Genomic DNA, 230,686 nt, shown 5'->3' with positions numbered 1-230,686 from the left:
TCCTACCTTTAGCTAAGACTATCGGTAAACTGATTTATCCTATAAACGAGAGTATAGGGCATAAGTCTCCTTTTTCGTTTGAACAGTTGATGCAAGGAGATTTCCGCAGTGTAGTCAGTTTACTTCACGGTGGGGTTCATGTGTTAATTGGAATGGCGATTTTTGGAATCATTCTTGGTATTATTTCTTACTTCTTTGTTCATTATATTTATGAAAAAGAAAAAACGAAAAGACTTGCAAGGATTCGTGATAAACAAGCCCTTCGAAAAAATAACCTAGTTATGATTGATGCGACCAATAATTAAGGTTTAAGTCGCTTGAGAATAATTGCTTCTAATAGTTTCCACGGCAGCAAATTTTTTAGCTTCAACATCGTCTTCACACCAGCCCCGATGGGATACCTAAGGCTTGGTGATTGGGGCTGAGAAGCAATTTTTGCTGCCAACTTGGCAACCTCGATGGGATTACCATGCTTGGCCTTACCGCCCTCAATTTCATGAAGTAAACTTTCCATATAGGATAGGTATGGGGACTCAGGATTGACTTCCATTCCGTCCACACTTGCCCAAATATTGGTTTGATAGGATCCAGGTTCAATGAGGGAAACGTCGATCCCAAATGGTTTCAACTCAAGTCGCAGGCTTTCGCTATAACCTTCAAGAGCGTGCTTAGAAGCGACATAAGCAGATAATCCTGGGAATCCTAGTCTCCCACTAATGCTGCTGATATTGATAATTCTGCCCTGTTTTCTTGCCCGCATTAAGGGCAAAACTGCTTGGGTGACAGCAATTACTCCGAACAGATTTGTTTCGAATTGACTCCTATACTCGTCAATTGAAAGCTCCTCACTAAAACCCCCAAGGGCAAATCCGGCATTGTTTACTAATACGTTTATAGGAGGGTACTCGTTGAGAATCCCTTGGAAATGTTGAATGGAATCACTGGAAGTGACATCAAGCGGTTGAACATGAATGAAATCCTCGACATTGTTTTCTTTAGCAAGAGTGAATAACGACTCTGATTTATTGATATCCCTCATGGTTGCGATTACTGTAAAGCCTTTTAATGCCAATTCAATCACGGTTAACATCCCGAAGCCGCTTGAAGTCCCTGTAACAATCGCTGTTCGTTGTATCATGATTTCCTCCTAGACTTCCTTTTCTACTATATTAAACGTAAAATAGCGATGGTTGTATATCTAAAATCGAAAAAGACTGTCCCAAAATCCGTGGGACAGCCTTTGATTGAAATCATCCGTTATTGATTTTGATGATTTCTGAGGGTTTGTTCAGCATAAGCAACAAGACGTTTCGTCATTTCGCCGCCGACTGAACCGTTTGCTCGTGCGGTCGTATCAGCACCAAGTTGAACTCCAAACTCGTTGGCAATCTCTTGTTTCATTTGATCTAAAGCATTGTCAGCTCCAGGAACCAATAGTTTGTTTCTAGCCATGATACATCACTCCCGACGAAGTTTTTTGAGCAATATGTCATTGCTCGTATATAATTTAACCGATTATTATTATTTTCATTAAAAGTACACTAGGAATTCGAGAGGGTGACCACAGGGAATAGTGTCCCAAGGGTAGGGAATATTACCCTTATAGTTGGGTATACATTTAATTGAGAAAGTGAGTGATGAATGATATGATTGAATTTCCGAAAAATCTTTATTGTGAAAAGTGTGGCAAAGAAACCGAGCATATGGTACGTGAGGATGCATTAGAGATAGAATATACTTGTACCGAATGTAAGAATGAACAAGAAATTATTAAGTCCTTTTTTTAAAAAATGTGAAACAGGTGTGTTATGCAGAAAATAATCGTAATAGGAGCAGGAATACTTGGTGCATCGACCGCCTATCATCTTGCAAAATTAGGTGCAAATGTAACATTGGTTGATCGAGCTGACTCGGGACAGGCGACTGATGCCGCTGCCGGGATAGTTTGTCCTTGGCTTTCACAGCGGCGTAACAAAGCTTGGTACCAGTTAGCCAAAGGAGGAGCTCGTTATTATCCAGAATTAATTGCTCAACTAGAGGCAGATGGAGAGAGAGAAACTGGATACCAACAGGTTGGTGCTATCAGTTTACATACGGATCTGAATAAACTCGAACAAATGGCGGAACGAGCGAAAAAACGTCGCGAAGATGCTCCTGAAATCGGAGAAATTACGATACTATCGCCATCTGAAACAAAGCGTCTATTCCCACCATTATCGGAGGAATATGGGGCTGTTCATGTGAGTGGGGGAGCACGGGTTAATGGTAGGGCATTGCGTGATTCATTAATACGCGGTGCCACAAAACAAGGAGTTATACTTCTCCACGGGAATGCGTCCCTCGAGATGCAGGGGAATCAAGTCATTGGGATTAAGATTGTAGATAAAATATATCCTGCAGATCAGGTAATTCTGACCGCCGGTGCATGGTCTAACGAGCTTTTGCAGCCATTAGGTGTGGAGTTTTTAGTCCAACCTCAAAAAGCGCAAATCATTCATCTGGAAATACCCAAGACGGATACAGGTCAATGGCCCGTGGTTATGCCGCCTCAAAACCATTACATCCTTACGTTTGAAAATGGCCGAGTTGTTGTTGGGTCGACCTATGAAAACGAAGTTGGATTTGACACGCGTATAACTGCTGGTGGAATTCATGAGATATTAAGCAAAGCGCTAGAAACAGCGCCTGGTCTTGCAGAATGCTCATATCTTGAAACAAGAGTTGGTTTTCGTCCCTTCACCCCAGGCTTTTTGCCTGTATTTGGGGCGTTGCCACGATTTGAAGGAATCTATTTAGCCAATGGTCTTGGGGCTTCGGGGTTAACGAGCGGGCCGTATCTTGGTGCAGAACTAGCTAAACTAGTCGTAGGTCAACAAACAGAAATTGACCCGAAAAACTATGCCGTGGATGGAGCACTTGCCCCTGGTTAATAAAAAAAGCACCCTATTTGGGTGCCTAAGACTATTGTTAATAAAGTGCTTTCAAAAAACTACGTGATAATTCCCCTGCGGAATAGTTCGCCAATCGCATGGGAACGATTTTGAACGCCAAGTTTTTTAATCGCTGTTTTTACATATTGTTTGACTGTTAATTCGCTAATTTTCATTAAATCTGCCATTTCCTTTGTGCTTTCACCCCAGGCAATCCTGCGCATTACTTCAAGTTCCCTCTTACTTAAAAACTGTGGATCTTCCACACTGTCGGTCTTCTCCAGAAATCTACCAACTTCTTTTCCATAATGTGTTAAAGAGGAAAGTAGAACTTCATCAATCCTTGTTTCTTTAATAAACTCATTCGTGCAAATATAACCAATAATCACAGAACGAAAACAGATAGGGACAACCACAGCCGAATTTACATTCGATGATGTTATGTATTTACTGCTTATTTGCTTCAAATACTCTATTCCTGAACAATACTTCGCTTTCTTTTCATGAATTGCCGAGTAAATAATTGGCAGGGAACGGACATCATCCCGAATGTCCCCAATATGTACCATCCCATCAGTGGTCAATAAGATTATACCTTCACCAAGAAATCCTAACGGGGAAAATCTAAATAAATAGGCATTCCTGACAGGAAAAAGCTCCATGTAGACATCAAGAATTTTAAATAATCGTTCTTCATGGCATGTTGCTTCCTCCAATTTTTGAATTTTTTGCTGAAAGGTATACTGAGATGTCAAATTATCATCTCCTTTTAGGGGATATAACACATCTAAAATTAGGAATATTCAAATTATACAAAAAATTATATTCTTTAGATAGACTTTTAAGAAAATCTTTTCTTTGAAAGTTAAAAAAATCCTCATTAGGAAAGGAAGATGTTCTTTGGCCAATTTAGATCCGCAAGCAAAAGCTTATTTAGAAATTTTTAGTCAGATGCCATTGATCCAGACATTAGATGCACAAACCGTTAGAGAAATGTTTGCTTTAGCCCCTCCTGTTGAGGTAGAGTTGGCGCCGCTTGCGAAGGTAGAGGACCGAATGATTCCTGTAGCAGATAATGCGGAAATAAAGGTTAGGATTTACACACCGGAAGGCCAAGGACCATTTCCACTGTTTGTCTACTATCATGGCGGCGGCTGGGTAATTGGTGACCTTGAGACGGCAGATCCTAGCTGCCGAATGATCGCCAATCAAACAGGAAGAGTAGTCGTTTCTGTGGATTATAGGCTTGCACCTGAATATAAATTCCCTATCCCTGTAGAGGACTCTTATGCTGCATTAAAGTGGGTTAGTGAAAATGCTGCGGCATTAAATGGAAACGCTTCCAACCTAGTGGTTGGCGGTGATAGTGCTGGTGGGAATCTATCTGCCGTTGTTTCGTTAATTGCCAAGGAACAAAATGGTCCAAAAGTAACGGCCCAAGTTCTTATTTATCCAGTAACAGCATTAGGATATGACACCAACTCTTATGAAGAGTTTCAACAAGGGTTTGGACTGGATCGGGATTTAATGAAATGGTTTGGCAATTATTATATTAACAATGAAGAGGATACAAAAAATAAATACATCGCGCCATTATTGGCTGAGGATTTAAGCAATCTTCCGCCGGCATATGTTATTACTGCAGAAAATGATGTCCTTAGAGATGAAGGATTAGCCTATGCTAATCGCCTAAAACAGGCAGGGGTCAAAGTTGAATCAATCATTGAAGAGGGACTAGTGCATGGTTATTTTACGAATATGGCGGTATTTCCGGAGCGGATTAAAGGGTCTATTTCTAAATTCGCCAAGTTCCTAAGTGAAATTGACCAAAAGGTTGGAAGAGTTTAAGAATTAAAATAGATGCTAGAGGGGGAGAATGATGAAATCTATGAAACAATCGAAACATGTTGCTAATTACGACGCTGTTGTTGTTGGGGCTGGTTTTTCGGGGTTATATACGCTTCATCGTTTACGTGAGGCGGGTTTCTCTACCCGTGTTTATGAGGCAGGTGATGGAGTTGGCGGTACATGGTATTGGAACCGTTATCCCGGAGCACGTTGTGACTCGGAAAGCATCTATTATAATTATACATTTTCAGAAGAACTCTATAAAGAATGGACATGGACCTCTAGATATCCTGAGCAGCCAGAGATCCTGCGTTACTTAAACTTTGTCGCAGATAAGTTTGATCTCCGTCGTGACATTAAATTTAAAACAAGGATAAACGCAGCGCATTATAACGAAGAGACGAATAGATGGGAGATCTATTTAAATGATGGGACAAGCGTGTCAGCCCAGTTCTTTATCACGGGTGTAGGTTGTCTATCTGCCGCCAATATTCCAAATTTTAAAGGGGTTCAAAATTTTAAGGGCGACTGGTACCACACCGGGCATTGGCCGCATGAAAAAGTGGATTTCAAAGGGAAGCGGGTAGGTATTATTGGAACGGGGTCAACTGGTGTTCAGGCCATCCCAGTTATTGCAGCAGAGGCAGAGCACCTTACTGTGTTCCAGCGGACACCACAGTACTGCGCTCCTGCGCGAAATCATCCTTATGATCCAGAGTACATCCGGAAGACGAAGGAAAATTTCAGAGAGATCAAACGTCAAATGCGTGAATCACAAGGGGGACAGCCAGTGCCTATCCCTACTAAGTCAGCACTGGAAGTGACACCTGAGGAGCGGGAGCGGGTATATGAAGAGGCATGGGAGAAAGGTGGATTAGGGCTGTTTAGCGCGTATTATGATATTACAATTAATGAAGCGGCCAATGAAACTGTGGCCGAATTTATCCGAACTAAAATCTGTCAAATCGTCGAAGACCCTAATGTAGCCAAAAAACTCCTGCCAAGTTATTTTTATGGGACAAAGCGCCCAATCATTGACACGAATTATTATGAAACGTATAACCGTGACAACGTCACATTAGTAGACGTAAAGAAAGCACCTATTGAGGAAATTACTCCTAATGGGCTCCGAACATCAAACGGGGAGTATGAATTGGACACACTTGTTTTTGCGACAGGATACGATGGAATGACAGGGCCATTGTTGAAAATGGATATTCGAGGTAAAGACGGTGTCACACTGAAGGAGAAATGGGCAGGGGGAGCACAGACAAAGACCTATCTTGGAATCGCCAACGCTGGGTTTCCAAATATGTTCATGATTACGGGACCGGAAAGTCCTTCAGTTCTAAGTAACATGCCTGTCTCGATTGAGCAGCATGTCGAATGGATTGCTGATTGTATTGAGTATATGCAAAAACGTGGTGTGGAAACAATTGAAGCGAATGTCGACGCGGAGGAAGCATGGAGTAAGCATTGCCGGGAAGTGGCTGAATCCACGCTCTTTACAAAAACTGACTCATGGTACACTGGTGCAAATATTCCTGGGAAGCCGCGTGGATTCTTGATTTATTTAGGCGGAGTCGGCGTATACCGACAAAAATGTGATGAGATTGCAGCGAATGGATATGAGGGTTTTTCATTAATGTTCTCATCCCAGACTGTTGATCTAGCTTAGCAGGTTATTAATTATCTTTGAAAAAAGAGTCCTCGGACTCTTTTTTTTATGCAAAAAAGTCGTTTAGTCGATTAAATGAACGAGATTACCACTTTTTTTAGAAAATTCAAAGACATCTGAAATAATTTATTGATTATTGTGGGGGAGAGCGGTATAATATTCAACATATTAAATTATTCCTACCTGAATAGTGTGAATTGGAACTGGAACGAGAATGTAGTTTACCAGTTTTATAGATTGTGGACATAAGGGGAGATTCTACATGGTTTGGACGTCTATTGCTTTTATAATTGCTTTTTTCTTTGCGATGAATATTGGAGCAAGCGGGACGGCAGCATCGATGGGGTCAGCTTATGGCGCAGACGCCATAAAGAGTAAGCGCCTGGCCATGGTGCTAGTGGCGATGGCTGCTTTCCTAGGGGCAGTACTTGGCGGCGGTGAGGTTGTGAAAACAATTGGAGAGGGAATTATTCCTTCTAATCTTCTAACGATTAAATTAGTCGTTCTAATCCTCGCCGGAGCTACATTGACTTTATTTATTGCAAATATTATTGGAATTCCCCTTTCGACAAGTGAGGTTACTGTTGGATCAATCGTAGGAGCCGGGGTCGCTTATAAAAGTTTGTACATAAATAATTTGTTAGTCATTGTTTTATTTTGGGTGGTTGTTCCAATTGTTTCTTTTCTCATTACGTTTATCCTTGGAAAAGTCATTTCTGCGGCTGAAAAACGCTGGGTTGGTCTAACGAAAAATGGCAAATGGAAAAAATGGCTGGCTGTTTTACTTGTCGTGGGGGGCTGTTTAGAGGCTTTTTCGGCTGGGATGAATAATGTCGCGAACGCTGTTGGTCCTCTTGTAGGGGCCGGGATGATTTCTACTACTAAAGGAATCTGGTTTGGCGGGCTCTTCGTTTCATTAGGAGCTATTTTACTAGGGAATAGGGTTTTGGAAACGAATGGGAAGAAGATTACTAGATTGTCTTTACTGGAAGGAAGTGCAGTTTCCTTTACAGGAGGAACCCTGGTGATTGTGTCATCCTTATTTGGACTCCCGATTCCGCTGACACAAGTAACGACTTGTGGTATTTTGGGTGTTGGTGCTGCACAAAAAGGGTTTGGTATTTGGCAGAAATCCATTATTCAGAGAATTCTTAAAGTCTGGCTTATTTCACCACTAGCTTCGCTTGTTATATCATATATACTTGTGAATTTGTTAGTGGAGATTAATATTTATAATATCATTATCATTTTAAGCACATTGATCGCAACCGTGGGAGCGTTCAGTCTTTCAGCTAACATCCGCAAGGAGAATAGTACCATTCATGATGATGGTGGTGGAATATAAATAATAATTTTAGAATCCTCTGTTGGTATCCATGCAACAGAGGTTTTATTTTTTTAAATAAGATGAAATAAATTACTTGTAGTAAAATAGTTTGTATAAATGTTTTGATCCTTTTAGAAAATTTTTTTACGTATATTGGACAATTATGGGGAAGGAATGAAATTCGTTATGGAGATAAAGAAGGTTTCAATCATTGGTTTAGGGGCATTAGGAATCCTATATGCACATCATTTATCGAAGAAAATGCCAAAGGCAGATATACGTATCATCGCAGATCGGGAAAGGATTCATCGATATGAAAATGAACATGTCTTCTGTAACGGAGAACGCTGCGATTTCAATTACCTGACACCCGAAGAATCATGCGAGCCGGCAGATTTGTTGATCTTTACGGTAAAATTTGACGGTTTAAAAGATGCGATTCAATCGGTCAGGAATCATGTAGATGAGGAGACGATAATATTATCTGCGTTAAATGGAATTTCTAGTGAGGCTTTGATTGGAGAGACCTACGGGGATGAACATATTTTATATTGTGTTGCCCAAGGAATGGATGCTGTGAAAGTGGGAAATCAGCTCACCTATGACCATATGGGTATCCTTTGTTTTGGAGAACGTGAACCTGGTGTAATATCTGATAAGGTCAAACGTGTTGCCGCCTTTTTTGATAAAGTAGAACTTCCCTATGAGATCGAAACGAATATGGTAAAACGGCAATGGGGTAAATTTATGTTAAATGTGGGGGTCAATCAAACCGTAGCCGTCTATCAGAGTAATTATGGAGAGATTCAGCGTGATGGGGAAGCACGAAAGATAATGATTGGAGCGATGAGAGAGGTCATCGCGCTTTCTGAAAACGCTGGAATTCATTTAACAGAAGCTGATTTAGATTATTGGCTAAGTGTATTGGCCACTTTAAGTCCAGACGGAAAACCGTCAATGGCTCAAGATATCGAAGCCAAACGCCACAGCGAAGTAGAATTGTTTGCCGGTACAGTCCTGAACCTAGCCCATCAATACGGGCTATCAACACCCATAAATCAGCAACTGTATGACCGGATTCGTACCATAGAAAGCCAATACGATTAAAACATGGTGCCTGACACCTATTTCTCAAAAATTATGGTGTCAGGCACCATTTTGTTACAGAAATGTGAACTTGTCTGATTTTTTTTGTAATTTTTATATGAGTGGGTATGGAAGGTTTTAGTCTTACTATCATAAAATATGTGTAGATGTGTAAAAATTCTCGAGAGAAGTGTAGGTATCATGACGGTAGGCAAATGGACAGATTTAGGGAACTACAACTTGAGAAGAGGGTTGATGCTAATGTGGCCTTTTGACGGCAAGAAAAAGTCGGTAGAAAAGGCGGGGAAATCATGCTATTTTTCCGTAAAAGAGACCACAGAAGGTTACAAGTTTAATGAATTTGTTAATAAACTGAAAGAAGTTCTTAGCAATACCTCAAGGGAAGTCATTTTCTTATGTGTGGGTTCCGATCGTTCAACAGGAGACTCACTGGGGCCGATAGTAGGAACGATGCTGAAAGAAATGGATCTTCCATTCCCTGTATATGGCACTTTAGAAAAACCAGTTCATGCCTTAAATATTAACAAGATACTGAAAGAAATTAATCAAACGCACAACAATCCTTTTATTTTGGGGATTGATGCTTGTTTGGCAAATGAGAGGCAAATTGGGTTTATTTTTTTAAAAGAAGGCTCATTAATCCCTGGGATGGCTGTCAATAAAAAGCTGCCACATGTGGGTGAATACCATATGAAGGCAGTGGTTAATTACCTAGACCCGCTGTCGCCAGCACAATCTTTAAATAATACCAGATTATTTACGGTCATGACCATCGCCGAAGTGATGTCAAAGATTATTACGCAAGCTGTTTTAGGAGAGGCTTCATTGTGTAAAAAATCAATTGAAAATCTCCCTAGACCATAAAGTTACTTACCTAACTATTTTTTCTATTGGAAATACCGACCAAAGAATTTGATGTTTATAAATAGTGTGCGTTATAATTGGTTCAATGTATACCTAGAAAGAGGGAGAAATTGTGGGGAATAATTGGGCCGAGGAAGATTTAATATCTTTACGCGAGAGGGTCTTTATTCATATTAAAGACCTTATTTTAGAGGGTGAATTTAAAACAGGAGATCGTTTAGTGGAACGGGAATTAGCCGAACGATTAAATATTAGCAGGACACCTATTCGTGAAGCGTTATTTAGATTAGAATCTCAAGGGTTTGTCAAAACTGTTCCAAGAAAAGGTGTTATTGTCGCGGATATTTCTGAAAAGGAAATTATTGAAGTATTTACGATTCTATCATCACTCGAAGTTTTGGCAGCGAAATTAGCTGTTCAGAAGTTGGATGATGAAACCAAAAGCAAGTTCATCGAATATAGTAAAAGGGTGGAAGATTGTTTACAGCATAAAAATGATCATGATTTCTCTAATTTACATGGTGAATTGAATCATCTCTTATACAGCTCGGCAAAAAATGCGAAACTCTATGAAATATTAAGTGGCTTATCGGATTATATTCGTGCCTTTGCTAAGACAGGATATAAAAATCCGGGCCGGCCTGTACAGTCGATGGAAGAACACTTACGAATTATGGAGGCTATTATTAATCAAGAAGTGGAAATGGCCGAGTATTTGACGAAAATTCATATTGAAAATTCCCGAAAAGCATATATTGAGGCAGTCACTCAAGAAAAAGATACGAAATAAAAACAGAAACTCCATCCCTCGCCGGGTGGAGTTTCTTCCTATTAACATGGAATTAAACACCAATTACCACTGATGTCGTTAGGTTTTGCAATACTTTTGCCACACTCATAGCAACAATTGGGCTCGATTTAGGGTTTTCCATATATGGATTGTTTTGAATAGTGGTTTCCATTTGTCCGAAATAGCCTTTGGCCACTATCGTATGTGTGTTCATTTGAATGGTCGGGTCAACATACACTTGAACCTTTGTTTCATCAAAGCCGACACCTGCAAGGCTTAACGCAGCGGAAACATTTACATTTTGAGGGAATAATTTTGCTGCATTTCTGGCGGTACCTTCAAAGATACAAGATGGTTCTGCAATCGTTTCTAAATCAACTTTTTCCTCCGCAATTGTCCCATACCAACTTTTTGGAGGCTTCCTCGTAATCAGTGTAATTTCATCAATTTCACCTAACACCCCAGCGGCAATACGATCCAAACCTGCGATAGCCCCTGACGGGATAATCAATTGTTTTTTGTATTTTCTAGCTGCCTCTTGTAAGGAGTCGTAGAAATCTTTATCTGCTAAAGCGCCAACGGAGAGGATAACTAAATGACTCCCCGAGGAAATGGCCTTTTCCCCATATAGTTGAAGGGCATGGTGTCCAGCCGCTTCAATGATAATATCTAAATCTTGGTTAAAAAAGACATCTTCATCCGTGGTGACTGTACACTCATCGGGTGATTGGTCAGAAGAACCTAGCGGGTTTCTTATTAAAATGGATTGAAGGACGACATCTCCCGCTTGTCCTAACTCAATTAATTCCCTAATACCTTTTCCAAGTGTTCCATATCCAATGATTCCAACTTTTAGCATATTTATTCACCTCGTGATTATTTATAAGCAGCTATTCAAATAGAAAGCTATCAAACTATGTATCAGTTAATTTTGTATACCGTATACCGATAATTAATAAATTTTAGCTGATTCAACCAATAAAAGCAATAGTAACTTGATGAATATAAATAAACTTCTAAATTTTCAAAATAGTTTGCAATAAAAAGAGAATAATGGTATATTATTTTCAACCTTATAATAAACAAGGTGTACATAGTGCAAAGGGGTTGATATTTATATTCCTAAAATAACATTCTACTACATATCAAAAAAAAAACTGTAAGCGCATTCAACATATTGATGTGGATTGATTGTTTTAGGAAGTAGAAAAAGGATGTTAATGGAGGTTTTAAGTTAGTATTGATCAGTCATTGTATTAATTTTTTTAAAACATGGTATACAATCTACAGTATGCAAGGTTTAATCTCTCGAAAAAGTAACTCAATAAATCATGCCATTTTATATCTTTTTAGGGATTAAGAAAGGAACACCCGAAGTAGAGGATATACACCATGATAAAAATCCTATTATAACGTTTACGCCTCTCCTACGATCTTTTCCCATTTGTATAGGAAATCTTTCGCATTACGGTTTTAAACTATTTTAAAACAATGGAGGGGAAATATGGAATTAACAGCAGCCCATTGGGTCTATCTAGTTGTCACTGTAGCCGTTATTATTATCATGCTTTTTAGAAAAGGTGTTGTTTTACCACTCATAGTTGGAACCTTTATAGTAGCAGCCGTGTATAAAGGAAGCTTGATTGGCGGTTTCCAAGCCGTTTTTAATGCCAATCTCGTAGCCGCTAAAGAACTATTTAGTATTTTCCTAATCATTTCCATTATGATCGGTCTTCTTAATTCCCTGAAGGATTTAGGTGCAGATAAAAGGATGGTCGTGCCGATTCAAAAAATAATGGTAAATGGACACGTATCTTATTTAGTGTTAATGGTTACAACGTTTGTGATTTCACTCTTTTTCTGGCCTACTCCAGCTGTTCCATTAATTTGTGCTTTATTAGTACCTGCTGCAGTAAGTGCTGGATTGCCAGTCATGACCTCAGCAATGGTTATTGTTATCGCTGGTCAAGGTATGGCCCTTTCATCAGATTATATTATGCAGGTAGCCCCAATGTTAAGTGCTAAAGCAGCCGGAATTGATAAAGCGCTAGTTTCCGATAAAGCCTTCATTCTTTCTCTTATTACTGGTATTAGTGCTCTTGTGATTGTGTATGCGACACATCGAAAAGCGATTACTCAAAAATCTGTTAACGAAAATAATAATGAAAAAGTATTCTTCCAAGTTACCGAAGAGCTTGCTGCTACAGTAGAGGAAACTGCAGAAGTAATCAAGGTAAAAGCAAAATGGGGAAAAATCTTTGCGATTGTTGTACCATTAGCGATGCTAGGTGTTATGGTTTTTATGGTCCAATCCAAATTTGGCGGTGGAGCTGGATTCGAGGGAGGCGATGGTGCTGCCTTTATCGGTGGAGTTGCTACGATTCTCTTAGTCTTAGCAACAATTGCTTTTAACCGCATTCATGCGCTTGATAAAATTAGCGAACATATTACGGAAGGTTTTGTATTCGCTTTTAGAGCCATGGCTCCTGTTATTCCGATTGCCGGTTACTTCTTCATGGGAAGTGGAGACTTTTCTGCGCAAATCCTTTCCTTAGGGGAAGATGCAGCTAAACCAGGCTTTCTGTTTGATTTGATCCAAGCAGGTCAAAATTATATACCTCACAGCCCGATTATTGCAGCATTTAGTATCTTAATCATTGGTATTATTACCGGATTAGATGGTTCTGGGTTTGCCGGACTTCCATTAACTGGTGCATTGTCTGGTGCCATTGGACCTGGAAGTAACATCGATCCATCCGTACTTGCAGCGATTGGACAAATGGGTGCAGTATGGAGCGGGGGAGGTACACTGATTGCCTGGTCGTCACTTGTTGCCGTTGCAGGCTTCTTACAGATCTCACCTTTAGAGCTGGCAAGGAAAAATTTCATCCCAGTTATTACGGGTCTTTTCCTCGCAACGATCTTGGCAGTTATTATCTGGTAAATAAACTGTTACTTTCAACATAGCTTCACGTTAACTAGATAGAAATTAGGGATTGCTAATATATAAAGGGCTATCTTAAAAGTCAGCAGCAAACTGATTTTTTAAGATAGCCTTATTATTTTTCGTTTAATTAATTGTTATCTTAATATGCTTGCCTGCATAGATGGAGAGGGGATAGAAAATGCAACAACAAAGGATTGGTTTAGTAGGGCTTGGTAAATTAGGGACAGCCATGATGACGCATTGGGATAAAAAACGGATAGCAATTGGAGTTTACCATCCGGTGCAAACGAAAGCAGAAAATTTTCAGAAAGCATATCATAATAGCTACATTTTAACAGATAGTCAATTGAAGGGTGTCGATATCTTAGTCCTAGCATTACCTGCGACCGAGGTTATTCCATTTGTCACCTCGTTAAAACTTGAAAGCCAGGCCGCTCATAAACCTATTATCATAAATATGGCAACGAACCTTCTTACAAAACAAATAATAAACCATTTTCCCGACTTACATGTACATGGGGTCAAGTATATGGGACATTCTAAGGATTTATTGGAACATGGTAATGGTTTATTTATTACTGAATCAGTGTTACCACAAACTGTTGGAGAACTTTTTCAGAATCTTGGTAAGGTAATGGTCGATAGTGAAAATTGTTTAACGGAAGTAAACAAATTAGCGACGTATTTTGCCCTAAAGTCAGCAATTGCAATCGAGACGGAGTTTCTGAGCAGAGGATTACCACCAGAATACCTAAAGAGAGCATTAACATCGTTAGCACCTGAAGTGATCCGATCGTATAGTGAGGGAAGTCTTGGCCACTTTGCGAAGGAAATTGCCAAAGAAGTTAAAGCAGAAAAATCTAGTGAAATTGCTGAACGTAAAGCCACTTAAATAGATAAAGGTGTCAATCCATCGATTGACACCTTTTTTATTGCACAACCATTAAGATAAAAACAATTGTAAAACAAATAGATACAACATTACACAGCCAATATAAATACTTGCGAAGGAAAGATTCCAGTTCGAGACCTTATAAGAGCTTTCCTTCACGATACTTGACATAAGCCCTAACGTGGCATTATATGGACCAACTAGAAAAGCAGAAACAGCACCTGCTAACATCGCCACCGTTAAGATATGTGGTGAAATACCAACGACTGCTGGGTTTAACCCTTCGGTCATTAATGCCAGTGAAACGGCAGGATGCAAGCCTAAAAAGGCTAGAGCCAGCGGGATTAACGGCAGTAAAATCAAAAAGATCTCCACACCTGCAAAATTAATAAACTTATTGACCCAGGCATCCAGCCAGACATTTGCATGTGAAATGTTAATGGTTGAGATGAAAAAACCGGCTGATAAGTAGATGAAGAATTGGTCCTTCATGCTTACAGAGAACGTTTTTAAATGATTAAGCAAATGGGCACCGAACTCTTTACCTTTTTTTAAGAAGAGGGCCCAAGTGAAAGAAAATGGGATAACCATTAATGATACTAATATTAAAAATGGATAAGGGAAATTTGATTCTACTAAAGAAATAACAACATTAAATATTACAATCCCCAGTAGTATTTGGAAGACTCTCCTTGAACGATTAGCTGGATTGCTTGTTTCTAAGGTAGCAGCGGTTTCGTGGACGGACAGGTCCTGTTTATTATGGATCATTATACTTGCTCTACGTGAACCAATATACCAATCCACACCTACTCCCACGATGCTTAACGGAATTACATATGGAAGAATTGATACCCAGCTGACGCCAGTCATTGTGATCACAATCCCGACAATCGGGGTAACAGGTGCCCAAAGTAATGGCATCGCAAATCCGCGTGTAATCGCTCTGCTCATAAACCTCTCTTTATTCTCAACGGGAATCACATCTAATGCAGGCCTTATCGAGTAATAAGTCATTGGCAAGGTAGCCAAATTCATAAAAATACTAAAAAAATAAGAAATGCCAGACGTGATCATATACAGTTGGCCAGAGGTCTTTACCCTTTTTGTAATTATACTTTGGATGCCGCCGCTATATCCGCCTATTTTAATTGGAATCCCTAATATCGGGATCAGCGTAAACATGGTTAGTAAGTCCAGCATCGGGCCGAAAGAGAGTATGTATTGCTGCCAAGAGGCTCCGCTCGTCGATAGTAAGACTACTCCAGATAGTAAAAATGTACCGCCTAATACTTGAACAAATCGCTTCGCCTGAAATATGGTAATAAGGACAATCAAAAGACTTAGCGAGGAAATAAGGACACCAAGATGGAGCCCTGGTAAAAGTACAGAGAATAAATACATTAAAATAACAATAAAAAACATATATCTCAGCATAACAACACCCTATCCTTTCAAGAATTGTATACCAAATGTATGTTTAAAACTTGAAAAAGTCACAATTTGGTCAAGAATTAATAATTAATTTGGTATTTGGTATACAAAATACTTGTTTTCTGTTTCTCCCCGTTATAAAATTACAGTATCAAATAACTTATTAATAGGGGGCTTATACATGTTTAAGTTTCTATTTAGTTCTAAAAGTGCTGTAGAAAAAGCTGAGAGAAAATTAGCTTCACTAAGAAAAACGCTTAAATTTTAACCTCACACATTCAACCGCTACTACCATGTGGCGGTTATTTTTTATTTGTAAAAGTATAAAATCCGGAAAGAAAGCAGCGCCTCTCCGGATTTTTTCTATTTTGAAACGATCATTTAAGAAGGATGAAAAATCTTAAACCGCAACCTCAGTTGATTTAACTAGTTTGGAGTTTACAGAATCTTGACTGTTTCCAGAAGCTTTTACGATCTCATTTAATTCCTCACGTGCAGCTTCAAGTGTATCAAACTTCTCAAAAAACTTGACAGCAATCTGATTAACATATTCCTTTCCTTCATATTTCTCGAATAATTGGATTTTAATCGTTTCGTCAAGTACTTCAGCAATTGTGTATTTCGCTTTTAAACTATCAAAGAAATAGAAATGGTAGGTTTCAACCGGTTTTAATCCATCGTTTTCAAGAACCGTTTGGAAGGTATCCTTATTTGTTAGTACTATATATTTCCCCATCTAAAACACTCCTTAAAGTAATTTATTTGTCCTATTAAAAAAATAAATCAGGTAAGTATGGTTTTTTGTTTCTATAAGTATCGACACCTATTGATGAAGAATATTTCGTTACTCACCTCCAAGGAATATTGTATACCAAACTCTTATGTGTATTTTAACGTATGCAGTTAAATTGTTCAAGAACATATTCTAAATATTTAAATAATTCCTAATTTAGTGCTAGAATAAGAGCTTAACATTAAAAAAATTAATCTTTTTTTTAATTCTAGTTTGCTTCTCTATCCAAAAGATTGTATACTTCAGAAAAGTATCATAATTTTTAGAAAAAACAGAAAGGGGTAACAATATGCCAAAAGTAATCCTTCATGTGGATGGTACGACAATCGAACAAGAGGTTAAAGATAATGCCAATTTAGTTGTTTTGGCTGGTACCCGCCAACTTCCTAAACTAAAGTATGGCTGCGGAATGGGACGCTGTACAAAATGTGCATGTATCGTAGTGAATGGATCTGAAGGGCTGACACCAGCGAATTGGAAAGAAGAAAAAATGCTTGGTGATAAGGTAAATGAGGGGTATCGGTTAACGTGCCAATTAACAATTAAAGAGGATATTGAAATTTCGCAAGAAAATATTTCAGTACAACCTCCGAAGAAGCAATCAGTGATCCAATCTTAATAGGGAATGTATTTTATTATTAAAATTGGTATACAAAATACAATAATTACAAGTAGGTGATTACACATGGATTGTTATGATCTAACCAGTATGACATGGAAAGAAGTAGAAGCAGCTTTAAAGACGGTTCAATTTGCTATCATTCCAATTGGTGCCCATGAACAGCACGGCCCACATATGGTTGAAAGTTGTGATGCTGTTTTAGCAGAGAGGATGGCCAAGAAATTAGGACAAAAAATGTTTCCTTATGCATTGGTGACACCAACTGTTAATATGGGGGTTTCTCAGCATCATTTGAATTTTCCGGGAACAATCTCCTTGCAGCCGACCACATTAATTGCAGTATTAAAGGATGTGGTTTCGTCCTTGAAGCATCACGGGATTGAAAAGTTTTTATTTTTAAATTCTCACGGGGGCAACCAGTCGACGCTTAATGTGGCATCAATGATGTTATCAAAAGAACTAGATGTAGAAATCTATTATGCCAAAACAACTGCCTCTGCTAAAAAGGCAATTAAGGAAAATGTCACATCCGCCTTATTTGGTCATAGTTGTGAGCGTGAAGTATCGGAAGCGCTTTATCTAGCACCTGAACTTGTCCGCCTTGAAAAACTTGAGAAAGGTGATATTCAAGAAGAAGGAAGATGGAAGCAGCTCAGACCTGGTAAAGCGATTCAAGGATTTTATTATTATGAAGAAATGACGAATAATGGCTGCATTGGTGATGGCACAAAAGCCAGTTGGGAGATTGGCCAGCAGATCGTAGAAGAAGCATTAGATAATCTATCAAAAGAACTTTATAAATTGTTAGATTTGCAAGTGAATGTCCACCAATAATCATAGTTTTAAAAAAAGAAAAATAATCTTTAAAAAATTCTAAAAATTATATTTACAAATAAACAATATCTTGGTAGTATAAACGTAAGGTATACCAAATCAATAGTTTTACAAAAAAAGAGAGTGTTGGAAAGGGAAAATATCCACAATCTTTTAATTTTTAAACTAACTTGGTATACAAAATATCAAATACCAATCTAAGGTTGGTACCTACATAAAATTAGAGGAGGAGTTTCAGTTGACAGAATTATTATCTAAAGATGAATTTCGCAGACAATTAGAGGAAGCAATTAAAGGTAACCATAGCCAGAAGGCTGCATTTACAGTAGCTTGGGCAGAGGGCAAACTTGAAAGAAAACACTTTGCTAGTTGGGCTGAAAATCACTACCATTATGTAGGACCATTCGCTGATTACTTAGCGTATATTTACCACAATACTCCACAAGATCCAAAGTTTGCAGCTGCAAAAGATTTCACTCTACAAAATATGTATGAAGAAGAAATCGCAGCAGATCGTCACACAGACTTATTGATTCGTTTCGCGGAAGCTTGCGGTACGACTGCAGAAAGAATTATTGATCCTAACAATATGGCTCCAACTACTTTAGGTCTTCAAAGCTGGTGTTTTGCGGTAGCAGCACGTGAGAATTTTGTGGTAGCAACGGCAGCTCTTGTTGTTGGATTAGAATCACAAGTTCCTGATATTTACAGGAAGCAAACTCCTGCTTTACGTGAAAAATACGGATTTACTGATGAAGAAATCGAATTCTTCGACTTACACATCGTTTCAGATGAGATCCATGGTGAACGCGGTTACAAAATTGTTCTTGACCATGCTGACACACCAGAATTACAACAACGTTGCTTAGAAGTTGTTCGTACAGGAGCTAAAATGCGCCGTATGTACATGGATGGACTTTGGAAAGAGTATATTGAAAAAGATCTAGGCTCTCTTGTTGAAGCAAAGTAAATAGATAATTGGAAGAGTTGTTATCGGCCGTCATATTAATCTTGTAATTTAAGGTTTAAGTGACGGCCATTTCTATAGAGTTATGTTTTCTATTAATTGCAGGGAACTTAATAAATGAAAAAAGGTGATAGTAGTGATTACTACAAAAGTAGAGACATTCAATAATTATATCAATGGAGAATGGCAGGAATCAGTTAGCAAGAAAACATTTTTTAGTGTGAATCCGGCAAATACCGAAGATATTGTCGGTGAATTCCAAGCATCAAACGAACAGGATGTACAGCTAGCGATTGAAGCGGCCAAGAATGCTTTTCCTAGCTGGTCCCAAACAGCACCTTCCAAACGTGCAGCGATCTTAAATAAAGCTGCCAGTATTCTCGAGCAAAATGTTGCCTCTTTGGCAGAAGAGTTAACAAGGGAAGAAGGCAAGCATGTTGATGATGCTAAGAATGAGATTTTACGTTCTGCGCAAACCCTCCGATATTATGCAGTAGAAGGGCAAAGTTTTACAGGGGAAACCTTTCCAAATGATGATGCAAACATGAAAGTTTCAACGGAAAGAGAACCACTCGGAGTTGTCAGTGTCATTACTCCATGGAACTTTCCGCTTTCTATTCCAGCCCGAAAAATCGCTCCTGCTTTAATCACGGGGAATACGGTTGTTTTTAAACCTTCCTCTGATACTCCATTGATCGCTTTTCGTCTAGTTGAGGCATTAGATAAGGCGGGCATTCCAAAAGGCGTGATTAACTTTGTTACGGGAAAAGCATCAGATGTTGGCGATCTATTGGTCACTCATCCAGCAGTTAGAGCTGTCACATTTACAGGTTCAACTGCGGCAGGGGAAGACATTCATCAAAAAGCAGGCTTTACAACCCGGACGCAAATGGAATTGGGCGGGAAGAATCCGCTTATTGTTATGGAGGATGCAGATCTTGATCTTGCCGCTACTTTGACGGTAAACGGGGGCTTCTCACTAACAGGGCAAGCTTGTACAGGAACAAGTCGTGTTATCGTTTTGAAAAACGTAAAAGAGGCATTTGTTCAAAAACTCGTTGAAAAAACAAGCGCACTTAAAGTCGGGAATGGTTTTGAGGCTGGTGTGAAAATTGGACCGCTTGCCAACGAAAAGCAATTGAAAAATGTCTTAAAGTATATTGAATTCGGAAAAGAAGATGGCGCTGAATTGGTCTATGGCGGTGAGCAATTATTATCTGGAGAATTTGAAAAAGGATATTATGTTCAGCCGGCAATTTTTACGAATGTAAAAGCGAATTCGCGGATTGCAAAAGAAGAAATCTTTGGTCCAGTGGTGGCTGTAATTGAAGTAGATACATATGAAGAAGCCATCGCTGTTGCAAATGATGTTGAATATGGTTTATCTGCTTCGATTGTGACCAATAATCTAAAAATTGCTAACCAATTTACCAAAGATATCCAAGCGGGGACAGTTAAGGTTAACCGAACCACAACTGGCAATTTAATGAATGCTCCGTTTGGAGGCTTGAAAAAATCAAGTACCTCTACCTTCCGTGAATCAGGAAGAGTGGGCTTAGAGTTCTTTACGCAATTAAAAACGGTCTATATGGGCTATTAATAACAATATGATATATAAAGGAGAACCGGTATGAAGTCTGTATTAAAAATTGAACTTGAAGAAGCAAAGTTGATGATTGAGGCAGCAAAGAAAAAATCAGAAGAGATTAATGTCTTTGAAACGATCGCTATTGTTGATGATGGTGGTAATCTAATTGCACTAGAGCGTATGAACGGTGCCCGCATTACAGGACCAGAAATCTCGATTGCGAAAGCTTACACAGCTGCTGGTCACAAACGCTCCACCCATTTGTTTAACAAAGAACCTAACGGACCTGCACTTCCTGGAAACGAAGCCTTCGGAATTCAACAGATGCTTCCAGGGAAGTTCGCCATTTTTGTTGGCGGGTTCCCAATTGTTGTCAATGGTGAAGTGGTAGGCGGGATTGGTGTAAGTGGTGGAAACGGCGAGCAAGATACTGCCGTGGGAACCGCAGCACTTCAAGCATTGCAAACATATCTAGAAAGCGATGGCCTAGAAGTAATTACTTCAGCAGATATAAAAAAATAAGAAAAATGGGGCCTCATTCATGTATGTTTTTCGCAGAATGAGGTCTATCTTAATCTACGCTTCTATTAAAAAAGGGCTATAAATGTTATATTGGTATAAAAAGGGGGAGAATCAACTGAAAACATATCTTGAGTTAGCTATTGGATTTGCTCGCACCGGTGTGACTGGGTATGGGGGCGGACCCTCTACTATACCGTTGATTGAATTTGAAGCTGTGAAAAAATACAAGTGGATGGACGAACAAGAATTTGTAGAAATCCTCGCATTAGCTAATACCTTGCCAGGGCCGATTGCCACAAAAATGGCTGCATATATTGGTTACAAGGTAAAGGGGTATTTAGGGGCAACCGTGGCCATTCTTACCCACATTCTGCCTTCCATTGTTGCGATGATTGCCTTATTGGGTGTACTTTATTCCTTTAAAGAATCACCGATTGTCAGCGGGATGGTTCAAGGGGTTACTCCGGTAATTGGATTTATGTTGTTGGAAATGGCTTACCGATTTTTTCAAAATGGCCGTAAAGGCTTAGGTTTTCCGATCATGCTCACGCTTTCGATTGTTACATTGATTATCGTTCAGTTCCTGGGAGTACATCCAGGTATTCTAATTGCGGTATTTCTCATTACTGCCTATATCATTGCTGATCGAAAGGAAAAAGCGGCAAAAGCTTCAGCTGAGATGCTTCTTCAGAGAAAGGAAAAAAGTTCATGATCTATTTGCATATTTTTTGGTCGTTTTTTATTGCTAATTTATTGGGATACGGCGGCGGACCTGCAACAATACCTTTAATTCAAAATGAAGTGGTCAACCATTACCATTGGATGAGTCTTTCCGAGTTTGGGGATGTCTTAGCAATTGCAAATGCCCTGCCAGGACCGATTGCCACTAAAATGGGGGGCTATATAGGTTATCAACTAGGGGGAATTCTCGGTGCAACGATTGCTCTAATCGCAACGATACTGCCTTCTGCATTAGCCGTTATTTTACTTTTTAAATTTATCAATCTATTTAAAGGTTCTCCAAAAGTTGCGCTTATGACAAAGTCTGTTCAGCCGATTATTTTCATTTTACTTGCTGTAATGGCTTATCAGTTCTTTTTATCAGCCTATGAAAACAGTGGTCTTTTTCACTTAGTTTTATTAGCTGTGGTTAGTTATTTTGCTTTAATAAAAATAAAAATGCACCCATCTCTGTTAATTGTTTGCTGTTTAGTTTATGGTGGAGTTTTTCTTTCGTAAGATGGAAAGTTAAAAAATAATAAAAATGAGCGGGTGGAAGTTATGGATTTAAGATGGGAGGAAAACAATCTTTTATCGATTCGTGAGCATGCATATAACTATTTAAAGGAAATGATTCTTGAGGGCGAATTAAAAGCCGGCGACCGGTTAATTGAACGAGAACTGGCTGGGAAATTAGGCATCAGCCGGACACCGATTCGAGAGGCCATGTTTCGCTTGGAGTCCCAAGGGTTTGTAAAAACAGTTCCAAGAAAAGGTGTCGTGGTCTCAAATATATCAGAGAATGAAGTCATCGAGGTATTTACAATTCTTTCCTCATTAGAAGTCCTTGCTGTTAAATTGGCCGCGGGGCGGATGGATAAAGAAACACAACTAGAATTGGATCAAAAGATAAAAGAACTAATAGAGTTAAGAGATCAAGCAGAAGAAAATTTTAATTTTGAACATATAGAAATGAATCGTCTTATTAACAAAGCATCAAAAAGCCCTAAATTATTTGAGATTCTCTCTGGTTTGATTGACTATATACATATGGCTGCAAATATGGGATATGAGACACCAGGGAGAAGAAAAGAATCATTAAAAGAACACATCGATATCATGAAAGCCTTGCGTGATAAGGAAGCGGAAATGGCTGAATATTTAATGAGGATTCATATTGAAAACTCGAAAAAAGCTTACATCAATTATATTGAAAGTATAAAACAAAAGCTTAACAAAAAGGAAAAGTTGATGTCCACCTGATCCATTCTGGAAAGATCTCGGGATGAGTTTTCATCAATGTTCATGACCACACCGTCTCCTCGATGTGGTCTAAAATTTACCTTTTTCAAAAAATGAAAAAATTTAAAATATTTATATTGTCTGATAATTTTAAATATGGTATATTGTATACCAAGAAGATAAATTAAAGGGAGGATACGAGGCATGCCAAAAATAAATTTCATTAACAGCAATAAACAATTAGAGGTACCAGAGGATTCAAATATTTTAAGGATGTCCCTTCGTTATGATGGAGAACTCCCAAATCGATGCGGTGGAGGAATTTGCGGCAACTGTGTCTTTAAAGCAGAAGAAGGTGCCGAATTCTTAGATAAGGTTAAAGTGCAGGAAAGAAGAAAGTTAGGAGAAGAGTGGTTAAATGAAGGGTATCGTCTCGGGTGTCAAACCTTCGTAACAAACGGTGACATTTCGATTTCTTGGGATGATGCGTTTACAGAAATCGTCAAAAAAAGAAAGCCAGATAAAATTCAGAAAGAAGTCACGACTATTTAGTAGGATAACCAAAAAATTCAAATTCGGGGTGAGATCATGTGGGCCTGTGAAAAACATATGAAAGAAATTCTAACCTTCTTAGAAACTCCCCATATTAGCAAAGCTTCCTATAAAATAAAATGTTCACTTTGTGATAATCATGCACTTGCAAAAATCTATTACACACATAAACCTTTACATTTGAAAAAAAATAAAAAATTACGAGCATTTGCGTAACATCTATAATGCCTGCCCCCCAGTACTTTAAAATTTTGTAAGGCAGTGGGGAGCAGGCACGAAAATAAAAAGCGATGAGTTTTTTCTCATCGTTTTTTTATGTAGTAAAATAATATAAATTAGATTTATTAACATATTTGAGAATCGGATAAAAAAAGGAGAGTTGACCTGATGGAAAATAATCAGTTCGATCTATGTGTGACCCTAATCAAAAATGCGAAGAACATTGTTGTGCTTACTGGTGCCGGAGTAAGTACTGAATCAGGCATAAAGGATTTTCGTTCAAGGACTGGGGTTTATCAATTGGCACCTGAATATATTCTTTCGCTTGATTATTTTTATCAAAATCCAAAAGAGTTCTATCAATTTGCACTCGACAATCTTTATCATCCGGACGCCATGCCAAACGCAGGGCATGATATCTTGTCAAAGTGGGAAAGAGAAGGGAAAGTTTCTCATATTATTACTCAAAATATTGATGGACTTCATCAAAAAGCAGGAAGTAAAAGCGTGATTGAATTTCATGGAACAATGAAAACAGCCTCCTGCTTACATTGCAATAAAAGTTACTCGACCGAAGAAATGATCAATCGTTTTCAGACCATGAATGAATTTTATATTTGTGACCATTGCGAAACCCGGAAAAAGAGAGAGCGTTTCATAAAACCGGATGTTGTTTTATTTGGTGATACAGGTAAATGGTTTACGGTTGAAGGGTTTAATAAAATTTTACATACGATCGAAGAGACAGATTGTCTATTGGTGTTAGGGACGAGTCTTAAGGTCACACCATTTTCAACATTCCCTCAATATAGAAGGAAAAGCACTCCATTGATTATAATTAATATCGGTGATACTCCATATGACACGGATCGGAATACATTCGTCATTCCTGAGTCGATTGGGAAGTCCTTGACCCTATTGGATGAACAACTAAGAAGCTGAATTAAGAAATTCACAAGAAAGTTGGTGGGAATGGTGAGTGAAAGTAAGCAGTATGTATGGTATGCAAGTTATGGTTCAAATCTTAATAAGAATCGGTTCTTATGCTACATCAAGGGAGGAAGTCCAGCGGGTTCCACGAGAGTGGAGACAGGCTGTAAAGATCAATCACTGCCGATAGCAGAGTCTTCTTTAAAATTCAATTATCCGCTTTACTTTGCTAAAGAGGCAGCAGGTTGGCAATCGCAAGGTGTGGCCTTTATAGGATTAAATCAAGTAGAAGATTCGCTCACTTATAGTAAAAAATATTTAATCACTAGTGAACAGTTTTTAGATGTGGTGAAACAGGAGAATAGTGGGAAAATCTTCGAAATAGATTTAAACGAGGTAAAAGAAAAAGGGGCAAAAATATTTCGCCGCCATGCTTGGTATGGAAATATTATTTATCTTGGTGAGGATAGGGGGTATCCCATATTCACCTTTACTGCGCCTTGGGAACAAGCTGAAGTAGAAATGAAGAAGCCATCCCATAATTATTTAGCCACTATTATTAACGGGTTAAAAACAGACTATACGAACGAAGAAATTTTTTATTATCTTCAAAATAAACCAGGTATACTTGGTTTCTATTCGGATGAAGAGTTAACTAGAGTGATTAATGGACCGGAGACTTTTATAAACACAAAACCTTCCTAAAGTAATAGAAAGGTTTTGTGTTTATTATCTATTTTGCAAAGAAATTTTCCGTGTAGTATGGTTGTGACTCATTATTAAATGCCACGCCCACCCCTAAATACTCATAACCCTTACGTAAGATATTTTCCCGGTGCCCAAGTGAGTTCATTAAACCTTCATGGGCGAAAATACTGCTAAATTGGCCGTAGGCCAGGTTTTCGCCTGCCAAATGAAAGGTGATATCATCCTCTTTCATCCGGTCAAACGGAGATTGTCCTTTAAGGTTGGTGTGATCAAAATACTGATGGACCGCCATGTCGGTACTATGTTTACGGGCTGTTTCGCGAACATGCTCATCCCATGTCAATACAGGCAGTTGATGGTTGACTCGTGCGGCATTTGTCAAATCAAATAACTGATATTCAAAGCCTTCTTTTAAAGCTGAATTCCCTTTTGTGTAGAAATCCGCTTTCCCCTCTTCAAAGTCTTTGTTGATCAATTGTATGGCGGTAACTGTATTATTTTCATGCTTATCATAAAAGACGGTAACATAGGTTCCCTTAACTAAAAACAAATCATTATCACTATTTTCCTGCAGTTGGTATACCGTGAACCCTTTTTGAATTTTCGTTAAAGGCTCCCCAAGCTTTTCACGGACGGTTTTTTTCGAGCTTCCGAGTTTAATGCCGTTCTTTGAAGCAATTAAATCTTGGTTGGTATATAAACCGGCAGCTTTGTTGTTTTCGTCATACATGACCATAAAGAAATCCTGATAATTCTGGTGATAGGTATACCAATCCGTCCCGTATTCATTAAAGGATATTCGGTTTGCGTTTCCTAAATTATGTTCAATATCTTCCTTGAGGTTTCCAATTTCAACATTATGAATTGAAAAAACTTGTTCAGTAGGAATGGTCAACGCTACTTTTTCTTTCTGTTGTTGAGGTTGTTGTTTAGTAAGTGGACTATCTTTCATTTGAAAGCCTAGTTGTTTCCCTAGTTGTTCAACTTTTTCGGAAAAACTATTAAGTGTTTCTGCTAATGTTGTGTTGTCTTTGACATTTATTACAGACTGAATGGAATTAACAGTCTTCTCGATATCGCCTTTTTCCAATTGTTTGTCGATAACAGGGAGTGAAAATTTAAATAAAAGAATGAATGAGATGATTGCCAGAAATCGTACCATGTTCGTTTCCTCCATTTCTATTAGAATTGTAGCCAATTTAGAGAAAATGTATAAGTAATATGCTTGAGGGGAATGATATTTGGTTTTATTTGGAGGTTTCCTGTCGTTACTGACAAAAGCACTGTTTCCTTCATAATAAATCCATTGTTTTATAGCCTTCGCCCAGCACTGTTTCCATTTCTAGCAATCGTTTTTCCTGGGTTTCTTTTCGTTTTGCACTGAAAACATAACGGGCCCAATCCTTTTGGTAGCCAAACGAAATGAAAGATTTAATCCCAAACCTCTGGATTAACAAGATTCTTCGGTCGTTTCCCCGTTAGTCCTGCTTCTAAATTCTCGACGGCAAGTTTGGCCATTTTTAGTTCCGTTTCGTGAGTGGAGGACCCGATATGCGGGGTCGTTACCACATTGGAAAACTGCAGCAGCGGGTGATCTGCTTTGAGAGGCTCATTTTGGAATACGTCTAATGCGGCACCATGGATTTCGTTTATCCGTAATGCTTCAATTAGAGCTTTTTCATCCACTGTTTTTCCGCGCGAACCATTTACGAAAATAGCCGAATTTTTCATCAATTTAAATTCGCGTTCTCCCATTATATTTTCAGTTTCAGGAGTGAGCGGAGTCATTAAACAAACAAAATCGGATTGCATAAGTAAGGTATCTAATGAAGAGTAAACAGCGTTGTATTTTTCTTCAGCTTCAAGGTTCCGGGTACGGTTGTAGTATAGAATGTTCATGTCAAAGCCAAGATGCCCGCGTTTTGCAATTAATGAACCGATTTTCCCCATCCCAATAATACCTAATGTTTTGTGATGAACATCAAGTGCATATTCTTTCCTAGTAAGATGTTGCTTCCACTTTCCTGTTTTTACGAATTGGTCTAATTCGGGGATGCGTCTTGCTGCTGCAAGAAGAATACCGAAAATCGCATCGGCCGTAGTGTCCTCTAAGACACCTGGTGTGTTGGTGCCCATAATACCACGCTTTGTCATCTCTCCAAGGGAAAGGTTATTAAAACCTGTCGAGTTATTGGAAACGATTTTTAAATTTGGGGCTCGGTCCAATAATTCATTATCAACTGGGAGCGCGAGGCCGACAATCCCTTCAGCCTTCTCAAGAGCATGCAAAAACGCTGGGTTTGTCTTGGGATTGATTCGTTCAAAAATTTCCACATCGAAATGATCTCTTAATCGATCTAGCGTTTCAGAAAATTCAAAGTTATAAGCAAGTATTTTTCTTTTCATAAGGGAATATGTCCTTCTCCTTCTGTTTATATGAATATATTTCTAAGGTGACATAGAATTTTTAAAGAGTCAACAATATTAATTGTTGTATTGATACTTAATTTTGACAGTATTTTCATCAGTAAAAGTGAAATTTTTGAGTAAGAGGAATTTATTGTTTAAGTTTATTACATCATGTGTTAGAATATGTAACATCAGAATTGTTAAACAATTCACATTTTTAAAAATAAAGAAAATGGGCAGGTGGTATCTTGGAAAATGAAAACCAATCCTATCGTGAACAAAAGGTTATCACGATAGGAATTGTGACAGAATTGACGGGTCTAACAAGCAGGCAAATCCATTATTATGAAACACGAAAGCTTATTTTTCCAGACAGGACCCCAAATGGGACACGGAAATATTCATTTGCGGATATTGAAAGACTAATAGAAATTGCTGAAAAAATTGAAGAAGGGGTCCAAACGATGGAAATTCGCAGAGATTTCTCCAAAAAGGAAAAACGTAAGATGATCATTGGTCAAATCAATTCACAATTTAATCGGAACGGGCCAATAAAATAACAAGTGTAACTTGCAGTAATGAGCAGTGCTAACTGAGGCCTGCTCTTTTTTGTGTCATCATATAAAAAATTTATCCTCTCAAATTTTTAATCACTTCTTTTTATCGCTATAATTAGAGTAATCAATGTGAATTTTTATAAATGTATCATTCAAAGAAATAAAAAATAGAAGGGTGGATGTAAATGAAGTATAACTTTGATGAAGTTGTTAATAGAAGAGGAACTTATTCAATTAAATGGGATGGAGGGGAGCTTCTGAAACAGATTGGGCTGACAGAACGATATGATGAAGAAACCATTCCATTATTTACAGCGGACATGGATCTACCAGTACCCCTGCCCTTAGTTGATGCTTTACATAAGACGGTCGATCACCGAATTTTCGGCTATACTATTTTTCCTAAAGAGTATTATGAAGCCATTCAGCATTGGTTTAAAAAGAGACATGATTGGGAGATTCCACAGGAGGAAATCAGTTTTAGTCCTGGAACAGTCCATGCCTTAAATGTGGCTGTCAAGGCTTTAACAAATCCAGGAGATGGCATCATAATCCAACGCCCCGTGTATCCACCGTTTACTTCTGCAATAGAAGCCAACGGTCGAAAAGTCGTGAATAATGCTCTTAAAGCTGATAGTGAAGGGTACTTTCAAATTGATTTTGCTGATTTTGAAGAGAAAGCAAAAGAAGAAACAACCAAAATGTTCATCTTATGTAACCCGCATAATCCCACCGGAAGAGTGTTTACTCAGGATGAATTAAGGAAATTAGCCGATATTTGTGCGGAGCATGATGTTCTCATAGTTGCCGATGAAATACATGGTGATTTAGTTCGTCGAAATCAGACGTTTACTCCAATCGCCAAGGTTTCTGAACATCGTGACCGGATTATTACTTTTACAGCAATCAATAAAACATTCAATGTTGCTGGGCTTCATTGTACGAATGTGATTATCTCGAATCCAGAACTTAGAAACACTTATAATAAGGTTATGGGCATGCACTTACCATCTCCATTTACTGTTTCAGCTTTGATTGCTGTTTACAATGAAGGAGAAGACTGGTTAGAGCAGTTGAAAGACTATATTGATGGGACTATGGAGTGGGCTGCTACGTTCTTAGCGGAGAAAATGCCGAAAGTTAAGGTGAGAATTCCAGAAGGAACCTATATTATGTGGATGAATTTTAGCGATTATGGCCTCTCACCGGAAGAAATTCATGATCGTATTTACAACAAAGCGAATGTCCTGCTTGAAGATGGAAAGATGTTTGGTGAGGAAGGGTTACAGTGGCAAAGAATCTGTATTCCATCACCTAGACCACTCATACAGGAAGCGTTTGAAAGAATTGCAAGAGAGTTTGATGACCTAAGTTGATGGAGTAAGAGTGAAATTAGTAAGATTCTATTGAATGGTCCCCAAGTAGAAGTAGAAGGTAACACGCTCCATAGCAGGAAGTCTGGAATATTCTAGGCTTCTTTTTTTCTTTCTGCTAATTTAAAAATCTGTAGTTTTTTTTACATTTTAAAGAGCAACTTTTTGTCCTAATTTTTTTGGTGAGGAAATATATATTAGGGCGGGACAAAATTCTTGACATGGAGGACAGCTTATATGGAAATCCATTGTTTATCGAAATGGAAAAATTTTTTCCTTTTTTGTAAGCGTTTACAATAATAAGAAGGGAGGATTGTTATGAACATCCTATTATGCTGTGCTGCTGGCATGTCAACTAGCTTATTAGTAACGAAAATGGAAGCAGCAGCAAAAGCAGAAGGAATTTCGGCAAAGATATGGGCAGTAAGTGCGAATGAAGTGAATAACCATCTAGACCAAGCGGATGTGTTATTAGTAGGTCCGCAGGTTCGATATCTACTTCCCAAATTGAAAAAAGCAGGATTAGAAAAAGGGATACCCGTTGATTTAATCAATTCAGTGCATTATGGGATGTGTAATGGGGCGGAAGTACTAAAATTTGCCAAAAATCTACTAGATTCATAACTTCACATAGGGGTGAAAAGATATGAGCAAATTTAATCAGATGTTAGAAGAGAAGGTCATGCCGGTCGCGGGCAGGATTGCTGGCCAACGGCACTTACAAGCATTGCGTGATGGGATCATTTTAACCATGCCGCTCCTCATCATTGGATCCATTTTTTTAATTTTGGGATTTTTACCTATTGATGGATATCCAGAATTTATGGCCCGCACATTCGGAGACGCCTGGTTGACTAAACTATTATATCCTGTCAGCGCAACATTTGACATTATGGCACTGATTGCAGCGTTCGGTATAGCCTACCGTCTGGCTGAACAATACAAAGTCGATCCATTGAGTGCAGGTGCCATATCTGTCGCTGCCTTTATTCTTGCCACTCCTTATTTCACGATGTTTACCCCAGAAGGAGCAACGGAGGCTGTACAAGTTGGCGGTGTATTGCCAATGGCACTTTTGGGTAGTAAAGGTTTGTTTGTTGCGATGATCCTAGCAATGTTTTCAACTGAAATTTATCGATATATTATTCAAAAAAATATTGTTATAAAAATGCCGGATGGTGTACCGCCAAGTGTAAGTAAATCATTTGTCGCTTTATTCCCAGGATTTTTAGTTATTCTTTGCGTATGGATTATTCGTTTGCTCATTGAAAACACTTCGTTTGAAAGTTTGCACAATGTTGTTGGGCAGTTGTTACAAGAACCACTTGGTGCGCTTGGTGGAACACTGATTGGTGCACTTATTGCCGTCTTTTTTGTTCAACTCTTGTGGTCCACTGGATTACATGGCGCGAGTATTGTCGGCGGTGTTATGGCACCAATTTGGTTAGCCCAAACAGACGCGAACCGCTTGGCTCTTCAAGCTGGAGATGAAATTCCAAATATCATTTCCCAGCAATTCTTTGATATTTTCATTTATATGGGCGGTTCAGGTGCAACATTTGTTTTTGCTCTTATGATGTTATTTATGGCGAAGAGCCAGCAATCCAAGCAATTAGGCCGTCTGGCGATCGGACCAGGAATATTCAATATTAATGAACCGATTACTTTCGGAGCCCCAATTGTTTTAAATCCTCTGCTCATTATTCCATTTATTTTAACACCGTTGGCTCTCACCATTACAACTTATATTGGAATGAGTACTGGTTTTGCTCCGAAGACAGCTGGTGTTGCCGTACCGTGGACGACTCCTCCAATTATCGGAGGTTATCTAGCAACAGGTGGAAATATCCGAGGGGCGTTAATGCAAGTGATCAATTTAGTCGTTGCTTTTGCGATTTACTATCCATTTTTTAGAATGTGGGATAAACAAAACTTCAATGTTGAAAATGGGTCTAGTAAATAACAATAAAATAAAAAAGGGCTTGCCAAATGGCAAGCTCTTAGCACGTATTTTGGGTGAGGAGGACAAAGATGACAAAAGAAGAATTATACCAACTCTCATTTCAATTAATTCTGCATAGTGGAAATGCCAGAAGTCTCGCCATGGAAGCGATTTTTACAGCCAAAGAAAAAAACTTCACTTCTGCACTGGAAAAACTTTCAGAAGCTGATGGTGAAATCATTCATACCCATCGCTTTCAAACACAATTGATCCAAGCTGAAGCGGAAGGCAAGGATTTCGACATCCCCATTATTCTAATCCATGCGCAGGATCATTTAATGACGGCTATTACATTAATCGATTTAGCAAGAGAGATTGTTGAGATTCGCCAAGAAATGAATACTCAATAAAGTGGGAGGTTCATAGAAATTGACTAAATCAATTAAAATTACCACCATTGGCGGCGGTTCAAGTTATACCCCCGAGCTGGTTGAAGGATTGATCAAACGATATGATGAACTACCATTACGCGAACTTTGGCTAGTGGATGTCGAGGAAGGAAAAGAGAAATTAGAAATAGTTGGAAACTTAGCGAAACGGATGTTTCAAAAGGCTGGACTTCCTGTCGAAGTGCATCTAACACTTGATCGAAGAGAAGCATTAAAGGATGCTGATTTTGTGACCACGCAATTTCGGGTGGGTCTCCTCGACGCAAGGGCTAAGGATGAGAGGATCCCGTTAAAGTATGGGGTACTTGGCCAAGAAACGAACGGACCAGGTGGGCTTTTTAAAGGACTTCGCACGATCCCAGTTATTTTGGATATTGTTAAAGATATGAAGGAACTTTGTCCTGATGCGTGGCTCGTTAACTTTACCAATCCGGCAGGGATGGTGACGGAAGCGGTTCTTCGCTATAGTGACCATCGCAAGGTAGTCGGACTCTGTAATGTACCGATAGGGATGGAAATGGGAATCGCAAAACTACTAAAAGTTGAACATTCCCGTGTCCGTATTGACTTTGCCGGGTTAAATCATATGGTGTACGGCTTAGATGTTTACATGGATGGCATTAGTGTAAAAGATCAGGTCATCGAATTTTTAACCAATCCAGAAAATTCAAGTTTCGTAAAGAATATTCAAGGGCAGGGCTGGGAGCCTGAATTTATCCGAGCTTTAGGGGTCCTCCCATGTCCGTATCACAATTATTATTACAAAAGTCGTGAAATGGTCGAAAAAGACATCAAAAATGCAGAAACGGTTGGGACACGTGCGGAAGTGGTGAAAAAGTTAGAAGAGGATCTTTTTGAACTTTATAAGGATCCTAATCTATCAATAAAACCTCCACAACTTGAAAAACGGGGTGGCGCATATTACAGTGATGCAGCAGTCCGTTTAATTTCATCTATTTATAATGACAAAGGGGATATTCAACCAGTTAATACGTTAAATAATGGTTCTATCGCGAGCATTCCTAATGATTCTGCTGTTGAGGTTAGCTGTATCATTACAAAAGAGGGTCCAAAACCACTTGTGATGGGCGATCTCCCCGTGCCGGTCCGAGGGCTTGTTCAACAAATTAAATCATTTGAACGGGTCGCAGCCGAAGCTGCGGTAACGGGAGACTATAATCTAGCAATTCTTGCGCTAACAATTAATCCATTAGTTGCTTCTGATACCATTGCGAAACAAATCGTCGACGAAATGTTAGAAGCACATAAAAAATACTTACCTAATTTCTTTAAAAATTAGACTGTGTTAAAAGTTAATTCTGATTTCGACACTCTGTTGATTGGAGGGGAAGGCACAAAGACTCCTGCGGGAGTACGGGGCAGGGGAGACCCCGCAGGCGATGGAAACGCCGAGGAGGCTCCCCGCAACGCCCGCGGAAAGCGAAGTGCCTGGAACGGAAATCAACAGACAGGTTAACACAGCCAAAAATTATCGAAAAGGCACCGGATTGCTGCCTTTTCGCCGGTTACCAAGGAGGTTATACCGCTTGATTAAGTTAATTGTAAACGCAGATGATTTTGGGTATTCAAGAGGCATTAATTATGGAATTATTGATGCTCATAAAAATGGTATTGTTAATTCCACCACAATAATGATGAACATGCCTGGTGTGGCGCATGCCGTGGAGCTCGCGAAAGCTAATCCAAATCTTCAAGTCGGGATTCATCTGGTCCTCACCTGTGGGAAGCCGCTTTTAACTGAAGTTCCGTCACTAGTGAATGAGAATGGCAGTTTTAAACGAATTTCTGAATTCAAAGAGCAACGGGAGATATCGCTTGATGAACTGACTAGAGAGTGGAGTGCGCAAATTGATAAGTTTCTTGAAACAGGTCTTACACCGACTCATTTTGACAGCCATCATCATGTCCATACCATTACGGAATTTTTACCGGTGGTGCAAATGCTGGCAAAAAAATACAATTTAAGTGCTAGACGTTTTTCATTGGATGCAGTAGAGGGAGTTGCTGCATTTTCGGATGTGTTTTTACATGATTTTTATGGAGCGGGAGCGACCTATGATTACTTTGAGAAACTAGTCACACGTGTTCAAGACGGGCAAACGGTCGAAGTAATGTGTCATCCGGGTTATCTGGATCACGAGATTTTGAGTGGTTCCTCTTATGCAGAGGACCGTGTGAGGGAGACGGACATTCTGACTTCTATTAAACTGCCAAGAGAAATTAAATTGATTTAACGATATATAATTGCCCGAAATTTAGTTTCATGTGGGGTTCCGGTATTAAGATAGCTGTTAAATGACCGGAACCCTTAATTTGCCACTATCATCTTTCATTAGGAATTAAGCATATTTAATTCAATTTAATATTATATTAAAATAGTTTATTGGTTGTAATCGTTTCAGATAAATACCCTATTCATCTAATATATTCCGATATTATCAGTTGAAAACATCGTCAAATATGGAAATAGACTATTTTTAGTAAAATTAACCACAATTCACATATTGTTCATTACTTCACAAATTATTATTAAAAATATATGTTATGATGAATCCATAAACAAACAAGGAGTGATAAGACATGATGGTTTGTGAATGGAAGACCTTCTCTACAGATTCTGAAATTTATAGCCTGGATTTATTTGAAGAAACAGTAGAGGACGAATTTGAGGCGATGTATTTTAAAGAAAATGAAGAAATTCCCTCCTATATTTGGACAGTTAATTACGTGATCATTGTAAAAAAATATTCAAAGGTTCTGTCGGACATATTATTTGAAAAGATTCCCCGTAATCCAGTTTGTGAATAACCATTTGTGAAAGAAGATTAAGTAGGAAACATTTTTTTAATCAATTATGTGAAATGAATCACAAAAGAACAAATAAATAGACACCTGAGAAAATACCCGCTTAATAGATTATTTTTTTTAATATAATTTGTGAAAAGTTTCACAAATAATTAATCAAACGGAGGTATTACAATGGTAGTTGTAGAAAAGGCAGTTAAAGAAAAGCAAGATGTAACAGAGATGGTGGACCTACTGGTCGAGAATGGTCTAAAAGCTTTGGCTGAGTTCCGCAGTTTTGACCAAGAAATGATTAATGAAATTGTCAAAGAAATGGCCTTGGCAGGTATTGACCAGCATATGCCGCTGGCGAAATTAGCGGTTGAAGAAACTGGGAGAGGCGTATACGAAGATAAAATCATCAAAAATATGTTTGCTACAGAATATGTCTATCATAATATTAAATACGATAAAACCGTTGGAATTATTAACGAAAATGAACATGAAGGCATGATTGAAATTGCGGAACCGGTAGGGGTTATTGCCGGAGTTACACCAGTAACCAATCCAACATCGACTACAATGTTTAAAGCACTTATATCGATAAAAACGAGAAATCCAATTATTTTTGCTTTCCATCCATCGGCACAAAAATGCAGCAGTGAAGCGGCCAGAGTCCTAAAAGATGCAGCCATTAAGGCAGGAGCACCAGAAAATTGTATTCAATGGATTGAAACACCGTCGCTCGAAGCTACTCAAGCCCTGATGAATCATACGAGAATTTCATTAATTCTTGCCACAGGCGGAGCGGCAATGGTGAAATCTGCATACAGTTCAGGTAAGCCTGCACTAGGTGTTGGACCAGGAAATGTCCCTTGCTACATTGAAAAAACAGCGAATCTTCAACAAGCAGTGAATGACTTAATTTTATCAAAGACTTTTGACAATGGGATGATTTGTGCCTCTGAACAAGCGGTTATTGTTGATAAAGAAATTTACGATCATGTTAAACAAGAAATGATTTCAAATAATTGTTACTTTTTAACTGAGGAAGAAAAAGCGAAGGTCGAAAAATTGGTTATTAATGTACATTCTTGTGCCGTTAACCCTGATATTGTTGGAATGGCTGCCGCTAAAATAGCTGAGATGGCTGGAGTGAAGGTTCCTGACGAAACAAAGATTCTTGTCGCAGAATTAACTGGAGTTGGTCCTGAATTTCCACTTTCAAGGGAAAAATTAAGCCCTGTCCTTGCATGTTATATGGTAAGTAATCTTGAAGAAGGATTCAAACGGGCTGAGGAAATGCTGGAGTTTGGTGGTTTAGGGCACTCCGCTGTTATTCACACCACTGACCAATCTGTGATCAAGAATTTCGGCTTGCGAATGAGAGCGGGACGTATAATTGTCAACGCCCCATCCTCACAAGGTGCAATCGGTGATATTTATAATGCTTATATGCCGTCATTGACCCTTGGCTGCGGTACGTATGGCGGAAATTCTGTCTCAACAAACGTTGGTACCATTCATTTAATGAATATAAAAAAAGTAGCGAAAAGGAATATTAATATGCAGTGGTTTAAAGTACCATCTAAAATTTATTTCGAAAAAAACTCGACACAGTACTTAGCAAAAATGCCAAAAATTTCAAAAGCCTTTATAGTTACAGACCCTGGAATGGTGAAATTAGGATATGTTGATAAAGTTCTATATTATTTAAGAAAACGTCCTGATTATGTGCATTGTGAAATCTTTTCAGAAGTAGAACCAGATCCGTCCATTGAAACGGTGATGAAGGGTGCAGAAATGATGGCTAATTTCCAGCCTGACGTAATCATTGCACTTGGCGGTGGTTCCGCAATGGATGCGGCCAAAGGAATGTGGTTGTTCTATGAACATCCAGAAACCGAATTCTTTGGCTTAAAACAAAAATTCTTAGATATTCGCAAAAGGATTGTAAAATATCCTAATCTTGGCCAAAGAGCACAATTTGTGGCCATTCCTACCACTTCTGGAACAGGCTCGGAGGTAACGTCATTCTCGGTCATTACTGATAAAGAAGCAAATATTAAATATCCGCTGGCTGATTATGAATTAACTCCTGACGTTGCCATTATCGATCCGCAATTTGTGATGACGGTGCCAAAACACATTACAGCCGATACCGGATTGGACGTCTTGACACACGCCATTGAAGCATATGTGTCATGTATGGCAAATGATTATACTGATGGCCTCGCAATTAAAGCCATCCAACTCGTATTTGAGTACCTGCCTAGAGCCTACAAAAACGGCCAGGATGAAGAAGCTCGAGAAAAGGTTCATAATGCTTCAACAATTGCTGGTATGGCGTTTGCTAACGCATTTTTAGGAATAAACCATAGTCTTGCCCATAAACTTGGTGCCGAGTTCCATATTGCACACGGACGGGCAAATGCTGTACTTATGCCACATGTAATACGTTATAATGCCGCCAAGCCAAAGAAATTTACAGCTTTTCCGAAGTACAATCATTTCAAAGCTGACAAACGTTATGCTGAAATCGCTAGAATTCTAGGATTACCTGCAAGTAACACCGAGGAAGGTGTAGAAAGCCTCGTTCAAGCCATTATTAAATTGGCACAGGAATTGGAAGTGCCAATGAGCCTTGAAGCAAACCATATAAATAAAGCTGAATTTGAAAGCAAAGTTGACTACCTAGCAGATCGGGCTTTCGAAGACCAATGCACCACAGCAAATCCCAAACTTCCGCTAGTAACTGAATTAGCAGAAATTTACCGCCTTGCTTATAAAGGGGTATAACAATCGATGCCAATGCGAAAAATCAAACTAGATGATTTTTCGTATTGGCATTTTTATTTTTTAGAATGAGGTGGAAATCTTGGGTTATAGAATTAAAGATGTGATGATTTCTGAAACAGAAATTAAAGAACGAGTTAAGCTGTTAGCGGAACAAATTGAAAAAGACTTCAATAATGAGGACATTATTTTAATCGTCGTCTTAAAAGGATCGTTTATCTTCGCTGCTGATTTGATTCGTGAGATGAAGGGGAATATTAATATTGATTTCATTTCCGTTTCAAGCTATGGGGACGAGACAGAGTCATCAGGGAAAGTAAGATTACTGAAGGACCTTGATGCAAATATTACCAATCAGAATGTCCTAGTTGTTGAGGATATTATCGACAGTGGTCTGACATTGCATTTCTTGCGCGGTCATTTAATAGCGCATAAGCCGAAACAAATAAAAATTTGCACGCTCTTAGACAAGCCTGAAAGAAGGCGAGTAGACTTGCCAGTTGATTATGTAGGCTTTGTCATCCCAGATGAATTCATTGTCGGCTATGGGATTGACTACGCACAAATGTACCGAAACTTACCATATATTTCAACCGTAGAGGAGTTTTAGATAGATTTGATGTGGTAAATTTTGCTGTTAATGGTAAGAATGATATACTTTTATTGTTAAACGTATCAAAGTAGGAGGAAAAAAATCATGTATACATCAATATCTGAATTTATCCAAGAATGGAATCAAGAGGCATCCTCTACACAAAAGGTGTTAGATGTTTTAACGGACCAATCACTTCAACAAGAAGTTTCCCCAGAAGACCGAACGCTAGGCAGAATTGCGTGGCATGTGGTTGCGAGCACTCCTGGAATGCTTAACGAATTCGGCATTACTGCTGAAAATGTGGAGAATGGAGATGTAGTACCGACCTCGGCGAAAATCATTGCTGACACTTTTCGAAAGGTTACTGCTGATACAATCGAGGCAGTACAGCAGCAATGGACGGATGCATCCTTAACCGAAATGAAAAACGTGTTTGGTATGGAAATGCCAAAAGGAGTGACACTTTCTCTTTTAATTAAACACATCATTCATCATCGCGGCCAAATGACAGTACTAATGCGCCAAGCTGGATTAAATGTACCTGGAGTTTATGGACCAGCCCGGGAAGAGTGGAGTCATATGGGGTTGGAAGCGCCTGCGTTATAAAAGTACATACCGTTTATAGCTAAATCAAAAGTTAAAAAGCTGATCATCAAAAATACCGTTAATGCGGCAGCATTAACGGTATTTTTTCTTATAGAAGCAGGCTAGTGACACTCTATCTTCATGCTAGCAGAATGATAGAGAATTGATGGCAGTATCCTAGCATGCTAATAAAATCTATCGATGGGAGTATTTCAAAAGAACTACTTAAAAAAATTGTTTAATAAATTTAACAAATTTTCTAGTATTTTCCTCAAAATTCAACAAATTTATCTGAATTGAGTGTTAGCTTACTATATTAAATCTGCTATTATTTTGGTAAAATAGGAATAGGAAAAAAATATACATACGATATATGATTATTTGTAACTAATCGATTGCAAGATTATAAAAATCTATGATTTTTTTTAATAGCGAGGCAAATAATTTAACGGATGATAAGTAGGAGGAATAATATGTGGGATTTTGACATGGATATAGATCAAGTAGCTAGAATAAAAGTAATTGGCGTTGGCGGTGGCGGAAATAATGCTGTCAATCGGATGATTGAAGGCGGAGTTCAAGGTGTCGAGTTCATTGCTGTCAATACAGATGCCCAAGCTCTAAATCTATCAAAAGCAGAAATTAAAATGCAAATTGGAGCACAGTTGACAAGAGGATTAGGTGCTGGCGCTAACCCCGAAGTTGGCAGAAAAGCGGTTGAGGAAAGCAGAAGACAGCTGGAGGACGTATTAAAAGGAGCCGACATGGTTTTCGTCACTGCTGGGATGGGTGGAGGTACAGGAACAGGTGCTGCCCCTGCGATTGCTGAAATCTCCCGTGCCCTTGGTGCCCTGACAATTGGCGTTGTAACCCGCCCTTTTGGATTTGAGGGACGTAAACGTGCTTCAAATGCAGCAAGTGGAATTGAGCTAATGAGTCAAGCAGTTGATACATTAATCATAGTTCCAAATGATCGCCTATTGCAAATTGTTGATAAAAGAACGCCGATGATTGAAGCGTTCCGAGAAGCGGATAATGTTCTGCGTCAAGGTGTTCAAGGGATTTCTGACTTAATAGCTGTTCCTGGATTAATAAATTTGGATTTTGCTGATGTTAAGACCATTATGAGTAATCAAGGTACGGCTTTAATGGGTATTGGTGTTGCAAAAGGTGATGGACGCGCAGTAGAGGCAGCAAAAAAGGCCATTTCTAGTCCTTTATTAGAAACGTCGATTGACGGAGCACAAGGGATTCTTATGAATATAACTGGAGGGAAAGATCTAAGTTTATATGAAGTGCAAGAGGCAGCGGACCTTGTCGCTTCAGCAGCTGATAAAGATCTAAATATGATTTTTGGTTCGATTATTAACGAAAATTTTAAAAATGAAATCATGATTACAGTGATTGCTACAGGTTTTGTTGATAAACTGGCACGAACCACTAGGCCGTCTACTCCAATTCAAAAAGAAGGAACATCAAGAATTCAGCAGGTCCATTCCCAGCCAAAACAAGAACAAGTGATTCATGAAGAGCCTTCGCATGATTATGGAAGCTATGGACAGGATACAGAGGAATCAATTGACATTCCGACGTTTTTGCGTAACCGAAACAGAAGAAATAGATAACATTTCCTAAAATTCTGGCGCAATGAGGACAGTGTGACGTGACAAAAGCCAAAGCATTGGAAAAGTGTCGCGGTATGCTATTACATTGCGCTATATATTTATTTAATTGTTGTAGTAACATGCATCCACTTAAAAAAACCAAAATTTTAACAGATTTTAATGGATTAAATCATTAAAACCGACTTGACTTATAGGAATAGTAAAACTATTATTATATTAATCATTTTTTGACTGAAAATTGTGTACTGTAAGAATCTTTATTACAAGGCATGATAAATAAATGATCACAATCAGTTAATAATCCTTTGTGAGGTGGATTTTAGTGCAACTTCAAGTATTGAACAGTCCTTTTAATCAGGAGCAAGCAGAACTCCTAAACCGGATACTGCCTACGTTGACAGAATCTCAAAAAGTCTGGTTGAGCGGATTCTTGGCAGCAGCCCAATTTTCTTCGATTTCAGGGTCTGGAAATGCCCAGGTATCTGAACAACCGGGAGGAATCACAGCACCAGTAATTTCTAAAGATGTGACCATCCTTTTTGGTTCACAGTCGGGTAACGCTCAGGGTCTTGCTAAGAAAGCGGGCAAGAAACTTGAGGCAGCTGGGTTCCAAGTAACTGTCTTATCAATGAGCGATTTTAAACCTAACAATTTAAAAAAGGTTGAAAATCTGCTGATCGTCGCTAGTACCCATGGCGAGGGCACTCCGCCAGATAATGCCATATCCTTTCATGAGTTTCTGCATGGAAAACGTGCTCCGAAACTAGACCATCTTCGTTTCTCAGTTTTGGCACTGGGTGACAGTTCGTATGAATTTTTCTGTCAAACAGGAAAAGACTTTGATGCACGGTTGGAAGAACTTGGCGGTACGAGGCTTTACCCACGCTTTGACTGCGATCTTGATTACGATGAGCCAGCATCTGAATGGCTTGCAGGTGTGCTTAGTAATTTAAAAGAAGCAGACGCCGGCAGCCAAGTTCCAGTACAGGAACTGGTATCTCAAGCAGTAGAATCAACGTATTCAAGATCAAATCCATTTAAAGCAGAAGTATTAGAAAATATCAATCTGAATGGCCGCGGCTCAAATAAAGAAACGCACCACCTTGAGTTGTCGCTTGAAGGATCTGGACTTACATTTGAACCGGGAGATAGTCTTGGGATATATCCAGAAAATGACCCCGCGCTCGTTACCTCGCTATTAGAGGAAATGAACTGGGATCCAGAACAACAGGTGACTGTGAATAAAAAAGGAGAAATTCTCCCGCTTAAAGAAGCACTTACCACACATTTTGAAATTACGACGTTAACGAAACCGTTGATTGAGAAGGCAGCCCGTCTTACTGCAAATGAAAATTTACAGGAACTGCTCTCACCAGGTAATGAAGAGAAATTAAAGACATATTTGGATGGACGCGACTTACTTGATTTAGTCCGTGATTTTACTCCTTGGGTTGGTTCAGCACAAGAGTTTGTGTCCATTCTTCGAAAAATGCCGTCCCGACTGTATTCGATATCAAGCAGCTTAGCGGCAAACCCGGATGAGGTTCATTTGACAATCGGAGCGGTTCGTTATGAGGCACACGGCCGGAAACGAAATGGGGTTTGTTCCATTCAGACAGCGGAGCGTCTGCAGCCAGGCGATACCGTGCCAGTGTATATCCAACATAATGAAAACTTCAAGCTTCCAAATAACCCAGAGGCTCCAATCATCATGGTGGGACCAGGTACTGGAGCAGCACCATTTCGTTCCTTTATGCAAGAGCGTGAAGAAATTGGGGCAGAAGGAAAATCATGGCTATTCTTCGGAGATCAGCATTTTGTGACGGATTTCCTTTATCAAACAGAATGGCAAAAATGGCTGAAAGACGGTGTATTGTCGAAATTGGATGTAGCCTTTTCACGTGATACAGCTGAAAAAGTATATGTACAACACCGTATGCTTGAAAATAGTAAAGAATTATTTGAATGGCTTGAAGAAGGTGCTCATCTGTACATTTGTGGGGATGAAAAACATATGGCCCATGATGTTCATAATACATTAATTGACATTATTGAAAAAGAAGGCGGCTTAAGCCGTGAAAAAGCAGAAGAATATGTAGCCGATATGCAGCAGCAAAAACGTTATCAGCGTGACGTATACTGATTTGGGATGGAAAGGAGTTTCACCATGGTTAATCAAATTTTAAAAGCGCCTGAAGGCCCTCCAAGTGATGTGGAAGGTATCAAAGAAAGAAGTAATTATTTACGCGGGACACTTAAAGAAGTAATGTTAGACCGGATAAGTGCTGGAATTCCTGATGATGACAACCGTTTAATGAAGCATCATGGCAGTTATTTGCAGGATGATCGCGACCTCCGCAATGAACGTGCCAAACAAAAGCTTGAACCAGCGTACCAGTTTATGCTTCGTGTTCGCTTACCTGGCGGAGTTGCTACACCTGAACAATGGCTTGTCATGGATGAGCTCGCTCAAAGGAATGGGAATGGCACTTTAAAACTAACAACACGCCAGACATTTCAAATGCATGGGATTTTAAAGTGGAACATGAAAAATACGATTCAACAAATTCATTCCACTCTTTTAGATACGATTGCTGCATGTGGAGATGTAAACCGTAATGTTTTGTGTACTTCTAATCCGTATCAATCTGATATCCATTCTGAAGTATATGGTTTATCCAAAATGCTAAGTGATGATTTATTACCACGAACAAGAGCCTATCATCAAGTATGGCTTGATGAAGAAGTAGTGGCTGGTACTCCGGAAATTGAAGAAGTTGAACCAATGTACGGACCGCTTTATTTGCCGCGGAAGTTTAAAATCGGAATTGCTGTCCCTCCAGAAAATGATATTGATGTCTTTTCACAAGACCTAGGATTTATTGCCATTGTCGAAGACGGGAAGCTTATTGGTTTTAACGTCGCGATTGGCGGTGGAATGGGCAGTTCTCACGGTGACAAAGCAACTTATCCACAACTTGCTAAGGTCATTGGCTTCTGTAAGCCAGAGCAAATTTATGATGTTGCCGAGAAGACGATCACCATTCAGCGTGATTACGGAAATCGCTCGGTCAGAAAAAATGCTCGGTTTAAGTACACGGTAGACCGTCTGGGCCTTGAAACCGTGAAGGAAGAATTGGAACACCGTCTTGGCTGGAAACTGGAAGAGGCAAGACGATATCATTTCGACCATAACGGTGATCGTTATGGATGGGAAAAGGGCGTAAATGGTAAATGGCATTTGACACTGTTTATTCAAAACGGCCGCGTTGCTGATTTTGATGACTATAAGCTGATGACTGCTTTACGTGAAATTGCCAAAGTTCATACGGGTGAATTCCGTTTAACGACCAATCAAAACTTGATCATTGCCAATGTATCAGCACAGAAAAAGAAAGTAATAAACGAATTGGTTGAACAATATGGTTTGACCGATGGCAAGCATACTTCAGCTCTTCGCCGCAGCTCAATGGCCTGTGTGGCATTGCCAACCTGTGGATTAGCAATGGCTGAAGCTGAGCGGTATTTACCAGAACTAATTGATAAAATTGAAACGATCATTGATGAAAATGGCCTACGTGATAAAGAAATCACCATCCGGATGACAGGCTGTCCAAACGGCTGTGCCCGTCCAGGTCTAGGTGAAATTGCTTTCATGGGGAAAGCTGTAGGAAAATATAACATGTACCTTGGTGCTGCTTTTGATGGCAGCCGACTAAATAAAATGTACCGAGAGAACATCGGTGAAGAAGAAATATTAAGTGAATTGCGAGTTTTACTTTCTCGCTATGCGACTGAACGAGAAGATGGCGAGCACTTCGGTGATTTTGTGATTCGCGCCGGCATCATTAAAGCTACGACAGATGGTACCAATTTTCACGATTAATAATTAAATGAAAAAAAAGACAGGCGAGCCCTGTCTTTTTTTTGTTGCAATTAAGGAATGAAGCAATTAAAAAAGGCAAACATGTCTAAACACGTTTGCCTTTCACTATATATTGATTTATTAATAAACGATAAAGTTATCCGCGTCTTCCGCCTCTACCGCCACGTTTTGTTTCTGTGCTTCGTTTTAAGGTAGATAAATTCTCTTCACTAGACTTTAAAAACTTCGCAATTTTATCTTCGAAATTTTCCTTAGGTTTAAAATTACTCTTTGCACGGAAATCTTTAGAACGGTTATCTACTCTTCCCTGGCGTGGTGGACGTTGGGAATAAGATGAGGTTTGTCCTTCGGGCTTATCTATAGCTTTTTTGATGGACAAGGCAGTCTTTCCGTCCTTCTCACTAATTACTTTGACTTCAATTTGGTCGCCAACTTTTAAATGGTCATTTACGTCTTTTACATAGCTGTCAGCTACCTCACTGATATGAACTAACCCTGTTGTACCACCAGGCAATTCTACGAATGCCCCAAAACTAGTGATGCCTGTTACTTTACCTTGTACCTTTGTACCTACCTCGATTGACATAAAAAAATGTTCCTCCTCAATAATGTTACAACCACCTCATTATAACAAAAAGATAGGGATAATATCAATTCTTTCATTGGGTGCCTGACACCTTTTTTTACAACACCTCTCTTTTTTAAAGTTTATAGATAGGCTATATGGAAAAGATTATAATGATTTCCATTTTTAGTTATTTGCTATTTTGGAATAGGAAAGGAGTGACGTGACATTGTCAGGTCCTAGTTTAAGAAAAAAAGATGCGCATTCGTCCATTCATGAAGCCGCACTAAACGAAGCAATCGAGTTACGAACATTATTTCAAAAATGCCTGGAAGATGGTGACAATGAAAAGGCATTACAGGTAATAGAAGTTACGATTGAACATTGGGAATCTCGCACATTGAAACATGCCGAGGCGGAAGAGGAAGGGCTTTATAAAGATATTGTTGAAGCAAATCCAGATATGTTGACCACTGTAATCCAATTAACTCGAGATCATGACCTCATGCGGAGGATTGTAGACAATCTGAAAAATCTATTACAGTCAGATGAACCAAATCAACGGATGATTACATTATTAGATAGTCTGGTCATTATAGATCAAATCCATAATGACGATGAAATGAATAAACTTCTGGTTGAGGGAGAAAAATAAGCTTGGAAATTTTGGGTAATACAGGAAATGAGGGTGAAAATGAGAAAAAGACCAGAATTAGAGGAAAAGTTATTACGTTTTGCCGCACCAGCGTTGTACCAGCAAATGGCCGACACATTTTCGGATTATCATATCCATCCTTATGAGATCCATGGAACGGTCAAAAGAAATGAATCTGGGTTCGAAGTCACTTTACGGTTTTCACAATCATTTTCACATACAATGACAACACAAGTTACCTTGGAACAAGCGAGGGTCCCTGATGCTGACGTAGTTCAATTTTTTGCAGAGGCTGCCGAGAAATGTAAATCATTGTTAATCTCAAATTATTACAAAATGATTAAACTGTAGAGGGAGCTGACTAAATCATTGTTTTCCTTTGAAAATGATCCAATGCTAATCGACGATCGAGAGGATTTAATTGCTGTACTAAGGATGCGCTTTGGGGTTTTAAATGGTGAATTGATTCAGGAAATCTATGAAATTGAAGATATGAATACATTGCAACGCCTTATACTTGCTGCAGCAAATGCACCCAGTTGGGATACTTTTCTAGAGGAGTTTGAAAGCGGGAGTGACTCGTTTCGATTGTTGGGTGAAGAATTTAACCCATTGGCTGATATCCTGACAAGAAGGGGTGACACCGATGCAATCTAAAAAAAATAATCTATTCCATTCTCTTAAACACTTAGTCCGTGGAGAACGGATCAATGATGGCTGGACCGAAGAAAATCCCCGTCCACGAGATTGGGAAGAGGTTTACCGACGGCGCTGGCAGCATGATAAAACTGTTCGTTCAACCCATGGCGTAAACTGTACAGGTTCTTGCAGTTGGAAAATTCATGTGAAGGACGGCATTATCGCTTGGGAAACCCAGCAAACTGATTACCCGTCAACAGGCGATGATTTTCCTGAATATGAACCAAGAGGCTGTCCGCGTGGTGCCAGTTTTTCCTGGTATACATATAGTCCCACTCGTGTGAAATACCCGTATGTGCGCGGGGATTTATTTGCTTTGTGGAAGGATGAACTGACGAGGGCAAGTAACCCTGTTGAAGCCTGGGAAAATATTGTCACAGACCCGAAGAAACGGGAACAGTACGTAAAGACCCGTGGTAAAGGCGGTTTTGTTAGAGGTACATGGAAAGAAGTATGTCAACTCATTGCTGCATCGACCATCTATACTATTAAAAAATATGGACCAGACCGTATTGTTGGTTTTAGTCCCATCCCTGCGATGTCCATGGTTAGTTATTCTGGTGGAACAAGATTTCTATCATTAATTGGCGGAACAATTTTAAGTTTTTATGATTGGTATGCCGATCTTCCTCCAGCTTCACCACAAGTATGGGGGGACCAGACAGATGTTCCCGAGAGCGGTGATTGGTATAACACGAAATATTTCATCATTTGGGGTACAAATATACCGCAAACGAGAACTCCTGATGCCCATTTTATGGTGGAATCCCGCTATAACGGGACAAAAGTAGTAGGCGTTAGTCCAGATTATGCAGAATATGAAAAATTTGCAGATATGTGGCTGCCTGCCAAGGCGGGGACGGATGGAGCCCTTGCCATGGCCATGACCCATGTTATTTTAAAGGAATTTTATGTGGATAAACAAACACCGTATTTTATTGATTATGCAAAAAAATATACGGATTTGCCCTATCTTGTCCTTTTAACAAAAAAGGATGGCGGATATCGCTCCGATCGTTTTCTTCGGGCCTCTGATATTTCACAGGGGGATAAATTAGCAGAATGGAAAACTGTTGTTTGGGATGAAAATCTCAAAAACTATGCAATCCCTAATGGCAGTCAAGGTTTTCGCTGGGATGAGGGTAACAAGTGGAATTTAGATATGACAGCAGAAGATGGTTCAGAAATAGATCCGATGCTTAGTTTTTTTGATGAAAAAGATGATGTTGTGCTGGTCGAATTCCCTTATTTTGCAAAAGTAGAGGGTGGAACGAACAAACGTGGAGTTCCTGTGAAGAGGATAAAAGACCAGGATGGAAATGAATTGCTTGTTACGACCGTCTATGATCTCATGCTGGCTCATGTAGGGGTCAACAGAGGGTTGGAAGGAAATTATCCAGCAGATTATAACGATGAAAACAATCCTTATACACCTGCTTGGCAGGAAAGTATTACCGGTGTTAACAAATCCCATGTCATCCAGGTTGCTAGAGAATTTGCTGATAATGCAGCTCGTACCAATGGGAAATCCATGATTGCCATGGGTGGTGGAACGAATCACTGGTTCCATAGTGATCAAATTTACCGGTCAATTTTGAATCTCGTTTTGTTAACAGGTTCACAAGGGGTAAATGGCGGCGGCTGGGCCCATTATGTGGGACAAGAGAAGGTCCGTCCTTTAGAAGGTTTTGGGCAGATTGCGTTTGCGAATGATTGGGTGAAATCTCCACGCTTTATGAACGGGACATCCTTCTTTTATTTTGCAACGGAGCAATTTCGCTATGAATACGATGCGAACGATTCCCAAACTGATTGGGGAAGCGAATATGCAAAAATGCATCCCGCCGATTTTAATGCGATGTCAGCACGCCTAGGCTGGCTGCCAAGCTTTCCACAGCTTTCGCAAAATTCATTGGAAGTAGTGAAGGAAGCGAGGTCACGCACCGTTAACGATTTGGCTTTGATTGACGATGTAGCGAAACAGTTAAAAGAAGGAAGACTTGATTTTGCGATTGAAAATCCAAATGACCCGCGTAATTTTCCGCGTGTTTTTTTTAACTGGCGTTCGAATTTACTGGGTGACAGCGGAAAGGGTCACGAATACTTTGTTAAACATTTAATTGGCTCGAAGGATTCCGTCCTTTCTGAGGTTGAAAACTCGTGGCAGCCAAAGGATGTCAATATTACTGAGGATCCGCCCGAAGGTAAGACCGACCTGTTTATAAGTATGGATTTTCGCATGACCAGTTCAGGCCTGTTCTCGGATATCATTTTGCCTGCCGCAACATGGTATGAAAAACATGATATCAGCAGTACGGACCTGCATCCATTTGTTCACCCATTTAATGCGGCGATTAACCCGCCATGGGATACACGTAGTGATTGGGATGCATTCAGAGAAATTGCCAAGGAATTTTCTGAACTTGCGAAGGAACATCTTCCCGCACAAGAGGACCTTATTATGTCACCGCTTGCGCATGATACGATTAATGAAATTGCCCAGCCATTCGGAAAGGTGAAGGACTGGCGCAAAGGTGAAGTTGATTCAATTCCAGGCAAAACCATGCCTAACTTTACGATTTTAAAACGAGATTATCCTCATGTCTATGATATGTGGATTACAGTTGGACCCAATATTAAAAACGGCTATGGAACAAAAGGTGTGCGGATACCAGGTGATAAAGTATATAAAGAATTAATGGACCGACTTGGACCATCTAAGCATGAAGGGATAGGAAAAGGCTATCCGGATTTATACACGGACAAGAAGGCAATCAATGCGATTCTCTTAATGTCAGGTGCCACAAATGGGAAACGTGCAGTTGAAGGCTGGAAATCCATGGAAGCAAAAACAGGTAAAAAGCTGGCTCATATTTCAGAAGGCCGTGAGGAAGAGGACTATACGTTAGATGCATTAACCATCCAGCCTCGTCAGGCCATATCGACCCCTGTTTGGAGCGGTCTTGAGAATGATAACCGCCGTTATTCGCCGTTCACAGTCAATAAGGAATACCATATTCCGTGGCATACACTAACAGGACGACAAAGTTTTTACCTTGATCATGAAGTCATGCTTGATTATGGCGAGGGACTTCCATTGTATATCCCGCCTATTTCTAAAGGACCATTTATTAAAGGTGAAAAGGAAGTCGAGAATCAAGGGAAATCTATTACTCTTCGTTATATGACTCCACACCAAAAATGGGGCATTCATACCATGTTCAATGATACGACCCATATGATTCAACTGTTCCGCGGTTGGCAGGTGGTTTGGATGAATGAAGAAGATGGCGCAGAAATTGGCATAAAGGATAACGATTGGATTGAACTATATAATCGAAATGGCGTCGTTGTTGCGAGAGCCGTATTAACATACCGGATGCCGCGCGGTGCAGTCTATATGCACCATGCACAGGATCGAACGATGGGCGTTCCGGGAAATACGATTAATAAAACACGCGGCGGGACACATAACAGTGTGACGAGAATTTACCCGAAAGCCACCCATATGATTGGCGGATATTCTCAACTGAGTTACGGGTTTAATTATTATGGACCAACAGGCAGTCAGCGAGATACATTGACGATTGTCCGACCATTAAAGGAGGTCGATTGGCTTGAAAATTAAAGCACAAGTGGCAATGGTCATGCACCTTGATAAATGTATTGGCTGTCATACTTGTTCTGTTACGTGTAAGAATGTCTGGACCAACCGTCCTGGAATGGAGTACGTCTGGTATAACAATGTGGAAACGCGTCCAGGACCAGGGTATCCAAAGGAATGGGAAAACATCGATCGTTACAAAGGCGGCTGGGTCCTGCGAAATGGCAAATTACATTTAAGAGCAGGCGGGCCGATCTCGAAACTGGCGAATATTTTTTACAATCCCAATATGGCAGAAATAGATGACTTTTACGAGCCATGGACGTATGATTTTCAACATTTACATAAAAGTCCAAAGAAAGAAAATTTACCTGTGGCCCGGCCGAAGTCAATGATCACAGGACAGTATATGGATAAACCTGAATGGGGACCAAACTGGGATGATGACCTCGCAGGCGGTAAGGAAGTAGTACCAATGGACCCCAATGTCCAAAAGCTTCAGGAACACATTGCGATGGAATATGAGAAAACGTTCATGATGTATTTGCCGCGAATTTGTGAGCATTGTCTCAATCCTTCCTGTGTGGCATCTTGTCCTTCCGGCGCATTGTACAAGAGAGATGAAGACGGAATTGTCCTGGTCGATCAGGATGCCTGCCGGGGCTGGCGTTTTTGTATGAATGGCTGCCCCTACCATAAGGTTTATTACAATTGGAATACCCATAAAGCCGAGAAATGTAATTTTTGCTATCCAAGGACTGAAGCAGGACTTCCAACGATTTGCTCGGAAACCTGTGTGGGCCGGATCCGCTATATCGGAGTGGTTTTATATGATGCTGACAGAGTCAAGGAAGCGGCTTCTGTCAAAGATCCAAAGGAATTATATGAAGCTCAGCTTTCCGTCTTCTTAGATCCATTTGATCCAGAGGTAATTGCCGAAGCGGAAAAACAGGGAATCAATCATAGCTGGATCCAAAGTGCACAGGCATCTCCGGTTTATAAGATGGCAATGAAGTGGAAGATCGCGCTGCCGCTTCACCCTGAATATCGGACATTACCAATGGTTTGGTATGTTCCGCCGCTCAGCCCGATCATGAATCATATTACCAATGAAAATGAGTTAAGCGCGGATGGTTATATCCCTGCAGTGGATCAAATGCGAATTCCGATGGAGTATTTAGCGTCGATATTAACAGCCGATGATACCGATGTGATTCGCAGAGTATTGTTGAAGATGGCAGCAATGCGGGTATATATGCGTGCAAAAACAGTTGGCGGTGTAGATAAATTGAAAGTCAGCAAGCTTTTAGAAGAAGCAAAAACAACGGGTGAGGAACTTGAAGAAATGGCTCGTTTACTTGCAGTTGCCAAATATAACGAACGATTTGTCATTCCAACGGGCCGACGTGAAATGGATGGGGATTTACATTATAAGCAGGGTTCATGCAGCATCGAAGACCTGGCTCCAGCCGAAGGAATGGTCACCTATCCATTTGAAAGAAGTGAGAGTCAATGACAAATGATGCTTCGGCTATTTTAGTCATCATGTCGAGAATATTAGATTACCCTAATGATGAATTTTTTAAAGAACGGTCAATTATTGAGGAATTTGTAAAAGCACATATTTCTTCGGAGGAAATTCGAAACGAAATTGAAGCGAGGATTTTTCCTCTTTTCAAGATGGAACAAAAGGTGCTGCAAGAACTATATGTAGAAACATTTGATTATAAGGAAAAAACCAGCCTCTATTTAACCGCTCATGAACTGGGAGACAGCCGGAAGCGGGGCGCTGCCTTAATTAAATTGCAAAAACTCATTTGTGAAGGCGGCTTTGAATATGAAGGTAAGGAATTGGCTGATTATATTCCCATGCTGTTAGAGTTAGTGGCCGCAGCACCGGAGCATGAGAACTTCAACAGACTTTCGCAGCGCTTATCCTTTGCTATCCAGCGGCTATTAAACAACCTTTCGGACAGCAATCCCTATTACAAAGCCATTGATCTTTTGATGATGTTTGTATTTGAGGTGCCTGGAAAAGAGGAACTCATATTGTTGGAAAATGAACGAGAGGAAGCCGATTTGGATGAACTTCCTTATCCCGTTATGTATCGTTAGTAATTGAATGGATAGGCAGGTTTTAAAAAGGGGGATTTCTTTTGAAACCCAGGATTAGGCGGGTAATTCAGTTGCTTCTAAGTTAGTCTACGAAGGAGGTTGGAAATGGAATTCAGTTTTTGGTGGACGATTTTTCCATATATATGCGGTGCCATTCTCATTGTTGGGACATTCTATCGCTTTATTTTTCGAGGGAAAAGCTGGTATGCCCCTTCAACAGAGATTTTTGAAAAAAAATGGCTGCGAATCGGTTCAGTCCTTTTCCATTATGGGATTATTTTTGCCTTTATTGGGCATATAATGGGTGTCTTAATTCCAATTGGGTTCTATGAAGCCATAGGAGTTAATGAACATCTCTATCATTTTGGTGCCATTGCAGGCGGTGGGGTTGCAGGACTTATGGTTGTAATCGGCTTAGTGGTCATGATTATTCGAAAGTTTTCTTTTCCAAAGGTACGTGTTCATACGACATTTGGAGATTATTTCACGATAGTGCTATTACTCATCATCGCGGCCATTGGTACCTATATGACACTCATTTATAGTTACACCGTGGTAGCCTACGAGTATCGATTAACCATTGGCCCATGGTTTCGGAGTTTATTCACCTTTCAGCCGCTCTCAGAGCTTATGCTGGGGATACCTACCATATTCAAGGTCCATGTAATATTATCATTCATACTGTTCGCATCCATACCGTTTACACAACTCGTCCATATGTTTAGTTTTCCAGCACGCTATCCAACTCGTGCTCCGCAGCAATACCGATCACGCGATGGGTACGATAAAAGCTAATATGGTGCCTGACACCAAAAGAATCGTATGAAAAAACAGCCTTTGGGCTGTTTTTTGTGCGACCGGCAGGACGCTGCATTATCTTTCTACTAAAGCATTTAAGTTCGAAAATTCGCAAAATAAATATTAATGAAAGCGTATGCTATAATGAGGGAAAAACAACAGCAAGGGGTAATCGCTATGTTGAAAGACATTTTTATGGGCTTATCACAAAATCAATTTTTAAATAGTACAGCTAAAAAATATGGCTTAAAACTAGGGGCACAAAGTGTCGTAGCCGGTACCAATATACCTGAAGTAATCCAAAGTATTAAAGAATTGAATGCACATGGCATTTCATGTACAGTTGATAACTTAGGAGAATTTGTTTTTAAAGAAGAAGAGGCGACTCAAGCAAAAGAACATATTCTTAACGTCATCAATGCGATTCATGAGCATAAAGTGGATGCACATATCTCCTTAAAACCAACGCAAGTAGGATTAGATATTGATTATCAATTTTGTTTAAATAATGTAAGAGAAATCGTTGATAAAGCACATCAATTTGATATTTTTGTCAATATTGATATGGAGGACTTCAAACACCTTGAACCAACCTTTAATTTATTGGACGATCTATCGTTAGAGTATAATAATGTCGGGACTGTAATTCAATCCTATTTTCACAATGCACAAGAATACCTTGAAAGATTTCAAAATTTCCGTATTCGTCTTGTAAAAGGTGCTTATAAAGAATCAGCAGAAATCGCCTATCAAGATAAAAAAGATATTGATGCCAACTTTATTAAGATTGCCGAATGGCATTTGTTACATGGGAAATTCACTTCGATTGCAACACATGATCATCGAATCATCCAGCATGTGAAGGAATTTGTAAAGAAGCACGATATTCCGAATGACAAATTTGAGTTCCAAATGCTTTATGGGTTTAGAAAAGACATGCAGTTGCAACTGGCAAAGGAAGGCTATAACTTCTGTACGTACGTTCCTTTTGGAAATGATTGGTACGGTTATTTCATGAGACGTCTTGCCGAACGGCCTCAAAACTTAAACCTTGTCGCAAAGCAAATCTTTAACAAAAAAACAAATACTGTGATCGGTGTTGCCGCAGGAGCGTTTTTATTAGGAAGATTGACTAAGGCAGATAAGAAAAAACGTCGCTAATATATTAAAGCGCCTACAAAACTTTATATAAAACCCTAAACCTTCCTTCTAATCGAATGGAAGGTTTTTTTATAGTAGGCCACTCTAAAATAATGCCTATTAATGACTGCTTTTTTATATTCTATTTCTATTTTATTTATTTTTGGATACTTAATATGGTAAATTATGTAGGAAGTAGTATGCTTTATCTATACAAAAAATCAAAACAGTGAGGTGTAATATGCCGATACAATCAGAATGGCAATATTTAAATGGATCAAACGGAAAGGTACGAGCCTATATTTCTTCAATTGAGCCTGTAAATGAACCACGGCCAACCGTGCTCGTAATCCAAGAAATCTGGGGAGTAGATGCTCACATTCAAAATGTTGTCGAACGGTTTGCAGCTGCTGGATACGTTGCCATTGCACCAGATTTGTTTGCTGATCAAGGTATTCGATCAGAAGAACTAAGTGAGGAAAGGATTGTTGAAGCGAAAAGCTTTTTACATTCCATTCCACATACATCTTGGTTTAATCCTTCTGAACGTGAGAATGCTATCCTGCAGCAGCCACAAGAAAAACAAGCGACACTGCGCACCACGTTAAATACTCTGTTTGGGAAGTTAGATCCAAATAAATCTGAGAATTTCATCCGCATTTTAAAAGATTCGGCTGACTATGCACGAAATACACTGCCAAAGACAAAAGGAATGCCTGTTACATCTGTTGGCTTCTGTTTAGGTGGCGCTCTTTCCGCAGTTCTAGCAGCACAGGATCCTAACCATGCGGGATCGATAGTATTTTACGGACGTCCACCCCGTCAAAATATTGCTAATATCGAATGTCCAGTTCTCGGATTCTATGGTGGGGAAGATCAGAATATTACAAACTTAATTCCTGATTTCGCTGAAGAAATGAAGAAGCATGAGAAATCATTTGAGGCAATTGTATATCCTTATGCCCAACACGCTTTTTACAATGATACAAATCCTACTTATCATCCAAAGTATGCAAGGGATGCATTTGCAAGGACGTTGACCTTTTTGAATAGAGTAACAAATAGTTAGTCAGACCGATTAATTAAACGCAATTTTTGACAATTTGTCAAAACGTAAAATGCACTGTCCATACCTGGATGGTGCTTTTAATTTCGATTGGACCACTTGATCCAAAGAAAAAAGGCACCTAGCCTTTGTAGTTTATTTACCACAAAGGTGTCAGGCACCTGGCTTAACTGCGTTATATGAAAAATTGCTGTCATCCCATTGGAAAATTCCTTCTTGGAGTTTAATTGTTGCATCAAAGGGGCGTTCAATCGGCAAATCATCTTCTTGGTGTGTTTCATCAATTATTTTATCATATTGTTGATTAAGGAGTTGCTTCTTTAAACGAAGCATATCTAGTTTTGAAGCAACACGAAGGATTTTATCAAGCGTTAACTTCTTTTCACTAATCCCATGGCTGTTACAAATGCTCGTCTGAAAGCTCTTATTGTACTGAAGCATCATATGCAAATCATTAATACAAGCTACGCCAAATACCTCTTTTATTACGTCCTCATAGCGCAGCTGGGTGCCAGTTGCGAATTTAGTAATATTCTTCTCAGGATTTTCTAAGAAATAAACTGTTTCGATAAAATCTTCCATGAAAACACCCTTTCTGTTTTTCCAAAACGGTCAAGTGAAATATCAGTATCTTTTTTAATTGTAACATATTTTTAGGGGGGTTGCTGAGTTAACTCGAAATATGTAGATATTTGTCGGAAGAAATAAGAAAAAAGATAGGTATGGGTATTTTTTCCTTGTAAAATTATAGATTATTATGTGAATTTTGATATAATAATATAGTCATATTTAATCAGGAAAATAATTTAATAGGAGGAAAAATAAAATTTTTAATTAAAATTTTTATTTATATCATGATATTAGCACTAGTTTTTCCGTTAATTAATCCTAGTGATAAAGTGCTAGCTTCAACGTGTAAAGGGTTGACGCCTTTAACAGATCCTGTTGCAATTAGAATGGATCAGGGGGAAATGGTGATTTGGGAGAATGTTCATCCCAATCTGCTTTCGGCCAAGATAATTTATGAAAAATTGTTGAAAGCCAAAGGCTGGAAGATCCAATATAAATCCGTCTATCGTCCCTATCAATATCAAAAGCACTTTTATGAAATTGTAAATGGGGTTTCGTCAAAGTGTATACGGTCGGTACGCAGCAAGCATGAACTGGGGACAATGGTTGCTAAGCCTAGCACAAAAGCACCACATCTAAGAGGAATTGCTTTTGATGCCATAATTTTTGATAAAAAAGGAAAGCAGTTAAATGGCTTACACTTCGTAAGTGCATCTCTCAAAAAAATAGCAAAGCAAGCGGGTCTAAAGTTTATTAGTGAAAGCAGGGATGGTGTCCATCATGAACTAATTACTACCACCGTGCCGAAGGTTACTGCGAAGGTTCCGTCACCTGTACAAACTACATATCTAGTAAAAGGAAAGATTACATACAAACCTGGACTTGATGTAAAAAACTTCCCATATAATGCGGCACCTAAAATAGGAAATGTACAATTAAAAGAAAATGTTGAAATCGCCGCAAAATCTGGTGATTGGTATAAAATAAAATATGGGAAAGGGTATGGATGGATAAAGAGCGGAACTAAAAACCTCTCCATAATTCCTCTAATGCCGATCATATCAAATTTAAAGATTAAATATGATGTGAATTTATATGACAAGCCTACCATTTCGATGAAAAAAACGAGAACGATCGTTCCGCAAACAGTAAAGGTTATGAAAAAAAGCAAAAATGGATGGTACTTAATTAATACGACTTTAGGAGCGAAATAGATTTATATAAATCCGAAACCAGTGAAATACCTCCAAATTAACAAGGCGGTAAAACTTTATAGCAAGCCGTCTGTATCCGCGAAGTCAAGCGGAAAAATCACTCCTCGAAAAGTTAAGGTTTTTGTTGATAGAGGAGACGGCTGGTATCAAATTTCTACCAGTTCCGGACCTAAATGGATTCAAATTACTGCTCGGTAATAATACTCACCAGTTTTGGTGAGTTTTTTTATTTTTTACAAAAATATAGGACTTATGACTTACCAATATTATCATGTTGTTTATTAATAGATTCATAAAGTATGCTATTATATGAACTTCATACTTTTATGAATGGAGAATGATATTGAAAAAATTGTTTGCAGGCTTTTTGGCCTTTTTAATAGTATGTAACATGATAAAATTAGGTGGTGTCTCAGCCGAAAACATAGAACCCAAGATTAAAGTGAAATTGGTTAATAATCTCGGAAATAAAGCAGAGTTAACCATCAAACCATCAGGTGTTTATTATGTCGAGAATTCAACTGTACGATTAACTTCTGGAAAGTCTTATCTATTACAATATAAGAATAATAAAATAACGATACTAGATGGAACCACACCGTTATTTACCTCAGATAACCTTAAAATCAAACCTGCCAAAGAAACCGATTATTTATCGATTAATAATCGGAATTATTTAGGTTCATTTCAATTTGTCCCTGAAAATTCTAAGTATGTTCGTCCGATTAACGAGATTTACATGGAAGATTACCTAAAAGGTGTTGTCCCTTCTGAAATGTATGCCAGTTGGAACCGTGAAGCATTAAAAACGCAAGCGATAGCGGCAAGAACCTATGCACTTACTTATAAATCAGTAACTATTGATGATACGATTAATTATCAAGTTTATGGTGGTTATACTTGGAATCCCAATAGTACAGCTGCAGTGGATGAAACAAAAGGGGAAGTCCTAAAGGCAAATGGCCGGCTAGTTAGTGCCGTTTTCTCTGCAAGTAATGGCGGGAAAACAGAATCAAATGCCAATGTCTGGGGTTCCTCGCCACTCTCATATTTAACGATTAAAGAAGATCCGTATGATGCAAAAACTGCTTGGAAATTCTCCATAAATAAACAGCAATTTAATCCCGCTAATTTGACATGGACCCAAATGAAAGAAAAAGATACTACCATTATTAATATGATAAAAGCTTGGATGGCCACGCATGGCTATGCTGGAAAAGAAATTAAAATTACAGCTATACCTGTACTAAACTTGCACACCCCAACATCTGGCGATCGTGTTTCCAAGGGAAATATAACGGTTGAATTTTTAACAAAAGATAAAATTGACGAAAATGGCGCTTATATTCCGCAAAAATTAGAATATAAAAATGTAGCAGCCTCACAGATTCGTGCGATGGTCGGCAATCGGATGATGTTGAGTTATCTTGTTTCAAACATCGCAGATACGGACGGAACCATTACAGTTTCCGGATTTGGTGACGGCCATGGTGTTGGGTTAAGTCAATGGGGTGCACAGAATCGTGCCGAAGCAGGCCAAAAATACAATCAGATTCTTGCCTTTTATTACGATGGTGCATCCATTGTAAAAGAGTATGGTGACAGACCTGTGCCTGTTGTAGAAACTCCAGCTGAACCAACCGAACAGAAAGCAGCAGATGCGACAGAACAACCAGAACCATCAAAACAGACAACTGGTACAACTGAAGAACTAGCGGCAGTTAAACCGGTTCAGGAAACGCCAATGACTCCAGTTTTAGACCAAACTGCTCCAACGATTAGTGAAGTCAAAGTAAATGACGATCATTTGAAAAATAAAACATTTGTTAGCTTTAAGACGAACGAAAAGGCAAAAGTAACAGTTTATCTTAAGGACAGCAAAGGCAAGATTTTCACCTATTTATTAAAAGATGCACTAACAGGAGCAGGGACAATTACCAAAGAATATAACAGTTATTCTTTAGCTAACGGAAAATATTATGCAGGAATTATTGCCGTTGATTTGAGTAATAACCGATCTTCGACATTGCCATCTTTTGAAGTAAAAAAAGACAAGACAGCACCTAAATTCAGTGGCGTTAAAGCAAGCATAGATAACAAAAATAATAAAGCCCACATTACTTTTAAAACTAACGAAAACGCAAAGGTAACGGTGTATATTAAAAACAGTTCCGGTAAAATCCTAAGCTACTTGAAAAAAGATATCCAAACAAAAGCAGGGACCATTAATCAGGAATACAATACCAAATCATTAGGTAATGGGAAATATTCGGTTGTAATATCTGCGACGGACACAAGTAAAAATCGTTCGAGCGTGACAACTAGTTTCGAAGTTAAAAAAGTTGTCAAAATGAAAACGGGAAAAGTGACTGTAACCCGACTGAATGTCCGCAGCTCAGCCTCCACTAAAGGCAAAGTGATTGGTACGTTAAAGAAAAATCAAACCGTAACGGTTGTTTCGACAACTGGTTCATGGTATAAAATCAAATATGGCAAAACGACAGGTTATGTTTCAAAATCATATATAAAATAAAAAGGCAGAGACTTCTGCCTCAGGTTGTCGAGAAACGTTATTTTTCTCGGCAATTTTTTATTGATATATGGTTTCTGCGATTGGGCCTGTTGATTTCCGCTCCAGGTGCTTCGCTTTCCGCGGGCGTGCCGGCGAGCCTCCTCGGCGCCATGGCGCCTGCGGGGTCTCTCCAGACCCGTACTCCCGAAGGAGTCTTCGCACCTTCTGCTCCAATCAACAGGGGGATTCTCAACCTAATTAATTGCAACACACTTTTTCAAGCCTGGCTAAGTGTGTTGCAATCTCTTTATATTTGGAATGCTCCAGTGAAAAAATAATGACTATCGAGACTTTCTCGACAGCCCCCATTAGAGACTTCTGCCTTTTTACATATAATGGATCTCCAACCAGCGGTTCGCTGCTTTTGCCAGTTCTGGGTAGAAACCCGTACGGAGTTGTTGTAGTAAAGGTGGGAGAGGCGCTTGATAGTATTTGTATTCTCCTTCCCCAAATCTGTATCGTTTCATATTTATCGTGCTGCGGAAATTGGATGGATCATCGTATGTTTTAATCATTTCCTGGCATTGAAGCGGATCCAATAATGGAGGCAGCTTTGCAAATCCTTGTATTTCTAGCAGGTGATGCAACTTATCCCAATCTAGTGATTCAATCCTGTCAGAAATATTATTTGGCATGGGCTTACAATCCCTTCATGTTGGAAGCAAATTTTTCTAAATCCAACAGTTTTTCCTTCATCTCCAAACCGCCACGAAATCCAGTGAGTTTTCCGTTCTTTCCAATCACCCGATGGCAGGGAACCGTAATTAAGATTGGGTTTGCCCCGATGGCAGAGGCCACTGCACGAACTGACTTAGGTTTTTGAAGGATTTCTGCGATTTCCGAGTATGTATGTGTAGATCCGTAAGGAATTTCATTTAATGCGTTCCAAACAGATTGTTGAAAAGGAGTTCCATAAAAATCGGTTGGAAAAGTAAACTTCGTCCTTTTTCCTTGAAAATATTCAGCGAATTGGTCAGCATATAGGTGCATTCGTTGATCGTCTGGTTCCAATTGGTGCTGAGGGAACTTTTTCTGCACCCAGTCCCTTAATTCCTCAAAGCCCTTATGGTCTGATCCAACATAACAGAGTCCTTGGGTTGTTGCTGCAAGATACATTTCCCATGGGCCATGAACAAATAAACTCCAATAAATGATTTTTCTATCCATAATAAAGCCTCTTTTCTTTATTCAATTCTGTTCATTTGACGATATTCTGATGGTGTAAAGGTTGTTATTTTTTTAAAGTGTGGCGAAATGAGTTGGATTTGTTATTCCTATCTCCATATCAGTATACCTCTATTAAAAGAGGGAAGTAAGTAATTTTGAGTATAAAAGCAAGAATACAAAGATAAATGTAAGCGCTAAAAAATAGTTAAAGAAATTTTCACAGGATTTTAGAAGAATTTGTTATAAAATAAATATGTTAAATATTTCACAATCTAAAAGAATCTAGTTTATTTAAAAGGAGTCCTTCTGATGGGGTACAGTAAACCCGAAAAAATTATGGAAATTACCATTGAGAATGGAGTGAAAAAGGCAAATTACCCGCTGCTACGAACATTGATCCTGGGTTTTGAGGCAGGAGCCTTTATTGCTTTAGGTTATTTACTCTTCATCCGTGTAACAGCAACTCTTACAGGAAATATAGAAGGATTAAGCAGCTTGATTGGTGCCTCTGTCTTTCCAATTGGTCTTGTCCTTACCTTGTTAGCTGGTGGAGAACTGTTAACTGGGAATATGATGGCAGTTCCAATAGCAAGTATGGCAAATAAGATTAGCACCAGGAAGGTTATTTATAATTGGTTCCTTGTAACGTTTAGTAACTTTGTCGGGGCCCTATTTGTGGCTTACTTTTTTGGACATTTGGTTGGACTAACGGAAACAGGACCATTTTTGGAAAGAACGATTAGTATTGCTGACCATAAATTAGAAGCCACTTTTCTCCAAGCTTTCATTTCAGGGATCGGCTGTAATTGGCTAGTGGCTGCGGCTGTATGGCTTTCATATGGAGCAAATGATATGGTCGGAAAAATTACCGGTATTTGGTTTCCGACGATGGCTTTTGTCGCGATTGGTTTTCAACACGTGGTTGCTAATATGTTTGTGATTCCTGCGGCGATTTTTGCAGGCCATTTTACTTGGTTAGCCTATTTAGAGAATTTTATCCCTGTTTTTCTTGGAAATGCGGTGGGCGGATCAGTATTTATCGCAATGGCCTATTGGCATGCCTATAAGAAAAATGAACTTACTATAACTGAACCAAAAGTGATTCAGCCTATAATGAAAAGTAATATTAGATAAACCAGTATACAGAAAATTAAATAATTTCTTATGATATATAGCTCCTAATTAATAGGGGCTTTTTTCATGTTTGAAACACTTATCAATCATATTGACAGGTTATCTCGAATAAAATCGGAGAATGAATGGACTTCATTTGGAAGTCAAAATCAAGCATGAAAATATTGGATAAGAGGTTGGGGAAATGAAAAAAAGCTCGTGGTTAATTGCAGTTTTAGTCAGTTGTAGTTTTTTAGGATTGGCCGGTTGTACAGAAAAATCAGTGAAAGAAAAAGCGGTTGAAGAAAAAGTTACAGAACCAAAGCAAAATTCGGTTCAAACACCTCAAGGAGAACCCCAAAAGGAAGAAGAACCAAAACCTATTACTGTTAATGTAATCGACCCCAATACGAAATCGATTATCAAAACCTTTCTTCCAGCCGACATGGGGTTTGGAACTAATAACGAAGCGTATAAAAAGGAACTAGAAAAGTGGGCAAAGGAATTGGCAAGAGGAACGGAAACTACCCCTGGCTATGATCAACGAATGGTTCTCGATAAGATCGACTCAAACGGTCAAATCATTAAAGGGAAACCGAGAATTATTTTAGAAGAATCCGAGTTGGTTGAAAGGGTGTTAACTGCATCGGCAGCGGGAGGAGATGTGGAACTGCCTCTTTATGTGACTGAGAGCGGGTATAAGCCGGAAGATGTGAAGCAATTAGGGGAAGTGGTCGTTGCAACCTATACCACCAGATTTAACAGTGGGGTAGTGGGAAGGTCGAAAAATATCAAATTGTCAGCAGAGGCAATCCATAATGTTATTGTGGGAAGCGGCGATATTTTCTCTTTTAACACGACAGTTGGGCCAAGTGATGCCGAACATGGATATCAAAAAGCAAAGGAAATCGTGAATAAACAATTAGTCGATGGTATTGGCGGGGGGATTTGCCAGACTTCTTCCACTCTGTATAATTCAGTGGACCAATTAGGTGTTAGTTATATTGAAAAACATCACCATTCCTTGTCAGTAGGTTATGTCCCTGCGGGCAGAGATGCCACCGTCTCCTATGGCGGCCCAGACTTCAAATTTCAAAATACGACAGGTGCACCTTTTATCATCCAATCCATCTACAAAAAAGGAGCCTTAACCATTGAAGTAAGAACATCAGCAGCCTTCCAAGCTCTGATCGCGAAACAATAACATGGTGCCTGACACCATGCGCATTTACTACATAAAAAGAGGGGGGAGTGAATTATGGGGTTGTTTTCGAAGCGAGAGTTTACGATTGCTGATGAGGGAATTGACTTGGTTGACAAGATAAACTTGGGTGGAGTAGAGCATTCTGTTCTGATTCAGGGAAATGATGGAACGAAGCCTTTGTTGTTGTTTCTCCATGGCGGCCCCTGTATGCCGGTTCCGGGCGTTGTTTCAAGAGGCCAGGATTATGCTGTTTCTATTTCTACAAAGGAGCTTGTTAAACATTTCGTGGTGGTGTTTTGGGACCAACGGGGGGCTGGAAAAACCTATCATAAAAATACACCTAAAGAGTCCTTTCGAATTGAGCAATATATACAGGATTGTCATGACTTAATCGATATCTTAAGAAGTCGGTTTAAAAAAGAGAAGGTTTATTTAGCAGGCCATTCTTGGGGGACGATTATCGGTTTATCGATCGCATCCAGGTACCCAGAAAAACTTCACGCATATTTTGGCATATCGCAAATTATCAATTGGCAGGATAATGATCAGATTTGTTTTGATTGGTTAAAGGCTCGGGCCGAAAAAGCGAAAGATTGGAAAACACTGAAGAAATTAGAGGAATTAGGCCGCCCGCCATATTTGTTATTGAAACAATGGACAGATTTCCGCAGGCCACTGATAAAATATAATTCGATGGTTTATGAAAGTAAAACCGTGAAGCACCCAGGCATCCTTGGCAGCTTAAAGCTTTTCTTAAATAGTTCAGAATACTCCATGAAAGATATCTTCCATACACTTTATAGTTCCTACAAACTAACCTACACCCAAGCATTAGTGGAGGATTTTGCACATGTTGATTTTAAAAGAACAAAAAGAATAGAAGTCCCTCTGGCCTTTTTACATGGGGCAAAAGATATTCATGTATACGGTAGACCAGTTGAGCAATTTTTTCAGGAACTTGATGCTCCGCTTGGCAAAGAATTGGTTTGGTATGAGAATTCTGGGCATATGTTTCACCCAGACGATACAAAGAAAATTGAAAAGTTTGTCATAAAATACGCAAATAAACTATCAGAATTGATGGTCGTTTAACGACATTAATACGATTTAAAAAGCCCATAATTTTGTCTTCAACAATGAAGTTGAAGCATAATAGTGGGCTTTTTCTAATTATGATATGTAGATGTGCATATTCCTTCCATTGAAAACAAAAAATACCATGGTTCATTCATTAAATAGTGGGAGGATTTGCACGCATGGATTGGTTGAAAAAAGCATTTATTTCGTTAACTCTCGTAATTTTAATCGGGGGCTTTGGAAATCTAAGTGTGGCAGCTAGTAACCTTAAAGAATCGGAACACCAAGATCAAACGGTACGTCAATCCCAGTCTGTTGGGTCTAGCAGACAAAAGCCAACAGAAGCAAAGAATCAAGGCTTATCAGAAGACTACCATGGGCATAAATCTAATCGTCCAGAAACGAAAAATCCTAAGAAAAAAGCGCCTGCAGCGAATAATCGTTACATTCCGATTCAATTGTTAGGAATTAATGATTTGCACGGACAATTAAATGTAACTCGGAATGTTAACGGAAAACCAGCTGGACGGGTAGATTATTTAGCCGCCTATTTAAAACAGCGTGAAGCAGAAAACAAAAATACACTGTTGATTCAAAACGGTGACATGGTTGGAGCTAGTCCGCCAGTTTCTGCCCTTTTACAGGATGAACCGACGATTGAAATCTTGAATAAACTTGGTTTTGATATCGGAACTGTTGGTAATCATGAATTTGATGAAGGGGTAACGGAACTGCTCCGCCTGATTAAGGGTGGATCACATCCGAAAACCGGAAAATTTGCCGGCTCAAATTTTCCTTGGATAGTTGCGAATGTAATCGATGAAAAAACAGGAAAAACAATCCTGCCGCCATACCAAGTGATCAAAGTAAATGGAATGCCGATTGGCTTTATCGGTGTTGTTACTACCGAGACGCCAACAGTAGTTATCCCAAGTGGAGTGGCCGGATTAAAGTTCACTGATGAAGTAGAAGCAATCAATCGGAATGTAGCCGAATTGAAAAAACAAGGTGTAATATCAATCATTGTTTTAGCCCATAACCCAGGTACTTCCGGTCCCAATGGAGAGAATCCAACTGGGCAGCTGGTGGATATTGCCAATCGGGTTGACGATGAAGTGGATATTATTTTTGGCGGACATAATCACGCCCATATGAACGCAACCATCGATAATAAGTTAGTAGTGCAATCGTATTCCTATGGCACTGCATTTTCGGATGTGGATATTGAGATTGATCCAAAAACAAAAGAGATAGTCTCAAAATCAGCAGAGATTGTCACCACGTTCCAGGAGGGGATGAAGCCCGATCCAGAGATTAAACAAATGATTGAGGGCTATGAAGCAAAAGTGGGACCCATCGTTAATCGGGTGATCGGCTCTACAGCTGAAAGTTTAACAGCTAAACAAAATGAGAATGGAGAGTCTGTCCTTGGGAGTTTCATTGCCGATGCACAAAGAAATGCGCTAAAAACGGAATTCGCGTTTATGAATCCTGGCGGAATTCGGGCTGACATTGATCCTGGAGAAATAACTTGGGGAGAAGTTTACACCGTTCAGCCCTTTAATAATGATCTTGTAAAAATGACGATGACAGGGCAGCAGATTCGTGACTTGCTTAATCAGCAATGGAGTGCAACCAAGACAAACATGCTGCAAATTTCTGGTTTAACGTATTCTTGGGATGCGAATAAACCAATCGGACAAAGAATAGTTAGTATTAAATTGCCAGATGGCACAGAAATCGATCCAAATAAATCTTATACTGTGACAGCGAATATTTTCCTCTCTGGCGGCGGGGACGGATTTACTGTATTTACCCAAGCTCAAAACAAAGAAGTGGGTCCTAATGACCTGGATGCGTTAGTCAACTTTATCTCAGCCCAGCCTAAACCGTTCACTTATCGCATTCAAAATCGTATTCAAAAGGTTCAGTAAAGAGAAATAGGGTGTCAGGCACCAATTGGTGCCTGACACCCTATTTTTGTTTCCCTATTGTAAGGCTTCGATTGCTAACTCTTTGGCAGGAAGGAAGTCTTCGCCTGTGTCGAGGTAGCGAATGTTAACTTTATCCCCTTCTTTAAGGTAGATAGCGAGTGGAGCCTTTTCGGAAGAAATGATAAAGTTTTGGCGGTTGTTTAATAAGAAGGAGACAATGGTGAAATCCCCGTTTTTCTCCTTATAGACTCTCATCACTGTACCGGTGATTTGTTTTTCTTGTGCTTTCGAGCTTCCGTCTACCGTACCTTTGCCCCTTTGTAAGGCGGTTTTATATTGCTTAAGGGCCTCATTAGGAGTGCTGGCGTATACGGAGATTTCTGGATTCGCTGCAGAAACAATGAAGTAATTTTGCAGAAAACCATTTGAGTCTAATACAGGTGTTAACCAACTGGCTTCACCATAAAAATTGTAGAGAATCGGCATTTGCCCAAGCCATTTCTTTTCAATAAATTTCTTCTCAATGATCTGCAATGCCCCTTGTGAATCCATATAAGATTGCTCTGGGTTTCCGGTATAAAATGTTGCTTTTCCTGTTCGTGAGTTGGTCAGCGAGTACCCGAGCATGGAATCGACGCCTTCTTTCGGGCTAGTGAAATCTGTAAAATAGTACATCTGTCCATTCTCATCAAAGATGGGGCTTACATTTGACTCCGTGCCTTCATCTGATGGAAGTTTCACGTCAGATTTACCGAAGACACTATTCCAAAATCCATGAACAAGATTCCCGTAGTAGCTGTTTTGCAAACTAACGGCTTCTGGCGAAACTGCGCCATCGATAAATTCCGGGACATCTGCTAATGGATAATCTTTCATTGCACCATTCTTAGAATCGACGACAACCAGACCTTTAGCTGTAAATCCATTTCGGGCGGAAATAAACTTCCCATAAGTACGGATGTAAAAGGGTTTTCCATTCTCGTCAATTTCTAATTGAACACCGCCAAAGAAAATTTTCTTCGGATATTTCATACGAATATGCCGCTCAATATTTTTATTAAAATAAGAGGAAGGGGTAAATATCATTTCTGATTTGATGAATTTAGGATTCGCACTAGAATCCGTTGCACTTAAGGTAAAGTAACCAGGTGTACTGTTTCCTTTCCACCATTTAAAAAATCCGGAAAACTCCACAGGTGCAATATATACATAGTCATCGTTCAGCTTTTGAATTTGCAGGTTCCCAAGCTCATAATAGCTTGTGTTCGGAACTTGTCCAAACGCTTTTTTCATTTTATTGCGTGCAAACTGCGGTGGAACACTGGCAGGTGTTTCTTTCTCATCAAAAGTTTGAATTTCAACCTTTTCATCCATCTTGGCAACTTCATACTTTTGATCAGCATTAAAGATAAATGCGATTAAGAAATAAATTCCAAGGCCTAGACTTGCAAGGAAGAGAATTCCTTTAAGTACTCTTTCTGTGCCTTTGGCAAGAACGGCCCCAACAGCGGTTAGGAGAATAGCTAACGGCCATACCGAGGTGAAATTTCTATCATAATTAGTAAAATAATAGAATACAAACACTGCTATCATGAGTATCAAAACAAGTGCAATGAACACGCCGATTTTGAGTGTTTTTCCCTCTTTTTTACTTTCCTTTTCAGGTTTAAAAATTGGTATTAGAACAAGCGCAGCAGCTATCCCAATAATCAATGTAAATAGAATAATGTTCCCCATAAAAATGCCTCTTTTCAATTTGGTCTTTCTTCATATACGGATATTCAATCAAATTAGTTTCATTTTAAAAAAATAATAGACTTGAAATATCATAAAGACTATACTATTATTAATAACATTGATTCACTACATATTGTTTTTATTTTTAAAAAAACAACTATATATTGTGTTAGCCTTAAGAGAAGATGCCCATTGTGGCTTAATAGGGAATCTGGTGTAAATCCAGAGCTGCCCCCGCAACTGTAAATGCTGACGAAATGAACAAACCACTGTATAAGATTGTCTAATCTATTAGGTACTTATATGGGAAGGGTTCAAAGTAGATAGAAGCATGAGTCAGGAGACCTGTCTTTCTTAAGATGTTTCAACTTCTTCGGGGATTGAGAAGATGAACGGTGGCGACAGGAGGCATGGATAGTTAATTATTTCCTTTTGTAATGTTATCGTTTCATCCGCTCAATTCCCGTTGAGCGGATTTTTTTATTATAGGGGGAAATGAAATGAAAATTGAGGAACTGCAATCTGAACATAATTACGTTTTAGAATCTATAGAACAAGTTTCAGAGAAATATCAGATTAATACAATGGAACTTAGAAACAAACTAAGTCAACTTGATGTAACAGAACTAGAAGCAAATCAACAAGCTCTAGTATATGCAGTGAATCAAATCGCAATGGACCAGCCGGATTGGACATTTGTCGCTGCCCGTTTATATCTGAATGAACTATATGGAAAGGCTGCAAAAAGTCGCGGATATGAACGTTCTCTAAAATATGGAGATTTTTATAACTTAATAAAAGAATTAACAGATATAGGGATCTATTCTAATGATCTTTTAAACTTATATAGTAAGGATGAAATCGACCAGCTGGCGAAAGAGATAAATCCAGAACATGATTTATTATTTAATTACATAGGGTTATTTTTACTAGCGGATCGTTATCTTGCTCAAGATTATAATCGAAATGTTTATGAACTTCCCCAGGAACGGTTCATGATTATTGCAATGACCCTCATGAAGGATGAAAAAATGACTGAACGCCTGCATCTTGTGAAGGAGGCATATTGGGCATTAAGTCATTTATATATGACGGTTGCCACACCGACTCTTGCAAATGCGGGGAAAAGCTTTGGGCAGCTTTCTTCCTGCTTTATTGATACAGTAGATGACTCACTTGATGGCATTTATTTAAATAATTGGGATATTGCCCGGTTAAGTAAAGATGGCGGAGGAATTGGAATCTATTATGGTAAAGTTCGCGCCCTAGGTTCCGATATTAAGAGATTTAAAGGAAACTCATCTGGTGTGGTTCCGTGGATAAAATTGGTAAATGATACAGCTGTCAGTGTTGATCAGTTAGGTCAGCGTCAAGGGGCCATTGCTGTGTACCTTGATTTGTTCCATAAAGATATCATGAACGGGTTTCTTGACTTGAAAACAAATAATGGGGATGAACGCCGTAAAGCCCATGATATTTTCACAGGTGTTTCCATACCAGACCTCTTTATGAAAAAGTTGGAAGTGAAAGATGAGCACGGTAGAAGTATAGGACAGTGGCATACATTTTGTCCTCATCAAGTAAAACAAATGATGGGCTGGAAGGATGAACAGGGGAATCCGCTTGGACTAGAGGACTTTTATGATGAAACAGATGTTAAATATTTTACCGAAAAATATGAAGAGGCCGCAGCTAACCCGCTTCTACCTCGCAAAACTTACCGTGCCATGGATATCATGACACGGATCATGGTTGCTCAATTAGAGACAGGCACCCCGTACATGTTTTATCGTGATGAAGTAAACAGACAAAATCCAAATAAGCATGTATTGGGTAAAGGTCGAACTTCCATTTTTTGCAGTAATCTTTGTACAGAAATTGCTCAAAATATGTCCGCAACGACGATTGTGAACGAATATCAGAATGATGAAGGGCATATCGTGATTGTTCGGAAACCAGGAGATTTCGTTGTTTGCAATTTATCTTCTATTAATCTAGCAAAAGCAGTACCGGCGAATGTCTTAGAACGTCTCATTCGTATTCAGGTAAGAATGCTCGATAACGTGATTGATTTAAATACCATAACGGTTGGACAGGCTCAGGTTACGAATAAAAAGTACAGAGCCGTTGGGCTTGGTACATTTGGCTGGCACCACTTATTAGCATTAAAAGGGATGTACTGGGAATCTGGTGAGGCGGTTAATTATGCAGATCGTTTGTATGAGGAAATTGCGTTCCATACTATCAGTTCGTCAATGGAGCTGGCAAAGGAGAAGGGGGCTTATAGCCAGTTTAGTGGTTCTGAATGGCATACCGGAGAGTATTTTGAACGGAAAGGTTACAAATCAAATAGGTGGAATCAGCTGAAGAGGGATCTTTCAATTCACGGGATCCGGAATGGTTGGTTGATGGCGATTGCACCCAACTCCTCAACGGCGAAAATAGGAGGTTCCACAGATGGAATCGATCCCATCTATTCAGTTGAATTTGCAGAGGAAAAGAAGAACTTTAAATTTACAGTGACTGCACCTGATTTAAATCATAGAACATACGAATATTATCGTCGTTCGAGACATGAATTAGATCAAATATGGAGCATTAAACAGAATGCCGCACGAGGTCGCCATATTGACCAAGGTATTAGCTTTAACCTCTATGTAAGGCACGATATAAAGGCAAAAGACTTGCTAAACCTTCATATGGAAGCTTGGAAGCAAGGTTTAAAGACCACTTATTATGTCAGAAGCACTTCCCAAACTGAAATTGAAGAATGTGAGGCATGCCACAGTTAACAACTATTAACATCGATCGGAGGAACTATTTATATGGATATTCACAACCCACTGCCTAGAATTAAATTGCTAAACCCTGATTTTCCTAATAAATCCACTGGAATTATTAACGGACAATCATCTGGATTGCTCAACTGGAATGATATTGCTTACCCGCAGATCTACGATTTATATCAAACATTGTTATCAAATTTTTGGAAAGCACAAGAAATTAATATGCAAGATGATATTAAACAATGGGATCTTCTTAGTGCAACAGAAAAAGATGTTTTCTTACGAATTAATACACAACTTGCTTCCTTAGATAGCCTGCAAACACCTACCATGTTTCAAGTGATGGACTATGTGACAGATTCTAGTTTTAAAGCAATATTCGCGGTGATTGCTCAGCAGGAAGCGGTGCATAATGAGTCCTATTCGTACATATTAAGTTCTCTTGTACCCATCCATGAACAAAAAGAAAGGTTCAATCAAGCAAAAAATGATCCCCTTGTTCGAAAAAGAAACGATCTGATCTTAGATGCATATGAGAGTTTCAGAAAGAATCCAACACCTCAAAATTTATTTCAACTTGGAGTGAATTCTATAAATCTTGAGGGTATATATTTTTATGCTGGTTTTGCTTTTTTCTATCACCTTGCCCGTCAGCAAAAAATGCTTAAGACCAGTACGATGATTAGTTATATACAACGAGATGAAATGCAGCATGCATATTTTATGGCCCAGTTTCTCCGGATACTCTTATCAGAAAACCCGGAGTTATATACTGAAGCGAATATGGATTATGTGTATAAATCGGTAGAACAAGCAGTCCAGCTGGAAAAGGAATGGGCCCATGTCATTTTGAAGGATATAGAAGGTATTAACTTGGACGAATATGAAAAATATACCGAATATCTTGCTAATAAGCGGCTCCGGCAGCTTGGATTACAGAACTTATTTAAAGAAAGAGATAACCCGATGCCGTGGATCCATGTTTTCAGTGATGAAATGATGAATGAAACAAAATCCGATTTCTTTGAGCAGAAGTCGAGGACCTATGCAAAGGTTACACAATCCAACGGTTTCGATGAATTATGAAAGTTGCTATCATATATTCTTCTAAAACAGGAAATACAGAAGAAGTTGTTCATTTAATTTGGAAGTTATTTTTAGTAGAACAGTTTGATGTCACTCTTTATCGGATAGAAGAAATTCAAATTAGAGACCTAATCAACTACGAGGCTGTTGTGATTGGAACCTATACCTGGGGAAATGGGGAAATTCCTCAAGAAATGATGGAATTATATCGTGCCTTCGAAACAATGGATGTGAAGAGGACCATGACGGGTATCGTAGGCACAGGAGATAGTGGCTATCCGAAGTTTTGTGGCGCTGTTGATGAATTTAGAGATATGTTGTACGTTCACACCAAATTAATTGTCACCCTTAAGATTGAGGTGAATTTACAAATGAATGACATTGAGCGGTGTCGAAAGTTTGTTGGTATTTTCATGGATCAGTTAAACCAGAAGCAAACCATTGTGTAGTCATTTAAGTTGTTTGAATAGTTTTAAATGAGTTTGAAGACCTCTTGTAACACAAGGGGTCTTTCAATAAACCTTATTGATATGACTGCTCTATTCCTTCTATTAAAAATCCAACATACTTTACTGCTTTCCGGTTAATTTTAGGACTGTTGGTGTCAGGCACCATGTGAAAATAGTTCATATTTCAAATATTTAGTTAATTGGTTGACCTAATAATTTTTTCAGTGCTATTATGTGAATGAAAGCGTTTTCTTTTAAGGGGGAGAAGTTTAATGGAAGATAGGGTTGTAAATGCAATTCAAGATGAGTATCCGGATGATTTTGCCTGGTGTTATGGCTGTGGTCGATTGAACGAAGAGGGACATCATTTTCGGACTGGATGGCAGGGTGATCAGACTATAACTATTTTTACACCAGAAAAAGAGCATTTAGCGCTTCCTGGTTTTGTTTATGGCGGCATTGTTGCCTCATTAATAGATTGTCATGGAACAGGGTCTGCTTCATTGGCACTCCATTGTAAAAATGGACATGAAGCGGGTGATGGTACAGAGCCCCCAAGGTTCGTGACGGCTTCACTAAATGTGAACTTTCTCAAGCCTACTCCACATGGGATCCCTTTAAAAGCAATCGGCAGTGTCCATGAAATACATCCTAAAAAGTTTAAGGTTGAGACAGAAGTGTATGCGAATGATATTCTCTGTGCTCGTGGCGAGGTAGTCGCTGTAGTCATGCCTAAATCCTTTCTTAAATAGATAGTCAAATATTTAGTTTTTAGCCGATTCCTACTACGTGGAATCGGTTTTTTATTAATCATCGGGAACACGGAATTAAAAGGAAGTTTATCTAACAACAATTTAATCGCTTTAATAAAATTCATGTTAGAAATTATTCCATGTATACAGAAAAACTCAAATAGTTGTGTAATACTGACGTTAGAGAAATTAATTGTGAACCCATAAAAAAAATGGGTGGTTAAATTTAAAACAGGGGGTGAGCCGAATGGTTCGTACTATTGCTCAGTTTCTCACAATATTGGTTATATATTTAACTGGAACAAGGATCGTTACTTGGCTTGAACTTCCTGTCCCTGGAAGTATTGTTGGAATGGCACTTTTATTTATTGCATTGGTGTCGGGTTTATGTAAGCTCCAATGGGTCGAAACAGCAGCCCAGCTGCATATTAAACATATAACACTTTTATTTATTCCTTTCATAATAGGTGTATGGCATTTTGCAGGGATTTTTAGAGTAGAAGGAATCAAATTAGCCATCATCCTAGCAGCAAGCAGCTTGGTTGTTCTTCTTGTGACAGCTTTTATTGCTGAGTATTTAGAAACGAAAAGGAAATGGAGGAAACAAAATGGGAACAATAATCTCTAATATATTGTTGTGTACCGGCATAACTGTTATAAGTTATGCAGCAGGGAATAAGGTATTTAAAGCTTATAAAAAGCCATGGTTAAATCCGTTATATACGGTAACAGTGTTCATCATGTGTTTATTGACACTTTCTCATGTACAAGTGGCCCAATATTCATCTGGAACAGGATTATTCTCCCTTTTATTAGGAACTGCCACCGTGTCCCTGGCAGTTCCCTTATATAAACATGTGAGAATTATTAAGAAAAATTTCCTGATTATTTTCTGGGCGGTCATGCCTGGTACATTGACGGGTGTAATTTCAATTATCTTGTTGACGAAGTTTTTACACATGAATAAGGAAATAATGTTGTCACTTATTCCAAAATCGGTCACTGCTCCAATTGCTTTATCAGTATCCCAGACATTAGGAGGGATTCCGTCACTGACGATTTTATTTGTCTGTATATCTGCGATATTTTCATTAATGATTGGTCCCTTTCTTTTAAATGTAACTAGGATTAGAAGTAGAATTGCTAAGGGGTTAGCGTTAGGAACATCTGCTCAAGCAATTGGTGCCAACCGTGCCTTTGAATGGGGAGAAATAGAGGGGGTCATGGGTAGTATTGCTATGATTACTTCTGCGTTGATCATGTCTGTTATGATCCCCCTATTCTTACAACTATACCTTTAAAAAATATCCTATTTTATCGGAAATTTGATTATTAGCCGTACATCCTAAAAACTATTTTAACGAAAATGTAATATTTCTATCCGAAACCAAAATTATCCATCCCTCGTCAAATTATATAACGAGATATATAGGGAGGCGAACGGGTGGAGTGGATTAGAAAAATTGCCATTACCTTAGTGATCGTTTCGGTCACAGGATCTGTTCTAGTTGTCAGTAGTTTTGGTTCTGCACTTTTTCAGGAGGGGAATCCAATCCCATTAATGATTTCTGCTATAAAGCTTCACTTATCTGATTCTGAATTTGAACTTTTCTCAAAAACTGAGAAACGAAGCAAATACTTATCAGAAAGTAACGGTAATAGCCATTATAATGTTGTAAAAAAATATATGAAATCAAAAGGGTGGAAGTTTCAAGAACAGATGGGATCAGGGCTTATATTTACAAAAAATGGTGAAGATGCAATCGTAGTTGTAAAACAATATTCTAGGAATTATTTTATTTGGGAAATTCAACAACGCTTTTCAAATAATAAAAGCCTTACATATACAAACCCCTAATCCTTAGATTAGGGGTTTGTATCTTCCGACTCACTAGAACTATAAAAAGCCTCAATCAGTTCATCAAGCTGCTCAAGTTCTTTTTTCCAAAGTGAAGCTGGGTTTTGCTTTAAAGATAGAAAGGCACTTTGAATAAGAAACTTTCTTGGGGATCTTGTATGGATGATTTCTTCTTGTATAAAATCTAAAAGTTCATGGTATTTGTTTTGCTCACTTAAATCCTTAATACTCTTGGTTATTGACGTCCTTATTGTTAAGGCTAATTTCGTCAACTGGGTTAATATTTCATGATTGTTTTTTGGACAATCAGGGACCCATTTTTCTAAAGTTTTAGGTTCGATTAATTGATCCCCTGATTCAGCCACTTCATCAACCATTTTAACCATTCGCGCGACGCAGTAGCGGACCACACTACTTACTTTTTCACCCGATTCATGGGCCAATCGATTGTATTGAATATTATATTGGATTATCCCTTGAAACATAATCGCACAGTCCAAGAGAAATGGTTTTTTGTCTTCACCGAAGATGTCGATAAACCGATTGTAATACCAACGAAGCGAATTTAAACGCGCCCGTTTGATGTATTGTTTGAGATCTGCGTCATTTGATGCTAGTACTTCCTCATAAAGGGCAAGTAATTTGTTTTTCCTATTAGAAATCATTTGTAATTCCACTTGCTTAATGAAAATCTCAATACTGGCCGGGTTTTGACCGATTAATAAATCGTTTCGGTCCTTTTCTAGTTTCTTGTAAATTGTTTTATAAATAGCGATTAATAATTCGCTTTTAGACGAAAAATAATTATAAAATGTTCCTTTGGAAATCCCGCTATAGTCTAAAATATCTTGAATAGACGTTGCTTGAAATCCTTTTTCGATAAATAATTGATGAGCCATATTTACCACATGCAGTTTTCGGTCATTCATAAAATCACCACTTATTTCAAATTGTACTAATAGTATAAAAATATAGTACATTATTTAATACATGATTACAAACCCATAATTTTTCAGGTTTTTTTAATTGCAAAAGTTGAACTGAGCGTATATTATTATGTAAGTGTGAAACAGGGGTATAAAAATTTGAACATTTATTATAGGGGGAAATTTAATGGATCAAACCATAAAAAAGACTAGCAAACCACCGTACGGAATCCTTGCCGTGTTAATGGTTGGAGCTTTTATTGCTTTCTTAAATAACACATTACTTAATATAGCATTGCCTTCAATCATGAAGGATTTAGAGATTGAAGCAGCTACAGTTCAATGGCTGACAACTGGATTTATGTTAGTGAACGGAATTCTCATTCCTTTATCAGCCTACTTAATTCAAAAATTTTCTGTTCGCCAGTTATTCTTAGCTGCAATGATTTTGTTTACAGCAGGAACCATTTTAGCAGGTTTTGCACATGCGTTTCCATTATTATTAACGGGTCGGATGGTTCAGGCTTCAGGGTCAGCGATCATGATGCCATTGTTAATGAACGTTATGTTAACCAGTTTCCCAGTTGAAAAACGTGGAATGGCGATGGGGGTTTTTGGTTTAGTGTTAATGTTTGCTCCAGCCATTGGACCAACATTATCGGGCTGGATTATTGAACACTATGACTGGAGAATGCTCTTCCATTTTGTCACACCAATCGCGATTGTTGTTGTTTTACTTGGAGTTTTCTTACTTAAAGATAAGAAGGAGAAAGTCGATATCCGCTTGGATTTCCTATCTGTGGTGTTATCAAGTGTTGGATTCGGTGGAATTCTTTATGGATTTAGTAAAGCAGGTACAAAAGGATGGGATAGTCTTGAGGTCTACGGTACCCTCGCAATCGGTGTTATTTGTTTAGTAATATTTATCCTTCGTCAATTAAGTCAAGAACGACCACTTCTTAACTTCCGGATTTATAAATACCCAATGTTTGCTTTATCATCTGCTATTTCTATGATTGTTACGATGGCGTTGTTTTCAGGGATGATCCTCTTACCAATTTATGTCCAAACAATTCGAGGAATTTCTCCTTTAGATGCTGGTTTATTGTTACTGCCAGGTGCGATTTCAATGGCAATTATGATGCCAATAACAGGGAAATTATTCGATAAATTCGGCGGACGTACGTTAGCCATTATTGGTTTAGGGATTACTGTGGTAACAAGTTATATGTTTAGTAAATTAACACTTGAAACAACATATACTCATTTAATTATTTTATATACAATCCGCATGTTTGGGATGTCAATGGTTAACATGCCAGTGACAACGAACGGTTTGAATCAGTTACCAGCTCGCTTTTATCCACACGGTACAGCGATGAACAATACGATGTCTCAAGTATCTGGTGCGATTGGTACGGCATTGTTGGTCACAGTGATGACAAACCGTGCGAAATCTCATGCAACAGAATTAATTGCAGCAGCTAAAAAGGCAATGCCAGCAGATCCGTCAGTAAAAATTACAGAAGCGATGCAATTAAAAATGCAGCATGATATTCAAATGAAGGCCATGTTAGAGGGTATAAATGATGCATTCTTTGTTACAGTCTTCATCGCCGGTCTTGCATTGGTGCTAGCGTTATTTATAAAACGCGCGAAGCAAGCGGAAGATCCAGGGGATGTAAAACCTTCTACACAGAATGTAAAGGCTAAATTAGCGGAAAATTAATCATAAATAATGGGGGTGACTATAAAGTCACCTCTATTTTTTTGTTTCCTTTCATTTTATAGTAGAATAAGGAGAACAAGGAACTGTGAAAATAAGGAGGAGCAATTTAGATGATAAAAGACCATATCCTACAATACATAGATGAAAGGCAATCCAATCAAAAGACAGGGGCAATCACACTTTTTAAAGAAGAAAAGGAGTATGCTGAAAAAAACCAACTAGCTGGAAACCTTCAACTTTCAGAGAAAGATGCGAGTATCCGATTCGCTGACGCATACATTGAACGGTGTGATAAAGAAACAGAAAACATGTTGAAGAATGAATCATCAGCATTTTTAAATGAGCGTCTTGATTACTTAAAAAAGCATAAAAATGAGTTTATTTACGTTGAATCAAATTGGTTTGATTTAATAAGTGTCGAAGCTGTTTCTTTAGAGGCAGATGATGTCTTTGGGACCTATGATGTTATGTTAGGTTTAAAGCTGCAAAAGAAATTTGAAAAATCATTAAGGGGAAATTTAAATAGCCTCCTAAACGGGGATGAAGCGAAATTTGATTTAATGTTCAGTCAAGATGACGGCTTATGGAATTTGAATTTCGCCTTAAATTTTGTCGAGGGTTACAAGGAAGAGTTAACCATAGGTGAGGCATTTCAACTCATTTACCGCTTTTTATTTCAGTTGGTGGAAGCGGTCGAAGGTGAACGGAAATAAACTTGGTCAAAGACGCCTGGATAGTAATTGATATCCATGCGTTTTATGATTAATCGCTAATTAGGGAGGAGAGATATTAAAAGATGCGAGTCATTTCCTTATGCCCGAGTAATACAGAAATTATTGAATATCTCGGTTTAACACACATGTTGGTAGGAGTCGACGATTTTTCCGATTGGCCGGCTTCAATTGAAAGTCTGCCTAAATTAGGTCCTGATTTGTCAATTAATATGGATTTGGTTGAAGAATTAAAACCAGATTTGGTCCTTGCATCTTTAAGTGTTCCAGGGATGGAGAAAAATGTGGAAGGTTTACAGATACGTGGAATTCCACACCTTGTGTTAAATCCGCAATCACTAACAGACATTGAAAATGACTTAATGATAACGGCTGAAGCACTCGGAGAGCATAAACGTGGAGTAGAAGCAGTAAGGCAATTTCGTTTTAGCCTTGATAAAGTTAAACAGAGAAGTGCAAATCAATATTTCAAGCCAAAATTGTACTGGGAATGGTGGCCAAAGCCAATTTTTACTCCAGGTAAAAGAAACTGGCTCACGGAGATTTCTGAGGCTGCTGGAGCAGCGAATATTTTTCAGGATGTGGATTTAGCAAGCGTTCAAACGGAATGGGAGGATGTATTATGCCGTGAACCTGATTTCATTTGTCTTGCTTGGGTAGGAGTGAGAAAAGAAAAAATCCACAAAAGCATTGTTAAGAAGCGTGAAGGATTTGAAAAACTAGGATATGAAAGTGATGATCGAATTCTAATTCTTGAGGAAGAGCTCTACTGCAGACCCTCCCCAAGACTCATTATTGGTTTAGAAAGATTAGTAGAGTTAATCCATAGAATTCACTGAGTACTTGTAATGTTTAGGGCAAATGAACAGGTCGTTCATTGCCCAAGTGGAGATAAAAATTCACTAAACGGTAAATAAAACCGTCTTTCATTACCCATAGGAGTGTAATTATCCTCATTACGGTAAAAGAAAAGATTACAAAAGATGATTTTACCGTCTAAATGAAAAGGGAGAGCTTAGTAGCCCTCCCAAAAAGTTCAACTAAAATCCTCATCTGAAATCGAGATTGCCGAACCTGTTGAAGTATGTTCGTTTATCCATCCCAGCGAGGTTTCAGATACACTCGTCCAATCAGGTATGATATCCTTATGCTGCTCGACCCAGCTCATACAGTATTGTGGATCAATATTATAATCAAGGCACTGAGCTAAGAAAGATTGGATGGTATCTTCATTGCAATTTTGCCATGACCCACAGGTATTACTCCACACATTTTCCATTTTTGTTTGCAGTGAAACCTCATTAATAAAATTACTAAATTGAAAATCGTTTGACATATATGTTCCTCCTTTATTAAAAATTCACATTCATAAGTATGTCCAATCTGAAAATAATTGAACAAAAATCCACCTATTAATTCAAAGTTTGTGTAATAATCTTAATAAAGCAGTTGGTTGGAATAAAAGGAGTTTAGATATGGAAAACAAAAGAAAAACAGCTCTAATACTAGGTGCTACTGGACTAGTAGGAAAAGAATTGGTAAATATCCTCATCCAACAAAAAACCTATGAAAAAATCCATTTGTTAGTACGAAGACCAATTGTAAGTCATCATCCTACATGTGAAGTGCATGTTGTTAATTTTGAGGAACTTCATACATACCGAGAATTATTTCAGGTAAGGGACGTTTTTTGCTGTTTAGGAACGACCATTAAAAAAGCAAAAACTAAAGAAGCATTTCGAAAAGTAGATTATGAATATCCGGTCGAGGCAGCTAAAATAGCGAAAAGTTGTGAGGTAGAGAAATTTCTTATTATCACTGCAATGGGAGCAAATGCTAAATCAAGTATTTTTTATAATCGAGTAAAGGGTGAAGTGGAAGAATCTTTAGATAATATAAGTTTACCATCTCTACATATTTTTAGGCCATCACTTTTATTAGGGGACAGAAAAGAATTTCGTTTCGGAGAAAATATTGCCGCAAAAACAAATGCCATTATCAATGTACTCATGGTTGGTCCATTACGACCTTATAAAGCCATTGAAGCTAAAAACGTTGCAACGGCAATGGCAGTAGTAGCGAAAGTTGGAAAAAGTGGGATGAATGTTTATCCTTCGCATAAGATCGAACAAATCGCAAAAGAAAAATTAGTCTGAGAGGTATGTACAATGGAAAAGGGTTTGACCGGAAAGAAAGTCGTTATCTGTGGTTCGCGAAAAATAGAAGAAATAAGTACACTAATTGAAAAACAAGGAGGTGTTCCTCTCGTTCGACCCCTTCAAGGGACAGTATTTTTAGCAGAGAAAGAAGTAGAACCAGATATACGTGATTTCGTGGAAAATGGGGCGGATTGGGTTATTTTCACCACTGGAATTGGCTTTGAAACACTTGTGGATTTAGCTGCAAAACTTGGATTAAGTGATTTATTTTTAAAGAATATCCGTGAGGCCAAGATCGCCTCGAGAGGATACAAAACACTGTCTGCACTGAAAAAATATGATCTAAAACCACTTGTGGTCGATGTGGATGGAACAACAAAAGGATTAGCACTAGCACTCGAAACCGTTGATTTCTCGGGAACAAGAGTTATGGTTCAACTCCATGGTGAAACAGCACCTGCGTTAACAAAATTTTTAGAAGAGCGTGGGGCAACTGTAGAAAAAATTCTTCCATATCAGCATATTGCACCTGATAAAGAGGTAGTAGTTCGGTTAATACATGAACTGCAGTTCGATAAGTGTGACGCGGTTTGCTTTACCACAGCTACCCAGGTACACTCGCTTTTTGAATATGCGAGAGAACATAATATCTATGCAGATATCGTGACCGCTTTCAATAAAAAGGTCGTTGCTGGTGCGGTTGGGAAAGTAACCGAAGCAGCTTTAAAAGATGAGGGAATCCAAAGAATTGTGGTCCCTGAAAAGGAAAGAATGGGAGCTATGGTGGTCGAGTTAGCTAAATATTTTTTGAATTAATCTGATTTAAGTGTACCTCCTTTACGGTGGGTACTTTTTTTTTCAAAAAAACCGGAATTCCTAAATAGTAGAAAATGTCGAGAAGTTTTTACTCATACTGTATCAAAGATTTTGTTTTTATAAGAGAGAGGAAGTCCTATTAAACATGTAAAATTCAGGTAATCAAACTCTACAAGGCCACCAAATAAAGTATGTAAGAAAAATTGACAATTCGATATAATATTACAATTTTTTTGATATCATTATGTTAAATTGAAAAAGTATCAGAAAAGAATATAAAAAAATCTTGCCCTCTATGAAAACTTTATCCAATATTCCTTTTTATGCTTACATACATCAATGTACCCTCTCTGATTCTACATTCTTAGGAGACATCTTACTTTTTTACATAATGGTTAATATATTGCATGCATTCTTTTACAGATTGTCAGGTGAAATGCCTATTTACAGTCTGTAAAATTAAAATAGGATGCAGAATTTTCTGCAAAATACATATATGAACAAAAGGAGTTGGTCCCTTTTTGGTAGTATCATATTTATAAAGCGCTTACATTCTAATCTCAGTAAAAAAACAGGAAAACTTTCTGCCTTCAAAAAGTTTTAAAAATCGGTATATAAATGAAGGAGGTTTCTTTATGGCGAATGATAAAATGCAGCGTATTTCCTTATCTAATCTTGAAAAAAACTTTCTAGAAGTGGAAAGTGGGCTTACAAACCGTGAGGCTGTGGAAGAATCCAATCGCTGCCTCTATTGTTATGATGCTCCGTGTATTAAAGCCTGTCCGACAGGTATTGATATTCCTACTTTTATTAAAAAAATTGCTTCAGGAAACTTATTAGGATCTGCCAAAACAATCATGTCATCCAATCCTGTTGGTGCAAGTTGTTCGCGGGTATGTCCTACTGAAGAATTATGTGAAGGTGCTTGCGTGCTAAATCACTCTACTAAACCAATTATGATTGGTAATTTACAAAGATATGCTACTGATTGGGCAATGGTAAATAATCAAACACTTTTTCAACCAGGTCAAGCCAATGGAAGAACCGTGGCTGTCATCGGCGGGGGGCCAGCGGGACTATCCGCAGCTAGAGAACTGGCAAGGCTAGGATACGAGGTTACAATTTTCGAAGGTTCTGAGAAAGCGGGCGGTTTAAATACGTACGGAATTGTATCTTTCCGATTACCGCAAAGAATTTCCTTCTGGGAAGTTGAACAGGTTGAGAAATTGAATGTCGATATTAGAACTAACACGTTTGTCGGTAAGGATATTTCTGTAGAAGAGATCACGGAAAATTTTGATTATATTATCCTGGCAGTAGGTATGGCTCATGTACCAAACCTTGGCGTGGAAGGTGAAAACCTAGAGGGTGTATATGATGCGATTGAATTTGTCAAAGCAACCAAAAGCGGTCAGTTATCTGAAGATTTTGTTGGAAAACGCGTTGTTGTCATTGGGGCCGGAAATACCGCGATAGATGGGGCAACTTGTTCTGTCCGATTAGGAGCAGAAAACGTCAAAATCTTATATCGAAGAACGGAAGAAGAAATGACCGCTTACGACTTTGAATATGAATTTGCCAAACAGGACGGTGTGGAATTCCGCTGGTTGACGGCTCCAAAACGGATTATTGGTGATGAAACTGGTAGGGTGACTGGCATTGAGTGTATCAAAATGGAACTTGGCGAACCTGAAAAAGATGGTCGACGACGTCCAACTGCCATTGAGGGGTCAGAGCATGTCCTGCCGGTCGATGCTGTGGTGAAAGCAATTGGTCAGACCAGACACCTCAAACTGATTGAAGAGTTCGGCATCGAGCATAATGGTGGGGTAGTCAAGGTCGACTCTGAAACCTTACAAACTTCCAACCCTAAAGTATTTGCCTGCGGAGATGTTGTGTTTGGAAAAGGCAATGGTGACGCCATGGTTGTTACGGCTGCACGACAAGGTAAAGATGTGGCTTATGCGATTCATAAGCAATTTTCCTTCGTAGGGATGTCAAACTAATATCTCAAATGAAAATAGAGAGGAGAAAAATAAATGGCTGATTTACGTACTAATCTTGCAGGGATTAAATCTCCGAACCCGTTCTGGCTTGCGTCAGCACCGCCGACCAACTCTGGCTATCAAGTACAGAGAGCCTTTGAAGCAGGGTGGGGTGGGGCAGTTTGGAAAACGCTGGGTGATCCGATTCTGAATGTATCTTCAAGGTTTGCTGCTGTAAGTTTTAACGGACAAAGAGTGGCAGGCTTTAATAATATTGAACTAATAACTGACAGACCATTAGATGTTAATTTAAAAGAAATCTATGAAACGAAAAAGAGATTTCCAAACCATGCCATTATTGCCTCGCTCATGGTGGAACCGAAGCAAGAAAAGTGGCATGAGATTGTTAAACGTGTTGAGGATGTCGGGGTGGATGGGCTTGAGTTAAATTTCGGATGTCCACACGGGATGGCTGAGCGTGGCATGGGTTCTGCTTCCGGTCAGGTACCAGCCTTAGTTGAAAGGCAAACCTATTGGGCGAAAGAAGTAGCTAAGACACCTGTTATTGTAAAATTAACGCCAAATATTACCGATATAACAGCGACGGCCGAAGCGGCTTGTAATGGTGGTGCTGATGCGATTTCTATGATTAATACGATTAATAGCTTGATGGGGGTCGACCTTGATTCATGGAATACCATTCCCCATGTTGCCGGAAAAGGAGCACACGGCGGTTATTGTGGACCTGCAGTAAAGCCAATTGCTTTGAATATGGTTGCAGAATGTGCAAGACATCCACGAATTAACGTTCCAATTTCAGGGATTGGGGGGATTTCTAACTGGAAGGATACCGTTGAGTTTATGTTGATGGGTGCAACTGGTGTACAAGTTTGTACAGCCGCTATGCACCATGGTTTCCGCATTGTCGAGGACATGATTGAAGGTCTTAGCCATTACCTCGATAGCAAAGGGATTGCTTCGGTTTCTGATATCATTGGGAAATCCGTTCCTAGATTCTCTGATTGGGGCAATTTGGATTTAAACTACAATATCGTTGCTCAAATCAATAAGGATGTTTGTATTAATTGCAATAAATGCCACATTGCCTGTGAAGATACTTCGCACCAATGTATCGATATGCTGACAGACGAAAATGGAAAGAGTTACCTCAAGGTGCGTGAAGAAGATTGCGTCGGCTGTAATTTATGCTCGATTGTTTGTCCAGTTGATGGAGCCATTGACATGGTGGAGGCCACGAGGGAATTAGCACCAATGACTTGGAATGAACGTCAAGCTGCCTTAAGCGGCGTAGCCCAATTTAAAGCAGATATTATCAAATAAATGATACGGAGGGAATTATCGATGAAAAAAATAATCAAAAATGGCACGATTGTTACCGCTGCTGACACATATCAAGGAGAAATATTAATCGAGGACGGCAAGATCACCCAAATCGGCTCGAATTTATCAGCTATCGGTGCGGAAGTTATTGACGCAAAAGGCTGTTTTGTTTTTCCTGGCGGGATTGATCCACACACTCACCTCGACATGCCTTTTGGCGGAACGGTAACAAAGGATGATTTTGAGTCAGGCACGATTGCAGCTGCCTTCGGGGGTACGACAACGGTTATTGATTTTTGCTTAACCAACAAGGGTGAGCCGCTGAAAAACTCTATTCAAACCTGGCATGATAAATCGAAAGAGAAAGCTGTCATTGATTATGGGTTCCATTTAATGATTTCAGAAATCAATGAAGATGTCCTGGGTGAACTTCCACAGGTAATTAATGAAGAAGGTATTACTTCCTTTAAGGTATTTATGGCATACAAAAATGTATTTCAAGCAGATGATGAAACCTTGTTTAAAACACTTATTTCCGCAAAAGAACACGGTGCCTTGGTGATGGTCCATGCAGAAAACGGAGATGTCATTGATTACTTAACCAAGAAAGCCCTTGATGAAGGGAATACTGCGCCAATTTACCATGCTTTAACAAGACCTCCAGAATTAGAGGGGGAAGCGACTGGACGTGCCGCAAATTTCACAGGGCTTGCTAATTCACAGTTATATGTGGTCCATGTCTCCTGTGCGGATGCAGTAGAACAAATTGCTAAAGCACGCAGCAAAGGCTTTGATGTTTGGGGGGAAACGTGCCCGCAATATTTAGTCCTTGATCAAAGCTACTTAGAGAAACCGAATTTCGAAGGTGCAAAATATGTTTGGTCTCCGCCGCTTCGAGAAAAGTGGAATCAAGATGTTTTATGGAATGCTTTGAAGAGTGGTCAACTGCAAACTCTCGGCTCCGATCAGTGCTCCTTTGATTTTAAAGGCCAGAAAGATTTAGGAAGAGATGATTTTACTAAAATTCCAAATGGAGGCCCGATTATTGAGGATCGTTTGTCGGTTTTATTCTCTGAGGGAGTGAAAAAAGGACGGATTAGTCTAAATCAATTTGTCGATATTACTTCCACTAGAAGTGCGAAGCTATTTGGTTTATTCCCTAAAAAAGGGACAATCGCCGTTGGGGCAGATGCAGACCTTGTGATTTTTGATCCGAATATCGAACGAGTAATTTCGGCTGAAACCCACCATATGGCTGTGGATTATAACGCATTCGAAGGAATGAAGATCACTGGTGAACCAGTTTCCGTATTGTCCCGTGGGGAATTTGTTGTCCGTGACAAGCAGTTTGTAGGTAAACCAGGTTCGGGCCAATATTTGAAGCGAGCCAAATATAATAAGAATGCACTTGTCAACCAAAGCGAAACACTATCAATCTAATAATGATAGGAAAAATGATTAATAGATAGGCTGTGTTTAAGGTTATTGTTGATTTTGGCACAATGTTGATTGGGGCGGAAGGCCGAAGACTCCTGCGGGAGTACGGGGCAGGGGAGACCCCGCAGGCGCTAAAAACGCCGAGGAGAAAGAAAAGCGGAAGCGCCTTGTCCAGCCCCGTCAAGCGCTGGAGGTCCTGCCGTTGAAGTCGTTTTTTGACTTCAGCGGCAGGACCGAAGCGACCTCGAGGGGCTAGGCGCTGCAGCTGGAAAGGCTCCCCGCAACGCCCGCGGAAAGCAAAGTGCCTGGAGAGGAAATCAATAGACCAATTTAACACAGCCAAAAATTATAAAAGAATTATATGAATTTAAAGGGGGAGCTTGGATGTCAGATTATCAGCAATTTTTAGATGAAAGAGACAAAATTGATTTTCTTATCCAAAAGGGATATCAGATCAGTGGTGTAAATGAACATCTAAACGGGGCAACCGTTGAATTTGTCCACCCAAACGGAAATATAACCGAAATACTTAAGATTGGAACAGCAAATGCCCGTAAGTATTTTACTAGTCTATTATTAAAGCAAAACCACACCAGCTAGTCCATGCCTAGAGAAATAAAGGTATACTTCCCTATCATTCATTAGAAATAAATGAAAGGATTGGTTGCAAGGCCAATCCTTTTTAATCCAATATTTTTGATGATATTTTCTAAGGAGAGCCAAATGATTAAAGACCATTTCCATTTAACAGTGGCAGATATCTTAAAGCGAAAGAACTTTGAACAATCCCACGTTATTGCGGGAGAAAAAGGTACTAAACGATTTGTCAAATGGGTTCATGTTGTCGAGGCCACGAGTATTCGTAATCTTCTTAATGGAAATGAACTTATTCTTTCAACAGGGATTGCTTGGAGGGAGAATACAAACTTATTTGTTTCGATGGTAAAAGAGTTTCTTGATAACCAAGCTGCAGGATTATGTATTGAAATGGGAACTTACATCACAGAGATTCCCGCGGAGGTCATACAAGTTGCTAATGAGCATAATTTCCCCATCATCGTTTTTTCAAAGGAAGTTCCGTTTGTACAAATCACTCAAGATATTCACTCGCTGATTATTAATCAGCAATACCAAAAGATATCTGATTTGGAAAATTACTCCCAAAGCCTAAATAAACGACTGTTAACGATTGAAAGTTATGAAGATATACTAAAATGTTTGTATTCTTCTCTGGATTTACAAGTTATTTTTCGTTTGAAAAATGAGGACTATGAATTTATTCCAGACATCAATCTACTCGAACAAAAAACAGTCATTCACCAGCTCAAGACATATAAAACAGACCCATGTGAAAACATTGCCTCCCAACCTATTTTCTTATTTGGGCAAGAATGTGCGGAGTTATTCATTTATTCTAAAAATCTACCAATCACTGAATACGATGTATTGATTCTAGATCGGACTGCTACAGCGCTGGCCCAGCATTTATTACGAGATATGTATGTTGAAGAAAAAAAGCGTGTCGAGGAGTTTGAGTGGTTGTATGGCTGGCTTGAAGGTGAACATTCCCCCGAAAGCATTAGTGAATATTTTGCGCAAAATCGGGTCAAAACAAAAACCAATGAAGCTGTAGTCTTAATTACTAGGCTTATTCCCCTCAAAGAGAAAATTACTCAAGATGTAACGTATTTAAAACTATTATTTCGTTCGGTCCTTGAACAAAATGGTTTCACGGTGTTTTCTGTTGAAAAAAGAAATGAAATAACGTTCATACTGGTAAACAACCGGACCAAGAAGAATGTAAAGGAACGAATGAAAACAGCAATCGAATCCATACTTGAATCAGAGTTTATTAGAAAACAATGTTCAGCGAAAATAATGATTGCTGCTGGAAGTTTTATCGGAAATTTAAATGAAATACATAAAAGTTATCAAACTGCAAAAGAAACTCAGCGAATTCAGCAAAAGATGTCTAATAAAGCTGACTATTATTTTTATGAAGATTTGCATTTATATCGGTTGATCTCGCAAATGAGTAAACATATCAATCTACAAGAGTTTGCTGCAGAGTATTTACAGCCAGTGATTCAATATGATCAGAAATATAATGGCAAGTTGTTAGAGACATTAAAGGTTTATTTAGAGTGCAATGGCTCAAAACAGGAGGCGGCGAGCAAGCTTTTTATAGTCAGGCAGACACTTTATCATCGCTTGCAAAAGCTTGAAAGCATTCTCGGTGAAGACTTTATGGAACATGAAAAACGAGTTGCCATTGAATTTATGCTGCTGGTCCAAGACTATTTAGCATCTTCCCCATCCAGTATAAATTATCCTAAATATCAAATATTGGAATAATGGCTGATAGTTGCTCATACCGCCAAAGAAATGCCCTGCCTCATTTCACATTGTATCTAATGAATGAATACTTTGGATACGAGAAAATGAGTTTATAGGGTTTATATATAACTAGAAAATTTCATAAAAAGAGATAAAAATTAGGAGGTTTATCTATATATATGAATGCAACAAAAAGGATACGTCCGTTTTAAAGAATTAAAAAGTACAAGTAATGGAGGGAAAAAGATGGTTCAAACGAGTCGATCACAGGAAACTTTGTTGGAACAAGATGAAAAGTATGTCTGGCACTCCATGAAACCTTATAATCCAAAAGCCACATTGGTTGCAGCAAAGGCAGAGGGCTCATGGGTAACTGATGCTGATGGAAAACGGTATTTAGATGCGATGGCCGGCCTTTGGTGTGTGAATATTGGTTATGGAAGGACCGAATTAGCTGAAGCAGCCTATGAACAGCTGAAGGAAATGGCCTATTTTCCACTTTCACAAAGCCATGTTCCAGCCATAAAACTCGCTGAAAAGTTGAACCAAATGTTAGGCGATGAGTATGTTATCTTTTTCTCTAACAGCGGTTCTGAGGCAAATGAAGCGGCCTTTAAAATCGTAAGGCAGTACCACCAGCAAAAGGGTGAACAAAGCCGTTACAAAATCGTTTCCCGCTATCGTGCTTATCATGGAAATTCGATGGGGGCACTCGCAGCGACCGGCCAGGCACAGCGAAAGTACAAGTACGAACCGCTTGCACCAGGATTTATCCATGTCTCACCACCTGATTCCTACCGGGATGATATAAATGTCAACGATCCAAATGAACTATCCTCGGTAAAAGAAATCGATCGGACGATGACATGGGAGTTAAGTGAAACGATAGCCGCAATGATTATGGAACCGATTATTACGGGCGGAGGTGTCCTCATTCCGCCGGATGGCTATATGAAAGCCGCAAAAGAAGTATGTGAAAAACACGGGGCGCTGCTCATAGTTGATGAGGTTATTTGCGGGTTTGGCCGTACAGGTAAGCCTTTCGGGTATATGAACTATGGCGTGAAACCCGATATCATCACAATGGCAAAAGGGATCACAAGTGCCTATTTGCCTCTTTCTGCAACAGCTGTCCGCAAAGACATATACGAAGCATTTAAAGGTACAGAAGAATATGATTACTTCCGTCACGTCAATACATTTGGGGGGAATCCAGCGGCATGCGCGCTCGCTTTAAAAAATCTCGAGATTATGGAAACTGAAAAATTATTTGATCGTTCTCGAGATTTAGGGGCTCAGCTATTAAACGATTTAAGGAATCTTATACAAGATCATCCATATGTAGGGGACATTCGTGGAAAAGGGCTGTTAATTGGAATTGAACTAGTGAAGGAAAAGCTGACCAAGGAACCACTCTCTAATGACCTTGTCAATAAAGTCATAGCCAACTGTAAGCAGGAAGGGATTATCATTGGAAAGAACGGGGCAACCGTAGCTGGATACAATAATGTGCTAACACTTGCCCCGCCATTAACAATCAAACAGGTGGATCTAACTTTCCTTGTGAAAACACTTACCGAATCCCTCCAGAAAATACTTTAACTAAAAAAATGAGAATCCATGTATATACAATTGTGTACATACATGGGTTCTTTTTTTCATGAGGAGAAATGTAATAGGTTAAAAAGTATCTAAGGATATAAAGAATCTAGTAATTAAATGTCGAAATCTTTTGATAGAATGATTGACAGATGATTTACGTCGGTTATAATTAAATTAACAAATGTTCAATTCGATTTTACATAATTTCATAACTTCGATATTCAGATTGAACAAATGTTAATTTCTTTTTTACAAAACGTTGTAACCGTTTACTTTTTGTGAAAAATGAGTTTAATAACATTGAAAATTAGGTGAATAAAAGATGGCGGATGAAAGGATTTCACGCCTGGTGGAAGTGGCTAGGATGTATTATCAATTAGACTACAGCCAACAGGAAATTGCGAAAAAGTTAGGTATTTCCCGCCCCACCGTATCTAGGCTTCTGGTTCAAGCTGTTGAAGAAGGAGTAGTCCATATAAAAATATGCGATCCCGCCGAAGACGTTCAGGAATTGGCTATGCAGATCAAGGAAAAGTTTCAATTAAAGGATTGCATTGTCGCATCGATTCCCGAATTTAAGGATGAACTGATCAAAGTGAAGTTGGGAGAGGTTTCCGCAGATTATTTATATAAGATTGTCCAAAGCGGCGATACAATTGGGATTACCTGGGGGACAACTTTATATCAACTAGTGAAACAAATTCAACCTAAGAATGTAAAGGATGTAACAATTGTACAGCTAAATGGTGGGGTGAGTTACTCAGAATCCAATACCTATGCATCAGAAATCATTAATGGTCTTGCTCATGCATTTCAGACAATCCCACATTTTCTGCAGGTACCTGCCGTCGTAGACCACATTGTGGTCAAACAGGCAATCATAGCAGACCGACATGTTAAAAGAATATTGGAATTAGGCAAACAGGCCAATATTGCCATTTTTACTGTTGGGGATCCTGGTGAACAATCAACACTTATGCATGCGGGATATTTTTTAGACAGTGACATTGAAATACTAAGGGAAAATTATACTGTCGGTGACATCTGTTCTCGATTTATTGATATCAATGGCCATATTAGTCATCAAACATTGAACGATCGAACCATTGGTATCGAACTCTCACATTTAGCGGAAAAAGAATATGGTATCCTCATTGCAGGTGGTAACAAAAAAGTCGAAGGCATCTATGGGGCGTTAAAAGGTCGTCATGCCAATGTCCTCATTACCGATGAGTATACTGCCAGGGCATTACTCGATTTTGGGGGTGAGCACCTAAATGAATAAAGAAAAAATTAGGGAGATCGTCAAAGAGGTTGTCAAAAACTCCCTTATGAAATCTAAGACAGTTCCCATTGCAGCATCTAACCGGCATATCCATTTATCCCCTGAACATGTTGAGCGATTGTTTGGACACGGCTACCAATTAACGAAGTTAAAAGATTTGTCACAGCCCAACCAATTTGCAGCAAAGGAAACGGTCACCCTTATCGGTCCGAAAGGGAGAATACATAATGTTCGTGTCCTTGGACCTGCTAGGGGGATTACACAGGTGGAAGTATCATTATTTGATGGATTTACCTTGGGAGTCAAGCCGCCGATTCGTAATTCTGGGGATATTAACGGATCAGAATCAATTACCATACAAGGACCACGGGGGCAAATTACCATTCGTGAAGGCTTGATCTCTGCCGCTCGCCACATTCATATGCACACGAGTGATGCTGAAACATTTGGCGTTCAGGATGGGGACCTTGTTCAAGTAAAAGTGGATGGAGTCCGCGGGATCATTTTTTCAAATGTTTTAATTCGCACTTCTCCTAAATTCAAGCTTGAAATGCATATTGACCAGGATGAAGCCAATGCAGCTGGAATCAAAAATGGACAACTGGTTGAGATTATTTCCATCCAAACTCCGAAACAAGTGGGTGGGGAGTAATGCTGGTGGATGTTAAAACGCAGGTTAAACTGCTTGTCCAGCAGGTAGTGGAAGCCTACTTAAAAGAGAAAATGGACCCTAAAAAGGATACTCCAATTACAATCCTATTAGGTTATCATTCTTCCGATCCAATAACTGTTTTGGAAGCGGTTACTCAGCTGGTAGATACATATAACGTAACGTGGCTAATTACAAAGGAATGGCTTCCTTTACAAGAAAAAATGAAAGGGCTTTCCTGTGTGCTGTTAGAGGAGATGTCAGATGAGGATTTGGGAACACTGATTAATCAATCTTCCGTTCTCGTAATTCCTCAAGCATCGTACAGATTGCTTTCAAAACTAGCCTTAACGGTGGATGACGAGACAGCAGTGTGGGTGGCTATCCAATATCAATTAAAAGGTAAACCGATTGTCATCGCCAATAATGGTGTGGAACCAAATGTGTACCAACAAATCCATGCCCCGCAAACTGTCCAGGAACGGATACAGTCCTACATAAGGAGAATCCAAATGGATCAGGTCAAGTGGGTACCGCTCAGTAAATTGGTTAATACAGTTGACGAGCAATATGCAGCCTACCTTGATAAGCAATCTCTCGTTCTAGCAAAACATGTAGAAAGAGCTTTTCAGGAGGGACTCAAGGAAATTGAGATTCCGCAAAAATGCCGGGTCACACCTTCAGCAATAGATCTGGCTAAAGAATTAAAGATTCAAATTAAGCCAATCGATTCCTCGAAAGGAGGGACACTATGATCATTTGTAAAGTGGTTGGTTCCATTGTATCAACTACAAAAGCGGAGAAATTAAAAGGAAAAAAACTAATGATCGTTCAGCCGCTTGATTTGACGAGCATTGAAGAAGATGGAAAACCGCTTGTTGCCATTGATACCGTTGGCTCTGGTGTGGGAGAAGTCGTCTTACTTGTCAGCGGAAGTTCGGCAAGACAAACAGAGATAACAAACGGTGTCCCTGTTGATGCAGCAATCGTCGGTATTGTTGATCAAATTGAAATTCAAGGGGCCTTAACCTTTAATAAAGGAGGTAACTAACCTTGCAAATAAATGAAACCGATATCAAAAAAATGGTCGAACAGGTCCTCAGTCAACTAGGGCAGAATTCATCAACATTCCCCGCTGAAACTGTCACATCACAAAATGATGTCAAGGTAGGCAATGGCGTGTTTTCAACGGTTGATGAAGCAGCGGCTGCAGCTAGACTGGCCTGGGAAAAGCTTCGCAAACTGCCCATTTCCATCAGAGAAAAAATGATTGAGAATATGCGAGCCGTGAGCCGGGAGCATGCCGAAGAGTTAGCAAAGCTTGCTGTTGAGGAAACAGGTTTTGGCAGAGTGGAAGATAAAGTTGCGAAAATTCTTTTGGCGACGAATAAAACACCTGGAATTGAAGATTTAGTCAGCACAGCTTTTTCGGGTGATGATGGGTTGACACTTGTTGAGTATGCACCAATTGGCGTATTTGGATCCATCACACCTTCAACCAATCCAGCAGCGACAGTTATCAATAATTCCATTTCGTTAATAGCTGCTGGAAATACAGTGGTTTATAACCCGCATCCTAGTGCGAAACGTGTTTCCATTCAAACACTTCAGCTATTAAACCAAGCAATTATCGCAGCAGGTGGACCTGAAAATACGCTCACATCTGTGGCAGCTCCTAATCTTGAAACTTCAGCTCAAGTCATGAATCATCCGCAGGTGAACGCGCTCGTGGTAACTGGAGGAGGACCCGTTGTAAATGCAGCGATGGCAGTTGGTAAAAAAGTCATTGCCGCTGGACCAGGAAATCCACCTGTAGTTGTTGATGAGACTGCTATTATCTCCAAGGCCGCTGTTGATATTGTGAAAGGTGCCAGCTTTGATAACAATGTATTATGCACCGCTGAAAAAGAGGTGTTCGTTGTTGATAAGGCATGCAATGCCCTAAAAGCAGAAATGGTCAAAAACGGAGCAATCGAACTTAAAGGGTTTCAATTTGAAAAACTGCTTGAGAAAGTACTTGTAAAGAAGAATGATGAGTTTTATCCAAACAGAGACTTCATTGGTAAAGACGCATCGGTGCTTTTACATGCAGCGGGCATTCAGGCAAGCCCGAATGTTAAGTTAATTATCGCTGAAACCACTAAGGATCACCCATTGGTAATGACAGAAATGTTAATGCCGATCTTACCGATTGTCAGAGTGCCCGATGTGGATCGAGCGATCAAACTGGCTGTTATTGCAGAGAAAGGCAACCGGCACACAGCGATAATGCATTCGCAAAATATTACGAATCTAACTAAGATGGCACAAGAAATTCAAGCAACGATTTTTGTTAAAAATGGGCCATCAGTTTCGGGCTTGGGCTTTGAAAGTGAAGGCTTTACCACACTTACCATTGCCGGACCAACAGGTGAAGGATTAACCAGTGCAAAAACATTTACTCGCCAGCGCCGCTGCGTTTTAGTTGATGGATTAAGAATCATATAGTGAGGTGTTAGGATATGGCTAAAGCAAAAGAAGATAAAACAGTCACTTCACAAGAAGAGCAACTGAAAAATCAAGAAAAATCAAAATTAGAGATTACTAGAGGAGGAATTAAAATGGGTCAAGAAGCTTTAGGTATGATTGAAACAAAAGGTTTAGTAGGTGCGATTGAAGCAGCAGATGCGATGGTTAAAGCTGCAAACGTTACCTTGGTTGGCAGAGAATTAGTGGGCGCAGGAATCGTGACTGTTATGGTCCGTGGAGATGTAGGTGCAGTAAAAGCCGCCACTGAAGCTGGTGTAGAAGCTGCCCAACGCGTAGGGAATCTTCTATCAGTACACGTAATACCACGTCCTAACGGTGATGTAGAAGGTATTTTACCTAAAGCAGAATAAGGTGAATGGAAATGGAACAATCCATTGAAAGCTATATTAAAAATCTTGTCAGAGATGTCATTGGTCAAAATCTAGGCCGCTTAGAGCTCCAATGTGATCGGCAAACTTATGTGATTGCTAATTGGAAAATGAACAAAGACCTTAATGAGACCGCTGAATTTTTTCAAAAAATAAACAGCAGTCATGATGTGTCAGTGGTTATCTGTCCACCAACCCAACTTCTATATCCGACTCAATTATTTATCAAACAATCTGGAAAACCGATAGGATTGGGCGGTCAAAATGTTCACTGGGCAGACAAAGGGGCTTATACTGGGGAAACATCAGGCAGTATGCTGACGGATGTGGGCTGTGAATATGTCATTATTGGCCACTCAGAAAGAAGAAAATATTCTTTTGAAGATGACGAGTTAGTGAACAAAAAGGTTCAGCAAGCGCTCAAGTCTGGTCTTACTCCAATCATCTGTATCGGAGAAACATTAGGTCAAAAGAGTGCTATGCAAACAGAACAGGTTTTATCCAAGCAAATTATCGGTGCGTTGAAGGATATTGATACAGCCCATTTTATTCTTGCTTATGAACCTGTCTGGGCGATTGGAACAGGGCAATCAGCAACAGCTGAACTGGCTCAAGAAACACACGCGTACATTCGTTCTGTTTTAAGACAATTAATGGGTCAAAAAGCGGAGAGTATTTCGATTTTATATGGCGGGTCTGCGAATGAGAGGAACGCTGCAGATTACAGTGCGATGCCAGATATTGATGGTGTGCTTGTAGGCGGTGCGAGTTTAAACGCTCATGTCTTTGATGCAATTATCAATGTATTTGCCAAAGGAGAACAAAATTCATGAAAAAAGTTGCGATCGGTTGCGACCATGGTGGATTCGAACTAAAAGAAAAGTTAAAGGCCTATTTAACTGAATTAGGTTACGAATATTTAGATTATGGCTGTAAAGCAAATGAATCTGTTGATTATCCAGATATCGCTTTTCTTGTAGGCGAGACGGTAGCAACGAATGATAACTATGTAGGTATTATGATTGATGGCGTAGGCATTGGAAGCGGAATGGTATTGAATAAAATACCTGGTGTCCGCGGTGCGGTATGCTGGGACTTATCCTCTGTGATTAACAGTAAGGAGCATAATAATGCGAACGTTTTATCAATCGGCGGTCAGTTTATTGGTGAAGGCCTTGCCAAACAATTAGTAAAGACATGGTTGGAAACGGAGTTTGCCGGCGGCCGTCATGATCGTCGTGTGACGAAGATTATGGAAATCGAAAGTCGTTTTCTGGGGCGGAATTAGTACTAGATCAGAGATTCGCTGATAAAACCTTCAGTTTCGCTGATAAAAATGATTTATCGCCGATAAAAGTACATTTCCGCTGATAAATGGTTGAGATTCGCTGATATACATAATAGAGAGAAAAATAGGAGTGTTTAACTCAGAGTTATATAGAAAAAAGGCAGGTTTGAAAAATGTTTGTAGCCAAAGTGATAGGAAATATGGTCTGTACACATAAAAATGAGAATTTAATAGGTTTAAAGCTCCTGATTGTCCAACCAGTAGATCAGCAATTGAAGGATAAAGGTAAACCACTTGTGGCTATAGATACGATTGGACAATCAGGAGAAGGAGATCTTGTTTACTTAGCAAAAAGCAGGGAATCATCCTTACCGCTTAATAAAGAGTTGGTTCCATCAGATGCTGGAATCTTAGGAATTATCGACTACTATAATGTGACTAATCGAATGGAGGAAATATAAATGAGCAACGCATTAGGAATGATCGAAACTAAAGGTTTAGTAGGAGCAATTGAAGCAGCAGACGCCATGACAAAAGCAGCAAATGTGACTTTACTAGGTAAAGTAAATGTAGGCGGAGGATTAGTGTGTGTTATGGTTCGCGGCGACGTTGGTGCGGTTAAGGCAGCAACTGAAGCAGGTGCGGATGCAGCACAGCGTGTTGGCGAATTCTTATCTGTTCACGTGATTCCAAGACCACATTCAGACATCGAGAAAATTCTTCCTGTTGCAAAATAATGAAACTAGCAAAAGTGGTTGGAAATGTCGTATCAACGATTAAAACACCAAGTCATCAAAATAAAAAGCTCATGGTAGTTATCCCTGTGGACGCATCAGGTAAGGAATTTGGGGATGCCATGATTGCCTTCGATCGTTTTTCAGCAGGGGTTGGCGATTATGTCCTGATTCTAGAAGAAGGTGGATCGGCAAGAGACATTTTAGAAGACCCTAATGGTTCTTTTGATGCTGTCATTGCCGGAATTGTTGATCGATTATAATAATGTGGGGTGAGCACGATGCAAATTGAAGCTTTAGTAGAACAAATTACGAATCAAATTATGCAGCAATTAACGAATAAAGAAGCTTTGAAGGAAGTGAAGCCTTCAACTTCTGGAAATGTGACATATAAAGAAGGAACAGCATCATCGATTATTACCGGGCCATCTGTGGCTCGGATGATTGACCATACACTTTTAAAGCCGGAAGCATCCAAAGACCAAATTGTGAAGCTTTGTGAAGAAGCTAAAGAACATAAATTTGCCACTGTTTGTGTGAATCCTTACTGGGTGGCAACCGCAGCCCACGAATTAAAAGGTTCTGGTGTAGGAATAACCACCGTTGTTGGTTTTCCACTTGGAGCAACGAGCACTTTTGTCAAGAGTGCAGAAACGCGTGACGCGATTGCAAATGGCGCTACTGAAATTGACATGGTTATAAATATTGGTGCCCTAAAATCTGGCGACTTTGAGACAGTGAAAAAAGACATTGAAGGTGTTGTATTAGCGGCGAATGGTCATGCACCAGTAAAAGTCATTATTGAAACAGGCCTTCTTGAAATCGAAGAAAAGAAAAAAGCTTGTATTCTCGCAAAAATGGCTGGAGCTGCTTTCGTGAAAACGTCGACTGGATTTGGCCCTGGTTGTGCTACTGCTGAGGACATTAAACTTATGCGTGAAGCGGTCGGTCCAGAAATGGGTGTTAAAGCTTCGGCCTGTGTGAGAGATTTAGATACTGCAAGAAAGCTAATCCAAGCCGGCGCAACAAGAATTGGTGCAAGTTCCAGTATTGCGATTATTACAGGCGGTCAAGGTACTGGTTATTAATAGGCTATTATTCCAGTGGCTATGTTGAAATTTGAGTATTTCAAGTTGCTATTATTGATACTTGGAGTACTTAGATTTCTTTTTTCTTCTACTATTAAAAGTGTTGAAAATATATAAGTAGTTTAATATAATAAAATCAGCAAAATGAAATCGCTTACATAATGAGGAGGCTTACTATGAACCATATTGGACATCAACTTAAGAAAATGAGATTAAATCGTGAAATTGAGATAGAAAAATTAGCTTTGCTTTCAGGATTATCTGCCGGAACGATTGCTGCGATAGAAGAAGGCGAAGTCGATGTTCAGGTTTCCACATTAGCGAAGATTTCTGATGTTTTGAATTGCTCCTTCTCCATTGGTGACGTTTCAATCTAATACTTTTCAAAATCGCCTTTTGGCGATTTTTTTTAATAAAAAAAGACCAATATGGTCTTTTTTGGGGTGTTATCTATTTCTTCTCCTCCGAGGTCTAAATCGGAAATTGTCACTACTTTCATTTTCCTGATAATAATTCACAACTGGAGCAGCATCAATATATTTATATTTCACTTTTTTAGGGGTCTCAGTGGCTGCCTCTGCCTCAATTACCGCTTCTGCACCTATCACTTCATTAATTGATTCTGGTTGATCTTCTTCATCATTTACAATTTCAAATAAGACAACTTCAACTTCATTATTTAGAGTTTCAACATCAGTACTAAAAGTTCTATCTGCATCAGTAATAGTTTCATCTTGAAATTCATTTTTTAGAGCCCCGAAATCAGTACTAAAAGTTCTCAAAGTATTATTTATTGGTCTAACTTCAGCTACTGTCTCTTCTGTTTCATTAATTACTTCAATTTCTTCTATCTCTTCAATTTCTTCAACTTCTTCTATTTCTTCAATCGTATCGTCAACTATGTCTTCAACGGCATCATGATTTTCAACTTCACTACTTAATTCCAATTCATGCTCATCCGTTATTTCATCTAATTCTATATCATCGGGTACTTCTTCAATTTCAACGTTTTCAAATAAAGCTTGTTGTTTTACTTTCTCTATTTTTCCAAGAGCAATGGTTCTCTTTACAGCAATCCCAATAACTTCATCCATTAGAGCAGCGAATTGCTCGAATTCTACATTATTTTCTCCGCTGTTTTGAATGACATTTAGAAAATCCTGATGAAATAGATTAAATTCTTGTTTGAATTGCTCGCGGTCCATTTCTCGGAAAGAAACTCCTTTAATCCGAATAAATCCATAAATTAATTTACTCAATACCTTTGTAACTGCGTGTAATTCTTCTTGGCTTAAATCAGGATCATTTCTTAAATAATAATGGGCATCCCGTAAGGCTTGATAATAACTCTTAAAATTCCGGCTTATTTCTAAGAAATCTAAATTACTCATTAGAAATATCCCTCCATATCTATTTAATGTATAATATTTGGAATCAGCACAAATTTTCCTTTTTTATTGGCTGTGTTAATCTTGTCTGTTGATTTCCGCTACAGGCACGAGCGGTTCGCGGGCGTGCCGGGGGCCTCCTCGTCGCTGTGCTCCTGCGGGGTCTCCCCAGACCCGTACTCCCGCAGGAGTCTTCGTGCCTAGAACGATGGTCAACAGAGTGCTAAAATCAACATTAACCTATAACACAGCCTTTTTATTAAGGATATGCATCTAGAAGGGATTATTCTAATGAAGGTTATAAATTTTATTAAAGAATGGCAAAAAGCGTTACAGAATGAAATCCTCCATTTAAAAAAATATGGCAGCAATAAGTTTCTTGTTACAAATGGAAGGCTGTTATCCACGGAGGGTTCTTATACATACTACTTCGATACCGCTTTTTCGATTCGAATACCTATCGGTTCTCAGGTTCGACTTGAGTGGGGGAGTATGAAACAGAGAGGTCGAGTACTTTCTTCTGAAGGGAAGGGAGTTATGCTTGCCATGGAACAATCATTTGGAGATTTAATTCACGAAGCACAGCTTTTTCATGATCCATGGGAATTACTTGAACAGCTCATTGAACGTCTGGATGAAATGAAAAAAAATAAGCAAAAACGAATCCGAGTAAAAAGATTGATGGACCCCTCTATGTCTGCTAAGCATCCAATTGAAAAAAGTAAAAACAATATTCATGAACTCGTTTTACGTTCCAAATACAACCCCGTTACATTCGTTTGGGGTCCCCCTGGAACAGGGAAAACCTATACATTGGCCCGAGTAGCCGCAAATAAGTATTTCCAGGAAAAGAAAGTGTTAATTTTATCACATAGTAATCAAGCGGTTGATGTCCTCATTCATGAGATATCAGCCTTTATTCAAAAGAAAGGCCGTTTTCGTGAGGGGGATGTGCTCCGCTATGGGTTCAATACAGGCGAACAATTTGCCGATTATGAAGCAGTGACCACTAGTCAACTCCTTCAGAAAGAAGATCCTCAGCTAGCAGTGGAGAAGGAACTGTTACTAGCGGAAAGACGGAATTTAAAGCAAGATATCGCTCATTCTTTTAGTAAAAGAGACACGAATCATTTGCTTGAACTAGAAACTAAAATTGCCAGAGTTCTTGAAAAAATCCGCCAAAAAGAGCTTGAATTTATTAAGGATGCGTACATCGTGGGGTCAACACTTGCCAAAGCGGCGGGTGATGCAGCAATTTATGAAAAAGAATTCGACCTTGTCATCCTGGATGAAGCCAGCATGGCTTATGTCCCTCAAGCAGCTTTTGCTGCGACTCTTGGAAAGCGAGTGATCATTTGTGGTGATTTTAAACAGTTACCACCAATTGCCTCCTCTCGGGATCCATTAGTCACCTTGTGGTTAAAAGAAGATATCTTCCATCGCGCTGGTGTGGTTGACTGGGTTCGCGATGGAATGCTGCATCCCCACCTTTTTTTATTAAAAGAGCAACGGAGGATGCATCCGGATATCTCATCCTTCACGAATCAGTATATTTACCACTCGCTTGTCGGCGATCATGAAAGTGTTCTAAAAAATAGAAAACCAATCGTAGATCTTTCACCCTTTCAAGGAATGGCATCTGTTCTTCTTGATACAAGTCACTCAGGGGTGTATGGCATGACAGAAAAAGCATCGAATTCACGCATGAATATATGGCATGTATTATTGTCCTTTCAGTTAATACATGAGTCCTATGTGGCTGGGGCTCGTTCAATTGGTTATGTGACCCCATACCGCGCGCAAGCTAATTTAATGGAGTTACTGCTTGCTGACTTATATGAAAAGGAATGTTCAACCGCTGACATTATTTCTGCGACCGTGCACAGATTTCAAGGCAGTGAACGTGATGTCATGATTTTTGACACGGTGGACAGTGAACCGCAAACACGAGCAGGGATGCTTCTCACTGGTAAGGATAGTGAACGTTTGATTAATGTGGCCATCACCAGAACAAAGGGAAAGTTCATACATGTCAGCGATCAATCATTTATTCGAAAACATGTGTATAATGGTAAAACACTAAGGCAGCTTGTGGAACATCAAGGTCGTATGCAGCAAACAATCGGGACGAAGGATATTGGAAAATGGATCAAGAATCAGCATCCTAGGCTGCAATGGATGCATGCACGTAAGTTAGAGAAAGTATTCCTGGACCTTGGGTCAGCAAAACGATCAATTATTCTTTGTTTGCCGCCGCAAACGGATCTTTCTGAACAGTGGAAGGAACAACTCCAAAAAAGAAGCCAGTCCGTGAAATTGACCGTTTTGGCGGAAGAATCATGGGAAGAACTACAGCCCAATCAGATATGGAGCAACAGCTTTCCGTTTCCATTTATCTTGATTGATGAGCAGGTTTTATGGCTTGGTTTGCCATTAGAAGCGGCAAAAGGAGTCCGTCCACCTTATATAGCAGTAAGACTCCATTCGGAGAGAATGTGTGAGTATTTAATAGGACAGTTTCAGAAGCGGGAGTAATAGTTTACTTATAGTTCACAAGAAGTAGTTACACTAATTGAGCTAATTTGATTTTGCTTTGACAATATAATCTAACTTAATTAAAATTAGATTATATAATCTAACTAGTAGCTGAAGGGGATAATAAATGAATGTTCCGATATCGATTTTTATTTTGGATGTAAGTAATTCTTCCACCCTAAATAGGGGGGAGGAACTTACTGTTTATTTGGATGAAGTGGTGGACTGGATTACGTGCTGGACAAAGGATCTTGGTCCGATCCAAATCAAGCATCGTGCCGGAGATGAAATTATTTTTGTTGGTCCTGGATATTCAACTGCGTATACGATTGCCTTTTTTGTAAGCAGGGTGTGGAAATACAAGGAACATATGCCTTATTTCGGCTTGGCCTTTGGAGATATTGACAAGGAAGTAAAAGAACTGGATATTGAAAAATGGATCCATCCATTGGTTAAACAAGCAAGATATGCAAATGATTTAATTAAACAAGAAAAAAACAGAATGCTTTTTAAGTTCGAATTAGATCAATTCTATCCTAATAAATCAAAGGAGTCGTTCCCTTACCATAAATTCAGGAATGAATTTGAAATACTTATTAATGCTTTATTATATTTACAGTTGAAGTTGATACAAAGTCAAACGGATATCCAGAAAATGGTATGCACGCTCTTCCTTGTTTTAAAACAGCAAAAGGAGATTGCAAAGATTCTTTGCAAAACCGCTCCCACGATATCAAGTCATTTTAAAAAGGGAAATAGTGAAGAGATCCTAGATACTTTTTCAAAGATTATTAGTATACTACATTCATTACAAGAAAAAGCGTATCCTGACAGTGCGATTCATCCACAAAAAACAAATGAAAACCTTACCACAAGCATCCGGACTCACTTGCAGGATCCTATACACATTCATTCATTCTTAAGTCCCAGCCCTTAGAGAGAGGAGAAACCATGTTGTTTTTAAGTCTAGTTCTTGCCCACTTTCTTACTGATTTTTATTTACAAACAGATGACATGGTGATTGATAAACGAAGAAATTTATGGAAACATGTCAGCCATCATCTTTTAACTACGGGCATTGTATTAGTTGGATTCTGGATTTTCTACTTTAATTTTGAGAATATCCTTAAATCCTTGTTCATCCCTTTGATTGGTATTGTAGCATCACATCTCTTTGTGGATTGGTTCAAGATTATGTTGATGGATAAATTGAAAATGACGAACGAAGATAACATGAAGCGGCTCGGTTACTTTGTTTTAGATCAGGTTCTGCATTTAGGGGCGATTCTTTTCGTATGTGTGTTCTGCTTTCGGTTTAACATTGAAGGGTTTGTTCAACAGAATGGCGGATTAAGCTTCATAGAGTCTGTTCTGTTTTTTATTATTATTGTTATTCTAACAACAACTGTAAGCGGACATATGATCAAGATCCTCCTCGGTTCCCTGCCCAATCAATTATTGACCTTTGAGGGGAAATATTCATTTAAAAATGAACGAAATGAAGCTGAGTTTAGCCGGAGGGGTAAAAAAGGATTAACAGAAGAATACAATTATACAGTTTTCAGTAAGCATGATCTTTCACGAGGGAAATTAATCGGCTATATTGAGAGATTACTAGTCTTATTGTTAACATTTTATAGCGCTTACCCAGCGATTGGATTTATTGTGGCTGCCAAATCGATTGCTCGCTTTAAACAAATGGATGATCGGGACTGGGCAGAATATTTTTTATTGGGAACACTAACTTCTATGTTTCTTGGAATTACTTTTGGGATTTTGTTGAAAAGCGTCCTAACATAGGTGTTATCAAAAGAAAAGCATCCAGTGGGTGCTTTTTTTTTACAATTAATCAAAAAAGTTGACGAGGTATTCATTTAGTATTAACATTATCTCATATTCGAGATAATTGAAATAAAGAGATTAAAGAAACTTTTACGATTAGGGAATGACCAAGTTTCTAACAATAATGTAAGGAACTTTTACCTGAGAAAGGGGACCGACACGATGAAACATATTTTTCAAAAAGGGAAAGACGCAACGAAGCCAACATTTTTATTACTGCATGGAACCGGAGGAACGGAGTTAGATTTGATTCCACTTGCAGGGAAAATTGATGAAGATGCTTCTTTTTTAAGCGTTCGCGGAAATGTCCTTGAAAATGGGATGCCGCGTTTTTTCCGCAGATTAGCTGAAGGGATTTTTGATGAAGAAGATCTTATTCTTCGTACAAAAGAATTGTATGAATTCCTAGACGAAGCCTCACAAACTTATGAATTTGATCGTAAGAATATCATCGCAATTGGATATTCCAATGGTGCGAATATCGCTGCGAGTTTGTTGTTCCATTACAAAGATGCCTTAAAAGGAGCCATTCTCCATCATCCAATGGTGCCATTAAGAGGGATTGAATTGCCTGATTTATCAGAGGTAAATGTCTTTATTGGCGCAGGAACTAATGATCCGATTTGTTCGCCTCTGGAATCAGGTGACCTAGAAAAGATGTTGGAAAATGCAAATGCCAAAGTCCATCTTCACTGGGAGCATAATGGACACCAATTAAGCTACAGCGAAGTCGAGGCCGCAGCTATGTGGTATAAACAAATCAATAAATAAGACTGACATTTAAGCTATCCGGAAAACTTTCGGTTAGCTTTTTATTTTAAAAATTTAAACTATTCTATTGACTTTTTATCATTTTCTAAGGATAATCAAAGAAATTATAAATCGAAAAATAGTTTGGGATTAGTAAATCTTGGGAACGTGCTAGAGAGTGAAACCCGCCGGCTGAAAGGTTTCTCACGGAAAAAGGTTGAACCTGCCCACACACACACTGCTTATGCAAACATAAGCCGTCACCCTCGTTACGGGTCCAAAGTGGGTGCATGGCATCAATAAAGGTGGTACCGCGGAAACGACTTTCCGTCCTTTTTATAAGGACAGAAGAGTCGTTTTTTTTATTTTAAAAGAAGGGTTAGAGGGAAATGAAAAAACAGTTGGTGGTTGTAAAAATTGGGAGCAGTTCACTCACGAATGCCTCAGGGACAATTTCTGAAGAAAAAATACGTGACCATGTGGAGGCACTTGCTTTCTTGAAAGAACAAGGGCATGATGTTTTACTTATTTCATCCGGAGCTGTTGCCGCAGGTTTTGGCTCACTTGGTTATCCGACACGTCCCAAAACGGTATCGGGGAAACAGGCAGCGGCTGCTGTTGGTCAAGGGCTACTGATGCAACAGTATATTCAGTTGTTTAATGAGTTTAATATTGTACCTGCCCAAATCTTATTAACGCGAGAAGACTTCTATAGCCAGGTCCGGTTTCATAACCTCTTTAATACGATTCAGAAGTTACTTCAAAAGGGTGTATTACCGATAATAAATGAAAATGATTCGGTGGCAATTGATGAATTGACTTTCGGTGATAATGATATGTTGTCTGCTCTCGTGAGTGGCTTCTTACATGCCAATGCACTGATGATCTTAACGGATGTGAATGGTTTATATGATGGCAATCCCAAAACGTCAAAAGAAGCTAAAAAATATCATTTTATTCCCGAGATATCTGAAAACCTCCTAGGAGTTGCAGGCGAGGCTGGTTCTTCGGTAGGAACGGGCGGAATGAAGTCAAAATTACTAGCTTCAAAAAAAGCTCTTTCCCTCGGTGTCAGTGTTTTTGTCGGTACAGGTAAGGGAAAGGAAAAATTGGTGGATATATTAGCAGGTAAAGGGGATGGGACTTATATAGGAGGGCCCTTCCAAACACAAATGCAAATGAGGAAGCAATGGATCGCCTACCACTCACAGGTTGGTGGTGTAATCGAAATTGATGATGGGGCAGTGAATGCAGTATTGTTTCAAGGTAAAAGTCTACTGCCAGTGGGAGTGACCAATGTAATTGGAGAGTTTAATGCCTTAGATGTTGTCGTGGTCCGCAATCAAAAAGGGAGAATTGTTGGGAAAGGACAAAGCTACTATTCTTCTAAGAATCTACTAAAAGTAAAAGGCTTGCCGAGTGAACAATCAAAAGATTATTCGATTAATAAAAAAGCAGAAGTGATTCATCGGGATAATTGGGTCACAATGCCAAAGGAGTGAAAATAAATGAGTGAATTATTAGAAAAGGCCAGCAAATTGAAAAGGGCATCTAAACAATTGGGAATGCTGTCAACTGAAGACAAAAATACAGCGTTGTTAACCATGGCGGACCATTTATTGACGGAGAAAGAATGGTTAATCGCCGAAAACGCAAAAGATATAGAAGCAGGAAAAGAAAATGGATTTTCCGATTCGCTTTTGGATCGCCTTCTTTTAACAAATGAAAGAATTGAACAGATTGTCGATGGAGTAAGACAGTTGGTAGATTTAAAGGATCCAATTGGCGAATCAATTGAAGCATGGAACCGTCCGAATGGGTTACAAATCGAAACGATTCGAGTTCCGCTTGGGGTCATTGGAATGGTCTATGAAGCGCGTCCTAATGTTACGGTTGATGCAGGGAGTCTGTGCTTAAAAGCTGGTAACGCTGTTCTTTTAAGAGGGAGCACCTCGGCGATCCATTCCAATAAAGCGCTTGTTCATGTCATGCAGAAGGCACTCACTGAAACGGCTATTCCAGCAGATGCCGTTCAACTTTTAGAGGACACGAGCCGTGAAACAGCCGCTGAAATGTTTAAATTGAATGAATACCTCGATGTGCTTATTCCTCGCGGTGGAGCAGGGTTAATTCAATCAGTTGTTCAAAATGCAACAGTTCCAGTTTTAGAGACAGGCGTAGGCAATTGTCATGTTTTCATTGATGAAACTGCTAAAGAAAACATGGCTATCGATATTGCGATCAATGCAAAATTACATCGGCCATCCGTTTGTAATGCAGCGGAAACCGTCCTAATTCACGAAAAATGGCCATATGCAGAAAAATTATTATATTCGCTTCATGACCGGGGAGTGGAACTGCGTGGAGATGAAGTTTTAACAGCTGCCTATCCCTTTGTAAAGCAGGCCACGGAAGAGGATTGGAAAAATGAATTTTTAGCACCAGTTTTGGCGGTAAAATTGGTTACTGATGTGAAGGCAGCGGTTGATCATATTGATCAGTATGGAACGAAACATTCCGAGGCCATCATCAGTGAAAATCTTGACCATGTTCGTTTGTTCTTCCAGGCAGTGGATGCAGCGGTCCTCTATCATAATGCTTCCACCCGATTTACCGATGGCGAGCAGTTTGGTTATGGCGCAGAAATTGGAATTAGTACACAAAAGCTTCATGCCCGCGGACCAATGGGCCTCCGAGCGTTAACAACAACGAAAGCGATTGTCCGTGGTACTGGACAAATTCGGTCATAGTGATTCACCAAAAAAACAGGTAAGGATGTTGGTTGTTCCTTACCTGTTTTTTTATTGATGGGTTGGAAACTATCCAAAGAAGAGGAAAAACTGATATAATAAAAGCAAACATATATTCTCATAATTATTTATAGTAAGATGGTGGTTCTAGTGTCAGATACTATTTCTATATCAGTAAGAACTCTCGTTGAACATGTTTTTAGGAGCGGAAGTATCGATTCGCGTTTTCGATCACCATCAACAATGTTAGATGGAACAAGAATTCATCAAATGATCCAGAAAACGTATGGTGAATCCGATCAGAAAGAAGTATACCTCCGTACAGAGGTCAAGGCAGGAGAACTTTCTTTCACTATAGATGGCAGGTGTGATGGGTTATTGTTTCGTGATGAAGAGGTGATTATCGATGAAATCAAATCTTTTTCGCATGCTTCGGAGCAGATCCAGCAAGGAGGCTATCCCGTGCACTGGGCACAAGCGAAACTGTATGCCTTAATGTATGCGAAGGACAATGATTTACAGAAAATCACGGTTCAGCTTACATATGTCCACGTAGATACACTTGAGAAGATATTTTTCCAAAAAAGATACAACATCACAGAACTTGAAGTCTTTCTAGAAAATGCAATGGAGGACTATTCCCCTTATGCAAACCTGCTCTCTAGTCATCGAAAAAAGCGAAATGAGAGCTGTAAAGAGCTTACCTTCCCATTTGAAACTTACCGCGAGGGGCAACGGAAATTAGCTGGGGTGGTCTATAAGTCGATTTTCGATAAGAAAAATCTGTTTGCCAAAGCGCCAACCGGCATAGGAAAAACAATCTCGACACTTTTTCCATCTGTAAAAGCCATAGGAGAAGGGCATTTGGACAAAGTTTTCTATCTTACGGCTAAAACGATTACCCGTACAGCAGCAGAAGATGCTTTTAAGAAAATGCGCTCTTGTGGTCTTTGTTTGAGCACCGTTACGATAACAGCGAAAGATAAAGTTTGCTTTAAGGAAGAAACCAATTGTCAAAAGGATTATTGTGAATTTGCTAATGGTTATTATGACCGGATCAATGATGCGATACTTGATATCTTATCTCATGAAACGGGCATGACTCGAGAAATAATTGAAACTTATGCAAATAAACATACAGTTTGTCCCTTTGAGTTTTCGCTAGACCTTGCCTATGCCGTCGATAGCATCATCTGCGATTACAATTATGTATTTGACCCGCGTGTCTCCTTAAAACGGTTGTTGGAAGAGCAAAAGAAGTCTACTGCCCTATTGGTTGACGAGGCCCACAATCTTGCCGACCGCGGCCGGGAGATGTTTTCATCCTCCATAAACAAAGATGTATTTCTACAATTGAAAAAGGAATTTAAAGGTGTTAATAAATCCCTGTTTGACGCAGCCAGTAAGCTTAATGCCTGGTTTCTATCCTTAAAAAAAGAAAATCCAGATAAGCAAGAGTTCACGCTTGAACATCTGGATGGCGAATTGATTGATTCCCTGGTTCAATTTGTAGAAATTAGCGAACAAGCACTTCCTATAGAAGCTTCACCAACTCTTTTGGAGGCGTACTTTATCGTCAATAATTTTTTAAAAATCAATGAATTTTTGGATGAACATTATGTCATTTACGTAGAAAAAGTGAAAAATGATCTCATTGTAAAGCTTTTTTGCATGGATCCTTCTAAGCTTCTTCATCAAATGGGAAAGGGATATCGATCGAAGATATTCTTTTCAGCAACACTTTCGCCTATTAACTTTTATCAAGATCTGCTCGGCGGGCAGAAGGATGATTATGTACTATCGATTTCTTCGCCATTTTCAAGTGAACAGGTCGATGTCTTTATTCATCCATTGTCCACACGCTACCGTGATCGAGAACAGACGAAAGAATCAATCGCAGCAGGAATTCAATCATTGATAAAAAAGCGGCCGGGGAATTATTTTATTTTTTTCCCATCCTATCAGTATTTATTAGCTGTTTATGAGCAATTCAAGCAACAGGATGAAGAAACGAAAACGATTATTCAAGCAGCTGGGATGACTGAAACGGAAAGAGAAGCCTTTTTGGATGCCTTTAAACCGAATCAAACGGAAACATTACTGGGATTCGCGGTCCTTGGAGGGATATTTTCGGAGGGTGTTGATTTGATTGGTGATCGCTTAAATGGGGTAGTTGTGATTGGAGTAGGTTTGCCGCAACTATGTTTTGAGCGGAATCTCATTAAAGATCATTTTAATCAACAAAACAAAAATGGTTATGACTATGCCTATGTGTATCCTGGCATGAACAAGGTACTGCAGGCTGGAGGAAGGTTAATTCGTTCAGAAGAGGACCATGGAACTATCGTGTTGATTGATGATCGATTCCTACAACGTAGATATCAACAACTCCTGCCGCCAGAATGGCAGAGGTTTACGGTTGGTTCCTTATAAGCACTCTCAAAAATAAGCCCCTAATGGAGTCTTTACCATAAGGGGTTTTGTTTGTAGTTCTTAAATAAAAAACGTTCCCGAAAACAAAAAATTTAATCACCCCATCTACATTTTTAAAAAACTGAATATTTAAAAAATAACTTCAGATTACCATAACCTGTTAAAAATTCAGTGATATAGAGTACTCCTATGAATAAAAATGGCTTTTTTTCCTTTTTTTAGATAAGGGTCCACACACAAATAATAATTATTTTTACAAAATAGGAGACATTTTTAGAATTTTTACATATAATTAAAGAAAAGTTGCACAAGGTAAAAACTTTGAAGGTGGGGAAAGAGAGATGGATAACCCTAAAATTATCAAACTTGTGAATGGTCAAAAAGGAAATTTAATAAAAATAACTGATATAAATCTAGAGGGTGTCATGAGAAGAAGATTATTAGATTTAGGATTTGTGAATGGAGCGCTTGTAGAGGTGATCCGAAAAAGTCCGTTGGGAGATCCAATTGCTTTTCGTGTCAGCCAAACAACCATCGCATTACGAAGAGAGGAAAGTTCAAGAATAGAGGGGGAGCTGGTATCTAATGGGTAATGAATATCGAATTGCCTTAGCTGGAAATCCGAATACGGGGAAAAGTACCTTGTTTAATGCCTTAACCGGCCTTAGACAGCATACAGGAAATTGGGCAGGAAAAACCGTTTCACTTGCGCAAGGGACTGTTCAGCATAAAGATAAAACGTTCAATCTTATTGACCTTCCTGGCACCTATTCACTTTTTTCGAATTCAACGGATGAAGAGGTAGCGCGAAATTATATCGTTTTTGAAAAACCAGATGTGACGATTGTGGTACTAGATGCGACTTCATTAGAGCGGAACTTGAATCTAGCGTTGCAGGTATTAGAGATGACAACAAATGTTGTCATTTGCATCAATTTAATTGATGTTGCGGAAGAACAAGGAATTCAGATAAATGAGCGATTGTTGACCAATCGGTTGGGGGTTCCCGTCATCAAGATTTCTGCAAGGAACAAAAAGGGATTTCCTATGCTTTTAGATACCATTGATCGGATTGTGACTGGGGTGATTGAATGCAACCCGGTTCAGGTGTCCTATCCTGCGGAGATCGAAGCTAAGATTAAAATAATTGAACCTAAGGTACGTGAATTTGTTGGAGATCAATTATCCTCTCGTTGGGTTTCTTTGAGATTGCTAGATGGAGATGAATCTTTACTGAATGAAATTAGTAACCGATTGGTTGCAGGAGGTGGTTTAGAGAATGAGTATTCAAAAGCTTTATGCTGAAGCTCAGGAGCTGTCGACACCAAAGCTGAGAGATGACATTGTTCAAAACCTTTACGATCGCAGTCATAAATTGTGTGGCGAAGGAATCACCTATACCAAATCAAAAAGGGATACTCGAACCGAAAAACTGGATGCGGTTTTAACTTCACCAATTTTTGGTTTTCCCATCATGATTGCTATGTTAGGAGTTCTATTTTATTTAACAATTGCTGGAGCAAATATCCCATCCTCCATGTTAGCTGAGTTTTTTGGATTCTTAGAGGGGTATATAACATCATTTTTTACCTTCTTGCATGCACCAGATTGGCTGCACGGAGTCCTTGTTCTCGGTTTATACCGAGGAACGACATGGGTGATTAGTGTTATGCTCCCGCCGATGGCGATCTTTTTTCCAACATTTGCATTATTAGAAAATTATGGTTATCTTCCAAGGGTAGCCTTTAACATGGATCGTCTCTTTAAAAGGGTAGGTGCCCATGGGAAGCAATCATTAACAATGGCGATGGGATTTGGCTGTAATGCGGCAGCGGTTATTTCAACAAGAATTATTGAATCACCAAGAGAGCGGATGCTGGCCATCCTGACAAACAACTTTGTTCCATGTAATGGCCGATGGGGAACTTTAATTGTTTTAGCATCGTTATTCATGGCTGCCAATTTTACAGGTGGGGCAGCATCACTAGTTACTACAGGTGTCGTTGTAGGTATTGTTTTATTTGGTATAGTGGTAACCTTTTTTGTTTCATGGGTTCTGTCGAAAACGGCCCTAAAAGGAGTACCAACTCATTACACATTAGAATTACCGCCTTACCGTAAACCGAAGATATTTGATACCGTGATTCGGTCATCTTTAACCAAGTCTTGGTCTGTATTAGTTCGCGCCGTTAAAGTTGCTGCACCTGCAGCTATCTTAACTTGGGTAATTGCAAATATTTATATTGGTGATACAAGTATTTTGATGTATATGGTTGAATTCTTGGACCCATTTGGTAAAATGCTAGGTCTTGACGGTTACATCATGTTGGCATTTATTTTAGGGTTACCAGCAAACGAAATTGTTCTTCCAATTCTTTTGATGGGTTATTTATCAACGGGTTCATTGACAGAAGTCGATAACTTAGTAGATTTGAAGAAAATCTTTTTAGACCATGGCTGGACATGGCTTACTGCACTTAATATGATGTTATTTTCACTCCTTCATTACCCGTGCGGCACTACCTTGCTGAATATATTCAAAGAAACAAAGAGTAAGAAATGGACCTTCTTGGCCTTCTTAATTCCGACGGTTATTGCGATTCTTGTTCCACTGATTATTACACAAACGGTTAGATTTTTTGGCTTATTATAATCTTAAAAAAGGGACTGACTTTTGTCAGTCCCTTTGCTATGCTGAAATTTATTAAGTGAAAGGGCTTGGTGGGATTTGAACCCACAAAACACACTGTAGTCAGCGTGAAGGACTACAGGTTGCTCTATCACTTGAGCTACAAGCCCTAATTTTATTTTGACCATTTTCAAAAAAAATATCCGGTTCATTTTTAAGAATTAATTTACAGTCCCAGTTTGTTTGATATTCACATTTACATGTACATGAACTTTTGCTGTTGGATAGAATCTCTTCCATTTTTTTTTATTAAAACTGCGATCATGCTCTCTATATTTTGCACCTAGACCTAAAGGGTCCACGCCATGTTTTTGAAACTTTTTGATGAGTTTTAAGGAGTTTTTTTCTAATTGCCCGGCAATTTCCTTTTGGATATGTTTTTTATCCAATGCTACCCTTTTTTTCTTTGGAGATGTGAATTCTTGAAGCCTTGTCTTCATCTTAAGATTAATTGTAAATTCCGGTCTGCCTTTTTTAATTTTTACTTCATAATGTGCTTTTGAACGAAGATTATCTAGAACGACCATTTCACCATTTTCTAATGTGAAACGCTGTAAGCCCTGCTTATATTTATCAACTAAACATTTAAAAGTGAATGCTTCCTCCATAAAAATAGGGAAGACATATCGATCATCTTTTAATATCGCAATGCCAATAATTTTAATATTATCTTCTATCTGTTTGATTAACGGCAAGTAGGGATCCTGTCCATTTTGGGTGAATTGAAATAAATATGTTTGTAAATTTGATTCAGGAAGATTATCTGATTTCATGGATTGATCCAGCATTTCTTGTACAAACAACGAAACATTTTCTGTTTTGAATTTCTCTATTTTAAGTAGCTCACTGGCATCTCCATCGACAACAGCCATTTGAATAATACTGCCTATGGAAGGGTCACGGTTTAGGGTATCAACAACATCAGTTATCCCTTTTTTTGCTAGTGATTCCCCAAAAAGTACAACCCGTAATTGACCGCTGACTATTGGATACCGTGACTCATTATTTATGTTGCTCCGAATTTCTTTACTCGTTTCACCTAAAGATATTTTGACTTCAGTGGTAGAGGGCTTATCCTTTTTATAAATTGGATAGGTAATGGTTCCTTTTATCATATTCTTTCCGGCCCAATCATATCCTGCACCCTGGTTCATATTTATTTGATTGACGATATTGGTCGGTATCAGAGAACAACCGGATAATAAGAAAATAGTAACCCATATTCCTATTAAGGTTCGATTAGCCATTTGGTTTTCTCCTTCTTAGTATTGTGAAAATTATTAGGAGGATTGGGATGTAGCCGTAAAAGATCCATAAATTCATTTGAGTTACATATTTATCCAGTGTTACTTTAAATTGTTCGGTTATTAATTGAGATATTACCACACTAAGTAGGCTTAAAATGATAAAAAAGTTCTTTTGTTTCTTTTTTAAAATTCTCTTTAGACCTCTGGTAGAACACCATAATAGAAGGGAAAGTAAGGCCGAAACAATGATGAGATACATTGATATATATAGGTACTCAAAGCGCTCCAAATAAGAAAGACGAATAATTTTTATTAAAGATAATTCTGGCCAAATTGTTTCTTTTATCTGAATTTCACTATAAAACGTAAATGAAACAATCGCAGAAACCGTATAAAGTAGGGTAGTAAACAGGACAGCTAAGTGTGCGAATTTTTTTGAAGATTTAGCATCTCTAATAAATGGATAATACATGAGTAGCGCTTCTGTTCCAGCTAATGTATACATGGAATTTTTCACCGCATCAAACATGTCATTATAAGAATGATTCATGATTGGCAGTAAATTTGAAAAATGTGCTTCCTTTAAAGGGAAAATATAAAGGACGATAAGCATTATTTGTGGAAAAATAAATGATAAAAATGAAACACCGACAACAACCCGAAAACCCCCAGACACGCAATAATATACTAATCCAAGTATTAATGTACCTAGAATCCAAGTAGGTAATGTAGGGAACATCCATACTTGAATAATCTCAATAAATCCAAGTAAGACTGAGACGCTTGCCAGCCAATAATAAATCATAATGATAAAGCTCAAAACACTTCCGAGAATGTTCCCAAACACCTTTGAATGGACATCAACAATATCTCCATCCGCTTTTTCAAGCAGCTTATACATAATCCATATGAACACTTGGACGAAACACCCTGCCACGATTACACCAATCCATGCATCATAACCTGCTTTCGCAGCAATAGTCCTTTGGAATCCTAAAATACCAACTCCAACCTGTGAATTGTAAACTATAAAGTAAACTAAATAGGGAGAAACTTGATGCCTTTTATTCACTTGCAAATGAATACCCCTTTACGATTTATTCATAAAAATCGTTCACTGGTTCTGGGTTTTCTCGATTCCCGGTTGCTTTTCTTTTCTTTTGTGGTCTAAGGGTGGACGGGTTTTCTTGCTGCTTTGAAAAAGGAAGTCTGAACCAAAGATCTTGAAATGATGTTGTTCGAATTGGAAACATGCTTAAGTAAGGACGTCCGAGAGACGTTAACCTTAATAAATGAACGTATATAAATTGGTGTCCCAAAAATACACCGAACAACCCAAACCATTGGGCAAGAATAATTACTGGGAACTTAATAAACCGTATGGTGTTACTAAATTTATAGATCGGCGCCGTATAGGATGCTAAGGTTCCGAGTCCAACTAAAATAAGCAATACATTACTAGTTAACCCCGCTTCAACCACGGCCTGTCCGATGACAATACCACCCACTACGCCAAGTGATTGTCCGATTTTATAGGGTAATCGAATACCTGCCTCTTTTACCATTTCAATCATGATTTCTAAAAAAAATGCCTCTAAAAACGGTGGAAAGGGGACGGATGCTCTTGAACCCACTAAAGTTTCTAGTAATGGGGCAGGAATCAATTCATAATGATAGGTCATGATTGCAACATACATTGGACTAACAATCGTCGAAAGGTACAATGCAACATATCGTAATAAACGAAAAAAATTTCCAATTATCCAGGAGTAGCTATAATCTTCCATCGCTATAAACGCTTCAAATAAAGTAATAGGAACAATGACTAGATTAGGGGAACCATCCACTGCAATGATAATTTTCCCTTCCGTTAAACCTGCAGCTACCCGATCTACGCGCTCAGTTGATATGGATTGGGGAAATAAAGAATTCGTATTGTCCTCGATCATTGAAGAGAGATAAGCACTGTCCTGGATATGATCATATTGGACATCGTTTATTCTTTGGACAACCGTATTCACATTTTCCGGATCGGAAATCCCATCCATATAGATAACTGCAACATTTGTTTTGGAAAGTTCGCCGACTTTCATTTCGATGACAAGTAGTTCTGGAACTGGTAATCGCTTTCGAATAAGATTAATATTCGTGTCTATTTCTTCAATAAAACCCACTTGTGGTCCCACAGCCGAGGATTCCATCATTGATACGCTAACATCTCGGAATTTACTGTTAGCAATATTAATTAATAGACATTGTTCATCATCTTCATGCATATGAAGAGCGAGGAATCCCCTCATGAGGTTTTGAATGATTTCCTTAGAATCTTTCGTAAAAATAATTACTTCGACAGGAATGATGCGTTTTAATTCTTCTAATGATAACTGCTCCTGCAAGTAGGGCAAAACATCCTTATGGAGGATATCAGATGAAATTAGTGTGCGATAGTAAGAAAGCCAATAAGGATCTTCCTCTTTTAAGGAGGTTTGCTCATGAACGAAGTCATTGGATTTTGATAAACGGTTGATCCAATTTTGATCCATATTACTTTGTGAACTATCTTCAGCAGCACCTAGAAGTTCATTCTTAGTTGTCATTGGCAGCCCTCAAAATATTTTTTTTCATTTTGTGCAGAATGGGAAATTTTATGCAATTTACCCATGAATAATGTAAGGAGAGATTATAGTAAGGAAGAATAAACAAGGGAAAAAAAGAGAAATTAAGTAGGTGACACCTTAGGTAATTAATTGAATTTTATCGAAAGTTGGTGAAAAGCTTGAGAATACTCATGATAATTTTATTTTCTATTTTATTAGGAGGCTGTTCGGCAGGAAATTTAAATGACCAAAATCAAGTTCAACCCTCTTCACCATCCAAAATTGAAGATAATACCAATCATAAAGATAAAAAAGGAATGATGAACTTTCTCTTAATTGGAAGTGATTCAAGAGGGGAACAGCAATCCTTTTCAGACGCCATCATTATTGCTCAATATGTTCCTAAAGAAGGTAATATCAAATTAATTAGTTTGATGAGAGACAGTTATGTCAAGATTCCCGGGCATAAAAAAGGCTACGACAAGCTCAATATGGCCTATTTTATCGGAGGAAATGAATTGTTAAAAAAGACAATTTATCAAAATTTCGGAATAAAAGTGGACCATTCCATTTCGATTGATTTTGATGGCTTTGCTAACTTTATTGACCTAATTGCACCCGAAGGTATAACTGTCAATGTTAGTCAAAAGATGATAGACGATTTTAAAATGGATGTGAAGCCTGGAGAAAATGCGCTGAAGGGAAGAGAGTTGTTAAAATATGTTCGGTTTAGGCATGATGACGAAAGTGACTTTGGCCGTGTGAAACGACAACAGGAAGTCGTCGTCAAGGTAAAGGAGCAGTTAAAAAATAAATTTAGTCATATAGAATCGTTAGCAGCACTGCCCGATTTTGTGGATGAAAGTTTAGATCATGTCGAGTCGGACATGGATAAAGGAGAGATTTTAGCTGTACTATCAAAACTAGTTTTTTATCCAATCAAAAATATCGACAGTTTACGTATTCCGGTTCAAAATAGCTATGTAAATAAAACCTACCCTCACGCCGGGGCGGTTCTGGAGATTAATTTGGAGGAAAATAGAGAGGCGTTAAAGGATTTCTTAATGAAGCCTTCGCCGGTGAACAGGGAATATCATTATTAAGTAATAAAGCAGACATAGCTAGTGAACTATGTCTGCTTTATTAGGAAGAATTGGAAGAAAATGTATAATTGTACAAAACTGATCGTTATTTGTACTTAACTTCATGGATTCGTACAAAATGACCCGAAATCTGCACAAAACCCTTCATAAATTGTACAAAACGTTATTTCCTCAGTTTGTTAATTTCTTTCGTAACCACAAATGCAAGATCATCATTACCAAACAGTGCTAACACACCAAGCAAGGTTTGGTCGCCGACTTCTCCAGCTTCTTCTTTAGGTACAGTTAACTCAATGGCCTCTCTTAAAGCAGGATTAGAACCCTGATTAGGATAGGCTTTTATATATAACTCTTCCGGATCAAGGTCATGATTCACACACCATTGAGCAAAGACGAGAATCATCATTTTCTCTTCGCCCCGAAAGTTTTCAATTATTTTTTCTTCTAACTGTTTTGGATTCATAGGATTCTCCTTAGCAAGTATTATGAACTAATTATATAAGATTTCTGTCGAATTTATAATGGAAATACATGTTTTCGAATAAACTCCATCTTTTTAGGGATACTGTTTTATGAAAATACTTTTAAAGGAAGTTGAACGTATAATGAGTAAAATTGAAGTTCAAGAAATTTTTACGATTACGGATGAAAACGGAGAAGAACAAGAAGTTGAAGTGCTTGGTGTCATGACAATAGAAGGTACAGATTACGTTGCTGTTGGGTTTGCGGACGAAATTAGGCAGGATTCTGATGAAGATATTGATATCTTTTTTATGAAAGTCGATGATGAAGGTGATTTAGCCGCTATCGAAAGTGATGAAGAATTTGACAAGGTTTCGGAGGCATTTGATGCCATGATGGATGAAGAAGAGGGAATGGTAGAGTAAGAGAGAGATGACACCATCTCTCTTTTTTGTAGATAAAATTCAATTGGAAAAAATATGTATGTATATAACCTTTCTAGGCATACTACATATGAAGAACATCATAAAGGAGTAATATAATGTTAATTGAAGAAGGTACTAAATATCAAATATCTCAAGGGATTAAAAGTTTTTTTAATTCCGCGGAATCTTTCACGGTTAAAAGTTATAATGGCGTCACTGTTCAATTTACTCTTGCAGATAGTAAAGGATATGGATCAATGCCAATCGATCATCTGGAATATTTATTGAAAAAATCAAACTTAACATTAATCCCAAATAAAAGAATATTATTAAGTAACGATAATAGTGAAGAGCAAATTAGCTGAACAAACACTGAGGTGAACCTATGGAATTGAAGAAACTCAAAGCAAAAGATTCAACGTTTGCCTACATAGACAGCGGCGAGGGGAAGCCAATCGTGCTCCTGCATGGCTTTTGTGGGAATTCTAGCTATTGGGAGTTTGTTATCCCAACGTTGTCAGCAGATTACAGGGTGATTGCACCAGACCCTCCTGGACATGGACAGTCAGAGCCTCTTCAAGGCAGCAGCACGATTGAAAATATGGCAGATCAAGTGAAACATCTTTTGGATGCCTTAAATTTACCGGAAGTCACAATGTTTGGTCACTCATTAGGCGGGTATATCACCCTGGCTTTTGCAGAAAAATACGGTGGTCAATTAAACGGGTATTCACTTATCCATTCAACTGCATTTCCAGATTCAGAAGAGGCGAAACAAGCCAGAGCCGCCAATATTGAAAAAGTAAACCGGTCGGGAATTTACTCACTCATTGACGGATTGGTTCCAAAATTATTTTCACAGGAAAATCAGGATGAGAATTTTGTTGGTACTGCAATGGAAATTGGCTATGCTACTTCAGCAGAGGGGGCGATTGATGCGCTTCATGCGATGAAGGACCGGCCAGACCGGAATCGAGTATTGGAATCCTCGACATTGCCCGTTCTTTTAGTTGCAGGGGAACAGGATCAGATCATTCCAGCAGAAAAAACATTTTCTGTTAGTAGAGCGAATATCAAGCAATCAATCATTAAAGATTCGGGCCATATGAGTATGTTTGAAAATCCTATGGAACTTATATCCGAGATACAGGCATTTTTAGCGACTCTATAATGAAGATGATAGGAACCAACTTGGTTCCTATTTTTTGTATTCTAATATAAAACAAGTTTATATATTAGAAAATAATTATTGACATCATAATGATTCACTTGTTATTCTATAAACAACAAAGATTCACATTAGAAAACTTTAGGTGTGATATCTTTTTTGTCTATTAGTTTCTTTATATGAATCTTTTTTATTTATTTCGATTCAATGTCCTTGAATTTGAATAAAGTGTAAGAAATCATATAAACAGCCATCCTAAAAATATTAGGAATATATGTTTAAAAGAAGGGATGATAGGATGAATTCACCGATGATTTATGAGCTTCGTCGTCCAGCACAAACTGAACCGGGAAAAACCTATCCTGCGTTGTTTTTAATGCATGGGATTGGCAGTAATGAACAAAATATGCTGTCACTAGTAAACGGCTTAGAAGACCGTTTTTACATTTTTAGTATCCGTGGGCATCTTCCACAACCTCCAGGCTATGCGTTTTTTACGATTCAAGGATATGGAAAACCGCACCGGGAAGTGTTTGATGAAGGAATCCGTAAACTGACAAGTTTTATTGATTATGCCTGCGAGGATTATCCATTAGATGAGAGCCAATTGTTCTTACTTGGCTTTAGTCAGGGAGCAATTTTGTCGATGACGCTTGGATTAACATTAGGTAGCCGAATAAAGGGCATTATTGCACTAAGCGGATACATTCCTGCTTTTGTAAAAGAAGAGTACCAAATCCAGTCAGTTGATAATTTGTCCTTATTTATATCCCATGGTGTGCTGGATCAGGTTCTTCCGTTTGATTGGGGATTGGCAAATAATGAGTATTTTAGTGGTTTAGGGGCAGATGTCACCTTTAAAACCTACCAAGAAGGACACACCGTTTCAATGGATAACCATTGGGATTTCATGAACTGGTTAATGGAAAAAGTAGAAAAATAATGATAATAAAAGGGGAAAATAATATTATGTTAAAAAAATTTGAAGTTAGTACATTACTTTTAAGAGTTGTGTTAGGTATTACGTTCTTTGTCCATGGGGTAGTTAAATTTCAGGGTGGAATTGAAAATATCGTTGGCTGGTTTGAAAGTATAGGGCTACCAGGATTCTTAGCCTATGGAGTAGCAGTTGTGGAAATGGTTGGTGGAGCTGCATTAGTTCTAGGTTTAGGCAGTCAAATTGTCTCAGCCCTATTATCGTTACTAATGATTGGTGCAATCGTTAAAGTAAAACTTGCTGTTGGATTTTTAGGAAACGGACAAATGGCTGGTTATGAATTAGATTTGGCTCTCCTAGCAATGGCTATTTTTATTGCGATAAATGGTAGTAAAATGTTTGCAGTAGATCAACTTATCTTCAAAGGTCAGAAGGAAGAAACTACATCTTTATCAAAAAGCTATAATAATTAAAAGGAGGACGTAAATATGATGCCATCTTTTTTTATTGCCCATGGAGCACCATTATTAGCAATTGAGAACAATGAGTATACTCAGTTTCTAAGCCAGCTCGGACAAACACTGCCAAGGCCGAAAGCAATTATATTGTTTTCAGCCCACTGGGAATCATCGATGCAAAAAGTAAGCGAAGTCGACACATATGACACCATTTATGATTTTGGCGGCTTCGACCCAGAATTATACACAATTAAATATCCGGCTAAAGGGGACCACCAGGTTTCACAAGAAATTAAAGACCTGTTCGCGAAAAACGGAGTACCATTTGAAAGCGAAATGAAACGCGGCCTTGATCATGGGGCATGGGTAGTGCTTCGAAAGTTGTATCCGAATGCCGATATCCCTGTCATTTCGATGTCCGTTAATCCGAATCTTAAACCGGAAGAGCAATATAAAGTAGGAAAAAGCTTAGCCTCATTAAGAGCAGATGATATATTAATCATTGCAAGTGGAGGAACTGTGCATAACCTCAGAGCAGTGAAATGGGCAGATAACGAAATCGATCAATGGGCACTTGAGTTTGACGATTGGTTGGCTCACCATTTAAATAAATGGGACCTTGAGTCATTATTTAAATATGATTCCCTTGCTCCTTATGCTGAATATGCCGTACCACGCTATGGAAACGAACACTTTATCCCAATTTTTTATGCAATGGGAGCTGCTGACGATAGTCAAAAGGCGAAGTTGCTACATCGCAGTTTCCGCTATGGAAATTTGAGTCATAGTGTTTGGCAGTTTGGGTGAACTAGATTAAATAACAAATCCTTTCCGTGTTGGAAAGGATTTTGTTATTTAATAAAATTAATCTTCATTGGACCCATGCCCCATATAAATTCCATTAAAAAATGCTGCCATTTCTATAGTACCATCCTCATTATAAAAAGGTACTCCCACCATTACTGTATCCTTATGCGAATGATTGATAAGAACTTCGATGCTTTTTGCTCCTCTATAGTTGTATCCTTCACTTTTAAGCAAATGTTTTACATTCTTAAACTCATGACTACTTAATAAATTTGCAACAATTTTATTCTTTTCAGCTCCTAAAACAGGTGTTACGTCGCATCCGCACTCAGCTGCCTTTACCGTATTCCCAATACTCACAAACAACGATAATCCAATAATGATTCCACATAAAATTGTTAATAATTTCTTCAAATGTTTCTCCTCCTTTATATAACCTCCTTAACTTCATTCTCTGTTTTTCGACATTCTCCTTCAAAAACTTAGGAAAATCTTCGACAAACTGCTTTATTTATTACAACTTCGTGTCAAAATGGGTGTCAGGCACCGAGTTGTTGTCATTTTTCCATAATTAGCTTCTAATAATATAAAATAGAAAAAGGAAGGGAGGTAGTTTGGAATGAGGTTAAGTATCTTAGATCAAGCCCCAATTTCATCCAATCAAACTGTTCAAGAAGCATTGAATGCATCAATGAAGTTAGCCCAAGCGGCAGAAACATATGGGTATACGCGTTACTGGATTGCTGAACACCATGACTTAGAAGGATTAGCCTGTTCTGCGCCAGAAGTAATGTTAGCTTATATCGGGGCAAACACTAGCAAAATTCGGATTGGTTCGGGAGCGGTCTTATTACCACACTACAAACCATATAAAGTGGCAGAAGTTTACAATATGTTAGCCACTTTATTTCCAGGAAGAATAGATCTTGGAATAGGCCGCGCACCAGGGGGCTCAGCTGAAGCAACAAATGCCTTATCAGATAATTTTCTTCAGCAGATATGGAACATGCCAGCATCAGTGGAAACGCTGCTTTACTTTTTAGAAAATAAATTTCCAAGTGATCATGAGTTTGCTAAAGTATCGGCTTCACCAATCCCAGAGTTTTCACCTGTTCCTTGGCTATTGGGGACTAGTAAAAAAAGCGCCTTGCTTGCAGCTGAAAATGGCCTTCCCTATGCCTTTGGACAATTTATGAGCGAAAAGGACGGGACAGAAATTATTGAACAATATTTACAGACCTTTAAGCCACGGAAACAGACCCGAGAACCAGAAGTAATTGTGGCGGTTTCTACTATTTGTGCCGATACGGATGAGCGGGCGGAAGAAGTCGCAATAAGTACACTTGTGTGGGCATTGCAAAGGAGAAAAGGCGAAGACGGTGGAGTCCCTTCCATCGAGGAAGCTAGGCAATATCCACTAACAGACATCGAAAAGGAATCATTAGAAAATATGAAACAGAAGATGATTATTGGAAACCCACAAACGGTTTACCATAAACTGAAGGACCTTCAGGATAAATATAACGCGGATGAAATAATGATTGTTACCATTACCCATTCTCCAGATGATCGGCTTCGCTCCTATCAACTAATTTCAGAGACAGCTAACCTTTCAAGCTAAAAACCGTCCTATTGAGAATTAGTTCAGTTTTTTGAGGATTTCCATAGCAATACATTCAAAAATAGCTGGCCAAACAGGTTATAATAATAAAACAACGCTCAGAACGATTTGTTCTCAGAGCGTTGTTTGGTGATTTTTTTATCGCCTAATAGCCTTTTGCCGAATAGTATTTCACTGGTTCTTTACTTGACGCTTTTAGTTCGGAAGCAATTATCCCAGTCAAACTATGTGACCCTTGAGCGTCTAGACCTACTTCCCACATCATCATCCCGCCAAAACCGTGATTAAGTGCGAGCCTCGTTTTCTTTTTCATCGTCGCACTGCCGTTATAATGGTAGGTTGTCCCATTCATTTTGACGGTGTCCTTGCCTGCATTCGCTGGATTTTTGTTAATAATTGCGGCAAATGAGACTTGTTTAATTTTCGGATCATCTGGTTGGGCATACGTAGGGACACCCAAGACTAATTTCTCTTTTGAAATTTTATGTGTGTCAAAGAGATTTGTCCAATAGTTTACTATTTTCTCAGTAAATGGATAGGGCGATAGATTAGCGGCATTGTACCCGTCGTCCCATTGACCATCATAGGCCATAATATTGACATGGTCAACATATTGGAACATGGTTGGTTCATACTGTATAAAGCCAGCTTCGGTTAACGTGACCGCATGAATTTTTGAATGAACAGCGATAGACAGTTCTTTCTGTTTCCGATGAAGCTGGGCACTTAATTCTTTCGCAAAGGAAGCGAGATTTTTTGCATCCGCTGCATTGCGCGGGTGTTCAAAGTCGATATCAATTCCATCCAGTTTCTCGCGGACTGCAAGATTAGTTAGCTCTTTCACTAACTTTGTTCTAGATTTAGAATGAGAGATTGCTGGTTGAAAATAATTATAGGATTCTCCGCCCTTAATATGGTACCAACCACCGATTGCAAGGATTACTTTGGTGTTATGACTATCTGCTTTTTTAACAACCATTCGCAGGTTTTTTAAAGCTTGGTCGCCATTAAATAAAACTGTTCCATCCTTGGTCGGATGCACAAACGAGAAAATGACATGTGTTAATTTCGAATAATCTACCATGTTCGGATCACGATAATCCTGAACATAACCGATGAGTACCTTAGAGGGTGCTTTTTTTAAGTTTGGAAACTCTTTTGCATTTGGCATAATCGCTGATTTCGGTGCATCTTCTATGATGATCGTACTAGGACGCTCTTGCTTTTTATGGTTAGAGGTGAAAAGGACCCCTGTTAATATTCCTCCAATAAAGGTAACCGCAATTACCAGGCAAACGAGGAGACGACGTTTATTCATTGTTTATGTCCTCCTTATTATTGCTCACTTAAAAAATTGTAACAGAAAAAGCGATGTAAGAAGGTTGGTAATATCCACCTATGAAGGAATTGCCGCCATTGGGAAGTGAAAAAATTTGAATTGAGATGTTTCTTTTTGCTATAATCATAAGGTTAATGCTAAAAACCAAGTGTTTTATATATATAAAAATTTGTAAGGTGGTAACCATGAATCAAGAATTTAGAGTGTTATTGTACTATAAATATGTAAACATAGAGAATCCTGAGGAAGTGACCCAGGAACATCTGCAATTCTGTAATGAACTTGGCCTTAAAGGCCGAATTATCATTGCTGCTGAAGGAATTAATGGTACGGTGTCAGGCACCATTGAACAAACTGACGCCTATATCAAATATATGAACGAACATCCGTTGTTCGCGGGTACTATTTTTAAAATTGATGAAGCTTCTGAACATGCCTTCAAAAAGATGAAAGTTCGGTTCAGACCTGAGTTAGTTACATTGCGTTTGGAAGATGATGTCAATCCGAATGTGCAAACCGGCAAGCATTTGAAGCCTAAGGAATTTTTTGAGGCGATGCAAGATGAAGATACGGTTGTTATTGATGCACGAAACGATTATGAGTTTGATTTAGGTCATTTTCGTGGAGCTGTCCGCCCGGATATTCTTAACTTCCGTGATCTGCCACAATGGATTCGCGAAAATAAGCAGGAGTTTGAAGGCAAGAAGATTCTTACTTATTGTACTGGTGGGATTCGCTGTGAAAAATTCTCCGGCTGGCTGCTTCAAGAAGGTTTTGAAGATGTATCACAGCTTGAAGGCGGAATTGTCACCTATGGTAAAGATCCCGAAGTTCAGGGAGACTTATGGGATGGTCAACTTTATGTGTTTGATGAGCGCATAAGTGTTCCTGTTAACCGTAAAGAGCATGTCGTTGTTGGGAAGGATTTTTATAGTGGCGAGCCATGTGAACGCTATGTGAATTGTGCCAACCCAGAATGTAATCGTAAAATCCTTTGCTCGGAGGAGAACGAACATAAGCACTTACGAAGCTGTTCACACGAATGTCGTGTTCATCCACGCAACCGTTATATAGCACAGCACGGTCTAAGTGAAGAAGAGGTAGCGCAAAGATTGTCTGTCATTGAGAAAGAAAAAGAGCTAACCAAATAAATTAATTAAAGGGAAACAGGTCATTACAGTGGCCTGTTTTTCTTATGTCTTTTAGGTTTTGCCAATAGGAATTTCGGAATATATTGATTATGATAAGAGTATAAAAACGGATTACATAAAAGGGAGCGGATATATAAATGGTGACCTATACTAATAGAAATGATGTACCCACGCATGAAAAGTGGAATTTAGACGATATCTATTCCGATAAGAGTAAATGGGAAGAGGATCTTCTAACTATAGAAGAAATGGCAAAAAAACTGAAACAATATGATGGAACGATTCAAGATGGGCACTCATTGTATCAATATCTTCATCAACGTGAAGAATTATCTTTCCTATTCAATAAGGTTTATGCTTATGCGATGTTGAGTGTGGATCAAAATACTAGGGATACCCAGGCTCAGTCCAACTTAGATCGCGCAAAACAACTGAGTGTAAAAGTAAGTGCGTCGACCTCCTTCTTTATGCCTTATTTATTAACACTAGACGAAGAAACATTATCAGGATACATAAAATCTGAAAAGAAGCTGGATTACTTTGCAGAGGACTTATGGGAGTCGTTTCGTTATAAACAACATGTATTATCTAAAGAACAGGAAGCCGTCCTTTCCCAATTAGGGGAAGCCCTCTCGGCTCCAGGGAACATTTTTGGGATGATGAATAACGCAGATATTAAATTCGGGGAAGTAACCAGTGAAGACGGGGAACGTGTGGAATTAACGAGGGGAATGTACTCTAAAATAATCGAAGATACGGACCGAGAAAAACGAAGAGAAGCCTATAAGGCATATTATCAGCCTTACCTGCAATTAAAAAATTCAATTGCTGCTACACTTTCAGCTGCCATCAAAACTAATGTGACTACGGCTAAAATCCGTCAATACCCTTCCGCGTTGGAAAAATCCCTGTTTGGGGATAACGTACCAAAAGAGGTCTATGAGAATTTAATCAAAACAACGAAGCAAAATATTCAGCCTCTTCATCAATATTCACGGATACGCAAGGAGACATTGAATCTGGATGAACTACGTCAATATGATATGAGTGTCCCACTTGTTAGTGGCGTGAAGCAAGACATTTCCTATGAGGAAGCTTATGATACGATGTGCAAGGCGTTAGCCCCATTGGGTGAGGACTATGTCAATATCCTGAAGGAGTTTAAAGAAAAACGGTATATAGATGTCAGAGAAACTCCTGGGAAGCGGTCAGGTGCCTACAATCTGGGAGTGTACGGCGTTCACCCCTATATCCTTCTCAATCATCAAGATGATTTGGATAGTTTCTTTACGTTGGTCCATGAATGCGGACATGGCGTCCACAGCCGTTTAAGTTCACAACATCAACCACAAATCACTGCCAGGTATAGTATTTTTGTGGCAGAAGTGGCCTCCACGGTCAATGAAGTATTATTAATTAACTACTTATTAAACAATGAGAAAAACCCTGATGTTCGGAAGCATTTAGTGAACCATTTCATCGACCAATTTAAGGGAACGTTTTTCACACAAGTGATGTTTGCCGAGTTTGAGATGAAGACCCATGAGATGGCTGAAAAAGGTATGCCGCTTACTGTCGAAGTATTTAACCAAACCTATGAGAAATTATTCCGCGAATATAATGGTGATGAGGTAGTCTTCGATGAGGAAGTTAAATTTGGCTGGTCAAGAATCCCGCATTTTTACCGCCCGTTCTATGTTTATAAGTACGCTACTGGATTTGCTTCAGCGATTCATTTGGCGACCAAGATTCTTGAAGGGGACCAAAAAACATTAACTTCTTATTTAGAATTCTTAAAGAGCGGCAGTTCAGACTATCCGCTTGAATTGTTAAAGAAGACCGGCGTTGATCTTACGACATCCTCCCCAATTGAAAACTCTTTAAAACGATTTGGTGAACTAGTAGAGGAATTCTCACAGATTTAATATTAATCCACCCTTTAATACCCATGACTTTCTCCCTCTGAAGAAAGCCATGGGTATATTTTTTTATAGTGTAATAGTTGAACTTATTGTAATATAAGGAAAGTTAAGTAAATTAAAGGGGTCATTTGGATTATGAATAGTAGAAGAGATAAATACCGAGGAAGGAAGAAATCGTTTCTCCCATTCCTTATTGTTGTTGTCGTGTTACTGATTGCGGGTGGTTATTATTTGAACAGCAGTAAAACGGAAGAGAATGCTGATTCGCAAATCTCCAATCTAAAGGAAAAAGCGGATGAGAAGATAAAAAAAGAGGAGCAAACGCAAGAGACTAAACAAGAAGTTGTCCCAGAAACAAAACCTGAACCTGTGAAAGAAACAACGATTAAAATTAGTGCAGCTGGGGATTTTACACTTGGTTCAGACGAATCGTTTAACTATAGTAGTTCTTTTATCAAAGCTGCTGATGACAATGGGTTGCCGTATTTCGTCAAAGGCTTGGATAATATTTTTATCAATGATGATTTTACAACGGTCAACTTAGAAACCACACTTACAAATGCAACCCAAAAAGCAGTGAAGACATTTCGTTTTAAAGGAGATCCATCCTATGCGAAAATCCTTGAATTGGGTGGGATTGAGGCTGTTAATTTAGCCAATAATCATATCCATGATTACCTCGATCAAGGCTATCAGGATACATTGACTTCTCTAGAAAAACAGAACATTGGTTACTTTGGGTATGATCATAAATATATTACAACGGTAAAAGAAACAAAAATCGGTGCTCTAGGATATGAGGGGTGGTCGGATACCCAAGAAATACGCAATCAAGTGGAGAATGATATTAAAGAGCTGCGAGCGCAAGGAGCGCAGATCATTCTCGTTCATTATCATTGGGGCAATGAACGCCATTATGTCCCTGATCATTCTCAGCAGTCGTTGGCCCGATTTACCATCGACAGTGGTGCTGACCTTATTCTCGGTCACCATCCACATGTGGTTCAAGGAATTGAAGAATATAAAGGAAAATTCATTGTATATAGCCTCGGTAACTTTATGTTTGGCGGAAATCGAAATCCAAGTGATAAGGATACGTTTGTTTTTCAGCAAACCTTTCATTTGAAAAATGGGGTTCTATCCGATACGAAAGAGATCAATATCGTTCCATTTTCAATTTCCTCGGTTTCTTCAAAGAATGATTATCAGCCTACACTATTAACTGGCTCAGAAAAGAAAAGGGTCAAGCAAAAAATCATTGACGGTTCTAACAAAATCAAAGGCTCTGATTGGCTAGTTTATGAAAACAACGACCATGTCGTGAAATCTAAAAACTGAATGTTCACTAAAAAGGGACAGTCCTCACTGTCCCTTTATTTTATAGATGAAATTTTTAAACCGATGTTTGAGTAGATGGTATCGTAAAAAGTAAACTGACGGTTTTTATAGTGATAGTTGTTTTTGCCTGGTGTTGGTTTGCGGATGTTAATTTTCAAATAATCATTAAAGCGTAAAAAAATGGAGTAGTTCGCAGCTGGAAGTTGGCCTAATGCCTCTAAGTCGAGTTCTAATGTCCCATTTCCGTTAGTATCTATGTATACCGGAAGAATTGATTCAAGCAATGCGTTATTTGAATTCCGAACCAGTCCATGTGAGAGTGTATCAATGTGATCACCAAACACCTTAAATTTTAGCGTATATTTATACTTATCGATATATTCCTCATTTAGTATGGAATGCATGGGTACGCGGATATATTTATATTTGTCCTCTAAAAACGGTACAACCGCATAGGGAAGATTGTCTTTGATAATGACCTCTTTAATTTTCTCCTTCTTTTCCCAGGCAAAAAGATTCTCAAGGTCTTTATATTTCCTATCGCGAAACAAGTGATAAACCACCTTATTCATCGGTTGGAAAAATTCCTCAGAAAACTCATAATTTAATTTCTTTGTTGTTTTTAACACTTGGTTAAACTTATAGTAATAAACGCGTTTCAGCCTCGTTTTTTGAAAATGTGGTGTATGGAAGAATCTTGTAATCGAATCAAATTCATAGAGACGGTTTAAGACCATTTTCTGTTTTTCAATATCTAAATCTTTCTTAATAATATGATTAATCACTTTGAGATTACAATTTGTTTTTTGGATAATATTCGTTTGATTGGTTAAACGCGAATCCTGGTTATCCATCCGATTTAAATAGTAAATAGGTTGTGCTGTCGTCGAAATTGTCCGGCAGTGGGTTAACACATCAATAAAAAATTGCTTGTCTTCCGCAAATTTCATTTCAGGAAATAAAATTTGATTGTCTTTTATGACACTCGTTTTAATCATTCGTGCTCGTGGTCCTAAATGATGGAAAATATGCGGTATTGAAAAGGGGGATTCCCTTCGTCTTTCTTTACAAGATTCATGTTCACCAACTATAGACATCCCTTTAGATGTGACCTGTATAGTTTTTCCTACTGCATAATCATCGCCAGTTTCTAATAGAATGGACGATAATACTTCTAAGCCTTTAGGGTCAAGCCAATCATCGGCATCTAGGAACGTAATATAATTAGACCGAGCCAATTGGATTCCGATATTTCGGGGGTGGCCAGGTGTGCCCGAATTTTTTTTCAGGAAAACAACAATGATGTTCGCGTATTTCGCGGAGTATTCTAAGAGGATTTCTCTTGAGGAGTCCGTGGAACAATCATCGATTAATATATATTTGATTTGATCCACGCCGAGTGATTGATTAATCACAGAATCGATGGTTTTTCTGAGTGATTTTTCCGCGTTATAAACGGGGGTAACGACAGTGACCAATGTAGGATCCTGTTCAGTGGGTAATTTTTGATCAACAATATAGTAATCTTTTGCGTTTTTATTCCAAATCCAACCCATGTTTTTTCACCTCATCCTTCGACCAATTCTAGTGTTTGAATTCATATTTATGTAAAAAACTCCAAACCATTATTTATTTTTGGACAAAATATCGAATCTTATTCGAAAATAATTAACGTTACATCTTAGTTATCCAGATTTTGCGTACATTGACAACTTTTTACACTACATATATCTGAATAATGATAAAATAGGTCATATTCATAATTTTATCTAGGAGGATTTAAACGTTGGAAAATAAGTTTTCTACCCCAAAAGGATTTGGCGAAATACTCGACCACACCTTTCAACTAACTAAAAATCGCTTTAAGGACTTTTTCATGATTTTACTGATTTTTATGGGTCCTGTTTACCTGGTCCAAGCGATCTTGCAACTAAGTTCTGGAACTAGCTTTTTTAGAGAGGTTGGCAGTGATGGGGAATGGTTTGACCAAATTCTTACGAGTTTTGAAGAATCAGGCACATTCGATTCCAGCAGTTTGGGTGCTGACATTGGTTTGATTATTATCGGTATACTTAGTGCTATTTTGGCACCTGTTGCTGAGGCGGCCATTCTCTTCACTATCAATCATGTCCGTCGAAATGAAGATTATTCGGTGGGTTCGGTCATTAAAGAGGCCTTTTCCCGATTTTGGCCAATCATCGGAAGCAGTATTTTATTCGGTTTGATTAGTTTGGGGATTATCATTGTTCCAATCGTAATTATCGCATTCACAGGTGTGGTTGTTGCGGCCGCTGTTCATCCGGTCGGAGGAATTCTTCTTGGAATCGTCCTGTTTCTTGTCTTTGCTATTCTTGTAGGACTTTTATTAACTCGCTGGAGCTTTTATTTTGGCTCTGTTGTCCTTGATAAAGTTTCACCCGGATTAGGAAGAAGTTGGAGATTAACAAGAAAGCGTACATGGGTATTGCTGGGACTTTATATCGTCTTTTATTTAATTATATCGTGTATTTCTTTTGGTGTTCAAATGACTTTTGGCATGGTTTTAGGGAACAGTGTGTTGCTAACACTGATTACAAACCTCATTACCTTAGTCACGACAATGATTTTCTCTGTAGGCTATGGGGTTATGTATCTGGATGCCAAAACTCGACATGATGCAGACGATTTAAAAGAGATGCTAGAAGAATTCAAAACGGTTTAAAAAACCTATTATGTTAGGTGATGAAAATGTTCAATGCAGACAAGGCACGTGGTGACCTTGAAGAAATATTAAAAGGAAAAGAATATCAAGTTTATTACGAATCAAAAGGATTAATTGCCACATGGTGGGATAAAGCAAAAGAATGGATAGCCACCCAACTGGAAAAATTATTTCCAGCCATCGATTCCGCGAGCAGGGTGTCAGGCACCATTCTTATTGCGATCATAGTACTAATTGTTTTCTTACTTGTTTTTGCTGCTTTTTTTGTGATTCGGAATATGCGACGCAATCGAATCCTCCGCATTCAAAAACCGCTTCAATCGAGGAAAGAATTGAATTGGACCTCGCAAAGACATCTTGCTGAAGCAGATATGAATGAGAGTTTTGAAGAATATACACTTTCCACGCGCCATTTATTTTTAGCATTGCTTCTTTCTTTTCATGAAAAAGGATTGCTTGAGGCTAGAATTTGGAAAACCAATTTGGACTATTATGATGAACTAAGGAAAGTAGATCAGTCGATGGCAGAACAATTCTTTCAATTTGCACAACTTTTTGAAGGTGTGACCTACGGGGAACGGACCGTGAATAAATCGGAATATATACAGTTTCATCAGAAGGTATGGAAGGTACTTGGCGATTTGAGGGAGGAGAATAGTTGATGAAATCTCTCTCCAACATGCGTACCTGGATTGGCTTGGTCATCCTGCTTGGTTTGTTTTTGCTCTTTAGTTATTTAAGTTCGACACCGAAGCCGAAGTATTATCCCAATTACGTGTCTGAGTCACCTGCTCCTAGTGGGGTAAAAGCATTTTATACATATGTTAAGAAGGAAAATGAAGGAAAGGTATGGAGACATTCTCCAGATTTACTGTCTACCAAACCAGACCACCAACTGCTAATTATGGTCGAGCCAGCTATTAGCTTTGAAACGGAGAAGATGCAGGCTTACAGTAATTATATGAAAGCCGGCAATACCATTTTATTGTTGCAAACCAATCCACAAGGGATGTTTGATATTAAAACGAGTGGAACAAATTCAAGTGAGTCGCAGAAGGTTTTTACGCAAGACCAAACATCCTATCGTGCTCAAATTCATTCAACTATCCGTTTGCAGACGAAAAAAGGAGATCGGGTGTTGCTTTCTGATCAGACCGGTCCTATTTCAGTCAAACGGTCTTTTGGAAAAGGACAATTAATTGTGAGTGTTACCCCAGAGTGGATGACGAATGGGAATCTATTAAAGAGGGATCATTTACTCTTGCTACTGTATCTATTAAATGAAGAAAAATCAAACACCATTCTGTTTGACGAATACATTCATAGCGGTGAGAATGCACCTACAGTTTGGAATGTTTACCCGATGTGGTTTTTGGTTCTTGTTATCCAGATGATTCTTTTAATGACGTTATGGCTTTGGCTGAAAGGAAAGCGATTCGGACCTATTTTCGTCCCAAGGGAAGAATCGGTTCGCTTTAGTGATGAAGGGTTGAAGGCATTGGCTGCTTGGTACCTCCGGGGTAGACGATACCATGACTCGATCATCATCCAATCAGATTATGTCAAACTTCTTCTCCAGGAACGTTGGCAGATTCCGTATCATAGAGAATGGTTGGATTTATCGAGTTATATGGAGAAGAAGTGGACTCGAATGTCTGCTAATGAAATCAACTCCTTTTTAACAGGTTTGGTTCACATTCTTGAAAAAGAAACAATCACAAAACAGGAATTCTTATTATGGTCGAAAAGGCTCGAGCAATTAAGGAAAGAGGTTGAAGAATGAAGACAGAATTAACATCTTTTTTAAATAAATATGAAGAGCGGATTTTTGGACAAAGTCTAAATCTTAAACTATTACTATCAGCTATTTTAGCTGATGGCCATGTCCTATTAGAAGGGGTGCCTGGCACTGGAAAAACACAAATGGTGCGTACACTTGCCAATCTCTTAGGGGGGAGCTTTAACCGTATCCAGTTTACCCCAGACTTATTACCAAGTGATATCACTGGGAGTACAATTTACAATATGAAGGAAAGTACCTTCCAAACGCTAAAGGGGCCGATTTTTACAAATATCCTGTTAGCCGATGAAATTAACCGGACCCCTGCAAAGACACAGGCTGCCCTGCTCGAAGCCATGGAAGAGAAACAGGTAACAATCCAAGGTGAAACCTATCCTTTACCCGAGATGTTTTTTGTGGTTGCCACCCAAAACCCCATTGAATTTGAAGGGACGTACCCACTTCCAGAAGCACAGCAGGATCGTTTCCTCTTCAAGCTTAGAATTGAATTTCCAAGCTTCGAAGAAGAGAAAAATATCCTAAAACACATGATTGAAAACAGCTTTGACGAAAAGCTTGTGTCAGCGATCTTAGAAATGGACACGTTTATAGAAATTAGAAGAGACATTGAAAAAGTTACAGTGAGCGAGAATGTATTAGATTATATCATGAAGATTGTCAGGAAAACACGTGAATCAGAATCCATCCGATTTGGGGCTAGTACGAGAGCTGGAATTTCGATTGGCAAGGGAGCGCAAGCGTGGGCCTACCTTGCAGGCAGGGATTACGTTACACCCGACGATATCAAAATGGTCGCTAAGCCAGCCTTACGACATCGCATCCAGTTATCGCCGCATGTAGAATTGGAGGGAGCAACCGTTGACCAAATTATTGAAGAGCTGGTGGGCTCGGTTCCTGTTCCAAGATAGAGGAGTTATACCGACTAGAAGATTAGTATTGGTTTTCCTCTTTCTATCCATTGCATTAGTGATTAGTACTATTTGGGGAATATCATGGAGCCTGGTCATTGCCGCCAATCTTATATTATTTATGGCCAGTTTGTTTGATTTGTTTTTTTCACCTTCTAAAAAACAACTTTCATTTCATCGGATAGTTTCTAGGGAATTTGAGAGAGGACAAACTTATCCGGTAACGATCGAGGTTCAGAATGCTTCAAGCTATCCTTTCTCATACCGTCTTGTTGATGACTTGCCACAGTCTTTTGTAAGGCCATTTCCAATCGCCGGGTCGATCCCTAAGGAAGCAATTGTGAGCATTTCTTATGAAACTAATGCGATGACCAGAGGCATGTACGAAGTTAATAAGATTTATTTTCGCTATTCCAGTTTGCTTGGTTTGTGGGAAAAGCAGGTGACAGTTGAATTGTGGGAAGAAATAAAAGTTATTCCAGATTTAACTGAAACTAAACAGTATTTAGAAAATGCCCAGAAATATTTGGTGTACGAAGGGGTAAAGATCCGGAGGCAGCGAAGCGGGGTTGGTGATTTTTCCAAGATTAGAAGTTATGTGGTGGGAGATGATCCACGGAAAATCAACTGGCGACAAACCGCTAAATTCCGAGAAGTGATGACGAATGAGTATGAACCAGAGCATGGAAAATATATTACCATTTTAATTGATTGTGGGAGAATGATGGGGGCAGAATTGTCACAGGGAAATCGATTAGAAAAAGCGTTAGAAGCCGCCTTGACGGTAACAGCTGCAGCCCTCCAAAAGGGGGATTATGTGTCGGTCCTTGCCTTTTCCAGGGATATAAAAGTCTTTGTACCGCCTGCTAAAGGAATGGCGCACCTGCAGACGATTCTCCAAGCAATCTATTCAGTAGACGTAGATGCCGCTGAAACAAATTATGCAGCGGTGTTGCAGTACTTAGAAACGGTGCAAAAGAAACGAAGTCTGCTGTTATTATTTAGTGATGTACGGACCTTCCTTCACGAGGAAAGTGGCTTAATCCTCTTAAAACGACTTCGGCAGCGGCATTTATTTTTAATGATTGGAATTGAAGATCAGACACTTTTAAAAAGAGTGAATGAGGAGCCGAGTACGGTCCCAGCAGCGATGCAAAAAAGTATGGCGCAGCAGCAAATTTTGTTTAAGAAAAGGGAAAAGAAAAAATGGGAAAAGCAAGGCCTCGTTATGATCGAGGCCCGTGAGGAGCAATTAGCGATTACTGCCGTTTCTCAATATATTGATATTATGAATCAGAATCTATTATAGCTTTCTTTCGTTTGATCTTGCCAATCGCTACATAAAGGATCAGTCCAATCACGGTTAAGATAGCAACAATGTACTTTGCTTCTAATGAAATCGCAGCCGGGGTAATGAAGCCTTCGATAATACCCGCTATGATAAACAAAGGAATTGTACCGAGCAATAGTTGAACGGATCTTTTTGCATGCTGCTTTAATTGGAAACTTCGAGAATATTGTCCAGGTACAAATAGCTTATAGCCCATTAATAGCCCAGCGCCGCCAGCAATAAAAATAGCTGTGAGTTCGATCATTCCATGTGGAACGATGTATGCCCAAAAATCATACGATTTTCCGTGATGCCAAAACAGGGCAGCAAGCGCTCCAATAATGATGCCATTGTAGACCATTAAATAACCGGTTACGAGCCCAAAGGTGATGCCCCCAGCAAAAGCAAAGATGGCAACTTTAATATTATTTGTCATGATGCTCGCCGACATGAGGGAGGAGTCTACCGCTTTATGACCCTTCCCGAGTTGGTCAGGGTCCACACCTTTGGCAATTTCCGCAGGGAGAATCGAATAGATATGCAATGGATCATTCAGAACAGATAAGAAGCTTCCAAAACCGCCAATGAGAAATAAGATCATCGCAGCTATGACAAACTTCCATTGTTCAAGCAAGAGGCCAATAAATTTTTGACTAAAAAAATAACGAATTTGTTTGTAGCTAGAGACTTGGTCTTTGTACAAAAGATTATGTGATTTCGCCACAAGGCCGTTCAAATAATTGGTGACTTCATCATGAGGAAAATAGGTTTGACTGTAAGAGAGATTCTGGGCTGCTTTTTGATAGAGTCGATGGAATTGCGTTATATGATCTCCTGTAATAGCAGGTCTGCGCTTACTCATGGTTGCCACTAATTGTTCTAGCTGTTTCCAATCTTCTCGATGCATTTTGACAAATTGTTTAACATTCATTCTGACACCTACTTTTAGGGGCTGGGAAAATAAGACTTTATTCTCCTTATTATAGTAATATTGTAGAAAAATAGAAATAGAAATTATCATCTCGTCATGGAGGAAACTTATGAACGAAGATCATTTAGATATTAAAACACCTGAATTTGTTTCCATTCAGTTTCAGATAGCTGGTTTAGGCAGCAGGTCGGCTGCCTTTATTATCGACCAATTGCTTTTAATGGCGTTTAATATTTTGTCTTTGATTGTCCTTTTTTTCGTTTTAGATGGCATGTCTAAAATGGAATTTATTTTCATCGGGAATTCACTGCCTATTGCAATAACAATTATTGCACTGTTTATCGTTAATGGGGGTTACTTTTTTGTGTATGAGTTTTTCTCAGGCGGAAGAACACTTGGGAAAAAGCTAATGGGGATCCGGGTCATTCAAGAGAATGGTCACAGCATCACCTTGCTGTCCAGCTTTATTCGGAATTTGATTCGGATCATTGATTCATTGCCAACAGCATATTTTCTAGGAATTATCATGATTTTTTTCCACTCGAAACACAAACGGCTAGGCGATCTTGTGGCTGGAACGATTGTTGTCCATGAGCGCAGTGCAAAACGGAAAAAGAAACTCTCCCCTATAGAAAATGAAATCGACATCAGAGGACTTTCAAAAGATGATCTTACGCTTGATGAATGGACGCTGAAATCATTAGGTATGAGGGATTGGAAACTTATCAAAACCTATGCAAATCGGTTTCTGCATATACCATTAGACGAAAGAAATCAACTAACGGAACAAATCGCTATGATTTTATTTCCGAAAATCGGATTGGACCCCTCAGGGAAAACCACCGCTGAGTTAGAAAACAACCTTCTTGTGCTTTATTTAGTACTTCTTGATGAGTGGGAGTTTGAACTGTGAGAACAAATAATCCATTACTAAGATCTTTTCGAGGTAAAAATATTAGAGAGGAGAAAGCAAAAGCAATGCATTTGTCATTGCTTTTTTATTTTTCAAAAAATGTAAATTAATACCCAGGCAACATTAGTAATTATATAGAATTAGAGGTTCGATTTGTAAAATCTATCCGACTTGGGTCTTATTTAGTCGGTTTTAGTCGAAAAATTTATTTTTACGATGTATAATAGGTAATTGTGGATTGCTGTGTGTTAATAAGGAGGAAATTAATATGATGGAATGGACAATAATTCTATTGATTGCGATATCTGCTGTTTTGCTCATCGTTTCAATGGCATCGAATCGTAAAGTAGAAAAACAAAAACAAAAAGAAATTGATTTGGTTCATGTTGCGGTAATGAAAGATATCAATAACGTACAGGAGCAAATTCGAAGTCTAGAACTAGATATTGAAGTGGTCACCAAGGAAGCAGGCATTCACCTGACTCCTGAGGAAGTTATTTTCAAACGCGAAGTACTAGATTTATATAAACGGAAATATTCAATTGAGACTATTGCACAGAAAAAACAGGTTTCAGAGAGTGAAATTCAACAATTTCTTGCACCGTATCTAGCAGCTAAGGATGAAAGGAGCAAATTAGCCCATGAAATTTAATGTAGTGAGCAGCTTTGCGGCCGGAATTCTTCTAGCTACGACCATATGTGGTGCTGTTTACTTTTCTGAAGATCCTGTTGTCACAAAAGCAACTGCCAAACCAGCTAAAACCGAGCAGAAAACAGTTGCTCAACCAACTGAAACCGAGATGAAGGACAAACTTCTAGCTGCTGGATATGTTGTTCAACCAAAGGCAGAATATGATAAGACGCTTGAGGCAGCAAAAAAATCAGCTTCAGCTTCCACCGCTTCCACCGCTACTAATGGAACCCAAAAGATTGCCTACAGATCCGTTATTTCCGTTACACAAGGGATGACGAGCATCGATGTCGGCAAAATGCTTGAAAAAGCGAAAATCGTACCTGATGACTTTAAATTCTCAAAAGATGTCGAGAAGAAGGGTGTCGAAAAAAACTTACGCCCTGGTACATTCGTGGTTGATACAGAAATGACCTATGATCAAATTATCGCTACTATTTTTAAAAAGTAATAAAACAAGACGGACAGTATAATTAAATACTGTCCGTCTTTGTTTTATCAGTTACTTTTATTTACAAATTCTTGAACCATTTCGCCCGTAACGAATTCTCGTGTTGGGATAAAGCGCAGGTTGATTTTATTTATACTATTTGTTACGGCGTTTATTTTATCAGTTGAAAATGGTAGACCCTGTTTACATAAAGCAATCGCTTCTTCGATATATTGCTCACGTTGTTGATCGAGCGCTAAGAATTGTTGATAGGTTTCATGCTGATTTGCCGCATGTTTAATTAGATCTTTATGTACACTCATGATATCACTCCTAAAATATATTTATACAATCATACCACAATTACTTGAGGAAGAGACGCATATATAATTATAGTAAATAGTGCTACTTATGAAGTTGTCATGTACGCATTTAAGATAAATAAGAATAATACTAGATTCAGTCGAATATATTTTCTTATTAGATTGAATAATAGACTAGAAAAAATTTTTCCCCCAAAAAACTTTAAAATGAAATTTTTTAATGGCAAAGGAGGTACTATGGGGCACAATCACACTCATCACAATCAAAATAAAAAAGCTTTGATGGTCGCGTTTCTCATTATTACCGTTTTTATGGTTTTAGAGTACATTGGAGGGAAGTTGACAAATAGTCTAGCTCTTCTTTCAGATGCTGGACATATGTTAAGTGATTCCATTTCCTTGGGAGTGGGATTACTAGCTCTTATTTTAGGAAGACGGGCGGTAAGCGAGAGTAAAACCTTTGGTTATCAGCGCTTGGAAATTTTATCAGCTTTATTTAATGGGGTTCTATTAATTGTTATTTCTATTTTAATTATGTGGGAATCATTTCACCGTTTTACTGAACCTCAAGTAATTTCAGGTCCGGGTATGCTTTTGATATCTAGTATAGGCGCGTTCGTGAATATAATTGTCGCTTGGATTATGCATCAATCAGAAACTAGTGATAACATTAATATGAGAGCTGCTTTTTTACATGTAATTGGTGATTTACTGGGTTCTGTTAGTGCTATAATTGCTTCCTTACTGATTATGTATTTTGGTTGGACCATTGCCGATCCGATTACAAGTTTAATTGTTTCCCTATTAATTTTAAAGAGTGGGATTGGAATTTCCAACGATGCCGTTCACATGCTGATGGAAGGCAGACCAGCGAACTTAGATGTTGAAAAGGTGCGAGAAACATTACTTCAAATTCCAGGTGTGGTAAGTATGCATGATTTTCATGTGTGGAGTATCACATCAAATTTTCCATCGATTAGCTGTCACTTGGTGATTTCATATCCTAATCATGACTCGATTTTAAAGAATGCATTAAGAGAATTACACGATACTTTTGATTTGGAACATGCGACCATTCAAGTGGAAAGTGTTAATGCTGATTTGGACCAATATGAACATATTCGTTGTAATCATTTTGTAGGGAAAGGATTTTGACCGAGTTGAAGAAAATTTGAACAGGGTCACCGAGCCTTCTTAAAGATAATAAACAAATATCGTTAATTTGTTTTATAATAAAGGCTGCTTAATAAGCGGCCTTTTCTTAGTTTTTAACGGATGCTGAATATGTAATAAGTACAATGTAAATTCGTTTTAAAAATTGAAACACATAAATAAAAAAGGTTATTGACAAAAATTATTATAAGTACTAATATTATCTCATATTCAAGATATTTAATTTCAAGATTTATTAGGAGGTGAAACGGGTTATTGAGATGAAATACCTGTCCAGATGATTGCCGAGTCATATTTTGAATAAAGTAAGGAGTAAAGTTCAACTTTTTTTAAAAATAATACCTCGAATTCGAGGTAAAAACATTTAGGAGGATATTAAGATGATAAATATTGGTTTATTAATAATTCGTTTGGTAATTGGTGTTTTATTCATTGGTCACGGTGCTCAAAAATTGTTTGGTTGGTTTGGTGGTTATGGTTTAAAAGGTACAGGTGGCTGGTTTGAATCCATTGGTATGAAACCAGGGGTTACAATGGCTCTTTTCGCAGGATTAGCAGAACTTATTGGAGGAATTTTGTTTACTTTAGGACTTCTTACCCCGCTTGCAGGAATTATGATTGCAGGGACGATGGTAATGGCGATCGTTAAAGTGCATGCTCCAAACGGTTTATGGGCAACCTCAAATGGTTATGAATATAACCTAACGCTACTTGCAGTTGCTATTGGTATAGCTTTAATCGGTCCGGGTCAATATGCACTGGATGCATTTTTATTCTAAAATATCTCGAAATAGAGATTCTTAAATTAAAATAAATTTTATAAGACTTTAAAATCATAATGAAGAACAAAATAAGGTATCAACGTCCTATATTTAACAATATTTAATATGAAGAAGGAGATTTTAAAAATGAGTAAAAAGACAATGGGTATTCACCATATCACTGCAATTGTCGGTCATCCGCAAGAGAACGTAGATTTCTATGCAGGAGTATTGGGTTTACGTTTAGTCAAGCAAACGGTTAATTTTGATGATCCAGGTACGTATCACCTTTATTTTGGGAATGAAGGTGGGAAGCCAGGGACAATTATCACCTTCTTTCCATGGGCAGGAGCCCGTCAAGGCATTATCGGTGACGGTCAAGTAGGAGTTACTTCCTATGTAGTTCCTAAAGGTGCCTTGGGATTTTGGGAACAAAGATTAGAAAAGTTCAATGTTCCATTTACTAAAATGGAACGCTTCGGAGAGCGATATTTGGAATTTGATGATCCTCATGGGCTTCACTTGGAAATTGTTGAAAGAGAAGAAGGGGAAGTCAATTCATGGACCTTCGGAGGGGTCTCAGCGGATGTTGCCATAAAAGGATTTGGTGGAGCAACGCTATTATCTACACAACCGAACAACACAGCAGAATTGTTAGAAAAAGTAATGGGACTTGAATTAGTGGGTAAGGAAGGAGATTTTGCTCGTTATCGTTCCACTGCTGATATTGGAAACGTTATTGACCTTAAATTAACTACGATTGGACGCGGTCAAATGGGTGTAGGCACAGTTCACCACATTGCATGGCGAGCTATTGATGATCAAGACCAATTGGATTGGCAAAAGTATGTGGCGGCAAATGGATATGGTGTCACTCCCGTAAAAGACAGAAATTATTTCAATGCTATTTACTTCAGGGAACATGGGGAAATTTTATTTGAAATTGCAACTGATCCTCCAGGTTTCGCACATGATGAATCACAGGAGACAATGGGTAAAAAGTTGATGTTACCTGAACAGTATGAAGCACAAAGAGCACAAATTGAACGAGGTTTGCTTCCATTTGATGTAAGAGTACTAGAATGATTTTACGAAAGGGAATGATATCTTTGCTTTCGATTGATCCAGCCTCCATGTCTGAAAGAGAAAATTATAAATTTCTAATAGGAAGTATTATACCTAGGCCAATTGCTTTCGTTACAACGATTTCAAAAGAAGGCGTTCTGAATGGTGCGCCATTTAGTTATTTTAATATCGTCTCATCCAATCCCCCCATGATTTCATTATCTATTCAGCGCTCAGCGGGGAGACAGAAGGATACAGCTAGAAACATCATCGAATCTAAGGAATTTGTCATTCATATTGTTGACGAACTTAATGTTGATAACATTAATAAAACAGCTGCAAATCTTCCTCCTGATCAAAGTGAAATAGATTTAGCTAAATTAACTCCATTAGACAGTGTTAAGATTTCTGTTCCTGGTGTAAAAGAAGCGAAAATTCGAATGGAATGCACATTAGAGCATTCCTTAGAATTAGGAGGTTTGGATACACCTGGGTGTGATTTTATTATAGGAAAAGTTGTTCAATTTCATGTTGAAAATGATATTTATGAAAATGGAAGGATAGATCCAAGGGGCTTAGCAGCAGTAAGCAGGCTGGCTGGAAATAATTATGCGAAAATCGGTGAGATTTTTGAAATAAAAAGACCTAAATAACTCCTCTATAATATTTCACTATTAATGTTCGTAAAGAGTTTAAAATATCAGGACTAATAATTTAGCCAATAGCCAATCGACAATGATCGATTGGTTTTTTATATTTATTTTTTTGAGGTGAGCTTAGAAGATATAGGTTTGGCAGAGTGGTATTTAAATTTATCTTTAATTTGAGATACTTTACTTGACGAAATTCGAAATTAAGATATATTATGGTTACATAAAGTTACCGAGATTAATAAAGATAACCTTAAAAATTCACAAATAATAAAATGATTAGGAAGTGAACACTATAATCGAAGTCCTGTGACACTAAATATTAAGGGACATAATTAATAAACGAATGTAATTGTAAGAAAGGACACTCCTGAAACTCAAATCTTTCAGAAGGCATGGGAACAAGTTGAAATACAATGGACAAATTATTAATGGAGAAATCCCAACTTTAGATGAAGGGAGATAAAGCCTTGAATGAAAAGAAAGAAGTTGGAGAAAAAGCTATTGAATATGTGAAAGACGGCATGGTAGTTGGTCTCGGTACAGGTTCTACTGTATTTTATACCATCACTAAGCTTGGTCAGTTAGTAAAGCAGGGACTTTCAATTAAAGGAGTTCCTACTTCTGAACAAACGAAACAATTAGCGATAAAACTTGGCATACCACTTGTGTCGTTCAATGAAATTGAGCAAATTGATGTCACGATTGATGGAGCAGATGAGGTAGATCTTGAATTGAATCTCATTAAAGGCGGCGGAGGTGCTCTTTTAAGAGAGAAAATAATCGCGAACGCAGCTAAAAATTTCATTGTCGTTGCTGGCTCTGATAAAAATGTAGATACATTAGGTACTTTTCCACTGCCGATAGAAGTGGTTCCATTTGGTTACGAAATGACAGTAAAACATATCAGGGAACTTGGAGGCAGTCCGAAGCTGAGACAAATGGATGGGACCCCTTATCTAACAGATAACGGTAACTATATTATAGACAGCAGTTTTCAAGAAATTACACATCCAGGAGAGTTAGAGAAAAACCTTAACCACATACCAGGTGTAGTTGATAACGGATTATTTGTAGGAATGGCAGATATTGTTATTACTATTAAAGATAAAAAGCTTGCAACGAAAGTCAGAAGCTAGAATATGGGAGAAATCAGGTGATGGAGTTGCAGTTTTTAAGCAGTTTGGATTTACCGTTGATCATGTTGTCTGTATTTCGAAAAGTATCTTATAACATTTATTATATTATTTTACAACATTGGAGGAGAACATAATGAAGGGAGGACTTATTGGTTTAGGAAAAATGGGGTTAAACTTAGGACAAAATATAATGGATCCGTTATTCGTTAATGGCTGATGGAATTAACAGAAAATGCATTCGCAAAATATCCAAATTTGGAAGAAATTAAAGGGATTATGCACTCCTCAGGTGAAGGAAAATGGACTGTAGAGGCAGCCTTAGACCTCAAAACAGCAAAACCAGTCATTGCTATGTCATTACTAATCCGTTATCGCTCGCTTGAAGATGATACCTTTACCGGTAAGGTGGTAGCAGCACTTAGAAATAAATTTGGTGGACATACTGTCGAAAAGAACTAATAAATACTTTATAAAAAAATTGGAGGAAACGATTATGAAATTCTTTATAGATACTGCAAATCTAGAAGAAATCAAAAAGGCTTATAAAATTGGTGTGTTATCTGGTGTTACAACTAACCCTTCATTAGTTGCTAAAGAAGGCGTGAAATTCGAAGATCGTATTGCAGAAATCTTAAATGCCGTTCCAGAAGTAGAGTCAGTTTCAGCCGAGGTAACACCTAATGCGTTAACTGCTGACCAAATGATTGCAGAAGCAAATGAGCTTATTAAAATTAACGGCGGGGATAAGAATATTACCATTAAGCTTCCAATGACACTTGATGGTCTAGAGGCTTGCCGCTATTTAACTAAAAAAGGTGTAAAAACCAACGTTACCCTGATTTTTAGTGTGAACCAGGCATTGTTGGCAGCACGGGCCGGAGCAACATATGTTTCACCATTCTTAGGACGTTTAGATGATATTAATGAAGATGGGGTAGAACTGGTTGCAAAAATTGCCGAGATGTTCCGAGTTCAAAATCTAGATTCACAAATTATTGCCGCATCTGTACGTCATCCTGATCATGTAACCCGTGTAGCGTTGGCTGGAGCTCATATTGCAACCATTCCTTTCAAGGTTATTGAGCAATTATCAAAACATCCATTAACAGACCAAGGACTTGAAAAATTTGCCGCTGACTGGAAAACTGTTTAAAAATTGCTGAAAGGGCGTTATCTCAAAAAACGCCCTTACTCATAACTTATATGAAGAGGTGCTGAAGCAGTCATTGAAGCATTGTCAAAGTAACTGTAGATTTAAAAATAAGATCAAGAAAAATATCTTGAATTCAGGATATTTTTCTTGCATTTTACTCACTTGAGGTGTAAAGTGATAGTAACGAAAGGAGATGAGTCATGTTGAGAAAAAATACACTTGGTTCATTAATTTGGTTGCGTATTGCTCGATTTACACATCAAAGTAATTTATTATCAAATGATTTCTTAAAACAATACGGGATCACAGCTGCACAGTTTGATGTATTAAACCAGGTTTCGACTTATCAGCCGATCACACAAAGTCAACTTGCCACCAAAGTAACGGTGTCGGAGGGTGGAATTTCTCGTATGCTTACTCGACTTGAGCAAGATGGATATATACAGCGTAAGCAAGACTGGAAAACCAAATGGATTACCTTGACGAATAGAGGGGAAAGGAAAATGAATGAAGTTTTTGAACACCAACTTACTTTCCAAACGTCCATTCTCAATGAGTGCTTAACAGAGGAAGAGCAAAAAACACTATATAATCTAATGAGTAAGCTACAAAAACATACTGAGAATAAATTAGAAAAATAAGGATTCTTTTACTTGTGGTAATTGGATGATATTATTTTTTAATTTTCACTTGACTAGTTAACTGAAAGAGGAGGAATAATTTTATGTATAAAATTGCAGGGCATCATCACATTTCAATGATTACAAAAAATGCAAGTAAAAATAATCACTTTTACCGTCATGTGCTTGGTTTACGTCGTGTGAAAGTAACGGTGAACCAAGATGATCCATCGATGTATCACTTATTTTTCGGGGATAAAACAGGCAGCCCTGGTACTGAACTCTCATTCTTTGAAATTCCATTAGTTGGTCATACACATCGTGGGACAAATGCTATTACAAAAATTGGTTTACTCGTACCATCAGAAGCAAGTCTTGCCTATTGGAAAGCACGTTTTGAGGAACATGGAGTAACCAATAGTGGCATTACAACGTATGCCAATCATCCTGCTTTACACTTTGAAGACTCTGAAGGTTTACGGATGGTACTTCTAGTCTCTAACGGCGCAAAAGTACAACACTGGGAAACGTGGGAAAAATCTGATGTACCCAACGAGCACCAAATTCAAGGAATGGGCTCTGTGGAAATGACGGTACGAAGACTTGATAAACTAGCAAGCACTCTTACAGAAATGTTTGGCTATACAGAGATAAGCCGAACAGATGATGAAGCGATTTTTCAATCCATCAAAGGAGAGGTTTTTGGAGAAATCGTCGTGAAATATTTAGATGGTTCTTCTGAAAAACCAGGTCGTGGCAGTATTCATCATTTAGCAATTCGTGTAAAAAACGATGAGGAGCTCGAATTTTGGGACAAGCAAGTACGAGCACGTGGCTTCCATTCTTCTGGCATCGTGGATCGCTTCTACTTTAAGAGCCTGTATTTCCGTGAATCAAACGGGATTCTATTTGAAATTGCAACCGATGGGCCAGGTTTCACCGCCGATGGAGATAGTATCGAAACACTTGGTGAAAAATTAGTATTACCGCCATTTTTAGAAGATCGCAGAGATGAAATTGAAAAAAATCTAATACCAATTGAGGAGTATTGATAAACAAACCAATCTTATCATAAAAATTCGAATTTTCTAGGAGGAAAATAAAATGAACGAATTAAAAGGAATACACCACGTAACAGCTATAACAAGTAGTGCAGAAAAGAACTATGAATTTTTCACCTATGTTTTAGGTATGCGGTTAGTTAAAAAAACAGTTAATCAAGATGATATTCAAACTTATCATTTATTCTTTGCCGATGATAAGGGCAGCGCAGGCACTGACATGACGTTCTTTGACTTCCCAGGCATTCCGAAAGGTGTACATGGCACAAACGAGATTTCTAAAACCTCTTTCCGTGTACCAAGTGATGCAGCATTAGACTATTGGGTAAAACGTTTTGATCGTTTAGAAGTCAAACATACTGGAATCAAAGAGCAATTGGGCAAGAAAACTCTCTCTTTCGTTGATTTTGATGATCAACAGTACCAATTAATTTCAGATGAATTCAATAAAGGCGTGGAATCTGGTACACCTTGGCAAAAGGGACCGATACCACTGGAATATGCTATTACTGGTTTAGGTCCCGTTTTTGTGCGAATTTCGATGTTTGATTACTTTAAAGAAATGCTGGAAAAAGTCTTGTTATTTAAAGAGACTGCGGCAGATGGGGCATTCCATTTATTTGAAGTAGGGGAAGGCGGCAATGGTGCCTCTGTCATTGTAGAATACAATACCGTTCTTCCTCAATCCCGACAAGGTTATGGAACAGTACACCATGCTGCATTCCGAGTAGAGGATCGCACCGTATTAGAAGAATGGATTGAGAGAATGAGTAGTTTTGGATTACCTTCATCTGGTTATGTAAATCGTCACTTTTTTGAGTCTTTATATGCTAGAGTGACACCACATATTTTATTTGAGTTTGCGACAGATGGTCCTGGTTTTATGGGTGACGAACCTTATGAAACACTTGGCGAAAAATTATCGCTGCCTCCTTTCTTAGAAATTAAACGTGAAGAAATAGAAAAATTAGTTCGTCCAATTGATACTGTGAGAAGTACAAAGGAATTCGTCAAAGAATAGGGGAGGAAATAGAAGTGAATAAAAAAATTATGAAAATACAAAAATTGGGATTTCCATGGGAGACAGAAGATCCGTTCCTTATGACAGTTCATCATAAGGATGCGTATCCCGCAGGAAATGAACAGCAGGGTCCTAACATTTCATTGGAAGGTAGAAATCTTGGCGAGGATTTTACGTTGCGTGATGGTTTTAGAATGTATCATGGCAAAACGGTTCCGGGATTTCCTGTCCATCCCCACAGAGGTTTTGAAACGGTAACAGTCGTTTTGGAAGGTTTGATTGATCATTTTGATTCATATGGGTCTGTAGGACGATTTGGGAATGGAGATGTTCAGTGGATGACAGCAGGAAAGGGCGCTCAGCATACTGAAATGTTTCCTCTCGTCCATCAGGACAAAGGCAATCCACTTGAATTCTTTCAGATATGGCTGAATCTACCTGCAAAAGATAAATTCGCAGATCCGGAATATAAAATGTTATGGGCTGAGGATATACCGGAAGTACAATCAGCGGCTGCGAATGGACAGAAAACGACCGTAAGATTGATTGCCGGAAGTATGATGGGCAAGTCTAGTTTAGAAGCAAACACAGCTTCATGGGCAAACGATAAAAATCATCATGTGGGAATCTACGTTATTCAGATGGAGCCTGAAGCAGTCTTCACCCTGCCGTCAGTTTCAACAACAATGACGAGAAATCTATACTATTATCAGGGAGATAAACTAAACATAGACGAGACTGTGATTGGAACGGACCATCGTGTAAAGCTTGTTGGTGATCAGGAAATCACGATTACAAATGGATCATCTGAGAGTTATTTGCTGCTCCTAGAGGGTGAGCCAATTCAAGAAACTGTCGTATCCTATGGACCGTTTGTAATGAATACTGAGAAGGAAATTCGCGATGCGTTCAAGGATTATCAAACTACTCAATTTGGTGGCTGGCCGTGGGACCGTCCAGATCCTGTTAATAAGCGTGAGTCAGGAAGATTCGCCCGCCATGCAGATGGAAGAGTTGAAAAAAGGTAACCACTATGTACTGCTTCTATTAAACCATACAGTTTCAACAATAGAATTTTCGTTGTACGTTGACTTATTCCATAATTTTAAATAGCGATAAAAAATGTATTATAGTGAAAGCCTCTTTTCCGGAGGTTTTTTTTATGTTATAAACCGTTTAAAAAAGGGCAAAAAGCCGTTGTGATAGGCTTCTCTCCCTTTTTATTTCTAAGCTATATTTTCCATTCTAATCATGAATTCTATATCTTCATTACGAATGTTTAACAATCTTTCTAGCACTGCCAGCTTGGTGGTTGCTTCCTTGACTTCATATACATTTACAACATTATCACTCTTTAGGTTACGTATCATATCTGAAACAGCATCTTTAAAAGTTTGTGAATCAATCAATAAATAATGAATTAATTCTATTGCAGCTTCTTTTTCTTGTTTGTTTTTGATGGCAAAAATGCTTTGAACATCAGGCTCTATTACAAAAAATGATTGTAAATCATCTGAAATTCTTATAGTAACATAACTTGTTTTATTTCCATAATACTCATTATCCCTAATTCGAATTAGATCAAGTCCAAGCATAAATTCATAAAAAGGATGGTTCTTATCAAAGGTACGAACCATGTTAATTTCAATGTTTGATTTTTCTTCTATAAAGATTTCTTTTTCAAATCTAGTTTGAATTACTTTTGATTCTAACATAGTCATTTTCCTTACCTCGCTTCTAAAAAAAAATATATATAAAAAAGTAACAAGTATACTTTTAGTAACCTAAATTCATTATAGTAAACATGAGTTAATAAATCAACTACACTTGCTTAAGATTATGACGGTATGCTCATAAATAATATTTAATCACCGAACTAATACTATTTTTAACAAGTATTGTAAACAAAAGAAAAGTGGAATTAAATGCTTTTAGCTAATAGTTGGAGGAATACCTACATGGAGAGTAATTGTGATTTTTCACCGTTAAAGCAAAATTTGGAGGATGGTATTAAACATGTAATTAATTTACTCGAAGCCAATTTAGATGTCCTAGGTAACGAAGAGCACTGTGTTTTAGGGAGTTTAGAGGATGTAAAAGAGCATCTACTAAAAATTGAATCCATGGCGGCTTCCTTTTATTTAAATTGCTATTTATCATCCTTTACTGATTCATATAATGAATTATCTATCGCTGCTCAAATCCTATCTAAACAAAATCATGGAGCACTTATTATAGTTGAACGTAGAGATTCTGTTGACAACTATATCCAAAAAGGAACAACAATAGGAGCTATGGTGACACCATAATTATTGGAAGCCATTTTTTATCCTGGAAATCCATTACATGATGGAGCAGTTTTAATACGGGGAAATACAGTCGTCTCAGCAGCAAATGTACTTCCACTGACAACTCTATTAACTGGAGATAAGAAAGTTGGAACACGTCACCGTGCAGCCCTAGGAATATCCGAAAAAAGCGATGCAATTGCTCTTGTTGTTTCTGAAGAAACGGGTAAAATTTCTTTCGCGTTAGAGGGAAAGTTATATCCAATAAACACTAGAAACCCTATCTTGTTTAATGCATGAGAATAATTTAAGATTAAGGATATAATTTATGGTGAGGTAGCGGGCACTGCCCAAGCACTTGAGTAACATGGTGCGAAAACCAATTGGGTTTTGGGGGAATTAAATAATTGACAATTCAAACCCGAATAATGGAAAAATGTCCATTATTCGGGTTTTTGTTTTTAAAGAATTGAAGTCGCATTTTCTATACATTGGGGCATTTTAATTAACACATTCATTTTTCATTTATAAGGTTTCATGGAATAAGGATTAAAAATTCTGGGTTTATTTAATAAGAGCAGTAACTAGCTTTTCCCCATTTCGGGTCTTTTAATTTACAACCATTTATCTGCCCATTTTTCCAAAGCTTTGAGTGATCCTCCAAGTTCTGTCCCTTTTTTGGTTAACGAATATTCGGTCCGTACCGGACGGTCTGCAATAACATTTCTTAACACAATTCCATTTTCCTCGAGCTCTTTCATCCGTTCATTTAAAACTCTTTTACTTAAATCGGGAATGAAGGCATGAATTTCACTGAATCTTTTTGGCTCTTCCATTAATGCATGAATAATTAGGCCAATCCATTTCTTCCCCATAATATGGTAGCACTCTTCAACTTTATTACATAATTTATTTTCTGTAACCATCTAGCAACACCTCAAATAGTATCTTGGTTATTTTTAATAACTATATGATAATAATAACAAAATTAGTTGTTAAAATAAAGTATTAACTGGAACAAAATTACCAATTGAATAGAATTCATTTTCACCGTTGTCGGCTACTAGAATGACGCGGAAGGAACCCCAGGAACATAAATCTTAAAAAAGAATCAATAATAAATATGAGTCAATAGATCATTTTCTATTGACTCATTTATTCATACTGTGCCAGTTTCATTATTGGTAAAGGATGTCTGTCATTTTAAGATACCTGATAACTTTCGATGTAAGTTTCTAAAGCTGGATGAAATTCTTTACGATAGTGAGTATCTGGACATGTTTTAACGACAATTGCTTTTAAAAAATCAGATTTATTTGTATCTAAAACCTTATTACAGGTCGGACATGTATCAATAAACGGCCGCTTCAATAATTTCATAACGAACTCCTCCTTAATACCTTTAATTCCTATATATATACTATGAATTATAAGTGTATATTTGTTATTAATCAATATTAAATCAACGGAAGAAAGAGAATTATGTCAAACGAAATTGGGATGCCAAGACCATCAGCACTTATTAGTCTTATGAATGATGAAAAAATGAAGCAATTTGCAAAGGACATAGAAAACCGATTAATCAGTTGAATTGATAAAAGTAAATAAGTTATTTTTAATGTATATATCCTTCTTTGATCGCCATATAATTGCGGTTTTTTCTTCTAAAAGTAATTTTTTAAATTAATTTATTGACACTATACCTGCAGGGGTATAATATAGAGCTTGTGAATGATGGAATACGTTTCTTAAGAAAAAAAAGGTTTTTGTGTTGTTGGATATACAATTGTTAATCATAACCATTTCCTTTCGAAAGAAAATACCTTGAAAATAGAAACTAATTGTTAAAGGAGGCAAAAACAATGGAATACAATGATCAGATGAAAAATAGAGTGAAACGTATTGAAGGACAGCTACGAGGAATTTTAAAAATGATGGAAGAAAACAAGGACTGTAAAGAGGTTATCACCCAGTTATCCGCAACTAGAAGTGCCATTGACCGTACTATTGGAGTTATAGTTAGTTCCAATTTAGTGGAGTGCGTTCAAAAAGCAAATGAACCAGGTGAAAAAAGCATGGAAGAATTGGTACAAGAAGCTGTTAATTTGCTAGTAAAAAGCCGATAAAAAAGGGTTGACACCCTCTTTTATTTTCAATAATATTATACCCGTAGGGGTAAAGGTAATTTACAACAAGGAGGAAATCAACAATGAAAATTGTGAAAGTATTAGATGCAAAAGGATTAGCATGTCCAATGCCAATTGTAAAAACAAGGAAAGCGTTGAACGAACTTGAATCAGGTCAAGTTTTAGAAATCCATACAACGGATAAAGGTGCTAAGAATGACCTTGCAGCTTGGGCTAAATCAGGTGGTCATGAATTGTTGAAACACGAAGAAGAAAATAATATCTTAAAGTTTTGGATTAAAAAAGGATAATTTTTTTTGACAAGTATAATACCCTATTAGGTATAAAACATCAGGAGGTTATTAAATGAGAGAGAAGAAGAAAACAACGATCGTTTTATTCAGTGGAGATTATGATAAAGCAATGGCAGCCTATATCATTGCGAATGGTGCAGCTGCTTATGACCATGAAGTAACCATTTTTCATACGTTTTGGGGATTAAATGCCCTTCGTAAAAATGAAAATGTTCTTGTGAAAAAAGGATTTATGGAGAAAATGTTTGGAAAAATGATGCCTAGAGGCGCAGATAAAATGGGTCTTTCCAAAATGAATTTTGCCGGTTTCGGTCCTAAAATGATTAAGGATATTATGAAAAAACATAACGCGATGCCACTGCCACAATTAATCGAAATGGCGCAGGAACAAGATGTAAAACTTGTAGCATGCACCATGACAATGGATTTGTTAGGTCTTAAACAGGAAGAGTTATTAGAATCAATTGAATATGCTGGAGTTGCTGCGTATTTAGGAGATGCAGAGGAAGGTAATGTCAATCTGTTTATTTAAAAAGAGTTGAATAAATTTTTTTAAGAAAAATAATACCCTTATAGGTATTTAGGAGGACATTAAATTGGAAAACTTGAAGTCAAATGTAGTTTTAGATGCCAAAGGATTAGCATGTCCGATGCCGATTGTTAAAACAAAAAAAGCAATGAATACCCTGGAGGCAGGACAAGTGTTAGAAGTCCAAGCGACAGACAAAGGATCCAAAGCAGACATGAAAGCATGGGCTGAAAGTTCTGGTCATCAATATTTGGGAACGATCGAAGAAGGCGAAGTATTGAAACATTATCTTCGCAAATCTTCTAACGACGATGCCGCTGAAAAGAAACATCCAGATGTTATCAATAATGAGGATCTTGAGAAAAAACTTGTTGCAAACGAAAATATCATTATTATTGATGTTAGAGAAGAAGCAGAATATGCCTTTAACCATATTCCAAGTGCGACCTCTATTCCATTAGGTGAATTGGAAGAAAGAATAAATGAACTTAATAAGCAGGATGAAATTTTTGTAGTTTGCCGCACAGGAAATCGAAGTGATCTTGCTGCACAAAAATTATCACAAAATGGATTTACAAATGTAAATAATGTGGTACCAGGTATGAGCGGGTGGAAAGGTAAAACAATTGGTATTGACCTTAAATAAATCATTTTGCAGATGGTTTTACAAAAGCAAATGTTTTAATTAGCCTATTTTTTTAACTACAAAAATACCATAGGGGGTAAATAGAGAATGGCTGTTAACGTAATGACTTCAAAAGAAGTAACGAAAAAAGTATTTAATAAAGAAGAGTTATTTATACTTGATGTTCGGAATGAAAGTGATTTTAACGATTGGAAAATCGAAGGCGAAAACTTTGATTATTTCAATATTCCCTATTTTGAATTGCTTGATGGTGTAGAAGAAATTATGGATAAAGTTCCTACTGATAAAGAAGTAGTGGTTGTTTGTGCGAAGGAAGGCTCATCAGTAATGGTGGCAGAAATGTTATCGGATGCTGGGTTAAACGTGTCATACCTTCAGGGGGGAATGAAAGCATGGAGTGAATATTTAGAACCAGTTAAAGTGGGAGACCTAAATAATGAAGGCGAAATATATCAGTTTGTTCGGATCGGTAAAGGCTGTTTATCCTACATGGTGGTTTCAAACGGTACAGCAGCACTGATTGATGCAACACGAATGACTGATAGCTATCTTAATTTTGCTGAAAGTATCGGTGCAAAAATTACACATGTATTTGATACACACCTTCATGCTGACCATATTTCTGGTGGACGTACCATTGCTGAAAGAACAGGGGCAACCTACTGGCTTCCACCAAAGGATGCAACAGAAGTAACCTTTAATTATCAACCATTAGAAGACGGTAATGATGTAACTATCGGAAATTCTATTATTAATATTCATGCATTGTATTCTCCAGGTCACACGATTGGTTCCACTTCCTTTGTAATTGATGAAAAGTTCTTGCTTTCTGGTGATATTTTGTTTATTGATTCCATCGGAAGACCGGACCTAGCGGGTATGGCAGAAGACTGGGTTGGTGATTTAAGGGAAACTCTTTATAACCGTTACAGAGAATTATCAGAAGAACTTATCGTTCTACCAGCCCACTTTATGATAATTGATGAGTTAAATGAAAATGGCAGTGTGGCAGAAAAATTAGGAACACTATTTGCGAAAAATCATGGTTTAAATATCGACGATGAATATGAATTCAGAAGAATAGTAACGGAAAACTTGCCCCCGCAGCCAAACGCGTATCAAGAAATTCGTCAAACAAATATGGGGAAAATCAATCCAGACCTCGATCAACAACGAGAAATGGAAATTGGTCCAAACCGCTGTGCAGTTCGATAACTTTTAAAAAGTTAAAAATTTGGGGAACCAGTATGGGTTCCCTTTTTTACAAAAGGAGGACATCATGGATATTAGTTTTATCATTTCGATCTTCCTAATTGGATTTGTTGGATCATTTATATCAGGGATGTTAGGTATTGGCGGTGCAATTATTAATTTCCCAATGTTATTGTACATTCCGGTTTTACTGGGGATAGGTCATTTTACAGCACATGAAGTCTCAGGGATTACGGCTATCCAAGTTTTCTTTGCGACAATTGGCGGTGTTATGGCTTACCGTAAAGGTGGATTCTTAAATAAAAATCTGATTGCCTATATGGGAATAAGTATTTTGATCGGAAGTTTTATTGGGGGATTCGGTTCTACGCACATACCGGAAAGCGGAATTAATATCGTGTATGGTATTTTAGCGTTGATTGCCGTTATCATGATGTTTGTACCGAAAAAAGGAATCGATAATACTCCTTTGGAACAAGTGAAATTTAATAAGTGGTATGCTGCATTATTCGCCTTTATCGTTGGGATTGGAGCTGGTATTGTTGGGGCAGGGGGGGCTTTTCTGTTAGTGCCTATCATGCTTGTTGTGTTAAAGATTCCAACTAGGATGACCATTGCCTCTTCCTTAGCCATTACACTTATTTCGTCGCTTGGGGCTGTTTCGGGTAAAATCGCAACAGGACAAGTGCCAATTTTACCTTCACTTATCATGGTCGCTGCTAGTTTAATAGCTTCACCAATTGGAGCAAACACTGGGAAAAGAGTGAATACCAAAGTGTTGCAAGTCATTTTGGGAAGTTTAATTTTGGTTACTGCCGTGAAGACTTGGATTGGAATTTTATAGTCTTTGGTATTATTTCAGAAATTTATAATTTCCATTTAGAAATATAGGATCATTTTTCATTTGTAATTTTTAAAGCACTTTCTAAGAAGGCATCTTGTTACTAAGAAAGTGCTTATTTTATATTTATTTATAATTCAATCTATAGCTGTTAACATAAAAAGACCCTCTCTAACAAATCCCCCACTTGTTCGGCCATATCTCGAGGTGGTTAAGGGATTCCAGATTCACACTCTTCCAAGTTTCTGTTTTCGTCTCCATAAAAAAAAGACACTAACTGAGAGTAGGAGAAAGAACAAGATGAAATAAATACTGTATTTTGACATATATAGTTCAACTTGTCCCCATTTTTCTCCTAGTTTTATTCCTAATGTGATAAAAGTAAAACTCCAAAGGATTGCCCCAGAAAAAGCATACAAAGAAAATTTACTAAAAGGGAAGTTGTTAAGGGCTGCTACATATGCAGTAAGATGTCGAACACCAGGAATAAAATAGCCTATTATTATGAGCGGAGGTCCCACTCTTTTAAATAAATTTTTCGTTCTATCGATTTTTTCTTCTGTAATGTGAACCTTAGGGCCAATCTTTTTTATTAGCGGCAAACCGAACTTATAACCAATAAAGTAGCTAAGCGAAATGCCACCGGCTGCTCCAACAAAAGCACTCAATAGTGAGAGTATGTAAGATAATTCTCCTTGAAACACATTATAGCCGACATATGTTAAAAGAATTTCATCAGGAATGGGGAGACCTACAATTCCTCCAATTAATGCTATAATAATTCCAAAATATCCAAAATGTTCGATAAGGTAATTCATATGTTGCTCCACAAACATCCCACCTACAAATAATTTTAAAATTAGCTGCAGAATAGTCAGCAGCTATCTTATCCATTGAGAACTAAAAATATATCCTTTAAATATAACCTTTTAAAATAAGTTCTATTCTCATGGCTTTTATTATACGGTAGACTTTAAAAAAAGAGGTGTGCTCTATATGGGAATTGAAATTAAAGAAATACTTGCAAAGAACATCCTGACTGAGGCAAAAGGTTATTTGGATGTTGGCTATACACATTCATTGAATCCGTATAGTGGTTGTGCGTTTGCTTGCAGATATTGCTATGTTAGAGAAATGCCAATTCAAAGATTCAAAGGAATTCTCTGGGGAGAATGGTTGGACATTAAAGCAAATGCAGCAGAAAATTACCGCAAAGAAATCATTAAACTTCGGAAGAAAAAAAATCCTGTGAACATTTTTATGTCTTCCGCAACAGATCCTTACCAACCAATTGAACGTAAAGCAGAAATTACAAGAGGGATATTAGAAGAAATGATTGAAAATCCTCCTGATTTTCTTCAAATTCAAACACGAGGACCACTAATAACAAGAGATATTGATTTGATCGTCAAACTAAAGGAAAAATGTAAAGTATTAGTATCTATAACGATTGAAACGGACAGGGAAGACATAAAGCAAATTTTTGCTCCATATGCACCAGGAATTAATTTGCGGTTAAAAGCCTTAAAAGAAGTTCATGAAGCCGGAATAATGACCCAAGCTTCAATATCGCCCGTTTTGCCCTTTACCCCAGAGTTTCCGAAAGTATTGGATGGGATTGTAGATCATATATGGATTGATACACTATCCATTGGAGATGGTGCTATGGGTAAACGTTCAGAAAGATTAGGAATGCCAAAATTATTTGAAGAACATGGACATTCAGGGTGGTATGAAAACAATCTACATGTAAAAGTGGAAAAATATTTTAAAAAATATTTTAAAAAATATTTTCCTATTGAAATGATACGGGTTTCCAAAAACGAAGCTTTTACAAGATTCCAGGCCTGATATATGGCCTTTCAGAAAGAGCAGTAAACTAATACTGCTCTATTTTTTAAAAGGAACTTGGTTGTTGTATAAAAAAACAGTCGGTTCTATTCTAGATTCCGATCACTCGTGGTTCCAACATTGCATTAATTGGTGTATGCCTTTTTCAATTTGGTCAAATGGAATGCCGCCGAAACCTAATAAAAAAGTTGGATATGGATAGTCAATAGGACTTAACAGATAATCACTTAATGGATGGATGGCAATATTGGCATTAACGGCTATTTGTTTTAACTGATCTTCCCTTTTTGACAGGGGGACGGAAATTAAAATGTGCATTCCTGCCAGATCTCCTGTAATGATGACATCCGGATAATACGTTTCTAAAACTTGAGTTAATTTTTCATGTTTTTTACGATAAATTTTCCGCATCCTGTTTAAGTGTTTGGAAAAATAGCCATCTCTCATAAAGTCAGCTAAAATATGCTGATCGAATCTCGGTACGGTTGATGAGTAAAAACTGAATGTCTCCTTATATTTTTGCAGTAAGGTTGATGGTAAGACAAAATAAGCGACACGTAAGGAAGGCATTAATGATTTGGTAAATGTGCTCAAATAAATAACTTTTTCGTTTTGGTCTAACCCTTGTAGGGCAGGAATAGGTTTTCCGATATAACGAAACTCGCTATCATAATCATCTTCAATGATGTAGCGGCTTTTATCCTTTGCTGCCCAGTTTAATAGCTGTGTTCTTCTTGTTGCGGATAGGACGGCACCCGTAGGGAACTGGTGGGAAGGGGTTATGTAAACAATATTGGCCTTTGTTTTTTCCAGTTCATCCACGATTAAACCATTTTCATCCACCGGAATAGGGATGGCTCTATTTTGCATCTGTATTTTGGGTATGGCCGAATAGCCAGGATTTTCAAGTGCAAATTTCAAATCATTTCCAAGTAACCTTAAAATCATTGGAAGCAGCTGTTCCGTTCCCGAACCAATGACAATCTGTTCGGGGCTGCAGACAATCCCCCTCGATTGATAAAGATATTTTGCAATTTCCACTCTTAAGGCGAATTCTCCTTGCGGGTCTCCAAGTTCCAACAACTCTTTTGAACTGCTATCATATATATTTTTTGCATATTTTCGCCAAAGTGAAAAAGGGAAGGAATCTGCATCAATTTTTCCGGGATGGAAATCAAATTGAACGATTTTTTTCTCAACCTTACTTTCAGGCATGTTTAGGAATTCTTTTTCAACATAAGGTAATTCGTCGATCTCTTCCACGAAAAAACCGATGCGGGGTTTGGAGACCACATAGCCTTCTGCTATGAGCTGAGCATAGGCAATTTCAATGGTAGTTTGGCTAATATTTAAAAATTCCGCTAATTTTTTCTTCGACGGCAATTTGGTTCCCACTTCAATTTGTTTTTGGATAATAGCATCTTTGATCCCATTATAAAGCTGTTCATACAATGGTTTTTCTGTACTATTATCCAACTTAAACATTAGCATATCCATTCGCAATTCCCTCCAACTGACCACATTGTTTTTTATAAAACTGAACCTTTTCATGTAGTCAATTTCTATTATACTAAAATCATAAATGAAATGGAGGTAATTTTATGAAATTAGTAGGAACTGAAAGAGTAAAACGCGGAATGGCTGAAATGCAAAAAGGCGGCGTTATTATGGATGTCATTAATGCCGAGCAGGCAAAAATAGCAGAGGCTGCCGGTGCGGTTGCGGTTATGGCCTTGGAGCGGGTACCATCCGATATCCGGGCAGCTGGTGGGGTAGCTCGCATGGCAGACCCTCGGATTATGGAAGAAGTAATGAACGCTGTAACCATTCCAGTAATGGCAAAAGCACGCATTGGCCACATTGTCGAAGCACGTGTATTAGAAGCTATGGGCGTCGATTATATAGATGAAAGTGAAGTATTAACACCTGCGATGAAGAATATCATTTATTAAAAAGCGAATACACTGTACCTTTTGTTTGCGGGTGCCGTGATTTAGGGGAAGCTGCACGCCGCATTGGTGAAGGAGCATCTATGTTACGGACAAAAGGGGAACCGGGAACTGGAAATATTGTCGAGGCGGTTCGTCATATTCGCAAAGTAAATGCTCAAGTAAGACGCGTTGTCGGTATGAATACGGACGAATTAATGACAGAAGCAAAGAATTTAGGAGCACCATTTGAATTATTGCTAGAAATTAAAAAATTGGGTAGGCTGCCTGTTGTCAATTTTGCTGCCGGCGGGGTAGCGACACCTGCTGATGCTGCTTTAATGATGGAACTTGGAGCGGATGGTGTATTTGTCGGATCAGGTATTTTCAAATCGGATAATCCAGAAAAATTCGCACGTGCCATTGTAGAAGCAACAACAAACTACCAAGATTATAAACTGATTGCAGAAATTTCAAAAGAGCTGGGGACACCGATGAAAGGTATTGAAATTTCTGCGCTAGATGCAAAAGACCGTATGCAGGAACGTGGTTGGTAATATGCTGAACATTGGGGTACTTGCATTACAAGGTGCAGTTAGAGAGCATATAAGACAAATTGAAGAGCTTGGCTGTAGGGCCATTTCAGTTAAATCGGCTGAAGATCTAAAAGAATTAAATGGTCTTGTACTGCCTGGCGGAGAAAGTACAACAATGCGGAAACTGCTGGACCGATACGAGTTGCTTGAACCCATTCGTGCTCTAGCCGCCAAGGGAGTTCCGATGTTTGGAACATGTGCAGGCCTGATTTTACTGGCAAAAGAAATTGTTGGCTATGATACGTCACATCTCGGGGTGATGGACATCATGGTTGAACGGAATTCATTTGGTCGCCAGGTTGATAGTTTTGAAGTCGAGATGTCCATCAGTGGAGTAGGAGAGGATATTCCCGCTGTTTTCATCCGAGCACCTCATATCGTTGCGGCGGGTGAGAATGTTGAAATTCTAGCAAAACATGAAGAGCGTATTGTTTTAGCGCGAGAAGGACAATTCTTAGGTTGTTCTTTTCATCCAGAATTAACAGAGGATATTAGTGTTATGAAGTATTTTATTGAAATGGTGCGAGAGAATACAAATGTTTTAGCTCATTAGGTGCAGCAGGGGGACGCCGATTGGTTTTAAAGACCAGTCGGCGTTTTTTATGGGTTATAGTGATTTTGGAGATTTTAAATATATAAGGGGAGTTCTATAAGAATACTATTGACAAAAAAAATTATAAGTATTATTATTATCTCGTATTCAAGATATTTTAATTCAAGACTTTAAAAGGAGGTGTACTAAATGGAGAGGTTGATGAACGAAATCATGCCGAAATATCATGAGTTTATTCATCAAATGTTTGATTCATTGGATTCTGATAAGGCAGAGACATTGGTGCATCTTTTGAAAAAAGTTAGGAATAAAGTTTAACTTTCATTTTTTTAATTCATTATCTCGAATTCAAGATAAATACACATTAGGAGGATTTTAACATGATGAATATTGGTTTATTAATCATTCGTTTGGTAATTGGTTTACTATTTGTAGGTCACGGAGCTCAAAAATTATTTGGCTGGTTTGGTGGTTATGGATTGAAAGGAACCGGTGGATGGTTTGAATCAATTGGCATGAAACCGGGAGTAACTATGGCACTATTTGCAGGATTAGCTGAACTAGTGGGAGGTATTTTGTTTGCCTTGGGACTTTTAACTCCACTTGCAGGATTTTTGATTGCGGGGACAATGGCAATGGCGATTTTGAAAGTTCATGCTCCTAACGGATTATGGGCATCAGCTAATGGATATGAATACAACTTAACTTTGCTTTCAGTAGCTATTGGTATTGCTTTGATCGGTCCCGGTCAATATGCTTTAGATACATTTTTATTCTAATATATCCAGGCAATCTCTTTAAAGAGGTTGCCTGGATATATTAATTTAACTGAATTTGTAAAGCGACAAACATATTAGTAAGTAGGGAAGTTTTTCAGTAGGCAAATTTGTGTCGTTCTACAAGGGTGTCTAACGACATCAATTTCCCCTCCAAAAAAACGTTGATATATCAACGTTTTGACGACTGGTAGGGAGATTGATGTCGTAATTTTTTGCGACAACAATTTCCCTACTTATCGAGAGAGCGACAAGAATCTCCCTACTTAATGGGCGGATACGACTTCCCATCAACTAAATTGACCTTTCCGCCAGACGCCCATTCCTACCGACAAGAATCCCCCTCCAAATCTTTAAATGATTTATGCAATTTTATATCCGCAAAATTAAGCCACTTAAAAATAACGGCCAAGTTATATTTTATTACATTCGGCTTAAAAATTTAGGCTATTAGGCAGGTTGTCCGCATATTTTTTTACAAAAGAGTTTAATCCATTTGGGGCTGGAAATAAAAGATATGACGGAGGAGAAAAAATGTTATAAAAAGGAAAAATAATTTAGAGTTAACTGTCTTAGAACGTACGACCAAAAAAGATGGATTAGTTCAATTAGATATTCATTGTAGTAAACGAATACCCGCTGCCAAACACGGTACTGTTTGCTTACGTGGTAAACAAAGGTAACAGTAACACCTTCTTATTTCCTGTAAAACCCCACTTCTACATTCTTTACTAGGAATGATATAATGGTTAATGTTTGTTACCATTTGAGAAGTGAGTTCATATTTAACCATAATGGCCATTAACAATTCCTCCTGTATGAGACAGGCATTTCTTCATCTACCCCCGATTAAGCTCAACTTAAATCATTTCATCTTCTAGGCATACACCTTTGGGTTATAATTAACTGTTATGCTTGGATCTCAAACCAGATATACAAGTAAACAGTTTATTAGACAGCTCCTCATTTGTGGAGCTGTTTTTTTATTACCCTAAAATATGGTCAGAATTTTAGAATCTACTAAATCTAGAATCAAATTAAAGTTGTTATTGAATTTGTTAAAGAAAAGCAATCACGAAATTTGTCGAAAATTGACTGTTTATCTTGACTATTTATATGATTCTTTTGTTTTCCACTTAAATTCAGATTTTTTTAAAGTTGACAAAATAATTTAACTTTATTCGATACACAATATATAGTGGTGTCAAAAATATTTTCGGTACTATATATTGATAAAACTATTAGCAGGCTGATATAATTGGAATTGTAGATAGGGATTGAATAATTTTCCAATCATTTGATATTGATAGAAAGGTGGTGGGTAAATGGTCAGAGAATTTAATAAAGCTAAATTAAACAGCCAGATCCGTAGCGTGGAAAACAAATTAAAAAGAGAGTTAAAAAAGTTGAACGTGACTTTACTAGAGAGCTTAAACAAATGGAAAGAGAAATAAAAAAAGGTTTTTAATGTGCTGCAACACATCAAAAACCCCTAGAAAAAAATGTAGTTGTATGTATTTTATCGTTTCTACTTTCAAATGAAAAGAGGACTTATGTTCTCTTTTTAAATAAAATTTCATTAGACAGTGTAGATTTTAATTGGGTCTGAGGAATCTTATGGTACAAAAGAATGGGCTCCAGCAGTAACAGATGATACTAAGGAACGCATAAAGAATCTCTCGATTCGAATTAACATACGGGATATGGTGTAAAAAGGCGTATCCGTTCTTTACTTCCATTTCAAAGACTTCATCTCTTAATCTTTAAAAATATTTAAAGCACTGTGAGGAGTAATATATGAAATTAAATGACCATTTCAAGAAGTTTGTAGGCAACATATCCTTAAATCCAACAAGGGCAGGTCGAATTGAAAGTGCCTTGGACCACTGGGAGGGCAACTTCAAAGAAGATGAAGAAATAAAAGATTTGTTTATTGATTATTATACGCAAGGCTCTTATAGTACCAATACGGCTATAAAACCAAAAAGCGGCGGGGAATTTGATGTTGATGTTATCCTCCTACTTAACCTAACCGAAGACGAAGATCCAAAAGAAACACTTAATTGGATTGCGGAAAGAATTAAAATCCATAGAGAATTCGAGGGAAGAGTTAAAGTGAAAGACCGTTGCGTAAGGATTAATTACGCTGGTGATTTTCATGTTGATATTGTCCCTGCTATACCCTTTTATGGCGCAATAAAAATACCTTCAAAGAAAGAAAATGAATGGTGCGAAACAAATCCTGCGGGGTTTACAAAATGGTGTAATAACATTAATTTCTCCTCAAATGACTATTTCGCAACCACAGTAAAAATCATGAAGCACTGGCGGGATGAATATGTAGGAAAAGATTCGGCGGCTAAATCCATATTATTAACCACTTTAATTGGAAACAGCTTTGTGAAAAAAAGTTCGATTGCAGAAACCATGGTTGAGACGTCCAATTCGCTTATTAGGAAATTGAAATATCTATTAGAAGAAGATGAGATTTTTGTAAACAATCCTTCCCTAGAGGGTGAAAATTTAGCAAGGGAATGGGATCATACAAAAGCAGAGCGATTCCTTAAAAAGGTCAAGAGTTTAAAAGATAATAGCCAGGATGCCCTAGATGACCCAGAAAAGGAAAGCAGTATTGAAAAATGGCAGAACATTTTCGGAAAATCCTATTTTCCCTCTAATATTGGGGAAGCAAAGGATATGGCTGATAAAATCAGTAGAGGAATAGTTAAAGTGGCGCCCACAGGTACACTAAATGCAACTCAGGGCACAAAAATTCGTGATCATCGGTTTTATGGTGAATAAATGAATATTAAATACAAAAAAACTATTAATCTAGGGTTGCAAGACCTTGCCATAAAAAAGAAGTTCCCTTCCTTCAAACTTGATAAAGCTAGTCATTCCAATATCTATTGGATAGGGGAATTACAACCTGAACCAGCTTCGCCCATTTATAAGATCAAAATTCAATATCACCCGTACAGGTACAAAGTTTTTGTCTTGGAACCAAAAGTTTTAAAAAATGCTCCCCATCGTTATGCGGATAAATCTCTATGTTTATATCATCCAAACGATAAAAGCTTTAATTCCAATATGCTTATAGCTGACACCATAATCCCTTGGGCCAGTGAATGGCTTTATTTTTATAATATTTGGCTAGAAGAGGGCGTTTGGTGGGGAAAAGAAGCGCCGCATAGCCCTGTTTAAAGTATTAAGAAAAGGAGAAACGAATGGTTATTTGGGAAGATTATAAAGCTGGAAATCAACAAACAAAAGAAAGAGATAACTTTAAAATTCTGAGCATTGACGGCGGCGGAATGAAAGGGATTATCCCCGCACGCTATCTAAAGCAAGTTGAGGAAGCGATTGGTGAGCCAATTCATAAACATTTTGATTTATTAGCAGGAACCTCCACAGGAGGTATTATTTGTCTCGGATTAGCTTCTGGAATGAGTGCTGACCAAATTGCTAATTTCTATATAAATGATGGATCAAAAATATTTGGCAAGAAAAGAGCAAAAGGATATTTTAGGGCTTCGTATGATAATAAACCACTAAATGAGCTATTAAAAGAGAAGTTTGCTGAAAAGAAAATTCGTGATGCTTATTCAATGCTTTGCATTCCAGCCATCGAACATCACAAGGCAGAACCGAAAGTGTTTAAAACCCCTCACCATCCCGACTATATTAGAGATGGAGACCGATTCATGTGGGAAGTTGGGTTAGCGACATCCGCTGCACCAACTTATTTTCCAGCGGCTAATATTGGTGATGGGGAATGTAAGATTGATGGTGGCCTTTGGGCAAATAATCCGATATTAATTGGAATTGCAGAGGCCAAAAAATTAGGTTATTCCCTTGAACAAATTAAGGTACTATCCATCGGTACTGGGGATAGTTTATACAACGCACCAAATAGGATCGCTGAAGTAAGTGGGTTATTATGGTGGAAGAAAAATTTGGTTGAATTAACCATGCAGGCTCAGTCCAAAGGGGCTTGGCATACAGCCAAATACTTAATTGGAGATAATTTAATTAGGGTTAATCCGACACTTACCCGCCCGATCCCTTTAGACACCACAAAAAATGAACATATTTCGATCATGATTAGGGAAGCGAGTCACATGTTTGAGAGGACATTCCTTTCGAAAAGGGTAAAAGAAATGTTTTTCGAAACATATGCTATAACACAACCATAAAAAAAGGAGCGAATCTTTACAGTAACGGGTTCGGTTGAGAGGGAGAAAACTCTAAAAAGCATTAAAAAAAGAGGTGTAATTAACACCTCTTTTGATTTTGTTTTTAACAATACTATTAACGACATAATTGCATTAAAATCAACAGATATTGGAAGGATTAGAACACCGTAAAGTCACCAAATACTTTATTTGCTAGAAAAGATGAAATTTTAGTCATCCAATCAAAAAATAAAAAGACACCCATATAATATATTGCTATCCATGGCCCATGATAAGGTAGGCGTTGCTAAAAAACTTACCCATTTACCATCAGCACTCCATTTAAAAGATTCAGCATTTATAGCAAAGAAATCAGGCTCTTTTGTTTGAATGGTGTAAAAATGCTTCATTTTTTTCGCATCAAGTTTGGCATCAATTGGAACCCTAAAAAGCGGAATCGGTCCCCAGCCTGTAGGACGCATAAAGGATTCTGAGGAAACAAGCAGTTCTTTCCCGTTCGGAAACCACTCAAAATAACTTGTTCCTAATGAGACATTATTGAAACCTTGTGGGCGCCCATGCTTAATCTTTGTTACGTTCAATACACGACCAGACATGAATGCTAATTGATTTTTTATAGGGGACCATTTGAAGGAAGGCGTTTCTACCTTTACAAAAGGTTGGAAGATTTCTTTTTCCTTAGTATCATAAATATATAAGTCCGTTTTTTCTCCTTTCTAATCACCATCGATATAAGCAATGAAACGGCCATCATAGGACCATTTTTGACCATATACATAACGGCCCTTTGTTACTTGAAATTCTTTATCTCCATTTTTAATCCATAACTGATGACCACGGGTGAATGCAGCTGTTAGTGGAACTTCTGCACTTGCTATTGTCGATAGATGAAAATTGCAAATAATTAGAAGTAATAATATCCGAAATACCATGTATAAATCCTCCTACATGGTAGGTTGTCCTGAACGTTGAGGGCAACTCTCGATTTGATTGGTAAAGTAAAAAATAGCGCACTAAAGGAAAGGTAATAAACTCCAGAATAGTTCTCTTAGACTTAATGATCTTGGGAAAGATATGAACAGACAGTAAAGTTAAATAAGAGTATGAGGGGCAGATAAGATGAGGAAGAAAGTAATCACAATCATTTCATTCACCATAATTTTCTTATTAATACAGCCTTATAAGATGGAAGCAAGCCCTATTAATTTAGATAAGGGGTTATTGCATGATACTTTACTCACTACGCTTTCCCCTTATATAACAGATCAAGTAAATAATTTTTATGGCGAATATAAACAATTTGGTTTGTCTGATACAGAAATATTAAGCATTACCAGGGAAAGAGAGGGCGGTTATAGCTTTATAGTAAAGGTCCAGGTTGAAACTTTTGAACATGCTCACAACCCGCCTTATGGGAAAGAAACAATAAGATTTGAAGTAAATCCTGCTGGAGTAAAGGCTATTGACTTTGTTCATAAAGGAGATAAAGAGGAGGAAAAAGTTAAGAAATTCTAACAAGATACAATAACCGATATAAAAAAATCATTCCATTTAAAATTAGATACTTATGTGCCTTATACCTATAATCAATTGCTTTATAAATCAGAGAAGCAAAAGGAGTACAAGTCTCTTTCAGACATTATTGAAAAAATATTTGCCAACATTCCATATAATGAGATTAAACCACCATTAAAAAATGTCATTAGACCAGTTACTTTTATAAAAGATAACAAAGGATATATTTTGTTTAAAAGAGCAGATGGTACAAATGAGGTTTATACAGTTGAAAAGAAAGCTGGTAATTGGCTGGTTATAGATAAAAGAAGTAAGCAGGGGAAACGGATGAAAAAAGAATTGATATGGTATATGTAAGACACTTACTTAGAAAGAAAAGAGACTAGTGATTAACGGGTTTTGTGTTAAGGCGCAAGCAAAAAAAAATCATAAAAAGTCACACATTCCTTCAACGAAGGGGACCATGAACCTAGTCTGGAGGTGATTTATTAATGAAACGAAACAGTTTGTTATACCTATCAATAATGAGCAGTGTTTTAGTCATTCTTTTTGAGTTTTTCCAATGGAAAATAATCGAAATTATTACCGAATTCTTAATGTTACCAGTTCTTTTATTAGTGTTTGGATTTTTTATTTTTATAACAGTCCGAGCAATAATAGCTTTGTTCAAAAATAAGGAATGGAAACCTATCGTCATTCAGGTAATCACAATCCTATTGCTATTCTTCGTTCCTTTTAATCAAATTGTATTGGATATTGATTTTAAAATGAAAAAATCGGATAGAGAACGAGTAGCTAAAATGGTTGAGAGCGGAGCACTTAGACCAAATGTTTCATACGATTCTTCACTCATTCATCTACCTAAAAAATACGAACATCTTTCCAGTGGTGGTGGCGAAATTGTGTTGGAGAAATCATGCGATGGTTACAAGATTCTTTTCTTTACCTATCGTGGGATCCTAGATAACTTTTCAGGGTTCGTATACTCACCGAATGACCAAAAACCTTCCTAAAATGCATTTGATGGAGACTTCAAAGAAAGAGAAAAGATAGATAAAAACTGGTACTTTGTTGGTTCTTACTAAAAATAATGTAAAAATGGCTGCGAAGGTGCTAACGGGGCCCGATAATGGAGAGAAACAACTGAATTTGAATAATTTTGCAGACTAATTAGTTTAGCGATTTTTTTCGATCTTCTTGCAACTATTACAAGTGAATCATATTAATCAGTCATAATAGGACAAAATTCAATCTAAGGAAAATAAAAAATGGAAATGTGTGAGTTATTTGTTATCATTAACTCATTACAATGGTTCCATTAGTATTGACGAAAATGGTGATAAAAAATGGCTGAAAAATGGATTAGTCGAGTTGTTATTTCTCTTTTAAACAAATTAAAGAGGTTTAATAAAAAACAGCAAACTGGTTGGACAGTATATGCCTCAGTCCAGGAAGTATATGAAGGGGAAGAAAAGGTATATCCCTTTGAATGGATTGAGGAAATAGATGAAGGGGCCTTTGACAGTCTATATGAAGAAGAAGATGATGATGAGGATTTTTATAATAGAATCCAGAATCAAAGGGTTAGTGTCATTAATTCAAATAAGCATTTAAATCAAATGAATGAGATATGTTTTTTTTATGCAGCTCCTGAAGTGATGCTAAAAGAGCACCATTCTGTTTTAGTGTTTCAAGATATGAACCAGTGGTTGCATGAAGTGATCATGAAAGAGTTGGTACCCCATTATAAAGAAGTAAAGCAATTTTTTGTGAACGGGGAGTTTAAGGAAATACAGTTATCTGGGCTTAAAGAGGAATCGAAAGAATTAGTTAAGGGTTTAATTTCACAAGGGTATTTTCCTATTGTATCAGATTTATATAGAGATACAGAATCTACCTACTCAAGTGGGAGAGGTAATCTTAAATACTTTGTCATTAGAAAGGGTTCTGTTAACCCTTTGGAGTTACAGGAATACGATCGTTTTAAGCAGTTCGTGTTTAATCAAAGTATTCAAAAACATAAACCATTTGTAGTAATGCCATCGGGATGGAAATTGCAAGAGGACTTAAGGAATTCGAGCGCAATTCGTTATTTTTATAATTTTTCCGAACAAATCGTCCTATTGGTTAATACTGAAGATGACAGTATTCGGGCCATTTACATTTTTGGGGAAAAAGGCTAAAAAGTACTCTACTAACTGAAAATAAAAGAGATCTAGGAATTAAAATTTAATGCTTTGTAAGTAGCCAATCACTGTTGATGCTTTTTAGGAGCATTACGTGAGGAGAGGTAATTATATGGACAAAAAATTTATAAGAGAAATGACAAATATCTCTGTTATGTTTGGTTGTTTAATATTATTTGTCTACTTGGCAGGTTCTTCCTTGGTTTTCTCTCATTGCAATTTTAGGCAGAGGGATAGGCGGATTAATATTCCTATTTAATATCTTTGCATTGATATTGTTAGTTTTTTATGGTCGGAAGTATATCAGGGAAGGTATTTATCTTAGAAACTTAATTTTGATCGTCTCGTTTTTAATTATCTTTCCAATGATATTCAATAAAACTATGAGTGTTATTTAATAAGGCATAAACTCAAAATGAAAAGGGATCCCTAAAACGAGTCCTATCCATTTTAATAATCAAAAAGCAACAAAGTTTACGAAAACAGCCAATGCAAAAAAGCTTAGAATAAGGAAAAGGGGATCAGTTTTGGACAATCGAGCGCAAGAATTAGTCGATCTTACGAAAGACAAATGGGGATTAGATAATTATTACTTACATACCCACAATTTCTATCGCAAATTAAATGCTTTAAACGAAACAATCTATACGTTCACGATGGAATGGTACCCTTCACATATAACCGAACAAGAGGATGAAGATTATAATCCTGACGGAACAGCAGTTATTGATTTGAATGTGCAGAACCGTCAATTTGAAAGTGTCATTTTTGTAGGTGGAGAGGCCTTTGCAAATAAGAGGTTGATCCAAAGCACAGAGCTAGATGAAATTATAAAATTTATCGAAAACGAAACAGGGTTAAAACATGGGAATCAATTTCAACTACATAGTGAAGAAGATAATGAATATTTTTTTCGTAGCAGTATTAATGGTGTTGCTGTTTCCCCCTCTGGAACCATTGAAGTTAAATTTAATCCAGAAGGAAAATTAACTTATTTTTCTATAAATGGTCCATTTCCTACTGCGGATAATGTCCAAGAAGAGACATTTAGTCTTAAGCTTGAAGACGTGGAACAGATTGCAAAGAATCAATTGAAATTAATTAAGATTCCACAAACAAGACAAAACAAGTTGATTTCAGTTTATTGTATAGAAGAAATTTATATCACAAATGACCTTTCTAAAACCTTACCTTTTATTCACAATAGTATGGTGTATACAATCGATGAAAGGCTTCATTGGCAAACCTCTAATAAGAAATCATTTAAAAGAAAACATATGAACATGATTGGGAATGTTACAGCCGAACAAGCCTTTGCCTTCGAACCTCATCCTGATTTATTACCGATTACCGATATTGAAAAAGAGAAGTGTATCAGCAGCGTTAAAGACTTTTTGAGTCAAGCTTATCCCATGGATTCTGGGAAATGGATTTTAAGATCCTTGCATCGTGACAATGGCTATATCCAAGGGAAACTAAGTTTAGTTGGACAAGAAAGTAGTATTATTCAACGCAAGCTGATGTTGTTAATGGATCCCAATTCATTTAAAGTTTTAAATTATATGGATAACGGAGATTTTTTAGAAACTTATGAAGAAATTAAGGAAACTGAAAGCTTAAATATAGATTCAGAAATTGCATATGAGAGAATCAAGAGCACAATAGAACTCACACCTGTTTATGTTTATGATTGTGAGCAAAGGATTTATGTTCTTTGTGGCAGGCTGGATAGTAATTACGGTATAAACGGAATAAATGGGGAAGTCGTTGACTTAGACGACTTATAAAAAGCTGACCAACTAAAGGGAGCGATGCATGGAAGCAGTGCCTTTTTTATGGGACCAACTAACTCAAAAGAGCGAATATAATAATCATTATAACTGCAACACTGAGTGCACTGAAGAGATTACTGGGCTATGTACCCAATTAGGATATTTCTTGAAGAAATTAAGTCTTGCATGAACGTCTAGCAATATAAAACAACGCTAATTTTTATTTATGAGACTATTAATAAAACTCTCTTAAAGGTGCAAAAGAAAATGGTTATCGAGAAATATAATTACGTTCATGTGGGCAGAGAAAGAAGTGCACTGTTTCTAGCATTTAAATGATTTAAATATTGGCAGTATGTTTATTAATCATTTTTTATTCATTTCTTAATGAAAAAGTGTATAAACTCTTATATTTACTACATAATCGTCAAGCAGAGCTTATTTAATAACGGGGTAGGCTAGTTGAAGAAGGAATAGATTACTTTAACCGAGAATTAGTTGCTTATTAGTGACTAATTTTTTTTGTTTTCATTGTAACGAAACTAATAGATTTGGTACTAACAATATGAGGGGGAGGGAGTTATTGGATGATTTTAAAGAATTGTACAATCTTTATTCGAAAGAATTGTACAAATATATGTTTTATTTAACCCACGATAGTAATTTATCAGAGGAGTTAGTTCAAGAGACTTTTTATCAGGCTTTTATTTCAATCCATCGATTTAAGGGTCACTCAAAAATAAAGACTTGGTTATATCAGATAGGAAAAAATGTTTACTTCAAAAATGTAAGAGCTCAATTATCAAAATGCGATTTATTTGAAGAAGAAAATGATGACTTTGCTACTAAATCTACACCTGAAACTATTTTACAATTGCACGAACAACAAACAGAACTTCACTCAGCCATTCAGAGACTACCAGTACACTATAAAGAAGTAGTCATTCTGCGCATTTTTAACGAATTAAGTTTTAAGGAAATTGGTGAGGTGTTTTCAGAAAGTGAGAATTGGGCTAGAGTTACTTTTCATAGAGGCAAACAAAAACTCAGAGCAACTTTAAGTAGGGGGGGAAATAAATGAAAATAGGTTGCGAAGTCATACAAGATTTGTTGCCATTATACGTAGATAAACTAACAAGCGAAGAAAGTAATAAATTGGTTACTACTCATTTAATGGAATGTAAGAGTTGTAACCAACTACATAGTGAGATGGCACAAGATTTAAACATAACAAGTCAAATAGAGGTAGAGCTCCCTGAAGAGACGGAACGACAATTAGTAAAGAGAATAAAGAAAAAACGATTAATCAACTTTGGCTCCCTAATAATAGTATTCTCTTTAATTGGTTTTGTTATCGGGGCATATGTACTTTATTCAAACAATGCGGTAATTAAAGCAGTCAAGCCAATCGAACTAACTGATAAAAATCGTAATGTCCAAAAGAACCCAGCAAAAGAAATACAGTTAAAATCATCATCTTGGAAACAGTATAAAGTGGATAATAAGACATTCAGACCAGGATATTACGATATTACTGCATTGGGAGGAACAATTGATATTGGAAGCGTGCATTTAAAGAAAGGAGACCAATATTTAGGAGTAGAATTTTACAGCAACAATCTAATTTCTGTTAAGGGGAATGGAATAGCAAAGCTAACGCCAGCCCACTTTAAGAAGGAATCATTAAATAATGGGGTTTATACACTAAGAAATAAGTCAGTGGAATATAAAGTTGGAAATGAAATTCAACCAGGAACCTATAAAATTAAAGTTATTAACAATAAAGATACTAATTTTTATTTATTCGCTAATATCAGTAACAGCAATCAAAACCAAGTTAGAAATAGTTTCGATATAAAAAGTCCAAAAGAATATACCTTTACCCTAAAGGAGGGTGAAGTTTTACAGTTATTAAATTGGTCTAGCAGTAATACAGACCTTATTATTAAATTGATTAAGATATGAATAATGATGGTTACACAATTAACAGCTTTGTGATATTGCGAATAAGAGTACTTAAAGTAACAGAGGAAAGAGCTAAAGATGGAATGACAATGGCTATACAGGGAAAACTCAGCTTAATTGGACTAGTACTATGAAACTGAAGCTGATGTTGTTAATGGACCCAATTCATTTATGCGAAAAGGATTATTTGTTTAGCATATTAAATTGAATACAGAGAGAAATCATATCTTTAAAGAAGCTCAACTAATGCGCATTTCCTTTTTTAGTTCTTTCTAAACAATCTGTTATTTTAGCAGGATAAAACGCCCTTTTGACCGAATTAAGAGGTAAAAAATAGAAAATAGGGTGAAAATTATGAATGAGATAATAAACTACTATAATCAATTTGATGAGTGGGGAAGACTTCAACGTGAACCGATTGAATTCCAGGTAAATTGGAATTTTATAAAAAAATATTTGCCTGAAGCTGGAGCAGTCCTTGATAACGGTGCAGGACCTGGAAAGTATTCAATGGAACTTGCAAAGGAAGGCTATAAAGTAACACTAACTGATTTAACACCAAGATTAGTTGAAATTGCTAAAGATAAAGCAAATCAACTAGAACTAGAGGGACAATTTGAAGGTTTCTATGTCGCTGATGCTAGAGAGCTTAATATGATAAAAGATGAAAAGTTCGACGCATCTTTAATGCTTGGTCCTATGTACCATTTACAAGAGGAACATGACCGCATAAAGGCAGCAAAAGAATTATATAGAGTAACCAAAAAGGGGGGACTTATCTTTGTTGCTTTCATGCCTAGAGTAAGACACATATTAACATCGCTTATGTCTCCAGAAAATTGGAGGCCAAACGATAACCTAGACGCTATTATTCAATTTTCTGAAACTGGATGCTTTAATCATGCAGATGAGGGCCGATTTACAGGTGCGTATTATTTCAATATTGAAGACATTAATCCATTTATGGAGTTACAAGGTTTTGAAACTTTAGAATTAATAGGTTATAATGCTGGTGCTATTTTAACTAATGAAATTTGGAATTACTGGACAAGCAAAGGTGAGCAGGAAGTAAAAAAAATTATAGAACTAATAAAAGAAAAAGCAACTGACCCTTACATCCTAGGGATTTCTAGCCACTTGCTTTACATCGGTAGAAAAAAATGAACTAAAATAATTTACTTGTTCAATAATCTAGTGCTTTTTATAGACTCTGCTGCCATCGGTGCAGCCTTTTTTTGTTCTAGAGGGCAGGTTAGCTAAAATAACACAACAAAAACAATAATGTTTTAATGTAAGATCATGGTTTAGGAGGGGTGGAAATGAACAAAGAAATCGAAGAAATTATCGTTAAATCTTTTTTCGCTAAAAGGCTGCAGGATAGGGTTTTATTTGAATTGTTTTCTAAAAAGAATAAGAGGCATGATGCTTTAGGTCGGCTTTGTCATAATTACAAAACAACTCTGCGCAGGGAATACATGATAGAAATCCCAAAACCAAATTCCGACTATGAAGAAATAGCTAAATTGCTAAAAGGATATGGGCCAGGAGATACTTGTTACGTAATTTCTTGGAGTGAGACGATCGATGGGAAAGAACTGCCGTTACTGGTTGCATTAGAAAACGCCGTTGGATACGGGATGCCGTCAATTATCTCTTGTATACCAGGAAAGTTGGCTTTTTTTGAAGCTGAACAGGAAGTCCTTCCATCTCCAAGATTTATTCTGAAAAGATAAACAGATTATGCTGAGCTGATTGGTGCGAGAATTAAGCAAGTGGCTGTGGCATCGATTAAGTTAAAGCGAAGTCTGTTTTATAATAAGGGGGTGAGGTTACATGAAATACTCAGAGCTGCTGAATTATCAATGTTATATTACTCTAAACTCCGTATATGAACCAAGTGATAATTCATTGGTACTTGATATTGACCTTTATAAAGTTAATGGAAATAGGGTAGATGATCAGAAAGTAGAATGTAATCGGCGCTTCTTATGGCTCAAATGGTGTTGATGAAGCTCTACCTAACATTCGTATTGAATTTGATTGGTACATTGCATACTCAGTTAGGAACGAAGGCTTTACCGTTTCGGAAAAATATGAGATTTTAGAGGGCAGAGTTTTTTGTATCTATTCCAAATCTAGATATTTAGATTTCATAAAAGTAAGCACTATAGCTTCCGATTTTCACCCAGGGCCCTTTAAACATTATGGGATAAAGGCTCTTAACTATATAATTGATGTTGAATCCGCCGAACCTCCGACAATTTCATTTATTAATCTAACGAACTAAAAGAGGAAGTGAAAATGAATAAACCTTTTCGACTCCGAGTGTGTTAATTCAATAAGGAGTAAAACGATTTTAATGTATTGATTGGGAAATAACTTTTGAATCTAATTTTCATAAGTGTGACATGATTTATTATTTGTGTTCGCTACGGGGTTATTTATTCTTGTAGAACTAAAGGGCAGGCTAGCGCAAGAAGGATTATTTTCTGGTTCAGGCAAAATAATCTATTATAGAGGTGGAAAAGTGGAAACAAATCTATTATTTTATAAAATTAAAAAGCAAACTGCTGCGACTGAGGATTATATAAATTGGTCCTACAGTCTATTATTGGAAAACGTATCATCACCTTCCTTAAATATTCTTTCTTCTTTTTCATTCGATCATAATCTATTTGAAGTTGAAGTTTATTTTAAAAGAGCATTAGATGAGTTGGAAATAAAAGAATCATCCTATGAGATTTGTGTAAGGGCTTATATAGGTTTTTTAGCAAATAAAATAAAAAAAGCTTACGAGCATACAGTAATTTTCGATTTAGCCCAAATGATTTTTCAAATCGTTGCGACGGAGTTAGAAAATGCCGATGACTTGTTTGCTTGGTTTGAGATTAGTGAAATGATTGATAGGCTTGAATATGATGATCAACCATTTGTGTTGAATGAAGATGATTTAATAAAGAGGATAAAGAATGAGGCAAAATCTTTCAAAAGTTAAATCATTAATATTCCTAATTGTGCTAATGGGGGCGCTAACACAATAATCGTAAAATTGCTAAAGCGCCTGAAAAATATAAGATTTAATGACTTCTGTATATTCTGCTTCTTTTTCTAAATCATAAGCCATGAAGGGCTTATTTTAATGGCCAAGATGTCCTTTACATGGCAATGGAATGGGGAGTTTTTTTGAACATTAATCAAAAGGCGATTGAACTTCTTGAAGAAAATAAATATGATGAATCGTTAAAGCTATTCCAAAAAGCTGCTCAAGATTTAAGAGACGTTCAGTCATTAACGAACCTTGCATGGATATACTGCCATGAAGAGGATGACTTTATGGCTGCGCAGAGTTTGCTAGAGGAAGCCGTTGATATGAATCCTACCTCATATTTTCCATATAATTTGTTAGGAGAGGTATACCTAAGACTGGAAAGATGGGGAGAGGCAAAGGATATATTGCAAAGAGCTATTGCGATCCACCCCACAAAAATGGCTTATAATAATCTAGCTAAGGCTCATTACCATCTTGGAAATATAGAGCAGGCATCCAACTTTTTTCTGTTAGGTTCAGATGATTCTGACTGGGCCATGTACAGCCATGTTATGTGTTTAATTGAGTTAGGTGAACTAAACGAGGCAAAACGTAAGCTTGATGCATTTTCTGAAGATGATGCTGATTTTGTCGGGGAAGTTGATGTAGCTGATTTATATGTGGAAATAGGTTGTTATAATAAAGCTGTAGAATGGTTTGAAAAAGGTTGGGCTAGTTATGCAAAGGATCCTGATTGGGTTAGTCGGTATGTATATTCATTGAAAAAGTTAAACCAACCTGATCGTGCTCATGGAAAACTGATTGAAGCAATCAAAGAAAAAAATGAAGAAATTAAAGATAGTTATGAAGATGAATGTGATGAAGAGTGGACTGAACGTGATAAGCAGTCCCATATAAATGAATTACTGAAAGATAAGACGGAGTATGAAGAAATGTTTGAACGAATTTCTTTAGGATTTATTCCGTCCATGAAATTTGAAACACACGCCAAGACAGCATGTTACCTGTATGGATGCAACCGCCATAACCATCCCGAATACAAAGGTTAGCAATACCATAAACTCTTTGAGACTTGCCTTTTAGGCGAGTTTTTTATTTTGACATTGCAAAATTATAAAAATTCAAGTGTTAAAATGCTATTAATCACTTCAGAGGTTTCAATGAAATTGAGTGTGTTAAATCATCTTCGTTAAAGTAGTTGTAAGCATTATTGTGACAAAGAGTTGCTTGAATTGTTTATAGGGTGTTTAAAGGTCAGCAAAATATAATTGACTTATAGTGAAGGAGACCAGTCAAAAGAAGGTTACAGGCAAGACTTTAAAACGAAGAATTTCGAGATTGAAAAAGCCGTATTATTGATATTCCCATCATTTCGTTACACGGGCTATGAATACACCCTAAAATACCGAAAAATGTATGCATTTAACATAAAACCATCATTGCAGCAGGTTCACAAGCCCTTCCCAATAGAGAAGGGCTTACGTTTTATTTTAAGTTTTTTTGCCCTTGTTCATATTTCTCTTCATGCATGTGATCAACATAGTCATCAGAAATTTCACCTAAATGAAGTAAATCTTCCCCGTTGTCTACAACTTCTAGTGATTCAAAAAACTCTTGTGGGATATTAAAATCAAGTAGAAGTTCCCCTGAAGTACTGTAGATACTACCAGATAAGTTACCTTTAGGAGGCTCCTCCATTAATAACAGTTCCTTAAACGTGACAGGTTGGCCATTGACCTTAAAGTTCATTTTTATTTCATACAATGCAATTGTTTGTTCTAAAATTTGAACAATTTCATCAAGGTCTTCGTCGCTTAATTGACTAGGATCTTCTACATTGAGGAATTTTTCCCAGAGAGTATCATTTGTTGCGATTTGGTCGAGTTGATTCTTATTTTTTTCTTCGACTGCTGCTAAATAGTTGAACAATTTTTCTGACTCTTCTTCAGTAATGCCGAATTCCCCTAATGCATTTTCAGTTTCTGCCATATATTCATCGTAGTTTACGTAATATTTAAGTGACGCATCCAAATCCTCTATAAATTTATAATCATTCAAGTTATCCCCAAAATGGTCCATTAAATCATTAAATTCTTTTTGTGATAGACCATATTTAGTCAATAACTCCTGAAAATTTTGCGAGGTGATTGGGGTACCCATTACATCTTTTAGTTCTTCGACTGAATTAAAATCATCAATTGGAATTTCATAGTAGGAAAGATAGTCAAGTAACTCTTGTTTAGTCCATCCAATATCAGCTAAATATTGTTTCAATTCATTTTCTGGTGGAGCAGCATTAGCTGATTTAATATTCATTAGGAATGGCAGCGTAAATTTGATTTATCAAGGAAAAATCTCTGCGAATCTGGACAAGGTTCCTATTTCGTACAAGCTGGAGGTTTGGTTGAATGAGTAAAAGAAAGTTGATTGAAGGTTATGATAGCGAATGGAGTGATACCACAAAATGGCATCAAGTAAATCTAATGCAATTAAATGAAAAAGATAAGATAGTCTTCCTCAAAAGAAAGGAGGCAATCGATTACTATTTCGATTCAAAAATGAAGTTGAAAGAAATAGAGGAAAAAACAGGGGTAGCGAAAAAAGAGCTAAACGAATTTGTGAAAAGATGTCTTCAATTGGATGAACGTGGTGAACTCTACGGATACCGAGGAATCATACCTAGAAAAACGCTAAAGGAATATGAAAGAAAAGAACTTCCTACAGATGATAATCCCGAAAAAATGTCTGGTGCTTTTGAATTGTTTTTAAATTCACATCCAGAAATAAAAGAATTCATCCAAGATAGGTATTTGAAACGCATTAAAACAGTTGGCGACAACGTGATTAGAATTAAAGATCTACACAAAGAGTTTGTAGACCGTTGCAAAAAAGAGGGCGTCACATTAAGCCAATATCCGTTAAACACAGGTGATAGAGGAAGAAGATCCTTGGAACGTTATGCGAAGAAAATGGAAGATAAGTATTATACAGAAGCTGCTGCAAGATACGGTGATGACTCCTCTATGCTTGCCAGGACTACTGGGATGGGGGAGAAATACATACCAGCCGTTAGTCGACCATTTCAAAGGGTTCAGTTTGACGGCCACAAGCTCGATTTATTGATTACGGTTTCTTTTATCAATTCTGCAGGGAAAGAAGAGATAGAAATCATGGATCGGGTGTGGTTATTAGTGATCATTGACGAAGCAACAAGACTAGTTTTAGGGTATCACCTGTGTTTAAGGAAAGAGTATTCCGCTGCGGATGTATTACATTGTATTAAGAATTCGGTCATTCCAAAAGAAAGCTATGCTTCGATAAAAGGTTTCAAATATTCCCAAGAAGCGGGTTTCCATTCTATCAAATTTGAAGAATGTCAGTGGGCCGTATGGGACGAACTCCTTTTTGATAATGCGAAAGCCAACTTAGCCAATAATGTGAAAGATAGACTGGTCAATATTATGAATTGTCGGGTTAATGCAGGACCTGTCGGTATGCCACAGCGAAGAGCAATCATAGAAAGATTTTTTGGGGTTTTAGAAGATAATAACTACCATCGGTATCCCAATACAACTGGCAGCAATCCCAATGACCCGAAACGGAAGAAAAATGCCAAAGAAGAGGCTATAAAGTTTCGGATGACTGAAAAGGAATTGGAAGAATTAACAGAACTGGCTATAGCGGAGTATAACGCAACTCCTCATACATCTCTTAATTACATCTCTCCGCTTGATGCATTGAAACAACATCTTACGAAAGGAGTTCCGATACGTTATTTAGCGGAAAATAAAAGAAAGGAGTCAACCTTTTTTCAGATTGAGGTTAAGCGCAATATCCTTGGAAATAAAGGAAATGGCAAACGGCCTTATATAAACTATGAGGGTGCTGTTTATAGAAGTGATGTACTATCCCAAAGTTACGGTCTGGTGGGAGAAAAATTAACTCTATTGGTCAATATTGATGACTTGAGAGTGGTTCGAGCATTCTTGGAGGATGGAACTGAACTAGGACTCTTATACGTCACGGGTAAGTGGAGAGAGAGAAAACATACTTTGAGAGATAGAAAGGAAATATCTCGGTTGAAGAACAAAAAATTAATCCACTATACTGATCGAGATGACCCTATTAAGGTGTACCATGAATATTTAGAAAAGAACGCTAAAGTAAACAAGAAAGCCCGCAATGAACTGGCTGTCCAAAAGAGAGCTGCAAGAAAAGAACCCCAAAAGATTGAGCAAACGAATGCAGCTGAACATTCAGAAATTTTAAGTACGTCACCTCAAAGAAATCCACAAGATGAGAAAAGAGAACCTGTTGTACGAAAATTTAAACAAACCCTCATTTACTAAATATAGGAGTGCGGTGTATTAAATATGACTCAAGGAATTGATAGACCCATAATTGGTCCGAAGACCCATCCAGTGCACACTGGGAGGTATTTACTGGCAACGAATGAAATCGCTCGATTGTACGATACAGTTGTGTGGTGGCTCAATACACGGGCCCCAGGCGGCCTAATCTACGGAAGACCAAGAATTGGCAAAACTCAGGCCATAAAGTTTTTGATGCAGCAACTTCCGCAAGAATTAGATTTAAAACTTCCTGTTTTTTTAATCAATTGTCGTGCATATAAAAATCCTAATGAGGGAGTCTTTTTCGAGGATTTGCTCCGAGAAGTGCATCATCATGATTACAGTAGTGGCAAAGCCAGTGCAAAAAGGGATAGACTTTTTAAGTACCTGTATTTCAAAGGTGAGTCATCCGAAGAAAAAAGGATCGTCATGATTATCGACGAAGCTCAACGTTTACACGATACCCATTACAATTGGTTAATAGATGTGTATAACGAACTTGATAGAGTCAACATCGATATGACCGTGATCTTAGTTGGCCAACAAGAAGAATTATCTGGAAAAAAGGGAGCACTTCAAGTAGAAAACAAATCTCAAATCATAGGTAGATTTATGGTCCATGAACATGTTTTCAGTGGAATTAAGTACGTGGATGATTTAAAAACATGTTTAATAGCATATGACGAAGAATCTGTTTATCCGATCGATAGTGGCTGTACGTTTACTCAATATTTCTTCCCTCACTTATATAAAGACGGTTTCAGATTATCCAATTATGCTGATGACATATTCCAAAGCTTCGTAGATTTGAGACAAAGAGAAAAAATCAATGGGCCAATCGAAATCCCGATGCAGTACCTCACAAAGACGGTAGAGGACATTTTGAAAAGTTATGGGGTAGATGGACAAAATCTCGATAAGTTAACCAAGAGTCACTTAGAGAAGAGTATCATATATTCTGGTTATCAAGCGGAACTTTTTAATCCAATAGTATAGAGGGATGAGGGGATAAACTTTGAGTAAGATTATTACGTTGGAAACTTCTCTCCCAATAAAAGAATATACTTGGGATTCTAGGTTTAGTAAGCGAATCATCAAAAGCATTCAGTGAATATAAATCTCTGTTCATATTACTCCAAATATTACTCTTCTTCCTTTTGATCACTTCTGTTCCGAGTAATCTAAAAATATCCGAATCAGATAAGGAATTGAAAAATTTAAACTTTTCAAAAATGCTCCAGGCAGATTCATAATCAAAAATCCAGAAATTATGGGGATTCCATAAAAGAGGTGACGAAAAAACATTTAAACTCACTAATGGACGGATTCATCAAGCATGAACAATATTTTTTGAAGAAAGAGTTGAATTTTTGCCCAACGTGTATGGCACAGCATTATCATAGCATTTTCCACCAATTCTCTTTAATCAATAAATGTCCTTTTCACCAAGTAAAGTTGGAGAATCAATGCCCTAAATGTAAAATGAAAATCCCTTATGAATTAAATGGAAAACACTTTTTAAAGCCCTTCCAATGTAAATGCTGCTATAACTTTGTAGATGAACCATACAGATTGTTAATAAATAATGAAAAAAGGAAGATTGAAATTGTAACGGATGACCTCCAATTTTGGCTAAATTTAACGAAGAGTGAACGAGTAAAGTTAAAGAATATTGAATTTAGTACAAGTATCTTTGATAGTTGTTACGATATAAATCTATTGGATAAATTTAATGCGGTCATTAAGGATAATCAGACTACAGAACAGTTCGCAAAAATAAGGAACGAAATAAAAATCGGAAATCCCCGAATCGATAACAGCGATAAATTAGTAAGAGTTTATAGAGAAATTCTCGCTTCATCTATTTCTGTATATAAGGCGATTGCTAGGCATATTCGAAAGAAGATTCTAAAGGACCATAAACACTGCATTAAATATTTGGTTAGAAAGCAACCAAACCAGCCACTATGTCCATTTGCTATAGCTTACGTTCAGTGGAGGCAATTTATAGAGGCGGCAAAAAATTATACACACATCGATAATGATAATCAATCAAGTGGTTGGGCAAACGATCCAAGTTTCGCTACATATCAGGATAATGACTATTTAGGGAAGATCTCCTCTGACTTATTACACTCTAATGGTCTATTAAGTATAAAAACTACGATTATGACAACAATCATAAACAGAGTCATGGCACACCTTATTCTTAATCATTTTTACAAGTGGGTAGACCTTTCTAGGAATCAAGTACAGGAAAGGTATATATACAATAAGTTACCAGAAAACTTCGCCAATAATCCAATTGTTTTATTTTCCTTTCCTAATAATAAAAGAACAACTGTAAATTTCTATGTTTGGAACAATTTATTTTCTAATCTTTCTATTGAACATCATGAGTGCCCGTTTTTTGGGGTTAAAAATAAACCCAAGGTTGTGCCTTATAAACCTCATGGATACTATGATTTCTATAAAAAAGTTGTAGATTTCGTTGATACTTAATATTCAAGGGGTTCCGAAAAGGAACCCCTTGAACCAATTTAATAAATGTTGTTAACGTAGAAATCCGATGTTCGATTGTATGTTTTGTATTGTTATAATAATGTAAAAAGGGGAGATGGATGGACATACATTCCGCAAACGGTCTGAGTAGGGGGATGTTGAATTGAGTAAGACTGATGCTTCCTTATAAATAGGGAGATTGTTGTCCAAAACTGCCTTATAAGTAGGGAGATTGTTGTCGCTGGACAAAGGGCTAGAATAATAGAATCAGTTTATTTAGAGTTCCGTTACTTAATTACGTAAAATATAAATTTGACGTAATTAAGACCGTTTAGTAAAATATAGAAGCGGGGTGATTTTATGGTAAATCAATCAAAGCAGCAACAATTTCAAAAACTTCAAACGTTGCTCAAAGAACTTCCATGGTATGTTGACGAATATATTAATCATAAATTACGTAAGCTTTCAACGGCTTCCTTATTTAATTACTGTCATGATTATAAAATCTTCTTTAACTGGATGGTCAGTGAGCAATTGGTGTCAGGCACCATCAAAGAAATTCCTTTAGAGCGTTTAGAGCAACTGACCGTCTTGGAGGTTGAAGGTTTTTTAAATTATTTGCATTATCAATTAAATAATAAAGAACTTACCGTAAATCGGAAATTATCTGCGTTAAAATCACTGTTTAATTACTTACAAAACATTGCGGAAACCCCAGATCTAAAGCCTTATTTGAACCGGAATGTTATGGCTAAAATTGAATTTAATGAAGTAAAAGACAGCATGGAAACCAAGGCAACTAAAATGGAAGGTAAAATCCTCCTCGGGGACGAATATGAAAAATTCCGCTTATTTGTTGCGAATGATTATGGTGAATTGAATAAAGATAATAAAAGACTCTATAATTTTTATCAATTAAATAAGGAACGTGATACGGCCATTGTCTCGTTAATCTTGGGTTCCGGGCTGCGTCTTTCGGAATTAGTTGGGATTGAATTAGACGATATTGATTATAGTAAGTATTGTGTGAGAGTAATCCGTAAAGGAAATAAAGAACAATTTGTTTATTTTAGCCAAGTGGCAATGGATGACCTACAAGAATACCTTTCAATTAGAACGGCTAAGTACCAGGTTGAGAAAAGCAATAAGGCGTTGTTTATTTCAGCTCCGATTGGTCCCAAGGGCAAATCACGGCAATTAACAGCCCGATCCGTTGAAAAACTCATTGAAAAATATGCAACCGCATTTGGTAAACCATCGTTATCGGTACATAAGCTGCGTCATTCATTCGCGACTAGATACCATGCTGAAATCAATGATGTACCGAAATTAAGACGGCAATTAGGTCATTCATCCATCCAAACGACGATGATCTATACGCATATTAAGAATGATGATTTAAAAATTGCTGTGGATAAGATGGATATGCCGAAAGAGCAAATAGAATGATCAATGACTGTCGTTTTCGCGGCAGTCTTATTTTAAATTTTAATCAGTTTACATAATAATATTATGGTAACAAAAACGTAAAATATCTCATTTCCTAAGTATACTTAAGATAATGAGACGAAATGAATTTTTTTCATAATTAAACACTTATTTAAAATAAAAAAAGCGTTCAGAAAGTTCGTAAGCTTTCCAAACGCATTCTCTCAACCTACATTTTTCACTGAATTACTCCCTGTAAACTGACTATTATACAGGTCTGCATAAAAACCGCCTTCTTCTAGTAATTCCACGTGAGTTCCTTTTTCAATGACACTTCCGTTATTCATTACTAGGATTAAATCAGCATCTCGAATCGTCGACAATCTGTGGGCAATGACAAAGCTGGTCCTCCCTTTCATTAAGTGGTTCATCGCTTTTTGGATTTGAACCTCTGTTCGCGTATCGACACTACTGGTCGCTTCATCCAAAATAAGTATCGCTGGATTAGCAAGGATCGCCCTAGCAATTGTTAACAGTTGTTTTTGCCCCTGAGAAATGTTGGATGCCTCTTCATTCAAAATCGTATCATACCCATCTGGGAGCGTTCGAATAAAGTGATCAGCGTTTGCCGCGCGAGCTGCTGCCACCACTTCTTCCTTTGTTGCCCCCTCTTTTCCGTAGGCAATATTATCAAAAATCGTACTATTAAATAACCATGTATCCTGCAGTACCATACCAAATAAACTTCTTAGGTGCTCCCTTTTTACCTCTCTCGTATCGACTCCGTCAATGAGTATGCTGCCAGAATTAATTTCATAGAAACGCATCAGCAAATTAATTAGTGTGGTTTTACCCGCTCCTGTTGGTCCGACAATCGCTACTGTCTGACCAGGTTTCACATCGATTTCCATATCTTTGATTAAAAGTTCATTTTCCTCGTAACCGAAACTTACATGTTCAAAGGTTACTTCACCTTTTGGCCTAGCGATCACCTTCGCATCAATGGCTTCAAGCACCTCTTCTGTTTCATCCAAAATTTCAAAGACCCGTTCGGCACTGGCGATCGTGGATTGAATGACGTTTGCGATCGATGCAGTTTGAGCAATCGGTTGGGAAAATTGACGTGCATATTGGATAAAAGCCTGTATATCACCAATTTCAATCGCTTTTTTCGTTACCAAGATTCCACCAACGACTGATACGAGAACATAGCCAATATTATTGATAAATCCCATTAATGGCATGATCAGGCCTGATACAAATTGTGCCTTCCAAGCGGATTGGTGGAGAGTTTCATTGATTCCCTCGAATGTTTCAATTGATTTCTGTTCGTGACCGAAAACTTTGACTACTTTATGACCGGTATACATCTCTTCCACATGCCCATTTAATTGGCCTAATGATTTTTGTTGCCCTTTAAAATACTGTTGCGACTTTTTAGCTATCTTTGCAATCGCAACACCGCTAAGCGGCAGTGTCAAAATGACAATCAACGTCATTAATGGACTAATCGACAGCATCATGATAATGACACCGATAATGGTAACAACGGAGGTAATCAGCTGGGTTAAGCTTTGCTGTAAGGTCGTACTAATATTATCAACATCATTTATTGCACGGCTGAGAATTTCACCATGGGTACGTGAATCAAAGTATTTAAGCGGAAGTCGGTTCAGTTTCTCTTCTACCTCTTTCCGAAGATTGTAAACTGTCTTTTGCGCGACACCCGCCATAATATATTGTTGGATATAAGCAAAAATCGCACTTAGAATATAGAGGCCAATGAGTAAAATAATAATTTGACCGATATAATCAAAATCGATTTTAGCTCCAGGGATTCCTCTAAATTTCATCATCAAGCCTTCGAATAACTTAGTCGTCGCTTTCCCCAATATTTTAGGGCTGACGATCGCAAAAATGGTACTGATAATGGCTGTAATTAAAACCGCTAAAAGCTGTAATTTATATGGTTTCAAATAGCTGATAAGTCTATTTAGAGTTCCTTTAAAGTTCTTTGCTTTTTGGACAGGCATGCCCATGCCCATCGGGCCAAATCCGCCGCCTGGTCCAGGGCCAGGTTTTCTAGTCCCCGTCCCTTGGGTGTGGTTTTGATTGGAATCCTTACTCATGCGATTTCCTCCTCTGACAGCTGTGACATGACAATCTCGCGATAAACCGCACATGATTCCATTAATTCTTTGTGTTTCCCAATTCCAGATATTTCACCGTTATCGAGAACGATAATCTGATCAGCGTCGATTATGGTGCTTACACGCTGTGCTACTATTAATACCGTTGAGTTCCCCGTTTCGTTTTTAAGGGCAGCCCGTAACTTGGCGTCTGTTTTAAAATCCAAAGCAGAAAAACTATCATCAAATATATAGATTTCCGGCTTTCGTACAAGGGCTCGTGCGATCGACAATCGCTGTTTTTGTCCCCCTGAAACATTTGTTCCCCCTTGGGAGATTACCGCATCAAAGCCTTCTGGCATGTTAGAAATAAATTCTTTCGCTTGGGCTACTTCAGCAGCATGATCAACCTCTTCTGCTGTGGCATTTTCTTTTCCATAGCGGATGTTCTCAGCAATCGATCCGGTGAAAAGTACGGATTGCTGTGGGACAAACCCTATCTTTTCTCGAAGTTTTTCTTGTGCCATATCCCTTACATCTATCCCATCGACAAGGACTTTCCCGCTATCGACATCATAAAAACGCGGAATCAAGTTAATGAGTGTTGATTTTCCTGACCCAGTACCGCCAATAATGGCAGTTACTTCACCGGGTTTTGTTGAAAAAGAGATATTTGAAATGGCTGGCATTTCCGCGCCCGGATAACTGAATGTTACCTTTTGAAACTCAACAAAGCCTTTTTTTCCTTCATCAACTTTTGACGATGAAGGATCTTTAATATCTGCAACTGTCTCTAGTACTTCATTGATTCGAACAGCCGATACCGATGCCCTTGGGATCATGACAAACATCATCGACAGCATAATGAACGAAAACATAATTTGCATCGCATATTGGATGAAGGCCATCATATCTCCTACCTGCATATGACCATTGCTAATCCGCAGTCCGCCAAACCATACAATCGCGACTGAGGAAAGGTTAAGGACCACCATCATAATCGGCATCATTGCGGCCATAATTTTATTGACCTTAATGGCTGTTTCAGTTAAATCCCAGTTCGCTTCATCAAAACGCTTCTTCTCATGCTCTACTCGGTTAAAAGAGCGAATGACACGAATCCCGGTTAAGTTTTCACGTAAAACCCGATTGAGATTATCTAACTTTATTTGCATCGCTTTAAAAAGTGGAATCCCTTTTCTGGCAATAATCACGATCGCCAGCACCAGAACAGGCAGAGCAACAGCGAGAACAAGGGTAAGTTTCGCATCTTTTGAATATGCCATGATGATCCCGCCAATACACATCATCGGTGCCATCGCCATCATTCGGAGCATCATTACTAATACTTGCTGGATCTGGGTGATATCGTTGGTGGTTCTAGTAATTAACGAGGCTGTTCCGAGCTGATCAAACTCATGCAGTGAAAAGTTTCCAACGTGAGAAAAAATTTTGCTTCTTAATAATTTTCCAAAGCCTGATGCTGCTTTTGCTGAGTAGAAACTTGCTGCTATCGAACAAATCATTCCCCCTGCCGCCACAAGCAGCATAAAACCGCCAATTTTCCATATGTAGCCCGTGTCTCCCTTGACAACCCCTTTATCAACGATATCGGACATTAAAGTTGGCAAATATAATTCTGATAATGATTGTAAGAGGACGAGACCTAAAACCAGATAAATGGCTAATTGAAATGGTTTTAGAAATTTGGTTAATTTAATCAATTCCTTCAACTCCGTTTTTAATTGATTAAGAGTAACTGTAGCTTATTTTTATGAACTAAATATGAACAATTAAATGGAAATGAGTTTTTTATCCAACTCCTTTGATAAAATTTGGCAAGACTAAGTATATTCCCGTCTGGAAATCTCGTCAAATTTTTGGAAAATAAAAAACACAGGATCTCCTGTGTCGATAAAATACAGCTATTTATTACGTTCTTTATGAACAACTATCCGAATTAACTTCCACTGACCTTGGTCAAATGACCAAGTTGATTCGACAGAAGCAATCACGTCAGCATTGGCAATCCCGGTAATTTGCTGCTCGCCCAGTAACCCCACTTGATTGTTTTCTATAGGTATAGGTTGGAGACTGCTAAATGGATTAACGGTTAATTCTGTCGGCTCATTTAGCTTGCCACGATAATATAATCCTAGTTTTTTATAATACTTCTTACGGTCCTTTAAATCAAATAGATACGACTTTCCTGTTTTGGCGAGTTTAATCTCTGCTTTATACCCATGAAGAAAATGGCTTTCCATTTCAAGTGGTTCTGGCAGAAAAAGTTTCGTCTGTTCAAAATTCCTAATAGAGTAGGAGTAATTTTGGACAGTTGGTTCATTCCCCCCTTTCATCACACTTGCAAACAAATCTTTCACTCCATCATTGTTTAAGTCGACAAGTTCCAATGCCGCCTTAGCACCACTATTTAGTGGAATGGTGTATTTCCTACCATTTGAAGCATTAATCTCAATATAGATTTTTTCCAAAAATGCCTCCTCTTTCTGATAAGGAACCCCCTTTAAAAGTATTTCTTCCTCTTTTCCGTCACCGGTAATATCTGCTTTTTCATTTGAAATAGTGATTATTTTTGTCGTTTCTTCAATCGCATATACCCCAGTAATTGCAGTAAGTGACATGAGAAAAAATGAAACAATGACCAAAAGCATCTCTTTTTTCATCCATGAACCTCCCAGAAGCTCTATTACTTGTTAGTATGACCAGTTTTGGAAAAAAGATGAAAAGGGACACTCTAATTTTTAGAGTGTCCCTTAATCATTTATTCACTAGGTTTTTCCGATGCAGATACTTTCCAAACAGTCGTAACCTTTCCGTTTTCCTCTTCATCCAAAATAAATGAACCATTGGAATAACGGTCACTGTAGTGAATATCGATTGTATTAAGTTCCTCGAGATGTCCTTTTTCCGTTTGGATAAAAATCACATCTTGCTCATTGGCAATATCAAATCCTGCAATGCGGTGTGGATTTGATTTAAGTTCCCTTAAAATGACTACACCGCGTTTGGCACGAGTAGCTTTTTCAAATTCTTTCATTTTCATTCTCTTTACAGCTCCACGCTGTGTAGCGATAACGATCGTTTCGTTACTGTCTGGATGAATGATTTTTCCACCAATCACGAAATCATCATCTTTTAAATTAATCCCTTTCACACCTGCAGCACGAGCACCTACTATACTAATTTCTTCTTCATGAAACCATAAGGCATATCCTAAGTGGGTAATCAAGAATAATTCATTTGTTCCATCGGTTAAATGAACATCAATTACTTGATCATCATCCTTTAGATTGATACCAACAAGTGGTTTAGAATATCGTTGTGCTTTATACTGTTTTAGCTCCGTTTTCTTGGCCATGCCATTTTTCGTGATAAAGACAAGGAATAGGTCAGCCTCAAAGTCTTTGACTGGAATCGCCTGAATGATTTCTTCATCACGGTCAATTGGAATGATATTAGCCACATGTTGTCCAAGGTCTTTCCAGCGAATATCTGGCAGCTCATGAACAGGACAGAATAAGTAGTTTCCTTTATTTGTGAAGAGAAGCAGGACATCCTTCGTATTCATTTCGAGTTGCGCTAATAAACGGTCTGAATCCTTCATTGCTAAATCCTGACCATTGGAAGCTGCATAGGAACGAGTACTTGTCCGTTTTACGTATCCATGTTTCGTAATCGTTACAATAACATCTTCACTTGGGACTGTAACCTCAAGATTGATTTTTAATTCTTCAATTTCTGCCTCAATCTTCGAACGCCGTTCATCTGCAAAGCGTTTTTTTACGTCCTTTAATTCTTTTTTAATAACGGAGAAAAGAGTTTTCTCACTTGCTAAAATGCTTGTAAGCTCTTCGATTTTCTTCGCTAACTCTTCCGCTTCCTGTCTTAAGGCAGTGATATCGGTGTTTGTTAAACGATATAGCTGTAAGGAAACAATTGCTTCTGATTGCGGCTCTGTAAAGTCAAACTTTGCAATCAAATTGTCCTTCGCGTCGCGTTTGTCCTTAGATGCACGAATGGTGGCAATTACTTCATCAAGGATCGATAAAGCCTTCATCAGACCTTCAACAATATGTTGTCGTTCTCTGGCTTTATTCAGATCGTATTGAGATCTTCTTGTGACCACTTCTTTTTGGTGCTCAATATAAGCATCCAATAATTCTCTAAGACCCATTAATTTCGGACGTTTCTTATGAATGGCAACCATATTAAAATTATAGGTTACTTGAAGATCACTATTTTTATATAAATAGTTCAAGACACCTGCTGAATCGGCATCTTTCTTCAGTTCAATAACTATTCTGAGGCCGGTCCGATCTGTTTCATCACGAATTTCAGAGATTCCTTCCACTTTACGATCAAGACGGAACTCATCCATTTTTTTGACGAGATTGGCTTTATTCACCTCATAGGGAATTTCCGTAATAACGATTTGCTGCTTACCGCCGCGAACCTCTTCAATGTCGGCTTTGCTGCGAACGATAATTTTTCCTTTACCAGTTTCATAGGCTTTTTTAATTCCATCAATGCCTTGAATGATACCCCCCGTAGGGAAATCTGGTCCTTTGATAATCGTCATGAGTTCCTCTACGGAACAATCAGAATGGTCCATTCTCTTAATTACTCCGTCAATGACTTCACCAAGGTGATGCGGAGGAATATCTGTTGCATACCCAGCAGATATTCCTGTTGATCCATTGACAAGAAGGTTAGGGAACATCGCTGGTAAAACTGTTGGCTCTTTGGAAGTATCATCAAAGTTAGGAATAAATTCAACCGTATCTTTTTCGATATCACGCATTAATTCTGCGGCAATCGCTGATAGCCTTGCTTCTGTATAACGCATCGCAGCAGGCGGGTCACCATCGACGCTGCCGTTGTTACCATGCATTTGCACAAGAACATTTCGAACCTTCCAGTCCTGACTCATCCGTACCATGGCCTCGTAAACAGAGGAATCACCATGTGGATGGTAGTTACCAATAACGTTACCGACAGTTTTTGCAGATTTACGAAAACCTTTATCGTGTGTATTTCCTTCAAAATGCATTGCATAAAGAATTCTCCGCTGCACCGGTTTTAGACCGTCACGTGCATCCGGAAGAGCTCGTTCTTGAATAATATATTTACTATATCGACCAAAACGATCACCAATGACATCTTCTAGAGGCAAGTCTCGGAATTTTTCAGTTGCACTCATCCTTCAGAACCCTCCTCGGCGACCGTAATATTTTCATTTTCTAAGATGGTGTCATCTTCTTCTAACCCAAATGCGACATTCGTCTCAATCCACTTACGGCGCGGCTCAACTTTATCGCCCATAAGAGTGGTAACGCGGCGTTCTGCTCTAGCCGCATCATCGATTTTTACCCGAATCAACGTCCTTGTTTCAGGATCCATCGTTGTTTCCCATAGTTGATCGGCGTTCATTTCGCCAAGTCCTTTATAGCGCTGGATAATATAGCCTCTGCCTACTTTCTTGATGGCTCCTTGAAGTTCATCATCATTCCAAGCATATTCGATAATTTCTTTCTTGCCCGTTCCCTTGCTTACTTTATAAAGCGGAGGTAAGGCAATAAACACTTTCCCTGCTTCTAACAACGGCTTCATATAGCGATAAAAGAAAGTAAGCAATAGAACTTGAATATGTGCCCCATCTGTATCGGCATCGGTCATAATGACAATTTTATCGTAATTGATATCTTCGACACTAAAATCGGAACCGACTCCGCCGCCGATGGCATGGATAATCGTATTGATTTCTTCATTCTTAAAAATATCAGCGAGCTTGGCTTTTTCTGTATTAATGACCTTACCTCTGAGTGGAAGAACTGCTTGAAAACGTCGGTCACGTCCCTGTTTCGCTGAGCCTCCCGCAGAATCACCTTCAACCAGGTAGATTTCGTTTCTTTGCGGATTACGTGATTGTGCAGGTGTTAGTTTACCAGATAAGACAGCATCTGAACGCTTGCGTTTTTTTCCGCTGCGTGCGTCCTCACGTGCTTTTCTGGCTGCCTCTCTTGCTTGATAGGCTTTGATAGATTTTTTGATAAGAAGGGAGCTAATATCAGGATTCTCTTCTAGAAAATAGGAGAGGTGTTCAGAAACAACTGAATCGACGGCTGATCTAGCTTCACTTGTTCCTAATTTCCCTTTTGTTTGTCCTTCAAACTGGAGCAATTCTTCCGGGATTCGAACGGAGATAATTGCCGATAATCCTTCACGGATATCTGCGCCATCAAGGTTTTTGTCTTTGTCTTTTAAGAATGATACCTTACGAGCATAATCATTGAATACTCTTGTCATCGCAGTTTTTGCCCCGGCTTCATGGGTACCGCCATCTCTTGTGCGGACATTATTGACAAAGGAGAGGACATTTTCAGAATAGCCATCATTAAATTGAAACGCAAAGTCCACTTCAATTCCATGCTGGGATCCTTCCAAACTGACAACTGGATGGAGGACATCCTTTTCTTCGTTTAAATAGGCAACGAATGCTTCAATCCCATTTTCATAATGGAAGACTTCATGGAAATCATTTCGGTCATCTATAATTTCGATTTTCAAACCTTTTAACAAGAAGGCTGACTCCCTTAACCTCTCACATAACGTTTCGAAATTAAAAGTGGTCGTTGAAAAAATAGTTGGATCTGGCTTGAAATGAATCGTTGTACCGGTTTGATTGGTTTTGCCGATTTTTTCGAGGGTTGTTATCGGTTTTCCCCCATTTTCAAAACGCTGTTCATATACGAAACCGTCCCGTTTAATGGTGACAGTTAGCCATTCTGATAAGGCATTAACAACAGATGCCCCTACACCGTGCAAACCGCCGCTTGTTTTATAACCGCCTTGGCCAAATTTACCGCCGGCATGAAGCACTGTTAATATAACCTCTGGTGTTGGTTTCCCCATTTTGTGCATACCAGTAGGCATTCCGCGTCCACGGTCATTTACACTAATAGAATTATCTTTGTGTATTTTTACAATGATTTGATCACCGAATCCACCAAGAGCCTCATCGACAGAATTGTCGACAATCTCATAAACAAGATGATGGAGACCGCGTGAATCAGTGCTGCCAATGTACATTCCTGGACGTTTTCTAACCGCCTCAAGACCTTCAAGTACCTGTATGGCATCATCATTATAATCAAAAACTTGCTGATTTCTTGCCACTAAAATACCCCTTTCATTCCCTACAAAAAGAAGTATCCTTCTAATTGCTCATGAACTAATTGATTAGTCATTCTTTATATAATCTTTTATAAAATTAAAAAATAGAACCAATGTTTGCCGCTTCTTATTTTAACATAAATCTTGCGGCGTCTATGCTATATTGTAGCGATTTATTTCGATTTAGCAAATACGTAATTTTAAACAACATATTTTTGTAATAATATAATCATCGGTTTGAAGCGAGTTAAAAATAAAAAAACTGCTAAATATTAGCAGTTTTAGGGTTCGATTTTTAAGCTTTAGATATCGCATGTTCGACTTTAATGCAACGATTCATTATAACCGTATATCCCTTGTTTTTTAAGAATTCATAGGCTTCTTCGTTTTCAAGGCCAAGCTGTGCCCAGTAGATATCTGCATCAATCTCATCAAACTCCTTAGCTACATCGAACAATTGTTCTGACCTGCGGAAAACATTAACAATGTCCACATGTCCTTCGATATCTTTGAGAGATGCAACAGCCTTTACTCCTAATGCAGAATCAATTGTGGGATTTACCGGGATAATTTCATAGCCAGCTTTTTGCATCGCTTCAGACACTTGGTAAGAAGTTCGTTCAGGATTATTACTCAAACCAACTACCGCAATTCTTTTTGCCTTTTTTAAAATATTACCAATTTCATTGCGACTTGGATTTTCAATAGTCATCATATTCACTCCTAGGGTCTTTTTCTTTATTTTACCTATTTTTTCAAAAAAAACATAATAAACAGCTTAAAGGGTCTCAATCTTTACTTCTTAGTTGTAAAGAGTTACACCGTTTCATCCACGGTCTTTTGAAATAGACAGTGCATGATTCGCCTCCAAAATTAACTCCTCTTTCGCTTTCCCTTTAGAAAACACGGAGATTCCAAAGCTGCAAGTGATTTGATCGATATTCTCAAAGTGAAATTCCTCAATAATTGAACGGATGGATTCTGATAATTCCTGTGCCCCATTTCCGTCGGTACCAGGAGTGAGTAATATGAATTCTTCTCCACCCCAACGGACAAAAATATCTGATTCGCGAATCCGTTGTTGAACGATGATGGAAATAGTAGAGAGTACTTTATCACCTGCATCATACCCAAACTGTTCATTCACATGTTTAAAGAAATCAATATCCATGATAATCATCGATAAGGGCTGATTTAATCGTTCTGCTCGCCTCATTTCCACTTCTAAGATCGCATTCATTTCCAATTGGTTTATACTGTATGTTAAAGAATCCATTAGGAAAAATTGTTTGTTCCCACTCTTCTCATTCTCTAAATGAGTGATATCCATACAGACACATAAATATTGGTTTGAACCCGGTATGGACTCATACTGTAAATTAAAGTAACTCTCTTCACTACTGCTGTTGATCCAGTGCATATTTACAGAGTTTTTCCCCGTTTCGATGATTTCTTCAAACCATCTACTTTTGTCGATTGGATAAAAATAATTGGCATCATCTACAAAAAAACTAGAGAGGTATTTCAATATAGGTAGCTGTGTCTGTGCCTTACTAATGCCAGTAAAATTACTAAAAGCTTGATTGAATTCGATAATCTCCTCGTTGTCAATCACAAAGATTAGGTGATTTTGAAAGTTCATTAAAGCTCTCGTTAACTTCTTTTGTTTGGATATTTCTTTTTCAAGCTGTTTCACATCTTTGTATTGGTAAGTTAAGTATGGGTGATTATTAGCCGCCACTTTTGAAGCACCTCTTTCTTTCATTCAGGATAATATGATAAAACCGACCATTGATTACGAAACTTGGGCCGGTTTAATATGTATTTCTATGATTTTATCTAAATTATATTGACTCCATGCAAGGCTTTCAATGAATTAACAAATGGTTTGAAAATTCTCCTTATTTTCGTAATAAATTTGACTCTATTTGTTCTTACTTTTGACCGTAATCAAAAAAGCAAGAACATGTGAAAGGATTAATAGTGTTTTTTCTTAATTCCATGGTAAAATAGAAGGACTGGATCTTTTTGTAGAAGGAGAATTTGTTAATGATTCAAATTATTTTAGTAGTTATTCTGGCATATTTACTTGGTTCGATCCCCTCTGGTTTAATTATCGGAAAGGTTTTTTATAAAACAGATATTCGTGAACATGGGAGTGGAAATTTAGGAGGAACCAATACCTTTCGTACCCTCGGTGTGAAAGCTGGATTAGTCGTTACACTTGCTGACATCCTGAAAGGGACCTTAGCTGCCGCCTTACCGCATCTTTTCCAAGTTGATATAAACCCATTATTGGCAGGTATTTTTGCAGTGGTCGGACACACCTATCCAATCTTCGCCGGGTTTCGTGGCGGAAAAGCGGTTGCTACCTCTGGTGGTGTCGTATTGTTTTATGCACCTTATATGTTTATTACTGTATTAATTTTCTTTTTTATTAGTTTATACCTATCAAAATATGTTTCCTTATCATCGATGGTTGCAGGGGTTACAGCCGTGATGTTTGCCATTGTTTCAGGGGTAGTTGGTGAATGGGACATCCCTCTTCTCATCGTCGTCCTGTTCCTTGCGTCGTTTGTCATTTATCGTCACCGAGCAAATATTAAACGAATTATGAATAAGACCGAGCCCAAGATTAAATGGCTATAGCAAAAAAGAACCGGGATTTTTCGGTTCTTTTTTATATGTTAAAAACTCCTAATTAAGCAAAGAATAGTTTTAAAATTATACAAGAATATACTATAGTATAATTATCAGATAAAAGATAAGGAGTAATTATGAAAAGGCATGCCCTACCTTCAGTTATAATTATTTTTGTTTGTATTGCTTTAGCATCATTCCTTTTTATTCAACAATGGCAAAACACGACCGAGGATGAACAAAAAGTTTTACCGGCAAAAAATCTTCAAACCCGTTCTTCATTGCTGGTCAATCGAGAAATGACAGAAAAAATAACCATTGGAGCTATTGGAGATATCCTTATTCACGATAATGTATATCAAGATGCCTTTAATGGAGCTACATATGAATTTGACCCGATGTTTGAGAACGTAAAAACTCTATTAAAAAAACCAGACGTATTAACTGCCAATCAAGAAAGCACGATAGGCGGAAAAACATTAGGGCTTGCTGGTTATCCACGGTTTAATAGTCCTTACGAGTTGGCAGATGCTCTTGTACACACAGGAGTAGATATTGTATCTACTGCCAATAATCATACCTTAGATAAAGGTGAAAAAGGGATTAAGTCAGAGGCTGACTATTTAGAAAGTATTGGTTTACCTCACGTTGGAAGCTTCCTTGATGAAAAGGACCGCCAAAAATTGCGGATTTTAAATAAAAATGGGATAAAGATTGCTTTTCTCTCCTATACATACGGAACGAACGGAATCCCGGTTCCAAACGGAAAGGATTTTCTCGTCAATCTGATAAATCGAGAAACGATGCGTGATGAGATTCATCGCGCCAAAAAGGAAGCCGATGTCATTGTTATGAGTATCCATTGGGGAGATGAGTACCACCGAATGCCTAACAAAGAACAAAAGGATTTGGCAAGATTTCTCGCAAATGAAGGTGTCGACATTATTTTTGGATCTCATCCGCATGTTCTTCAACCCATGGAATGGATCAAAACAAAGGATGGAAGAAAAGCGTTTGTTGTCTATTCATTAGGAAATTTTATCTCATCACAACGTAATGATTATAAGGATATAGGTGGTTTAGCTACGATTGGCATTACAAAACATATATCAGGTAATGGAAACTCGATTGAATTGTCGAACCCGCATTTTTATCCCACCTATGTCTCTAGTAAAAGAAATCATAATTTCCGTGTAATCCCTTTAGAAAATGCTGGTTCATTTGGTCTTCGTAACGCCAAAGGAAAGTACACGGAAATTCAAGATCACATGATGAAGTGGCTCCGTTAAAACGGAGCCTTTTTATTCTCAGATGAATGACAGGAGAAGATCGGATGGAATGGATAAAGCGGAAAGGGCTCTGGATTTCCGGGTATTTTTTACTCATGATGTTTCTATTTACAAGAGGGTTTTACCACCCTTTTTTTGTGTTATTAATTGGTTTATTTTTAATCATTGTTTTTTTAAAAGAAGAGAATCGCCTTTTTGGTTGGATGATTATTTCATTTTTTCTCGGAAATCTCTTGCTTGGATACATGGATCATTTTATTGAGAGTTTTCATTTATCTCCTTTTTTGCTTATCATGATGAGTCAATTATTATTGTTGATTCCTATTTTAATGATTAGCTTTGTGGTTAAGCAGTTTAACCAAGAAATAACGCCTTACTTTCACCGGCCGAACTTCACTGAAGAAATTCAACTTCCTTTTAAAATTGTTTTTTCCTTTAGGAGATTTGTTCTTATATTTGGACTAATGGCTGTTCTATTTTTAGGTATCACACTTCAATTTCAAAAAGATGGCCTGCATTGGCTTCCGTTTCTATTGATTTTGTTATTCGCATTGGTAAATGCGATTCTTGATGAAATATTATGGCGTGGAATCCTTCTCCCGAAACTGATCAGACATACCTCTCAACCAATTGGGATAGTCATTACGAGCATCGCTTTCGGTATCAACACCACCATGTTTGGTTTTTCAGCAATAATATGTATGATTTATATTTTTCTAGGATTCATGTTAGCTTTTTTAACGGTCAAATCACGAAGTGTTCTTCCTGCGATGATTGCACATACATACGTCACAACCATCTTGCTACTAAACGGGGTAATGTCCATCCCTGTATATTATGGTTCATAGCAAAAAGCACACTTAAAGATGGTTACTCTTCAAGTGTGCCCTGATTCTTTTTCCAAATATGTTCTAACAATCCTTCTTTATGTAAAATGTCTCGTTGGCGGTCACCAAGTAAATCAAAATGAGAATAACCATCCTTACGAACATGAATCCATTCTTTTTTTAAGCCATGTTTTTGTCCCCATGCTGCTAATTGCTCAAGATTGTTACAACCAACCTTGGTTACCGTATTGCATCCTGGAAAGCGGTCATCTAACCAATAATGGGTTAAAAAAGCTAATTCTCCATTATCAATTTTTCTCTTCCACTCGATGACTTCCTGCCGTTTGATTCCAAAAGCCATCTAAGTCACCCCATTCCTAAAAGACTTATGCCCTCACATGTGTTATAAATTGTTTATTTTTTCTTAATATCTTCATATTTTAAGAACCACTCTGGGAAGGCTTTTTTGAAGGAAGTCGGTCTAAAGTTATCTTTCTTAACAATAATGTGTGTGGTCTTCCCCTCCACACATATCTCGTCATCACCATTTACAACCTTATAACCATATACCGTTTTGATGCCGTCATTTAATTCAACCCAAGTTTTTACAAAACCTCGATCACCATACCGTAACGGTTTTTTATAGGTCGCTTGGACGTCATATACTGGGGCAAAATAACCTGACTCCTCCATTGCGAGATAACTATAGCCTAGGTCCTCAATAAACCCAGTTCTGCCAAGTTCAAAGTATTTAAGATAATTAGCGTGGTAAATGACTCCCATCATATCCGTGTCCGCATAATAGAGTTGAATTTCTCGAGTTGAAATAAAATAGTTTTCCATTGGCCCTCACCCTTTCTTCGATTGGTCGTTACATTTTATTGATCGCCTTTATTACATCTTCAACCTCAAGTAGGAGTGACTTTTCAAAAAGATCTTCCCCATCTTCCACTTCCATTAACCTTGAGGCCTGTGCTTGAATCATTTCATCCACCATATTAGTAGCAAAACGGCCATTTCCTTTAAAGGATTCTTGATCCATTTTACTCAATAACAGCCCTGTAGCATCACTTGATAACTGGTATTGATAACTTTCTGCATATACAGTCATAATTTCAAGCAGTTCTTCAGAAGAATAGTCTGGAAATAAGAAGAACTTTTTAAACCTTGAGCGAAGCCCTGGATTACTTTCTAAAAGCAGGTCCATTTCATGTGGATAACCCGCCAGGACTACCACTAAGTTTTCATTGTGCTTTGTCATTTCATCGACTAGTGTATCGATGACTTCTTTACCAAAATCTCCTGATGTTGAACTGAAAAGTGAATAGGCTTCGTCAATAAATAGGACTCCCCCAAGAGCTTCTTTAATCTTTTTTTTCGTTTTTCCGGCAGTTTGTCCTACATATCCTGCCACAAAATCTGCTCTGCTTGCGACAATTAGATGACCTCGTTTTAACATACCGCAGTCCTTCAAAAGCTCTGCATAAATCTTAGCTACGGTTGTTTTTCCTGTTCCAGGATTGCCGGTGAAAACCGCATGTAATTGAATAGGCACTGGAGAAAGCCCTTTTTCCGAGCGGTATTGCTGCATCTTAACAAAGGAAATCAATGACCTCATTTCCATCTTTAATTCGTCTAAACCAATAAGCCGGTCTAATTTTTCATAAGGGGATTCTTCAACTTCTTTTTTTGCTATTAGAAAATCTTCTTGATTCAATAACATAAATTCAAGGATATTATCGTCAGAGACTTCCTTATTAGAGCCCTTTTTGAAAATCGCATCGATGACGATATTGCGGACTGTTCGTGCATTTCCAAAGGTATCATCCACCCGCTCACGTTCTAGTCGATGATTAATTTCAATTTTCGCTTCGTCGCTAAGGAAATAATCATTATCTGCTGAAACTTTTTCAGCTATTTTTATTAACTCTTCATTTGAATAATTAGGTAAATGAATGAGGTTTGACTGTGGAAAGCGACTGCGTAACCCTGGATTTGCATCCAAAAAGGTGCGCATTTCTTCGGGATAGCCAGCCAAAATAACTGCAAATCTCCCGCCAAACTCACTTCCAGTCATCAGGGAAACTAACGTATCAATGGCAGCTTGACCATAATCATTTCCTGTTTGTCCCTCGCGCTTCAAACTGTATGCTTCATCAATAAATAGCACACCACCAATGGAGCGTTCCACAACGGTGCGGACATTTTCTTCAGTTTGTCCTACGAAGGAACCCACAAGCTGGGAGCGGTCGGTCTCGATCACTTCCTCTCGAGGCAGGACTCCTAACTCATGATAAATTTTTGCTAATAAGCGGGCAAGTGTGGTTTTCCCTGTTCCCGGATTTCCGGTTAAAATCATATTTAGACTCAAATCGTCCTGCATTTGAAATCCTAAATCTTTCCGCTTTTTTTGATACTTGAGAAAGCGGTAAAAGTCATTTACCCGATTCTTGACAAACTCCATTCCAACCATATCATTTAGTTGATCTAATGCATTGATTTGATCGGTGACAGATTGTTTGTTTTCTTCGTAAAATTGCTTTTGCCAAGTTTCTTTGATTTCATCTAAATTGGATAAATGCAATTTTAAATCATCATAATAGGTGGAGGTATGGAAAACACCTGTAATTGATTGGTCATACTCCTCTACGGCCTTTAATAGCTTGCCTGTTTCATCGATTGCAGCAGAGTATAATTCAAACATCTGATTATACCGTTGATACACTTCCTTCGTACTCAAGGTTGCAGAGAATTCTCTTTTTGCGGCTAAATCTGTTTGTATTTCGTCTGCATTATTTAAAAAATTTTGACATACTTCTATGTACTGTTCGGCTGTTTTCTTTTTTGCCGTCCGGTTATCTGTTTCTCGCATTGCAGGAAATGTAAGAGGCAAGAGTATATCCGCTAATTTTTTCGAATCCTTTTGTAACATATATTCTCTAGCCGCTTGATTATTTGGATTTAAATTAAGTGCTCTTTCCATCCAAATTGCAGCCATTTTATCCTGTTCATTTCGGCCAATCCGCGAGAGTGCGGCAATTGTTAACAGTTTTGATAAGGTGACAGGATTGGATTCATCTGTCAACGCAGAAATTAATGCACTTTCATTAGAAATCGAACCATTTTGATTTAGTTCCATTTCCCATCGTTTGAGTTTTTCCTCATTATTATTAATGTGCTGGTTTACAATTTGTCTCAAAATCATCACTTCTTCTTCAAAATTTCCTTTCTATCTTACCATAACAATCACTCCATACCTAAACAAAAGACCTGTCCACAATGAACAGGTCTGCCCTCGATTTCAGCTTTGTTGGTTGTGTGCTTCATCTTTAATTTCTGACCGGAAGGAGTCAATGCTTTCCCGACGGCGTTCGTTTTTCGCCTCAATTTCCTGGCGTTGTGTCTCGCTGTCGGTAAGTGCTAATGATTCTTCCGCTGCTTCAATATTATTTTCCGTATTCTGAATCATTGCTTGCAGCTTTTCAACGTTATCACTGCGATCATCTGGATTCGGTTTGTTATTATAGGCCATTGTATTTCCTCCTAGGGTGTAATTGGTACAGATATAGTTTGTTTCGGACTGAAAAAAATAAACAAGATTTTTTTTAAAAACAAAAAAGACTCACTGGCTTTCACCAGTCAAGTCTTAAATTCATTGTTATTCACCTTTTGTTTGTATTACTTGGGCGTGTTCGCCTGAAGTATCATTCATTTTCTTTCCTTTATTCCCGCTAAAGCCACGTGGTTGTGTTCCAACGTGATCTGGTTGAAAACGTTTCGTTTGATATTTTTTACCCATGTCATGATCCCTCCTTATTTACATTTTGTCCTAGAGGAAGGAAAACATGATTGGTAAACTTTTTTAGTTATTCTGCTTTACCGAGACGTTTTTCTTCTAAGCGCTGTTCAATCTTGTCCATCGCAGCGCGATCTTTTAATAGTTGTGTTTTATTTTCAGATACTAGCTCAGCAAATGAGCGTTTTCTTGGTTTTCTCATCGGTATCACCGTCCTTAGTTCCTATTCTAACAGTTATTATGCCCGGAAACGGTTGCAATTATTACAACTTTTTGAAAATTTTAAAGAAAAGCCTTTCACACTAAAAAAGACATTGGAATCATCCAACGTCTTTTTTAGTCTATTTTAACTTGCTGGTAAAATCTTTCATATCATCAAGTTTCATTTCACCGATATATTTGTTCTGTATGTTTCCTTTACTATCAATAAAATACGTAGTTGGTATGGATAGGACTTGATAAGTTTCATTTACAGTATCTTCTGCATCAAGAAGAATTGGAAAAGTAATTTTATTTTTATCTACAAAACCTTGGACATCTAATTGAGGATCAATGTTAACAGCTAAAATGACAACATCCTTTGGCATCTGCTTTGAAAATTGCTCCATTGCCGGCATTTCTGCCTTACATGGAGGACACCAGGTTGCCCAAAAGTTCAGCATCACTTTTTTGCCTTTTAAATTAGACAGCTTTACCTTTTCTCCGGTAAGTGTTTTCAGTTCAAAATCAGGTGCTTTTGCTCCAACAGCGAGACCTTCTTGACTTGCTGTGGGTTGACTCTTCGTTTCGGGAGTTTCTGAAGTCTTATCCATGGCTTGAACAATCGCGACGGTAAGTAAGGATACAAGTATTACGGTTGCAATTACTTTTTTTATCATTCCCGAATCCTCCTTTACATCATAATCTGCTACATTGATTTTACACTATAATCTTAGGTGAAACCAAACAAGGATATGCCGAAACTGTGACAATTTACAAAAAACAATCCGCTTCCACTCTTAGGATTGAAAGAGTTTCACCAGTTCTCCCTGGTAATTTCCTTTTATTATCCCTTTTTCAGTAATGATTGCGGTAACAAGTTCATTTGGTGTGACATCAAACGCAGGATTAAATACTTTCACACCTTCAGGGGCGGTCCTTTTTCCAAAGCCATCCGTAATTTCAGATGCATCTCTTTCCTCGATTGGGATATCGGTACCTGTTTTTGTATCCAAATCTATCGTTGAGGTCGGTGCTGCCACGTAGAAAGGGATATTATGGGCTTTTGCTAATAGGGCAACCCCGTATGTCCCGATTTTGTTGGCTACATCACCATTGGCTGCAACGCGATCACAACCGACAATCACTGCTTGCACCCAGCCCTTTTGCATCACCATTGCGGCCATATTGTCGGTAATGAGAGTAACATCTATGCCAGCCTGCATTAGTTCCCATGCAGTTAATCGCGCACCTTGTAGCAGCGGCCTTGTTTCATCAGCAAAAACTTTGATATCCCAGCCCTTTTCTTTTGCTAAATAAAGTGGTGCTAAAGCTGTTCCATATCTCGCAGTAGCGATCCCGCCCGCATTGCAATGGGTTAGAATCCCCATGCCGTCCTCTAATAGGTTTAAAGCATGCTTTCCAATGGTCCGACATACTTCTTCATCTTCATTACGAATGTTATGAGCTTCTTCTTCCAAGGCTTCTTTGATTTGATTAATCGGTAATTCCTTCTCTTTAAGTGCTCGTTCATTCATTCGTTTCAAGGCCCAAAACAAGTTCACGGCTGTTGGTCGTGATGATGCCAAATAATCTGATTGCTTTTGTAAATGTTCATAAAACTCTTCAAAAGAACTTTCTGGAGCATCTTTGATCCCAAGCACTAATCCATACGCTGCAGCTATGCCAATTGCCGGCGCTCCACGAACTTTAAGTTGTTTAATGGCATCCCAGGCATCTTCGATTTTTTTTGTTTCGAGAAATTCTGTAATGTTTGGTATTTTGGTTTGATCGAGTATTTTTAGTACTCCGTTTTCATAGGAAACGGATTGTAAGTATGTGTTTTCCATTTTAAAGCATCCCTTCAACTTTATGTAAATTCTTGTTAAGTTTTTAGAATCATTCCTTCAACTTCACCCAATGTAATTTTAACAATATCCGAGACATATGCAATACTTTCATTTTTTTATTCGTCTCTATGATAAGTTAACTAAATTGTTCGAAAATTTGTTAAAATAGAAGCATGAATGAAGGAGGGATATTTTTGAAAATACTTGTTTTAGGTGGAAGCCGCTTTTTAGGGAAAACGTTCGTAGAAGAAGCTTTAAAACGAAACCATGAAGTCACCATATTTAATCGTGGTATTCAAAGTCCCGGAATTAAGGATATCGAGGTCCTTTACGGAAATCGATTTGGAAATTTGAAAGCGCTTCAAAACCGCTATTGGGATGCTGTACTTGATACAAGCGGGTTTATCCCCTATACAGTCCAGAACACAACAAACTTATTAAAAGACCAGGTCCAGCATTATACGTTTATTTCGAGTATTTCTGTCTATCAAGATTGGATTCAAGAGAATTTAGATGAAAACTACCCTGTCTTGGAAATGTCAATCGAGGAAGCAAATCAGCTTTCAATGGATGCAGACGGACCCATCTATCAATATTACGGACATTTTAAGGCCTTATGTGAACAAATAGCTGAGAAAAATATGCCGGGGCGTGTGTTAAATATTCGTGCCGGTCAATTAATTGGACCAAATGATTATACGGACCGTGTCCCTTATTGGGTAAATAGAATGGCAAAAGGCGGCAAGGTTCTGGTCCCAGGAAATCCAAACCGCCGGGTGCAGATGATTGACAACAAAGACCTGGCTAACTGGATCCTCGACATGGAAGAACAGCGCTCCTCTGGAACGTTTAATGCAACGGGCCCGGATTATCCATTAACAATTAAAGAGTTTGTCGATACATGTATGAAAGTGACAGGTTCAAATGCAGACGTGGTTTGGGCCGAGGAACAATTTCTTTTGGATCAAAATGTAGCCCCATGGACAGAAATGCCGCTGTGGGTACCCGAAAATTCTCCATTGTCACCTGAGTCAGTGGAGCCATGGAAAGGTGCATTTTCTATCAATGTTGATAAAGCCATTCAGAGTGGTCTTTCATACAGGCCTCTTGAAGATAGTATCACTGATATTTATGAATGGGAGAAAACCCGCCAATTGGCTGAGGATGAGTGGAATGCTGGGATACGCGCAAATAAAGAGAAAGAACTTCTAAATTTATTGGCTAAAAATTGAGCTGGTTTATACTGTCTTAGTCTGAAATATAAATAGTCCTCAATAGAAAATATTGAGGACCTTTAATTTTAGGCAATTGATGGGCTGTATTCTTTTAGCCCATTAGTTTTCGTTTTTGCTTAAGTAATTCATTAAATTCTTTGTCTAACTCAGTATATCTAGCGTCTTTTTGATCCATGAACGATAACTCACCTAAGACAGATGCAATCTTGTTTTCAATTATTAAGAGTGATTCTCTCAATGCGTCCTCATTGGTTCCCTCCTGATTTAAATACTCCTCAGGTTTCATCTCAATTCGTCGAATTTGCTGATTTTCAAATACAATCAGCCGGTCACAAAGCTTATTGAGGAAGTAATAGTCATGAGAAACGGTAATAATCGTCCCAGAAAACTCTGATAACGTATTTTCAAGCTGCTCCCTGCTCGGTAAGTCTAGGTGATTGGTTGGTTCGTCAAGAATGAGAACGTCATATTCTTTCATTAACATATCAACGAGTTTTATTCTCGTTCGTTCCCCTAAACTCAATGTTCCAATTGGCTTAGTGATCAACGGCTCCTTTAAGCCTACATTGGCTAATAGAGTTCTTGCTTTCAGCACACTCTCGCGATCAGTGAATCCTAGAGCTTCAATAGCTGTTTTTTCGGCAGGTAACTCATCAACATCTTGACTTAAATAAGCAATTTTTATGGAGTCGCTGCTCCACAACTCCCCATTAGAATAATCCTCTTGACCTAACATCATTTTTATTAGTGTCGTTTTACCGCAGCCATTTTCACCCAAGAGTCCCAAGCGGTCGCCATAATTAATAAAGAAGTTGGATTTTTGAAAAAGTGTCCGATTGTCAAACGATTTGGACAGGTTCTTAGCCTCGACAATTCGTTTGCCTCTTTTCCCTTGTGTGTCAAACTGAAACCTAATTTGAACTTCATCTAAAGGCTTTTCCAGCTTATTTTTTTCCAACTCATTTTGCAGTCGTTTCATTTTTGATTTTACTTGATTGTCTGTTTTTTTAGCCTTTACCCGATGATATTCCTTAAACCCATTTTGTCTTTTGCTTGGTCCTTTCCCTTTTTTTGTAGATTCGCGATGCGCTTTTTCGGACCACGATTTTAACTGAGTAATTTGTGTTTCCACGTCTTTTATTTTTTGCTGCTGGACATCATATTTGTGTCTCTCATTTTCAAGTCGTAGCTTCTTCTCTTTCTGATAGTCACTATAGTTTCCATTGTAAAAATTAATTTTGCTATTTTCTAATTCAAAAATTCTAGTTACCGTTTTATCTAAAAAATGTCGATCATGCGAGATGATTAGGACGGGGCCTCGGAACTTCTCTAATTCAGAAACCAACCACTCGATCCCTTTATAATCTAAATGGTTCGTTGGTTCATCCAATATTAAAAAGTCTGGTTTTGAAGCCCAAACCATTGCTAATGCCAACTTTAACTTTTCCCCGCCACTTAAATGTTCTAAACGCTCTTCTTCCCAGTTAAAAACCTTCGTGAGACCTAACATGCTGGCATGCTCGAGCAAATGACTTTTTGTATTTCCTGATAAAGACTGCTGAAAATCACTAACCTGATAATCAATGGATTGGGAAAGATATCCAATCGTTAAATCTTTTGATTTTTCTACAATGCCTTTTTCTGGTGCCATTTTCCCAAAAAGGATATTGGCCAAAGTGGTTTTTCCTGTTCCATTATAGCCAACAAGCCCGATTCGTTCCCCATTTTTTATATCAAAATGAATATTATCCAATACCTTTTTTAAATGAAAACTTTTTTCTATGTCAATTACTTTTAATACAATTTGCTGATTTGTATGCATAAAAAAACTCCCTTCACAAGAACCTGAAGAGAGATTTATGTCATATATATCGCTTTAGAAGCAACACAAATAAACCCGTTAATGGTTTGATTGTGTTCGCATTTATACGATTAGGACATAAAAAAGGACATACTAATCCTATTCTTCAGGTTCAACATTTTTCGTTATTCGAATCATGTCTGAAAAATAAGATTATAATTTCATCGGCCCTTAATCATTCCTTTTCGTTTGTTAGTTATATTTTATTAAAAAGAGAGAAAGATTGTCAATCCTTTCAATAAAAAACACCATGCCAAGTTGAAGTGGCATGGTGTTATCAATATTAAGCTTGTAATTTTTCACGTAAAACCATTGGAAGAATTCCACCGTGACGGTAGTAATCAATTTCAACTTCTGAGTCAAAACGAACAAGAACTTCAAATTCTTTCTTGTTACCTGCTTCGTCAGTTGCAGTTACTTTTAAAAGATCACGTGGTTTTACATCTTCGCCTACTTGAACATCGATGGTTTCTTTACCAGTTAAACCAAGTGTTTCAGCGCTTTCTCCATCTTTAAATTGAAGTGGAAGCACACCCATTAACACAAGGTTTGAACGGTGAATACGTTCAAAGCTTTCAGCAAGAACTGTTTTAATACCTAGAAGGTTAGTTCCCTTCGCAGCCCAGTCACGTGAAGAGCCCATTCCGTAATCTTTACCAGCAAGAACAATGAGTCCAGTACCGTTTTCTTTGTACTTCATGCAAGCGTCATAAATCGATGTAACTTCACCAGTTGGCCAGTAAGTAGTGAAACCACCTTCTGTACCTGGAGCGATTTGGTTACGAATACGAATGTTTGCAAATGTTCCACGCATCATTACTTCGTGGTTACCACGACGGGAACCATAAGAGTTAAAGTCACGAATCGCAACGCCTTTTTCAAGTAGATATTTCCCTGCTGGCGTATTTTTACCAATAGCACCTGCTGGTGAAATATGGTCAGTTGTTACAGAATCACCAAACTTACCTACTACACGAAGTCCTGTTAATGGTTCAACAGTACCTGGTTCTGGTGATAAGCCTTCAAAGAACGGTGGATTAGCAATATATGTTGAATCTTCATCCCAAGTATATAATGGCTCATTGCTTGTTTTGATCTCGTTCCAACGCTCGTTGTCACCAAACACGTTCGCATATTCGCTGCGGAATAATTCAGGAGTAACCGTGCGTTTTACTACATCATTAACTTCTGCAGTAGATGGCCAAATATCCATGAAGAATACATCGTTTCCATCTTTATCCTTACCAATTGCTTCAGAAGCGAAGTCGATGTTTACAGTACCAGCAAGGGCGTAAGCAACAACTAATGGTGGTGAAGCAAGGTAGTTTGCTTTTACAAGCGGATGAATACGGCCTTCGAAGTTACGGTTACCAGAAAGTACTGAAGTAACTAATAGATCGTTTTCAGCGATTGTTTTTTCAATTTCTTCTTTTAATGGACCGGAGTTACCGATACATGTTGTACAGCCGTAACCAACTAGGTTGAAGCCGATTTGCTCTAGGTATGGAAGTAAGCCAGAATCACGAAGATATCCAGTTACTACCTTAGATCCTGGTGCTAAAGATGTTTTTACGAATTTTGGAACTTCCATTCCTAATTCAACAGCTTTCTTGGCAACCAATCCAGCACCTACTAGGACGTACGGGTTAGATGTATTTGTACAGCTTGTGATCGATGCAATCGCAACTGCACCAGTCTTAATAGTAGTTTCGTCGCCATTGTTAAATTTAACTGTAGCGGACTTATCAAGCTCATCTGCTTGTAAGCCAAAGCCTTGGTTTCCTTGTGGTGCAGAAACAGCTTTAACGAATTCTTCTTTCATTTTTGAAAGTGGGAGTAAATCTTGTGGACGCTTAGGACCAGATAGATTTGCTTCAATTTCAGAAAGTTCGATTTCAACTACATTTGTGTAAACTGGCTCAAATGAAGGATCAAAGAATAAGCCATTAGCTTTGCAGTATTGTTCAACCACATTAATTTGATCTTCTTCACGGCCTGTTAAGCGTAAATATGCTAGTGATTCATCATCAATTGGGAAGAATCCGCATGTAGCACCGTATTCAGGAGCCATGTTTGCAATCGTTGCACGGTCTGCAAGTGGAAGTACAGATACACCTGGGCCGAAGAATTCAACGAATTTACCAACAACACCCTTACTGCGTAGTACTTGAGTTACTTTTAATGCTAAGTCAGTTGCTGTTGCTCCATTTGGAAGTTCGCCCGTTAACTTAACACCAACAACTTCAGGTACTGGGAAGTAAGAAGGCTGTCCTAACATGCCAGCTTCAGCTTCAATACCGCCAACGCCCCAGCCTAGAACACCAATACCATTGATCATTGTCGTATGTGAGTCTGTTCCTACTAAAGTATCTGGATATGCTTCTAATTCACCATCTACTTCAGCTACGTGAACAACGTCAGCCAAGTACTCAAGGTTTACTTGGTGAACGATACCTGTTGCAGGCGGAACGGCACGATAGTTGTTGAATGATTTTTGTGCCCAGCTAAGGAACTGGTAACGCTCTGCATTACGTTCAAATTCTAAATCCATGTTCACTCGTAAAGAATCACTAGATCCATAAGCATCAACTTGAACCGAGTGATCGATAACAAGGTCTACAGTTTTTTCTGGATTAATTTTGTCTGGGTCCCCGCCTAGGTCAGCCATTGCTTTTCTTAAAGAAGCAAGGTCTACTACTGCTGGAACTCCTGTGAAGTCTTGAAGGATTACACGTGAAGGTTTGAATGGAACATCCACTTCTTTCAGTTCAGCTGTTCCCCATTTAGCTAAGTTTTCAACGTGCTCTTTTGCGATTACGCGGCCATCATATTGGCGAAGTACAGATTCAAGTAAAACTTTTACTGAGTAAGGCAATTTAGAAACGTTGCCGATTCCTGCCTCTTCAAGTGCACTTAGACGGTAATAGTGATAACGTTTACCATTGGCTTCAAAAGAAGCTCGTGCGTTAAATACATCGTTTTTAACCATGTGTTAAAAACCCCCTCATTCGTCATAATTCACTAAAATAAATGAAAAGTCGAAAAGTCTGAATTTTCCCATCCGTCTTAACTTTTCTCACAATTCTTATCTTAATACAACCTAATTCATAAGTAAATAACAAGAAAGTTATTGTGATTGATAAGTTTAACTTATGTTTTTTTATGTATTTTGTTCTGAAAATTCAAAAAACACCATCTGTGTTAATATAGATGTTGGTAGGGAAAAAACGAAATTTTCACTAATATTATCTCAAAAAAACTTTTCTTTGTCATTATTTTTGCTATGCAGGAAATAGTAATGTTGTAGGAGGTGATTACTATGGTGAAACGAAAGTCTAATCATGTAATTCCAGGGATGAATGCAGCTAAAGGCCAAGGAAAAGGCGCTGGCTTTAATGAGGAATTTGCCAGTGAGTCTGAATTAACCGCCAAAGAAAGAATGAATAACAAAAAACGGAAAAAGAATCAATAGTAAAAAGCGGAAGCTCAATGCTTATGACCGCGAAACCCTAAGCACTTCAACAGAATTCAGAAAAGGAAAGCAGGCGATCTCCCGCCTGCTTTTCTTACTCCACTTGATTGACTTCTGACACCATGGTTGATAAATCCTGTTGGAACCGCTCTAACTGTGCCCGTTGATGTTCTGATGCTACTTCCATGGCATTTGAAATCTGCTGATAGGCTTCATTTACTTCATCCTTCAGATGTTTCAGTTGATGGCCATAACTTGCACTATCACTCACGATGGTTTCATATAGTCCTTGGGCATTTTCATACCCTTGTTGTGCTGCTTGAAATGCTTGTTGTTTATCTTTGTGGTAAGGAAACTTTTGCATGAGCATCTTTCACTCCTTCATTTTGTTTACAGTTAAATTGCACAGAACTACAAAAAATATACGGTATAAAAGGACTTAATGACTGCATCCTAACATATAGGAGGGATGAAAAATGAACAAAAACGATGGCAAAGACATGAGAAAAAATGCACCAAAACAATCTGGCCAGCCTGAGCCGCTTAGTGGTTCTAAAAAGGTAAAGAATCGCAACCATACAAGGGCCAAACATAATACCCATCATGATATGTAGTTACCCGAAGCACCTTTAGGTTTTTGGGCACTAAATTCTCTATATAAAGTCCCAGCACTAAGATTAAGTGCTGGGGCTCCAGGTTTATATTCTAAATATTAATAAAAGCTTGTAGTAGGTGCTTTTCTTCTTCAAGCGTCACTGTTCGTAAATCAATGATAAATTCATCTTTTTGGATCCGTCCGACAATAGCCGGCTTCACTTCTGTGCGTAGTTTTTTGCTAAGCTGGTCTGCACTCAGAGTACTGTGTTTCAAAGCGATCACCATCGTTGGAAGCTCCACATCAGGCATCGTTCCTCCACCCACTTGACTGGTTGCCTCAGTAATTTTTGTAACATACTTTCCAGTATTTTGTAATAAATTTGTAACAAAAGACTTAGATCGAACGTCTAATTCTTCAAGTGGTACAAATAAATCTCGAAGCGTTGGAATATTTACCAGTCCTGTTTCACCACGGGCATAATCAATTAATGTTCCTTCTAATGCAGCTAACGTCATTTTATCGACACGCAGAACTCGTGCCAATTGATGTTTTTTTAAACGGTCAATAATTTCTTTTTTACCAGCAATAATCCCTGCCTGTGGTCCGCCAAGGAGCTTGTCTCCACTAAAAGATACAACATCTGCCCCTAACCCAATGACCTCTTTTACGACAGGTTCCTCACCAATTCCATGCTTCCTGAAATCGTATATTGCACCACTTCCTAGATCTTCATAAAAAATGACATCTTCCAAACGTTTTGTAAGATGAACAAGTTCTTCTGTCTCGACCGTTTTGGTAAAACCAATCACTTTAAAATTACTCGTATGAACTTTCATGACAATTGCTGTGTCTGGGCTGACTGCATTTTCATAATCAAATAAATGCGTTTTATTGGTGGTGCCCACTTCAACTAGGTTTGCCCCACTCTCTTCCATGATTGATGAAATTCGAAAGGAACCGCCAATTTCAACAAGCTGCCCTCTCGAAACAATGACTTCTTTTTGAAGAGCGAGGGCTCTTAAAACAAGATAAACAGCAGAAGCATTATTATTAACCACCATGGCTGCTTCAGCCCCAGTAATTTCTTTAATTAAGCTTTCAACATGACTATGTCGTGAGCCTCTTTCGCCTTCAGATAACTTATACTCTAGATTGGAATAGTTCCTTGCCGTCTCAATCATATGGCTGATCGCGTTTTCGCTCAATCTAGCCCTTCCTAAATTCGTATGTAAAATAGTGCCTGTTGAGTTGATGACTTTTTCAATTGTATAAGAATACTGCTTCTTAATATTTGATTCGAGGATAGAAAATAGGTCGTCAAGAAAATCGTTGGTCCCTGGTCTCGCACCTGGCCAATTATCATAAAGAATTGCCCCCCTAATGCTTTCAAGACAATCTTTAAGTTGTTTGGTCAAATTTGGTTGATCCAACTGACTTTCATTAAGTAGATTCAAAAATCTCTGATGATTTTGAAGTTCATGGACCGCTGGGATGGAGCGTAGCCATTCTTTCAAGATAAAAACTCCTTTATCCGTCGTTCTCTTCTATAATATACCAAGCTTGAGAGCCCATAGATGATCGTAATTAAGAAAAGAGGCGCTTCTGCATGTCCCAATTATATCATATCATCTTCACATTTTTATCCCTTATGAATAAAATGAAACGAGCAAGGGGGATTTAAATATGTCAAAAAAGAAACAACTGAAAAATAATCAAAACTTTGACTTTGAAGAAGTAGAAAAATGGCTGGAGGAATATTTTCTCGATCCACTTACGTCCTATTATGATGCAACCCAATTTCAAATCGATCTGTATGAGACAGAAAAGGAATGGATTGTTGAGGCCATCTTAAATGAATATCAAACTTCTGAATTAAAGGTTTATATAGAAGGAAATAAATTAGTGATATCAGCGTCTAAATACCCCCCTTCCAAGATCAAAAAACGAGAAAGGACCATTAACTTTCCGTTTCAAGTCGTGAACCAGGCTGTTTATGCCACTTTTACTAACGGAATTTTAGAAGTTGTGATATCAAAAATAGATAGATGTATAGGAAAAAATAGATACATTACCCTCCCATAATTTCACTATTGTGGGATTATTTTTTCGTTCTTCAGTTAACATAATCTTTTTATAAGTAAAAAAATGAAGCCCTCTAATTCTTTTTGATCAGAGGGCTTCTTTTTATTTTTTGGAAATGATTTCAATCATCTCGTCTGTATCAGGAAATACTCCTGTTTCAAGCTTGGAATAGATTTTCTCCCCATTCACGGTCACTTCAAATGCGCCCCCTGAACTTGGAATTAGTTCTAACTTTTGAATATCTCTAAAAAAATGATTAAAAAGCTCTTCCGCGAAACTCGCGGCTTTAGGTGAGTAGTTTCATTGCATGCAAAATTCTACAATAATATGGTAATTCTTCATAGAAACAGCCTCCAAAAATGAGTTTACTACTTCGTGATAGTGTAAATATTTTACCCTATTCCTTCTTCTACTACAATTTTTTTGTCTATCCGTGCGGAATTTTTGGGAAAGAGTTATACTATAAAAATGGAGGTGGACACGTTGAGTGAACAAGATAAAGTACGCCTGACCTCTTTTTCAACAAAAGCTGGTTGAGGCTGCAAAATTGGTCCTGAGGACCTGGCGCAAGTTTTGCGTCATTTACCGAAACAAGAACCTGTTCCAGAATTATTAGTGGGACTTGATACATCTGATGATGCTGGGGTCTATCAATTAACTGACTCGATTGCACTAATTCAGACCGTGGATTACTTTACTCCTATTGTGGATGACCCTTATATGTTTGGACAAATTACCGCTGCAAACGCATTAAGTGATGTGTATGCTATGGGTGGAGAGCCTAAAACCGTCTTAAATATCGTCGGCTTCCCTATTAAAAAATTGGGCGCTGAGATGCTTTCGGAGATACTGCGTGGAGCAGCTGATAAAGTAAAGGAAGCCGGAGCGATTACCGTAGGCGGCCATTCTATTGATGACCAAGAACCTAAATTTGGATTATCTGTAACTGGAATCGTCCATCCGGATAAAGTGTGGAAAAATGTCGGCGCCCAGTCTGGTGATGTCCTTGTGTTGACCAAACCTATTGGTGTCGGAATCATCACAACTGGTATAAAAAGAAGTGCAGTAACGCCAGAACAGGAACAAACTGTGACTGACACTATGGCTGAGCTAAATAAGGTGGCGGCTGAAGTGTTAACAGAATTTCACCCTCACGCTGTCACAGATATAACTGGATTTGGATTACTAGGTCATGGAAGTGAAATGGCACGCGGCAGTCATGTCAGTTTTGAATTTTCACTCGGTCAAGTCCCCGTCCTAGAAGGTGCCCTTGAATTAGCGAAAAATGGTGTAGTTCCCGGCGGTTCGAAGGCGAATCATAAATGGTTAGCGGATGATGTTGTCTACGAGGAACTCCTTCCTGAGGAACAACTCCTCCTTTGTGATGCGATTACTTCCGGCGGTTTGTTTGTCGCTCTCAGTGAACAGGAAGCCGCGCTGTATGTGGACAAACTTCGAGCTAGTGGTTTAGCACATGCTTCGATTGTAGGAAGAGTTACGGAGAAAAAGGAAAAATATATTTATGTGAAAAGATAATAAAAAAATCCTGAACCATTTTGGCTCAGGATTTTTTTATTAGAACTTCTGACGCAGTTTTTCTACCATGTCCTTGGTCATTTTATCTAAATCAAATGCATATTTAAAGCCCCATTCCTCTTTTGCTGCTGTAGCATCAATGGAATTCGGCCAACTTTCCGCTATTTTTTGACGTTCCGTATCCACATGATACGAAATTTGAAATCCAGGAACAAACTTAGCAATGGAAGCAGCAATTTCCTCTGGATCAAAATTCATTGCCGTCACATTAAAAGCATTGCGATGGATTAATTTAGAGGAATCGGCCTCCATTAAATCAACAATGGCATTCAAGGCATCTGGCATATACATCATATCCATATAAGTACCTTTATCAATGTAAGAAGTATATTTTCCATTTTTGACTGCTTCATAGTAAATTTCAACCGCATAATCAGTGGTTCCACCGCCAGGAAGAGCGACATAGGAAATTAATCCAGGGAAACGCAGGCCGCGGGTATCGACTCCGAATTTGTGGAAATAGTAGTCAGACAATAATTCCCCAGCTACTTTATTGACCCCGTACATCGTGGTTGGTCGCATAATTGTATCTTGAGGGGTATTGTCTTTAGGGGTTGAAGGCCCAAAAGCACCAATCGAACTAGGTGTGAAAAATTGTGCTTTTAGTTCTCTTGCCGTTTCAAGTCCATTCATCAGCCCACCCATGTTTAAATTCCATGCAAATACAGGCTTCGCCTCTGCAGTTGCCGATAACAAGGCAGCTAAATGCATAACCGTATCAACATTGTATTTTTTTGCTACTTCCACCATTCGGTTTCCATCTGTTACATCGACCGTCTCAAATGGGCCGCTTTGAGCAGCTTCACTCTCATTCTTTTTGATATCTGTCGCAATAACATTATCCGCTCCGTAAATGTCTCGTAGTTTTAAGGTTAATTCTGATCCAATCTGTCCCAAAGCACCAGTAATTAATATACGCTTCATCGTCGTTTCACCGTCCTCTTCACTTAGCTAAAAATTGTATATTCTATTTAATAACGCCCATTTCCTTACCTACTTTTTCATATATCGCAATTGCACGGTCGAGCATTTCTTTTGAATGTGCTGCTGTTGGCATGTTACGAACACGTCCAGTTCCTTTCGGTACCGTTGGGAAAACAATGGCCTTAGCATAAACCCCTTCTTCATTCAAACGCTTACTGAATTGTTGGGTAAGTGCTTCGTCACCAATAATACAAGGTGTAATTGGCGTTTCGCTGTTACCAATATTAAAACCTAACTCTTTCAAGCCTTTTTTAAGATAATTTCCATTATCCCAAAGTTTCTCGTTAAGCTCTGTGCTTTCCATGAGAATTTCAATCGATTTCTTGCTTGCTGCTACATCTGCAGGAGTAAGTGAAGTTGAAAATAGGAATGGGCGGCTGCGAACTTTTAACCAATCAATCAGATTCTTTTTACCAGCCACATATCCGCCGACTACACCAATTGCTTTAGATAATGTGCCAATTTGAAAATCAATTTTATCAGAAAGACCAAAATGCTTTACGGTCCCTGCCCCATCACCAAGGACACCTGAACCATGGGCATCGTCGACATATGTAATTAAGTCGAATTCTTCAGCTATCTCCACGATTTCCGGCAATAAGGCAATATCGCCATCCATGGAAAAGACGCCATCTGTGATCACCATAATCTTGTTGTAAAGACCGGACTCTTTTGCCTCTTTTGCTTTTGCACGTAAATCTTCCATATCTGAGTGATTAACACGGATGATTTTTGCTTTCGATAGACGACAGCCATCAATAATCGACGCATGGTTTAATTCATCCGATAGAATGGCATCATTTTTATCCATTACCGCAGAAATGGCTGCCATGTTACAATTAAATCCCGATTGGTAGGCAATCGCTGCTTCAGTATGTTTAAATTCAGCTAATTTTTCTTCGAGTTCCACATGCAACTTAAGTGTTCCGTTGATTGTACGAACTGCGCCTGCCCCAACGCCGTAGGATTCAATGGCTTCGGCTGCTGCATTTTTCAAACGTTCATCGGTTGCTAACCCTAAATAGTTATTAGAAGAAAGATTAACAAGTTCTCTGCCATTAATCGTGATTAGTGGACCATTGGGGCTCTCGAGTGGATCGATGACATTGTATAGACCTTTCCCCTTTAAATCCTCAAGATTTTCATTTAAAAATTGTTCTAAAATATGACTAGACATTATTCATTTCCCCCTTATAATTTGAACCTTTAATGTCATTTGCGGATAAACAGTTGTCCGTTTCGGACGGACATTAATATTGCTGTTAAATAGCGGTATTGAAGGATTCCTATTGTATACTTTATCATAATTTTTTAAATTTGTTCATATATAGTGGACAAAAAAGAAAAATATTTTTTATATCTTTTAGATTACCCAAATCAAAATAATGTTATTTCTTAAGATCATTCACTAAACATTAACTTATAAATAGATTGCTTTTCCGTTATAATGGTTTCTTGAAGACGTAGATACTCTCGATTGCTTTAAGAAAGGATGTCAACCTTGTCATTTTTATATTCTGTCTTGTACACACTTATCCTTGGTGCTTTATTTATATTTTTATTTATCTTCGCCTACGATCTCCTTTATGGTGAAAAACAAGAAAAGCAAACCAAGAAACTTCATAAATATTTTCACAAAGAGACAATTAAGAAGATCGACGTCCTCGAACGTCAGCCTCGGAAATTCACCATGTATCAAGTGACGACTAATAATGGAGTTCAAAAGATTAAAATGAAACCAGGTTATAAAGTGGTTAAGATCGTCTCAAAGGAAAAAAAGAAGAAGTAAACTCAGTTTCCCTTATGTCCTAAAATAGATGGCCGTTTTGTAGGTAATCGATATATTCCAATCAAGTTACCACAAAGTAAAAACGCTCAGCCAAGTGGCGCTGAGCGTTTTTTACTTTTAATTTATTGACAAGGCAAGGAACTAAATTTCCCTGCATTCCGATTGAGAGTTTGTAATGCTTCTTTGTATTCGCTTTCTAAACTATTTATTATTTCAGACACTGATTCAATTTTATTTATGGCTCCGACGCCGTGCCCTGCTGACCAAATATCGCGCCATGCTTTTACGTTTGTTTCCCTTTGCATACTATCAAAGTTAACTTGAGCTTTTTTAACCAGTGTATCTGGGTTCAATCCCGCCTTTTTAATACTTGGTACCAGCATATTACACATGACACCGGAGAAAGCATCGGTTAATAGGATATCTTCTTGCGTGGATTCAACGAGCATTTCTCGGTACTCATTATTTGCCATACTTTCGGTAGCTACGATAAACCTTGTTCCCATATAAGCAAGATCTGCTCCGGCAGCTTGTGCTGCTAAAATCCCCTTCCCTGTAGAAATAGAACCTGCCAGAACAACAATGCCATCCCAGAATTTGCGAACCATATCTACAAAGGCAAAGTTATTAATTTGTCCAGCATGACCTCCCGCCCCGCTAGATACTAATATCAAGCCATCAACACCTGCTTCTGCCGCTTTTTTTGCAAATTTTAAATCACTTACATCCGAGAACACGAGACCACCATATTCATGAACAATATCAACAACTAATTTCGGACTTCCTAATGAGGTAATCACCAATTGCGGCTGGTGCTTTTTAATCAATTCAAGTTCTTCCTGCAGGCGGCCGTAGGAACTATGTACAACCATATTCATCGCCCACGGTGCAATCTTGCGGTTAGGTTCGAGAGCCCGTGCCTCCGCCAACTCTGCATTTAATTGCCCCATCCACTGATCCAGAACTTCAATTGGCCTTGCATTTGGAGCAGGAAAAGAACCAATTACCCCATTCAGACAACAATTTTTGACGAGTTCGGTGCCTGACACCAAAAACATCGGGGCTGAAATGGCCGGTAATTTCATTTGATTCCACCAGGAATCTGGAATAGATTTCCTTATTGTGCTCACCTTCTCTTTATTTTAGAATTTTCAAAATTAATTTTCTCTTTAATAGTAACTGAAAATGAATGGTTATTCAATATTTGTGTAGTTCTTTTATTTACACTTATTTAACCGCTTTCCGAGCACGAACGATTTTGATTTTAAAAACCTTATTGTTCGTTTTTTGCAAAATAATGATTGATTTCCTCTTTTTATGTGCTTTATAATGTGAATAAATTCATATGCTTTTCACTCATATAATCGCGGGGATAAGGCCCGGAAGTTTCTACCAGATTGCCGTTAACAATCTGACTATGAGTGGGTAATGGGAAAATGTGCAAACTTTTTAAGAGATGCACTCATTCCTTAACCGTTTGGACATGAAGCCCAAAGGTCATTATCTCACTCAATTATTTTGTTGTGAGGTATTGACCTTTGGGCTTTTATTATTTTAAAGGGGAGTTTTCAATCATGAGATTACTAGAAGACAAAATTAGTTCTGACGGAAAGGTTTTATCCGACCAGGTGTTAAAGGTCGATTCATTTTTAAACCATCAAATCGACCCGCAGTTAATGCTTGAGATTGGGAAAGAATTTGCGAGATTATTTGCAGAGGAAGGCATTACTAAGATTGTAACGATTGAATCCTCAGGCATTGCCCCTGCCGTGATGGCCGGTTTATATTTGACCGTTCCAGTTCTATTTGCCCGAAAGAGAAAATCATTGACACTGGTCGATGACTTACTTACGGCGTCTGTCTATTCATTTACCAAAAATGAAACAAACGAGATTTCGGTTTCCAATAAATACATGAATGAAAGTGATCGAGTACTTATCATTGATGATTTCTTAGCTAATGGTGAAGCTGCTCTTGGTTTAGTAAAAATCGTTCAACAAAGCGGTGCAAACGTTGCTGGAATTGGCATTGTCATCGAGAAATCATTTCAACACGGTGCACAAAAATTGAAGGACATGGGTTTAAGGGTTGAATCCTTAGCAAGAATTGCTTCCCTATCAAACGGAGAAGTAACATTTATCAATGAAAATGTGGAGGAATTAATCTAATGAAACAACATCCATTTAAAATTGCCTCTTTAGGCATTCAGCATGTGTTAGCGATGTACGCAGGAGCGGTAATTGTTCCACTAATCGTTGGAGGGGCTCTTAAATTTTCGGGGGAACAATTAACTTACTTGGTATCCATCGACATCTTAATGTGCGGAATTGCAACAATACTACAAGTTTGGAAGAATCGCTTTTTCGGAATCGGTTTACCAATTGTACTTGGCTGTACCTTTACTGCCGTTGGACCGATGATTGCCATTGGCGGACAGTTTGGCATTTCTGCCATTTATGGTTCCATTCTCATTTCTGGACTAATAGTCATTGTTATTTCTCAATTCTTTGGGAAGTTAATTAAGTTCTTCCCACCTGTTGTTACTGGTTCTGTTGTTACTATTATTGGGATTACATTGATCCCTGTCGCAATGAATAACATCGCTGGCGGACAAGGGAGCCCGGATTTTGGCAGCCTTTCAAATATCGGCTTAGCTTTCGGAACGTTGCTATTTATTATTTTGCTTTACCGTTTTACAAAAGGTTTTATTCGCTCCATTTCTATTTTACTAGGATTAATGGGCGGTACGGTAGTCGCATCTATTATGGGGAAAGTAAACTTTTCAGCTGTTGCTGATGCATCATGGTTCCACATGGTAAAACCATTTTATTTTGGGACCCCTACCTTTGAATGGACTCCGATCATTACGATGACACTCGTTGCAATTGTGAGTATGGTAGAATCAACAGGAGTTTATTTCGCTTTAAGTGACATCACTGGAAAAAAATTAACAGAGAAGGATTTATCTAGAGGTTATCGTGCGGAAGGTCTAGCAAGTATTATTGGTGCGATATTTAATGCATTCCCATACACAACCTATTCCCAAAACGTAGGACTTGTCCAGCTTTCAGGTGTTAAAAGCAATAACGTCATTTATACAATGGGCGGTATGTTAGTTTTTCTTGGGTTTATTCCGAAAATTGCAGCCTTTACTACAGTTATTCCAACACCTGTACTTGGTGGTGCAATGGTGGCTATGTTTGGAATGGTCATTGCTTATGGAATAAAAATGCTTGGTAACGTAGATTTTGCTTCACAAGAAAATCTCCTAATCATAGCTTGTTCAGTTGGGATGGGAATGGGCGTAACGGCCGTACCGGATATGTTTGCCCACCTGCCTGAGAGTGTTAAAATCCTTACCAGCAGCGGCATTGTCACAGGAAGTCTAACTGCAATCTTTTTAAACATTGTTTTAAACGTAACAAAGTCAACAAAGCAAATGAAGCAAGTAAATGAAGTAAATAATCAAATTGCCTCATAATAATAAAAAATAATGTAAAAGGACGATACTAAAAGGTAACGTCCTTTCTTTTTTATTTCAGGAAATGTTATCAAAAAGGCGATGCCATTCAAAGCATCGCCTTAATCATTTCTAACAGGTCTGTTATGTTTCTTTTTGTAGTGGAGCTTACTCTAGACCTTGAAGTTATATTTGTTTTTGTATTATCACTTCCAGAACCTGTATTATCCGATGTGATTGTGATTGGACTAATACAAACCGCTCCACCAAAGTTTACAATCCCACCAGAAATGGTACCGATTGATATTCCCTTTTCATTGATTGCCAAACTATTCACCCCTTCCCCTCTTTTTTACTATTATATGGACAAGGGTATTCATGTGTTTAAGCATCTAACTAAATAATTACGGCAAAAAGAAAAGAGCGCGTATGCAGCTCAATATCTATTCATTCTTGTATTTTTGGAGCTTTACAGGAACTCATTTCTAACTTACATATCCACTTATAAAAACCTAATAGTATGATCAGTAAAATTGGGTCAAGAATGGCTGCGTGCCATAACTTCCACCATCCATAATGAAAGAAACCCCACGGAGCTGGCAGCAATGTGATGGCTTCATAAATCAAAATCAGAATGACAAAAATGATAATATAAAATATTTTCTTAATGATTTTTGATTTAAATGGAAAGTAATTTAAAAAAATCATATTAACAGCGGGCACTAAAAATATATGTGGAAGCAATCCTTCCCAATCAATTTCTTTATCAAAATACCAGTATCCATGGTATTTGAATTCAACCATCACATCGAACAATACTTGGAAAGCGACCGTAAAAGTCCATATATGGACAATTTGATTACCATTTAGAAGTTTATTTTTCTTAAAAGCAAAATAATTAAATGAAATAATGGCAATTAGTAATCCAATCATATCTAATTCCTTTTTCTTTTATTTTGCCCTTGTTTTATGGAATATTATTCATCGTAAAAATTGGAGGAAGTTTGGAATGCCTGCCATCTATAGATAAATATGTTTTGTTATCTATAATATCGATTAATAAATATTATTTAAATCGATTTAATGAATTTATAATCAAAAATCATTTAAGTATAATTCTAAAAGTACAGAGAAACTATTTAAAAACTAAGGTGGAATTAATGTGAAAAAATGGCTTTCTGCTCTTATTCTTGTTATGCTAGTAATTTCATTAGCTGCTTGTGGGCAAAGTGATGAAAAAACGAGTGAAGGAAAAAAAGAAGCGACTAATAATGAAATTTTTAAAATTGGAGCCATTCCTGACCAGAATGCTGCAGATTTAGATAAAGGGATGACCGCTGTTGCAAAATATCTTAGTGAAAAAACTGGTATGAAAGTTGAATTTGTACCGTCTGTGGATTATGCAGCATTAGTAACTGGTTTCCAACGTGGTGAAATTCATATGGCTTGGTTTGGCGGCTTAACAAGTGTACAAGCTAGAAACCTTGTTCCTGAATCAGAATCAATTGTGCAACGACCACGGGACGCTAAGTTCCATTCGGTCTTTATTACCCAATCATCTGAAAATATCACAAAGCTGGAAGACTTAAAAGGGAAATCATTCACATTTGGCAGTGAAAGCTCCACTTCCGGCCATTTAATGCCAAGATACTTCCTAACTGAAGCTGGAATAGATGCCAATACCGATTTTGATGGCAAGCCCAACTTCTCCGGTTCACATGATACAACCTATAAGTTAATTGAATCCGGTGCCTTTAAGGCGGGCGCACTAAATGAGGCCGTTTGGGAAGCAGCGGTAAAAGAAGGTAAAGTGGATACGAAAAAAGTAAAAGTATTCTATACCACCCCTGCTTACTATGACTATAACTGGACTATCAATAGTAATGTCGAAGAAGTCTTTGGTAAAGGAACTAAGCAAAAAGTTAAAGAAGCCCTTCTATCCATTACGGGAGACCAAAAGGAAATTGCGGATTTATTCCAAACGGAGAGTTTTGTCGAAACAAATAATGATAATTACAAAAAGATTGAAAAGGTAGCAAAAGAGTTACAGATTATTAAGTAGTAGGTGTCGTAGAATGTCTTCAAAAACAATGATTGAAGCAAAAAATATATCGAAACATTTTGAGGGGAAGATAGCTTTATCTTCCCTTTCTTTTTCTATTGAGCAAGGGGAAATGGTTGCCTTAATTGGACCAAGCGGCGCGGGAAAAACTACATTATTAAATTCCATAGCCGGACTCGTGCCAATCCAAAACGGGGAACTAATAATCGATAGCCATCCAATATCAGCCTATAAAAAAGGCAAAATTTTTGCTAAAAAAGTTGGCGTCATTCGGCAACAGTTTGATCTTATTGGGTCCATTGCCGTCATTCATAATGTCCTGGCGGGACGATTAGCGGAATGGGGCGTTATCAAATCCCTCTTCTCATTACTTGTTCCCCAAGAAAAAGAAGTTGCTTTGAAAGCACTGGATCGAGTTGGTCTTTCTGATAAAATCCATGAAATCACGTCCACTTTATCTGGAGGCGAACAGCAGCGTGTCGCAATGGCAAGATTAATGGTCCAAAAACCTGAAGTGGTTTTAGCGGACGAGCCTGTAGCCTCCCTTGATCCGGCGCGTGCGGAAGATGTTTTAGCCATGCTCATCAAAATCGTTTCAGAGCAAAAACAAACATTAATCACAAGTATACATTCCGTCGAATATGCTCGTAAATATTTTACAAGAATCATCGCCCTTAAAAATGGGGAAATTCTTTTTGATTTACCGACAGAAAAAGTAACAGATGATTTGTTAAGAGATCTTTATCGGTTAAAGGAGCAAGGGTGAGATGTTGGGACGTAAATCAGTCTTCGGTATGTATAATCGCCTCCTTCTCACGTTACTTTTGACGGCCGTATTCGTTTGGAGCTTGTTTTCAATTCAATGGAATGCCGATCTATTCCATGCAGGTGGAATACCGACTTTGTTGCAAATATTTGAAGGACTCATTCAACCGGACCTGTCTGCTGAGGTATTAATGAAGGGGCTTGAATCAGCCTGGATAACGCTAGCCTATGCTGTTGCCGGCATGTCACTTGCCATTATTTATGCACTAATAGTCGGTGTTCTTGCCTCTGGAACATTAACCTCAAGCAGGGTTGCTCGGTTAACGTCTAAAGTATTTTTTAGGGGAATATTAGGCTTCACGCGTTCGATTCATGAGTTAATATGGGCCTGGCTTTTCGTTGCTGCCGTAGGTCTTTCCCCTTATGCAGCCATATTTGCCCTTGCGATTCCATACGGAGGGATACTTGGCAGAATTTTTGCGGACATGTTAAATGATGTGCCTGATCAGCCAATCACAGCCTTAAAATCAGCAGGAGCATCCAAACTGCAATTACTCACCTACGGCTATTTTCCCTTGGTTTGGGCCGACATGACCAGTTATACGATGTACCGCTTTGAATGTGCCATTCGGTCTTCTGCAATTATGAGTTTTGTTGGACTTGGCGGTCTAGGCTACCAAATTCAATTATCATTGGCTGATTTGAAATACGATCAAGTCTGGTCATATGTTTTTTTTCTAATTGTCCTTGTTATATTGGTAGATATTTGGAGTAATTTCGTCCGAAAAGGGTTAACAGAACGGAAACGCCGAAAGGGACTCAGTCCTGGTTGGCTTTCTCTTCTCTTCACCTTGCTTTTAGTAGTTTGTTCATGGGGATTTATTACGGTCGCTGAGAATGCTCAATTTTTTGAATTATTATCTGATAAGAATATTGAATATGCAAAAAAATTCTTCGGTGGTCTGATTGGATTAAATGATGCCAACCCTGCTTTCTTCAATGCTGGCAGTTGGGCCGCTGCTTTGAAACTCACTCTTGAAACATTGGAAATGAGTATTATGGCAATTGGATTTGCGACCATCGCTGCTTTTTTTACAGTGATTCCTGCAGCTAGAAATATAGCTAATGGGGGGTTAACTTCTTCAAAGAAGTGGTATAACTGGATTCTTTATGGAATAGTTCGCATCACCTATATCTTTTCTCGTTCTGTTCCTGAGTTAGTTTGGGCGATGATGATTATTTTTATTTTTAAACCCGGGTTACTGCCTGGGGCAATCGCTCTTGCACTCCACAACTTTGGGATTCTCGGTAAACTTTGGGCAGAGGTGATTGAGGATATGGACCCGCGTCCAATAAGGAATTTAGCATCTACAGGTGCATCGAAAATCCAGATTTTCTTCTACGGTATCCTGCCCACTGTATTACCACGATTTCTCACTTATATTCTTTATCGCTGGGAAGTCATCATGAGGACAACCATTGTGGTTGGTTTTGTTGGTGCGGGTGGTCTTGGTATGGAGTTTAAGTTGGCAATGAGCTATTTCCAATATACAGAGATTACCTTGTTACTTCTTTGTTATATGATTCTCGTCATAATCGCTGACTTTGCATCAGAAAGTACGAGAAAAGCTGTTAAATAATCTTGCGAAGCCCACTCGCAGCTTGGCACTGGAACTAGATTCAGCAAAAAACACCGTTTCCCTTATGGAATGGTGTTTTTTTGTGGTTTTTATCACCCTGATATCAATTGCTAGCATTTTGCTTAATTATCGCTATCTATTAGCTAAATAAGTGATAATAAAAGTATTGCATACTATTTCCACCCAAGGAAATAATTGATGCATGAGACTTGTTTTTCTATCAACATTTCCATTATCCTATTGATAGGAAGAAAGTATGTAATATCAACGACTTTAAATGTCATCTAGGAGTGAAATTCTTTGCAATCAAAGTCCGCTTTACCGATTTTATTTGTAGTTATGTTTTTGGTGATGGTGGGATTTGGAATTATCATTCCAGTTTTACCTTTCTATGCCGAAGAAATTGGGGCGAACCCAACCGAACTAGGATTACTTATGGCGGTGTATTCTCTCATGCAGCTTATTTTCGCTCCAATGTGGGGACAAGTTTCCGACCGAATTGGGCGAAAGCCAGTGATGATGATTGGGATAGCTGGACTTGGTCTCTCCTTTCTAATTCAAGCATTGTCAACAGAGCTTTGGATGTTATTCGCGGCAAGAATTATTGGCGGTATTCTTTCCTCTGCTAATATGCCTACCGCAATGGCATACGTTGCCGATATCACCACCGAAGAGAATCGCGGCAAAGGAATGGGGATTGTTGGTGCAGCAACGGGCTTAGGCTTTGTTTTCGGTCCAGCAATTGGTGGTATTTTCTCAAAATTCAGCTTGAATATGCCCTTTTATCTTGCTTGTGGATCATCTTTCATTACCTTGATTCTTGTTTTCCTTTTGCTAAAAGAATCAAAACTGAGAACAGAGGCAGGTACCCAAAAAAAGCATTCTTTTTGGAAGGCGTTTAGTGGGGCTGTAACGGTTCTGTATCTAGTGCAATTATTAATTTCTTTATCCCTGGCTGGTTTGGAAGCAACGTTTGCTTACTTTGCTGCGAAGAAGGCAGATTTAGATGCTACTCAACTTGGCTATATTTTTATGATCATGGGATTTGGGAGTGCGATTGTCCAGGGTGGTCTAGTTGGTAGATTGACGAAGAAATACGGGGAAAGGATGGTTATCCAGTCGGGTATCATTGTTTCTGCGCTTGGATTTGCTTTAATTTTATTGGTGAATAGTTTTGGTACTGCAGCTCTTTTTCTAACTATATTTGGTTTAGGGAATGGAGTCATTCGTCCAAGTGTTTCTTCTCTAATTACGAAAACGTCAAGCGCTGGCCACGGAAGTTCAACTGGCCTATTATCTTCCTTTGACTCACTTGGCCGAATTATTGGTCCTCCACTTGGTGGTTGGCTGTTTTCATTGGCCATCGGGCTTCCGTATATTTCTGGTGCAATTATCTCCATTGCTGCTTTTATTCTATTTTTACTTTTTCGACCGCAGATTGCTTCTGTTAAATCAACAAATATACAAAACTAAACAAGATGCATATGTTCTTAGGACACGCATAAAATGGGTTACGAGGATGTAAGTAAAAAAGGAGCCCATTTTATGAAATTAAAAACCTTTATTAGTATTTGTTGCTTATTGGCCACATTAGGTTTTGCAGCGTATCTTGATTCACCGTACTCATTTATTAATAAAAACTTTACCTATTCAGCCGATCAACCTGTGATGGCACAGCCTGTAGAAGTTGAGCCTTCCAGCGATGTTCCAGTTTTGGAGGAAAAACTAGAGAAAATCGAAAAAGTGGATGGCTATATCGTAGAAACGTACCAGGAGTACGAGGTATATAAAGACAAGGATGGTAATGTATTAAAAAGTGAGCCGACAGGTAAAATCGATACTTTACATTATTGGGATGACCAAGAACAACAGTAAGACCGCTGACAAGGCGGTCTATTTTTTGAGGTCAAATGAATGGGTCCCTCCTCACTACCTACCTTCCGGAAACTCATTTTCTGACTTCATATGGGCAAATGAATAGTTTGCCATGGTTTGAATATCGCTGTATTTTGACTGTTTATCGGTTTTCATGACAACCGAGATAACTTCCTTATTTCCTTGTTTTAAGTATTCCAATAGTGTATGATGAGCCGCATTTGTAAACCCAGGTTTACCAGTAATCGAGTTTGGGCTCCTGTGAAATTTAAATAGATTACTGATTGTCTTTTCTTTCTTGCTTGTTTTAATCATTGTTTTTCGTGTAGTCATAACCTTTAGTACATTAGGATGTTTAAGCGCTTCTTTGGTGATGAGGGCCATATCGTAGGGTGTTGTATAATGGTTTGGGTCATGAAGCCCATTTGATGTAACGAAATGAGTATTTTTAAGGCCCCATGTTTTGACCCTCTGATTCATGAGAACTGCAAATCCTTCTTCACTTCCTGCCGCGTTCTCAGCAATTGTAACGGCGACATCATTCGCACTTAATAATAATAAAGCTTTCATCGCGTCTTGTTTAGAAATCATCTCCCCTGCTGTAAGCCCCAAACAGAGGCATTCTTGATTCGCCGCATGTGAGCTAACCCTTAATAAAGTCCCATCTTTTATTTGTTCATCTAAAATTATGGCCGTTAACACTTTCGTCATACTTGCAGGAAATGCTTTTGAGTGGGCATTTTTGTTGTAAAGAATTTCGCCTGTCTCTGCATCAATGGCTACTCCATACACCCCCACAATATTGGGGACCTCTGATTCAGCAGCACTGATCCTATTCGGTACCATTCCTCCTATTAGAAACAGGACTGACAATAATGTTGCAGCAATCTTATTGATGGTAGACATGACGTATGTACCTCCAGTAATAAACCCTTTATCTTCTTGCAATTATTTTGTTCCATTTTTAGTGAAGCCAGACAACTACTTATTTAATTTTTCCATAAATTTTCTCCGCATAACTGCCGAAACGTCCATTCGAATTTTTCCTTCTTTGTTCCATCACTTTTTCAAACTGCAACTGTTTCCTTGTTAATTTTTCTTGTAACCTGTTAATTTCTTCGTCATCAGTGGCGGCGGAAATGAGATCATTTAAGGTAATCAATTCTTTTCGTAAATCGACTTGGTCTGAAATGAATCCTGCATTCTTAAGCATTCGGTAACCCATTTTCATTTCTGCGCTCATCCCTGGCAGATCATCTTTCAGATCCAACGGCTTTCCCATCCCAGGCAGATTTTCGAATTCCCCATTTTTTATTGCTTCTTTTATTTTATCTTCCGCTATTCTTGAAAATAAGTCCATGACACACCTCACACCTCTTTTTAATATCTATTTTAACTTATTTGGAAGAAATTTAGTAAACATAAACTAGTTAAGAGAGCCGCCGTATTTTCGGGGGCTCTCTCTGTCTTCAACCACTATAGACTCAAGCGGAAATTCGGAAAAAACAGGTACAAACCTAAAGCCTGTCTCAGTCGGGAGACATATACATACAGTACAAAGTCACAAGAGGGATAGATGGAATGGAGGGATAGATGCGGATGCAAAACGTGGAGGTAAAGTCGCTCATGATTCATTTCATGAAATACTAGCTTCCGAAAGGAGAAATTTATTCAATGGTTTGGTTAACGATAGCTTCCTTTTTACTCACCCTAGGATTTATTTTTTGGAGACCCCGAGGTATTAATGAAGCAATCCCTGCTACGATTGGTGCGATCGTTGTCATCTTAAGTGGGAGTGTTACATTCTCTGACCTCGGTCTAATAGCGGAAACTATCAGTGGTGCCGTGATTACCATAATGGCGACAATTGTAATGGCCATCGTCTTAGAAAGTTTTGGGTTCTTTAACTGGATGGCAGAAAAGCTTGCAGAAAAAGCAAAAGGGTCTGGCATTCGATTATTCTGGTATGTCAATCTATTGTGTTTTTTAATGACACTCTTTTTTAATAACGACGGAAGTATTTTAATCACAACACCAATATTAGTTATACTGCTAAACAATATGGGCTTAAAAAACCACCAAAAAATTCCGTATTTGCTTTCAGGTGCATTAATCGCGACCGCTTCAAGTGCGCCCATTGGCGTAAGTAATATTGTCAATCTAATCGCCCTAAAAATCGTCCACATGAGTTTGTACTTGCATACGGCGATGATGTTTGTCCCTGCAACACTTGGTTTACTTCTACTGACCTGGCTTTTGTTTCTTCGCTTCAAAAAGGTCTTACCAAAAACGATCCCTACTAATGTAACTGGGCTTTCACTCTCTTCTTATCATCCACTTAAGCCAAGTCCATTGAAACATGCTTCTGAGAAAGACCGATCGAGATTTATGAGAAACGTTCTACTGTTTGTCTTTGCGGTTCGTGTCAGCCTCTTTGTCGCATCGTTTCTGTCTATTCCAGTTTCGCTTATGGCAGTTTTTGGCTCTTTTGTCCTTTTAGGTTGGAGATGGGCATATTTAAAAATACCTCCCACCGATATGGTGAAGAAAACGCCGTGGTATATCATCGTTTTCGCTTTTAGTATGTATGTGATCATTTACGGTTTAAATAATATTGGTCTAACAGAGTGGCTCATCCACTTCATGCATCCAATGGTTTCTGGAAGCCTGCTTCATGCCAGTGTACTAATGGGTGTCTTGTTATCCGTTCTTTCGAACATATTTAATAATCATCCTGCGTTAATGGTCGGCACACTAACATTAACAAATATGGATCTACCTCTGCTCAGTTTAAAAATATCCTATCTTGCCAATGTCATAGGAAGTGACATGGGATCATTATTACTACCAATGGGAACGCTGGCCACGTTAATGTGGATGAATATTGTAAGGAAAGGAAAAGTCATGATTAGTTGGTGGCAGTATATGAAAATAACCTTCGTTGTTATCCCGCCAGCTACCTTGTTTACCTTGGTAATTCTATATTATTGGGTATCATGGCTATTTGGAGGCACACTTCAGAACTAAAAAATGATTTTAATAACAGATAGAAAGGTGTTATTCAGATGAGCAAAAAAATGTCCACAAAGAAAAATCCATCCTGTTTTGGCTGACGAGGTTGGATTAATCATTCACTACTTTAGTTGTTTTTTAGACCGTGTCTTGAGCTCACGGTCTTTTTTTATGAGACTTACTACATATTATAAATATATGTATTTTCCTTATATTTGTTCAAGATTGTAAAAGTTTTCATATGGACCTGTGCTAAACAAGCCTCAATATCTATAAAATGAATATAACAATACTTTACAAAAGGTTAACATCGAATCAACTATTTCTTAGTATTTACTGGTTAAAATGTAACTATAGCCATTCCAATACAATG

Annotated in this window: 228 protein-coding genes, 1 tRNA gene, 5 pseudogenes and 2 riboswitches (1 of these 236 only partly in view); of the genes and pseudogenes, 170 read left to right on the top strand and 64 right to left on the bottom strand. The window is 38.1% G+C overall.

What is annotated here, in order from left to right:
• Window positions 1-305: the 3' portion of a DUF2062 domain-containing protein gene (locus tag AC4QJR_RS15390; RefSeq protein ID WP_496523383.1), read on the top strand. The gene continues 268 nt to the left of window position 1, outside the view; the window shows 305 of its 573 coding nt (coding positions 269-573); its start codon lies beyond the left edge, outside the window; it ends in the stop codon at window positions 303-305.
• Here AC4QJR_RS15390 and AC4QJR_RS15385 read toward each other — a convergent pair.
• A complete protein-coding gene (locus AC4QJR_RS15385; protein ID WP_496523382.1) occupies window positions 302-1,138 on the bottom strand; it encodes an SDR family oxidoreductase in 837 nt (278 codons plus the stop codon). The genes AC4QJR_RS15390 and AC4QJR_RS15385 overlap by 4 nt on opposite strands.
• A 119-nt stretch (window positions 1,139-1,257) precedes the next feature.
• Window positions 1,258-1,452 (bottom strand): alpha/beta-type small acid-soluble spore protein, encoded by a 195-nt coding sequence (locus AC4QJR_RS15380; RefSeq protein WP_098571908.1) that lies wholly within the window; start codon window positions 1,450-1,452, stop codon window positions 1,258-1,260.
• A 356-nt stretch (window positions 1,453-1,808) separates the two neighbouring features.
• On the opposite strand from AC4QJR_RS15380, the gene AC4QJR_RS15375 reads away from it, so the two are divergent.
• The gene (locus tag AC4QJR_RS15375) at window positions 1,809-2,930 is read left to right on the top strand and encodes an NAD(P)/FAD-dependent oxidoreductase (RefSeq protein WP_496523381.1); all 1,122 of its coding nucleotides are present in this window, start codon (window positions 1,809-1,811) and stop codon (window positions 2,928-2,930) included.
• 59 nt (window positions 2,931-2,989) lie between these two features.
• Here AC4QJR_RS15375 and AC4QJR_RS15370 read toward each other — a convergent pair whose 3' ends face one another.
• Complete coding sequence (locus AC4QJR_RS15370) at window positions 2,990-3,685, bottom strand: response regulator transcription factor (RefSeq protein WP_496523380.1); 696 nt, start codon at window positions 3,683-3,685, stop codon at window positions 2,990-2,992.
• A 145-nt stretch (window positions 3,686-3,830) separates the two neighbouring features.
• Here AC4QJR_RS15370 and lipP1 point away from each other — a divergent pair, with 145 nt between their 5' ends.
• The 6 genes from lipP1 (at window position 3,831) to AC4QJR_RS15340 (ending at window position 10,544) form a co-directional block, all read left to right on the top strand.
• A complete protein-coding gene (gene lipP1, locus AC4QJR_RS15365) occupies window positions 3,831-4,778 on the top strand; it encodes a LipP1 family hormone-sensitive lipase (RefSeq protein WP_496523379.1) in 948 nt (315 codons plus the stop codon).
• A 28-nt stretch (window positions 4,779-4,806) separates the two neighbouring features.
• Complete coding sequence (locus AC4QJR_RS15360; RefSeq protein ID WP_496523378.1) at window positions 4,807-6,456, top strand: flavin-containing monooxygenase; 1,650 nt, start codon at window positions 4,807-4,809, stop codon at window positions 6,454-6,456.
• A 262-nt stretch (window positions 6,457-6,718) separates the two neighbouring features.
• A complete protein-coding gene (gene cysP / locus AC4QJR_RS15355; protein WP_098571912.1) occupies window positions 6,719-7,801 on the top strand; it encodes a sulfate permease in 1,083 nt (360 codons plus the stop codon).
• 168 nt (window positions 7,802-7,969) lie between these two features.
• Window positions 7,970-8,890 carry a ketopantoate reductase family protein gene (locus AC4QJR_RS15350; protein ID WP_496526689.1) on the top strand — a complete coding sequence of 307 codons (921 nt, stop codon included), beginning with the start codon at window positions 7,970-7,972 and terminating at the stop codon, window positions 8,888-8,890.
• Between the two features lie 180 nt (window positions 8,891-9,070).
• On the top strand, window positions 9,071-9,754 hold the full coding sequence (yyaC, locus tag AC4QJR_RS15345) for a spore protease YyaC (protein ID WP_496523377.1): 684 nt from the start codon (window positions 9,071-9,073) through the stop codon (window positions 9,752-9,754).
• Window positions 9,755-9,866: 112 nt separating this feature from the next.
• A complete protein-coding gene (locus AC4QJR_RS15340; protein WP_496523376.1) occupies window positions 9,867-10,544 on the top strand; it encodes a GntR family transcriptional regulator in 678 nt (225 codons plus the stop codon).
• Between the two features lie 52 nt (window positions 10,545-10,596).
• Here the strand turns inward: AC4QJR_RS15340 and nadX are convergent, their stop codons facing one another.
• Window positions 10,597-11,403 carry an aspartate dehydrogenase gene (gene nadX / locus AC4QJR_RS15335; RefSeq protein ID WP_496523375.1) on the bottom strand — a complete coding sequence of 269 codons (807 nt, stop codon included), beginning with the start codon at window positions 11,401-11,403 and terminating at the stop codon, window positions 10,597-10,599.
• 645 nt (window positions 11,404-12,048) lie between these two features.
• Between nadX and AC4QJR_RS15330 the strand changes: the two genes are divergently transcribed.
• Together AC4QJR_RS15330 and AC4QJR_RS15325 are read left to right on the top strand one after the other, a co-directional pair.
• The gene (locus tag AC4QJR_RS15330; protein ID WP_251458802.1) at window positions 12,049-13,488 is read left to right on the top strand and encodes a hypothetical protein; all 1,440 of its coding nucleotides are present in this window, start codon (window positions 12,049-12,051) and stop codon (window positions 13,486-13,488) included.
• Between the two features lie 181 nt (window positions 13,489-13,669).
• Window positions 13,670-14,383: an NAD(P)-binding domain-containing protein gene (locus AC4QJR_RS15325; RefSeq protein ID WP_496523374.1), complete on the top strand. Its 714-nt coding sequence runs from the start codon at window positions 13,670-13,672 to the stop codon at window positions 14,381-14,383.
• Between the two features lie 51 nt (window positions 14,384-14,434).
• On the opposite strand, the gene AC4QJR_RS15320 is transcribed toward AC4QJR_RS15325, so the two are convergent.
• A complete protein-coding gene (locus AC4QJR_RS15320) occupies window positions 14,435-15,820 on the bottom strand; it encodes a hypothetical protein (protein WP_496523373.1) in 1,386 nt (461 codons plus the stop codon).
• Between the two features lie 397 nt (window positions 15,821-16,217).
• Entirely contained in the window at window positions 16,218-16,553 is a 336-nt protein-coding gene (locus AC4QJR_RS15315; protein ID WP_098576198.1) for a hypothetical protein, read from the bottom strand.
• A gap of 346 nt (window positions 16,554-16,899) precedes the next feature.
• Here AC4QJR_RS15315 and AC4QJR_RS15310 point away from each other — a divergent pair, with 346 nt between their 5' ends.
• From AC4QJR_RS15310 to AC4QJR_RS15260, 11 genes are all read left to right on the top strand, one after another.
• Window positions 16,900-17,229 (top strand): 2Fe-2S iron-sulfur cluster-binding protein, encoded by a 330-nt coding sequence (locus AC4QJR_RS15310; RefSeq protein ID WP_098576197.1) that lies wholly within the window; start codon window positions 16,900-16,902, stop codon window positions 17,227-17,229.
• A 66-nt stretch (window positions 17,230-17,295) separates the two neighbouring features.
• Window positions 17,296-18,066, top strand: a complete 771-nt coding sequence (locus AC4QJR_RS15305) for a creatininase family protein (RefSeq protein WP_496523372.1) — start codon at window positions 17,296-17,298, stop codon at window positions 18,064-18,066.
• A gap of 238 nt (window positions 18,067-18,304) precedes the next feature.
• A complete protein-coding gene (locus AC4QJR_RS15300) occupies window positions 18,305-19,036 on the top strand; it encodes an iron-containing redox enzyme family protein (RefSeq protein ID WP_375377703.1) in 732 nt (243 codons plus the stop codon).
• A 133-nt stretch (window positions 19,037-19,169) separates the two neighbouring features.
• A complete protein-coding gene (locus AC4QJR_RS15295) occupies window positions 19,170-20,633 on the top strand; it encodes an aldehyde dehydrogenase family protein (RefSeq protein ID WP_496523371.1) in 1,464 nt (487 codons plus the stop codon).
• A 30-nt stretch (window positions 20,634-20,663) separates the two neighbouring features.
• Window positions 20,664-21,143, top strand: a complete 480-nt coding sequence (locus AC4QJR_RS15290; protein WP_375377705.1) for a GlcG/HbpS family heme-binding protein — start codon at window positions 20,664-20,666, stop codon at window positions 21,141-21,143.
• 82 nt (window positions 21,144-21,225) lie between these two features.
• Window positions 21,226-21,855: a chromate transporter gene (locus tag AC4QJR_RS15285; protein ID WP_251458822.1), complete on the top strand. Its 630-nt coding sequence runs from the start codon at window positions 21,226-21,228 to the stop codon at window positions 21,853-21,855.
• Entirely contained in the window at window positions 21,852-22,382 is a 531-nt protein-coding gene (locus AC4QJR_RS15280; RefSeq protein ID WP_098576193.1) for a chromate transporter, read from the top strand. The genes AC4QJR_RS15285 and AC4QJR_RS15280 overlap by 4 nt, the downstream gene beginning before the upstream one ends.
• A gap of 42 nt (window positions 22,383-22,424) precedes the next feature.
• On the top strand, window positions 22,425-23,126 hold the full coding sequence (locus AC4QJR_RS15275; RefSeq protein ID WP_496523370.1) for a GntR family transcriptional regulator: 702 nt from the start codon (window positions 22,425-22,427) through the stop codon (window positions 23,124-23,126).
• A 183-nt stretch (window positions 23,127-23,309) separates the two neighbouring features.
• Window positions 23,310-23,657 carry a 2Fe-2S iron-sulfur cluster-binding protein gene (locus tag AC4QJR_RS15270; protein WP_098576191.1) on the top strand — a complete coding sequence of 116 codons (348 nt, stop codon included), beginning with the start codon at window positions 23,310-23,312 and terminating at the stop codon, window positions 23,655-23,657.
• 387 nt (window positions 23,658-24,044) lie between these two features.
• Window positions 24,045-24,818, top strand: coding sequence for an NAD-dependent protein deacylase (locus tag AC4QJR_RS15265; protein ID WP_496523369.1), 774 nt, complete (start codon window positions 24,045-24,047; stop codon window positions 24,816-24,818).
• A 30-nt stretch (window positions 24,819-24,848) separates the two neighbouring features.
• On the top strand, window positions 24,849-25,511 hold the full coding sequence (locus AC4QJR_RS15260; RefSeq protein ID WP_496523368.1) for a hypothetical protein: 663 nt from the start codon (window positions 24,849-24,851) through the stop codon (window positions 25,509-25,511).
• A gap of 28 nt (window positions 25,512-25,539) precedes the next feature.
• Here AC4QJR_RS15260 and AC4QJR_RS15255 read toward each other — a convergent pair whose 3' ends face one another.
• From AC4QJR_RS15255 to AC4QJR_RS15245, 3 genes and pseudogenes are all read right to left on the bottom strand, one after another.
• The gene (locus AC4QJR_RS15255; protein WP_496523367.1) at window positions 25,540-26,676 is read right to left on the bottom strand and encodes a CAP domain-containing protein; all 1,137 of its coding nucleotides are present in this window, start codon (window positions 26,674-26,676) and stop codon (window positions 25,540-25,542) included.
• Window positions 26,677-26,806: 130 nt separating this feature from the next.
• Window positions 26,807-26,938, bottom strand: a pseudogene (locus AC4QJR_RS15250) (YdeI/OmpD-associated family protein); the annotation flags it as partial.
• A 7-nt stretch (window positions 26,939-26,945) separates the two neighbouring features.
• Window positions 26,946-27,920: a 2-hydroxyacid dehydrogenase gene (locus AC4QJR_RS15245; protein ID WP_496523366.1), complete on the bottom strand. Its 975-nt coding sequence runs from the start codon at window positions 27,918-27,920 to the stop codon at window positions 26,946-26,948.
• 251 nt (window positions 27,921-28,171) lie between these two features.
• Here AC4QJR_RS15245 and AC4QJR_RS15240 point away from each other — a divergent pair, with 251 nt between their 5' ends.
• From AC4QJR_RS15240 to cysI, 14 genes are all read left to right on the top strand, one after another.
• Window positions 28,172-28,483: a MerR family transcriptional regulator gene (locus AC4QJR_RS15240; RefSeq protein WP_251458836.1), complete on the top strand. Its 312-nt coding sequence runs from the start codon at window positions 28,172-28,174 to the stop codon at window positions 28,481-28,483.
• A gap of 182 nt (window positions 28,484-28,665) precedes the next feature.
• Window positions 28,666-29,856, top strand: a complete 1,191-nt coding sequence (locus AC4QJR_RS15235; RefSeq protein ID WP_496523365.1) for a MalY/PatB family protein — start codon at window positions 28,666-28,668, stop codon at window positions 29,854-29,856.
• A 315-nt stretch (window positions 29,857-30,171) separates the two neighbouring features.
• A complete protein-coding gene (locus tag AC4QJR_RS15230) occupies window positions 30,172-30,477 on the top strand; it encodes a PTS sugar transporter subunit IIB (protein WP_026567501.1) in 306 nt (101 codons plus the stop codon).
• 22 nt (window positions 30,478-30,499) lie between these two features.
• Complete coding sequence (gene celB, locus AC4QJR_RS15225) at window positions 30,500-31,816, top strand: PTS cellobiose transporter subunit IIC (RefSeq protein ID WP_251458841.1); 1,317 nt, start codon at window positions 30,500-30,502, stop codon at window positions 31,814-31,816.
• 68 nt (window positions 31,817-31,884) lie between these two features.
• Window positions 31,885-32,205: a PTS sugar transporter subunit IIA gene (locus tag AC4QJR_RS15220; RefSeq protein WP_496523364.1), complete on the top strand. Its 321-nt coding sequence runs from the start codon at window positions 31,885-31,887 to the stop codon at window positions 32,203-32,205.
• Window positions 32,206-32,224: 19 nt separating this feature from the next.
• Entirely contained in the window at window positions 32,225-33,544 is a 1,320-nt protein-coding gene (locus tag AC4QJR_RS15215) for a 6-phospho-beta-glucosidase (RefSeq protein WP_496523363.1), read from the top strand.
• Between the two features lie 247 nt (window positions 33,545-33,791).
• Entirely contained in the window at window positions 33,792-34,499 is a 708-nt protein-coding gene (gene chbG, locus AC4QJR_RS15210; RefSeq protein ID WP_496523362.1) for a chitin disaccharide deacetylase, read from the top strand.
• A gap of 346 nt (window positions 34,500-34,845) precedes the next feature.
• Window positions 34,846-35,073, top strand: a complete 228-nt coding sequence (locus tag AC4QJR_RS15205; protein WP_496523361.1) for a hypothetical protein — start codon at window positions 34,846-34,848, stop codon at window positions 35,071-35,073.
• 171 nt (window positions 35,074-35,244) lie between these two features.
• A complete protein-coding gene (adhE, locus tag AC4QJR_RS15200) occupies window positions 35,245-37,848 on the top strand; it encodes a bifunctional acetaldehyde-CoA/alcohol dehydrogenase (RefSeq protein WP_496523360.1) in 2,604 nt (867 codons plus the stop codon).
• A gap of 79 nt (window positions 37,849-37,927) precedes the next feature.
• On the top strand, window positions 37,928-38,455 hold the full coding sequence (gene hpt, locus AC4QJR_RS15195) for a hypoxanthine phosphoribosyltransferase (RefSeq protein ID WP_098576180.1): 528 nt from the start codon (window positions 37,928-37,930) through the stop codon (window positions 38,453-38,455).
• An 87-nt stretch (window positions 38,456-38,542) separates the two neighbouring features.
• Window positions 38,543-39,046, top strand: a complete 504-nt coding sequence (locus tag AC4QJR_RS15190) for a DinB family protein (protein ID WP_496523359.1) — start codon at window positions 38,543-38,545, stop codon at window positions 39,044-39,046.
• 452 nt (window positions 39,047-39,498) lie between these two features.
• Window positions 39,499-40,650 carry a cell division protein FtsZ gene (gene ftsZ, locus AC4QJR_RS15185; protein WP_098576178.1) on the top strand — a complete coding sequence of 384 codons (1,152 nt, stop codon included), beginning with the start codon at window positions 39,499-39,501 and terminating at the stop codon, window positions 40,648-40,650.
• A gap of 322 nt (window positions 40,651-40,972) precedes the next feature.
• Window positions 40,973-42,793: an assimilatory sulfite reductase (NADPH) flavoprotein subunit gene (locus tag AC4QJR_RS15180; protein WP_496523358.1), complete on the top strand. Its 1,821-nt coding sequence runs from the start codon at window positions 40,973-40,975 to the stop codon at window positions 42,791-42,793.
• Between the two features lie 24 nt (window positions 42,794-42,817).
• Window positions 42,818-44,536 (top strand): assimilatory sulfite reductase (NADPH) hemoprotein subunit, encoded by a 1,719-nt coding sequence (gene cysI, locus AC4QJR_RS15175; protein ID WP_375376855.1) that lies wholly within the window; start codon window positions 42,818-42,820, stop codon window positions 44,534-44,536.
• Between the two features lie 136 nt (window positions 44,537-44,672).
• Here the strand turns inward: cysI and AC4QJR_RS15170 are convergent, their stop codons facing one another.
• Window positions 44,673-45,122, bottom strand: coding sequence for a S1 domain-containing RNA-binding protein (locus tag AC4QJR_RS15170; protein WP_026567489.1), 450 nt, complete (start codon window positions 45,120-45,122; stop codon window positions 44,673-44,675).
• A gap of 208 nt (window positions 45,123-45,330) precedes the next feature.
• On the opposite strand from AC4QJR_RS15170, the gene AC4QJR_RS15165 reads away from it, so the two are divergent.
• The 9 genes from AC4QJR_RS15165 to AC4QJR_RS15125 all read left to right on the top strand — a co-directional run bounded on the left by AC4QJR_RS15165 (window position 45,331) and on the right by AC4QJR_RS15125 (window position 55,181).
• The gene (locus tag AC4QJR_RS15165) at window positions 45,331-45,756 is read left to right on the top strand and encodes a hemerythrin domain-containing protein (RefSeq protein WP_496523357.1); all 426 of its coding nucleotides are present in this window, start codon (window positions 45,331-45,333) and stop codon (window positions 45,754-45,756) included.
• A 39-nt stretch (window positions 45,757-45,795) separates the two neighbouring features.
• On the top strand, window positions 45,796-46,107 hold the full coding sequence (locus AC4QJR_RS15160; protein ID WP_496523356.1) for a hypothetical protein: 312 nt from the start codon (window positions 45,796-45,798) through the stop codon (window positions 46,105-46,107).
• Window positions 46,108-46,125: 18 nt separating this feature from the next.
• Window positions 46,126-46,413 (top strand): hypothetical protein, encoded by a 288-nt coding sequence (locus AC4QJR_RS15155; protein ID WP_496523355.1) that lies wholly within the window; start codon window positions 46,126-46,128, stop codon window positions 46,411-46,413.
• On the top strand, window positions 46,403-50,083 hold the full coding sequence (locus AC4QJR_RS15150) for a nitrate reductase subunit alpha (protein ID WP_496523354.1): 3,681 nt from the start codon (window positions 46,403-46,405) through the stop codon (window positions 50,081-50,083). Before AC4QJR_RS15155 ends, AC4QJR_RS15150 begins: the two co-directional genes overlap by 11 nt.
• Window positions 50,073-51,575 carry a nitrate reductase subunit beta gene (narH, locus tag AC4QJR_RS15145; RefSeq protein ID WP_496523353.1) on the top strand — a complete coding sequence of 501 codons (1,503 nt, stop codon included), beginning with the start codon at window positions 50,073-50,075 and terminating at the stop codon, window positions 51,573-51,575. The genes AC4QJR_RS15150 and narH overlap by 11 nt, the downstream gene beginning before the upstream one ends.
• Window positions 51,572-52,174: a nitrate reductase molybdenum cofactor assembly chaperone gene (narJ, locus tag AC4QJR_RS15140; RefSeq protein ID WP_496523352.1), complete on the top strand. Its 603-nt coding sequence runs from the start codon at window positions 51,572-51,574 to the stop codon at window positions 52,172-52,174. The genes narH and narJ overlap by 4 nt, the downstream gene beginning before the upstream one ends.
• Window positions 52,175-52,279: 105 nt before the next feature.
• The gene (gene narI / locus AC4QJR_RS15135) at window positions 52,280-52,969 is read left to right on the top strand and encodes a respiratory nitrate reductase subunit gamma (protein ID WP_375376860.1); all 690 of its coding nucleotides are present in this window, start codon (window positions 52,280-52,282) and stop codon (window positions 52,967-52,969) included.
• A gap of 180 nt (window positions 52,970-53,149) precedes the next feature.
• Entirely contained in the window at window positions 53,150-54,133 is a 984-nt protein-coding gene (locus AC4QJR_RS15130; protein ID WP_496523351.1) for a proline dehydrogenase family protein, read from the top strand.
• Between the two features lie 220 nt (window positions 54,134-54,353).
• On the top strand, window positions 54,354-55,181 hold the full coding sequence (locus tag AC4QJR_RS15125) for a dienelactone hydrolase family protein (RefSeq protein WP_496523350.1): 828 nt from the start codon (window positions 54,354-54,356) through the stop codon (window positions 55,179-55,181).
• Window positions 55,182-55,331: 150 nt separating this feature from the next.
• Here the strand turns inward: AC4QJR_RS15125 and AC4QJR_RS15120 are convergent, their stop codons facing one another.
• On the bottom strand, window positions 55,332-55,760 hold the full coding sequence (locus tag AC4QJR_RS15120; RefSeq protein ID WP_496523349.1) for a hypothetical protein: 429 nt from the start codon (window positions 55,758-55,760) through the stop codon (window positions 55,332-55,334).
• Window positions 55,761-56,149: 389 nt separating this feature from the next.
• Between AC4QJR_RS15120 and AC4QJR_RS15115 the strand changes: the two genes are divergently transcribed.
• Together AC4QJR_RS15115 and AC4QJR_RS15110 are read left to right on the top strand one after the other, a co-directional pair.
• Window positions 56,150-56,962, top strand: a complete 813-nt coding sequence (locus AC4QJR_RS15115) for an SH3 domain-containing protein (RefSeq protein WP_496523348.1) — start codon at window positions 56,150-56,152, stop codon at window positions 56,960-56,962.
• 343 nt (window positions 56,963-57,305) lie between these two features.
• Window positions 57,306-59,495 carry a SpoIID/LytB domain-containing protein gene (locus tag AC4QJR_RS15110; RefSeq protein WP_496523347.1) on the top strand — a complete coding sequence of 730 codons (2,190 nt, stop codon included), beginning with the start codon at window positions 57,306-57,308 and terminating at the stop codon, window positions 59,493-59,495.
• 365 nt (window positions 59,496-59,860) lie between these two features.
• Here AC4QJR_RS15110 and AC4QJR_RS15105 read toward each other — a convergent pair whose 3' ends face one another.
• Window positions 59,861-60,169: a 2OG-Fe(II) oxygenase gene (locus tag AC4QJR_RS15105; protein ID WP_496523346.1), complete on the bottom strand. Its 309-nt coding sequence runs from the start codon at window positions 60,167-60,169 to the stop codon at window positions 59,861-59,863.
• Window positions 60,170-60,173: 4 nt separating this feature from the next.
• The gene (locus tag AC4QJR_RS15100; protein WP_496523345.1) at window positions 60,174-60,701 is read right to left on the bottom strand and encodes a methylated-DNA--[protein]-cysteine S-methyltransferase; all 528 of its coding nucleotides are present in this window, start codon (window positions 60,699-60,701) and stop codon (window positions 60,174-60,176) included.
• A gap of 309 nt (window positions 60,702-61,010) precedes the next feature.
• Between AC4QJR_RS15100 and AC4QJR_RS15095 the strand changes: the two genes are divergently transcribed.
• From AC4QJR_RS15095 to AC4QJR_RS15080, 4 genes are all read left to right on the top strand, one after another.
• Entirely contained in the window at window positions 61,011-61,835 is an 825-nt protein-coding gene (locus tag AC4QJR_RS15095; protein WP_098571317.1) for a formate/nitrite transporter family protein, read from the top strand.
• Between the two features lie 184 nt (window positions 61,836-62,019).
• Entirely contained in the window at window positions 62,020-63,018 is a 999-nt protein-coding gene (locus AC4QJR_RS15090; protein ID WP_098571316.1) for a VanW family protein, read from the top strand.
• Between the two features lie 54 nt (window positions 63,019-63,072).
• Window positions 63,073-64,110, top strand: a complete 1,038-nt coding sequence (locus AC4QJR_RS15085) for an alpha/beta fold hydrolase (RefSeq protein ID WP_496523344.1) — start codon at window positions 63,073-63,075, stop codon at window positions 64,108-64,110.
• A 164-nt stretch (window positions 64,111-64,274) separates the two neighbouring features.
• Window positions 64,275-66,029: a bifunctional metallophosphatase/5'-nucleotidase gene (locus tag AC4QJR_RS15080; RefSeq protein WP_496523343.1), complete on the top strand. Its 1,755-nt coding sequence runs from the start codon at window positions 64,275-64,277 to the stop codon at window positions 66,027-66,029.
• A 54-nt stretch (window positions 66,030-66,083) separates the two neighbouring features.
• Here AC4QJR_RS15080 and AC4QJR_RS15075 read toward each other — a convergent pair whose 3' ends face one another.
• Window positions 66,084-67,766, bottom strand: a complete 1,683-nt coding sequence (locus AC4QJR_RS15075; RefSeq protein ID WP_496523342.1) for a hypothetical protein — start codon at window positions 67,764-67,766, stop codon at window positions 66,084-66,086.
• Window positions 67,767-67,932: 166 nt separating this feature from the next.
• Window positions 67,933-68,132, top strand: a riboswitch (cobalamin riboswitch).
• Window positions 68,133-68,266: 134 nt separating this feature from the next.
• Between AC4QJR_RS15075 and AC4QJR_RS15070 the strand changes: the two genes are divergently transcribed.
• The 7 genes from AC4QJR_RS15070 to AC4QJR_RS15040 all read left to right on the top strand — a co-directional run bounded on the left by AC4QJR_RS15070 (window position 68,267) and on the right by AC4QJR_RS15040 (window position 74,697).
• A complete protein-coding gene (locus AC4QJR_RS15070) occupies window positions 68,267-70,558 on the top strand; it encodes a ribonucleoside-diphosphate reductase subunit alpha (protein ID WP_496523341.1) in 2,292 nt (763 codons plus the stop codon).
• A 33-nt stretch (window positions 70,559-70,591) separates the two neighbouring features.
• A complete protein-coding gene (locus AC4QJR_RS15065; RefSeq protein ID WP_496523340.1) occupies window positions 70,592-71,638 on the top strand; it encodes a ribonucleotide-diphosphate reductase subunit beta in 1,047 nt (348 codons plus the stop codon).
• Window positions 71,635-72,087, top strand: a complete 453-nt coding sequence (locus tag AC4QJR_RS15060) for a flavodoxin domain-containing protein (protein WP_496523339.1) — start codon at window positions 71,635-71,637, stop codon at window positions 72,085-72,087. Before AC4QJR_RS15065 ends, AC4QJR_RS15060 begins: the two co-directional genes overlap by 4 nt.
• Before the next feature lie 272 nt (window positions 72,088-72,359).
• Window positions 72,360-72,839, top strand: a complete 480-nt coding sequence (locus AC4QJR_RS15055) for a PaaI family thioesterase (protein WP_496523338.1) — start codon at window positions 72,360-72,362, stop codon at window positions 72,837-72,839.
• A gap of 247 nt (window positions 72,840-73,086) precedes the next feature.
• Entirely contained in the window at window positions 73,087-73,467 is a 381-nt protein-coding gene (locus tag AC4QJR_RS15050) for a CidA/LrgA family protein (protein WP_496523337.1), read from the top strand.
• Window positions 73,448-74,140, top strand: a complete 693-nt coding sequence (locus AC4QJR_RS15045; protein ID WP_496523336.1) for an LrgB family protein — start codon at window positions 73,448-73,450, stop codon at window positions 74,138-74,140. The genes AC4QJR_RS15050 and AC4QJR_RS15045 overlap by 20 nt, the downstream gene beginning before the upstream one ends.
• A 143-nt stretch (window positions 74,141-74,283) precedes the next feature.
• Window positions 74,284-74,697, top strand: a complete 414-nt coding sequence (locus AC4QJR_RS15040) for a hypothetical protein (protein WP_496523335.1) — start codon at window positions 74,284-74,286, stop codon at window positions 74,695-74,697.
• A gap of 8 nt (window positions 74,698-74,705) precedes the next feature.
• On the opposite strand, the gene AC4QJR_RS15035 is transcribed toward AC4QJR_RS15040, so the two are convergent.
• Window positions 74,706-75,626, bottom strand: coding sequence for a TetR/AcrR family transcriptional regulator (locus AC4QJR_RS15035; RefSeq protein WP_098571305.1), 921 nt, complete (start codon window positions 75,624-75,626; stop codon window positions 74,706-74,708).
• 184 nt (window positions 75,627-75,810) lie between these two features.
• Between AC4QJR_RS15035 and AC4QJR_RS15030 the strand changes: the two genes are divergently transcribed.
• From AC4QJR_RS15030 to AC4QJR_RS15020, 3 genes are all read left to right on the top strand, one after another.
• Window positions 75,811-77,352 carry a DHA2 family efflux MFS transporter permease subunit gene (locus AC4QJR_RS15030; RefSeq protein ID WP_375376880.1) on the top strand — a complete coding sequence of 514 codons (1,542 nt, stop codon included), beginning with the start codon at window positions 75,811-75,813 and terminating at the stop codon, window positions 77,350-77,352.
• 110 nt (window positions 77,353-77,462) lie between these two features.
• Complete coding sequence (locus AC4QJR_RS15025) at window positions 77,463-78,065, top strand: branched-chain amino acid aminotransferase (protein WP_496523334.1); 603 nt, start codon at window positions 77,463-77,465, stop codon at window positions 78,063-78,065.
• Between the two features lie 83 nt (window positions 78,066-78,148).
• The gene (locus AC4QJR_RS15020; protein ID WP_496523333.1) at window positions 78,149-78,922 is read left to right on the top strand and encodes a cobalamin-binding protein; all 774 of its coding nucleotides are present in this window, start codon (window positions 78,149-78,151) and stop codon (window positions 78,920-78,922) included.
• Between the two features lie 197 nt (window positions 78,923-79,119).
• Here the strand turns inward: AC4QJR_RS15020 and AC4QJR_RS15015 are convergent, their stop codons facing one another.
• On the bottom strand, window positions 79,120-79,419 hold the full coding sequence (locus AC4QJR_RS15015; RefSeq protein ID WP_496523332.1) for a hypothetical protein: 300 nt from the start codon (window positions 79,417-79,419) through the stop codon (window positions 79,120-79,122).
• 139 nt (window positions 79,420-79,558) lie between these two features.
• Here AC4QJR_RS15015 and AC4QJR_RS15010 point away from each other — a divergent pair, with 139 nt between their 5' ends.
• The 21 genes from AC4QJR_RS15010 to AC4QJR_RS14910 all read left to right on the top strand — a co-directional run bounded on the left by AC4QJR_RS15010 (window position 79,559) and on the right by AC4QJR_RS14910 (window position 98,078).
• Window positions 79,559-80,239, top strand: a complete 681-nt coding sequence (locus AC4QJR_RS15010; protein WP_496523331.1) for an NAD(P)H-binding protein — start codon at window positions 79,559-79,561, stop codon at window positions 80,237-80,239.
• Between the two features lie 12 nt (window positions 80,240-80,251).
• On the top strand, window positions 80,252-81,058 hold the full coding sequence (locus tag AC4QJR_RS15005; protein WP_496523330.1) for a uroporphyrinogen-III synthase: 807 nt from the start codon (window positions 80,252-80,254) through the stop codon (window positions 81,056-81,058).
• Window positions 81,059-81,693: 635 nt separating this feature from the next.
• The gene (locus tag AC4QJR_RS15000) at window positions 81,694-83,064 is read left to right on the top strand and encodes an NAD(P)-dependent oxidoreductase (RefSeq protein WP_496523329.1); all 1,371 of its coding nucleotides are present in this window, start codon (window positions 81,694-81,696) and stop codon (window positions 83,062-83,064) included.
• A 33-nt stretch (window positions 83,065-83,097) separates the two neighbouring features.
• On the top strand, window positions 83,098-84,384 hold the full coding sequence (preA, locus tag AC4QJR_RS14995) for an NAD-dependent dihydropyrimidine dehydrogenase subunit PreA (RefSeq protein ID WP_496523328.1): 1,287 nt from the start codon (window positions 83,098-83,100) through the stop codon (window positions 84,382-84,384).
• A 21-nt stretch (window positions 84,385-84,405) separates the two neighbouring features.
• Window positions 84,406-85,824, top strand: coding sequence for a dihydropyrimidinase (gene hydA / locus AC4QJR_RS14990; protein ID WP_098571297.1), 1,419 nt, complete (start codon window positions 84,406-84,408; stop codon window positions 85,822-85,824).
• Between the two features lie 381 nt (window positions 85,825-86,205).
• Window positions 86,206-86,421 carry a hypothetical protein gene (locus AC4QJR_RS14985; RefSeq protein WP_098571296.1) on the top strand — a complete coding sequence of 72 codons (216 nt, stop codon included), beginning with the start codon at window positions 86,206-86,208 and terminating at the stop codon, window positions 86,419-86,421.
• A gap of 123 nt (window positions 86,422-86,544) precedes the next feature.
• Window positions 86,545-88,176 carry a PucR family transcriptional regulator gene (locus AC4QJR_RS14980; RefSeq protein WP_496523327.1) on the top strand — a complete coding sequence of 544 codons (1,632 nt, stop codon included), beginning with the start codon at window positions 86,545-86,547 and terminating at the stop codon, window positions 88,174-88,176.
• A gap of 228 nt (window positions 88,177-88,404) precedes the next feature.
• Window positions 88,405-89,760: an aspartate aminotransferase family protein gene (locus AC4QJR_RS14975; protein ID WP_496523326.1), complete on the top strand. Its 1,356-nt coding sequence runs from the start codon at window positions 88,405-88,407 to the stop codon at window positions 89,758-89,760.
• Window positions 89,761-90,082: 322 nt separating this feature from the next.
• Window positions 90,083-91,045, top strand: coding sequence for a DNA-binding transcriptional repressor DeoR (deoR, locus tag AC4QJR_RS14970; RefSeq protein WP_496523325.1), 963 nt, complete (start codon window positions 90,083-90,085; stop codon window positions 91,043-91,045).
• A complete protein-coding gene (pduL, locus tag AC4QJR_RS14965) occupies window positions 91,038-91,697 on the top strand; it encodes a phosphate propanoyltransferase (RefSeq protein ID WP_496523324.1) in 660 nt (219 codons plus the stop codon). The genes deoR and pduL overlap by 8 nt, the downstream gene beginning before the upstream one ends.
• Window positions 91,697-92,449, top strand: a complete 753-nt coding sequence (locus AC4QJR_RS14960; RefSeq protein ID WP_496523323.1) for a hypothetical protein — start codon at window positions 91,697-91,699, stop codon at window positions 92,447-92,449. Before pduL ends, AC4QJR_RS14960 begins: the two co-directional genes overlap by 1 nt.
• A complete protein-coding gene (locus AC4QJR_RS14955) occupies window positions 92,446-92,745 on the top strand; it encodes a EutN/CcmL family microcompartment protein (RefSeq protein ID WP_496523322.1) in 300 nt (99 codons plus the stop codon). Before AC4QJR_RS14960 ends, AC4QJR_RS14955 begins: the two co-directional genes overlap by 4 nt.
• A gap of 2 nt (window positions 92,746-92,747) precedes the next feature.
• Complete coding sequence (locus AC4QJR_RS14950) at window positions 92,748-94,181, top strand: aldehyde dehydrogenase family protein (protein WP_496523321.1); 1,434 nt, start codon at window positions 92,748-92,750, stop codon at window positions 94,179-94,181.
• A gap of 113 nt (window positions 94,182-94,294) precedes the next feature.
• Window positions 94,295-94,573 (top strand): BMC domain-containing protein, encoded by a 279-nt coding sequence (locus AC4QJR_RS14945; protein WP_496526688.1) that lies wholly within the window; start codon window positions 94,295-94,297, stop codon window positions 94,571-94,573.
• Between the two features lie 11 nt (window positions 94,574-94,584).
• Window positions 94,585-95,424 carry a triose-phosphate isomerase gene (tpiA, locus tag AC4QJR_RS14940; RefSeq protein ID WP_496523320.1) on the top strand — a complete coding sequence of 280 codons (840 nt, stop codon included), beginning with the start codon at window positions 94,585-94,587 and terminating at the stop codon, window positions 95,422-95,424.
• Window positions 95,421-95,879: a ribose 5-phosphate isomerase B gene (gene rpiB, locus AC4QJR_RS14935; protein WP_496523319.1), complete on the top strand. Its 459-nt coding sequence runs from the start codon at window positions 95,421-95,423 to the stop codon at window positions 95,877-95,879. The genes tpiA and rpiB overlap by 4 nt, the downstream gene beginning before the upstream one ends.
• Before the next feature lie 173 nt (window positions 95,880-96,052).
• The gene (locus AC4QJR_RS14930) at window positions 96,053-96,340 is read left to right on the top strand and encodes a EutN/CcmL family microcompartment protein (protein ID WP_098571287.1); all 288 of its coding nucleotides are present in this window, start codon (window positions 96,053-96,055) and stop codon (window positions 96,338-96,340) included.
• Entirely contained in the window at window positions 96,341-96,616 is a 276-nt protein-coding gene (locus tag AC4QJR_RS14925; RefSeq protein ID WP_026567441.1) for a BMC domain-containing protein, read from the top strand.
• Window positions 96,616-96,876 carry a EutN/CcmL family microcompartment protein gene (locus tag AC4QJR_RS14920; protein ID WP_098571286.1) on the top strand — a complete coding sequence of 87 codons (261 nt, stop codon included), beginning with the start codon at window positions 96,616-96,618 and terminating at the stop codon, window positions 96,874-96,876. The genes AC4QJR_RS14925 and AC4QJR_RS14920 overlap by 1 nt, the downstream gene beginning before the upstream one ends.
• A gap of 177 nt (window positions 96,877-97,053) precedes the next feature.
• Window positions 97,054-97,701: a deoxyribose-phosphate aldolase gene (deoC, locus tag AC4QJR_RS14915; protein WP_496526687.1), complete on the top strand. Its 648-nt coding sequence runs from the start codon at window positions 97,054-97,056 to the stop codon at window positions 97,699-97,701.
• 176 nt (window positions 97,702-97,877) lie between these two features.
• A complete protein-coding gene (locus AC4QJR_RS14910) occupies window positions 97,878-98,078 on the top strand; it encodes a helix-turn-helix domain-containing protein (protein WP_180229945.1) in 201 nt (66 codons plus the stop codon).
• A 69-nt stretch (window positions 98,079-98,147) separates the two neighbouring features.
• Here AC4QJR_RS14910 and AC4QJR_RS14905 read toward each other — a convergent pair whose 3' ends face one another.
• The gene (locus AC4QJR_RS14905) at window positions 98,148-99,092 is read right to left on the bottom strand and encodes a hypothetical protein (RefSeq protein WP_496523318.1); all 945 of its coding nucleotides are present in this window, start codon (window positions 99,090-99,092) and stop codon (window positions 98,148-98,150) included.
• 288 nt (window positions 99,093-99,380) lie between these two features.
• On the opposite strand from AC4QJR_RS14905, the gene AC4QJR_RS14900 reads away from it, so the two are divergent.
• The 10 genes from AC4QJR_RS14900 (at window position 99,381) to AC4QJR_RS14855 (ending at window position 112,052) form a co-directional block, all read left to right on the top strand.
• The gene (locus AC4QJR_RS14900) at window positions 99,381-101,624 is read left to right on the top strand and encodes a DEAD/DEAH box helicase (protein ID WP_496523317.1); all 2,244 of its coding nucleotides are present in this window, start codon (window positions 99,381-99,383) and stop codon (window positions 101,622-101,624) included.
• Between the two features lie 127 nt (window positions 101,625-101,751).
• Window positions 101,752-102,561 (top strand): hypothetical protein, encoded by an 810-nt coding sequence (locus tag AC4QJR_RS14895; protein WP_496523316.1) that lies wholly within the window; start codon window positions 101,752-101,754, stop codon window positions 102,559-102,561.
• Window positions 102,562-102,575: 14 nt separating this feature from the next.
• Complete coding sequence (locus tag AC4QJR_RS14890) at window positions 102,576-103,424, top strand: DUF3307 domain-containing protein (protein ID WP_496523315.1); 849 nt, start codon at window positions 102,576-102,578, stop codon at window positions 103,422-103,424.
• A gap of 204 nt (window positions 103,425-103,628) precedes the next feature.
• Window positions 103,629-104,237: an alpha/beta hydrolase gene (locus tag AC4QJR_RS14885; RefSeq protein ID WP_496523314.1), complete on the top strand. Its 609-nt coding sequence runs from the start codon at window positions 103,629-103,631 to the stop codon at window positions 104,235-104,237.
• Window positions 104,238-104,605: 368 nt separating this feature from the next.
• Complete coding sequence (gene proB / locus AC4QJR_RS14880) at window positions 104,606-105,718, top strand: glutamate 5-kinase (protein ID WP_375376902.1); 1,113 nt, start codon at window positions 104,606-104,608, stop codon at window positions 105,716-105,718.
• Between the two features lie 6 nt (window positions 105,719-105,724).
• Window positions 105,725-106,966 (top strand): glutamate-5-semialdehyde dehydrogenase, encoded by a 1,242-nt coding sequence (locus AC4QJR_RS14875; protein ID WP_098571278.1) that lies wholly within the window; start codon window positions 105,725-105,727, stop codon window positions 106,964-106,966.
• Between the two features lie 150 nt (window positions 106,967-107,116).
• Window positions 107,117-109,399, top strand: a complete 2,283-nt coding sequence (locus AC4QJR_RS14870) for an ATP-dependent DNA helicase (RefSeq protein WP_496523313.1) — start codon at window positions 107,117-107,119, stop codon at window positions 109,397-109,399.
• A 341-nt stretch (window positions 109,400-109,740) separates the two neighbouring features.
• Window positions 109,741-109,992, top strand: a complete 252-nt coding sequence (locus AC4QJR_RS14865; protein WP_098571276.1) for a FeoA family protein — start codon at window positions 109,741-109,743, stop codon at window positions 109,990-109,992.
• On the top strand, window positions 109,985-110,704 hold the full coding sequence (locus tag AC4QJR_RS14860) for a FeoB small GTPase domain-containing protein (protein WP_251458899.1): 720 nt from the start codon (window positions 109,985-109,987) through the stop codon (window positions 110,702-110,704). The genes AC4QJR_RS14865 and AC4QJR_RS14860 overlap by 8 nt, the downstream gene beginning before the upstream one ends.
• Window positions 110,679-112,052, top strand: coding sequence for a nucleoside recognition domain-containing protein (locus AC4QJR_RS14855; RefSeq protein ID WP_098571274.1), 1,374 nt, complete (start codon window positions 110,679-110,681; stop codon window positions 112,050-112,052). The genes AC4QJR_RS14860 and AC4QJR_RS14855 overlap by 26 nt, the downstream gene beginning before the upstream one ends.
• A 60-nt stretch (window positions 112,053-112,112) precedes the next feature.
• Here AC4QJR_RS14855 and AC4QJR_RS14850 read toward each other — a convergent pair.
• From AC4QJR_RS14850 to AC4QJR_RS14835, 4 genes are all read right to left on the bottom strand, one after another.
• A tRNA-OTHER gene (locus tag AC4QJR_RS14850) sits at window positions 112,113-112,198 on the bottom strand.
• 51 nt (window positions 112,199-112,249) lie between these two features.
• Window positions 112,250-113,335, bottom strand: a complete 1,086-nt coding sequence (locus AC4QJR_RS14845) for a Ger(x)C family spore germination protein (protein ID WP_496523312.1) — start codon at window positions 113,333-113,335, stop codon at window positions 112,250-112,252.
• Window positions 113,328-114,407, bottom strand: a complete 1,080-nt coding sequence (locus tag AC4QJR_RS14840) for a GerAB/ArcD/ProY family transporter (protein ID WP_496526686.1) — start codon at window positions 114,405-114,407, stop codon at window positions 113,328-113,330. The genes AC4QJR_RS14845 and AC4QJR_RS14840 overlap by 8 nt, the downstream gene beginning before the upstream one ends.
• 25 nt (window positions 114,408-114,432) lie before the next feature.
• Entirely contained in the window at window positions 114,433-115,932 is a 1,500-nt protein-coding gene (locus AC4QJR_RS14835) for a spore germination protein (RefSeq protein ID WP_496523311.1), read from the bottom strand.
• 191 nt (window positions 115,933-116,123) lie between these two features.
• On the opposite strand from AC4QJR_RS14835, the gene AC4QJR_RS14830 reads away from it, so the two are divergent.
• A complete protein-coding gene (locus AC4QJR_RS14830; protein WP_496523310.1) occupies window positions 116,124-117,035 on the top strand; it encodes an LCP family protein in 912 nt (303 codons plus the stop codon).
• 163 nt (window positions 117,036-117,198) lie between these two features.
• Here AC4QJR_RS14830 and yxiS read toward each other — a convergent pair whose 3' ends face one another.
• Entirely contained in the window at window positions 117,199-117,498 is a 300-nt protein-coding gene (yxiS, locus tag AC4QJR_RS14825) for a protein YxiS (protein ID WP_496523309.1), read from the bottom strand.
• A 142-nt stretch (window positions 117,499-117,640) separates the two neighbouring features.
• On the opposite strand from yxiS, the gene AC4QJR_RS14820 reads away from it, so the two are divergent.
• From AC4QJR_RS14820 to AC4QJR_RS14795, 6 genes are all read left to right on the top strand, one after another.
• The gene (locus AC4QJR_RS14820; RefSeq protein ID WP_496523308.1) at window positions 117,641-117,922 is read left to right on the top strand and encodes a DUF1292 domain-containing protein; all 282 of its coding nucleotides are present in this window, start codon (window positions 117,641-117,643) and stop codon (window positions 117,920-117,922) included.
• 116 nt (window positions 117,923-118,038) lie between these two features.
• A complete protein-coding gene (locus AC4QJR_RS14815) occupies window positions 118,039-118,287 on the top strand; it encodes a hypothetical protein (protein ID WP_375377154.1) in 249 nt (82 codons plus the stop codon).
• 20 nt (window positions 118,288-118,307) lie between these two features.
• Window positions 118,308-119,093: an alpha/beta fold hydrolase gene (locus tag AC4QJR_RS14810; protein ID WP_496523307.1), complete on the top strand. Its 786-nt coding sequence runs from the start codon at window positions 118,308-118,310 to the stop codon at window positions 119,091-119,093.
• 295 nt (window positions 119,094-119,388) lie between these two features.
• Complete coding sequence (locus AC4QJR_RS14805; protein ID WP_496523306.1) at window positions 119,389-120,033, top strand: alpha/beta hydrolase; 645 nt, start codon at window positions 119,389-119,391, stop codon at window positions 120,031-120,033.
• A 26-nt stretch (window positions 120,034-120,059) separates the two neighbouring features.
• On the top strand, window positions 120,060-120,500 hold the full coding sequence (locus AC4QJR_RS14800) for a DoxX family protein (protein WP_496523305.1): 441 nt from the start codon (window positions 120,060-120,062) through the stop codon (window positions 120,498-120,500).
• 15 nt (window positions 120,501-120,515) lie between these two features.
• Entirely contained in the window at window positions 120,516-121,292 is a 777-nt protein-coding gene (locus AC4QJR_RS14795; protein WP_496523304.1) for a dioxygenase family protein, read from the top strand.
• Between the two features lie 57 nt (window positions 121,293-121,349).
• Here the strand turns inward: AC4QJR_RS14795 and AC4QJR_RS14790 are convergent, their stop codons facing one another.
• A complete protein-coding gene (locus AC4QJR_RS14790; RefSeq protein ID WP_496523303.1) occupies window positions 121,350-121,706 on the bottom strand; it encodes a hypothetical protein in 357 nt (118 codons plus the stop codon).
• 205 nt (window positions 121,707-121,911) lie between these two features.
• On the opposite strand from AC4QJR_RS14790, the gene AC4QJR_RS14785 reads away from it, so the two are divergent.
• Window positions 121,912-122,913, top strand: a complete 1,002-nt coding sequence (locus tag AC4QJR_RS14785; RefSeq protein WP_496523302.1) for an LLM class flavin-dependent oxidoreductase — start codon at window positions 121,912-121,914, stop codon at window positions 122,911-122,913.
• 145 nt (window positions 122,914-123,058) lie between these two features.
• Here AC4QJR_RS14785 and AC4QJR_RS14780 read toward each other — a convergent pair whose 3' ends face one another.
• Window positions 123,059-124,231, bottom strand: a complete 1,173-nt coding sequence (locus AC4QJR_RS14780; protein WP_496523301.1) for a glycoside hydrolase family 18 protein — start codon at window positions 124,229-124,231, stop codon at window positions 123,059-123,061.
• A 206-nt stretch (window positions 124,232-124,437) separates the two neighbouring features.
• On the opposite strand from AC4QJR_RS14780, the gene trhO reads away from it, so the two are divergent.
• The 3 genes from trhO to AC4QJR_RS14765 all read left to right on the top strand — a co-directional run bounded on the left by trhO (window position 124,438) and on the right by AC4QJR_RS14765 (window position 128,663).
• Window positions 124,438-125,403 (top strand): oxygen-dependent tRNA uridine(34) hydroxylase TrhO, encoded by a 966-nt coding sequence (trhO, locus tag AC4QJR_RS14775; RefSeq protein ID WP_496523300.1) that lies wholly within the window; start codon window positions 124,438-124,440, stop codon window positions 125,401-125,403.
• A gap of 137 nt (window positions 125,404-125,540) precedes the next feature.
• On the top strand, window positions 125,541-127,328 hold the full coding sequence (gene pepF / locus AC4QJR_RS14770) for an oligoendopeptidase F (RefSeq protein ID WP_496523299.1): 1,788 nt from the start codon (window positions 125,541-125,543) through the stop codon (window positions 127,326-127,328).
• A gap of 132 nt (window positions 127,329-127,460) precedes the next feature.
• Window positions 127,461-128,663 carry a CapA family protein gene (locus AC4QJR_RS14765; protein WP_496523298.1) on the top strand — a complete coding sequence of 401 codons (1,203 nt, stop codon included), beginning with the start codon at window positions 127,461-127,463 and terminating at the stop codon, window positions 128,661-128,663.
• A 35-nt stretch (window positions 128,664-128,698) separates the two neighbouring features.
• Here the strand turns inward: AC4QJR_RS14765 and AC4QJR_RS14760 are convergent, their stop codons facing one another.
• On the bottom strand, window positions 128,699-130,219 hold the full coding sequence (locus AC4QJR_RS14760) for a glycosyltransferase family 2 protein (RefSeq protein ID WP_496523297.1): 1,521 nt from the start codon (window positions 130,217-130,219) through the stop codon (window positions 128,699-128,701).
• A 230-nt stretch (window positions 130,220-130,449) separates the two neighbouring features.
• On the opposite strand from AC4QJR_RS14760, the gene AC4QJR_RS14755 reads away from it, so the two are divergent.
• From AC4QJR_RS14755 to AC4QJR_RS14735, 5 genes are read left to right on the top strand one after another with little or no spacing between them, the layout of a single operon-like run.
• Window positions 130,450-131,364, top strand: a complete 915-nt coding sequence (locus tag AC4QJR_RS14755) for a DUF7847 domain-containing protein (protein WP_251458909.1) — start codon at window positions 130,450-130,452, stop codon at window positions 131,362-131,364.
• A 26-nt stretch (window positions 131,365-131,390) separates the two neighbouring features.
• Complete coding sequence (locus AC4QJR_RS14750; protein WP_496523296.1) at window positions 131,391-132,026, top strand: DUF4129 domain-containing protein; 636 nt, start codon at window positions 131,391-131,393, stop codon at window positions 132,024-132,026.
• Window positions 132,026-133,147 (top strand): DUF4350 domain-containing protein, encoded by a 1,122-nt coding sequence (locus AC4QJR_RS14745; RefSeq protein ID WP_496526685.1) that lies wholly within the window; start codon window positions 132,026-132,028, stop codon window positions 133,145-133,147. The genes AC4QJR_RS14750 and AC4QJR_RS14745 overlap by 1 nt, the downstream gene beginning before the upstream one ends.
• Window positions 133,144-134,073 carry an AAA family ATPase gene (locus AC4QJR_RS14740; RefSeq protein ID WP_496523295.1) on the top strand — a complete coding sequence of 310 codons (930 nt, stop codon included), beginning with the start codon at window positions 133,144-133,146 and terminating at the stop codon, window positions 134,071-134,073. The genes AC4QJR_RS14745 and AC4QJR_RS14740 overlap by 4 nt, the downstream gene beginning before the upstream one ends.
• On the top strand, window positions 134,024-135,382 hold the full coding sequence (locus AC4QJR_RS14735) for a DUF58 domain-containing protein (protein ID WP_496523294.1): 1,359 nt from the start codon (window positions 134,024-134,026) through the stop codon (window positions 135,380-135,382). The genes AC4QJR_RS14740 and AC4QJR_RS14735 overlap by 50 nt, the downstream gene beginning before the upstream one ends.
• Here the strand turns inward: AC4QJR_RS14735 and AC4QJR_RS14730 are convergent.
• Window positions 135,360-136,334 carry a stage II sporulation protein M gene (locus tag AC4QJR_RS14730; RefSeq protein WP_496523293.1) on the bottom strand — a complete coding sequence of 325 codons (975 nt, stop codon included), beginning with the start codon at window positions 136,332-136,334 and terminating at the stop codon, window positions 135,360-135,362. The genes AC4QJR_RS14735 and AC4QJR_RS14730 overlap by 23 nt on opposite strands.
• Window positions 136,335-136,443: 109 nt before the next feature.
• On the opposite strand from AC4QJR_RS14730, the gene AC4QJR_RS14725 reads away from it, so the two are divergent.
• The 3 genes from AC4QJR_RS14725 to AC4QJR_RS14715 all read left to right on the top strand — a co-directional run bounded on the left by AC4QJR_RS14725 (window position 136,444) and on the right by AC4QJR_RS14715 (window position 138,389).
• The gene (locus tag AC4QJR_RS14725) at window positions 136,444-137,247 is read left to right on the top strand and encodes an RDD family protein (protein ID WP_496523292.1); all 804 of its coding nucleotides are present in this window, start codon (window positions 136,444-136,446) and stop codon (window positions 137,245-137,247) included.
• 268 nt (window positions 137,248-137,515) lie between these two features.
• On the top strand, window positions 137,516-137,899 hold the full coding sequence (locus AC4QJR_RS14720; protein ID WP_375377136.1) for a hypothetical protein: 384 nt from the start codon (window positions 137,516-137,518) through the stop codon (window positions 137,897-137,899).
• A complete protein-coding gene (locus AC4QJR_RS14715) occupies window positions 137,889-138,389 on the top strand; it encodes an aminodeoxychorismate lyase (protein ID WP_496523291.1) in 501 nt (166 codons plus the stop codon). Before AC4QJR_RS14720 ends, AC4QJR_RS14715 begins: the two co-directional genes overlap by 11 nt.
• A 47-nt stretch (window positions 138,390-138,436) precedes the next feature.
• Here the strand turns inward: AC4QJR_RS14715 and AC4QJR_RS14710 are convergent, their stop codons facing one another.
• Window positions 138,437-138,691 carry a DUF2533 family protein gene (locus AC4QJR_RS14710; RefSeq protein WP_375377134.1) on the bottom strand — a complete coding sequence of 85 codons (255 nt, stop codon included), beginning with the start codon at window positions 138,689-138,691 and terminating at the stop codon, window positions 138,437-138,439.
• A gap of 237 nt (window positions 138,692-138,928) precedes the next feature.
• Between AC4QJR_RS14710 and AC4QJR_RS14705 the strand changes: the two genes are divergently transcribed.
• The 12 genes and pseudogenes from AC4QJR_RS14705 (at window position 138,929) to AC4QJR_RS14650 (ending at window position 148,362) form a co-directional block, all read left to right on the top strand.
• A complete protein-coding gene (locus AC4QJR_RS14705; RefSeq protein ID WP_496523290.1) occupies window positions 138,929-139,846 on the top strand; it encodes a cation diffusion facilitator family transporter in 918 nt (305 codons plus the stop codon).
• 398 nt (window positions 139,847-140,244) lie between these two features.
• Window positions 140,245-140,643: a DoxX family protein gene (locus AC4QJR_RS14700; RefSeq protein WP_375377132.1), complete on the top strand. Its 399-nt coding sequence runs from the start codon at window positions 140,245-140,247 to the stop codon at window positions 140,641-140,643.
• Window positions 140,644-140,772: 129 nt separating this feature from the next.
• A complete protein-coding gene (locus AC4QJR_RS14695; RefSeq protein WP_496523289.1) occupies window positions 140,773-141,711 on the top strand; it encodes a ring-cleaving dioxygenase in 939 nt (312 codons plus the stop codon).
• Between the two features lie 23 nt (window positions 141,712-141,734).
• Window positions 141,735-142,343: a flavin reductase family protein gene (locus AC4QJR_RS14690; protein WP_496526684.1), complete on the top strand. Its 609-nt coding sequence runs from the start codon at window positions 141,735-141,737 to the stop codon at window positions 142,341-142,343.
• Window positions 142,344-142,691: 348 nt separating this feature from the next.
• Window positions 142,692-142,772 carry a hypothetical protein gene (locus tag AC4QJR_RS14685; protein ID WP_496526683.1) on the top strand — a complete coding sequence of 27 codons (81 nt, stop codon included), beginning with the start codon at window positions 142,692-142,694 and terminating at the stop codon, window positions 142,770-142,772.
• Window positions 142,773-142,810: 38 nt separating this feature from the next.
• Complete coding sequence (gene rpiA / locus AC4QJR_RS14680; protein WP_496523288.1) at window positions 142,811-143,479, top strand: ribose-5-phosphate isomerase RpiA; 669 nt, start codon at window positions 142,811-142,813, stop codon at window positions 143,477-143,479.
• Window positions 143,480-143,668: 189 nt separating this feature from the next.
• Window positions 143,669-143,938 (top strand): annotated as a pseudogene (locus tag AC4QJR_RS14675) (phosphogluconate dehydrogenase (NAD(+)-dependent, decarboxylating)); the annotation flags it as partial.
• A 34-nt stretch (window positions 143,939-143,972) separates the two neighbouring features.
• Window positions 143,973-144,632: a fructose-6-phosphate aldolase gene (gene fsa / locus AC4QJR_RS14670; protein ID WP_496523287.1), complete on the top strand. Its 660-nt coding sequence runs from the start codon at window positions 143,973-143,975 to the stop codon at window positions 144,630-144,632.
• Between the two features lie 203 nt (window positions 144,633-144,835).
• A complete protein-coding gene (locus tag AC4QJR_RS14665; RefSeq protein WP_496526682.1) occupies window positions 144,836-145,273 on the top strand; it encodes a MarR family winged helix-turn-helix transcriptional regulator in 438 nt (145 codons plus the stop codon).
• An 83-nt stretch (window positions 145,274-145,356) separates the two neighbouring features.
• Window positions 145,357-146,304 (top strand): ring-cleaving dioxygenase, encoded by a 948-nt coding sequence (locus tag AC4QJR_RS14660; RefSeq protein WP_496523286.1) that lies wholly within the window; start codon window positions 145,357-145,359, stop codon window positions 146,302-146,304.
• 52 nt (window positions 146,305-146,356) lie between these two features.
• The gene (locus tag AC4QJR_RS14655) at window positions 146,357-147,334 is read left to right on the top strand and encodes a ring-cleaving dioxygenase (protein ID WP_496523285.1); all 978 of its coding nucleotides are present in this window, start codon (window positions 146,357-146,359) and stop codon (window positions 147,332-147,334) included.
• Window positions 147,335-147,348: 14 nt separating this feature from the next.
• Window positions 147,349-148,362: a pirin family protein gene (locus AC4QJR_RS14650; protein ID WP_496523284.1), complete on the top strand. Its 1,014-nt coding sequence runs from the start codon at window positions 147,349-147,351 to the stop codon at window positions 148,360-148,362.
• 198 nt (window positions 148,363-148,560) lie between these two features.
• Here the strand turns inward: AC4QJR_RS14650 and AC4QJR_RS14645 are convergent, their stop codons facing one another.
• Window positions 148,561-149,055: a hypothetical protein gene (locus AC4QJR_RS14645; RefSeq protein ID WP_496523283.1), complete on the bottom strand. Its 495-nt coding sequence runs from the start codon at window positions 149,053-149,055 to the stop codon at window positions 148,561-148,563.
• Between the two features lie 237 nt (window positions 149,056-149,292).
• On the opposite strand from AC4QJR_RS14645, the pseudogene cdaS reads away from it, so the two are divergent.
• A pseudogene (gene cdaS / locus AC4QJR_RS14640) lies at window positions 149,293-149,922 on the top strand (sporulation-specific diadenylate cyclase CdaS).
• A gap of 314 nt (window positions 149,923-150,236) precedes the next feature.
• On the opposite strand, the gene AC4QJR_RS14635 reads toward cdaS, so the two are convergent.
• Together AC4QJR_RS14635 and AC4QJR_RS14630 are read right to left on the bottom strand one after the other, a co-directional pair.
• Entirely contained in the window at window positions 150,237-150,548 is a 312-nt protein-coding gene (locus AC4QJR_RS14635) for a winged helix-turn-helix transcriptional regulator (RefSeq protein WP_375377122.1), read from the bottom strand.
• Between the two features lie 277 nt (window positions 150,549-150,825).
• Entirely contained in the window at window positions 150,826-151,002 is a 177-nt protein-coding gene (locus tag AC4QJR_RS14630) for a hypothetical protein (protein ID WP_496523282.1), read from the bottom strand.
• 482 nt (window positions 151,003-151,484) lie between these two features.
• Between AC4QJR_RS14630 and AC4QJR_RS14625 the strand changes: the two genes are divergently transcribed.
• The 6 genes from AC4QJR_RS14625 to AC4QJR_RS14600 all read left to right on the top strand — a co-directional run bounded on the left by AC4QJR_RS14625 (window position 151,485) and on the right by AC4QJR_RS14600 (window position 155,293).
• On the top strand, window positions 151,485-151,748 hold the full coding sequence (locus tag AC4QJR_RS14625) for a metal-sensitive transcriptional regulator (RefSeq protein ID WP_098571243.1): 264 nt from the start codon (window positions 151,485-151,487) through the stop codon (window positions 151,746-151,748).
• Window positions 151,749-151,831: 83 nt separating this feature from the next.
• Window positions 151,832-152,059, top strand: coding sequence for a sulfurtransferase TusA family protein (locus AC4QJR_RS14620; protein WP_496523281.1), 228 nt, complete (start codon window positions 151,832-151,834; stop codon window positions 152,057-152,059).
• Between the two features lie 55 nt (window positions 152,060-152,114).
• Window positions 152,115-152,594, top strand: coding sequence for a DsrE/DsrF/DrsH-like family protein (locus AC4QJR_RS14615; RefSeq protein WP_496523280.1), 480 nt, complete (start codon window positions 152,115-152,117; stop codon window positions 152,592-152,594).
• Window positions 152,595-152,658: 64 nt separating this feature from the next.
• Window positions 152,659-153,237 (top strand): sulfurtransferase TusA family protein, encoded by a 579-nt coding sequence (locus AC4QJR_RS14610; RefSeq protein WP_496523279.1) that lies wholly within the window; start codon window positions 152,659-152,661, stop codon window positions 153,235-153,237.
• 87 nt (window positions 153,238-153,324) lie between these two features.
• Window positions 153,325-154,452: an MBL fold metallo-hydrolase gene (locus tag AC4QJR_RS14605; RefSeq protein WP_496523278.1), complete on the top strand. Its 1,128-nt coding sequence runs from the start codon at window positions 153,325-153,327 to the stop codon at window positions 154,450-154,452.
• Window positions 154,453-154,516: 64 nt separating this feature from the next.
• Window positions 154,517-155,293 (top strand): sulfite exporter TauE/SafE family protein, encoded by a 777-nt coding sequence (locus AC4QJR_RS14600; protein ID WP_496523277.1) that lies wholly within the window; start codon window positions 154,517-154,519, stop codon window positions 155,291-155,293.
• A gap of 224 nt (window positions 155,294-155,517) precedes the next feature.
• On the opposite strand, the gene AC4QJR_RS14595 is transcribed toward AC4QJR_RS14600, so the two are convergent.
• Window positions 155,518-156,120, bottom strand: a complete 603-nt coding sequence (locus AC4QJR_RS14595; protein ID WP_496523276.1) for a DedA family protein — start codon at window positions 156,118-156,120, stop codon at window positions 155,518-155,520.
• 166 nt (window positions 156,121-156,286) lie between these two features.
• Here AC4QJR_RS14595 and AC4QJR_RS14590 point away from each other — a divergent pair, with 166 nt between their 5' ends.
• Window positions 156,287-157,141: an SPL family radical SAM protein gene (locus tag AC4QJR_RS14590; RefSeq protein WP_496523275.1), complete on the top strand. Its 855-nt coding sequence runs from the start codon at window positions 156,287-156,289 to the stop codon at window positions 157,139-157,141.
• Between the two features lie 102 nt (window positions 157,142-157,243).
• On the opposite strand, the gene pdxR is transcribed toward AC4QJR_RS14590, so the two are convergent.
• Window positions 157,244-158,638, bottom strand: a complete 1,395-nt coding sequence (pdxR, locus tag AC4QJR_RS14585; protein ID WP_496523274.1) for a MocR-like pyridoxine biosynthesis transcription factor PdxR — start codon at window positions 158,636-158,638, stop codon at window positions 157,244-157,246.
• Between the two features lie 104 nt (window positions 158,639-158,742).
• Here pdxR and pdxS point away from each other — a divergent pair.
• The 4 genes and pseudogenes from pdxS to AC4QJR_RS14565 all read left to right on the top strand — a co-directional run bounded on the left by pdxS (window position 158,743) and on the right by AC4QJR_RS14565 (window position 160,997).
• Window positions 158,743-159,626, top strand: a pseudogene (gene pdxS, locus AC4QJR_RS14580) (pyridoxal 5'-phosphate synthase lyase subunit PdxS).
• 1 nt (window position 159,627) lies between these two features.
• A complete protein-coding gene (pdxT, locus tag AC4QJR_RS14575) occupies window positions 159,628-160,218 on the top strand; it encodes a pyridoxal 5'-phosphate synthase glutaminase subunit PdxT (protein ID WP_496523273.1) in 591 nt (196 codons plus the stop codon).
• Window positions 160,219-160,407: 189 nt separating this feature from the next.
• The gene (locus AC4QJR_RS14570) at window positions 160,408-160,536 is read left to right on the top strand and encodes a hypothetical protein (RefSeq protein WP_496523272.1); all 129 of its coding nucleotides are present in this window, start codon (window positions 160,408-160,410) and stop codon (window positions 160,534-160,536) included.
• A 62-nt stretch (window positions 160,537-160,598) separates the two neighbouring features.
• Window positions 160,599-160,997, top strand: coding sequence for a DoxX family protein (locus AC4QJR_RS14565; RefSeq protein WP_496523271.1), 399 nt, complete (start codon window positions 160,599-160,601; stop codon window positions 160,995-160,997).
• Window positions 160,998-161,610: 613 nt separating this feature from the next.
• Here the strand turns inward: AC4QJR_RS14565 and AC4QJR_RS14560 are convergent.
• Window positions 161,611-161,796, bottom strand: a complete 186-nt coding sequence (locus tag AC4QJR_RS14560) for a hypothetical protein (protein ID WP_496523270.1) — start codon at window positions 161,794-161,796, stop codon at window positions 161,611-161,613.
• Window positions 161,797-162,319: 523 nt separating this feature from the next.
• Here AC4QJR_RS14560 and AC4QJR_RS14555 point away from each other — a divergent pair.
• Window positions 162,320-162,448, top strand: coding sequence for a hypothetical protein (locus tag AC4QJR_RS14555; protein WP_496523269.1), 129 nt, complete (start codon window positions 162,320-162,322; stop codon window positions 162,446-162,448).
• 141 nt (window positions 162,449-162,589) lie between these two features.
• Here the strand turns inward: AC4QJR_RS14555 and AC4QJR_RS14550 are convergent.
• A pseudogene (locus AC4QJR_RS14550) lies at window positions 162,590-162,745 on the bottom strand (DUF6791 domain-containing protein); the annotation flags it as partial.
• 46 nt (window positions 162,746-162,791) lie between these two features.
• On the opposite strand from AC4QJR_RS14550, the gene AC4QJR_RS14545 reads away from it, so the two are divergent.
• Genes AC4QJR_RS14545 through AC4QJR_RS14535 form a run of 3 tightly spaced genes read left to right on the top strand, consistent with a single transcriptional unit; the run spans window position 162,792 to window position 165,190 of the window.
• Complete coding sequence (locus AC4QJR_RS14545) at window positions 162,792-163,796, top strand: SMODS domain-containing nucleotidyltransferase (protein ID WP_496523268.1); 1,005 nt, start codon at window positions 162,792-162,794, stop codon at window positions 163,794-163,796.
• Entirely contained in the window at window positions 163,797-164,198 is a 402-nt protein-coding gene (locus tag AC4QJR_RS14540; RefSeq protein ID WP_496523267.1) for a type II CBASS E2 protein, read from the top strand.
• 23 nt (window positions 164,199-164,221) lie between these two features.
• Entirely contained in the window at window positions 164,222-165,190 is a 969-nt protein-coding gene (locus tag AC4QJR_RS14535) for a CBASS cGAMP-activated phospholipase (RefSeq protein WP_496523266.1), read from the top strand.
• Window positions 165,191-165,411: 221 nt separating this feature from the next.
• On the opposite strand, the gene AC4QJR_RS14530 is transcribed toward AC4QJR_RS14535, so the two are convergent.
• A complete protein-coding gene (locus AC4QJR_RS14530; protein ID WP_496523265.1) occupies window positions 165,412-165,771 on the bottom strand; it encodes a hypothetical protein in 360 nt (119 codons plus the stop codon).
• 135 nt (window positions 165,772-165,906) lie between these two features.
• Window positions 165,907-166,122 (bottom strand): hypothetical protein, encoded by a 216-nt coding sequence (locus tag AC4QJR_RS14525; RefSeq protein WP_496523264.1) that lies wholly within the window; start codon window positions 166,120-166,122, stop codon window positions 165,907-165,909.
• A gap of 187 nt (window positions 166,123-166,309) precedes the next feature.
• Between AC4QJR_RS14525 and AC4QJR_RS14520 the strand changes: the two genes are divergently transcribed.
• The 11 genes from AC4QJR_RS14520 (at window position 166,310) to AC4QJR_RS14470 (ending at window position 176,726) form a co-directional block, all read left to right on the top strand.
• Complete coding sequence (locus tag AC4QJR_RS14520; protein ID WP_496523263.1) at window positions 166,310-166,705, top strand: DUF3888 domain-containing protein; 396 nt, start codon at window positions 166,310-166,312, stop codon at window positions 166,703-166,705.
• 54 nt (window positions 166,706-166,759) lie between these two features.
• Window positions 166,760-167,062: a hypothetical protein gene (locus AC4QJR_RS14515; RefSeq protein WP_496523262.1), complete on the top strand. Its 303-nt coding sequence runs from the start codon at window positions 166,760-166,762 to the stop codon at window positions 167,060-167,062.
• 134 nt (window positions 167,063-167,196) lie between these two features.
• Complete coding sequence (locus AC4QJR_RS14510; protein ID WP_496523261.1) at window positions 167,197-167,718, top strand: hypothetical protein; 522 nt, start codon at window positions 167,197-167,199, stop codon at window positions 167,716-167,718.
• A 333-nt stretch (window positions 167,719-168,051) separates the two neighbouring features.
• Complete coding sequence (locus AC4QJR_RS14505) at window positions 168,052-168,888, top strand: hypothetical protein (protein WP_496523260.1); 837 nt, start codon at window positions 168,052-168,054, stop codon at window positions 168,886-168,888.
• 530 nt (window positions 168,889-169,418) lie between these two features.
• Complete coding sequence (locus tag AC4QJR_RS14500) at window positions 169,419-170,678, top strand: hypothetical protein (protein WP_496523259.1); 1,260 nt, start codon at window positions 169,419-169,421, stop codon at window positions 170,676-170,678.
• A 568-nt stretch (window positions 170,679-171,246) separates the two neighbouring features.
• Window positions 171,247-171,744, top strand: a complete 498-nt coding sequence (locus AC4QJR_RS14495; protein WP_496523258.1) for an RNA polymerase sigma factor — start codon at window positions 171,247-171,249, stop codon at window positions 171,742-171,744.
• Window positions 171,741-172,628 (top strand): zf-HC2 domain-containing protein, encoded by an 888-nt coding sequence (locus AC4QJR_RS14490; protein WP_496523257.1) that lies wholly within the window; start codon window positions 171,741-171,743, stop codon window positions 172,626-172,628. The genes AC4QJR_RS14495 and AC4QJR_RS14490 overlap by 4 nt, the downstream gene beginning before the upstream one ends.
• A 354-nt stretch (window positions 172,629-172,982) precedes the next feature.
• Window positions 172,983-173,792 (top strand): class I SAM-dependent methyltransferase, encoded by an 810-nt coding sequence (locus tag AC4QJR_RS14485; protein WP_496523256.1) that lies wholly within the window; start codon window positions 172,983-172,985, stop codon window positions 173,790-173,792.
• Window positions 173,793-173,947: 155 nt separating this feature from the next.
• Window positions 173,948-174,361: a hypothetical protein gene (locus tag AC4QJR_RS14480; protein WP_496523255.1), complete on the top strand. Its 414-nt coding sequence runs from the start codon at window positions 173,948-173,950 to the stop codon at window positions 174,359-174,361.
• Window positions 174,362-175,155: 794 nt separating this feature from the next.
• The gene (locus AC4QJR_RS14475; RefSeq protein ID WP_496523254.1) at window positions 175,156-175,623 is read left to right on the top strand and encodes a hypothetical protein; all 468 of its coding nucleotides are present in this window, start codon (window positions 175,156-175,158) and stop codon (window positions 175,621-175,623) included.
• 188 nt (window positions 175,624-175,811) lie between these two features.
• Complete coding sequence (locus AC4QJR_RS14470; protein WP_496523253.1) at window positions 175,812-176,726, top strand: tetratricopeptide repeat protein; 915 nt, start codon at window positions 175,812-175,814, stop codon at window positions 176,724-176,726.
• Window positions 176,727-177,162: 436 nt separating this feature from the next.
• On the opposite strand, the gene AC4QJR_RS14465 is transcribed toward AC4QJR_RS14470, so the two are convergent.
• Window positions 177,163-177,993 carry a processed acidic surface protein gene (locus AC4QJR_RS14465; protein WP_496523252.1) on the bottom strand — a complete coding sequence of 277 codons (831 nt, stop codon included), beginning with the start codon at window positions 177,991-177,993 and terminating at the stop codon, window positions 177,163-177,165.
• 92 nt (window positions 177,994-178,085) lie between these two features.
• Here AC4QJR_RS14465 and AC4QJR_RS14460 point away from each other — a divergent pair, with 92 nt between their 5' ends.
• The 4 genes from AC4QJR_RS14460 (at window position 178,086) to xerS (ending at window position 183,980) form a co-directional block, all read left to right on the top strand.
• Window positions 178,086-180,026 (top strand): TnsB C-terminal domain-containing protein, encoded by a 1,941-nt coding sequence (locus AC4QJR_RS14460; protein ID WP_496523251.1) that lies wholly within the window; start codon window positions 178,086-178,088, stop codon window positions 180,024-180,026.
• A gap of 24 nt (window positions 180,027-180,050) precedes the next feature.
• Window positions 180,051-181,025 carry an ATP-binding protein gene (locus AC4QJR_RS14455; RefSeq protein WP_496523250.1) on the top strand — a complete coding sequence of 325 codons (975 nt, stop codon included), beginning with the start codon at window positions 180,051-180,053 and terminating at the stop codon, window positions 181,023-181,025.
• A 576-nt stretch (window positions 181,026-181,601) separates the two neighbouring features.
• A complete protein-coding gene (locus AC4QJR_RS14450; protein ID WP_496523249.1) occupies window positions 181,602-182,531 on the top strand; it encodes a hypothetical protein in 930 nt (309 codons plus the stop codon).
• Window positions 182,532-182,891: 360 nt separating this feature from the next.
• Complete coding sequence (xerS, locus tag AC4QJR_RS14445) at window positions 182,892-183,980, top strand: tyrosine recombinase XerS (protein ID WP_098571232.1); 1,089 nt, start codon at window positions 182,892-182,894, stop codon at window positions 183,978-183,980.
• A 203-nt stretch (window positions 183,981-184,183) separates the two neighbouring features.
• Here xerS and AC4QJR_RS14440 read toward each other — a convergent pair whose 3' ends face one another.
• The 7 genes from AC4QJR_RS14440 to AC4QJR_RS14410 form a co-directional block, all read right to left on the bottom strand.
• Complete coding sequence (locus tag AC4QJR_RS14440; RefSeq protein ID WP_496523248.1) at window positions 184,184-186,088, bottom strand: ABC transporter ATP-binding protein; 1,905 nt, start codon at window positions 186,086-186,088, stop codon at window positions 184,184-184,186.
• Complete coding sequence (locus AC4QJR_RS14435; protein ID WP_098571230.1) at window positions 186,085-187,812, bottom strand: ABC transporter ATP-binding protein; 1,728 nt, start codon at window positions 187,810-187,812, stop codon at window positions 186,085-186,087. Before AC4QJR_RS14435 ends, AC4QJR_RS14440 begins: the two co-directional genes overlap by 4 nt.
• Before the next feature lie 201 nt (window positions 187,813-188,013).
• Window positions 188,014-188,772: a YybI family spore inner coat protein gene (locus AC4QJR_RS14430; RefSeq protein ID WP_496523247.1), complete on the bottom strand. Its 759-nt coding sequence runs from the start codon at window positions 188,770-188,772 to the stop codon at window positions 188,014-188,016.
• 98 nt (window positions 188,773-188,870) lie between these two features.
• Window positions 188,871-191,309, bottom strand: coding sequence for a DNA topoisomerase IV subunit A (gene parC / locus AC4QJR_RS14425; protein WP_496523246.1), 2,439 nt, complete (start codon window positions 191,307-191,309; stop codon window positions 188,871-188,873).
• Window positions 191,306-193,285 carry a DNA topoisomerase IV subunit B gene (gene parE / locus AC4QJR_RS14420; protein ID WP_496523245.1) on the bottom strand — a complete coding sequence of 660 codons (1,980 nt, stop codon included), beginning with the start codon at window positions 193,283-193,285 and terminating at the stop codon, window positions 191,306-191,308. The genes parC and parE overlap by 4 nt, the downstream gene beginning before the upstream one ends.
• Window positions 193,286-193,577: 292 nt before the next feature.
• On the bottom strand, window positions 193,578-193,994 hold the full coding sequence (locus AC4QJR_RS14415) for a CoA-binding protein (protein ID WP_098571226.1): 417 nt from the start codon (window positions 193,992-193,994) through the stop codon (window positions 193,578-193,580).
• A gap of 114 nt (window positions 193,995-194,108) precedes the next feature.
• Window positions 194,109-195,023: a GGDEF domain-containing protein gene (locus AC4QJR_RS14410; protein ID WP_496523244.1), complete on the bottom strand. Its 915-nt coding sequence runs from the start codon at window positions 195,021-195,023 to the stop codon at window positions 194,109-194,111.
• Window positions 195,024-195,331: 308 nt separating this feature from the next.
• On the opposite strand from AC4QJR_RS14410, the gene plsY reads away from it, so the two are divergent.
• The 3 genes from plsY to AC4QJR_RS14395 all read left to right on the top strand — a co-directional run bounded on the left by plsY (window position 195,332) and on the right by AC4QJR_RS14395 (window position 198,059).
• Window positions 195,332-195,931 (top strand): glycerol-3-phosphate 1-O-acyltransferase PlsY, encoded by a 600-nt coding sequence (plsY, locus tag AC4QJR_RS14405; protein WP_098571224.1) that lies wholly within the window; start codon window positions 195,332-195,334, stop codon window positions 195,929-195,931.
• Window positions 195,932-196,059: 128 nt separating this feature from the next.
• Window positions 196,060-197,211: a CapA family protein gene (locus AC4QJR_RS14400; RefSeq protein ID WP_375376980.1), complete on the top strand. Its 1,152-nt coding sequence runs from the start codon at window positions 196,060-196,062 to the stop codon at window positions 197,209-197,211.
• A 44-nt stretch (window positions 197,212-197,255) separates the two neighbouring features.
• On the top strand, window positions 197,256-198,059 hold the full coding sequence (locus AC4QJR_RS14395) for a CPBP family intramembrane glutamic endopeptidase (RefSeq protein WP_496523243.1): 804 nt from the start codon (window positions 197,256-197,258) through the stop codon (window positions 198,057-198,059).
• A 22-nt stretch (window positions 198,060-198,081) separates the two neighbouring features.
• On the opposite strand, the gene AC4QJR_RS14390 is transcribed toward AC4QJR_RS14395, so the two are convergent.
• The 8 genes from AC4QJR_RS14390 to mtnA all read right to left on the bottom strand — a co-directional run bounded on the left by AC4QJR_RS14390 (window position 198,082) and on the right by mtnA (window position 203,882).
• On the bottom strand, window positions 198,082-198,399 hold the full coding sequence (locus tag AC4QJR_RS14390) for a hypothetical protein (RefSeq protein WP_496523242.1): 318 nt from the start codon (window positions 198,397-198,399) through the stop codon (window positions 198,082-198,084).
• 53 nt (window positions 198,400-198,452) lie between these two features.
• Entirely contained in the window at window positions 198,453-198,881 is a 429-nt protein-coding gene (locus tag AC4QJR_RS14385; RefSeq protein ID WP_251459782.1) for an acyl-CoA thioesterase, read from the bottom strand.
• A 28-nt stretch (window positions 198,882-198,909) separates the two neighbouring features.
• Window positions 198,910-201,243 (bottom strand): AAA family ATPase, encoded by a 2,334-nt coding sequence (locus AC4QJR_RS14380; protein WP_496523241.1) that lies wholly within the window; start codon window positions 201,241-201,243, stop codon window positions 198,910-198,912.
• 96 nt (window positions 201,244-201,339) lie between these two features.
• Window positions 201,340-201,570, bottom strand: a complete 231-nt coding sequence (gene tlp, locus AC4QJR_RS14375; protein ID WP_098571218.1) for a small acid-soluble spore protein Tlp — start codon at window positions 201,568-201,570, stop codon at window positions 201,340-201,342.
• Window positions 201,571-201,696: 126 nt separating this feature from the next.
• Window positions 201,697-201,837, bottom strand: coding sequence for an acid-soluble spore protein N (locus AC4QJR_RS14370; RefSeq protein WP_026567323.1), 141 nt, complete (start codon window positions 201,835-201,837; stop codon window positions 201,697-201,699).
• Between the two features lie 67 nt (window positions 201,838-201,904).
• Window positions 201,905-202,036, bottom strand: coding sequence for an FbpB family small basic protein (locus AC4QJR_RS14365; protein WP_496523240.1), 132 nt, complete (start codon window positions 202,034-202,036; stop codon window positions 201,905-201,907).
• A gap of 139 nt (window positions 202,037-202,175) precedes the next feature.
• Complete coding sequence (locus tag AC4QJR_RS14360; protein ID WP_098576457.1) at window positions 202,176-202,712, bottom strand: TlpA family protein disulfide reductase; 537 nt, start codon at window positions 202,710-202,712, stop codon at window positions 202,176-202,178.
• A 120-nt stretch (window positions 202,713-202,832) separates the two neighbouring features.
• Window positions 202,833-203,882 carry an S-methyl-5-thioribose-1-phosphate isomerase gene (mtnA, locus tag AC4QJR_RS14355; protein WP_098576456.1) on the bottom strand — a complete coding sequence of 350 codons (1,050 nt, stop codon included), beginning with the start codon at window positions 203,880-203,882 and terminating at the stop codon, window positions 202,833-202,835.
• Between the two features lie 194 nt (window positions 203,883-204,076).
• On the opposite strand from mtnA, the gene AC4QJR_RS14350 reads away from it, so the two are divergent.
• Complete coding sequence (locus AC4QJR_RS14350; protein WP_496523239.1) at window positions 204,077-205,114, top strand: NAD-dependent epimerase/dehydratase family protein; 1,038 nt, start codon at window positions 204,077-204,079, stop codon at window positions 205,112-205,114.
• Window positions 205,115-205,208: 94 nt separating this feature from the next.
• Here the strand turns inward: AC4QJR_RS14350 and abc-f are convergent, their stop codons facing one another.
• On the bottom strand, window positions 205,209-206,939 hold the full coding sequence (gene abc-f / locus AC4QJR_RS14345; RefSeq protein WP_098576454.1) for a ribosomal protection-like ABC-F family protein: 1,731 nt from the start codon (window positions 206,937-206,939) through the stop codon (window positions 205,209-205,211).
• Between the two features lie 322 nt (window positions 206,940-207,261).
• Window positions 207,262-209,967, bottom strand: a complete 2,706-nt coding sequence (acnA, locus tag AC4QJR_RS14340) for an aconitate hydratase AcnA (protein ID WP_496523238.1) — start codon at window positions 209,965-209,967, stop codon at window positions 207,262-207,264.
• Window positions 209,968-210,297: 330 nt separating this feature from the next.
• Here acnA and sspO point away from each other — a divergent pair, with 330 nt between their 5' ends.
• Window positions 210,298-210,450, top strand: coding sequence for a small acid-soluble spore protein SspO (gene sspO, locus AC4QJR_RS14335; protein ID WP_098576452.1), 153 nt, complete (start codon window positions 210,298-210,300; stop codon window positions 210,448-210,450).
• 94 nt (window positions 210,451-210,544) lie between these two features.
• Here sspO and AC4QJR_RS14330 read toward each other — a convergent pair whose 3' ends face one another.
• Window positions 210,545-210,814, bottom strand: coding sequence for a hypothetical protein (locus AC4QJR_RS14330; RefSeq protein WP_098576458.1), 270 nt, complete (start codon window positions 210,812-210,814; stop codon window positions 210,545-210,547).
• Window positions 210,815-210,926: 112 nt separating this feature from the next.
• Between AC4QJR_RS14330 and AC4QJR_RS14325 the strand changes: the two genes are divergently transcribed.
• Complete coding sequence (locus AC4QJR_RS14325; RefSeq protein WP_098576451.1) at window positions 210,927-211,064, top strand: small acid-soluble spore protein P; 138 nt, start codon at window positions 210,927-210,929, stop codon at window positions 211,062-211,064.
• Between the two features lie 91 nt (window positions 211,065-211,155).
• Here the strand turns inward: AC4QJR_RS14325 and selA are convergent, their stop codons facing one another.
• A complete protein-coding gene (selA, locus tag AC4QJR_RS14320; protein WP_496523237.1) occupies window positions 211,156-212,562 on the bottom strand; it encodes an L-seryl-tRNA(Sec) selenium transferase in 1,407 nt (468 codons plus the stop codon).
• Between the two features lie 169 nt (window positions 212,563-212,731).
• On the opposite strand from selA, the gene AC4QJR_RS14315 reads away from it, so the two are divergent.
• Window positions 212,732-213,130: an Hsp20/alpha crystallin family protein gene (locus AC4QJR_RS14315; RefSeq protein ID WP_496523236.1), complete on the top strand. Its 399-nt coding sequence runs from the start codon at window positions 212,732-212,734 to the stop codon at window positions 213,128-213,130.
• Between the two features lie 102 nt (window positions 213,131-213,232).
• Here AC4QJR_RS14315 and AC4QJR_RS14310 read toward each other — a convergent pair whose 3' ends face one another.
• On the bottom strand, window positions 213,233-213,472 hold the full coding sequence (locus AC4QJR_RS14310; RefSeq protein ID WP_373561747.1) for an Rdx family protein: 240 nt from the start codon (window positions 213,470-213,472) through the stop codon (window positions 213,233-213,235).
• A 126-nt stretch (window positions 213,473-213,598) separates the two neighbouring features.
• On the opposite strand from AC4QJR_RS14310, the gene selD reads away from it, so the two are divergent.
• Entirely contained in the window at window positions 213,599-214,666 is a 1,068-nt protein-coding gene (gene selD, locus AC4QJR_RS14305) for a selenide, water dikinase SelD (protein WP_285851188.1), read from the top strand.
• Window positions 214,667-214,705: 39 nt separating this feature from the next.
• Here selD and AC4QJR_RS14300 read toward each other — a convergent pair whose 3' ends face one another.
• Together AC4QJR_RS14300 and AC4QJR_RS14295 are read right to left on the bottom strand one after the other, a co-directional pair.
• Entirely contained in the window at window positions 214,706-215,650 is a 945-nt protein-coding gene (locus AC4QJR_RS14300) for an L-threonine 3-dehydrogenase (RefSeq protein ID WP_496523235.1), read from the bottom strand.
• A gap of 43 nt (window positions 215,651-215,693) precedes the next feature.
• Window positions 215,694-216,887: a glycine C-acetyltransferase gene (locus AC4QJR_RS14295; RefSeq protein WP_098576445.1), complete on the bottom strand. Its 1,194-nt coding sequence runs from the start codon at window positions 216,885-216,887 to the stop codon at window positions 215,694-215,696.
• A gap of 324 nt (window positions 216,888-217,211) precedes the next feature.
• Between AC4QJR_RS14295 and AC4QJR_RS14290 the strand changes: the two genes are divergently transcribed.
• The gene (locus AC4QJR_RS14290) at window positions 217,212-217,499 is read left to right on the top strand and encodes a hypothetical protein (protein WP_098576444.1); all 288 of its coding nucleotides are present in this window, start codon (window positions 217,212-217,214) and stop codon (window positions 217,497-217,499) included.
• A gap of 122 nt (window positions 217,500-217,621) precedes the next feature.
• Here AC4QJR_RS14290 and AC4QJR_RS14285 read toward each other — a convergent pair whose 3' ends face one another.
• Window positions 217,622-218,584: an NAD(P)H-dependent flavin oxidoreductase gene (locus AC4QJR_RS14285; RefSeq protein WP_375376993.1), complete on the bottom strand. Its 963-nt coding sequence runs from the start codon at window positions 218,582-218,584 to the stop codon at window positions 217,622-217,624.
• Between the two features lie 251 nt (window positions 218,585-218,835).
• Window positions 218,836-218,937, top strand: a riboswitch (purine riboswitch).
• Between the two features lie 136 nt (window positions 218,938-219,073).
• Between AC4QJR_RS14285 and AC4QJR_RS14280 the strand changes: the two genes are divergently transcribed.
• Both AC4QJR_RS14280 and AC4QJR_RS14275 read left to right on the top strand, forming a co-directional pair.
• Window positions 219,074-219,667, top strand: a complete 594-nt coding sequence (locus AC4QJR_RS14280; RefSeq protein ID WP_496523234.1) for a xanthine phosphoribosyltransferase — start codon at window positions 219,074-219,076, stop codon at window positions 219,665-219,667.
• Window positions 219,667-220,980 carry a nucleobase:cation symporter-2 family protein gene (locus tag AC4QJR_RS14275; RefSeq protein ID WP_251459797.1) on the top strand — a complete coding sequence of 438 codons (1,314 nt, stop codon included), beginning with the start codon at window positions 219,667-219,669 and terminating at the stop codon, window positions 220,978-220,980. Before AC4QJR_RS14280 ends, AC4QJR_RS14275 begins: the two co-directional genes overlap by 1 nt.
• A gap of 88 nt (window positions 220,981-221,068) precedes the next feature.
• On the opposite strand, the gene AC4QJR_RS14270 is transcribed toward AC4QJR_RS14275, so the two are convergent.
• On the bottom strand, window positions 221,069-221,296 hold the full coding sequence (locus AC4QJR_RS14270; RefSeq protein WP_496523233.1) for a spore germination protein: 228 nt from the start codon (window positions 221,294-221,296) through the stop codon (window positions 221,069-221,071).
• 110 nt (window positions 221,297-221,406) lie between these two features.
• Entirely contained in the window at window positions 221,407-221,892 is a 486-nt protein-coding gene (locus tag AC4QJR_RS14265; RefSeq protein WP_496523232.1) for a hypothetical protein, read from the bottom strand.
• A gap of 229 nt (window positions 221,893-222,121) precedes the next feature.
• Here AC4QJR_RS14265 and AC4QJR_RS14260 point away from each other — a divergent pair, with 229 nt between their 5' ends.
• The 5 genes from AC4QJR_RS14260 to AC4QJR_RS14240 all read left to right on the top strand — a co-directional run bounded on the left by AC4QJR_RS14260 (window position 222,122) and on the right by AC4QJR_RS14240 (window position 227,301).
• Window positions 222,122-223,021, top strand: a complete 900-nt coding sequence (locus tag AC4QJR_RS14260; RefSeq protein WP_496523231.1) for a putative selenate ABC transporter substrate-binding protein — start codon at window positions 222,122-222,124, stop codon at window positions 223,019-223,021.
• A gap of 13 nt (window positions 223,022-223,034) precedes the next feature.
• Entirely contained in the window at window positions 223,035-223,787 is a 753-nt protein-coding gene (locus tag AC4QJR_RS14255; RefSeq protein ID WP_375376997.1) for a phosphonate ABC transporter ATP-binding protein, read from the top strand.
• Window position 223,788: 1 nt separating this feature from the next.
• On the top strand, window positions 223,789-225,426 hold the full coding sequence (locus AC4QJR_RS14250) for a PhnE/PtxC family ABC transporter permease (RefSeq protein ID WP_496523230.1): 1,638 nt from the start codon (window positions 223,789-223,791) through the stop codon (window positions 225,424-225,426).
• Window positions 225,427-225,726: 300 nt separating this feature from the next.
• Window positions 225,727-226,899, top strand: a complete 1,173-nt coding sequence (locus AC4QJR_RS14245; protein ID WP_496523229.1) for an MFS transporter — start codon at window positions 225,727-225,729, stop codon at window positions 226,897-226,899.
• Window positions 226,900-226,971: 72 nt separating this feature from the next.
• Window positions 226,972-227,301: a hypothetical protein gene (locus tag AC4QJR_RS14240; protein ID WP_098576434.1), complete on the top strand. Its 330-nt coding sequence runs from the start codon at window positions 226,972-226,974 to the stop codon at window positions 227,299-227,301.
• Between the two features lie 54 nt (window positions 227,302-227,355).
• Here the strand turns inward: AC4QJR_RS14240 and AC4QJR_RS14235 are convergent, their stop codons facing one another.
• Window positions 227,356-228,207: a D-alanyl-D-alanine carboxypeptidase family protein gene (locus AC4QJR_RS14235; protein ID WP_496523228.1), complete on the bottom strand. Its 852-nt coding sequence runs from the start codon at window positions 228,205-228,207 to the stop codon at window positions 227,356-227,358.
• Between the two features lie 79 nt (window positions 228,208-228,286).
• Window positions 228,287-228,661 (bottom strand): DnaJ family domain-containing protein, encoded by a 375-nt coding sequence (locus AC4QJR_RS14230; RefSeq protein WP_098576432.1) that lies wholly within the window; start codon window positions 228,659-228,661, stop codon window positions 228,287-228,289.
• A 314-nt stretch (window positions 228,662-228,975) separates the two neighbouring features.
• On the opposite strand from AC4QJR_RS14230, the gene AC4QJR_RS14225 reads away from it, so the two are divergent.
• On the top strand, window positions 228,976-230,328 hold the full coding sequence (locus AC4QJR_RS14225; RefSeq protein WP_496523227.1) for an arsenic transporter: 1,353 nt from the start codon (window positions 228,976-228,978) through the stop codon (window positions 230,326-230,328).
• Window positions 230,329-230,686 lie beyond the last annotated feature (358 nt).

It is taken from the genome of Neobacillus sp. BP17, from assembly GCF_059579525.1.
This window is presented reverse-complemented; position numbering and strand designations above follow the sequence as displayed.

Excerpts from the sequence above, each read along its gene's own strand:
- parC (WP_496523246.1), bottom strand. The coding sequence starts at position 191,309 with ATGAGTGCAACTGAAAAATTCCGAGACTTGCCTCTAGAAGATGTCATT.
- AC4QJR_RS15305 (WP_496523372.1), top strand. The coding sequence starts at position 17,296 with ATGGATTGTTATGATCTAACCAGTATGACATGGAAAGAAGTAGAAGCA.
- AC4QJR_RS14330 (WP_098576458.1), bottom strand. The coding sequence starts at position 210,814 with ATGCAAAAGTTTCCTTACCACAAAGATAAACAACAAGCATTTCAAGCA.
- proB (WP_375376902.1), top strand. The coding sequence starts at position 104,606 with ATGAAAAAACAGTTGGTGGTTGTAAAAATTGGGAGCAGTTCACTCACG.
- AC4QJR_RS14255 (WP_375376997.1), top strand. The coding sequence starts at position 223,035 with ATGTCTTCAAAAACAATGATTGAAGCAAAAAATATATCGAAACATTTT.
- AC4QJR_RS14295 (WP_098576445.1), bottom strand. The coding sequence starts at position 216,887 with ATGTCTAGTCATATTTTAGAACAATTTTTAAATGAAAATCTTGAGGAT.
- cysI (WP_375376855.1), top strand. The coding sequence starts at position 42,818 with ATGGTTAATCAAATTTTAAAAGCGCCTGAAGGCCCTCCAAGTGATGTG.
- AC4QJR_RS14900 (WP_496523317.1), top strand. The coding sequence starts at position 99,381 with ATGAAGGTTATAAATTTTATTAAAGAATGGCAAAAAGCGTTACAGAAT.
- plsY (WP_098571224.1), top strand. The coding sequence starts at position 195,332 with ATGATTCAAATTATTTTAGTAGTTATTCTGGCATATTTACTTGGTTCG.
- AC4QJR_RS14600 (WP_496523277.1), top strand. The coding sequence starts at position 154,517 with ATGGATATTAGTTTTATCATTTCGATCTTCCTAATTGGATTTGTTGGA.
- AC4QJR_RS15085 (WP_496523344.1), top strand. The coding sequence starts at position 63,073 with ATGGGGTTGTTTTCGAAGCGAGAGTTTACGATTGCTGATGAGGGAATT.
- AC4QJR_RS15105 (WP_496523346.1), bottom strand. The coding sequence starts at position 60,169 with ATGCCAAATAATATTTCTGACAGGATTGAATCACTAGATTGGGATAAG.
- AC4QJR_RS14905 (WP_496523318.1), bottom strand. The coding sequence starts at position 99,092 with ATGAGTAATTTAGATTTCTTAGAAATAAGCCGGAATTTTAAGAGTTAT.
- yyaC (WP_496523377.1), top strand. The coding sequence starts at position 9,071 with ATGACGGTAGGCAAATGGACAGATTTAGGGAACTACAACTTGAGAAGA.
- AC4QJR_RS15260 (WP_496523368.1), top strand. The coding sequence starts at position 24,849 with ATGGTGAGTGAAAGTAAGCAGTATGTATGGTATGCAAGTTATGGTTCA.
- AC4QJR_RS14800 (WP_496523305.1), top strand. The coding sequence starts at position 120,060 with ATGTTAAAAAAATTTGAAGTTAGTACATTACTTTTAAGAGTTGTGTTA.
- AC4QJR_RS14740 (WP_496523295.1), top strand. The coding sequence starts at position 133,144 with ATGAAGACAGAATTAACATCTTTTTTAAATAAATATGAAGAGCGGATT.
- rpiB (WP_496523319.1), top strand. The coding sequence starts at position 95,421 with ATGAAAAAAGTTGCGATCGGTTGCGACCATGGTGGATTCGAACTAAAA.
- AC4QJR_RS14910 (WP_180229945.1), top strand. The coding sequence starts at position 97,878 with ATGAACCATATTGGACATCAACTTAAGAAAATGAGATTAAATCGTGAA.
- AC4QJR_RS14545 (WP_496523268.1), top strand. The coding sequence starts at position 162,792 with ATGAAATTAAATGACCATTTCAAGAAGTTTGTAGGCAACATATCCTTA.
- AC4QJR_RS14835 (WP_496523311.1), bottom strand. The coding sequence starts at position 115,932 with ATGACAACTAAGAATGAACTTCTAGGTGCTGCTGAAGATAGTTCACAA.
- AC4QJR_RS14925 (WP_026567441.1), top strand. The coding sequence starts at position 96,341 with ATGAGCAACGCATTAGGAATGATCGAAACTAAAGGTTTAGTAGGAGCA.
- AC4QJR_RS15190 (WP_496523359.1), top strand. The coding sequence starts at position 38,543 with ATGTATACATCAATATCTGAATTTATCCAAGAATGGAATCAAGAGGCA.
- AC4QJR_RS15010 (WP_496523331.1), top strand. The coding sequence starts at position 79,559 with ATGGAAAACAAAAGAAAAACAGCTCTAATACTAGGTGCTACTGGACTA.
- AC4QJR_RS14570 (WP_496523272.1), top strand. The coding sequence starts at position 160,408 with ATGGAGAGGTTGATGAACGAAATCATGCCGAAATATCATGAGTTTATT.
- AC4QJR_RS14725 (WP_496523292.1), top strand. The coding sequence starts at position 136,444 with ATGAACGAAGATCATTTAGATATTAAAACACCTGAATTTGTTTCCATT.
- AC4QJR_RS15075 (WP_496523342.1), bottom strand. The coding sequence starts at position 67,766 with ATGGGGAACATTATTCTATTTACATTGATTATTGGGATAGCTGCTGCG.
- AC4QJR_RS14975 (WP_496523326.1), top strand. The coding sequence starts at position 88,405 with ATGGTTCAAACGAGTCGATCACAGGAAACTTTGTTGGAACAAGATGAA.
- AC4QJR_RS14985 (WP_098571296.1), top strand. The coding sequence starts at position 86,206 with ATGTCAGATTATCAGCAATTTTTAGATGAAAGAGACAAAATTGATTTT.
- AC4QJR_RS15020 (WP_496523333.1), top strand. The coding sequence starts at position 78,149 with ATGCGAGTCATTTCCTTATGCCCGAGTAATACAGAAATTATTGAATAT.
- AC4QJR_RS14390 (WP_496523242.1), bottom strand. The coding sequence starts at position 198,399 with ATGGCTTTTGGAATCAAACGGCAGGAAGTCATCGAGTGGAAGAGAAAA.
- AC4QJR_RS14300 (WP_496523235.1), bottom strand. The coding sequence starts at position 215,650 with ATGAAGCGTATATTAATTACTGGTGCTTTGGGACAGATTGGATCAGAA.
- AC4QJR_RS15045 (WP_496523336.1), top strand. The coding sequence starts at position 73,448 with ATGGGAACAATAATCTCTAATATATTGTTGTGTACCGGCATAACTGTT.
- AC4QJR_RS14750 (WP_496523296.1), top strand. The coding sequence starts at position 131,391 with ATGTTCAATGCAGACAAGGCACGTGGTGACCTTGAAGAAATATTAAAA.
- AC4QJR_RS14635 (WP_375377122.1), bottom strand. The coding sequence starts at position 150,548 with ATGGTTACAGAAAATAAATTATGTAATAAAGTTGAAGAGTGCTACCAT.
- deoR (WP_496523325.1), top strand. The coding sequence starts at position 90,083 with ATGGCGGATGAAAGGATTTCACGCCTGGTGGAAGTGGCTAGGATGTAT.
- AC4QJR_RS14815 (WP_375377154.1), top strand. The coding sequence starts at position 118,039 with ATGTTAATTGAAGAAGGTACTAAATATCAAATATCTCAAGGGATTAAA.
- xerS (WP_098571232.1), top strand. The coding sequence starts at position 182,892 with ATGGTAAATCAATCAAAGCAGCAACAATTTCAAAAACTTCAAACGTTG.
- AC4QJR_RS14400 (WP_375376980.1), top strand. The coding sequence starts at position 196,060 with ATGAAAAGGCATGCCCTACCTTCAGTTATAATTATTTTTGTTTGTATT.
- AC4QJR_RS15115 (WP_496523348.1), top strand. The coding sequence starts at position 56,150 with ATGGTGATTTGGGAGAATGTTCATCCCAATCTGCTTTCGGCCAAGATA.
- AC4QJR_RS14745 (WP_496526685.1), top strand. The coding sequence starts at position 132,026 with ATGAAATCTCTCTCCAACATGCGTACCTGGATTGGCTTGGTCATCCTG.
- AC4QJR_RS15350 (WP_496526689.1), top strand. The coding sequence starts at position 7,970 with ATGGAGATAAAGAAGGTTTCAATCATTGGTTTAGGGGCATTAGGAATC.
- AC4QJR_RS15080 (WP_496523343.1), top strand. The coding sequence starts at position 64,275 with ATGGATTGGTTGAAAAAAGCATTTATTTCGTTAACTCTCGTAATTTTA.
- AC4QJR_RS14830 (WP_496523310.1), top strand. The coding sequence starts at position 116,124 with ATGATAATTTTATTTTCTATTTTATTAGGAGGCTGTTCGGCAGGAAAT.
- AC4QJR_RS14620 (WP_496523281.1), top strand. The coding sequence starts at position 151,832 with ATGAAAATTGTGAAAGTATTAGATGCAAAAGGATTAGCATGTCCAATG.
- AC4QJR_RS14820 (WP_496523308.1), top strand. The coding sequence starts at position 117,641 with ATGAGTAAAATTGAAGTTCAAGAAATTTTTACGATTACGGATGAAAAC.
- AC4QJR_RS14380 (WP_496523241.1), bottom strand. The coding sequence starts at position 201,243 with ATGATTTTGAGACAAATTGTAAACCAGCACATTAATAATAATGAGGAA.
- AC4QJR_RS15100 (WP_496523345.1), bottom strand. The coding sequence starts at position 60,701 with ATGGATAGAAAAATCATTTATTGGAGTTTATTTGTTCATGGCCCATGG.
- AC4QJR_RS15385 (WP_496523382.1), bottom strand. The coding sequence starts at position 1,138 with ATGATACAACGAACAGCGATTGTTACAGGGACTTCAAGCGGCTTCGGG.
- AC4QJR_RS15330 (WP_251458802.1), top strand. The coding sequence starts at position 12,049 with ATGGAATTAACAGCAGCCCATTGGGTCTATCTAGTTGTCACTGTAGCC.
- AC4QJR_RS14765 (WP_496523298.1), top strand. The coding sequence starts at position 127,461 with ATGAATAGTAGAAGAGATAAATACCGAGGAAGGAAGAAATCGTTTCTC.
- AC4QJR_RS15205 (WP_496523361.1), top strand. The coding sequence starts at position 34,846 with ATGATGGTTTGTGAATGGAAGACCTTCTCTACAGATTCTGAAATTTAT.
- acnA (WP_496523238.1), bottom strand. The coding sequence starts at position 209,967 with ATGGTTAAAAACGATGTATTTAACGCACGAGCTTCTTTTGAAGCCAAT.
- AC4QJR_RS14325 (WP_098576451.1), top strand. The coding sequence starts at position 210,927 with ATGAACAAAAACGATGGCAAAGACATGAGAAAAAATGCACCAAAACAA.
- AC4QJR_RS14760 (WP_496523297.1), bottom strand. The coding sequence starts at position 130,219 with ATGGGTTGGATTTGGAATAAAAACGCAAAAGATTACTATATTGTTGAT.
- AC4QJR_RS15255 (WP_496523367.1), bottom strand. The coding sequence starts at position 26,676 with ATGGTACGATTTCTGGCAATCATCTCATTCATTCTTTTATTTAAATTT.
- AC4QJR_RS15120 (WP_496523349.1), bottom strand. The coding sequence starts at position 55,760 with ATGGAAGATTTTATCGAAACAGTTTATTTCTTAGAAAATCCTGAGAAG.
- AC4QJR_RS14275 (WP_251459797.1), top strand. The coding sequence starts at position 219,667 with ATGAAACAACATCCATTTAAAATTGCCTCTTTAGGCATTCAGCATGTG.
- AC4QJR_RS14490 (WP_496523257.1), top strand. The coding sequence starts at position 171,741 with ATGAAAATAGGTTGCGAAGTCATACAAGATTTGTTGCCATTATACGTA.
- AC4QJR_RS15090 (WP_098571316.1), top strand. The coding sequence starts at position 62,020 with ATGAAAAAAAGCTCGTGGTTAATTGCAGTTTTAGTCAGTTGTAGTTTT.
- AC4QJR_RS14795 (WP_496523304.1), top strand. The coding sequence starts at position 120,516 with ATGATGCCATCTTTTTTTATTGCCCATGGAGCACCATTATTAGCAATT.
- AC4QJR_RS14540 (WP_496523267.1), top strand. The coding sequence starts at position 163,797 with ATGAATATTAAATACAAAAAAACTATTAATCTAGGGTTGCAAGACCTT.
- AC4QJR_RS14225 (WP_496523227.1), top strand. The coding sequence starts at position 228,976 with ATGGTTTGGTTAACGATAGCTTCCTTTTTACTCACCCTAGGATTTATT.
- AC4QJR_RS15050 (WP_496523337.1), top strand. The coding sequence starts at position 73,087 with ATGGTTCGTACTATTGCTCAGTTTCTCACAATATTGGTTATATATTTA.
- AC4QJR_RS14960 (WP_496523323.1), top strand. The coding sequence starts at position 91,697 with ATGCTGGTGGATGTTAAAACGCAGGTTAAACTGCTTGTCCAGCAGGTA.
- AC4QJR_RS15290 (WP_375377705.1), top strand. The coding sequence starts at position 20,664 with ATGAAGTCTGTATTAAAAATTGAACTTGAAGAAGCAAAGTTGATGATT.
- AC4QJR_RS15150 (WP_496523354.1), top strand. The coding sequence starts at position 46,403 with ATGCAATCTAAAAAAAATAATCTATTCCATTCTCTTAAACACTTAGTC.
- AC4QJR_RS14315 (WP_496523236.1), top strand. The coding sequence starts at position 212,732 with ATGTCAAAAAAGAAACAACTGAAAAATAATCAAAACTTTGACTTTGAA.
- AC4QJR_RS14945 (WP_496526688.1), top strand. The coding sequence starts at position 94,295 with ATGGGTCAAGAAGCTTTAGGTATGATTGAAACAAAAGGTTTAGTAGGT.
- AC4QJR_RS14280 (WP_496523234.1), top strand. The coding sequence starts at position 219,074 with ATGAGATTACTAGAAGACAAAATTAGTTCTGACGGAAAGGTTTTATCC.
- AC4QJR_RS14480 (WP_496523255.1), top strand. The coding sequence starts at position 173,948 with ATGAACAAAGAAATCGAAGAAATTATCGTTAAATCTTTTTTCGCTAAA.
- AC4QJR_RS14505 (WP_496523260.1), top strand. The coding sequence starts at position 168,052 with ATGGCTGAAAAATGGATTAGTCGAGTTGTTATTTCTCTTTTAAACAAA.
- AC4QJR_RS15160 (WP_496523356.1), top strand. The coding sequence starts at position 45,796 with ATGAGAAAAAGACCAGAATTAGAGGAAAAGTTATTACGTTTTGCCGCA.
- AC4QJR_RS14240 (WP_098576434.1), top strand. The coding sequence starts at position 226,972 with ATGAAATTAAAAACCTTTATTAGTATTTGTTGCTTATTGGCCACATTA.
- adhE (WP_496523360.1), top strand. The coding sequence starts at position 35,245 with ATGGTAGTTGTAGAAAAGGCAGTTAAAGAAAAGCAAGATGTAACAGAG.
- AC4QJR_RS14615 (WP_496523280.1), top strand. The coding sequence starts at position 152,115 with ATGAGAGAGAAGAAGAAAACAACGATCGTTTTATTCAGTGGAGATTAT.
- pduL (WP_496523324.1), top strand. The coding sequence starts at position 91,038 with ATGAATAAAGAAAAAATTAGGGAGATCGTCAAAGAGGTTGTCAAAAAC.
- AC4QJR_RS15230 (WP_026567501.1), top strand. The coding sequence starts at position 30,172 with ATGAACATCCTATTATGCTGTGCTGCTGGCATGTCAACTAGCTTATTA.
- AC4QJR_RS14810 (WP_496523307.1), top strand. The coding sequence starts at position 118,308 with ATGGAATTGAAGAAACTCAAAGCAAAAGATTCAACGTTTGCCTACATA.
- AC4QJR_RS14415 (WP_098571226.1), bottom strand. The coding sequence starts at position 193,994 with ATGACTATTGAAAATCCAAGTCGCAATGAAATTGGTAATATTTTAAAA.
- AC4QJR_RS15055 (WP_496523338.1), top strand. The coding sequence starts at position 72,360 with ATGGAAGATAGGGTTGTAAATGCAATTCAAGATGAGTATCCGGATGAT.
- AC4QJR_RS15220 (WP_496523364.1), top strand. The coding sequence starts at position 31,885 with ATGACAAAAGAAGAATTATACCAACTCTCATTTCAATTAATTCTGCAT.
- AC4QJR_RS14660 (WP_496523286.1), top strand. The coding sequence starts at position 145,357 with ATGTATAAAATTGCAGGGCATCATCACATTTCAATGATTACAAAAAAT.
- AC4QJR_RS15270 (WP_098576191.1), top strand. The coding sequence starts at position 23,310 with ATGCCAAAAATAAATTTCATTAACAGCAATAAACAATTAGAGGTACCA.
- pdxR (WP_496523274.1), bottom strand. The coding sequence starts at position 158,638 with ATGGATATGCTAATGTTTAAGTTGGATAATAGTACAGAAAAACCATTG.
- AC4QJR_RS14655 (WP_496523285.1), top strand. The coding sequence starts at position 146,357 with ATGAACGAATTAAAAGGAATACACCACGTAACAGCTATAACAAGTAGT.
- mtnA (WP_098576456.1), bottom strand. The coding sequence starts at position 203,882 with ATGGAAAACACATACTTACAATCCGTTTCCTATGAAAACGGAGTACTA.
- AC4QJR_RS15015 (WP_496523332.1), bottom strand. The coding sequence starts at position 79,419 with ATGTCAAACGATTTTCAATTTAGTAATTTTATTAATGAGGTTTCACTG.
- AC4QJR_RS14565 (WP_496523271.1), top strand. The coding sequence starts at position 160,599 with ATGATGAATATTGGTTTATTAATCATTCGTTTGGTAATTGGTTTACTA.
- AC4QJR_RS14630 (WP_496523282.1), bottom strand. The coding sequence starts at position 151,002 with ATGAAATTATTGAAGCGGCCGTTTATTGATACATGTCCGACCTGTAAT.
- AC4QJR_RS14430 (WP_496523247.1), bottom strand. The coding sequence starts at position 188,772 with ATGAAAAAAGAGATGCTTTTGGTCATTGTTTCATTTTTTCTCATGTCA.
- AC4QJR_RS14365 (WP_496523240.1), bottom strand. The coding sequence starts at position 202,036 with ATGAGAAAACCAAGAAAACGCTCATTTGCTGAGCTAGTATCTGAAAAT.
- AC4QJR_RS14235 (WP_496523228.1), bottom strand. The coding sequence starts at position 228,207 with ATGTCTACCATCAATAAGATTGCTGCAACATTATTGTCAGTCCTGTTT.
- AC4QJR_RS15035 (WP_098571305.1), bottom strand. The coding sequence starts at position 75,626 with ATGAATGACCGAAAACTGCATGTGGTAAATATGGCTCATCAATTATTT.
- AC4QJR_RS14710 (WP_375377134.1), bottom strand. The coding sequence starts at position 138,691 with ATGAGTGTACATAAAGATCTAATTAAACATGCGGCAAATCAGCATGAA.
- AC4QJR_RS15060 (WP_496523339.1), top strand. The coding sequence starts at position 71,635 with ATGAAAGTTGCTATCATATATTCTTCTAAAACAGGAAATACAGAAGAA.
- AC4QJR_RS15375 (WP_496523381.1), top strand. The coding sequence starts at position 1,809 with ATGCAGAAAATAATCGTAATAGGAGCAGGAATACTTGGTGCATCGACC.
- AC4QJR_RS14860 (WP_251458899.1), top strand. The coding sequence starts at position 109,985 with ATGGGTAATGAATATCGAATTGCCTTAGCTGGAAATCCGAATACGGGG.
- AC4QJR_RS14730 (WP_496523293.1), bottom strand. The coding sequence starts at position 136,334 with ATGAATGTTAAACAATTTGTCAAAATGCATCGAGAAGATTGGAAACAG.
- AC4QJR_RS14855 (WP_098571274.1), top strand. The coding sequence starts at position 110,679 with ATGAGTATTCAAAAGCTTTATGCTGAAGCTCAGGAGCTGTCGACACCA.
- AC4QJR_RS14720 (WP_375377136.1), top strand. The coding sequence starts at position 137,516 with ATGATGGAATGGACAATAATTCTATTGATTGCGATATCTGCTGTTTTG.
- AC4QJR_RS15070 (WP_496523341.1), top strand. The coding sequence starts at position 68,267 with ATGAAAATTGAGGAACTGCAATCTGAACATAATTACGTTTTAGAATCT.
- AC4QJR_RS14705 (WP_496523290.1), top strand. The coding sequence starts at position 138,929 with ATGGGGCACAATCACACTCATCACAATCAAAATAAAAAAGCTTTGATG.
- AC4QJR_RS14520 (WP_496523263.1), top strand. The coding sequence starts at position 166,310 with ATGAGGAAGAAAGTAATCACAATCATTTCATTCACCATAATTTTCTTA.
- AC4QJR_RS15245 (WP_496523366.1), bottom strand. The coding sequence starts at position 27,920 with ATGAAAAGAAAAATACTTGCTTATAACTTTGAATTTTCTGAAACGCTA.
- AC4QJR_RS15275 (WP_496523370.1), top strand. The coding sequence starts at position 22,425 with ATGGATTTAAGATGGGAGGAAAACAATCTTTTATCGATTCGTGAGCAT.
- AC4QJR_RS15310 (WP_098576197.1), top strand. The coding sequence starts at position 16,900 with ATGCCAAAAGTAATCCTTCATGTGGATGGTACGACAATCGAACAAGAG.
- cysP (WP_098571912.1), top strand. The coding sequence starts at position 6,719 with ATGGTTTGGACGTCTATTGCTTTTATAATTGCTTTTTTCTTTGCGATG.
- AC4QJR_RS14370 (WP_026567323.1), bottom strand. The coding sequence starts at position 201,837 with ATGGGTAAAAAATATCAAACGAAACGTTTTCAACCAGATCACGTTGGA.
- preA (WP_496523328.1), top strand. The coding sequence starts at position 83,098 with ATGGCTGATTTACGTACTAATCTTGCAGGGATTAAATCTCCGAACCCG.
- hydA (WP_098571297.1), top strand. The coding sequence starts at position 84,406 with ATGAAAAAAATAATCAAAAATGGCACGATTGTTACCGCTGCTGACACA.
- AC4QJR_RS14535 (WP_496523266.1), top strand. The coding sequence starts at position 164,222 with ATGGTTATTTGGGAAGATTATAAAGCTGGAAATCAACAAACAAAAGAA.
- AC4QJR_RS15005 (WP_496523330.1), top strand. The coding sequence starts at position 80,252 with ATGGAAAAGGGTTTGACCGGAAAGAAAGTCGTTATCTGTGGTTCGCGA.
- AC4QJR_RS15170 (WP_026567489.1), bottom strand. The coding sequence starts at position 45,122 with ATGTCAATCGAGGTAGGTACAAAGGTACAAGGTAAAGTAACAGGCATC.
- AC4QJR_RS14525 (WP_496523264.1), bottom strand. The coding sequence starts at position 166,122 with ATGGTATTTCGGATATTATTACTTCTAATTATTTGCAATTTTCATCTA.
- AC4QJR_RS15025 (WP_496523334.1), top strand. The coding sequence starts at position 77,463 with ATGATAAAAGACCATATCCTACAATACATAGATGAAAGGCAATCCAAT.
- AC4QJR_RS15000 (WP_496523329.1), top strand. The coding sequence starts at position 81,694 with ATGGCGAATGATAAAATGCAGCGTATTTCCTTATCTAATCTTGAAAAA.
- AC4QJR_RS14890 (WP_496523315.1), top strand. The coding sequence starts at position 102,576 with ATGTTGTTTTTAAGTCTAGTTCTTGCCCACTTTCTTACTGATTTTTAT.
- AC4QJR_RS14285 (WP_375376993.1), bottom strand. The coding sequence starts at position 218,584 with ATGAAATTACCGGCCATTTCAGCCCCGATGTTTTTGGTGTCAGGCACC.
- AC4QJR_RS15095 (WP_098571317.1), top strand. The coding sequence starts at position 61,011 with ATGGGGTACAGTAAACCCGAAAAAATTATGGAAATTACCATTGAGAAT.
- AC4QJR_RS14605 (WP_496523278.1), top strand. The coding sequence starts at position 153,325 with ATGGCTGTTAACGTAATGACTTCAAAAGAAGTAACGAAAAAAGTATTT.
- AC4QJR_RS14385 (WP_251459782.1), bottom strand. The coding sequence starts at position 198,881 with ATGGAAAACTATTTTATTTCAACTCGAGAAATTCAACTCTATTATGCG.
- AC4QJR_RS14440 (WP_496523248.1), bottom strand. The coding sequence starts at position 186,088 with ATGAGTAAGGATTCCAATCAAAACCACACCCAAGGGACGGGGACTAGA.
- AC4QJR_RS15130 (WP_496523351.1), top strand. The coding sequence starts at position 53,150 with ATGTTGAAAGACATTTTTATGGGCTTATCACAAAATCAATTTTTAAAT.
- AC4QJR_RS14980 (WP_496523327.1), top strand. The coding sequence starts at position 86,545 with ATGATTAAAGACCATTTCCATTTAACAGTGGCAGATATCTTAAAGCGA.
- AC4QJR_RS15265 (WP_496523369.1), top strand. The coding sequence starts at position 24,045 with ATGGAAAATAATCAGTTCGATCTATGTGTGACCCTAATCAAAAATGCG.
- AC4QJR_RS15285 (WP_251458822.1), top strand. The coding sequence starts at position 21,226 with ATGTTATATTGGTATAAAAAGGGGGAGAATCAACTGAAAACATATCTT.
- AC4QJR_RS14510 (WP_496523261.1), top strand. The coding sequence starts at position 167,197 with ATGAAACGAAACAGTTTGTTATACCTATCAATAATGAGCAGTGTTTTA.
- AC4QJR_RS15380 (WP_098571908.1), bottom strand. The coding sequence starts at position 1,452 with ATGGCTAGAAACAAACTATTGGTTCCTGGAGCTGACAATGCTTTAGAT.
- AC4QJR_RS15315 (WP_098576198.1), bottom strand. The coding sequence starts at position 16,553 with ATGGGGAAATATATAGTACTAACAAATAAGGATACCTTCCAAACGGTT.
- AC4QJR_RS14930 (WP_098571287.1), top strand. The coding sequence starts at position 96,053 with ATGTTTGTAGCCAAAGTGATAGGAAATATGGTCTGTACACATAAAAAT.
- AC4QJR_RS14920 (WP_098571286.1), top strand. The coding sequence starts at position 96,616 with ATGAAACTAGCAAAAGTGGTTGGAAATGTCGTATCAACGATTAAAACA.
- AC4QJR_RS14465 (WP_496523252.1), bottom strand. The coding sequence starts at position 177,993 with ATGAATATTAAATCAGCTAATGCTGCTCCACCAGAAAATGAATTGAAA.
- AC4QJR_RS14695 (WP_496523289.1), top strand. The coding sequence starts at position 140,773 with ATGAGTAAAAAGACAATGGGTATTCACCATATCACTGCAATTGTCGGT.
- AC4QJR_RS14780 (WP_496523301.1), bottom strand. The coding sequence starts at position 124,231 with ATGAATAAACGTCGTCTCCTCGTTTGCCTGGTAATTGCGGTTACCTTT.
- tpiA (WP_496523320.1), top strand. The coding sequence starts at position 94,585 with ATGGAACAATCCATTGAAAGCTATATTAAAAATCTTGTCAGAGATGTC.
- trhO (WP_496523300.1), top strand. The coding sequence starts at position 124,438 with ATGAATCAAGAATTTAGAGTGTTATTGTACTATAAATATGTAAACATA.
- AC4QJR_RS15320 (WP_496523373.1), bottom strand. The coding sequence starts at position 15,820 with ATGCTGAGATATATGTTTTTTATTGTTATTTTAATGTATTTATTCTCT.
- pdxT (WP_496523273.1), top strand. The coding sequence starts at position 159,628 with ATGCTGAACATTGGGGTACTTGCATTACAAGGTGCAGTTAGAGAGCAT.
- AC4QJR_RS15065 (WP_496523340.1), top strand. The coding sequence starts at position 70,592 with ATGGATATTCACAACCCACTGCCTAGAATTAAATTGCTAAACCCTGAT.
- AC4QJR_RS14265 (WP_496523232.1), bottom strand. The coding sequence starts at position 221,892 with ATGATTGGATTACTAATTGCCATTATTTCATTTAATTATTTTGCTTTT.
- AC4QJR_RS15325 (WP_496523374.1), top strand. The coding sequence starts at position 13,670 with ATGCAACAACAAAGGATTGGTTTAGTAGGGCTTGGTAAATTAGGGACA.
- AC4QJR_RS14455 (WP_496523250.1), top strand. The coding sequence starts at position 180,051 with ATGACTCAAGGAATTGATAGACCCATAATTGGTCCGAAGACCCATCCA.
- AC4QJR_RS15125 (WP_496523350.1), top strand. The coding sequence starts at position 54,354 with ATGCCGATACAATCAGAATGGCAATATTTAAATGGATCAAACGGAAAG.
- celB (WP_251458841.1), top strand. The coding sequence starts at position 30,500 with ATGAGCAAATTTAATCAGATGTTAGAAGAGAAGGTCATGCCGGTCGCG.
- ftsZ (WP_098576178.1), top strand. The coding sequence starts at position 39,499 with ATGTGGGATTTTGACATGGATATAGATCAAGTAGCTAGAATAAAAGTA.
- nadX (WP_496523375.1), bottom strand. The coding sequence starts at position 11,403 with ATGCTAAAAGTTGGAATCATTGGATATGGAACACTTGGAAAAGGTATT.
- AC4QJR_RS14645 (WP_496523283.1), bottom strand. The coding sequence starts at position 149,055 with ATGACTATGTTAGAATCAAAAGTAATTCAAACTAGATTTGAAAAAGAA.
- AC4QJR_RS14460 (WP_496523251.1), top strand. The coding sequence starts at position 178,086 with ATGAGTAAAAGAAAGTTGATTGAAGGTTATGATAGCGAATGGAGTGAT.
- AC4QJR_RS14785 (WP_496523302.1), top strand. The coding sequence starts at position 121,912 with ATGAGGTTAAGTATCTTAGATCAAGCCCCAATTTCATCCAATCAAACT.
- AC4QJR_RS14700 (WP_375377132.1), top strand. The coding sequence starts at position 140,245 with ATGATAAATATTGGTTTATTAATAATTCGTTTGGTAATTGGTGTTTTA.
- AC4QJR_RS15235 (WP_496523365.1), top strand. The coding sequence starts at position 28,666 with ATGAAGTATAACTTTGATGAAGTTGTTAATAGAAGAGGAACTTATTCA.
- AC4QJR_RS14865 (WP_098571276.1), top strand. The coding sequence starts at position 109,741 with ATGGATAACCCTAAAATTATCAAACTTGTGAATGGTCAAAAAGGAAAT.
- AC4QJR_RS14360 (WP_098576457.1), bottom strand. The coding sequence starts at position 202,712 with ATGATAAAAAAAGTAATTGCAACCGTAATACTTGTATCCTTACTTACC.
- narJ (WP_496523352.1), top strand. The coding sequence starts at position 51,572 with ATGACAAATGATGCTTCGGCTATTTTAGTCATCATGTCGAGAATATTA.
- AC4QJR_RS15280 (WP_098576193.1), top strand. The coding sequence starts at position 21,852 with ATGATCTATTTGCATATTTTTTGGTCGTTTTTTATTGCTAATTTATTG.
- fsa (WP_496523287.1), top strand. The coding sequence starts at position 143,973 with ATGAAATTCTTTATAGATACTGCAAATCTAGAAGAAATCAAAAAGGCT.
- AC4QJR_RS14625 (WP_098571243.1), top strand. The coding sequence starts at position 151,485 with ATGGAATACAATGATCAGATGAAAAATAGAGTGAAACGTATTGAAGGA.
- AC4QJR_RS14395 (WP_496523243.1), top strand. The coding sequence starts at position 197,256 with ATGGAATGGATAAAGCGGAAAGGGCTCTGGATTTCCGGGTATTTTTTA.
- sspO (WP_098576452.1), top strand. The coding sequence starts at position 210,298 with ATGGTGAAACGAAAGTCTAATCATGTAATTCCAGGGATGAATGCAGCT.
- AC4QJR_RS14485 (WP_496523256.1), top strand. The coding sequence starts at position 172,983 with ATGAATGAGATAATAAACTACTATAATCAATTTGATGAGTGGGGAAGA.
- AC4QJR_RS14895 (WP_496523316.1), top strand. The coding sequence starts at position 101,752 with ATGAATGTTCCGATATCGATTTTTATTTTGGATGTAAGTAATTCTTCC.
- AC4QJR_RS14555 (WP_496523269.1), top strand. The coding sequence starts at position 162,320 with ATGGTCAGAGAATTTAATAAAGCTAAATTAAACAGCCAGATCCGTAGC.
- AC4QJR_RS15030 (WP_375376880.1), top strand. The coding sequence starts at position 75,811 with ATGGATCAAACCATAAAAAAGACTAGCAAACCACCGTACGGAATCCTT.
- AC4QJR_RS14560 (WP_496523270.1), bottom strand. The coding sequence starts at position 161,796 with ATGGCCATTATGGTTAAATATGAACTCACTTCTCAAATGGTAACAAAC.
- yxiS (WP_496523309.1), bottom strand. The coding sequence starts at position 117,498 with ATGAATCCAAAACAGTTAGAAGAAAAAATAATTGAAAACTTTCGGGGC.
- AC4QJR_RS14885 (WP_496523314.1), top strand. The coding sequence starts at position 103,629 with ATGAAACATATTTTTCAAAAAGGGAAAGACGCAACGAAGCCAACATTT.
- AC4QJR_RS14715 (WP_496523291.1), top strand. The coding sequence starts at position 137,889 with ATGAAATTTAATGTAGTGAGCAGCTTTGCGGCCGGAATTCTTCTAGCT.
- abc-f (WP_098576454.1), bottom strand. The coding sequence starts at position 206,939 with ATGCATACAAATCAGCAAATTGTATTAAAAGTAATTGACATAGAAAAA.
- tlp (WP_098571218.1), bottom strand. The coding sequence starts at position 201,570 with ATGGCCTATAATAACAAACCGAATCCAGATGATCGCAGTGATAACGTT.
- narI (WP_375376860.1), top strand. The coding sequence starts at position 52,280 with ATGGAATTCAGTTTTTGGTGGACGATTTTTCCATATATATGCGGTGCC.
- AC4QJR_RS14590 (WP_496523275.1), top strand. The coding sequence starts at position 156,287 with ATGGGAATTGAAATTAAAGAAATACTTGCAAAGAACATCCTGACTGAG.
- AC4QJR_RS14875 (WP_098571278.1), top strand. The coding sequence starts at position 105,725 with ATGAGTGAATTATTAGAAAAGGCCAGCAAATTGAAAAGGGCATCTAAA.
- AC4QJR_RS14230 (WP_098576432.1), bottom strand. The coding sequence starts at position 228,661 with ATGGACTTATTTTCAAGAATAGCGGAAGATAAAATAAAAGAAGCAATA.
- AC4QJR_RS14250 (WP_496523230.1), top strand. The coding sequence starts at position 223,789 with ATGTTGGGACGTAAATCAGTCTTCGGTATGTATAATCGCCTCCTTCTC.
- deoC (WP_496526687.1), top strand. The coding sequence starts at position 97,054 with ATGATTGACCATACACTTTTAAAGCCGGAAGCATCCAAAGACCAAATT.
- AC4QJR_RS14805 (WP_496523306.1), top strand. The coding sequence starts at position 119,389 with ATGAATTCACCGATGATTTATGAGCTTCGTCGTCCAGCACAAACTGAA.
- AC4QJR_RS14845 (WP_496523312.1), bottom strand. The coding sequence starts at position 113,335 with ATGGCTAATCGAACCTTAATAGGAATATGGGTTACTATTTTCTTATTA.
- pepF (WP_496523299.1), top strand. The coding sequence starts at position 125,541 with ATGGTGACCTATACTAATAGAAATGATGTACCCACGCATGAAAAGTGG.
- AC4QJR_RS14955 (WP_496523322.1), top strand. The coding sequence starts at position 92,446 with ATGATCATTTGTAAAGTGGTTGGTTCCATTGTATCAACTACAAAAGCG.
- AC4QJR_RS15360 (WP_496523378.1), top strand. The coding sequence starts at position 4,807 with ATGATGAAATCTATGAAACAATCGAAACATGTTGCTAATTACGACGCT.